Genomic DNA, 230686 nt, shown 5'->3' with positions numbered 1-230686 from the left:
TTTCTTTAGTAGTTTCAATTCCATCCTTGCCAGGCATATTGATGTCCATTAACACAAGATCAAAAGTATCAGTGCTTACTTTTTCAATGGCAATATCTCCGTTCTCAGCAATATCACAAATTATCCCGTGATTTTCCAGTATTTTCTTCGTAACAATTTGATTGATTCGGTTATCATCCACTACAAGTATTTTTTTACCATTTAAGATGCTGTTATCATCCATTATTTTGTCTTGAAGTAAATGCTTCAAGATTTGAAAACTTAACGTAAAACTAAAAGTAGATCCTTTACCGGGTTTACTTTTTAGCTTGATGGAAGAGTTTGAAGCTTCCAGTAGTTTTTTCACGATGGTAAGGCCAAGACCTGTTCCTTGTATTTTGAAATCGTCTGAATCTACTTGCTGAAATTCTTCAAAAATGGCTTTCTGTTTTTCCTTTGGAATACCAATACCTTTATCTTTAATACTGAAATTTATAGTTACTTCATTTTCTGAAATTGATTCTTCTTGAGCTGAAATATAGATATTTCCATTTGTAGTAAATTTTATGGCGTTGCCCACTAAATTCATTAGTATTTGCGAAAGTCGCACGCGGTCACCGATAATTGTATGTGGTATATTTTCTGAAATATCTACGTGTAATTTATTTTTATTTTGAACCAAAGCATATTGAAAAGACGAAACTATAGATTGGACCAAATCTTTTAAATCAAATGGCGCTTTCATTTCCTCAAGCGTATTCGATTCTAGTTTGCTTATTTGAAGTACATCATTTATAAGGGCCAAAAGATAGTCTGCCGAAAATTTTAGATTCTTTAAATCTGTTTGATGATTTTTGAGAGATTCGTCTTCCAATAGCACAGAACTTAAACCAATAACACCATAAAGCGGAGTTCGCAATTCGTGGCTAACAGTTGAAAAGAACTTGCTTTTTGCCATAGCTAACTTTTCTGATTTCTGTTTTGCTTTTAAATATTGCTGATTTTTTTCTTTTAGTGTATTGGTCAATACTTTTCTTCCTTTGTGTGATACATAAAGGATTATAAGGAATAATCCCATCAAAAGGGCTGCGCCAATAAAAAAATAAAGTAGAATGTTGCTTAATAAAGCCTTTTCTGAAAATAATTTTTTTTCTAGTTCAGCTTGGTGGGCCTGTTTTTTATATTCGTTTACACTAAATTGTGCAGCTGCGTTCTGAATGGCCATCAGGCGTTCTTTTTCAAATTGCACCGCAGAGAGACTATCAAATTTTTTCCGCACCAAAAAAGCCTCTTTAAAATCACCGGTGTCAAAAAGAGCGGTACTGTATTCTTTGTATGCTTCAATTAAATTGTCATCAATGTAATTTCCTTTTTCCCCAAAAGAGATAGCCTCTTTAAAGTTTGCAATTGCTTCTTTAGGTTTGTTTAAATGAAGGTTCAATTTACCTTGAAGTAAATTCATTTCGGTTGTTAAACCTTTAAACTCCATAGCTTTTATTCCTTGCTCTGCTTTGCTGAAATAAAGCAGGGCTTTTTTTTGGTCGCCTTGATTAAGATATGATTCGGACAGGTTATAATATACCATGGCGGCTTCCAAAGTATCTTTTCTTTTTAACGAAAGGGGGAGTGCTTTTTTAAAAAAAGGAAGCGCGGAATCATGCTTTTTTTCGGCCAAATAAAGAGCTCCCATAAAATTATAGGCACGCGCCATTAAAAATTCATCCTTAGATTTTTCTGCAAAATTTAAATAATCCTTTGCATACCCATGAGCATTCTTAAAGTCTTTCAGATATAAAAAGGAAGCGCCCATCATATATCTGGAATAAAAGGCAGCATTATTATCTCCTATACGTTCGGCAAATTTTATATTGTCAATGGAGGTAAATATTACAGAGTCATATTTACCTTCAAAAAGCATATAATCTGTTCGGTCCTGCAATGCCTTTAAAGAGTCCTTAAGCGCAGCAAACTCTTGCTCGTTTTGAATTGAAATAGTGTCTTGGCTATTTTGCGCAAATCCTATTAGGGGAATAAAGAGTATTACGAAGCGTAGATATTTCAACATTCAGAAAAATTCAAAATGGGTTTTTTAAAGAGTACTAAAATAACATATTATAATGAAATTCAAGCGCTAAACCATTTTCCTTAGTTTTAAGGATTTAATATACATCAAATTTAGAAAAACTAATAAGTTATATCTCGGTTAAAGAAATAAAGTCTTCAAATACTTGCAATAAAAAATTATCTTTAAATATTAAATCACAAACCATGAAGTACTTAATTTTCATCTTTAGTTTTTTTTTAGTTTCATCTATTAATGCGCAAACAATGAAACCCAATGATCCTTTAGCACATACTTTTTCAATAGTGGCACGTGATAGCAAAACGGGGGAGATGGCCGTAGCAGTCCAAAGCCATTGGTTTAGTGTTGGCACTGGTGTTTCTTGGGGTGAAGCTGGTGTGGGCGTAGTTGCAACCCAATCATTTACTAACAAATCATTCGGTATTCGCGGTCTGGAATTGCTGAAAGATGGAAAAACACCTCAAGAGGCTCTGGACATTTTGTTGAGCGATGACGAAGGTAGAGATTTTCGGCAAGTGGCCATTTTGGACAAACAAGGCAGAGTTGCAACACATACAGGTAAAAGCTGTATTGATTTTGCGGGTCACGCTAACAGCGAGAATTTTTCAGTACAGGCAAATATGATGCTGAATGAAAAAGTAGTGCCGGCAATGGAAAAAGCTTGGCGAGAACACGCCGAAATGCCATTAGCGGAAAGAATGGTGGCTGTTTTACAAGCTGCGCAAAATGCTGGAGGTGACATTCGCGGAAAACAATCTGCGGCATTGCTCATTTTTGCACCCGAAGCTACCAAGGAGCCGTGGAATGACAAGCTTTTAGATTTACGCGTCGATGATTCAGAAAACCCTGTTAAGGAAATTGATAGACTTTTAAAAGTGTTTCGCGCTTACGAACATATGAACCAAGGCGATCTATATGTTGAAAAGAATGAAATGAAAAGAGCCATGGACGAATACAATGCTGCAATGAAGATGTTTCCAGAAAACTTGGAAATGCAGTATTGGACCGCAATAACTTTAGCAAATGATAAACAGATAGAACGCGGTGCTGAAATGCTTCAGGAAATTTATAAAAAGGATGAAAATTGGAGGGAGCTTACAAGGCGTTTGCCGAAAGTGGGCTTACTGAATGTTTCTGAAAAAGATTTAAAAGAATTAATCAAGTAAGGTTTAACACCTTTTCATTCAATATATATTTATTTAAAACGTTTTCAGATATGTCAGTTTAGATTTATGCGAAAACAATTTATCTTTTTACTCTTAGTATGCCTTAGTTTTAGTGCAATTGCGCAAATAGGTGCTATAATTGGGAATGACAATCGTCAAAATGGCCATGTTTCTAAAAAAGGAAAAACACCCTTTTCTACCACAAAACTTGCTTTTGCAATTACAAAAGACGCGACTTCCGACAAGGATAAAGTTTTTGCAATCTATAAATGGATAGCTTCCAATATTTCTTATGATAACGAGTTACGACTAAGTGCAGAGCTTCAAAAGGAATTTTATACTTCCGAAGAAAATGTAACCAAAAAAGTTTTAGAGCGGAAAATGGCGCTTTGCGGTGGTTTTGCTTTTCTTTTCAAAAGTCTCTGTGAAAATGTTGGCGTTCCTACAGAAGTGATCCATGGTTTCACAAAAGATTATTCGGGAAAAATTCAAAAAAGCAAAATACCGAACCATACTTGGAATGCTGTAAAATTAAATGGGAAATGGAAATTGCTTGATATTACTTGGGCAATAAGCTATGGCAGCAACAATAAGGCAGATGATTTCTGGTTCTTAACGAAACCTGCCGATTTTATTCTTTCCCATTTTCCGGAAGACCGGAAATGGACATTATTAGGGAATCCTATTTCGTTTTCAGAATTTCAAAAACATTCTGTAAAATAAAAAACCTCCACATTTCTGTGAAGGTTTTTTATTTTATCAAACAAGGTTGATACTATGCCTCAGCGTTTGGAACGATAGAAACGTAGCTCTTGTTATCTTTCTTTTTGGTAAATTTAACCAAACCATCCACTTGTGCGTGCAAGGTGTGATCTTTACCACCATATACGTTTTCACCTGGGTGATGCGTATATCCTCTTTGTCTTACGATGATATTTCCAGCAATGGCAGCTTGTCCACCAAAAATCTTAACGCCTAGACGTTTCGATTCTGATTCGCGACCGTTTTTGGAACTACCAACTCCTTTTTTGTGAGCCATGGTTTATACTTTTTAATTAATGATTTCGATTATTTGTTTTTAAGCAATTCTTTAGCTTGCTTAACCCACTCTTCAGATTCAATCTTATCGCGAGTAATACCGTCGATAGCTGAAAGCTCTTCGCGGTCTGCAGCTTTAAGTTTGCTTATTTGCTCCCAAGTGTAGATACCAACTTCGTTAAGTCTAGTTTCATACGCTGGGCCAATACCGTTGATGAGTTTTAAATCATCAGCGTCAGCTTTGGAAGCAGTACCAATACTGTGAAGCACTTTATCGATGTTCATTTCGATATTAGCGTCTTCAGCTCTATGCTCTGCACGTGTTACAAGATTTTCGCTTACTTCAACTTCTTTTTTAGCTTTTGCTTTTGGCTCGGCTTTTTTAGTTTCAACTTTAGCGGCTGGCTTGGTTTCTTTTTTTGGTTCAGCTTTTTTAGCTTCTTCCTTTTTTGCAGGTGTAGCTCCTGAAGCTACAATGCTTTCGATTATGATTTCAGAAAGATACTGACGGTGACCGTTTTTCTTGCGGAAACCTTTTCTTCTTTTCTTTTTGAATACAATAACCTTGTCACCTTTTAGGTGTTTTACGACTTTAGCTCCTATTTGAGCTCCGTCTATAGCTGGGGCGCCAATGGTAATATTGTCTCCGTCACCAATAAGAAGTACATTGTCAAAAGACACTGTTTTACCTTCTTCTACTGGCAAACGATTAACAAAAACCTTTTGGTCTTTTGCAACTTTTACTTGCTGCCCTGCTATCTCTACAATTGCGTACATAGCGAATCGTTTATAAATTAGTTAAACAAAATGCTTTCACCGTCCGGCAAAAGCGGGTGCAAATATAATTTTTAAAAAGGAAACAACAAAGTGTTTTTTAGTTAATTTACAGGGTGTTCCTGTTTCCATCTTGTGTGTTCCAAGATTTTTTGAGAAGTTGCATAAAAGAAAGCGTTAAAACCATGGTAGTTGCAAAGCCCATAATTAATATTGAAATTAAAAGCATAAGAGTTCCCGCATCATATTCAACGTTCCATCTTTCCATAATTGCATCAGAAAATTCTGCATCTATTTGGTACATATAGATAGCCATAAAAAGAGTGAAGATTATGGATGCAATTCCACCGGAGAAGAGGCCTACCTGAAAACCCTTTTCATATTTGAACTTGTTTTTTCGTGAAGCATAATTTTTCATTGCCATGTAAATTCCGAAACCGAAAATCAATCCATTAACTGAACTTAATACTGGATATTGATGTAATCCAACCAATTTTAATAGAAGAAAATATGCAATTAAAATTACTGCAATCCCAATACCGTAACGCGAATATACTTTGAACATAATAGTTAGTTTTTTCAGTCAAAAGTTACAAAAACTTGCTGAACCATTTGTGAATGGTTTGTTAACTTTTTTGAAAGAATGTTGAAAAAACTCTATTCCCAAGTAATCGTTTCCATTAATTTACGGATATCTTCTCGAAGATAAACAACGGCAGGATAGATAGAATCGAAGTTTGGTTTGGCGTCAAAATACAAAGCACCGTTCAGAAAATGATTGATGCTATCAGTAACATAAAACTCCGCTTGGGTAGCTGCGTTTCCATTTATCATATAGAACATTCCATAAACGTTCTTATCTGGGTTCACAAAAGGTTGTTCAGGAATACTATTGGCTTTAATGGTATGGTCGTAAGCCAATTTTTGTGCATCTTGCAATAAAGAATCTAGATTATTATTCCGAATATCTTGATATGTCAAATACAAAGTGGCCTTCATATTTGGATAATATATATTAGTGCCACAACGTTTCTTTTTAACCATTGTGGCGTTATCGTTCATCGAAAAGTTATAGGGACAATCCGTTTCTACGGTACGGTATTCAGGTTTCGGGTATTCCAAACGAAGCATGGCCGAAGGCTTTACCAAAACATCATCTTCGCAGGAAGCAAGGATAAAAATGCTTGAAAGCAAAAGGTAGATTAGACTATTTATTTTCAATAGTAAGTTTTATTTGTTTGATGCGCTTGCCCTCAAACGCTTCAATGGTAAACGCATAATTGTGATAGGATATTACCTCATTCTTTTTTGGAAACCCTTTTGAAATCTCTAAAAGAAACCCAGCCAAGGTTTCTGCCTCACCTTTTTCATCTTCAAAAAGCTCTGGATCTTCGGGTTTTATTACTTTATAAAAATCTTTTAACGGTGTTTTTCCTTCGAACACAAAGGTGTTATCGTCCAATTTTGAAAAGATTAAATCTTCATCGTCAAACTCATCGCTAATTTCGCCCACAATTTCTTCAATAATATCTTCCAAAGAAATTAAACCGCTCGTGCCTCCATATTCATCAACAACAATGGCGAGGTGCATTTTCATTTCCTTAAATTCATTGAGTAAATCGTCTAATTTTTTGTTTTCAGGAACAAAATAGACTTCACGTTTCAGCGTCTTCCAATCAAGTATTTTCCGGTCTGTGTATGGAATCAGATCCTTAACATAAAGAATTCCTGTAATATTATCCATACTATCTTTGTAAACAGGAATTCGTGAATAGCCTTTCTGAATTATTTCTGGTAGAATTTCCTTGAATGGTTGATCTTCATTTAACGCAAAAATATCCATTCGGTTTTTCATAACTTGTTTGGTGTCAGTATTTCCGAAGGTAACAATGCCCTGCAGAATTCTCTGCTCCTCGTATGTTGTGTCTTTATTAGAAAGCTCTAAAGCTTGCGAAAGATGGTCAACGCTTATGTTGGATCTTTGCTTTCCATAACGTGCGTGCAAATAAAGTGTGGCAGAACGCATTGGTAGACTGATTGGTGATAGTAATGTATCTAAAACATTGAGCGGCTGAGCCATAAAAACAGCAAACGAAATGCGATTTCGGTTTGCATATACTTTTGGAAGAATTTCACCAAAAAGCAAAATGAAGAAAGTTACCACGCCCACTTCAACAATAAAACGAATGTCAATTCCAAAGAAATTGGACTCAATGCCCGAAAAAAGTGCATCGCTCAAAGAGTCAAAGATTAGCACGATAGCAATATTTATAAAATTATTGGCTACCAATATAGTGGCCAATAATTTTTTGGGTCTTGCCAGCAATCGCTGTACAATTCCCAGCTTTTTGGCGATAGCCTTTTCTTCATTGGTTTCAAAATCTGAAGGCGTCAAAGAAAAGAACGCAACTTCAGCCCCAGAAATAAGGGCCGAACAGGCTAATAAAACAAATAGTAAAACACCGCTTGTTATTTGGGTAAAGTCCAAAACGGCAAAAAAGAATAAACCAGGGGGCTCCGTGTCCAAGTTATTGGTTTTAGTTAAACGTTAAAAAGGAAGGTCGTCCTCTTCTTCAGAAACTGAATTGTTATTTTGAGGTGCCGATGAAGGCTGTGGTTTTTGAGCATTTTGCCCTGAACCATTATTAACAGAATTATTGCTATCACCCTTTGGTGTCAAGAAAGTGAAATCTGTGCAGTGTATTTCTGTGCTATATCTGTCCAAACCTTTATCATCTTGCCATTTGCGAGTTTTAAGTCGGCCTTCAATATAGACCATGTCACCCTTTTTTAAATATTTTTCGCAAATCTCTGCGGCTTTATTTCGTACAACAATATTGTGCCACTCTGTATTGGTTACACGCTCGTTAGTTGTTTTGTTTGTATAGGTTTCGTTAGTAGCAAGTGGGAAACGGCCCAAGCTGTTTCCGCCCTCAAAATAATGCATTTTCACATCATCACCGGTATGTCCAATCAACATTACTTTGTTCAATGTTCCACTCATAATCGTTTCTTTTTCAATTTGTGCAAAGGTAGATTTTGCGTTTTAAATATAAGTATTTTTTAAATTTTTATATGAAATGATTTCGTGCGTTACTATTAAAGTAAGGAAAATCAATAATTTTCAAAAAATTCTGAAACAAAATCCGCAATCAAAACAGGTACTGCATAATTGGCAATTTCTGAAACAGGAACAGTGCTTTCAGCTTCTCCCGCAGTTTCAACAATCCAAAAACGTGTATGTAGATGTTGATGTGAAAGTTTGTGTATTAATTTCTTTTCATTAAAAAGCGAAATCTTTTCAATGTTCAAATTTTTGGAGAAATTATCAAACTGTTCAAGTTTTAGTAAGCTTGAAAGATTTATTTCCTCTGCAGTTTCAATTAGCGGAAATTCGTATAGCTTCTGCCAAATTCCTTTTCCAGTTCGCTGTTGCAGGATTGTTTGCTCATTTTCGGAAATGATAACCAAATAGTTGAAATATCTTTTTTTAACGGGCTTCGCTTTTATTTTCACAGGAAGGTCCGCAACTTTTTTCTGTTGAAAAGCCACGCAACTATCATTGAAAATACAGTTTTCACAATCAGGGCTTTGCGGAACGCAGAAACGCGCGCCAAACTCCATAATAGCTTGGTTAAAAGTACCTGGTTGTTCTTTATCTATTAGCTGTTGCGCAAGTTGTTTAAATTCTTTTTGGCCAGCGGTTATATTAATAGGAGTAGAAATTCCAAAAAAGCGAGAGAGCACCCGATACACGTTTCCGTCAACTACGGCTTCGGGCTTATTGAAAGAAATGCTTGCGATGGCACTGGCTGTATAATCGCCCACGCCTTTAAGTTTCAATAGATCTTTATAGTTGTTTGGGAATATGCCGTTCATTTCTTCTGAAACCATTTTTGCAGAGGCGTGCAAGTTTCGGGCGCGGGAATAATAGCCCAAACCTTGCCAAAGTTTTAAAACTTCATCTTCGGGGGCGTTAGCCAAATCCTCAACTTTTGGATAGGCTTCCGTAAACTTTAAATAGTAGGGCAAACCTTGCGAAACTCTGGTTTGTTGAAGCATGATTTCTGAAAGCCAAATGTTGTAAGGATTCACAGTATTTCGCCACGGCAAATCACGTTTGTTTTGTAAATACCACGAAATGAGTTTATTGGAAAAAGGAGGTGCTATTTTAGGCATTGAGTAAAATTAATCTATATACCTTTAAATTTTAAAGGATTAAGGTTTGAATTATTGATTTTAAAATATGTATATTTGCGGTCTCTAAAAAAAATCTAGTAAAAGAAAATTAATTAAAAATTAAAAGTAATGACGAAAGCAGATATCGTAGCGAAAATTTCAGAAAAATTAGGAATGGAAAAGAATGAAGTTCAAGCTACAGTTGAAACCTTTATGAATGAAGTGAAAAATTCATTAGAAGGTGGTGACAATGTTTATTTAAGAGGTTTTGGAAGCTTTATAATTAAAACAAGAGCTGAAAAAACTGGAAGAAATATTTCAAAAAACACAACTATTAAAATACCAGCCCACAATATTCCGGCTTTTAAACCTGCAAAAGTATTTGTTGAAGGTGTAAAAACCAACGTGGACGTTAAATAATAAGAATAATAACCCGTCCTTGAAGTAAATTCGGGACATTAATAAAAGACTTTAGTATGCCAAGTGGTAAAAAAAGAAAAAGACATAAGGTAGCGACTCACAAGCGCAAGAAAAGACGTCGCGCTAACCGCCACAAAAAGAAAAAGTAGTTTCTAAACTACTTTTTCTGTTTTAAAAGTATTTTGGAAATTTCGTCTTTTGGGGCCAATTTCCGAATAAAACAAACGAAAAAGCGTTCTTTGAAAATGAGATTGCAGCAGCCGGCTTTTGGTTTTGGTGTAGTTTCGCCGGATTTTATATAAAATCTGTAAAAAACATTGTTTAATTCGTCCCAATTTTATGTTGGGACAACAAAATTAATATACCGTGAACAACGAATTATTTATTAGATCCGGTTCACAAGAAGTTGATTTTGCCCTTTTGAAGGATGGAAAACTTATAGAACTTCACAAAGAAGAAGAAGGTAATAATTTTACGGTAGGCGACATATTTCTCGCCAAAATTCGTAAAACAGTACCTGGGCTTAATGCCGCATTTGTGAACGTTGGTTACGAGAAAGATGGTTTTTTACACTATCACGACCTCGGGCCAAAAGTGCTTTCACAATTAAAATTTGTTAAAAGCGTAAGTTCAGGTAAATTAAAAGATTATTCCTTAAATAATTTTCCATTTGAAAAAGAGATTGATAAGCATGGCAATTTAAATGATGCCTTAAAAAGCAATCAATCCATCTTGGTTCAAATTGTAAAAGAACCCATATCCACAAAAGGACCACGTATTAGTTCCGAGCTTTCTATAGCTGGAAGATATATAGTTTTGGTTCCCTTTTCCGATCGCGTTTCTGTTTCACAAAAAATAGAAAGCAACGAAGAAAAAGATAGGTTAAAACGCTTGATAACAAGTATTAAACCAAAAGGATTTGGCGTAATTATACGCACCGTAGCCGAGGGCAAAAAAGTAGCAGAACTGGACAAAGACTTACAAAATCTTATAGAGCGCTGGACAGCGATGTGTAAGAAGCTACAGGGAGCGCACCACCCTTCAAAAGTGCTGAGCGAGCTAAACAGGGGAGCCTCTATCATCCGTGATATGTTTAACGATTCATTTTCTGCAATACATATTGACGATGAGACCCTATACTTGCAAATAAAAGATTATGTGCAGGAAATTGCACCAAAAAAAGACAATATCGTAAAGTTCTATGATTCCAATGTTCCGATGTTTGAAAAATTCGGCATCGAGAGGCAGATTAAAACTTCCTTCGGAAAAACAGTATCAGGTAGCAAAGGAGCTTATTTGGTAATTGAACATACCGAAGCAATGCACGTAATAGACGTGAACAGCGGTAACCGAAGCAACAAGCAAAAAACACAAGAAGGCACCGCGCTGGAAGTGAATATGATTGCAGCTACTGAGGTGGCAAGACAGCTAAGGTTGCGCGATATGGGGGGAATTATTGTGATTGATTTTATTGATTTGGCTAATGCCAATCACCGTAAACAACTCTACAATCACCTTCGTGACGAAATGAAGGATGACAGAGCAAAGCACAAAATTCTACCACCAAGCAAATTTGGGTTAATACAAATAACCCGCCAACGTGTTAGGCCAGAGATGAACATCAAGACCCGTGAAGAAGATCCCAGCAATGTGATTGATGGGGAAATTGAAGCGCCTATCATTGTTATAAATAGGATAAATGAAGAGGTAAAACGCCTTTTCAAAAAAGATTATAAAAAGATTACTTTAAATACACATCCGTTTATAGCAGCCTTTTTAACAAAAGGTTTCCCAAGTGTGCGAACCAAATGGTTTTTGGAGCACAAAAAATGGGTAAAAATCCAACCTCGTGATGCGTATACGTATCTCGAATATCATTTCAACGACAAAGACGGTGAATTGATAAAATAATCAGAACCCCTTCAATTAATTTTGAAGGGGTTTTTTTGTTAGTTTTACTGTCAGTTCGAGCGCAGTCGAGAACTATTTTTATGAAAATTTCATTTAAACATAATGAACCTAAATTCCCATAAAACATACACAGTTGAAGAAGCCACCAAAAGAATGGAGCGTTATTGCGCCTACCAAGAGCGCTGCCATAAAGAAGTGCATCAAAAACTGTATGAAATGCGGATGATTCCTCTAGCGGTGGATCAAATAATCGATCATTTAATTCGGCACAATTTTTTAAATGAAACTCGTTTCTCACAAGCTTTTGCGCGTGGAAAATTTAGAGCGAAAAAGTGGGGAAGAAATAGGATTGTGAATGAATTAAAAATGCGTCAAATTTCAAAATTTAATATTAAAATTGCGTTAAAGGAAATCCCAGATTCAGAATATTACAAAACCTTTGAAGCTTTGGCTGAAAAGCGAATGCAGCAATTGGTTTCGGAAAAAAACCTTCAGAAAAAACGCAAGAAATTAGCAGATTATCTTTTTTATCGCGGGTGGGAACCTGAGTTGGTTTATGGGAAAGTTGGGGAAATTTCTAAGTAGTGATATTTTCAAATATAATTTATTTTTCCACCAAAGTCTTTGGCTAATAACCAATTGCAGATGAGTATTTTAAATAAATTTAATTTTGAAATTAAAGCGCTTTGTTAGTGCGAACAATAGCTTGTTTATTTTTCCAATCAATCCATTTTTGGCCTTTTAGTTTTCGCATCAATTGGTCATAATAGCGCATAACAGTTATATTATAAACTGCCTTTGCTAGATTTTTTGGGTTTCTGGCAATGGCTCGCAAACTCATAGAGAACCCTGGAGTTATGTACCGCATATAGTGCCAATAACCTTCAGGCATATATAAAACGTTGCCGTGTTCCAAATGTGCGATGTACCCTTTTGCTTTCTTCAGTGCAGGCCATTTTACGTAATCGGGATTGTGGAAATCTATGTCTTCCCGCGTAATTAAAGAATGTGGAATTTTGTATAAATAATCGTTTTGCTTTTGGTCAAAGAGGATTACCTCTTTTTTCCCCTCAAAGTGAAAGTGAAATATATTTGCCAAATCGATATCGTGATGCATAAAAGTATAAGAATCCTTTCCTCCGAAGAAAAGCATTGGTAAGCTTTTCATTAGTTTCAGTCCAAAATCTGGATAACTAAAATCGTTTTGAAGTTGTGGTACTTCTTTTAAAATATTCCAAAGAAAGATGCGGTATTTGGTGGGTTCCTTTTTTAAAAGTTCCACATAATCGCGCATTTTCATTTTCGCGTGAGGCTCATTAAAGCCATCTTTATGGCTCACTGGGCGGTTGTCATAGAGCGGAACCATTGTTTCTCCTGCAACATCGGCCATATAATCAAGGTTCCATTTTGTAAATGCAGGCCAATCCTCTACAAACCTTTCAATAACGACAGGTTTTTGGGGTTTAAAATAGTTTTTGAGAAAATCTTCTTTGGTAATGGTTTTTACCCTATCAATTTGCTGTAGCTGCATAGTTTTCATCAACTGACAAATTTACAAATCTCAATGTATTGGTTGGGTCAATGTTAATATAACTTTAAGGTTTTAAACAAAACAAAAAATCCCAAATTCCATAATTAGGAATTTGGGATGTGATTTTTTTAAATTTTAAATAGTTTAATCAGCCAGAACCATAACTCTGTTATTGTTGCACTCTACGGTTCCGCCAGAAATTTGCAGCACCCATTTTCCATCTTCTTGGGTGAATTTTTTTTGAAATCCTTCCGCAATGGTTGGGTTTCCTTTGAATTTCACTTTTCCTTCTTGCAAAACGGAAACAATAGGAGCGTGGTTATTCAACATTTGGAATTCTCCTTCCACGCCAGGAACTGTTATGCTTTCTACTTCTCCAGCAACTAAGGATGCTTCGGGGGTTACTATTTCTAAGTACATATATTAAGTATTGAGTATTGAGAAATTAATATTGAGTAAAATACTCAATACTAACTTCTAATTACTATTTTAAGATTCAGAAAGCATCTTCTCGCCTGCAGCAACTGCTTCTTCAATAGTTCCTTTAAGGTTGAAGGCTGCTTCTGGAAGATGATCCAATTCCCCATCCATAATCATATTGAAACCTTTGATGGTTTCTTTAATATCAACCAAAACTCCAGGAATACCTGTAAATTGTTCCGCTACGTGGAAAGGCTGTGAAAGGAAACGTTGTACACGACGTGCGCGACCTACGGCCAATTTATCTTCTTCGGAAAGTTCTTCCATTCCAAGAATGGCGATAATATCTTGTAATTCTTTATAACGTTGTAATAGCTCTTTTACATTTTGTGCACAACTGTAATGCTCTTTTCCAAGAATAGCTTCGGAAAGAATACGTGATGTTGAATCCAATGGATCCACTGCAGGATATATACCAAGCTCAGCAATTTTACGTGAAAGTACGGTTGTAGCATCCAAGTGGGCAAATGTTGTTGCCGGTGCTGGATCCGTAAGGTCATCCGCAGGTACGTAAACCGCCTGAACTGAAGTAATGGAACCTCTTTTTGTTGAAGTAATACGCTCTTGCATCGCACCCATCTCTGTTGCTAAAGTTGGTTGGTAACCCACCGCTGAAGGCATACGCCCAAGAAGTGCAGAAACCTCAGAACCCGCTTGTGTAAAACGGAAAATGTTATCTACGAAGAAAAGAACGTCTTTTCCTTGTCCTTCGCCAGCTCCATCACGGAAGTACTCAGCAATCGTCAAACCTGAAAGTGCAACACGTGCACGTGCTCCCGGTGGCTCGTTCATTTGCCCGAACACGAAAGTAGCTTTAGATTCTTTCAGCGCTTTTTTGTCAACCTTAGAAAGATCCCATCCGCCATTTTCCATAGAGTGCATAAAGTCATCACCGTATTTTATAATACCAGACTCAAGCATTTCACGAAGCAAGTCATTACCCTCACGAGTACGTTCACCTACACCAGCAAATACTGAAAGTCCACCGTGACCTTTAGCAATATTGTTAATCAACTCCTGAATAAGTACTGTTTTACCAACACCAGCACCTCCGAAAAGACCAATTTTACCACCTTTTGCATAAGGCTCAATAAGGTCAATTACTTTAATACCTGTGAAAAGAACTTCGGTAGAAGTTGAAAGATCTTCAAATTTTGGAGCATCGCGGTGAATTGGAAGACCAGCAGCACCAGCTTTTGGCAAGTTTCCAATACCGTCAATAGCATCACCAATTACGTTGAAAAGTCGGCCGTAAACATCATCGCCTATTGGCATTTGGATTGGCGCTCCGGTTGCAACTGCATCTACTCCGCGGCTTAAACCGTCAGTAGAATCCATTGATATGGTACGCACCATATTTTCACCAATGTGAGATTGAACCTCAAGAACCAAAAGGTTTCCGTGGTTGTTTACCTCCAATGAGTCATATATTTTTGGAAGTTCCGATCCGCTATCAAACGCAACGTCAACTACCGGGCCAATAATCTGTGCAACTTTTCCTATGCTTTGTGACATGAGTAACTGTTTATTTTATAGTTATCTAAGGGCGAAAAAACCACCCCTGTTTTGAACGGTGCAAAGATAGTTTTTTCTGAATGAAAATTGCAACCCCAATCTTTAAAAAAATGAAGATTTTTAGTAATTAGCCCAATAGATTTTTAAACGCTAGAAAGTCAAACAGAATCAAAGCTTTTCACACAGCCCGTGAACTTCTTTTGTGAAAAGTTCAATTATTTTTTTCTGATATGTATTTTCTTTGGAAATACTTCTTCCATCAATTTCAACAACAGGTGTAAGTTCGCCCATTGTTCCCGTTGCTAGAACACCATCTGCATTGTAGAATTGTGAAAGTGTGATGTCTGCTTCTGTAATTTCTATGTTATTTTTTTGGCACATTTCAATAACTGAATTTCGCGTTATACCAGGCAAACAAGCGTGCGCAAAAGGCGTAAAGACTTTTCCGTTTTTTACCATAAAAAGGTTGCTGCCGTTAAGTTCAGCTATAAAACCGCGATCGTCCAGCATTAAACCAGCGTCTTTTCCGGCAACGTTAGCCTGTATTTTTGCAATAATATTATTGAGCAAGTTGTTATGGTGGATTTTACTATCCAAAAATTGCGGTGAGTTGCGACGCTGGCTGGTGCTTATCACTTTTATTCCGTGGTTATTGTCGTAAACCAAAGGTTTCCATTCTGCCAAAACAATAAGGCAGGAACCACTTTGATTCAATCTTGGATCCATCCCGCTGGTAATTTTTTCACCGCGAGTCAACGTTAAACGGATGTGTGTATCATCAGTCATTCTATTGGCATCGAGGGTTTGCTTGATTGCTTTTTTTATGAATTCTTTAGAAGGGATATCAGCAAACATTAATGTTTTAGCAGATTCGTGCAAACGTGTTAAGTGTTTGTCTAAACAAACTACACCTTCAGGATAGACGCGTAACCCCTCCCAAACGGCGTCGCCACCTTGCACCGAGCTATCAAAAACCGAAACCTTTGCTTCGCTGCGCGGATATAGTTTATCTTTTATAAATACTTGAATATTATCGTTTTTGGGGTTAGATTTTTGAAGCATATCAATCGTTGGTTAAAATATTGTTTTTTAAAGTTTCATAATAAGGCAGAGCTTCATCCAGTAAAGGTTCCAAATGTTTGGGCAAAGGCTGTGAGCTGCTTTTTTGAATTGCAAACCTTTCACTATTATGCACATTCCCATACCAATGTTTTGCCCAAATGCCATCTTCCAAAATACCGCCTTTTTCCCAATGGAGCATTGCTGTTGAAAAGGGGATCTTCAGTAAATCGCAAAGTTTTTTTAAATAGGTTTTAGGATTTTTTAAAAGTTCATCGCTATCAATCACGATTGGGGTTTTTCCGTTTTTCTTCAGAAATAAAAAAAGTTCTGAAGCTTTTTTGATACCAATGTCCGCTAAAGTTGGTGTGTGGATTACTTTTGAAAAGGATGCAATCAACTTTTTAGGGTGCCTAATCAGAATTACATTTTCCCAATTCAAAATAAAAGAAGGAGTTTCGGATAAATAATGATGAGCCATTCCTTTCACGAAAACATTTTTCTTTTCTGAAAGTAAATTTATGTCTTCAACCACTTTTTCTTCCTTCAATTCCATGGTTTGTAGGATTTCCTTTTGTGAAGGATGCTCGTTTTCTATTAAAGCATTTTGAAGGTAATAGCCGTAAAAAGGCTCGTCCAAAACCGTAATGTCTTCGCGCTGCGCAAAGGAATACATTAAGGCCGTGGAAAGATTTCGAGGACCAGAAATAAGGTTGATGACTTTCATTTGAATAAATGTATCAATTTATTTGGAAACAGGACTTAGGAATCAAGAATCAAGTTATAAATGACTCGTGGGTTTTTAAATTACGAAGGTAATCACCAAGATAAAGAGTGTTTAAGAAATTGATTCCTATTTACTTTTCAAATAGACTTCCATATAATTTACGGTGGTAAGATATTCGTTTCGCAAATAATCCAGATGTTTTAGTATCTGTTTATGTGCGGGATCGTCTTCTTTTAAGTTGTCGTTGAAATTGTCGTCGCTTACTGTTAGCGCGATATACCACGACCCGTTTCGTGAGGTGTACATGTTTTCAAAAATAGGGTCGTTGCCTTTGCTTTCACTGGCTATATCTACTGCAATTGGCACTAAGTTGACTGTTTTGGTATTTCGTTCAACTTCATAAAATGTGAGGTAATATTTTTTCTGATTTATCGTAATCGGAACATTTCCTCCCCCAATATCATAGTCAATGTCGAATTTTGCATTAATGTAAGTATAAAACTCGTTTGCATCTTTTGGGTCCTCAAAAACATATACATATTGCTTAGGAAGTTGTTTTTTGAATTTTTTCCCCTTGTAGATTTTTGCACCGTCAATGTTTGGAGCAATTTGTAACGGAATGCATGAAAACGCACAAAAACTCAACAGTATTAAAAGAATACTTTTTAAGGAATGTGAAACTAGCTTTTGAAATCTCAATATTCTAAGACTTGAAACCTCTAACTATTCAACAGTAACAGACTTTGCCAAATTACGTGGCTGATCCACGTTTCTACCGAGCATTACGGCAATGTGATACGAAAGTAATTGCAGAGGAATAGTGGTTACCAATGGTGACAATGCTTCTGGAGTATGTGGCACTTCCATTACGTAGTCTGCCAGCTCTCTAACTGCGGTATCTCCTTTTGAAACTACTGCAATAATTTTTCCTTTTCTGGCTTTAATTTCTTGTATGTTACTCACCACTTTATCGTAATGGTCGCTCTTTATAGCAATGACAACCACGGGCATATGTTCGTCTATCAACGCGATGGGTCCGTGTTTCATTTCGGCGGCAGGGTAGCCTTCGGCGTGTATATATGAAATTTCTTTTAGTTTTAAGGCTCCCTCCAAAGCTACAGGGAAGTTGTAACCTCTCCCTAAATAAAGGAAATTACGAACGTTTTTAAAAACCGAGGCTATCTCTTTTATTTTGTCTTCAGTTTTTAAAGCTTCTTCCACGTGACTTGGGATAAGCTCCAATTCGCGTAAATAAAGCATAAAATCACGATGGCCAATAGTTCCTTTTGCCTTTGCCAAACGCAGTGCCATCATTGCCAAAACGGTAATTTGTGTAGTAAAAGCTTTGGTTGAAGCAACACCAATTTCAGGTCCAGCGTGCGTATATGTTCCGCTGTGGGTTTCTCTTGAAATTGTGGAACCAACAACGTTGCAGACGCCATAAACAAATGCTCCTTTTGATTTTGCAAGTTTTATTGCTGCAAGCGTATCTGCGGTTTCACCACTTTGTGAAATGGCGATTACCACATCGTTTTCTGAAATTATTGGATTTCTGTAACGAAATTCGGAAGCATATTCTACCTCCACAGGAATTCTAACTAAATCCTCAAAAATATATTCGGCAACCAATCCGGCGTGCCAAGAAGTTCCGCAGGCAACGATTATTATTCGGTCTGCGTTGATGAATTTTTCAATATAATCTTCAAGTCCACCAAGCTTCACGATTCCTTTTTCTGCAAGTAAGCGACCACGATAGGTATCTTTTATAACAGCAGGCTGCTCGTGAATTTCCTTAAGCATAAAATGCTCGTAACCACCTTTTTCTATTTGTTCAAGATTCAATTGAAGCTCTTGAATATAAGGAGCAACAAGTTTATCGTCTTTAATTTTTCGAACTTTCACATCACGGCCAAGGCGGATGATGGCCATTTCTTCATCTTCTAAATAAATGGCGTTATTGGTAAATTCAATAAAAGGAGAAGCGTCGCTAGCAACAAAAAATTCATCTTCGCCAATACCAATTGCCAGTGGGCTGCCAAGTTTTGCAACAACGATTTCATCTGGCTTTTTTCTGTCAAAAAGTGCAATTGCGTATGCGCCTACAACTTGATTTAAAGCAATTTGAACAGCTTTGCCAAGTTTTACTTTTTCATTTATTTGAATGTCCTCAATAAGGTTTACCAATACCTCAGTATCTGTTTCTGATTTGAAGGTATAGCCACGCTTTATCAATTCTTTTTTAAGAGAATCATAGTTCTCAATAATTCCGTTGTGGATGATTACTAAATCGCCGCTGTTGGAAAGATGTGGATGACTATTAACATCGTTTGGAACTCCGTGCGTTGCCCAACGTGTATGACCAATACCAAGACTTCCTTTACGTGAAATTTCTTTTTCAGCCTTTACTTCAAGATTAGCAACTTTGCCTTTTGTTTTGCAAAGTTGAATATCGGAACCGTCAAAAAGCGCAATTCCTGCACTATCGTATCCTCTGTATTCCAAACGTTTTAACCCGTTCATAATGATTGGGTATGCTTCTCTTTTGCCAATATAGCCTACAATTCCACACATAAAAAAGTTTTAGTTAGGTTCGGTATAATAGATTTGGAGTTTTAGTCTTTTTTCTACATTCGGGGTTGCATTACCATACAGAATGGTGCCTCTCGGTGAAATTACACTGCTGGTTGGGACCTGTTGTACATTTGGTTCCATTGGATTTAGCAGTTTTGAGGTAGTCCGAGTCAGTACATTTTGTGATACTACAATGCCTAAAGGTACATTAGTGCTATCTTTATTGATTAAATTACTAACGTGAGCTGTAATTTTTAATTTATAATATTCGCCATTTTCATCACTTCCCCTCTGTAACTTTCCATAGTGATTTGTTAATGCGTTTGCCGCATCAAGTCCACCAGTTATGTCTGTGTTGTAATCTGCTAAAACATTACTGTTTTTTAGGTCATATATAATAATTCGCTCAGGCTCAGTATCACCGCCTACCATTAAGTCTTGGTTCACATAAAAAATAAGGTTTGCCTCATTTATGAGCCATTTTTTATCACGAAGTGTTTCGAGATCATCCGCAACGCCATTGTTATCACTATCTTTTCCGAAAAGCTCCACTATTGACATGATGCCATCGCCGCCACGCAGATATAGATTTTCGTTTCCTGTTTGAATATTTGGATTACTTACCGCTGTTTGTATTTGCTGAGGCAATGGTTGGTTTTCAAAAGTATTTACTTTAATGCCGCTAAAATTTAATTTGAAAATTCCGTTATCACGTATTGATGAGTCATTTTCATCATTAAAACTATAGAAAATAGAGACGTATGCTTTGGTGGCATCAAAAATAAAAAGGCTTCCATCATCTGTGGGAGAATCTACTTTAAAATAAATACCTCTCAAGAAGTTTTTAAAGTTATTATTGTTTCTAAGTTCTGGACTTCCTTCCTTATCAATTATATTTTCTTGAAAGTATTCTATGGGAAGTTTTACTCGAAGGCCGGGTGGAATTTTTTCTTCAGTATCAGTGCCCTCATTTATAATATACCCGTTTTGAGTAGGGAGAAAATCTTCTACAGAAGCCAATTCAGGCCCTAGGTATTCCTCAAATGTAGAACCTTGATTTGTATAGTAGTTTTGAAATTCTTCAAAACCTGAATTAGGGTCATATTCCCTTAAAAAATAATTAGAAGGAAAAATAGATAAATTTATGCGGGTACTGCCATATATAGAATCCAACTCATACGTTGTTGTACTATCTACTGTAGTTGCAGTACTAAAGTAGGGAAGGTAAACAAAAACACTATCTACTACTGCGCTGTCGCCAAATTTGGGATCGTTAGATTCCAACGCAAGCTGTGACAACAAATTTACTTTAGACTTTCCATATACTGGGTCATTATATATTCCAAGCTGGTATGCGGGCAATCTATTGCTCTGCAAAGGTCCCATTTTTCTGCTATATGCCACAACGGTTTGCGATTCGTCCAAAATACCATTTGGAGTTTCGGTTCCTAAAATTTCAGAGCCAATCGTGGTAATATCTTCTTGGCAAGAAGATATTACGATTAAAAGAAGAAATATAGCACCGGCTAAGGGCAACAAATTTTTAATTTTCATTTGTATTTATTAATTTTTTTATAGGGATGATGTAATTTACCATTCGTGATTTTTAACCCTTATAAGCGTTAATTTTATAACGAATACGAAGTGTTTTTATATCAAAACTTTTGAGCGGTAAAAGTCTAAATATGCTTGGGAAAAATTATCCATATTATGATATTTTAACACTGGTTTGTCAATAGTGTTAAGATAATCCTCAAGTTCTTTTGGTATTTCCTCAGAACCTACAATTATTGCATCAGAGTTTTTGATGGCAATTTTCATAAGGTTCACATAGCTAGGGTCTTCCAGCTCTACTATAGCATCTTCCTCTATGGCGTCAAACCGAACTTTATCAATGGTGTTTTTAGCTAACGTTCCTTCGAAGCCTTGATTGTATACAGACGTAACAATTTTACTGTTTTCGAAAAGTGGCTCGTTACCGTAGTAATTTCTTAAATAAAGTGGTAGAAATGAAGCCAACCAGCCGTGCACGTGAATAATATCTGGCGCCCAGTTCAATTTTTTTACAGTTTCTATTACACCTTTTGCAAAGAAAATAGCACGCTCGTCATTATCTTTGTAAAAATTCCCTTCTTCATCTGCATAAGTCGCTTTTCTTTTAAAATAATCTTCATTATCAATAAAATAAACCTGGATACGCTCTTTTGGGATAGAAGCTACTTTTATTATCAATGGCATATCAAGATCATTGATTACCAAGTTCATTCCAGAAAGGCGGATTACTTCATGCAATTGATGCCTTCTCTCATTGATATTGCCGTAGCGGGGCATAAAAATGCGGATTTGGCCGTCATTGTTGTTAATCATTCGTGGAGCTTCAAACGACATTGAAGAAATCTCGGTCTCGGGAAGGTAGGGTATAACTTCGGAAGACACATACAAGACTCTTTTATCTTTCATCTATTGAGTTTTAGGTATTATTCGGAATTTGCCACGAAGTATCGAGGCGTTTAAAAACACGCAAAATTACGAAAATTTATGTAGATTGTCTTTAATATATTAATTTTGCCCGCTCTTAACCCAATTTTATGGTAATATATACCCAGAAAGAAACATTGATACAGGCCTTGTCTTCCGCCAAGAAAAATGACAGAATAGGTTTTGTACCAACAATGGGTGCATTGCATAAAGGACATATTTCTTTGGTAAAGAAAGCATTAAGTGAAAATGATGTGGTAGTGGTTAGTATTTTTGTAAACCCAACTCAGTTCAATAATAGTGCAGATCTTCAAACTTATCCACGTACTCCGGAAGATGACATTTCTCTTCTAAAAAATTTAAATGGCGAAGTGATTGTGTATCTGCCTGAGGTTTCAGACTTGTATGAAGATGCAGTTTCAGCGAAAATCTACAATTTTGGAGGTCTTGAAAATGAAATGGAGGGCAAACACCGAAAAGGACATTTTGACGGAGTTGGAACAATTGTGAGTAAACTTTTAAAAATAGTGAAGCCAGACAGCGCCTATTTTGGTGAAAAGGATTTTCAGCAATTACAGATTGTTAAAAAGTTGGTTTCCATAGAAAAACTTCCCGTGAAAATCGTGGGATGCCCCATTCTTCGGGAAGAAAATGGACTTGCAATGAGTTCGCGAAACAAGCGACTAAGTGAAATAAAGTTTGTAGAATCTGAACTTATTTATAAAACTTTGAAAGAAGTTCAGGAAAAATTTAGTTCCACTTCCATCGCAGATTTAAATGTCTTGGTTGCGGAACGGTTTTTGCAAAACCCGCATTTGAAATTGGAATATTTTGAAATTGCCAATGAAGAAACCCTCAAAACGGCAAAGCGAAAAAATAAAGGTTCAAAATACAGAGCTTTTATCGCAGTCTTTGCAGGCGAAGTTCGGCTAATAGATAATATGCCTTTAAATTAATATCTTTGCACCATGCAAATACACGTAGTAAAATCTAAAATCCATAGGGTAAAAGTTACCGGCGCCGATCTAAATTACATTGGCAGCATCACTATTGATGAAGATTTAATGGACGCCGCCAACATTATTCAAGGCGAAAAAGTTCAAATAGTAAACAATAATAACGGCGAACGTCTTGAAACTTACGCTATTCCTGGTCCTCGTAAAAGTGGAGAAATCACTTTAAACGGTGCTGCAGCAAGACGCGTAGCTCCGGGCGATGTTCTTATACTTATTACATACGCTATTATGGAATTAGAAGAGGCTAAAAACTTTAAACCTGCCTTAGTTTTCCCAGACGAGGAGACAAATCTACTCCGTTAAATTGAGCCGCTCCCTTTCAAAATTTTTACAAATTGCTATTCCGCTAGGTTTGGGAGTTTTCCTTATTTGGTATATCTATCAAGCTTTCACTCCACAACAGCTTTCGGAAACGAAAAAGTATTTCGGAGATGCCAATTATGGTTTTGTAATCCTTTCTGTTGTGTTTAGTGTTTTAAGCCATATTTCTCGCTCTTATCGTTGGAATTTTATGCTAGAACCGTTAGGCTACAAAACCAAATTGGCCAATAATTTTATGGCAATTTCAGTAGCCTATTTAATGAACGTTTTCATTCCAAAAAGCGGTGAAGTTTCTCGGGGAATTATTTTGGATAAATATGAAGATGTTCCCTTTCAAAAAGGATTTGGAACTATTATTTCTGAAAGAGTTGTTGACCTTATTTTCCTTCTATTTTTCACGGCTTTAGCATTAATAATAAAATTTGACGTATTATATGATTACGTTGTTGAAAGCATTCCCTCTTCACTTTTGTACGTTATTATCTACGGAATTGTTTTAATTACCATAAGTATTCCGCTTTATATAAAATTTTCAAAATCGACCATAAATAAAAAAATTAAAGACTTCATAATTGGTTTAAAAGAAGGTGTTTTCAGTATTTTAAAAATGCAGAAAAAAGGGGCTTTTCTTTTTCACACCTTTATTATTTGGGGTCTTTATTTACTTTCTTTTTATACTGCACTGCATGCGTTGCCTGAAACGGCAAATATTCCTTTTGGAACTATTATTATCACTTTTGTAGTAGGCAGCTTCACCTTTGCATTTACCAATAGCGGTTTTGGAACCTATCCGGCCGCAGTAGCTGGAATTTTAACGGTTTTCGGAATTGCAAAAACTGTTGGGGTTGCTTTTGGATGGATTGTTTGGATTTCAAACATATGCTCCATTGTCTTTTTCGGTGTGCTTTCATTGGTGATTCTTCCACTTTACAATCGCAAACGGCTTAAATTGTAGTTCCTCTTATATTATTTTACTTTCAGAAAATCCACGAATTCAAAATTTGTTATCTTTCCGAAGATTAAAAAACCTAACCAATGAAAAAATTTCTGCTTTTCGCTTTATGCGTTTTAATTAATTACGCCTCCTTTTCCCAGATTATTTATGAAGAATTCAACTCGGCTAAGCTCGGAGAATCTCGAAGGTTGAAAATCCAACTTCCAAGAAATTACGAAACAAATTCAGAAAAAAAATATCCCATCGTTTTGGTGCTGGATGCCGATTATCTTTTTGAGCCCGTTGCCGGAAACGTAGATTATTTCAGCTATTGGGAAGATATGCCAGAATCAATTGTAGTAGGAATTATGCAGGGCGAGAGCCGTTATGATGACTGTTCATACGATGAGGAAACTTTTATGCCGGGTGAAAAAGGCGCACAGTTCTTTGAATTTATTGGTTTAGAGTTGATTCCATATATTGACAAAAAATATCGCACCGCGAAATTCATCATTGGAGTTGGTCACGATTTTACAGCAAATTTTCTGAATTATTACTTATTTAAAGACCCACCATTATTGAACGGGTACATTAACTTGAGTCCAGATATGGCACCTATGATGGATGGAAGGCTAGTAGAGCGAATCCCAAATATTCAAGGAAAAATATTTTATTATATGGCGACAGGAACTGACGACATTAAAGGCTTAATGGAATCTGCCGAAGATTTGAATGTGCAATTAAGTGGATTAAAAAGTAAATCTTTCAACTATTATTATGATAATTTTGATGGTGCAACACATTATTCGTTGGGCGGTCGTGGCATTCCAAATGCTTTGGAAAAAATATTTTCTGTTTACAGACCCATCAGCAAAAGGGAGTATAGTGAAGTACTTTTAAAAATGGATACGCCAATAAGCCAATATCTTCTCGATAAATATAAAGTGATTGAAGATCTTTTTGGCATTACCAATCCAATTCGAGTAAACGATTTTATAGCAACTGCAACTGCTGCTGAAAAGAAAAATCAGTGGGAATCTTTACGTGAAATTGCAACACTTGCTAAAAAGCAATACCCAAACACAGTGCTTGGAGATTATTATATGGGTCGTTATTATGAAGAAACCGGTGAGCCAAAAAAAGCTATGAAGACCTTTCAAGGAGCTTATGATAAGGAAGAAGTTGATTTTATAACTGTAGATAAATTACTGGATCGAGCAGATAAAATTAAGAGCGATTTTGGATATTAAATCTAAAGTTCTTTAATAACATTTCTATGGAAATACGCCCAGTTTGTAAGTGCATTGGTAGTGTTTTCAATCTCTAGTTTCGTAATAATATTACTGCGGTGTTTTTCAACGGTACGAATTGAAATAAAAAGCGTTTCTGCTATTTCATTGCTGCTCATTTGCTGTGCAACTAATTTTAAAATAGTTTTCTCGGAAGATGTTAAATGTTTAATTCTTTTTAAATCTTCAGAAACACTTTCAAGGGAAGCCGCCTCAAAGGCGCTACTGAAACATTCTTCGTTCTTTAAAACACGTTGAATGCAATTTTCAATATCAGAAAAGGAATCTTCCTTAAGTAAATAGCCATTTATTTGAAGTGCTTTAGCTTGAGATATATAATCATTTTCTTTGTGAAAGGAAAGTAAAATAAATTTAGTAGCTATCTGCTTTTCTTTTGCCATTTTCACTACTTCAAAACCAGTAAGTAGCGGCATATCTATATCTAAAAGAGCGACGTCTGGTTTAAGGGTTAAAAGAAGTTCCAAAGCCTGCATTCCATTTACTGCCTGGCCCACAACGTTATATTCATTGGTCATCAGCTCCTCATTTAATCCTCTGAGGATCATGGGGTGATCATCTGCAATAACAATGGAAATGTCTTTTTTTTCAATCATTTAAATTGGAATAATAAGCGTTACGGTTGTGCCTTTGTTAATTTGACTCTTAATATCAATTTTTGAGTGCAATATTTTTGCGCGTTCTAACAATGTTTTCATTCCTAGACTGTCGCTGGTTTTAAATTTTTCAGATTGTTCAAAACCTTTGCCTTTGTCAATTATAACGACTTCAATGGTGCTTTTCTTTTTTTCGATAGTCACGGAGGCAACTTTTGCTTCAGCGTGTTTTACCATATTGTTTAACACTTCTTGAATAATCCTATACAAATGTAGTGATGCTTCTTTGCTTAACAAAGAATCTATGTCGTCAATTTCGTGTGTGAAAAAGATAATTGTATTTGCATCTACCTCGTCAATCATATTTCTGATTGCGACCGTTGGCCCTAAACGCTCCAATGTTGCAGGATGAAGACCTCTAGATATAGTTCGCAATTCTTCTAAAGTGTTACTTGCCAAAAATTCCATTTCAGGATTACCTGTGGCTTTTGTTTTCTTGGTCAAGAGCATCAATTTTTGCCCTACGCTGTCGTGAAGTTCACGGGCCAAACGTGTACGTTCTTCTTCTTGCGCTTTAATAAGGTTATGGGTATAGGTTTCATTCCGCTTACGCTCCACTTTGTTTTTATAATAATAAAAAAGAAAAATACCCAGAGCCGTTATGGACAATATAGAGATCCAAAATGCCGAGGTTCTCCAAAAGGGAACCTTTATGGTAAATAAATATTGGAAAGGAGTGGATTGCCAAATCCCATCACCATTGGTTGCAGTAAATTCAAAAGTATATTTTCCCGGGGGCAAATATGAAAAAACAACATTTGAATCTTTTGTTGGTAGCGACCATTCATTGCCGTTGCGAAGTCCAATTAGTCTGTATTTATATTTAACTTCTTCTGGGTTGGTAAAGGATATTGATTCCATATTAAAAGTCAAGTAATTTTTTTGATATGGAAGTACTAACTCATTTTTGATTCTATATAAACTATCTTCCAATGGTTCGGAAAACAAAAATATTTCTGAAAGCGCGAGTTTTGGAGGTTGTGTATTTGGGATAAAATCTTTTTCATTAAATGCAAGCATACCGCTTAATGAGCCTGCCAAGATTGTTTTGTCTTTAGTAATTGTAAGCGAATTAAAGTTAATGTCATTTTGCAGAAAATGTGCAATCGTATTATATTGTGAGGCTACTATACTATCCTTTTTCAATAAAAGATCTAAATCAACTTTTAATAAAATATCTCGGCCTGCCAGCCATAAATTGTTGCTATCAACCATTAAGGCGCGAAAATGTTTTAAGGATGCAAAGCGTGTCAAATCAATAGTTTGTATTTTAAAATTATTATCTACAAAACTTATATGATATAATTTTTTTACATTTCCAGCGATAACTTCGTTTTTATTAATGGTGGCGATACTTCTAAAATCATAATGATCTAAGGGGCTCAAGCCAGGAATGGTATCTACTTTTTCGTCTTTTAATTGAAATAATCCCGCTATTTTACAAAGTATATATCTATCACCAATTGGCTTTATGTCAATAGATCTTTTAGTTTTTATGAAATAGGTAGAATCTTTTTCCAATACCTTTATTCTGTTTGTTTCAAATAGAAATGTCTTCTCGCTCTCTTTATACAAAAGGTTATAATCACCTTTATCTATAAGCTTTTGGGTAGTGTTTTTGGAAAGTTCCCATACTTCCTCTTCAGATGCATAAAACAGATTATTTTCTGGCGTTACCAAAAGGTTATTTATGGGTTTGTTAGGGGTAATTTGACTTATCTGTTTTTTATTGTCAATCGCAACTGCGCCACTTTCCGTGGCAACAATCCAATCCTCGTTCCACTCCACAATGCTATTTACAGATTTTGACGGTAACCCTTGTGTGTCATCATAAAGCTTAAACGAAGTATCTCTAAAACGAATAATTCCTTCACCATATGAAGTCATCCAATGATTGCCTTCGGTGTCTTTAATTATCCTGTAAATATATTTACTGGGAAGTCCTTGTGCTTCATTGATTACTTTTAAATCACCTGTTTGCTTATTGAAAATGCCGAAACCATTGCCTTCAAAACTCAAATAGAACTCATCTTCGTTTTCTTCATAAATTCCATAAATACGGTTTTTGTCAAAATCCTCTGGTTTGAATTTAAACTTCGTGAGTATTCCATTTGATATTTTATAAAGTTCCCCATATGCACCCACCCAAACATCTTTTTTAGCATCTATGAAAACCGAATAGCAAATATTGTTTATGCCATCTTTTTCATTGAAAATGTTTTCAATTTTTAATGGATTTAGAGTTATTTTAAAAATGCCTTTCTGTGAAGATGCTAAGTATAATGTATTTCTGTCATACCAATCAGCGTGTTGTAGACCAGAAATCTGGTTTTTCTCTGTTCCTTTTATTAAATACTCTAGCTTTCCATTTTTATAGGTTACTACACCTTTTACAAAAATTATATAAATAGTGCCGTTGCTGCCCTCCAAAATATTGGTGGCGCTTCCCAAATATGCAAAATCAACACCTTTTGGATTCGTTATTTTTCCATTTTCAATAATACTTATGCCCCTGTCTAGAGTCCCAACCCAAATACGTCCTTTGGAATCTTCAAAAATGCTGAAACAAATATTAGAGACTAACCCGTCTTCTGTAGTATAATTTTTAAAGGTTTTTCCGTTAAAACAACTTATTCCTCCTGTAGTACTAACCCATATTCTATTTTTGGTATCCTGAAGAATAGCATAGGTTTCGTTGTTAACTAAACCTTCTTCAACCTTATATTTTTTAAATTGGTATTGCTGTGCGGTAACAACCAACGAGCAAATACACAAAAAAATTAGTGTGAGGAATAAGCGTTTCATTTTAGCGAAGGTTTGTAGCGTAAATATATTTAATTTAGCTGACTATTATGGCCAAAACAAAAACCACATTTTTCTGCCAAAACTGCGGCGCACAATATGCCAAATGGCAGGGGCAATGCAATTCCTGTAAAGAATGGAATACCATTGCTGAAGAAATAATCCAAAAAGCCGAAAGGGTAAGTTGGAAATCTCCAGAGAGCCCTTCAAAAAGAGTTGCTAAGCCGCAACGTATCTCAGAAATTTCAACGCAAGCAGAAGCTCGGCTAAATACAAAAAATAACGAATTAAACCGCGTGCTTGGAGGCGGTTTAGTCCCGGGATCTTTGACGCTTTTGGGTGGTGAGCCTGGAATAGGGAAAAGTACGTTGATGCTTCAGATTGCACTCCAACTTCCCTACAAAACGTTGTATGTCTCAGGTGAAGAAAGTGCGCAGCAAATAAAAATGAGGGCCGAACGTATTCAGCCAATTTCAGAAAACTGTTTCATTTTAACCGAAACAAAAACACAAAATATTTTCAGAAACATTGAAGAAATTGAACCAGATATTGTCGTAATTGATTCCATCCAAACACTGCATACTGATGCTATTGAAAGCACTGCTGGAAGTATTTCACAAATTCGCGAAACTACTGCAGAACTTATAAAATTTGCAAAGGAAACCGCAACTCCAGTAATTCTTATTGGTCATATTACTAAAGATGGAAACATCGCAGGGCCAAAAATTTTGGAACATATGGTAGATACTGTTCTTCAATTTGAAGGCGATCGAAACCATATTTACAGAATTCTACGCGCTAATAAAAACCGTTTTGGAAGCACCAATGAATTGGGTATTTATGAAATGCAGGGTAGCGGCTTGCGCGAAGTTTCAAACCCATCGGAAATACTGATTTCCAAAAATGATGAAGATTTAAGTGGTACCGCTATTTCTGCAACTTTGGAAGGCATGCGGCCATTGATGATTGAAATTCAAGCTTTGGTGAGCAGTGCTGTATATGGCACGCCACAGCGAAGTGCTACGGGTTATAACGCAAAACGATTGAATATGATTCTTGCCGTTTTGGAAAAACGCGCTGGCTTCAAGCTTGGAGCAAAAGACGTTTTTTTAAATGTTACTGGTGGAATAACCGTAGACGATCCCGCGATTGATTTGGCCGTAGTTGCCGCAGTACTTTCATCAAATATTGATATCGCCATTGACAAACGCCTCTGCTTTGCTGCTGAGGTTGGTCTTGCTGGTGAAGTTAGACCCGTGACTCGCGTTGAACAAAGAATTTTGGAAGCCGAAAAACTTGGCTTTACTTCCATAGTTATTTCAAAATATTGCAAAATTCCAAAGAATAATTTTCACATAAATATTATCAAAGTGGCGAAAGTTCACGATGTTGTACATCATCTTTTTGGTTAATTTTGGTACAATTTCTGTTACTTTAACATCGCTATGAATTACAGAAATCTTTTCATTTTAATATTTTTAGGAATACTCATTTCGGGCTGTAAGCAAGTTCGTAAAGCAGCAGATGTAATAATACAACCAACAGCGCGCGAAGTATACGAACGCAACTTTTCAAAAAATGATTCGCTATTGCTTCGTTGGAAAAATGCTTTTGAAAGTGCAAAACATGACAGTATTCAAATCACACTGCCATATTCTGAAAGTGGCGTTTTCTCGATAGAAAATTTCAACGTTTACAGTTATAATATTCAGTTGAAAGAAGGTGAGCGCATTGTGATTGAGGTTGAAAAACAGCCCGATTCTGCTTTTGTTTTTGTAGATCTTTTTCAGGCTAAGAGCGATTCCCTTAAAATTTTCAAGCATTTAAAAAGTTCCGATGATAAAAAATCCACTCTTTCTCTGGAGATTGAAACTTCCGGCTTTTATAAAGTTATTGTGCAACCGCAAATGCAATTGCAAATTCCTTTTGTATTGAAAATTTATACAGAACCGCTGTATGAGTTTCCGGTAAGTGGCGCTGGCAATAAAAATATCCAAAGTTTTTGGGCAGATCCTCGCGACGCGGGAAGTCGTTCCCACGAAGGTGTTGATATTTTTGCAGATCGCGGAACGCCGGTTGTTGCCGTCACCGATGGTATAGTATCTTCAACAGGGGAGCGCGGTCTGGGCGGGAAACAGGTTTGGTTGAAGGACGGTATTTTTGGAAAAACTATCTATTACGCACATTTAGATAGCATTGCAGTTTCTGAAGGGAAAAAAGTAAAAATTGGCGATACACTTGGTTTTGTTGGAAACACAGGAAATGCCAAAACTACTCCACCGCATCTTCATTTTGGGATTTATAAATCAAAAGGGGCGGTGAATCCGCTTTCGTTTATCAAAAAGACCGAAATACAAACCAGCGAAATGCCTTCTTCTGTTATAAAAGCGGTCACTTTAAAAAACCGGTCTGAAATTCGGAAAGGTCCTGCTTCGGTTTACAAAGAATTTGGAAGTTTAAAAAAGAACGATACAATTATCGTTTTAGGAAAAAACCAAAAATGGTTTCACATACAAACTTCGGACAGTTTAAAAGGTTACGTAAACGAAACTGTTATAAAACCCCTTCCTTCAAATTAACTTTTCTTTAGCCATCAAAAAAATTGCTTAATAGTATCTTTAGAATTCAATTCTGAAAAAAAATACTATGTCCATCTTTTCAAAAATCAAGCAAACTATTCATTTAATGAAAGACATCGATCTTGATGCGCTCGGTAAACTTTCGCAAAAAGTAGATCTTTCTGAAATAATGAAAACTGTTGGCGAGCTAGACGACCGTCAATTGGCAGGTTTAATGAAAATGCTGAAGCACAAAGGTGGAAAAAAGGGACAGCACAAACTGCCCCCGATTGACGGTGATTTTTATGATATGGCTTTAAAGCTTACTCCCGCACAACGCGAACTACAAATAAAAGTCCGCAATTTTATGGAAGACGAAATTAAGCCAATTGCCAATGAATACTGGAACAAGGCTGAATTTCCATTCCAAATCATTCCTAAAATGGCAGAACTAAACATTTGCGGACTTACCTATGAAGGTTACGGAACACCAGATGAAACATACGTAATGGAAGGAATTATAGCTATGGAACTTGCTCGAGTAGATGTTTCCATTTCCACCTTTTTTGGCGTACATAGCGGTCTTGCTATGGGATCCATATACATCTGCGGGAGTGAGGAACAAAAACAGGAATGGCTTCCCAAGATGGCCAAAATGGAACTAATCGGTGCTTTTGGACTTACGGAACCCGAAGTTGGATCGGCGGTTGCAGGGGGTATGGATACTACGTGTAGGCTGGAAGGCGATGAATGGATTTTGAACGGACAGAAAAAATGGATTGGGAATGCCACATTTGCCGATGTTATTATTATTTGGGCACGCGATGAAGCTTCCGATCAAGTGAAAGGATTTTTAATTCGAAAAGGAAATCCAGGGTTCAAAGCTGAAAAAATTGAAAATAAAATGGCGCTACGTACCGTGCAAAATGCGCTAATAACTTTGACTGATTGCCGCATTCCCGAAAGTGACCGTCTTCAAAAATGTGATTCTTTTAAAGATACGGCAAAGGTATTGCGAATGACACGTGCCGGAGTAGCTTGGCAAGCGGTCGGTTGCGCGCGAGGTGCTTATGAAGCAGCTTTGAAATACACAAAAAAGCGCGAACAGTTTGGAAAACCAATAGCCTCATTTCAATTGGTTCAAAATCATTTGGTAGAAATGGTCGCAAATTTAACCGCGATGCAAACCATGTGTTTCCGACTTTCGGAATTACAGGATGAAGGTTTGTTGACTGATGAACACGCTTCACTCGCAAAAGTATTCTGTAGTATGCGAACCCGCGATGTAGTTAGTCAGGCACGCGAAGTTATGGGCGGAAACGGAATTTTATTAGAATATGATGTAGCACGCTTTGTTGCCGATGCCGAAGCAATTTATAGCTATGAAGGCACCAAAGAAATTAACTCTTTAATTGTTGGTCGTGCGATTACGGGTTATAGTGCTTTTGTTTAAGGCGCCGGATTTGGAATTTGAGAGTGAATCATATCAATTTCCTTTAAAATTTCTTTTGAAAGCGAAATATTGATACTTTCAATATTTTCTGAAAGTTGGGTAATTGAAGTTGCGCCAATAATTGGAGCAGTTACAAACTTCTTCTGAAGAATAAATGCTAAAGACATTTGCGCAAAATTCAGGTTGTGCTTTTTGGCAATTTCATAATATTGTTGTGTTGCTTCCAAAGCAGGTTTGCTGCTGTAACGAGTATATTGTTTGAATTGATTGATTCGGGAATTTTCATTGGCTATTCCATTTAAATATTTTCCAGTGAGTGTTCCGAAGCCTAAGGGCGAATACGCTAAATAGCCAATATTTTCACGTTGAAGAATTTCCGAAAGACCAATTTCGTCTTTTCTATTCACCAAATTATATGGATTTTGAACCGAAACGATTTTTAACTTTCCTTTTCGCGATTCTTCCATACAACGCATTGCGCCAAAAGGGGTTTCATTTGAAAGTCCGATATGGCGAATTTTTCCCGCTTTCACGAAATCTTCCAAATCTGCTAACAATTCAGAAAAATTATCTTTCCAAACTTCATCCTCTTTACGGGTGTAATCAAGTTGGCCAAAATAATTGGTGTTTCGCTCTGGCCAATGCAGTTGAAAAAGATCGATATATTCTGTTTGTAATCTTTTTAGACTTTTATGAAGTGCGTCTTCCAAAGATTTTTTACTGAAGTCCAAAGGCTTCCGAATATGATCCATATTTCGGCTTGGTCCAGCAATTTTTGAGGTGATGATCAAATCTTCACGATTCTTCTTTTTGGCCAACCAATTGCCAATATAAGTTTCTGTTCTCCCCTGCGTTTTTGGGTTTGCGGGAACGGGATACATTTCGGCACAATCAATAAAATTAATTCCTTTTTCAATAGCAAAATCGAGCTGTTCGTGGGCTTCGGCTTCTGTATTTTGCTGGCCCCAAGTCATGGTGCCAAGACAAAGTTTACTTATTTTTAAATCTGTATTTGGGAGGATTGTATATTTCATTTTTGGAATTCAAGTTCCACTAAATGTGGGCAATGGTCACTGTGCATCGCTTCCGGCAAAATAACGGCTCTTTTTAAATTTTTCAATAACGGTTCCGAAACCAAATTGTAATCTATTCGCCAACCTTTGTTGTTGTTTCGTGCATTGGCGCGGTAACTCCACCAAGTATAATTGTCCGGTTCTTTATTAAAATGGCGGAAACTGTCTATAAAACCACTTTTCATAAATCCATCCAACCATTCTCTTTCAACAGGTAAAAAACCTGAAACGTTTTTATTCCGAACGGGATCGTGAATGTCTATTGCTTCGTGACAAATGTTGTAATCACCACAAATCACCAGATTCGGAATCTCTTTTTTCAGATTGTCAACATATTTTTGAAAATCTGCCATATAAGTGAACTTATGCTCCAAACGGGCAATGTTTGTTCCGCTTGGCAAATACAGGCTCATTACAGAAACATCGTCAAAATCAACACGGATGTTTCTTCCTTCTGCATCCATATATTCAATGCCTGTGCCGTATTCAACGTGATTTGGTTTTATTTTGGAAATAATTGCTACGCCACTATAGCCCTTTTTTACCGCACTGTACCAATAGTGATAGGGATAACCAGCTTTTTCTATTTCCTCGATTTCCACTTGGTCAAAATTGGCTTTGGTCTCTTGAAGGCATATAACATCAGGGTTTGCGGCTTTCAACCAGTCAATAAACCCTTTGCGCATTGCAGCTCGAATTCCGTTTACGTTGTATGAAATAATTTTCATTGTAAGAAGCGTTTGTTAAAGGCCACTAAGTTAATTAACATTGTATTTTTACACGGCTCACGCCAGTAAAGATTTTCATAATATATTCACAAAATATAATACGCTACATTCAGTTATATTGATGATGAAGTTTTACCTGTTAGTTTCTTTTCTTTTTATTGCGGCCATTGGCCATGCACAGGATATTTCTTCAAACTACCGCGAAAAGAAAGTTGCAGTGAAAGACACCGTGGTTTTAGATAGCGTGAGCATTAATCCAAAACGGTTTGCCATTCTTGATAAAAACGGAAATTCGCCAGATCCTTTTAGCTATCTGATGGATTTTAAAAAAGGGATTATTATCTTTTCCGAAGAATTGCAGCAACAGCAAGATTCGCTTACCATTCAGTATTTACGGTATCCAGATTTTTTAACACGAGATTATTTCGCACTCGATCCTAAAATTATTGTTGAAAATACAGGAAAAATTGATAAGCTATATTCGCTGCAGGAAAGCACAAATCAAAATACTTTTACCCCCTTTGACGGGTTGAATACTTCCGGAAGCATTTCAAGGGGCATTACTATTGGGAACAATCAAAACGCTGTGGTAAATAGTGAATTGGATTTACAAATTATTGGAAAACTGAGCGACAAAGTTTCCATTCGTGCTTCCATTCAAGACTCTAATATTCCGGCACAGGAAGGTGGTTATTCGCAAAGCTTGAATGAATTTGATCAAATTTTTATTGAGCTTTATGGAGATGATTGGAACATTCGCGCAGGTGATATTGATTTGCAGAACAACAATAGTTATTTCGGAAGATTTACAAAAAAAGTGCAGGGAATTTCGCTTGGCGGAACTTTTAATAATGAAGACGGTTCCAAAATTTCGGCCTTTGCATCAGGCGCTTTGGTGCGAGGTGTTTTTTCAAAAAGTGAATTTGTTGGACAGGAAGGAAATCAAGGGCCTTATAAATTGGTTGGTCCCAACGGTGAACTATATATTTTAGTAGTTTCTGGTAGCGAACGGGTTTACGTAAATGGTTTGCTTCTTCAACGTGGTGAGAACGAAGATTATGTAATTGATTATAACGCAGGCGAAATAAAATTCAATCCAACATATCCAATCACGAGTAATATGCGTATTACGGTTGAATATCAATATACCGATAGAAGTTATACACGTTTTATTGGTTATGGCGGCGGAAATTATACTAGTGAAAATTTAGATTTGGGCGTATATGTTTATTCTGAAAACGATGCTAAAAACCAGCCATTGCAACAAAACCTTTCCGAAGAGCAGGTGGCTATTCTACATGCTGCGGGTGATGATCGTGATTTAATGAACGCTCCTTCAGCCGTGCCAGACACCTATTCTGAAAATAAAATTCTTTATAAAAAGGAAAACATAAATGGTGAAGATATTTTTGTGTTTTCAAGCAATCCCGACGACGAGCTTTTTAGTGTCCGATTTTCCCTCGTAGGCACCAATAACGGTGATTATGTGATAAGCGACACCAATGCCATCAGCCGTATATTTGAGTATGTGGCTCCAGTAAACGGAGTAAGGCAGGGTAATTATGAGCCCATTATTCGCCTAAATGCTCCTATAAAAATTCAAGTTGGTGGCTTAAATGGAAGCTTTCACCCTTCGGAGAAATCACGAATTGATTTTGAAGTTGCGGGAAGCAAAAACGATCTCAACCTATTTAGTGATATTGACGACGGTAACAACGATGGTTTTGCTGGAAGATTGGCATTCAAGCAACGTGTTTTGACAACTGCAGATACGCTTAAAGTGGATGCTTTTGGTTCCTTAGATTTTGTCCAAAGAGATTTTAGAACTGTGGAAAGGCTTTATAATATTGAATTTAATAGAGATTGGAACCTTGTAAATCCAATGGGAAATCAAAGTTTTGTGATTTCTGGGGTTGAGGTTTCGCACCCAAAAATTGGCGGTGGCCGTTACGAGTTTCAAAATTTAAATTATACGGAGAATTTCAACGGTACGCGCCATGTGATGGCTTCGGAATTAAAACTGAAAAAATTAAAATTACTAACCTACGGAAGCTATTTAAATAGTAAAGCAGATTCTATTTCCTCAAAATTTTTCAGATTGAATAACATTACCACCTATTCTTTTGAAAAAGTTTGGGTTGGCGGAAAAGTTGCGTTGGAAGACAACCGGATACAAGATGTTTCACGTGATAGCATTTCGCCCGTAAGTCAGAAGTTCAGTTCTTTTGAAGTCTTTTCTGGTATTGGTGATAGTACGAAAGTTTTTGTGGAAGCGGGTTATCAGTTCCGTGTGAATGACAGTGTTCGGAATAATTTACTTCAAAAAGTGAATTCATCAAATACATATTATTTAAAATCACGCCTTATAAATACTGAAAACACACAGCTTTCAGCCTTTGCGAATTATAGAACTTTAAAATATGAGCCTTTTTTAAGAAATGGAACGGGTATAAACAATTTTACGCCTCCTATAAATAGTGTTCGAGAAACTGAGCGATCCTTGAATTCAAGAATTTTATACAATCAAGCGTTGTTTGATGGTGGTATTCGCTGGAATACAGCCTTAGAATCTAATAATGGCGTTATTCCGCAACAAGAGTTTACGTATATAAAAACAGATGCGGGGCAGGGCGTTTATACCTGGATTGATTATAATAATAACGGGGTTCAGGAGTTGGAAGAATTTGAAGTAGCACAGTTTCAGGACCAAGCGGAATACATCCGGATTTTGCTTCCCAATCAGGTGTTCTTGAAAATAAGGGAAAATAAATTCAGTCAGATCCTCACATTAAACCCGCAAAATTGGTCAAATAAAGAAGGATTTAAAAAAGTGTTGTCACATTTCTATAATCAAACCTCCTATGTTTTAGACCGGAAAGTGAAGCGAAAAAACGATGGCTTCAACATTAATCCTTTTGAAGATGGTGGGGATGACCAATTAGGACTTACGCTAAATTTTAGAAATGCTTTATTTTTCAATCGCGGAAAACAGCATTTAACCACGAGTTACACTTTTATTTCCACTTCTAGCGACAACTTGCTCGCCACAGGTTTACAGCGTAGCGATTTGAAGAGCCATCAATTGAACTTCAATCATAAGTTTTGGGAAAGTTGGTTGCTGAATTTAAAAGGCGCAACGGGTAGTAATGAAAGTCTTTCTGAGAATTTTGCGAATCGAAATTATCGTTTGGATTCGTATGAATTTAATCCAAAGATTTCCTATTTACTCAGCCAACAAACTCGGTTTGATGTTTTTTACGAATTTAAAAACCAAGACAACCAATTGGGCAATATGGAAATGCTGAACCAGCAAACCTTGGGCTTTTCTTTTGCATATACAAATGCCGAAAAAGTTTCAATAAATGGCGAATTCAATTATATTGATAACAAATTTGAAGGCAGTGCTTTTTCACCTGTGGCTTATCAAATGTTGGAAGGTTTGCAGCCTGGAACCAATTTTACATGGCGATTACTTTTTCAGAAACGAATAACAAAATATTTGGATGCCAACCTTTCATATTTTGGAAGAAAAAGCGAAACTACCAAAACCGTGCATACTGGAAGTATTCAGTTGCGGGCGTATTTTTAAAATTTGTATATTCATACTTCATTTAGAATTATTTAATCATGGGTTCAAAAATAATAATTGCATTTTTAACTTTTGTACTGGTTTCCTGCGGAACAATAGGTAATCGGTCTCAAAATGTTGAAACCAATAGTCCTGCTGAGATAGAAGCGAAGAAAATTGCTGCAAAAGAAAAGATGGATGCTGGTTATTTGCCGGGAAGAATAATTTATTCTGAAGAAGCTGACGATTGTGAATATACAATTCAGTTAAAAGAAGGTGAGAGGGATTTTTATTACGTTGACCCAATAAATCTAGACGAAAACTTTCATACTGATGGCCAAACTATTTGGGTAAAATATGCAGGGCTTAATAGAATGAATCGATGTGAAAAAGCTGCTCCTGTAAGCATTATAGAAATTGAAAATCGCGATGAATAAAAGTTTAAATATTGAAAAAAAGTTTCTAATAAAAGAGCTTTTTTCTTCTCATATAAATGATTCTAAAATATTCTAGAAGAATATAGTTTTTGTATCTTCAAAATTCATTTTAAACCCAACAAAATGTTTTTAAAAATAGGACTTGCAATCTTTTCAACCTTAATTCTTTCCTGTGGCACCACAGAAAAGCAACCCCAAACTACTTCCACTTCTGAAACAACATCTTCGGAAACCACTTCAAGCACAGAAACAATGGATCCACAAAAAATGATGGCAGCAGGCTATTTATTGGGAACTATTGTATACTCTGATAAAGAAGGCGATTGCCCGTACACGATACAAATGCCAGGAGATAAGATGGAGTTTTATTATTTAGACCCAATTAATTTGGAGGAAACCTATAAAAAAGATGGGCAAAAAGTTTGGATTAAGTTCAACGGTTTGCGCCGAATGAATCGTTGTGATAAAGCAACTCCCGCGGAAATTACAGACATAAAAAAAGGAGGATAAATAAATGTCCTCCCCATTTAAATATAAAATTAACCACTTAAAATTTTAGGAAAGCCAGTTTTTGAATGAAATGGTTTCCTTCATTTTTTCTGAAATTTCTTCAATAGAAATTCGTTCCTGTTTCATCGTGTCGCGATAGCGTATGGTTACAGTGTTGTCTTCAATAGTTTGATGATCCACGGTGATGCAGAATGGTGTTCCAGCGGCATCTTGGCGGCGATAGCGTCTTCCCACAGCATCTTTTTCGTCATAAATTACGTTGTAATCCCATTGTAGATCTTCAATAATTTTTTGTGCAATTTCTGGCAAACCATCTCTTTTTATCAATGGAAGAACAGCTGCTTTTACGGGAGCTAAAATGGCAGGTAATTTTAAAACAGTACGCACACTTCCGTCTTCCAACGTTTCATCTTGAAGCGAATTGCTCAAAACGGCAAGGAACATTCTGTCTAAACCGATAGAAGTTTCAACTACATAAGGCACGTAGCTTTCATTTAATTCTGGATCGAAGAATTGTAATTTCTTTCCTGAGAATTTTTCGTGTGCCTTTAAATCGAAATCGGTTCGGGAATGAATTCCTTCCAATTCTTTAAATCCGAAAGGAAAATCGAATTCAATATCTGTTGCAGCATTGGCGTAATGCGCCAGTTTTTCGTGATCGTGAAAACGATAGTTTTCTTCTCCCAGTCTAAGGGAAAGATGCCATTTTAAGCGGGTTTCTTTCCAGTACTCATACCATTTTAGTTCTTCTCCAGGGCGAACAAAAAATTGCATTTCCATTTGTTCAAATTCCCGCATTCGAAAGATGAATTGTCTCGCAACAATTTCATTCCTAAAAGCTTTTCCTGTTTGGGCAATTCCGAAGGGAATTTTCATCCGTCCGCTTTTTTGAACGTTCAAAAAATTTACAAAAATACCTTGGGCAGTTTCAGGGCGTAGGTAAAGATCCATCGCGCTATCTGCTGAAGCTCCCAGTTTTGTACCAAACATTAAATTGAACTGTCGCACCTCTGTCCAGTTTTTTGAACCAGTTTCAGGATCGGCAATTCCAAGCTCTTCAATCAAAGCTTTGACGTCTGCCAAATCTTCTTTTTCGAGCGATCGTGCCATTCGTTCTAAAACGGAACGCTGTTCTTCAAGATACTTAACAACGCGTGGATTGGTGGTTGTAAATTGTTCTTCATCAAAACTGTCTCCAAAACGGCCTTTTGCTTTTTCAATTTCTTTTTGGGCTTTTTGATATAACTTTTCAGCATAATCTTCAATCAGCACATCTGCGCGGTAGCGTTTTTTAGAATCTTTGTTGTCTATCAACGGATCGTTGAAAGCATCAACATGGCCTGAAGCCTTCCAAGTTGTGGGGTGCATTAATATTGCGGAATCAATTCCTACAATATTTTGGTGCATATACACCATGCTTCGCCACCAATATTCTCGGATGTTTTTCTTTAATTCTACACCGTTTTGGGCGTAGTCGTAAACAGCGCTAAGGCCGTCGTATATTTCGCTGGATGCAAAAATATAACCGTACTCCTTTGCGTGAGATACTACTTTTTTAAATTGATCTTCGTTATTTGCCATAGCGCAAAAATAAAAAAACCGCCGTGATATGTTCACGGCGGTTTCATTTATTTTATAATTTACCTACTCTTATTATAAAATAATCTTATTTAAGCTCCATTGTGGTGGTTGCAATTTGGCTTGCACCATCAAAAAGATTGATAGTATATCTACCTTCTACAAGATCAGATTCTGTAGAGTTTACAAGGATACAAACGTCAAGTTCATCGTTCTCATAAAATACATTTGTGGAAGCACTATAGTTAAGGTTTTTGTCCTCAAATTGCTTAACTACATTGTCACCCATCATTTTATTTTTTGGGTTTATTACTTGAACATATAGAATTCTATCGCCTTTTTGCGCAATAGCATTGGGAGCTAATGTAAAGCAGGTTCTTATTTTATCTGCACGACTGGCGCGTTTTGTGTCAACTACTTTTCCACTGTTTCTTATAATTACAGCTTCTCCACGAAGGTCAGTAGCTTTAACGATAGAACCTTTTTTAATTGTTTCATTCATCGCCATATTTTCTTGGCTAACAGAATCTACCACCATTCGTGTGTTTGAGAGCTCCATGGAAGTGCTGTCGCGTTCCATTGCAAGTTGTTTGTTTGCAGCAATTAAACTATCAGCACGCTTAAAGAGCATTGAGCGTTCTTGTTTTAATCTGCCCACTTCTACTTTGTATCGTTCTATGAGTCCAATATTAGCTTGTGCACCTTTTACAGAATCTAAAAGAACTGTAATTCTTTCTCGGGCTGCAAGTAGATCTTTGTCCTTAAGTTCATTGTCCTTAATTACTTCGTCATAATTTGCAATTAATCCTTCAAGTTCTTGTTCAATATCTGCTTTTTGCGTCTCAAGGTTTGATACTGTATTTTTACTATCGTTAAATAGTGTTACGGTGTAAACCGCCAAGGCAATTAGCAAAACCGATAGAACCCCTATAAGGATCTTAAATTTGCCACTGTTGTTTTCGTTTTCTGTACTCATAATTAATAAGTTAAGTTTGAACGGTAAATGTAGGTAGGTATTTCTTTAACAAACGTTTACAAAATGGTAAAAATTCTTAAAATATGTTAAATTTACTTTTTCCCAAAATTTGTAATGGTTGTAAACAGCCACTTTTAAAGGGACAAGAGATTTTGTGCGAAGAATGTATTCATTCAATTCCCTTGGCATCTTTTCACAAAACGGGAAGCGATATGCTTAAAAATAAATTTTATGGTAGATTTTTGGTCCAAAATGCAACAGCTCTCGTCGATTTTCAGAAAAAAGGAATTACCCAAGAATTATTACATAATTTAAAATACCGTGGACAAAAAGAAATAAGTTCATTTTTTGGAAAATGGTTGGGGGCGGAACTTGCAGAAATTCCCGCCTACCAAGAAATTGATTTGGTAATTCCGGTACCATTGCACAAACAAAAATTGAAAAAACGCGGCTACAATCAAGTGGAAGGTTTTGGAAAAGAAATTGCAACAGCGTTGAATATTCCCTATGAAGATGATATTTTAATAAAAGTTTCCAAAAGTGGCTCGCAGGTTTTTAAAACGCGAATGCTTCGTTTTGAGGCCGAGGAAATTTTCACAGTAAAAAATTTGGAAAAAATAAATAACAAACACGTACTATTGGTGGATGATATTATAACCACAGGCGCTACGCTTGAAAAATGTGCGTTACAATTGTTGAAAGCCGAAAATGCAAGCATCAGTATCGCTACAATTGCAACATCATAAAGTTATTTCCAAATGGTAAAAGGTTATTGTTTATTTTTGAAACCGCAATCCATCGTTAAGTAATTTTAATAGCACTCAGTGAAACATCGCCTTCTTTATATTCCCATTGCTTTTTTATTTATGCTTTCTTTTGTGGACTGCGCAAAAAAAGGGACGCCCTCCGGTGGGCCACGAGATACTATTCCACCAATTATTGTGAATAGTAGCCCAGAAAACTACAGTATTAACTTTACGGGAAACGAAATTGAAATTCGTTTTGATGAATATATAAAACTGAAAGAAATTAATAAGGAATTGATTATTTCGCCACCAATGAAATTTGCCCCCGTAATCACCCCTTTAAGTACTTCAAAAACGCTAAAAATTAAGCTTTTAGACACTTTAAAGCCCAATACCACCTATTCTTTCAATTTTGGTAACAGTATTGTGGACAATAACGAGGAAAATAAGTTCGATTACTTTAAATATATTTTTTCCACGGGAAGTTATATTGATAGCTTAAAACTTTCGGGAAAAGTAAAAGATGCACAGCACATCACTCCCGAAATTCCGACCACGGTAATGCTCTATGAGGTGAACGAAACTTTTACAGATTCATTAATCTATTCTGAAAAACCCACTTATATAACGGTAACCAAAGACAGCATTGGGACTTTTGAACTGAGCAATTTGAAATCAGGAAAATATCTGCTTTTAGCTTTGAAGGAGAAAAATAGCGATTACATTTTTCAGCCACAAAACGATAAAATTGGTTTTGTAAAGCAGTTAATTACACTTCCCACAGATTCAACATATACACTTACGCTTTTTAAAGAAACCCCAGATTATAAATTAGCTCGGCCTAATCAAGTAGGGAAAAACCATATTGTTTTTGGTTATGAAGGACGCGCAGATAGCTTAAGTATTAAAATGCTTTCCCCAGTGCCGGAAGATTATGTTTCAACTGTTTTTAAAGACGAAAAAAAAGACACACTCCATTACTGGTTTAAACCTGCTATTGAAACAGATTCTTTACTTTTTAAAGTTGCCAACGGAAATAGTATTGATACGGCCACGGTGCGAATGCGTGAACTTTTTAAAGACTCACTGAAAATTTCGGCATTAAAAACGGGGACGCTTAAATTGAAGGATACTTTTAAAATACGCGCCAATACACCGCTGGTTTCTTTTAATGCTGAAAAATTTCAAGTGATGGCGAAAGATTCTTCATTCGTAGAAGCCACAGTAAAGTTGAATAAAGAATATAATTGGGCAGAAGTATTTTTTCCAAAGAAAGAGGATGAAAGCTACTTAGTGAAGCTTTTACCGGGAGCATTGACAGATTTTTTTGACGCTAGCAATGATACATTACAATTTTCGGTGAATACTCGACTGGCTTCAGATTATGGAACGCTAAATCTTACTTTGGTGAATGTAAATCGTTTTCCTGTAATTGTACAAATGGTGGACAGCAAATACAATGTTGTGGGTGAGGAATATTTAAACGAAAACAAACCTGTATTTTTTGATGCGCTTTCCCCAGACAAATATTTTTTAAGAATAATATACGATGATAACGAAAATGGTATCTGGGACACGGGAAGTTTTCTAAATCGTTTGGAGCCCGAAAAAATTATTTATTACCCAACGCAAATTGAAGTCCGAGCCAATTGGAGTTTGAATGAAACGTTTACTTTAAAGTAAAGTGATCGCGATCATTCAAAAACTGCAAATGCTTCCGGTTGGTGTTAATGTGTTCTTTTTCCAAAGTAATGTTTTCTGAAAATTCTCCAGAAACTGAAGTGGAAATCTGTTTGCCCAAAACATCATAAATAGTTGAGTGGCCTATATATTCGTGGTCATTTCCATCAAAACCTACACGGTTCACTCCAATGCAATACGCCAAATTTTCAATAGCTCGGGCTCGCAGCAATGTGTCCCAAGCAAGGGTTCTAACTTTAGGCCAATTGGCAACATAAATTAAAATATCGTACTCTTCCGTATTCCTTGCCCAAACAGGAAACCGCAAATCATAACAAACCAAGGGGCAGATTTTCCATCCTTTATAATGAACAATCAGAAGTTCGGTTCCAGCGGAATAGGTTTCGTTTTCCTTTGCTAAAGTGAAGGTATGTTTCTTGTCATATTTTTTGTAACTCCCATCTGGAAAAACAAAAAAAAGGCGGTTGTAAAATTGATTATTTTCAGTAATAATAACGCTTCCGGTTATTGCACAATTGTTTTTCTGTGCTTCGGAAATCATCCAATATAATGTTTTTCCATCGTTTGCTTCGGCAAGTTTTTCAGCATTCATTGAAAACCCTGTAGTAAACATTTCAGGAAGAACTATTAAATCGGTTTTGTCTTTGGTATTTTGAATTTTCTCGGAAAACATTTTACGATTTGCTTCAGCATTTTCCCAATGCAACTCACTTTGAATGATTGTAATTTTAAATAATTCTTTCAAATTAAAATTCTTTCATTATTAGCTATTTTTTTTCTAATAATTCCACCATTTCCTTGACTCCCTGTATTTTAGCGTGATCTGCTGCCGTAAGTCCTTTATCATCTACTAAAGATGTGTTTGCGCCTTTCTGCAAAAGCAAAGTGGCTATTTCTTTTCGTCCAAAAGTTGCAGCAAATATTAAAGCCGTGGCACCGTTGAAATTTTTTGTGTTTGGATTTGCGCCTTTTTCTAACAACAATTTGGCAATATTATCAAATCCTTTAAAACAAACTCCCATCAAAGCTGTATTACCAGACGCATCTTGCGCGTCAATATTTTGAGGGTTTTTTAAAATAATTTCTGAAATGTCGTGAAAGCCATAGTAAGTTGCGAGTAGTAAAGGTGTGGAACCTCGGGTGTCTTTCGTGGAAACTAATTCAGGATTGCTTTCCAAAAGTTGTTCAACTTTGGCAAAATCGTCCTCTCTTATTGCATTAAAAAGTTGTTCTCGCATTCTATAAAGTTAAGAAAATAATGACAGGTTGAGCGCAATCGAAACTTCATTTAGTTCTCGGCTGCGCTCAAACTAACAGGATGATTATTTCAATTCAAAACGATCTAAATTCATCACTTTGCTCCAAGCGGAGACAAAATCCTTAACAAATTTCTCTTTTGAATCTTCACTGGCATAAACTTCGGCAATTGCGCGAAGCTCAGAGTTGGAACCAAAAATTAAATCTGCTCTCGTTCCGGTCCATTTGAAAGTATTGCTTGCGCGATGACGTCCTTCAAAAACTCGATCATCACTTCCAATTGCCTTCCAAGTTGTTCCCAAATCCAGAAGGTTTACAAAAAAATCATTTGTTAATGTTCCAGGTTTGTTTGTAAACACGCCATGATCAGAACCATCAAAATTGGTTTTTAAAACGCGCATCCCACCAACCAATACCGTCATTTCAGGAACAGTAAGTGTTAATAGTTGTGATTTGTCAACCAATAATTCCTCAAAGGAAGCATGTTGTTTGGGCTTTAAATAATTTCTAAAGCCATCGGCAGCAGGTTCAAGATGTGAAAAAGAATCTACATCGGTTTGTTCTTGAGAAGCATCGCCTCTTCCGGCAGTGAAAGGAACAGTTATATTATAACTGGCATCTTTAGCGGCTTTTTCAATAGCTGCACATCCACCAAGAACAATCAAATCTGCCATTGAAACTTCTTTATCAGTACTTTGATTGTTGTTGAAGTCTTTTTGAATTGATTCAAGTTTACTTAAAACTTTAGCTAATTGCGAAGGATTATTCACTTCCCAATTTTTCTGTGGCTCTAAACGAATTCTTCCACCATTGGCACCTCCGCGCATATCAGATCCGCGGAATGTTGAAGCGGAAGCCCAAGCGGTAGCGACTAATTCAGAAATAGAAAGACCTGTATCACGTATTCTGCCTTTTAATGAAGCTATATCTTTATCATCGATTAAAGTGTGGTTAACGGCTGGAATTAGATCTTGCCAAAGTAATTCTTCAGTAGGAATTTCTGGGCCCAAATAACGGGAAACAGGTCCCATATCGCGATGTGTTAATTTATACCAAGCACGTGCAAATGCATCTTCAAATTCTTTGTGGTTTTCACGAAAATGTCTAGATATTTTTAAATATGCAGGATCTGTTTTAAGAGCAATGTCTGCTGTGGACATCATTAAATCCTGTGTTTTGGACTTGTCGTGAGCCATTGGTGCTTTATCGGCATTAGAAGCTGCAGTGGGTTTCCATTGATGGGCTCCAGCTGGACTTTTAGTTAATTCCCAATCATAATCCAACAACACTCTAAAATAATCGTGGTCCCATCTGTTCGGAACTGGCGTCCAAGCACCTTCCAAGCCACTAGTTATGGTATCATCACCAAATCCAGATTTATAACTGTTTATCCAACCTTTACTTTGGTGTTCAATTCCCGCTCCCGCTGGTTCGGAGTCTACATATTCTTCCGCATCACCAGCTCCGTGGGTTTTTCCGAAAGTATGTCCGCCAGCAATAAGAGCTACGGTTTCGTAATCATCCATAGCCATCCTGCCAAAGGTCTCGCGAATATCGTGTGCAGAACCAAGTGGATCAGGCTCTCCATTTGGTCCTTCTGGATTTACATAAATCAATCCCATGTGTGCTGCTGCCAAAGGCTTTTCAAGATGACCTTCTTCGTAACGCTTGTCGTTTCCAAGCCATTGTGTTTCGGAACCCCAATAAACATCTTGTTCTGGTTCCCAAACATCTTCGCGTCCTGCACCGAAACCAAATGTTTTAAAGCCCATAGATTCCAAAGCTACATTTCCCGTTAAAAGCAATAAATCTGCCCAAGAAATTTGTTTGCCGTATTTCTGTTTAATTGGCCAAAGCAACAAGCGTGCTTTATCCAAATTTCCGTTATCCGGCCAGCTGTTTAAAGGTGCAAAACGTTGGTTTGCGGTATTTCCACCACCACGCCCGTCCGTTACCCTATACGTTCCCGCGCTATGCCACGCCATTCGTATAAAGAGACCTCCATAATGGCCATAATCTGCAGGCCACCAATCTTGGGAATCGGTCATTAATTTTTTAAGGTCTTGCTTTAGCGCATTGTAGTCTAATTTTTCAAATTCTTTTTTATAATCGAAATCAGTTCCCATTGGGTCCGATTTTGAGCTCTGTTGGCGCAATACATTCAATCGTAAACTATTCGGCCACCAATCACCATTTGTGGTTCCACCACCAGCAACTTGATGCTGTACATTACCGAAGTAGGGGCACTGGGCTGCTGCATCATTGTCATTTATTTCCCAAACATCGCTTGTATTTCCACTTGGGTTTCCGTTTTTGTGATAGTTTTTATCTTTTTCGTTTTCCATTATTGAAGAGTTTTTGAACTGTATCTTACTAAAATAAGTATTAAAATCGCTTATACTTTAAAAATCAATCGGTTGTTTTAATCTTTTAATCGATAAAACTTATAGCGCTTCAGCTTAAAATAAATTTTGACAATTAAAATTGTTTTAAAATTTGCACAGCTTCGGCTAAGGTTTCGTCAGTTTTTGCAAAACAAACACGTATTTGTTTGAAATCTTTTTTTCCTTCATTAAAAACCGAAGTCGGGATTGTGGCAATTTTAAATTCTTTCGTAAGCCTTTCTGTAAAAGTGATATCACTTTCTTTTGAAATTTCTGAAAAATCAAGCATTTGAAAATAAGTGCCTTTTGAAGGGATTATTTTAAAATTAGAGCCTTCCATTAAATGTAAAAAGAAATCGCGCTTTTGCTGATAGAAATTTGAAAGTTTTAAATAATGATTTGGATCTTTCAAATAAGTAGACAATGCTTTCTGAATTGGATGGTTTACACAGAAAACAACAAATTGATGCACTTTTTGAAACTCCTTCATCAACTTTTCAGGTGCAGCACAATAGCCCATTTTCCAGCCTGTATTGTGAAACGTTTTTCCAAAGGATGCTGTTATAAAACTGCGTTCGGCCAAAGCTTCAAATTTAGAAGCGCTTTGATGTACATTGCCATCAAAAATAATATGTTCGTAAACTTCATCGCTTAAAATAAAAAGATCATTTTTTTCAGCAAAGTCCTGCAATTGAAGCATGTCTTCTTCTAAAAAAAGCATCCCGCTTGGGTTGTGTGGACTGTTGATGATTATCATTTTCGTTTTTGAAGAAATCTTATCTGTAACTTCTTGCCAATCCACTTTATAAAAAGGTGGTTTCAATTGAACTGGAACAATTTTTCCGCCAAATAACTCCACGGTTGGCGCATAACAATCATAGGCTGGAGTGAAAATAATTACTTCGTCACCTTTGCTAATTGTAGCTGCAATTATTGTAAAAATAGCTTGCGTTGCTCCAGCAGTTATTGTGATTTCATTTTCAGGATTATAGAAATGATTGTGAAGTTTTTCAATTTTTTTAGAAATTTCCATTCTCAGTTCAAAATCTCCTGGCATTGGTGCATATTGGTTATAGCCATCTCGCATTGCGTGATCTACCAATGCATTCAAAGCCGGATCGCTGGGGAAATTCGGGAACCCTTGGGCAAGGTTTAATGCATTGTGGTCAGTGGCCATTTTGCTCATCTTGGCGAAAATGGAGGTTTCAATATTGGGTAATTTTGAATTTATCATTCTGTTCTGTATTTATATAGACGAAAACATCTTTTATGCATTTGTCTAAGTTACTATTTATTTTTTTTGATAAAAATTGAAAACAGTACAACTAAGTTTATTCCATAAAAAAACCCTCACAAATTGCAAGGGTTTCAAGTTTAAAATGAAGAGATTCCCACCTCCGCGGGAATTCTTAGTATCTGTAGTATTCAGGTTTAAACGGTCCTTCAACTGTTACACCAATATAATCAGCTTGTTCTTTTGAAAGTTCAGTAAGTTCAACCCCAATTTTCTCAAGGTGAAGTTTTGCAACCTTTTCATCCAAATGCTTTGGAAGCATATACACTTCGTTTTCATAGTTTTCACCATTTTTCCAAAGTTCGATCTGCGCTAAAGTTTGGTTAGTGAAACTGTTACTCATTACAAAACTTGGGTGACCTGTGGCGCAACCAAGATTTACCAAACGACCTTCAGCCAAAAGGATGATGTCTTTTCCGTCAATAGTATATTTGTCAACCTGTGGTTTAATTTCAACGTGGGTGTTTCCGTGGTTTTTCTTCAACCAAGCAACCGCAATTTCATTATCAAAATGCCCAATATTACAGACAATTGTTTTGTCTTTCATCGCTTCAAAATGCTCTCCGCGAACGATGTCCTTATTTCCTGTTGTTGTAATTATGATATCAGCGTTGCCAATAACGGTTTCTAATTTTTTTACTTCAAAACCGTCCATTGCAGCCTGTAATGCGCAAATTGGATCGATTTCAGTAACGGTAACAATACTTCCAGCGCCTTTGAAAGAAGCAGCAGTTCCTTTACCAACATCGCCATAGCCACAAACTACAACACGTTTTCCGGCCATCATTATATCTGTAGCGCGACGCACTGCATCCACAGCACTTTCGCGACAACCGTATTTATTGTCGAATTTACTTTTGGTAACACTATCATTAATATTGATAGCCGGCATTGGTAAAGTTCCTTTTTTCACACGCTCGTAAAGACGGTGAACGCCAGTAGTAGTTTCTTCAGAAATACCCTTCACGCCAGCGGCAAGTTCTGGATATTTATCCAAAACCATATTGGTAAGATCGCCACCATCGTCAAGAATCATATTCAATGGTTTGCGGTCTTCGCCAAAGAAAAGTGTTTGTTCAATACACCAGTCAAACTCCTCTTCGGTCATACCTTTCCAAGCGTATACTGGGATTCCGGCATCAGCGATTGCAGCAGCAGCGTGGTCTTGGGTAGAGAAAATATTACAAGAACTCCAAGTAACTTCTGCGCCCAAAGCTTTTAAAGTTTCAATAAGTACGGCAGTTTGAATGGTCATGTGAAGACATCCAGCTATGCGCGCACCTTTTAATGGCTGCTCATTTCCGTATTCTTCACGCAAGCTCATAAGCCCAGGCATTTCCGCTTCGGCAAGCTCAATTTCTTTTCTTCCCCAATCTGCAAGGGAAATATCTTTTACTTTAAACGCCGTGTAAGGCACAGTTTTCGTTGACATATTTATTATATTTATACCCGAAAGTACGAGCATTTATTAAAACTAATTTCTGTTTTTCAGTCCGCAAAAGTACATAATATCCTTTAAAATTCTATGCCACTTTACAAAACTATAACAGTAAATCCTCACACTAAAGTCTTCATTTGGAAGATCGAAGAGTCTTTTGAAGCGCTCTCGCAGGGAATAAATCTTACAGAAAACTGCTCTAATAGGGTATTTAATATGAAAAGTGATCTTCATCGTCGTGGCTTTATGAGTATTCGACATTTGATGGCTTTGGAAGGATATACCGATCACGATTTATATTACGACGAAAACGGAAAGCCACATTTAACGGACGATAAGCATATTTCCATTACACATTCCTTTAACTTTTCTGCCATTATTATTAGTGATACCGAAGTAGGTATTGATATTGAAATGCAGCGACATAAAATTCTTCGCATTGCCCATAAATTCACTCCTTTAAAAGCCTATAAAATTTTTGCAAATGAGGATGCTTTAATGCGCAAACTTACCATCGTTTGGTGTGCCAAGGAATCACTCTATAAAAGTTTTGCTGAAAAAGGAGTCAGCTTTTTAGAAAATATTGTTGTGGAAGATTTTATGCTTGATGAGACTAAAACCATAGCTACCGTAACTTATGCGGAAAAACAGGAAAAATACAATGTAGATTTTTTAGAGTTTGAAGAATTCACTTGTGCTTACGCTCTTATTTCTGAAAAAAACTAAATGGAAGGAATTTTTTACAAGACTTTTCTAAAATCGGTTGCAAAGAAAGAGAAGCAACTTGCTATTTTGATTGATCCAGAAAAATTTAATATTTCTTCAGTAAAATTATTTCTCAAAAAAATACCAAACGAGACTACACATCTTTTTGTAGGTGGAAGTACAGTAGCAAACGGAGAAACCGAAGAGACAGTAAAAGCGTTGAAAGCGGAATCTAAACTTCCCGTTTTTCTATTTCCAGGCGATCATTCACATATTACACCTTTGGCTGATGTCCTTTTGTTCTTAACCTTACTTTCAGGACGGAATGCAGAATATTTAATAGGTCAACAGATAAAATCCATTTCAAAATTGAAAAACTCTTCTTTGGAAATTATTTCCACAGGCTATATTTTAATTGATGGTGGAACTGATTCTTCCGTATCAAAAGTGACGAAAACGGAACCGCTTTCACAAGAAAATATTGAATTGATTGTGAATACAGCTTTGGCGGGACAATTTATGGGGGCAAAACTTATTTATTTGGAAGCGGGCAGTGGTGCAAAATATCCTGTAAATCCTGAAATAATTTCCGAAGTAAAAAACGCTATCAATGTTCCTTTAATTGTTGGTGGCGGTATAAAAACAGAGTATCAAATACAATTGGCTTATAATTCGGGGGCAGATATGATTGTTATGGGCACTACATTTGAAAGTAGTCATTTCGGCTCCGCTCAATGACCATTCGGTGGTTGAGCGGAGCCGAAGCCACATTATAAATTATAAAAATAATTAAAATTTAACTAACACTCTCGCCATTGCAAGACGATTATGAACTTGTAATAATCAATTTCATAAATAACTGAAAATCTGTTAATTTGCTATACTAATTTGCTCGGACTAAGCGTATATTCAGAGTAATATTACGATGGTTTCTTGCCCTGCCTTCCTTTGTTTTAAATTAATTCTTAATAATTTTCAAAGTTTCAGAAACTCCTTCCGCAGTTGTTAAATTCACAAAATAAATCCCCGGACTACCTTGAAGGTTTACTTCTAAGGTATTTGTATTTACATATCGTTCAAAAGCAACTACTTGCCCGAGGATGTTTGTGATGGTTGTATTTATTTCTGAATAATCTTTTCCTAAATCAATATTGAAATTTCCCGAAGTTGGATTGGGATATAAAACTGCATTTGAAAGTTGACTTTCCTCTACGCCCAAAACAATGTTGACTACTTTCAAGGTTACATTTTCTGGATTACAAACAACATCATAGGTATACGTGCCATTGCCAAAGGTTGCTGTAACCTGTGCCGGCAAATTACATTCAATTATACTATTTGCGGTAATTACTACGAACTCATCATTAAGCTGCGGCGCATAGCCTAATTGAATATCAAAAGTACCATTGAGTTTTGCAGGTGCGTTTATAGCAAATAGATCGTGTTCGGTATCTGGTGTAATTCCATTTATTTCTAATTGATACACACAGTTTGGGGTTGTATCAAAATCGAATTGTATGTTATAATCTAACGTGCCTGGGCCATTATTTCCTGGGGCAATGGTTCCATCAATACTTATAAAAGCAACTGTACCAATAGAGCCGGCACCAGTTATGGTGCCATCACCTTCATACAAATCATTAAAATCCATATTTCCTATTTCAATATTTAGAATACCTGGGCTATTATTAGTTAAACTTCTTATGGTTGCAGTGCCTGTGCCAGTAGTTTTTTGGATAAGGCCAGTATTTATAAAAGGTCCGCCAGTTATAATAACGCCATCTACAACTGTAATAACACCAAGTTCACGATTTTCGAATATTGAACCTTGTCCGATAGAAAGATTGTTTGCTGCTGCATCAAATAAAATAGTACCCTCATTTTTAAATACCGCACCACCTGAAAGTTGTGTTTGTTGGCTGCCTGTTCCTGTAAAATTTATTAGTCCATTATTTACTAAAACGGTTCCTGCTGCTGCTTGTGCAGTAAGAGTACCTCCACGCCATACTACTCCTGCAGGACCAGAAAAATCTAAAAAATTTACGCCATTGTTTTCAATTCTCAAACCACCACCATCAACTATAAACGGACCATCTAATTGCCCTGTAAGGGTTCCGATTATAAAATTTGGAATATCGCCATTTAATTCTAAAAATCCATTTGAATTTACATTGTATTCTCCATCTGTTAAAGTCATAAGTCCTGAAAGCATCATAGAACCACTATCTATATTTATGGTGCCGTCATTATTTTCAAACGTACTACTAATTGTAAATGTTCCAGCGCCTGATGTTTTTTGAATCAATCCCTCATTAATTAAAAGCCCACCAAAAGGCGCGCTGGCAAAGCTGGCATCACCCACGGTCATTACTCCACTTGAAGTAATTGTTAAGAATTCGCTGGCGCTTCCACTATATTCTAAGTCTAATACTCCAGATGCAACATTCATCTGACTGTTTATTAAAATATTGCCTGCCAGATGTTTTATGTCAGCTCCAAAAATATTTAGTTGACCATTAATAGTAGCAGAAAAATTATAACTGCTAAAATAGCCTCCCTCAAAATTAATAATTGAGCCTGCAGCATACGTTGCTCCTCCAAAAGTTCTAAATTGTGAACCGGTCATAATATTAAGCACTGCATTGGCTTCTAAGGTAACAGCATTTACTGCTGTGAGAACAGCTACATCTACCTCAGAACCAGATGGAATCAATACGTCATTTGAATTTTGTGGCACTCCACCGGGTGACCAGTTGGCTGCATCTTGCCAAAGATTGTTACCTGTGCTATTGGTAAAAGTTTTTAATTGTGCATTTGCGGAAAGTTGAAAAATTGAAAATAAAAGAAGTGCCGAGAAAATTGTTTTGAACGATTTCATAATATTGGGTTTTAAATTAATTATGAATCGAAAGTAGCGTGCTCTAGTATTTTAGGTGTTCGGATTACTGCAAATAGCAAAAATTGGAACTAATTTGATACTGTTTTTTTAAACTGGGAAGGCGTTTGCCCTGTTATTTTTTTGAAGGTGGTATTAAAAGTGGTCTTTGAATTGAAGCCTGCTTCTAAACCGATAGCTACTAAAGTATAATTTGAAAATTCTGGGGTTTGGAGGTGTTTTTTGGCTTCTTCTACCCTAAGTGTATTTATATAATCAGTAAAGCTCACATTCATTTCATTATTAAAAATACGTGAAAGATGACTTTTACTAAGCTGAAGTTCGTCAGCTAAAGTGTCAGAAGAAAAATTTGGATCAAGAAATCGCTGTTTATTTATTACAATCTCTACAATTTTTGAAATGTTTTCATTTTTTGAATCTTCGACTACAGAATATAGCTGTTGGTGTGAACGATTAAACATTCTAATATTTTCACGTTCTTTTATAATATTCATTTTTTGAATTCCAATATAACCTAATGCATATATTAAAATGCTTACAGTAATATCAACGAGAAAATACGAAGCATTTGCATCTATAAAAAATTGAAATACATAATAAGAATAAGAAAGAATTACTATTAATATAACAAGTAATAAAATTTTGAGCCACACCAATTCGGCACTTATAATTTTAGTATTATATGTCTTCGTATTTCTATCTTGTGTAAATAATTTGTACAATGATGCCGCAACTACTATAAACAATAATAGCAGATTTACTACCTCTCCGTAATAAACATTAATGTTTGCCAAGGCCTTGAGAACTGGCTGATCCTTCCAATTTTCAATTGTTGTAAAAGCAATTATCTTATATAATAATGTGAGCATTAAAAAAAATGCCGCTGGAATAAACAGTGCTTTTTCAATATTGCGAACAATCTTATTTGGGTATAAATAAAAGCTCACAAAGAAATAAAGGAATGGAGCTTGTAAAAACTCATACGGCAAATGGATTGCATTAAATTGCCGCCATGAAATGATGCCGATCTCTCCTAAAAAATACTGTAATTGGGTAAGTGTAACAGCTAAAATTAAAAGTCCTAAAAATTTTGCGGCCTTCGTATTAAATTTTTTAGTAAAAAGAATAAAAAAACTCAACCAAAACCCTTGTAGGATTGCAGCTAAAACTATACTGTAAAGTATATTTATTTTCAATAGAATAAATTAGATTGATTTAAAGATAAAAAAATTAAGTTCAAACTCTAAGAGACACCAATCGAAACTTGTAAATTTGAAAAAAAATTGAAAATGAAAATTTCAGTTGAATTAACCCTTACACCTTTACAAGACGATTACGAACCTGCAATCATAAATTTCATAAAAAGCTTGCGGAATTCCGAATTTACAGTTTTGGAAAACCCGCTGAGCACACAGGTTTACGGTGAGTATGATGCCGTGATGAATCTACTTCAAAAGGAAATGAAAATTGCATTGGATGCGGTGGAAAGAGGGCTGCTTTATATAAAAATAGTAAAATCTGACCGCAGCGATTATGAGCCCCATTTTTGAATGGTTTTTTGCGCAGTACAAAGACATTCCAACTTATTTAATAGTGCTGGAATTGCTTGGGGTATTCTTTGGGTTTTTGAGCGTTTGGTTCAGTAAACAGGATAATATTTTGGTGTACCCGACGGGTATCATTAGTACCGCAATTTTTGTATATATTCTCGCTATTTATGGACTTTTGGGCGATATGATGATAAACGCCTATTACTTCGCAATGAGTATTTATGGCTGGTATATTTGGACCCGAAAAGTGGACGACACTCATTATACTCCTATTACAAAAGCTACAAAATCAGAGAATAAAAAGTCAATTTATATTTTTATTGGGACGTTGGTTTTCGTGTTCGCTGTTTATAAATATTTCGATAAATGGAACAATTGGACTGCTTACGTTGACACAGTTACCACAGCAATATTCTTTGTGGGAATGTGGCTTATGGCGAAAAAAAAACTCGAAAACTGGATCTATTGGATTATTGGTGATATCATTTCCGTGCCACTATACCTTTATAAAGGACTCGTTTTTACTTCGTTTCAATACCTTTTATTCACTATTATTGCCATTTACGGATACCGCGCGTGGAAGAAAAATCTCGACATACCCGAAACCAGCCTGCTGAATTGATAAAAGTAGTTTTATACGGTCCCGAATCTACGGGGAAAACTACTTTGGCTAAACAATTGGCGAACCATTACAATACACTTTGGGTACCCGAATTTATGCGTGAATACCTTCAGAAAAAGTGGAATTCCGAAAATAAATTAGTTGAAAAAGAAGATTTAATTCCAATTGCAAAAGGCCAATTGAAACTAGAAAATGAAACTTCGCAACAAGTTGAAAATCTGTTGATTTGCGATACAAACTTACTCGAACTTAAAGTTTATTCCGAATATTATTACAACGGATTTTGCCCTTCGGAAATAAAAAACGAAGCAACCAAAAAAAAATATAGCATCTATCTTTTAACCTATATTGATACGCCTTGGGAAGCGGACGATTTACGTGACAGGCCAAACAATCGCGAGGAAATGTTTCGTATTTTCGAGTCCGAATTAAAAGAACAGGATTTCCCATATCAAGTTTTGAAGGGAAACGAAAAAGAAAGATTTGAAAACGCCGTCAGAATTATTGACGCATTGCTGAAGAAGAACTAAAATGTTTACAGAAAAAAACCTGCAACAAATAAAGAATCACGGTCTTTCCGTGGTCAATTTAGTAAAGCAATTACAAATTTTTAAGGAAGGAATTCCTTTCGCTAATATTGTAGAACCCGCTTCTGCCGATAATGGAATCAAAGTGTTTTCAGAAAAGGAGCAGCAACATTTTGCCAGTCTTTTTGAATCCGAAAAAGACAGACTTGATTTATTGAAATTTGTCCCCGCTTCTGGGGCTGCTACACGTATGTTTAAGTTTTTGCATCAGTTCTTGGAGAATTTTGATTTTGAAAATGACCAGATTGAAGCGTTCCTTCAAAAAGAAGAAAACCAAAATTTGAGAATATTTTTTAACGCTATTGAAAAATTTGCTTTTTCAGCTTTGGTGAGTGAAAAATTGGAAAAAAAATATTCTGGTTATGATAATTTTGAGAAAGGAAAAAAATACTATTTGTTCGTAAAGGAAATGCTGGAAGAGACAGGATTGAATTTCAGTAACACCCCAAAAGGGCTTGTTCCTTTTCATAAATACGACGAAAATTATGCAACTGCTTTTGGGGAACAATTGTACGAAGCTGCTTTTTATGCTGAAGCAAATGGCATAGCCAATCTTCATTTTACAGTTTCCGAAGGCCACGAGAAAAAATTTAAAAAGCGCTTTGACGAAGTAAAGGATATTGTTGAAAATAGAACAGGAGTTCGCTTTAATATTTCGTACTCGTTTCAGAAAAAGGAAACCGATACTATCGCTGTAACCGCTGAAAATGATATATTCTTTGATGAAAATGGAGATTTGCTTTTCCGCCCATCAGGGCACGGAGCATTATTGGAAAACTTAAATGATGTGGATGCGGACATTATTTTTATAAAAAATATTGACAATGTGGTTTCACAAAATTATGTGGAAACCATTGCATTTCAGAAAAAAGTATTGGCTGGAAAATTGATTTTGTTACAGCAACAAATTTTTAAATTTACAGAAAAACTGCAATCTGAAAATCCTTCGGATGAAATACTGAAAAATGCTTCTGAGTTTATTTCCGAAGAATTAAAAATCCAAATTAGTTCAGCAAAAAAAGAAACACTTTTGAAAGTTTTGGAACGTCCCATACGTATTTGCGGTGTAGTTGAAAACACGGGGGCGCCTGGGGGAGGGCCATTTCTTATAAAGGATAAAGACGGAAAACTTTCTTATCAAATTGTGGAAATGTCGCAGATTGATCACGAAAATCTACAAAAAGGACAGCTAGTTGACAAAGCCACACACTTTAATCCTGTTGATTTGGTTTGTGGTGTTCGTAATTATAAAGGTGAAAAATATAATTTGCTGAAATTTTCAGATCCTGACGCAGGTTTTATTTCGCTAAAATCCTATCAAGGAAAACCCATAAAAGCATTGGAACTTCCCGGGCTTTGGAACGGAGCGATGGCAAATTGGAATACTGTTTTTGTAGAAGTTCCGCTTATTACTTTTAATCCTGTAAAAACAGTAAACGATCTATTAAGCGAAGTGCACCAACCTAAATGAACACCGAAATTGTAATATCAGAATTAAACTTTAAAGCCATCCGCAGTAGCGGTCCGGGTGGGCAGCACGTCAATAAAACTGCTTCAAAAGTTGCCATTTCATTTAATTTGGATGCTTCCCAAGCACTTTCTGAAACGGAAAAAGAACGACTTCGAAACAAGCTAGCTTCAAAAATTTCTTCCGAAGGATTTATTACACTTCAATGTGGCGAAACTCGAAGCCAGCATCGTAATAAAGGCATTGTGATTGAAAGATTGGTTGCATTACTTCAGCAAAATCTAAAAGTTGCAAAGCCACGAAAAAAAACAAAACCTTCAAAAGGTGCAATTGAAAGACGTTTAAAATCAAAAAAGGAAAATGCTTTCAAGAAATCCAACCGGAAGCCGCCAAAAATTGAATAGTGTTTACACAAATACTGTGTATTTTTTATACAGTTGTCCTTTTATTTACACACTTTCCTAAAAATTAAATATTTTACATATTTACATAAACTGCTGTTATTCATATACTTAATGGTTATTTCTCTAACCCTATTTCTCTGGCACTACTTTTTCTATATACAAGTCAACAAACAAACTTAGAAACGAATAAATAAATATTTAAACACAAACATTATGAAAAAGTTAATTTTAAGTACAGCAATTTTATTAGGAGGTTTAACCGCCGCAACTGCACAAACTGAAAAAGAACCAACTGCAATGAATGAGCAAAAGCAAACTGCCGTTGAAACGCAAGTTGAAACAAGAATTGAAGCTGCACAAGATGCTGAAACCGTTGCTATTGCTGCTCCAATACAAGATTATAAAGAAGTAAAAACTTCTGAGGTACCACAAACAGTTCAAGATGCCGTAGCTAAAGATTTTAGCGGCGCTACCATTTCAAAAGCTTATGTGAATGCCAACGGAGAATATAAAATTCAACTTGCCACTGCAGATAAAAAAGCTGCTACAGTGTATGCAAATGCAAAAGGTGAGTGGATTAAGAATGATATGAAGAAGCAGTAAACTGCAGGTATTTTTAGATTCAATACTTCAGAAAAAGGCATCCAATTTTTGGGTGCCTTTTTTTATGATAAATTTAAAGCTTGCCCAGCCTTATACTCGCTATTTTTACGTTCTCAGAAAAAGTAATGGCGCAAAAAATACATATAGTTGAAGACGATATAGCTTTTGGAAAAATGATCACCTCTTTTTTGGAAAGAAAAGGATTTCAGGTTTCTGTTTCACTTACTGGTGAACATGCACGAAAAGCGATTACTGAAAATAATTTTGATCTGCTCATTACTGATTTAAAACTTCCAGACGATTCTGGTTTGGAGTTGCTTGAATTTTCCCAAAAAACTTCCCCAAACACAAAAGTGATTTTAATGACTGGCTACGCTGAAGTTGATACAGCGGTTAAGGCCATTAAAAAAGGCGCTTTAGATTATATCTCAAAACCTTTTCGGCCTGAGGAATTATTGATGATTATTGAAGAGGATATTCAAAATATTGAAGGGTCGGAAAGCATTACTTCGAAAAGTTCTGTTTCAGAAACTATTGAAGAGAAAAAAACAACTACCCCTAAAACTACTTCTGAAAAACCCCGATTTGTTGTGGGAATCAGCGAAACTTCAAAAAAATTCAATGAATACTTGAAACTCGTCGGACCAACAGATATGTGTGTGTTGATTCAAGGAGAAAGTGGAACGGGGAAAGAAGTTGCTGCAAAGGCAATTCACAATTATAGCTCGCGAAAAGATAAAAGCTTTGTTGCTGTAGATTGTGGCGCTATTCCAAAAGAAATTGCGGCAAGTGAATTTTTCGGCCATGTAAAAGGAAGCTTCACTGGTGCTGTAAATGACAAAAAAGGCCATTTTGAAGCAGCCGATGGTGGCACACTTTTTTTAGATGAAGTTGGCAATCTCTCCTATGAAAACCAAATTCAATTGTTGCGTGCCTTGCAGGAAAGAAGAATAAAACCCGTGGGCAGCAATACCGAAATTGAGGTTGATGTCCGCATACTTTCTGCGACCAATGAAGATTTGCTGAAAGCAGTTTCCGAAGGAAAATTTCGTGAAGATCTGTACCATCGATTAAATGAATTTTCTATACACATTCCGTCACTTCACGAACGCAAAGAAGATCTTTTTCTATTTATTGAATATTTTTTGGCAGAGGCAAATACCTCATTAGGAAAAGAGGTTTTAGGACTTTCAAAAGAAGTGGAAGAAGCCTTTAAAAACTATGCGTGGCCAGGCAATCTTCGCGAATTGAAAAACGTAATTAAACGCTCTGTTTTATTGACGAATTCAAGTTTAATACCGTTGGATGTTATACCGCGTGAGGTTTTATTTTCTGAAAAATCTAAAAAAGAAAAAGTAGATTTTTCAAAAGAAAGCAACGAAAAACAACTTATTTTGAATGCTTTAAAGGAAGCCGATTTCAATAAAACAAAGGCAGCGAAACTGCTGAATATTACCCGTAAAACGCTTTATAATAAACTTGAGCATTATAAAATAGATTTGTAAAATCAGCTGTTTTATAAGCCTTTTTGTAAATCCCGAATGTTCAATACTAGTTTTTCATAATCCATTTTCATTTCTACAATTTCAATAGTTTCAACACTATAAAATTCTAATTTTTCGAGAATAGGAATTACTTCTTTTGCTTGTATCTGACGAAACATCGTGAGCATTCGGTGAGCGATTTCCTTAATTGGTTGAACTTTTCCTTCTGAAATTGCTGCTTTTATTTCAAGTAAATCCATTTCCGTTTGTGAATTAAAAATGGTTAAAACTTCATCTAAAGCTTGTGGGGTATTCAAAAAAGATTTTAAAAGGGAAAGATCAAATTTATCGTTATTGGAAGAACTATTTTGGTGTGTTTCGTCCACTTTTACTTCTTCTAAAAAACTGTTGGTTTGCGGAAAAATTTTCTCCAAAACCGTTATAAGTTCCTGTTTCGAAAATGGCTTCGGAAGCATTTCTGCAAAACCTTTTTCAAAATAAAAATCACGACTATGTTCCCGATTTCCCGTCATAGCTATGATTGGTTGATTTTTATAGGAAGAAACTTCATCATTTTTCAATCTCTTCAAAACTGTAAAACCATCGGTTTCTGGCATTTGAATATCGGTTAAAACAAAGTCATAATTAATTTTAATAGACGTTGTTTTAAAATTTTCAAAACTGCTAAAAGCTTCCGAAGCAATATTCATTTGTTCGAAGATTTCCTGTAAAAGCGCACGCATTGTTTCGTCATCGTCAATTATTATAGCTTTTAAATCTTCCAATAAATCTGTTTTTTCTGAAGAAATCTTGGGCAAAATCCTTTCCGATTTTTTCAATGGAAGTGAAAGCATAAAAGAACTTCCCTCATTCACAACACTTTTCACTTTTAAAGTTCCATCCAAAAGCTCGGTCAGTTTTTTTGAAATTGCCAACCCCAAACCACTGCCGCCAAATTTATGTGCAATTTCAGTCTCGGCTTGTGTAAACTCGTTGAAAATAAGTTTTTGTTTCTCTACAGAAATGCCAATTCCTGTGTCAATAACGGAGATTTGAATGGTTGAGATTTTATTTTTCTTTTCTAGTTCCTCTACCTTAATTTCTACGCTGCCTTGTTCCGTAAACTTGAAGGCGTTCCCCACCAAATTATTTATAATTTGCCGAATTCGCAATGGATCGCTTTCAAAAATTTGACTTTTTATTCCTTCGGAAATTGAAATTTTTAACTCAATAGGTTTTTGAAGGTATAGCTGTTTTACTGCATTTCCGGCATCGAGAATTATATTTTCAAGTGAAAAAGGAATGCTTTCAATAGGTAATTTTCCTGCTTCCAATTTGGAGTAATCCAGTAAATCATCTACCAAATGCGAAATGAAATGTGAGCTGGAAGTAATCTGTCCCAAATAGTATTTCTGTTTTTCGGAAAGATTTGAATTTTCAAACAATTCTGCATATCCGCTGATAGTATTCAATGGAGTTTTTAAATCGTGACTTACTGTGGAAATAAGTTGTTCGCGACTTTTTAGAAGCGATTCGGCATAATTTTTTGATTCTTCTAAATTCTTTTTGAAACGCTCCGCTCTAAAAAAGTCTGAAAGAATAAAATAGGAAAATAGTAAAACCACAATACCGCCCAAAATGCCAGCAAATTTCAAAATCTGTTTGGTTCTTTCCATAGATTCCGAGCGTTGTTGCTTTTCTAAATTGTTGTTCTTTGTAATTTCACGATCAAAACTGGCAATTATTTCGCGCAAACGTTCAGAAATATTAAGGTCGTTGCGGATCAATTCATTCTCCTTTTGCATCAAAGATTCGCGGATTCTCGAGTTTTCCTTTTTCGCTTCCGCCACAATATAACGTGAAGCCGTAAGCATAGAATCTACAGTTTTCGACTTGACGGTAGAAGTATCGCGCGTAACATCTCTATTGAGATAGTCTGCATAATTTTGCCAGACTTTAAGCTCCTGATTATTGAGCTTTGAAGGATTTTTTATTAACGATTCTACAGAATTTAATCCAACGGAAGCCTCCAGTTTGCGCACTTCACGCATAATATCATCTAGCGAAGTGTCTTTTTGGTTTGTGAGTCGCAGGATGCGCAATTGCTCAATATTTCGATTTTTCTCTTGGAGCAGTGAATTAACACTGTCTAACTGTTTTATTTGGAAATCGTTATTGGTAAGCGATTTAATCTGTTCAATTTTTCGGAAAAGCAAATCAGTCTTGACCATATATTTTTCAAAGTCGTCATCGCTTTCGGTTAAAAGCGCGAGCCTTGAAAATCCGTCGGTTTCATAAACCAGATTGATAAGTGTTCCAGTTTCGATGAATTTTTTTTCGCCTGTAGTTTCAGCAGATTCGGCAGTAAAATTTTTAAATTCTGAATATAAAAAAAAGCCTACTAAAACAGACAAAGCCCCCAAAATAAGATAGCTGAGGATAATCTTAAAAGTGAATTTATTTTTTGAAGTGGCCATCGCTCAAATGTAAAGACTATAAAAAAAGCGAAGTATTAAGGATATGATAAAAATTTCAATTGAATAAATAAAATGAATTGTATCTTTGCCAAACATCTCAAAGGGGTGCTAAGGGATTAACGATTGTAAATTTAAGATTGTTGATTGCAGAAGTAATTCTGAAATCGAAAATAAAAAATCGTTAATCATTCTGGCTGAGATTATACCCAAAGAACCTGGGCGGGTAATGCTGCCAAGGGATATAAATAGGAACCCCCTGTAATATTGCACGACGCACTATTCTCAGGGTTTTTTTATGTAACCATTTAATGAACCAAGAATAACGCCCCTTTTATTCGTATAATTTAAAATAGTACGAATGAAAAAGTTATTGATTTCCGCAGTATTTACTTCATTATTTGTTTCTGTTTCCGCACAGGAAATACCTCAGGAAAAACCGCAAGATTCTACTAAGATTGAATCTTTGGACGAAGTTTTAGTGCAAGCCGTTCGCGTTTCTGCCGATTCGCCTATTACACACTCCAATCTCGACAAAGAAGAGCTTGAAAAGCGAAACCTAGGGCAGGACATTCCGTATATGCTCAATTATCTTCCATCGGTCGTCACCACAAGTGATGCTGGCGCTGGCGTGGGTTATACTTACATTCGGGTGCGCGGGAGCGATGCTTCAAGAGTGAATGTAACGTTGAATGGAATTCCCTACAACGATTCTGAAAGTCAGGGAACCTTTTGGGTGAATTTGCCCGATTTTACTTCTTCGGTTCAAAGTCTACAATTGCAACGCGGCGTTGGAACTTCCACCAATGGTTCGGGAGCTTTTGGAGCAAGTTTGAATTTGTTGAGCGACGCCGTTTCAAACGAAGCCTATGGTGAAATTTCAAATTCCTTCGGAAGTTTTAACACCCATAAACACAACGTCAAGTTTAGCACTGGCTTACTTTCGGACCATTTTGAATTAGCGGGAAGGTTGTCAACCATTCAATCCGAAGGTTATGTAGACAGAGCTAGTTCAGACTTGAAATCGTATTTTCTACAGGGAGCGTTTGTGAATAAAAATACCCTGATAAAAGCATTAGTTTTTGGAGGAAGGGAAGAAACCTATCAGTCATGGAATGGCTTGGAAGACCCGGAAAAACTTAAGAATGATAGAACCTACAACACCGTAGGAGAGTACACTGATGAAGATGGAAATATTCAATTTTACGATAATGAAGTAGATAATTATGCGCAGGATCATTATCAATTGCTTTGGAACCAGCGTTTCAACAATAATTGGAGCACGAATGTTTCTTTTAACTACACAAAAGGGGAAGGCTATTTTGAGCAATATAAAGAAGACGAAGATTTTGAAACATACAGTTTCGAACCGATTACAATTGACGGCGATACCATAAATACAACCGATTTAATCCGTCGCCGATGGTTGGATAACGATTTTTATGCAGCAAATGCAAACGTTAATTATAAAAACGATAAAATTGATTTTACTGGTGGAGCTTTTTACAGCTATTACACAGGCGATCATTATGGCGAAGTAATTTGGGCCCGCTACGCCAGCAATTCTGAAATCCGCGATCGGTATTACGAAGGAAATGGTGAGAAAAGTGAGTTTACCATTTTTTCAAAAGCAACCTACAGAATCAGTAATCAATTGAGTTTTTTCGGCGATTTGCAGGGCAGGTTTTTAAATTATAATACTTCGGGAATTACTTCAGATTTATTGCCGTTGAATATTGATGAAAACTATTCGTTTTTCAACCCAAAAGCAGGTTTGACTTATAAGTTGAACACTTCAAACCAATTCTATTTTTCTTACGGGAAAGCGCACCGCGAGCCTTCAAGAAATGATTACGAACAAGGAATTATCACACCTGAAAAACTGGACGATTTTGAACTTGGCTGGCGTTTCGCTTCGGAAAGTACAAAGGTTAGCACAAATGTTTTTTATATGAATTACAAAGATCAATTGGTGCTTTCCGGCGAATTGAACGATGTGGGTGCAGGTTTAAGAACAAGCAGCGGAAAAAGCTACCGATTGGGATTAGAGATTGATGCCGAAATTCAACTTTTGAAAAACTTAAGAACTATTCCAAATATAGCTTTGAGCACTAATAAAAATGTAGATTTTGTCACCTCACACAATGGTGAATTGGTAAATCTCGGCAACACAAACATTTCGTTTTCGCCAACGGTGGTTGCCGGAAATATGCTGGAATTTTCGCCAACTAAACAATTGCAATTAGGTTTTCTTTCAAAATTTGTAGGCGAGCAGTATATGGGAAATATTGATAGCAAAGCTTCAAAATTGGACAGCTACTTTATCAATGATTTAAATATTGTTTATACTTTGGATAATCTTCCGTGGGTAAAAGAAGTGGTTTTTTCAGCTTTAGTGAACAATATTTTTAATGTGAAATATATTTCTAACGGTTACTTTTATACTTATGATGACGATTTCAGTAATCCAGGAACTGTTACTACGGTTGAAGGTGCTGGTTATTATCCGCAGGCCACTATTAATTTTTTACTGGGGGCGACGATAAAATTTTAATTGCTAACAATAACGGTATTCCCACTTAACTGTGCATTGTATTGCTGCATAGGATACTTACTGCCTGGTTCGGTAGTGTGTTGTCCTGAAGTAATAAAATACTCATTGTCGTCATTTGTACATGGGCAACTAGCAATTACGCCGGTCAATTCCATACGCGAACAACTGCTTGGTACATGGTTTGGATCTGTAAGATCAAAAGCTAAATATTGGTTTTCACTAATACAATAAACTACAATTCCTTTGATTCCTTGACTGGTAATAATATAATTCCCTGGAAATTTTAAAGAATTGTATTCCGGTAGATTCAAATTTAAATTTAGGTTTACCGCAGGATCAGTTAAAAAGGGATTGCGCTCTTGTTTGTCGTCATTTTTTGAGCACGATAGCATTCCAATACCAATAAAAATAAGAAGAACTATTTTTTTCATAAATACAATTAAATTTTAAGGCCGAAATTACAACAAATTACAAAACAAGTAAATTTTTAGTATATTTGTTAAACACAATCCCGTCACAGTATGGGATTTTTTCAATTTATTAAGTGAGTCCCGCCACGAGTCGGGATTTTGTTATATTAAAGAATAGGTATGTTCTGCATACACAAACGACGAAGTTATGAGTAAAGTATCTTATTACACTGCCGAAGGATTAAAAAAATTAAGAGATGAAGTGGACCAGCTGCGCGATGTGGAACGCCCAAAGGCGTCTAACGCCATTGCCGAAGCCCGCGATAAAGGTGACTTGAGCGAAAACGCAGAATATGACGCCGCCAAAGAAGCACAGGGAATGCTGGAGATGCGAATTGCAAAAATGGAAGAAGTGCTTGCAAATGCCCGTTTGATAGATGAATCACAATTGGATTTGAGCAAAGTTCTGGTGCATTCAACCGTAAAGATTAAGAATCAAAATAATGGCATGGAAATGACATATAAGTTAGTTGCGCAAAGTGAAGCCGATCTTAAAACCGGAAAAATTTCTGTAGATTCTCCAATTGGTCACGGATTGTTGGGAAAAGAAGTAGGAGAGGTTGCCGAAATAAAGGTGCCCAATGGCGTGCTTAAATTTGAAATATTAGAAATTTCAAGAAATTAGTTATGGCATCAATTTTCACACAAATAATTGAAGGAGAAATACCGTGCTACAAAGTGGCGGAAGATGATAATTTCATCGCTTTTTTGGATATAAACCCAAATGCAAAGGGGCATACACTCTGTGTTCCAAAGGAAGAAATTGACAAGATTTTTGATATGGGCGAACATATGTATCTGCAATTGATGCAGTTTTCCCGAAAAGTTGCTCGAGGCTTAGAAAAAACCGTTCCGTGTAAAAGGGTAGGTATGGCCGTTGTAGGATTGGAAGTGCCTCACGTGCACGTACATCTAATTCCATTGAATGAAATGGACGATATGCGTTTTACCAAAAAGGTGAAAATGACATCAGAGGAATTCGAATTTTTGGCCGAAGCAATTTCAGAAAAAATTAAACCGTAGGAATCAAAAAATAAACCACGGCGGCAACAATAACAATTGCCACAACAATTAAAATATAAAATAGCGGTTTCACCTTTAAATATTGTTTATTGGCTTCTGCTATTTTTTTGTTATAATCAAAGACACGATCAATGTCTTCCGTCCAATTTACGGGGTAAATGGTGTTTTTACAGGTGTGGCAATACAATTTTTCATCAATCTGGAGTGCAGGTTTTTTGAAGAATGGAGTTTCTTTCTCTTCTTGTGTAAAGGTAATTTCCAAGCCATCTGTTCCAAAACAAGTGGGGCAGTTATTCTTTAGTCTGGCAGTATGTAATGTGTTGGTCTTCATAACTTAGTTTTCAGTCTTTAAGGAAATTTCCATAGTGGTACCTTCGCCCACAACGCTTTTCAATACTTTTATCTTTCCGTTGTGATATTCTTCAATAATACGTTTGGCAAGTGAAAGGCCTAGTCCCCAACCGCGTTTTTTTGTTGTGTGCCCTGGGGTAAAAATTTTACGGAATTCACTTTTTGTGAGTCCTTTTCCAGTGTCAGTTATGTGCACCAAAGCATATTTTGAATTTTGCTCGATAGCGATGGTTATTTTTCCTTTTCCCTTCATAGCATCAATTCCGTTTTTCACCAAATTCTCGATAGTCCAGCTGAAAAGCTGTGGATTCATTTGAACATAAATTGGTTTTTCGGGAACGTTAAGTTGAAAATTTATAAGTTTTGAAGTACGTTTTTGCAAGTAATAAAAAGTAGCTTTTGTTTCTTCCACTAAATCATGCTGTTCTAACTTTGGTACTGATCCAATCTTTGAAAAACGGTCTGTAATGGTCTCCAAACGGGAAATGTCTTTCTCTATTTCAACAACATATTCCTGATTGACATTTTCAGTTTTTAAAATTTCGGCCCAGCCCACCAATGAAGAAAGTGGTGTTCCTATTTGGTGTGCAGTTTCCTTTGCCATACCAGCCCAAAGCCTATTTTGCTCGGCAGATTTGGAAGTTTTGTAAAAAAGATAAACAGCTAAAATGAAAAGAAAAATTATCAAAATCAGGGCTGCGGGATAATACTTCAGTTTGTTTATCAAGGGCGAATTTCCAAAATAAATTATCGAAAGCACTTGGTCATTATACTTTACTTCCAATGGTTTGTATTCTGAAGTATAACGTTCAATAAGCTTTTCTCTGGCATCTTCATTTTTTAGTATTTTGGAATCTATATTTCTTCCGTCATAAAAGTCCTCTTTTAGTGTATGAAGAATCATAGGCGTAGTGCTGTTGCTTTGGATAATAGTAAGTGCCGTTTCACTCACTGAACTTCCCTCGCCCGCAAGACTTTGCGCTAACTCTTCCTGCGCCACAGCCCAAATTTCCATTTTCTTGCGCTCGTTTTCCTTTAATTGAATAAAGAAAATATAAGTATTCCACAAAATAAGACTTATGATAAAAAGAGAAGCCAAAATAAAACTCCAACGGGAGAACGTTTTTTTCCGCAGCATAAAGAAATTTTTTCCAGTTTAAATATAAAGCAAATATGTTGATATTATTGTACAATCAAGTTTTTACAAGCTATAATCTTTGGGTACATTTGCAAGTAATGATCTCTATAGAACCACACGAATTATCTACTGGAAAACTGCACGGATACCTTTTGGGTGCAGTTTCGCCAAGGCCAATATGCTTTGCAAGTACCATAGATAAAGAAGGAAACGTGAACCTTTCTCCCTTCAGTTTTTTTAATGTTTTTAGTGCAAAACCTCCAATCTTGGTTTTTTCACCGGCAAGACGTGGTCGCGACAACACCACGAAGCATACTTATGAAAATGTTTTGGAAGTGCCTGAAGTAGTTATTAACATTGTGAATTTTGAAATGGTGCAGCAAATGTCCCTTTCTTCCACAGAATATGCAAAAGGTGTAAACGAGTTTGAAAAGGCGGGGTTTACAGAATTGACTTCCGAAATGGTAAAACCACCGCGTGTGGCAGAAGCTCCCGTTCAATTGGAATGTAAAGTAAATGAAGTTATTGCGCTCGGTACAGAAGGTGGTGCAGGAAATTTGGTGATTTGTGAAGTGGTGAAAATTCACATAAAAGAAGAAATACTAGGCGAAGACGGAACCATCGATCCTTTTAAAATCGATACGGTTTCAAGACTTGGCGGCAACTGGTACAGTCGTGCCAAAGAAGGTCTTTTTGAAGTTCCAAAACCATTGACAACACTCGGAATGGGCGTGGATACGCTTCCTGAAGAAATACGCCACAGCAAAGTGTTGACAGGAAATGATTTGGGTATGTTGGGGAATATAGAAAATTTCCCAAATTCAGAAGAAATTAATATCTTTATAAATGCTTCTGAAGAATTGAAATGGTTACGAGATGAGGGCAATTCTTTAGAAATTCATAAGAAAGCGCAAGATTTTTTGTGCGAAGGAAAAATTGACGAGGCTTGGAAGGTGCTTTTAAGCAAAAAATAGAACGAAAACAATAAAGATTAAATAATTAAGCAAGAAAATGGAACTACAAGGAAAAATTAAGATGATAGATGAAACTAAAACCTACGGAAACAACGGTTTTAGGAAACGTGAGTTGGTAATTACTACTGAAGAGCAATATCCACAACATATTTTGATTGAATTTGTGCAGGACAAGACTGATTTGCTGAACAGCTACAAAGTAGGGCAGGACGTAAAAGTGAGTATCAACGTCCGAGGGCGTGAATGGGTGAACCCACAGGGCGAAACCAAATATTTCAACAGCATACAAGGATGGCGCGTTGAAAATGTAGCACAAGCAGCTGGAAATGGCGAAATGCCACCAATGCCACCAGCTGAAGCTTTTGAAACTGCTAACGATTTTAACGAAGAAGAACACGACGATCTTCCCTTTTAATTAAGGGCGGTAACCATTCCCATGGTTTTGAGGGCCTCGAAGAAAAATTGGTTTTCTTCGAGGTTTTTTTATGTGAAAATTATCACCAATTTTGAATAATGCATTATCTAACTGAACAACTTTGGTTTCCTAATACTTCTGAGGCTACCGTTGATGGGTTGCTAGCTATTGGTGGCGATCTTTCGGTGGAACGGTTGCTACTTGCCTATAATTCTGGAATTTTCCCGTGGTTTGAAGATGATCAGCCCATTCTTTGGTGGAGCCCAGACCCGCGAATGGTTTTGTTTCCTAAAAAATTTAAGGTTTCAAAAAGTCTTCGGAAAACTTTAAACAGTGAGAAATTTAAAATCACTTTCAATCAAAATTTTGCTGAAGTCATAAAAAAATGTGCCACTGCTCCGCGAAAAGGACAAGCAGGAACTTGGATTACCGAAGAAATGCAACGGGCATATATTGCTTTGCATAAAGCTGGTAACGCTGTTTCAGTTGAGGTGTGGGATAAAGATAAATTAGTGGGCGGACTTTACGGAGTGGATCTTCCCCAGAAAAAAGTGTTTTGTGGTGAAAGCATGTTCAGCTTGGTGAGTGATGCTTCGAAAGTGGCTTTTTATCATCTTGCAGAAGATATAAAAAATAAAAATTATAAGTTTATTGACTGTCAGATTTATAATACACATTTGGAAAGTTTAGGAGCCGAGGAGATTGAGAGAGAGGCGTTTTTGGTGATGCTTAAATAATTTTCTTTATAATAAACTCTTTCTGGCATATTTATCAAATCAATTAAACCCCTATCTTCGTAATCCACAATCCGCTATTCAGATGAAAAAATATTACACAAAATACCTCTTGGTATTGTTGATGGCATTGCAAACTGCTTTTGCTATTTCACAGGAAAAACAAAATCTTCCGCACAACCTCACCGAAACGGAAAAAGGACTCGTCTCGGAATTTCAGTTTACAAGTCCGCGACTAACGGCACCGCCATCAGGTCCCGTTCGCGCTGCAGCAGAATGGGAAGAGGTGGAATATCTTTTAGTTACTTGGAATCCTTCCTATCCCACTATCCTTCGGCAAATAGTTCAAGCTGGAGTTCAAGAATGTAAAGTTGTAATAACTACACAAAATGAAGCTTCAGTGGCAAATTACCTAACCACTAATGGTGTGGACCTTACCAATGTAATTTTTCTAGATGTTCCTTGGGACAGTATTTGGATTCGCGATTATGGCGGGAACACAATTTATTCAGACGATGTGGGCGAACTTGCGTTGACTGATTGGATTTATAACCGTCCCCGCCCAAATGACAATGTAATGCCTGTGGCACATGCGGCTCAAGCAGGAATTCCGCTTTATACAACCAATTCTGGCACCAATGATTTGGTAAACACTGGCGGCAACTATATGAGTGATGGATTGGGTAACGCCTTTGCCTCAGATTTAATTTTGAATGAAAATGCTGCTGGAAATCCTTACGGAGTAAGCGTTAAAACCGAAGCCCAGATTGATGGAATTATGCAAGAATATATGGGAATCAATCGTTTTGTAAAAATGAATACGTTGCCATATGACGTTATTCACCATATTGATATGCACATGAAATTGCTTGACGAAGAAACAATTTTAGTTAGCAAATATCCTCCCGGAGTGGCTGATGGTCCCCAAATTGAAGCGAATATCCAGTATGTTTTAGACAATTTTCAATCTCCTTTTGGCACCCCATACAATATAGAATGGATTGATGCGCCTCCAAGTACCACAGGACATTATCCTGACACTAACGGGCCATACAATACTTATAGTAATGCTGTTTTCGTAAATAAAACTATTATGGTTCCAATCTATAGACCAGATGTTGATGGGCCTGCGCTTGCAAAATATCAAGAAATGTTACCAGGGTACAATGTAGTGGGAATAGATGTGGACAATACCGGGGAAAATTTAATTAATTCAAAAGGAGCTATTCATTGCATCACGCATACCATTGGAGTTGCAGAGCCACTTTGGATTGTTCATCAACCCATTGATGAAGCTAATGCCGGCACTACGGTAACTATAGATGCTTTTATAAAACATATTTCATTGGTGGAACAAGCCAAGGTTTTTTGGAGGGAAGAGGGCTCCCTTATTTACAACGAAATTGAAATGTCTCCTTCAAATTCCGATTATTGGACCGCAGATTTGACTATCCCAAATACACCAGGAAATATTGAATATTACATTTGGGCCAAAGCCTTTTCTGGGAAGGAATTGAATCGTCCCATAGTAGCGCCAGAAGGTTATTGGACCATTCAGGTTGAAAATCTTTCAGTGGATGAATGGGCACAGAACCATATTTCAGCAGCCTACCCAAACCCAACTACTGGTAAGGTATCATTTAATATGAATGCAATTCAAGGTTCTGTAAAGGTAGAAATCCACAATCTTTTGGGTCAAAAATTATACGAAACCAATGTTGAAAATGGCAATGGAAAAATAACATTAGACCTTAATCAAAATTGGCAAGGAACATTGCTTATTACTTTTGAAGGTGACTTCGGAAAGATTCATAAAAAGGTTATTAAGCTGTAAATCTTTTGCTTAGGAAATAAAATTTCTATCAAAATCCACAATTTATTGTGGATTTTTTTGTTTTTTTACAATGTTAACCTACACAATCAACTGTAAACCTACAATACTGCAGTTGTTTGTAATTAAAAAATTAGCCCCAAATGAAATTCAAGTCTAACCTACTTGCATTCCTGCTATTTGCAGGAATCACTTCCGTTTCCTTTTCACAATCCAACACCAAAACCGACGTTAATAAAGATATTGATGTGGTTCGCGTCTACGAACAAGTTGTTCAGGAAGGCTACGGCACGCCATTTATTTATAAAAATTTGGCGAATGCGTATTATTTCAGAAATGAATACAACAAAGCTTTAATATGGTTCGAAAAACTCTTTGCAGCCGAAAAAAACTCAGATCCTGAAATCGCGCAGCGTTACCAACAAACCTTGAAAGCTGTAAAAGTAAATAAAACTTCAGCCGCTGTAGTTAAAATCTAAAGTGAATAGATTCTTCTGTTGAATAAGAAAAACGCCGATTTGTTAAATTTTTCGGGGTTGGCAATATATTGGATCTTTTTAAGTTTTTTGAATAACAAACCTCACGAACAAAAGCAATCCCGCTAAAACGGCAAGCGTTCGTTTTAAATTCAATATCCCCAATGATTACTAAGCAAAATCTGGTTGCTCTTCTATTATTTGTAAGTATTTCAACAGTTTCTTTTTCGCAAACCAGTCAGCACAAAACAGACGTTAATAAAGATATTGATGTAGTTCGTGTATATGAACAAGTGGTTGTAGAGGGCTACGGCACACCTTTCATTTATAAAAAACTGGCTACGGCATACTATTTCAAAAGTGAATACGGAAAGGCACTGGCTTGGTTCCAAAAATTATTTGCTGAAGAAAAAAACACAGATCCTGAACTTGCTCATCAGTACAATCAGGCATTAAAGGCAGTTGCTGCTTCAAATCCTATTAATTCTGAAAACATTTCTTTTTTGAAATAATCACACTTCGTGATAGCGAAAGCAATCTTCAATATGGTCATTAACCATTCCAGTTGCCTGCATATGTGCATAAACAACAGTGCTACCCACGAATTTAAATCCACGTTTCTTTAAGTCTTTACTCAAGGCATCACTTAGCTCAGTAGTTGAAGGAGCATTTTTGTGTGATTTCAGAATATTCTTAATAGGCTTATGGTTCACAAATTCCCAAAAATAATTGCTGAAACTTCCAAACTCTTTCTGAACTTCCATAAAATGTTTGGCGTTTGTAACAGCAGCGTGCACTTTCAATTTATTTCGAATAATCCCTTCATTTTGAAGTAAAGAATCAATTTTTGAATGATCGTATTTAGCGATTTTTTTATAGTCGAAATTATCAAAGGCTTTTCTAAAATTCTCTCGTTTCCGAAGAATGGTTATCCAGCTCAATCCGGCCTGAAAGGTTTCCAAAATTAAAAATTCAAATAGGGTTTTATCGTCTTTCACAGGCACACCCCATTCCTCATCATGATATTTAACGTAGAGTGGATCGGTTCCACACCACCCACAGCGCACTTTTTCTGATTTCATAACTTTATCTATTATTGACTGTGAAGATGCTGTACTGAATATTTGTTTACTGTTGACCCGGAAAATTAAATGAAATCGTGCCCAACTGTTTCGTTTTTGAGGCATCAGTATTAAAACGCGCTTGTTCGGAATATTCCAAAGCCGCGTCTATCAAACATTCATTGGAAGTGGTGGAAGCGGCTCTGTTGTAAGAATTCTTAACTACTTTGCCTAAATTATTGACTTCAATATTAATTACAACTTTTCCAGAACCGTAACAAGTATAAACCGGATTGGGCAGATCCATGTCTTTTCGGTTTATTAATTGATAACTTATGGTGGTATTTCTATTGCCGCTTTTCACAACAGCTTCGCCTTCTTTCCCGCTTTCACTATTAGAAAATTTCTGCTTTTTTTTCTTTTCAGGTTTTGTAATTACTGAAGTTCCACTGCCGTTTTCGCTTTTTGAATTCTCCATAGCTTCGTTCATTTCCTGAAGTTTGCCCTCGGTAGTTTCCGTAATTTCTTGCTCATCGTTTTCTATGGAAGAAATAAATTTTTCGGCTTCGTTGTAAGCGCGATTGGTTTCAACTTTTACTATTTCGGGCGTAAGGTCTGCAATTGCGAGATCTTCGGGAAGCAATTCTTCGGGAGCCATAACTACATCATACGTTTCCTCATTGGTTTCCACCTTTTCCTTTGACAGCTTAATGCTATATAGTGATAAGACCAAAATGCCAGTAAGCATTGAGGTTATGAGGAAAGCTCTGTATGAATAATTGAAATTCATTATCGCAAGTACCGAAATTTTGCGCAAAATTCCACAAAAACGCTAAAAATTAAGATGGTATTAGCGTTATTTTAACTTGGAAGTGATGCTTCAAAGGCTTCAATTCCAACTGCATTTTCAACAGAATAAGAACCAATTTTTGTTCTTCGAAGGGCAGAAAGGTGTGCGCCGTTGTTCAAAGCCCTTCCAAAATCATTAGCCAAAGAGCGAATATAAGTGCCTTTACTGCAAACCACGCGAAAGCTTATTTTCGGAAGATCAATCTCTGTAATTTCAAATTCTGAGATGGTAACTGTTCTAAATGGAATTTCAACTTCTTCACCGTTTCTGGCAAATTCATACAATCGTTTTCCATCTTTTTTTAAAGCTGAAAAAACTGGCGGTTGTTGCTGAATTTCACCCAAAAAATGTTTTGTAGCTTCTTCTATTTTTTCAGAAGTAATTTCTGAAATATCAAAAGTTTGGTCAATTTCGGTTTCTAAATCATAGCTGGGCGTGGTGGCTCCCACTGTAAAAGTCCCGGTGTATTCTTTAACTTGCGCTTGAAAAGTGTCTATTTTTTTGGTAAATTTTCCTGAACAGATTATCAAGAGCCCACTTGCCAAAGGATCAAGTGTGCCGGCGTGTCCAACTTTTATTTTTTTAATTCCGAAGGATTTTTTAATTAACCACCGCACTTTGTTTACCGCTTGGAATGATGTCCATTCCAAAGGTTTGTCTATTAAAATTACTTGGCCTTCTTTGTAATCTTCTTCAGTCATTAAATTACTGTAAGTTCTTGAATAAAAAAGTGAATCAATAAAACTGAGACTCCAGCGATAATTCTATAGTAACCAAATATTTTAAAGCCGTGTTTGCTCAAATAGTTGATGAATGATTTTATGGCAATCAAAGCCACAACAAAACCAACAACGTTTCCAATTATTAACAAATTTACTTGTTCAGAAGAAATTTGAAATCCTGCTTCGTAATAATCGTAACTTTTTTTCACGGTAGCACCCAACATCGTTGGGATTGCCAAAAAGAAAGAAAATTCAGCGGCCACAGTTCGCGACAGTTTCTGACTCATACCGCCCACAATACTCGCGCCACTCCGTGAAACACCGGGTATCATTGCCAAACATTGGAAGAAACCAATTTTTAAAGCAGTGAGATATGAAATTTCTGTCTGCTCACCATCGCCAAACCAATCGTCCACTTTTAAAAGAATAAATCCACCAATTATCAATGAAACCGCAACAGTGATTGGGTTTTCCAAAAGGCTATCTATAAAATCGCTCAAAAGTAGTCCTAAAAATACGGCTGGAAGAAATGCGACGAAAAGCTTGTAGTAAAAATCCAAGCTTTGGAAGAAGCGTTTAAAGTATAAAACCACAACGCTCATAATAGTTCCAAGCTGGATTACTATGGTAAAAAGTTTGGTAAAATCATCGCCTGCAATCCCGAAAAAGGAAGAAGCGATAATCATATGGCCGGTTGAAGAAACGGGTAAAAATTCTGTTAAACCTTCAATAACTGCAAGGACAATAGCTTGTAATGTATCCACTAATTTTCTTCTTTGCTATTCGGTTTTAATAAAATGGCGTAAACTTCAATGGCGAATCCCAAAAGCACCATTGCTGGGGCTAAACGAATGCGGCGCCAATTGTAAATTTCAGGATTGAAAACGTTGGGGTCATCGCTTCCGCCGCCGGTCATCAATATAAAACCCAGAGCAATAAAGGCGATGCCAATAAGCATGAATTTGTAGTTTTTTCTATCAAAAACAAATTCTGTTTTTATTTCTTCTTTTCGTTTCTTTTCTCCCATAATTAAAAGTTTGTAGTTTCATCCTTCAGCAAGCTAAGGATGATATTTTTTATTTAATAATAAAGATCATCCGTGCGTAAATTCAAAAAGCGCTGTGTGGCAATAAAAGTACTAATCCAAGTAATAATCACGCCCATTAAAAGTATAAAAACAAATAGAACTGTTAGCAAAACGGGGTCGCCTAATAATTGTAATTGCGGGAAACTTTCGTTGAGGTAATATAAAACCAAAGCCATTCCTATCATTGCAACAACAGCTCCAACTATTCCAAGACGAACGCTTTTCCAAACAAAGGGCTGACGAATAAACTTCTTGGTAGCGCCCACCATTTGCATTGTTTTTATCGTAAATCGTTTAGCGTAAATGGAAAGTCTAATACTACTGTTTATTAATAATACTGCAATAAAAGTGAAAATTCCACTAATTACTAATACCCAAAAACTGATGCGCTGTACGTTTTCAGTTAGCTGCGCAATTAAAGGTTTGTCATAAATTACGTCATCTACAAAACCCTTGCTTTTAAGTTCGTTGGTTATTTCTTCCATTTTTTGTGGCGTTACGTAATCTGCCAAAATATAAACATCAATGCTATTTTGAAGTGGATTATCACCTAAATATTCAATGAAATTCTCACCTAAAGTTTCAGAATGTTCTTTTGCAGCCTCTTCTTTTGAAACAAAAGTTGCTGATTTTGTATATTCCGCCAAAGCTAAACTTTGTTTTAATTGAGTGATTTCAACCTCTTTGGCTGTGTCTTTTAAGAAAACGGTTATGGCAATTTGTTCCTTAAAATAATCGGCTACTTTTTTTGAATTTAAAACCAGCAATCCTAATAACCCCAATAGGAAAAGTACCAGCGAAATACTGATAACTACTGAAAAATAGGAAGAAATTAATCTGCGTTTTTGATATTTTTCAAAAGAAGAACTCATAAGGTTTGCCGAATTTTGCCGTAAAAATACAAGTAATTTTGCATCTTGTGTTAAACAACGCTGAAAGTTTCCAATTTGTTATAATAAGATTAAATTTGGAGCGCCTTAAATATTATTAATATCATAAAAAACCTACTTAAATACCTGAAAATTTCCCGACCGGGACTTTGGTTTCCAACAATATGGATTTACTTGGTTCCGTTCCAATTAGCTTCAAACTTTTGGGAAAAGCCACTTTTTTGGGTGGGTCTATTTTATGTTACGTTTCCTTTGAATTTCTTGGTTTACGGATTAAACGATTTTACCGATGGAAAAGCAGATTCATTAAATCCACGAAAAGGCAATTATTTATTTGGCGCTAATTTCAGTAAAGAAGAATTAAAATCGGTTCCGTGGTATATTCTTAGTGTAACTGTACCCTTTCTGGCCTATTTCTCATATGTTGGTGGCGGTGAATTATTTATTATGTTATTGTTTATGATTGTTTTAAATATTGTTTACAATTACAAACCCTTCCGACTTAAAAAGCGTCCGCCCTTCGATATTTTAATGCAAGTGGGCTATGTTTTTACAGCGCTTTTTAGCATTCTTTTGAATGACTTACAAATGATTCCGTGGCAAACTTTGCTTTATCTCACGCTTTTTGCTTTTCAAGCGCACATTGCGGGTGAAATAATGGATATTGAGCCCGATATTCTGACTAAAAAGAAAACTACTGCGGTATTAATCGGAAGAAAAAAAGCCAAATTTCTAATGTTATTTCTGCTTTTATTTGAAGTATATATCTTAAAATTTTGGTTTGATGATTGGATGCTATCTTCGTTTTTGGCTGCTTTCTCACTTTGGCTGATTTTGGATATTTTTATCTTTTTCAAAGACAAACCGTATACCGTTCCACAAATGAAAATTTTCGGAATTGCCATAAATGTTGCAGCAATTCTGTCAATGATTTGGGTGCTTTATTCAGGAAATCTACTGCATCCAAATTTTTAAATTATAGGGTTTTACTTCTTCCAATAAACCTTAAATTTGCCATCGTGTTCCGAAGCCTTGGCGAAGGAACTTCCTTTTTTTAGAAAAAAATTATAATGAGCAAATATCACTTCAACGAAATAGAAGCAAAATGGCAAAAGCATTGGGCCGAAAACCAAACTTTTAAAGCCGAAAACCAAAGCGAAAAACCAAAATATTACGTTTTGGATATGTTTCCCTATCCTTCCGGCGCGGGTTTGCACGTTGGGCATCCGCTTGGGTATATAGCCAGTGATATTTATGCACGCTATAAACGCCACCAAGGTTTTAATGTTTTGCATCCGCAGGGGTATGATTCTTTCGGACTTCCCGCAGAACAATATGCAATTCAAACCGGGCAACATCCCGCAAAAACTACCGAAGAAAACATTGCGCGTTACCGTGAGCAACTTGACAAACTAGGTTTTTCATTTGATTGGAGCCGCGAAGTTCGTACGTCAAATCCTGAATATTACAAATGGACGCAGTGGATTTTCATTCAACTTTTTGAAAGCTGGTATGATAAAGACCAAAATAAAGCGCGTGCGATTGAAGAATTGCGTGTTGTTTTTTCATCCGAAGGAAATATTCACGTAAACGCGGTTTGTGATGAAGGGATTGAACATTTCACCGCTTCGGAATGGCTTGATTTTTCAGAAACCAAAAAACAGGAAATTCTTTTAAAATATAGATTGACCTATTTGGCTGAAACCGAAGTAAACTGGTGTCCGCAACTAGGTACAGTTTTGGCGAATGACGAAATTGTAAATGGCGTTTCCGAACGTGGCGGCTATCCCGTGGTTCGAAAAAAGATGAAACAGTGGAGTATGCGAATTACTGCTTACGCCCAACGTTTGCTTGACGGACTTGACAATATAGACTGGCCGCAACCGTTGAAGGATTCACAAACCAATTGGATTGGTCGTTCGAAAGGGTCAAGTGTAACTTTTAATATAAAAGATCACGACGCCAAAATTGACGTTTTTACAACGCGCCCCGATACTATCTTCGGTGTAAGTTTTATGACCTTGGCGCCAGAGCACGATTTGGTGTCAAAAATTACGACTGCTGAACAAAAGGAAGCTGTTGAAAATTATATTGAAGCCACCGCAAAACGAAGCGAGCGCGAACGAATGGCAGATGTAAAAACCATTACCGGCGTTTTCACAGGAGCTTATGCTGAACATCCTTTTTCGGGTGAAGCAATTCCAGTTTGGATTGGTGATTACGTTTTGGCTGGCTACGGAACGGGTGCCGTAATGAGCGTTCCCTGTGGCGATCAGCGCGATTATGATTTTGCAAAACATTTCAATTTACCGATTCCGAATATATTTAAGGATGCCGATATTTCTGAGGAAGCCTATTCCGACAAGGAAAATACAATTATTACCAATAGCGATTTTTTAAATGATTTAAATTATCAACAAGCAACGGAAAAAATAATCGCTGCTTTGGAAGAAAAAGGCGTTGGCGAAGGCAAAATAAACTACCGTTTGCGCGATGCTGTTTTTAGTCGCCAGCGGTATTGGGGCGAACCCTTCCCGATTTATTACAAAGACGGAATGCCGCACCCAATTCCAACCGAATGTTTGCCATTGCGTCTTCCCGAAGTTGAAAAATACCTTCCCACCGAAGAAGGCGAGCCGCCTTTGGGTCGTGCCGATGATTGGGCTTGGGACGAAAAACAGTTGTCAGTTGTTAGTTGTCAGTTGATTGATTACGAAACCGTTTTTCCTTTGGAATTGAACACAATGCCGGGTTGGGCGGGAAGCAGTTGGTATTTTTTCCGATATATGGAAAGTGAAAAGCGCGACGAAGTTTTTGCATCAAAAAAAGCATTGAACTATTGGAAAAATGTGGATTTATACATTGGCGGAAGCGAACACGCAACTGGACATTTATTGTACAGCCGTTTTTGGGTGAAATTTATGCACGACCGTGGATTGGTTCCTGTGGAAGAACCTTTTAAAAAGCTGATAAACCAAGGGATGATTTTGGGGGAGAGTGCTTTTGTCAGAAAACTTAATTACAATAATTCTGAAGTACCTCCAATTTTCATCTCTAATAAAAAGTTTTTAAAAGAAAGTAAAGCCAAGGAAGAAGAGAAGAGCATCGTGGACTATGAATTTAAGTTTTCAAAATTATTTGATAAATATTTAGGTGAAAACAGAAAAATTCAAGTTACGATGGGAACTTTGGATTTACATACGGATGTTGCCTTTGTAAACAATTCAAATGAATTAAATATTGAAGAATTCAAAAACTGGCGGGAAGATTATAAAATTGCAGAATTTATAACTGAAGAAGATGGGAGTTTCAAAGTTTCTCGCGAAGTAGAAAAAATGTCCAAAAGCAAATACAACGTGGTAAACCCCGATGATATTTGCAGCCAATACGGAGCGGATACTTTAAGAATGTATGAAATGTTCCTCGGTCCGTTGGAGCAGGCAAAACCTTGGAATACCGCCGGAATTACTGGCGTGCACGGCTTCCTAAAAAAACTTTGGAAATTGTATCATTCGGGTGAAAATGAAAGTTTTTACGTTTCGGATGATTCGGCTTCAAAAGACAGTTTGAAAACGCTTCACAAAACCATTAAAAAAACGCAGGAAGATATTGAGCATTTCAGCTTTAATACTTCGGTTTCGTCTTTTATGATTGCGGTAAACGAGCTTATTTCTCAAAATTGCAATTCAAGAGAAGTTTTGGAACCGTTGGCAATTCTTATTTCTCCTTACGCGCCACACATTTCCGAGGAGCTTTGGAATAAATTAGGACATTCGGAAAGTATTTCAACCGCACCTTTCCCAAAATTTGAACAGAAATATTTGGTGGAAAGCAGTAAGGAATATCCAATTTCCTTTAACGGAAAAATGCGTTTCACATTGGAGTTACCGTTGGATTTAAGCAAAGAGGAAATAGAATCTGCCGTAATGGCACATGAGAAAACAGCCCAGTATTTAGAGGGAAGAACTCCAAAAAAGGTAATTATTGTACCTGGAAAAATCGTGAATATTGTAGGCTAAAAATTAGCACGCTTTTTGATTAAATTTGAAGTAAGAATTTAAAAACGAAATAAAAATGTTTGGATATTATATAATTGCAGGGATCTTCTTTTTGGTAAGTTGGTACGTTAGCAACAAATTGAAAAGTAAGTTTAAAGAATATTCGCAAGTCCATCTTCAAAATGGAATGAGCGGAAAAGAAATTGCCGAAAAAATGTTGGCAGATAATGGAATCACCGATGTAAAAGTGGTTTCAGTAGCTGGTAAATTGACAGATCATTACAATCCAGCAGACAAAACCGTAAATTTAAGTGAGGGCGTATATATGCAGCGTAATGCCGCAGCCGCAGCTGTTGCCGCTCACGAATGCGGACACGCCGTGCAACACGCCACTGCGTATAGTTGGTTAAAAATGCGTTCGGCTATCGTTCCCGCGGTTGGAGTTGCTAGTAAATTATCCAACTTTGTGATTATGGCTGGTTTGATAATGACAGCGATGAATATTATGGGCGCGTTGGGAAATGTTGTATTTTTTATAGGAATAATCCTTTTTGCGGCAACAACTGTTTTTGCCTTTATAACATTACCAGTGGAATATGATGCGAGTAATCGTGCATTAGCGTGGTTAGAAAGCAGTAAAATGGTAACGCCACAGGAACACGACGGAGCAAAAGATGCCTTAAAATGGGCGGCTAGAACCTATGTGGTTGCAGCGCTTGGCTCATTGGCAACCTTACTTTATTTCATCTCCATTTTTATGGGAAGACGATAAAAGGATTTATGATATTAGATTGACGATTGTTGATTTTTGAAATAAAAAAAACCCGCAAATTTGCGGGTTTTTTTATTCTCTATAATTAACCAAGATGGAGATTGTCAGGATTATAGCCCAAATACTTCACTTCTTCTTCTCTGAAAATTATGCCATTTTCTTCTAGTTCTTTTAAGATTGGTTCATAAACCTCTTTAGCAATAGGGCGTTGAACTCCGGGTGTGCTAATTTCGCCATTTAGAATTTTTACTGCGGCAATTGCCACCGGTAACCCTACTGTTTTCGCCATTGCCGTGTGGGTTTGGTCTTCGCCAATCAAGGCCATATGGCTATCAATTTGGTGTTTTTTACCATCTAATTCATAACCGAATTTGTGGTACATCACAATCATATCTTTATCCTCTGGTGCCAAGGTCCATTTTTCCTCCAATATTTTTTGGAGTGCCATAGCGGGTGTTGCGTTCTTGATACCAATAGTTTTTTCACTATTGAAGACATCTAATTCCTCCAATTTTTCCCACATCAAATCGTCTTGATCTATTTTTAATGCGTAGCGAAGTTTAAGCTCTACGGTATCTGTGGGCGAATAAGCTAAAAATAAGTTTACAAACTCACGGTAGGTCAGATTTTCTGAATCTGGAATTGTATAGGTGTCATCTGTCATTCCTAATTGAACAAACATATTCCAAGCTTTGCTAAAGCCAACTCTTCGGATGGTTCCGCGGTAAAGCGTAAGGATATTTTCAAGTCCGTAAACAGATTGATATTGTAAGGAATTTCTATTGGCTAAGACTTCAAATTTGCCATAGCCTTCAATATTGATAAATTCTGTTCTTCGGAAAAGTCTGTGATAAGGAATGTATTTAAACTTTCCTTCCTGTATAAATTCGGCAGCGCCGCCTTGTCCAGCTAACACAACGTTACGTGGATTCCAGGTGAATTTATAATTCCAAAGATTGTCGTCACTTTCGGGAGCAATCAAGCCACCACAGAAAGATTCAAAAAGTAGCATTTTGCCACCTTTTGCTCGAATTCTGTCTATCACTTGCATTGCGCTCATATGGTCTATTCCTGGGTCTAAACCTATTTCATTCATAAAGACCAACCCTTTTGATTCGGCTTTGTGGTTAAGTGCTTGCATTTCCTTGCTTACATAAGACGCAGTTACCATATGTTTTCCAAACTCGATACAATCTCGGGCCACTTCAATATGATATCTGGCTGGGAGCATCGAGATTACCAAATCGCTATTTTCAACTGCTTCTTTTCGTTGCACATCGTTAAAAACGTCGAGCATAATTCCGCGTGCATTGTTGTGTCCGGTGGTAAATTTTTGTGCCGATTGTATGGAGATATCGCCGATGGTGATGAAAAGTTCTTCTTCTTCACTTTTGTCAAGTAAATAGCGGATTAAACTTGTTGCAGATCTTCCTGCACCTATAATTAATATGTTTCTCATTGGGAGAGTTTTTTGTTAACTTTGAAGATATATTTATAAATGACGAAATTACTAATTCTACCTTTTAAAAATGACGGTTTTTGATAAAAATATAGCTGCAACGGGAGCATTTATTATGGCAGCAACAATTGCAATTGGGGCATTTGGAGCACATGGTCTAAAAGAAATGCTGGACGCTAATTCGCTAAATACTTTTGAAGTAGGTGTTCGATACCAGATATATCATGCTTTTGGAATTTTACTTTTGGGAGTTGTGCCTTCAATTTCCAAGAGCTTAAAACAAAAGATTTTTTGGCTTTTTATAACTGGGATCTTGTTTTTTTCAGGTTCTATCTATTTACTATCTATGAATTCCATCCTTCCTTTTGATACTTCTGTCATAGGATTCATAACACCTTTGGGAGGTTTATTTTTTATAATGGGCTGGTTTTTGCTGGCTTACGGATTACTTTCGTTAAAGAAGAGATAATTTCTTTTTAAATTCCGAAGTCTGTCCAAGATTTGTTATTTTTGTAACCTACAAAACAAAAACAAGTTATGGTGGGTAATAACCAAACTACAAAATCGATTTCGGTTGACAAATACGGAATCAAGAATGCAAAAGTTAATTATCAACTTTCTTCAGAAAAACTTCACGAAGAAACTTTACAAAAAGGCCAAGGAAAAGAGGCCGCCAGCGGCGCTCTTGCTATAGACACTGGAGAATTTACAGGAAGGTCCCCAAAAGATAGATTTATCGTAAAAGATGATGTTACTCGCGATAAAGTTTGGTGGGGAAATATAAATATTCCTTTTCCGCCCAATATGTTTGATGCGCTTTATGATAAAGTAATGGATTATCTTTCTGAGAAAGAAATTTATGTGCGTGATTGTTATGCTTGTGCTGATGAAAAATACAAACTGAACATTCGGGCAATAACTGAGACCCCTTGGTCTAATATGTTTGCCCATAATATGTTTCTTCGCCCAACCGATGAAGAATTAACAAGTTTTGATCCTGAGTGGCTTATTGTAAATGCTCCTGGATTTATTGCAAATCCAGAAGTAGACGGAACGCGCCAGCATAATTTTGCGATTCTTAACTTCACAAAAAAGATTGCACTAATTGGCGGAACTGGTTATACGGGTGAAATTAAAAAAGGAATTTTTTCCGCACTAAATTTTATCTTACCGGTATATAAAAATACAATGCCAATGCACTGCTCGGCAAACGTTGGAGATGATGGCGAAACTGCAATTTTCTTTGGACTATCGGGAACTGGAAAAACTACACTTTCCGCAGATCCAAAACGAAAATTGATAGGTGATGATGAACACGGTTGGACACCAGATAATACAATATTTAATTTTGAAGGCGGCTGCTATGCTAAGGTAATAAACCTTACTGAAGAACACGAGCCAGATATATTTAACGCTATAAAACCAGGGGCAATTCTTGAAAATGTAGTGATGGACAAAAATGGTGAAGTAGATTTTGCAGATACTTCCATAACCCAAAATACACGTGTAAGTTACCCTATTTACCATATTAAAAATATTCAAGTGCCCTCTATTGGTCACAACCCAAAGAATATCTTCTTTTTAACTGCAGATGCTTTTGGTGTTTTGCCTCCTATCTCAAAATTAACTCCAGGGCAGGCTGCTTATCATTTTATTAGCGGTTATACCGCAAAAGTTGCTGGTACTGAAGAAGGTATTAATGAACCAACGCCTAACTTTTCAGCTTGTTTTGGAGCTCCATTTATGCCGCTTCATCCAACAGAATATGCTGAAATGTTAAGCAAAAAGATGAAAGATGCTGGCGTGAATGTTTGGTTGATAAATACAGGATGGACCGGGGGTCCTTATGGTGTTGGAAACCGAATGAAACTGAAATACACCCGTGCAATGATTGCTGCAGCATTGGAAGGAAAGTTAAAAGATGTGGAATTTGAAAAACATCCAATTTTTAACTTGATGATGCCAAAATCTTGTCCAGATGTTCCTACAGAGGTACTAAACCCAAAAGACACTTGGAAAAATAAAAAAGCTTATGATATTCAAGCTTTTGAACTATCAAATTCATTTAAGGAAAACTTTAAAAAGTTTGAAGCTTACGCAAATGAAGAAATTCTTTCGGGAGCTCCTGTTTCAGAATAGTTTTTGAAATAAATTAAAAATAAAAAGGCTTGCCAATTGGCAAGCCTTTTTTAATTGCAATTAATGAAGTTTATTTTTTGTTGTTAACCTCTTTGATGTATTTTTCTAAAGCCATTGTCATTGAAGGAGCCTCGGGAGTTGGGGCTTGAATATCCACTCGTAAACCTTGCTCGGTAGCTGCTTTTACGGTGGTGTTTCCAAATACGGCTATTCGCGTATCCTTTTGATCGAAATCTGGAAAGTTTTCAAATAAAGACTCAATTCCGCTAGGGCTAAAAAACACCAAAATGTCATAATAAACATTGCGTAAATCTGAAAGATCACTAATTACTGTTTTGTAAAAAGTAGCTTCTTTCCAATCTACTTTCAGTTCGTTAAGAACAAGGGGCACTTCAGGCTTCAGTTTATCTGAAGTTGGAAGTAGAAATTTTTCGTTTTTGTATTTTTTAATTAATGGGGCAAGTTCAGGAAAAGTTCTTTTCCCTACATAAATTTTTCGCTTTCTGTAAACCACATATTTTTGAAGGTAGTAAGCAACAGCTTCACTCAAACAAAAATATTTCATTGTGTCTGGAACTTTAAAACGAAGCTCTTCTGCAATGCGGAAATAATGGTCAACAGAATTTCGGCTGGTTAGAATAATAGCAGAATATTTTGTAAGATCAACTTTTTGGGATCGCACATCCTTGCCTGATACTCCTTCTACGTGAATGAAAGGGCGGAAATCTATTTTTACCTTTTGTTTTTCAATTAAATCGAAATAAGGAGAATTTTCAATTTTAGGCTCTGGTTGGGAAACCAAAATAGTTTTCACTTTCATAGATGTTCCTGATTTTTTTAAATATTTTCTCTTTAAACAAACGTTTTATAGAGAATAATATAGGGTGAAATTTCAAGTGCGCAAAGATACGAAATAAAATAGAAGAAATTACGAAATATCAATTTTCCGTTTTTCTTATAACTGTAAAGCAGTGCAATAGCATTCAATGTTACAATGATGCCACAAAAAACAAGCATTGCCTGAGGTTGTGGTTGATAAATATATAATAAGAAAAGATTGGCAATAAACAATAGAATTGCCAAAAAGTTTCTGTAGCTAAGTTTTTGGTACAGATAATTGTTAATTATTTCATCTAAAGAAAATATATTTCCAATAATTTTTTCCAAAGAAAATTTTATGAGTACAAAAACAGAATAAGCAGTACAGATTTGAAGAAAAAGCCATTGGTTTTTTTGAACTTCAATTGGGTTAAAAATCTTAAAAAGTAAATAAAAAAATACCGAAACACAGATTACCTGCGCAGCAAAAAGCATAACATTGAAAGGATGGTTTATCTCGTCATTTTTTCCGTGTACAAAAAAGTACTGGTTGGTTATGGGCAACATGGAAAATTCGTGGAATCTTTTGGGGTAATAATATTTGGAGAGCGCAAAAAGAACGAAGCATGCCAAAAGCATATAGGCGGCCCAATCGGTTGAATCTATAAGTCTTTCGTTAAAATCCACCTTCAATTTTTTTGTAAAGGTACAGCAAAATAAATTTTCTCTATGCGCCATCAATTAGATTTTACTTCACATTTATTTGTTCAAAAAAAGGTACATTTGCGCTAAAATAGGAGTATGTCCAAGGCAGTAGTGGTGGTGCCAACCTACAATGAAATTGAAAATATAGAGCGACTCTTGCGAACTGTTTTTTCATTGCAGCGTGAGTTTCATATTTTAGTCGTTGATGACAATTCTCCTGATGGCACTGCACAAGCGGTTGAAGCCAATTTCAAAACCTATCCCCAAAAGCTTTTTTTGCTGAAAAGAGCTGAAAAGAAAGGATTGGGAACAGCATATATTGCTGGTTTTAAATGGGCTCTAGAAAATGGATATGATTATATTTTTGAAATGGATGCCGATTTTTCGCATAATCCAAATGATTTGATCAGATTGTTTAATGCCTGCCACAAAGATGGAAACGATATTGCTATTGGTTCAAGATATGTGAAAGGTGTAAATGTTGTAAACTGGCCTATGAGCAGGGTTTTAATGTCTTGGTTAGCCTCAAAATATGTTCAATTTGTGATGGGTGTTGATATTTATGACACCACTGCTGGATTTATTTGTTACCGAAGAAGTGTTCTTCAGAAAATAAATTTGGACAACATTCGTTTTGTGGGCTACGCTTTTCAGATAGAAATGAAGTTTAAAGCGCATATTAGTAAATTTAAGATAAAAGAGGTGCCAGTAATTTTTACGGACCGCACCAAGGGAGAATCGAAAATGAGCTCGGGAATTATTTCCGAAGCGATTTTTGGCGTAATAGCAATGAAATTTAATAGTGTATTTAACAGAAAAAGATTTAATGAAGGCAGTTTTAATTAAGAATGCGAATATTGTAAATGAGGGAGAAATTTTTAAAGGCGACGTGCTAGTTCAGGACGGGCGTATTGTAGAAATTTCTGAAACCATAAGTATGAAATCTGCCGAAACGAAAGTTATTGATGCAGATGGAAGTTATTTATTGCCTGGAATGATCGACGATCAAGTACATTTCCGGGAACCGGGATTGACACACAAGGCAAACATTGAAACCGAATCAAAAGCTGCGGTTGCCGGTGGAATCACTTCGTTTATTGAAATGCCAAACACTGTGCCGCAGGCAACAACGATTGAATTACTGGAAGAAAAATTTGAGATTGCCTCCAAAACTTCTTGGGCAAATTATTCTTTTATGTTTGGTGGCACCAATGATAATCTTGAAGAAATTTTAAAAGTTGATCCGCAAAAAGTAGCTGGACTAAAATTATTCCTAGGTTCTTCCACAGGAAATATGTTGGTGGACGACCCAAAGATTTTGGAAGAGATATTCAGCAAAACGAAATTGCTTATCTCTGCTCATTGTGAAGATGAGACCACAATTAAAGCGAATTTAGAAAAATATAAAGCGGAGTATGGCGAAGACATTCCTATAGAACTTCACCCAAAAATAAGAAGTGAAGAGGCGTGTTATATTTCTTCCTCAAGAGCAATAAAACTTGCCCAAAAGACCGGAGCACGACTTCACGTTTTTCATCTTTCAACAGAGAAGGAAACGCATCTTTTCAGCAATAAAAAACCACTTTCAGAAAAGAAAATTACGGCAGAAGTTTGCATTCATCATTTGTGGTTTACCGATGAAGATTATAAAACAAAAGGAACCAAAATAAAATGGAACCCCGCAGTAAAAACTGAAAAAGACAGAGATGGTCTGTTGAAAGCTTTGCTGGATGACCGCATAGACGTGATTGCCACAGACCATGCGCCGCACACTTTGGAAGAAAAAAATAATAAATATTTGGACGCTCCCTCTGGCGGACCTTTAGTGCAGCACGCGTTGGTTGCGCTTTTGGAGTTGTATCACAGAGGAAAAATTTCATTGGAAAAAATTGTTGAGAAAACCGCCCACAATCCCGCTATATTATTTCAAATAAAGGAACGCGGGTATATTCGAAAAGGATATAAGGCAGATTTGGTTTTGGTTGATCTTAATTCGCCTTGGACTGTAAAAAAGGAGAATCTACTTTACAAATGCGGATGGTCGCCTTTTGAAGGTGCAATTTTTAAATCTCGCATTACACATACGCTGGTAAACGGAATTGTAGTTTATGAAAACACTAAATTCCCAAATAAAAGCAATCCTGAAAGACTTACCTTTAATAGATAATGAAGCATTGGATAATCATTTTAGTTTTCATGTTAGGGTTTTTTGGTTGTCAAGATGTAAAACAACCCGAAAAACCCAAAAATCTTATCTCAAAAGATAAAATGATTGATATGCTTACTGAGGCTTATCTGGCAAATGCCGCAAGAAGTGTAGATAACAAATCCATTATTTCAAAAGGAATTAAAATGGATTCGCTGATTTATAAAAATTTTGATGTAGACAGTATTCAATTTGCAAAAAGCAATGATTTTTATGCTGCAGACGTAAATGTATATATGGATATTTTTCAAAAAGTAGAAGGAAGACTTACCGGAATGCAGAAAAAGATGGATAGTATTCGCGAAGTCGAAATTGAACTAAAAGACAGTATCAGCAAGAAAAGTGACACTATCAAATTAAAGACCGAGTCAGTAAAAGATAGCCTAATCTGATATTTTCTTAGTTTCTTTTGTTATTCTTTCCAGCGTTACTTCTAAAGGCTTAAACTGAAAACCTAAGTTGCTTTTTACTTTGGAAGCATCATAGCGTGATATTTTGAACATAGAGCGTACTGTGGCTTTAAACAACGTTCTCTTTTTTCCAAAAATTTTGCTTAACAACCACTCTGCATTGCTTAGAAAAAACATAATAGTTTTTGATAGCTTTTTCGACGGAGGTTTTTTACCAAATAATGGCGCCCATTTTGAAAGCAATTCCTTGTAAGTAACGTTTTCACTCACTAAGATAAATTGTTCGTTTTTTGTTGAAGAATCCATCAGCAAAATCATTGCTTTTACTACATCTTGAACGTCTACAACCCCCATTCCCCCCGATGGGTAAAAAGGGATTCCGCTTGAGCTCAATTTAATGAATACTTGACTGCTACCGGTATCAGGGGAATTTCCCAAAATAACACCCGGATTCACAATTACCGCGTCCAAACCTTCCTGCGTTCCACGCCAAACTTCCATTTCGGCACCGAATTTTGTAATGGCATATACGCTGTTTTTTTCATCCGGATTCCACTGGGTTTTTTCGGTAATTAATTCTTTGTTTAACGCGCTTCCAAAAGTGGCTACGGAACTTACATAACAAATTTTCTCTATCTTGTTCTCAAGGCAAAGATTTACAATATTCGCTGTACCCTCTACATTTGCTTTTTTAAGTACTTTGTATTTTGAAGGATCAAAACTTACAAATGCAGCACAATGGTAAACTTTTGTAATGTTTTTAAAAGCGACTGTTAATGCAGGAATATCTGTAATATTAGCTTCAACCCATTCAATTTTATTGTAAAGAGAATCCACCTCGGAAGTGTACAACGCAAAAACTTTTTTAACAGCGGCTATATCGCTGCTATTTCTATGAATTGCGCGTACCGGTACTTTTTCCTTTAAAAGAAAATAAAGCAAATGAGAACCAACCAAACCTGTGCCGCCTGTTACTAATATCATAAAGCGAAAATACTTTTTTTTATTAAGAAATTAGAATTGATAATAGATGCTTGCCAATTCTTAATGCTGCATTCTGAATTATAAAACGAGAACCCTATCTTTGCACAAAATTTAAATAATGAAGCTGAAAAATTTCGTTGAAGAACTACAATGGCGAGGCATGATACACGATGTAATGCCAGAGACTGAAACACATCTTATGGAAACAATGCGCGCTGCGTATGTGGGGTTTGACCCAACTGCAGATTCTCTGCACATCGGTAATTTGGTTCCTATTATGCTTTTGTCTTTCTATCAACGCTGTGGCCATAAACCCATTGCTTTGGTTGGTGGAGCCACGGGAATGATTGGAGATCCTTCAGGGAAAAGTGCTGAGCGAAATTTGCTTGATGAAGCTGCTTTGCGCCACAATCAGGAATGTGTAAAAAACCAACTTTCTCAATTTTTGGATTTTTCTTCGGGTGCTGAAAATCAGGCTGTATTAGTTAATAATTACGATTGGATGAAAGAATTTTCGTTTCTTGATTTTATTAGAAACGTGGGAAAACACATTACCGTAAATTATATGATGGCGAAAGATTCTGTGAAAACCCGATTGAGTGGTGAAAGTGCGGACGGCCTTTCTTTTACTGAATTTACGTATCAATTGATTCAAGGTTATGATTTTCTCCATTTATACAGAAATATGAATTGTACGCTCCAAATGGGGGGCAGTGATCAATGGGGAAATATTACAACGGGAACTGAGTTAGTGAGAAGAATTGCAGGCGGAAAAGGCTATGCGTTAACTTGTCCATTAATTACAAAAAGCGATGGGAGTAAGTTCGGGAAGAGTGAAGGGGGAAATATTTGGTTGGATGCCAACAGAACTTCCCCGTATAAATTCTACCAATATTGGTTGAACACCAGCGATGACGATGCCGAAAAATATATAAAGATTTTTACCTTTTTGGATAAGGACACCATAGATGAGTTGGTTGCCGAACACAAAGAAGCACCCCATATGCGTTTACTCCAAAAGCGATTGGCGCAGGAAGTTACCACAACTGTTCACAGTGCTGAAGAATATGAAAAAGCTGTAAAAGCTTCAGAAATTTTGTTTGGAAATTCAACTTCCGAAGATTTAAAAATGCTGGATGAAAAAACATTTCTCGATGTTTTTGATGGTGTGCCACAAGCGGAAATTTCAAAAGAGGAAATAAAAAGCGGAATTGATATCATTGGGGCTTTAGCTGAAAAAACAGGGTTTTTAAAGTCTAATGGCGAAGCACGAAGGGCTTTAAAAGAAAATTCTATTTCCGTAAATAAAGAAAAGGTTTCAGATGACTTTTCTGTTTCTGAAACCGATTTGATTAATGGGCAATTCGTATTGCTGCAACGTGGAAAGAAAAATTACTTCATTATAAAAGTAGTTTAATTTACCAGTTTTATTTCATGAAAAAATCCCCGGCAAAGTTTGCACGGGGATTTCTCAATTAACTAACCAACCAAATTATGAAAAATCATCACTTTTTCACATTAATTTGGTCGCAGGATTATTCAAAAACTTACACTGAATTTCAGGGGTTTATGTTAAACATTTCCCTATAAAACCATCAAATTGCAACCGCGAATATCACTAGCGTCAAAACGGCCTATAACCTCGAAAGAACCATCTGAGAAGGTTTTCCCTAGATCTTGGGTAGCAATAAAAGCACAGGAATTGAGATTGGCCAAATCAATAACATTTATTCCTCCGGTTTTTTCAAAGGTATAAGAAAGGGCATCTTCGGTGTCTCGAGTTAAAATTTTCATCCAAGGAGGGCAATTGAAGTTTCCGTCACCGGAAGAATAGGCTTGCGAAAGCAATTCAGTCATCCCATATTCGCTGTGAATTTTGCTTACACCGAAACCTTTTTTTAAAATTTCGTGAAGTTCCTCTTTTATCATTTCTTTTCTTCGGCCTTTCATTCCACCGGTTTCCATCACGATTGTGTTTTTTAATTGAAATTTTCTTTTTTCAATTAGATCGAGAAGCGCATAAGAAACCCCAATAAGAATTGATTTTTGTCCTTTTTCCTCTAAAAGGTCCAGCATATTAATTAGCGCATCTATTTCGTGTAAGTAAAAACCACTATTAATATTATTGCTCTTTTCGATTAAATTTTCAAACATATAAATAAGCGAAGAGCCTTCCCGTTCTAAGTAAGAGGGTAGCAGTGCTAAAATTGTAAAATTTTCGGGATTGCCGTATTCTTTCTCAAAGGCTTTTTGGAAACTTTTTTCGTAAATGCTTAAGTCAGAAACGTAGTGTTTGCTTGTAATGCTCCCCGTTGTTCCGCTACTTGTAAAGATTGTTTCATCCTCTAAATTATTAGCAATTATTTTATGGCTTTTAAAAAATTGGATGGGAAGAAAAGGGATTTGTTCAATATATTTTACTGCAGAAGGCTTTATGTGTAAAAGATTGCAGAAGTTTCTGTAAACAGTAACATTTTCATATTGAAATTGAAATACCTCAATCGCCAGGAGCTCAAAATCTTTGGAAGAATTAATATTGAAAATGTCTTTTTCAAGCATATTTAAGTACCCTAAAATTCGGTTCAAAAATAGTTAAATAAAAAGCTCCTGTTGTAACAGGAGCCTTAAAATTGAATAAAAAAAAATATTACTTTAGAACCATTTTTTTGGTTGAGGAAGTTCTTTCCTGCTCAATTTTTAAAATATAAACACCGCTTTTTAATGATGAAACGTCTAGTCTATCCCCATTTAGTACAGTCTTTAAAACTTGTTTTCCAAGTACGTCAAAAATTGAAACATTCTTAACTCCGCTCAGTTTAGAATTTATATATAAATAACCATTCGATGCAGGGTTTGGATAAATTTTGAAAACATCAGCCTTTGATTCGCCAACGCTTAAAATGCAGGCATTTGTAGCCCGCAAGGTTGGGGCGATAACACAAAAACCTCCAGCCCCATCACTTTGTATGGATTCTGTATCCTTGTTTCCATTCAGATCTTCATCGTATTGAACGGTTTGATCTAGTCCTGCTAAAAGTTCAGGATCATCGTCATCATTAGTTCCATAAACAATAGCATCAATCAGATTGACGTTTGTTACTGGGGTACCGTTTGGAAAATTGCTTACTTCATCTTGGTAAATAGCAATGGCATCTGGTCCGTTTTGTATGGTATTGCTGGTTCCAATAGAAATGTCAACTCCTGGCGTTGCACTACTACCAATAATAAAAAACCCTTCCGAATCTGTAACATAGCCTGTTAAATCTACCCTTTTGTAGCTTTCGTCGTCTGAACCATTGTAGAAAACCACAATGTAACCTTCAAGTGAAAAATTTGGTGAATCTGATAGAATTTCAACAAATTCCGAAACATCGGTTCCGGTTTGATCCACATCCACTTCATTTATATGTATTTGTGAAAAAGAAATAGTATAGAACAGTAAGCTTGCAATAAATGTAATTTTTTTCATAACCTCCTGTTTTTAAGATATCTATTTAAAGTTAAAAAATATTTTTTAGCTTTAAAAATATAATTTCAAGTATATTTATTGACGTGCTTTACATCTAAAATTGATGTAATTGGTCGTGAGTTTCAATATTATTAAAGCGTTACTATAACATTAACAATAAGTGTGCTAAACATTTCCTGAGTTTAAATAATAGTATCTTTGAACTATTAAAAAAGATGAAAATTTAATATGAAAAAAAAGGATATTACAATACTATTGGTCGATGATGAACCGGATATTCTTGAAATTGTCCGATACAATCTTACTGCGGAAGGATACACCATTGAAACTGCTGAAAATGGTTTAGAAGCTATCGCGCAAGCAAAAAAAGTGAAGCCACAATTAATCATTATGGATGTGATGATGCCAAAAATGGACGGAATTGAGGCCTGTGAGAAAATAAGAAACATTCCTGAACTCTCTGAAACGGTAATTACTTTTTTAACCGCACGTGGTGAAGACTATTCTCAAATGGCAGGTTTTGAAGCTGGTGCAGATGATTATATTACAAAACCCATCAAGCCAAAAGTACTTGTAAGCAAAGTAAAAGCATTGCTTCGTAGATTTAAAGAAGAAGAAGAGGACGAAAATATAAAGCTCGGCAACTTGACTATTAACCGAGAGGAATATAAAATTGTGCTCGGTAAAGAAGAAATGGTTCTGCCGCGAAAGGAATTTGAACTTTTGGCCCTACTTGCTTCAAAACCTGGAAAAGTTTTTAAACGTGAAGATATTTTGGACAGCATTTGGGGTAACGAAGTTATTGTTGGAGGCCGCACAATAGACGTTCATATTAGAAAGCTACGGGAAAAAATTGGGGATGATAAATTTAAGACCGTTAAGGGCGTAGGCTATAAGTTTGTACTTTAGCAGTCTATGACGTTTTCTAAAAGATATAATTTTGCTGCTTTAACGGCACTGCTGATTGCCCTATTTTCAACAGTGTCTATGGGCATTTTTTTGTATGTTTTCTTCAAATTCCTTTCTGCTTGGTTACTGCTTTTCTTTTTAGTTTCTTTTCTGGTTTCGTTTTTAATAGTTCAGTATCGAGTTGAAAAATTTATTTACTTCAGAATAAAAAAAATATACAACGACGTTCGCATCCTTAATGAAAAGGATTTTCCTAAACCTTCTATCACGACAGATATGGAAGTTCTTACTCGCGAAGTTGAGAATTACGTAAACGTTAAAAAGCTTGAGATTGAAACTTTGAACGTTCGTGAAAATTATCGTAAGGAATTTATGGGAAATATTTCACACGAACTGAAAACTCCACTTTTCACTGTACAAGGCTATATTTTAACGTTGCTGGATGGCGCAATGAAAGATAAAAAAGTTCGAAAAAAATATTTACAGCGTGCCAATAAAGGAGTTGAAAGGCTTATCTATATTATTAAAGATTTGGATATGATTACCAAATTAGAAGTGGGTGGACTTGTTCTTAGCAAAGAAAATTTCAACATAATTGAACAGGTTCAAAATGTTTTTGATTTGCTTGAAATGAAAGCAGCCAAAAAAAATATATCATTGGTTTTCGATAAAGAATATACAGAAAGTATTCTTGTTTATGCAGACAGAGAACGCATTGAGCAGGTTCTAACTAACTTGCTCGTGAACTCATTGAAATACGGAAAACAGGACGGGACTACAGAGGTTAGTATTGAAAATATTATAAAAAATAAAGTATTAGTGCGTGTTACAGATAATGGTGAAGGGATTGCAAAGGAATATTTAACGCGTATTTTTGAACGTTTTTTCAGGGTAGATAAAAGCGGTTCCCGAAAGGAAGGTGGAAGCGGATTAGGACTTTCAATTGTGAAACATATTGTGGAGGCCCATAATGAAAAAATATATGTAGAAAGCCAATTCGGCATAGGTTCCGAGTTTTCATTTACGCTCGAAAAGGGTAAATAATTCCGAAAAATTAGTAGCTGGATGCGATAAAGATTTCAAGCCTTTATAAAGCGAAATTTTGTTGAGCTTTTCTGGTTTAAACTTCTTCTGTTTACAGGATGGAACAATTCCTAAATCTTTAAGGCGTTTTGCTAAATATTCTTGTTCATATTGTCCTGGAGTTGGAATGAAAAAAGCTTTCTTTTCAAGTACCGTCAAATCCATAATAGTTGTATAACCGGAGCGGGAAATAACAATTTCACTTGCATTTATGGCGTTTTCAAGTTCTTCGCTTGCCATAAAATTCACCATTTTTATAGTTTCATAATCTTCCCAGATTTGTTCTTTTTCAACTTTTCCGCGGACTATTAAAATACTTTTTTCAATATTTTTTAATGAATCTTTCAAGATTTCTTCCAAAATTGTTCGCTGTGGCTCTGGACCTGAAAGCAAAACCAAAATATCTGTAGTTTTTGGAACTACCTTTTTTTTCATTCGGCTTAAAACGTCTATATAGATTATAGGGAATTCTTCGCGCTTTAAATGCCCCAATTTTCCGCTGAGGTTTAGTATTGAGTCTTGCACGTCGGGAACCCAACAAGCATCAAATTTTTTAATAATGTTTTGATGTATTTTACTTGTAGCAATTGTAGTACTACCTGTTAATACGTTTAACTGATGTGTTATAAAAACAGAAGGGATAGCCTTATTTCTCACTCCAAATCTATTATCGCTAATAATTCCCTGGATTTTTCCTGCCTTAACAAGTTGTTTTATGATGCTTTTTTCTGCATCCATCGTTTTTTTTATTTGAGGAAGTTTCATCAAAATTTTCCACTTAAAATGGCTTCCTTTCTTCGGATATTCAATATTGTACGAAGGAAGTTCAATAGATTCCAATTGTGGAAACTCTTTCTGGAGTAATAATAGCGCAGATCCGTCTGAAGCTAACAAAACTTCAAAATCGTGATCTAGCAATGCCTTTATAATTGGTATGCAACGGGTAGCATGACCAAGCCCCCAATGTAGTGGCGCAACCAAGATTGTTTTTTTTTTAGGCATAAAAACAAAGGTAGCAATAATTGCCGCGGTGTTATATTTCCTTAATTTTACCAAAAAATTAAAATTTTGGGTAGTAAAAACAAATTAAAACGTTTTAGGGAAAACGAAACTTTTTCAAATGTAGTTCAGCCATCGCGCGAAGAGGTGATAAATGATTCTCTAAAACTAAAAGGGAATTGGCGCAAAAATTTCTTTAAAAACAACAATCCATTAGTGTTGGAATTGGGTTGTGGAAAAGGAGAATATTCAGTGAATCTCGCAAAAAAATTTCCAGAAATGAATTTCTTGGGAATTGACATCAAAGGTGCCCGTTTCTGGCGCGGAGCAAAAATTGCTTTGGAAGAGAATCTTCAAAATGTAGGTTTTCTGCGAACCCAAATTGAACTTGTGGATCATATTTTTGATGAAAACGAAGTGGATGAAATTTGGATAACCTTTCCGGACCCACAGATAAAATTTAAGCGCACGAAGCATCGTTTGACCAATGCGGATTTTCTTCAGAAATACAAAAAAATTCTTAAGCCTGATGGAGTTGTTCACCTAAAAACGGATAGCGAATTTATGCATGGGTATACCCTTGGTTTGCTTCATGGTTTGGGCGAAACCATTGAATATGCACATCACGATATTTACGGGAGCCAAGGCGCTCCGGAGGCGGCAACCAATATTCAAACCTTTTATGAAAATCAATACCTTGAAACAGGAAAAAAAATAACCTATATCCGGTTTAAATTCAATTAGGTATAAATTCAGTATATTCACAAAAACTAATGCTTTAAATGGCACTATTTTACAACTTAATTGTAGGCTTTCTTGGTTCGTTTGTTGGTGTTCTTCCACCTGGTTTAATAAATATGTATGCTGCCAAAATAAGCATGAAGGAAGGAAGGAAAAAAGGCCTTCTTTTTTCAGGGGGTGTCTGTATTACTGTGATGTTTCAAACGTATGTGGCTTTACTCTTTGCCCGTTATATTGAAATGCACCCAGAGATTGTCAATCTACTTCAAAAAGTGGCACTGGGTATTTTTATAAGCCTTACAATCTATTTTATTTTTATTGCAAAGGATACTCGCAGAGAAGTGCGTGATCGTCACACACGTTCCAAAACCAACCGTTTCTTTTCTGGAATTTTTATTGCCATGTTAAACTTGTTGCCGTTGCCCTATTGGGTGTACATTAGTATTACTTTTTCTGTATTTGGGTGGTTTTCTTTTTCGCATTCCGTACTGTGGATTGCTGTGCTCGCATCTGGAATTGGCACGTTTGCCAGTTTAGCTTTATATGTTCAGTTTTTTAGACCTAAAGAAAACGAACGTAGGCTCAAAATAAATATGAATTATGTAATCGGTCTTGTTACGGCTCTGATTTCAATTATCACCTTTTTAAAAATTGTAAGGGAATTTTAAAATGTCTAGTGAAGGTTTCTTTGAAAAAGTCTATCAAGTGGCAAAGCTTATACCATATGGAAGAGTTACTTCCTATGGTGCAATTGCAAACTATTTAGGAGCTAAAGGAAGTGCAAGAATAGTTGGCTGGGCAATGAATGGAAGTGTTAATAAAGATGTACCTGCACATAGAGTAGTAAATCGAAATGGCTTACTCACAGGCAAGCATCACTTTCAAGGTACAAATTTAATGCAGCAACTTTTAGAAAGTGAAGGATTTGAGGTGGTTGATAATAAAATTCAAAATTTTGAGAAGTATTTTTGGGATCCAATGAAGGAACTTTGATTATTTCCTGATTTTTCAATCCCGAAGCTTAGACACACATACTCATAGATTCAAAGATCCAATAATCCAGCAATCCAAAATTCTAACTATCCAGCCATAAATCATTTCAATTCTACGCCTTCGTTTTCCGAAGTTTTACGCTTATATTTGCACTTTAGAATCAATCTAAATATTAAGTAAAAAAGAATGAGCATTTCAAAACAAGATATTCTTAAGGCCCTTGAAACTATTACTGTTTCAGGCGAAGGAAAAAATATGGTAGAGAGTGGTGCTGTGCAAAATATTGTAACTTTTGCCGATGAAATTATTGTGGATTTAAAACTTTCCACACCAGCGCTTCACATAAAAAAAAGAGCCGAAACAGATGTAATAAAAACCATTCACGAAAAAGTGGATGCAAATGCCAAAGTGCAAGTTAATATTAAAGTTGAGGCACCCGCAAAACCACAGAATCCGAATCTAATAAAAGGCAAGCCAATTCCTGGAATTCAAAATATAGTTGCCGTTGCTTCCGGAAAGGGAGGCGTGGGTAAATCAACCGTTACCGCAAACCTGGCAGTTACACTTTCTAAGATGGGTTTCAAAGTTGGAATTCTGGATGCAGATATTTATGGTCCGTCAATCCCAATAATGTTTGACGTTGCCATGGAAAAGCCGCTTTCAGTAAATGTGGATGGTAAAAGCAAAATGAAGCCTGTTGAAAATTACGGAATCAAAATTCTTTCCATCGGGTTTTTCACACAGCCAGACCAAGCCGTAATTTGGCGTGGACCAATGGCTGCCAAAGCGTTGAACCAACTTATTTTTGATGCCGCTTGGGGTGAATTGGATTTTATGTTGATTGACCTTCCTCCGGGAACAGGAGATATTCATTTGAGCATTATGCAGTCATTGCCAATCACAGGAGCGGTTGTAGTAAGTACGCCGCAAAATGTGGCTTTGGCCGACGCTCGAAAAGGAGTGGCAATGTTTCGTCAAGAAAATATAGACGTTCCCGTTTTAGGGATTATTGAAAACATGGCATATTTTACACCAACAGAGCTTCCCGAAAATAAATACTATATCTTTGGAAAAGAGGGTGCGAAACATTTAGCAGAAGATTTGGAAGTACCGTTTTTGGGCGAAGTTCCCTTAATACAAAGTATTCGCGAAGCAGGTGATGCTGGAAGACCGGCCGCGTTGCAAATTGCAACTCAAACCGAAGAGGCCTTTGAGGCAATTACCCGAAACGTAGTAGAAGAAACAGTTCGCAGAAACGAAAATCTTCCCCCTACTGAAGCGATAAAAATTACAACAATGGCAGGTTGCAGCGCCGTAAAAAAATAATAATGACAGCGCAGGAATTAACAACAAAAGTTGAGGAAGCATTGGATGAGATACGTCCATTTTTGCAAAATGACGGGGGAGACATTGCGCTTCTGTCTATTGAGGATGGAAAAGTGGTCAATGTGCAATTACAGGGTGCTTGTGTAGGTTGCTCCGTAAATCAAATGACGCTGAAAAGCGGAGTGGAAATGACTATAAAAAAATATGCGCCACAAATTGAAAAAGTTGTAAGTATTTCAAAATAATGACTACCGTCATTTATCTAAAGAAATTTCATAACTATTTTTGAACTAAAATTTAGAGAGCCTCTTTTCATGATAAAAACAGATATTCTCATAATAGGTGCTGGGCCCACAGGGCTTTTCGCCGTTTTTGAAGCAGGATTACTTAAATTAAAATGTCATTTAATTGATGCACTTCCGCAGGCTGGCGGACAGTGTTCGGAAATATATCCCAAAAAACCCATCTACGATATTCCTGGTTTTCCTGAAGTACTTGCTGGTGATTTGGTAACTAATTTAATGAAGCAGATTGAGCCTTTTCAGCCTGGTTTCACTTTAGGCGAACGTGCAGATACAATTGAAAAATTGGAAGATGGTTCTTTCATTGTCACAACTGAAAAAGGAACAAAACATCATGCGCCAATTGTAGCAATTGCTGGTGGCCTTGGAAGTTTTGAGCCAAGAAAACCGCCCATTACAAATATTTCCGATTTTGAAGATAAAGGCGTAGAATATATTATTCGCGATCCAGAATTTTATCGAAATAAAAATGTTATTATTTCTGGAGGTGGAGATTCTGCTTTGGATTGGAGTATATTCTTGACAGATATAGCCAAAAGCGTTACGTTGGTTCACAGAAGAAACGAATTTCGCGGTGCTTTGGACAGTGTTGAAAAAGTGCAAGAACTAAAAAATCTCGGAAGGATTGAATTAATTACTCCAGCCGAAGTTGTTGGGTTGGTTGGGAATAATGGTTTGGAAGAAGTTGTTATAAAACAAGGCGCGGAGGTTTTCAACAGAGAGTGCGACCATTTTATTCCTTTATTCGGATTGTCACCAAAACTTGGCCCTATAGCGGACTGGGGACTTGAAATTGAAAAAAATGCAATTAAAGTTGACAATACTTTAGATTATCAAACTAACATTCCGGGTATCTATGCCATTGGTGATGTGAACACATATCCAGGAAAATTAAAACTGATTCTTTGCGGTTTCCACGAAGCTACTTTAATGTGCCAAAGTGCTTACCAACGTATATTTCCTGATAAACGTTATGTTATGAAATACACTACTGTTGGTGGTGTAGAAGGTTTTGATGGCAGTAAAAAAGAAGCGCCAAAAGCGGTAATTAAGTCAATAGATTAATAGATGACTGATATTAAAATTACAATCATTGACCGTCAAGGAATAAAGCACGAAGTGGATGCTCCCACAGATATGAATATGAACCTAATGGAAATAGTTCGTTCCTACGAATTGGCTCCTGAAGGAACCATCGGTATTTGCGGAGGAATGGCAATGTGTGCTTCTTGTCAGTGTTATGTTTTGAGTGGTCATGAACTTCCTGAGATGAGTTATGACGAGGATTTAATGCTTTCCGAAGCCTTTAACGTGAAAGAAAACAGCCGTCTTGGCTGCCAGATTTTCATAAAAGAAGAGCTTGACGGTTTAGAGATTGAATTAGCGCCGGAAGTTTAACGAAGTATTTCAGCAACCTTTGTAAATATTTTATCTACAAACTTTTTATAGGCAACTTCCGAAGGATGCAAACCATCTGAAGCCACCAATGCTGGATTTTCTAATCCTTTTTGTGTAATTGGAGTAATATTTTCAAAACGAACGCCTTTTTCAAAAGCAATTCTATCTGCGTAAATATTATAGCGTAATAATTCCTTCGTGGCTTTTTCAGCCTTTCCAGATTTTTGACCAAAAGGTGTAAAACCATAATCTGGAATTGAAATAACAATCACATTTTTAGGCTTTCCCTTTGCGAAGGCAATAGCCATATCTAGCAATTCAGGAAATTCTTCTTTATAAACTGCAAATGGTTTGCCTTGATATTGGTTGTTCACGCCAATGAGTAATGTAACCAAATCATAATCCTTAGAAGGATTTTCAGTAGCAATTGCCGAGAGCAAATCTGTAGTAGTCCAACCTGTTTTCGCAATTATTTTTACAGAAGTTTTTTCATTTGAAGTCTTGTTTAAACTGTCCGTTAATTGCTTCGGATAATTACAATCACCGCAAACACTTTCGCCGATGGTATAACTATCACCAAGCGCTAAATATTTATAAGTTGTTTTTTCGGCAGAAATATTTTTTTTTGAAACAGCACAGGAAAACGAAACCATAGCCATTAGTACTATTGCAATTTTAAAATTCATCATCTTTCAGAAATTGTTTTTATTATAATACGATAAAAAATACTATTCGGTTTTATAATCAATCAGCTTTTGGGGTCCTTCTAGCAATACGCGTTGAACTTTCAGGATGCCATCTTCTGTTGTAGAAATCTGCCATTTTATAAGTGAAATCTCACCATTTTCAATTTCTAGTCCGGTTATGCTTCGTGGGTGCACACAGCTTCCGTCATTAAAAAAAGCAATGTCGCCGGGTTCGGGAAATCTGGGTCTATGGGTATGACCAATAATTGTAAAAAGATTTTTGTTTTCAACGATCCAACGTTTGGTTCGCCTTTCTACTTTTATAAGTTCTTTGTAATTTTTTGCTGGGCTTGTTGGATCGCCAATGCCAAAAATCTGTAATTGTCGCCACAGCACCCGCACCATAAAACGATTGAATTTCCAACCTACATAGTTCATCCAATCTGCCTGGTGACCGTGCATCATGAAAATTTCCTGTTCGGTAGTTTCGTGTTTCAGAATGAGACCTTCAGTAAATTCAATTCCCGGGAAAAGTGGAGCATCTTTTCCAGTTATTTTATCAAAATAGGTGTAAAGCGTTTTTTCTACGAATTTTTGGTTCATATAAACCATATCGTGGTTTCCTACCAATCTGTACAATCTGTTTTCAGCATAAAAAAGCTTCATCAGCTCATAAACATTTTGGTGTGCTTCATAAATATCCTTAAAAAAAAGATTTTCCCAAAGTTCATCGCCATCGCCAATTTCGCAGTAAGTAAACCCTTTTTTGTAATAATCCTGCAGTGCATGAAAGTAGATATTCCGGTTTTTGCAAAATCGTCTGCAAAACTATTGTCGCCACGGTGGCAATCACTGAAGATTATGAATTTTGAATCGTCATTAAACGAAATGCGGCGGGCGGTTTCGTAAGCACGATACATTCGGATTTTTGAGGACATGCTCCAATTGTTTTTTGAAAGATACAACTTGCTTTAGAAACAAAAAAGGCTTCGATTGATCGAAGCCTTTTTTAAAATTTATTTAAAAAATTATTTATTGAAAAGCGTTCAAGCCTGTAATATCAAGGCCTGTAATCAATAAATGGATATCGTGTGTTCCTTCATAAGTAATAACACTTTCTAGGTTCATCGAGTGGCGCATAATGCTGTATTCGCCAGTAATACCCATTCCGCCGAGCATTTGTCGTGCTTCGCGAGCAATATTGATTGCCATATCTACATTGTTTCTTTTCGCCATAGAAATCTGTGCGCTGGTGGCAGTTCCTGCATTTCGCATTACCCCAACGCGCCAAGCTAATAATTGCGCTTTAGTTATTTCGGTAATCATTTCAGCGAGCTTTTTTTGCTGAAGTTGGAATTGGCCAATTGGTTTTCCAAACTGCATTCTTTCTTTTGAATAGCGAAGTGCGGTGTCATAACAATCCATAGCAGCGCCAATTGCACCCCAGGCAATTCCAAAACGTGCGGAATCAAGACAACCAAGTGGCGCGCCCAAACCTGATTTGTTTGGAAGCAAGTTTTCCTTCGGAACTTTTACATTGTCAAATATAAGCTCGCCTGTTGCTGAAGCGCGAAGCGACCATTTATTATGTGTTTCGGGTGTTGAGAATCCTTCCATTCCACGTTCTACTATTAAACCGTGAATTCTACCTTCTTCGTTTTTTGCCCAAACTACAGCAACTTGTGCGAAAGGAGCATTACTAATCCACATTTTAGCGCCATTCAAAAGATAGTGGTCACCTTTGTCTTTAAAGTTGGTGGTCATCCCACCGGGATTGCTTCCGTGGTCCGGCTCAGTCAATCCAAAACAGCCCATCCATTCGCCGGAAGCGAGTTTTGGGAGATATTTTTTTCGTTGTTCCTCGTTTCCGTATTTCCAGATTGGATACATAACGAGAGAAGACTGTACGGAAGCAGTACTGCGAACGCCACTATCGCCGCGCTCAATTTCTTGCATAATCAATCCGTAAGAGATTTGGTCAAGCCCTGCTCCACCGTATTCCTCAGGAATATAAGGTCCAAAGGCTCCAATTTCCGCAAGGCCTTTAATGATTTGGCTTGGAAATTCTGCCTTTTGGGCGTATTCTTCTATAATAGGAGATACGTCGCGCTTTACCCAATCGCGGGCAGCTTGGCGTACCAGTTTGTGTTCATCGGAAAGTAATTCGTCAAGATTGTAATAATCGGGAGCTTCGAATAAATCTGGTTTCATCTATAAGTAATTTAAAGGAATACAAATGTAGAAATCACAAGCTTAAAGACCTACATTTTCAAGTAAAAATCCTGTACCAGTTTTATATATTCTTCGGTATAATTGTGGCGTAAAGTTTCAACAGTAAGGTTTTCTATTTTAGAAGAAATTTTTTCAAAAGAAAATTCGAGCATGCTTCTTTTTTCTTCTGAAGTCTCATTGCCTCGAACTCTGCAAATTCTATTTGGAAATAGGTTTACTTCCGAAGCCATTTTGATGAATTTTTCTTCTTCTTTTCGGGGAATGATAACGGCAAAAATTCCTTCGTCGGAAAGTAAATGGGAAACACTTTCAATTAATTCGTCAAAGGGAAGTGCATCACTGAATCGTGCCAAATCACGAGACTCGTTGGAAGTTTTATAATCTTCGGAGTAGAATGGTGGATTGGAAATAATGAGGTCGTACTTTTCTTCAATTTCATCTACAAATTCTTCCAATGAAGCGTGGTAGCAAAACAATCTATCGCCCCAAGGAGAATTCTCGAAATTATCCACGCACTGTTCGTAAGCGTTTTCATCAATTTCAATGGCATCTACCATTTCAGCATTACTTCTCTGCGCTAATTGCAAGGCGATAATTCCCGTACCCGCACCAATATCCAGAATTGAAAATGGTTTTTTACTTACAGAAACCCAAGCTCCGAGCAAAACACCATCAGTGCCAATTTTCATTGCGCAGCGGTCTTGTTCAACTGTAAATTGTTTGAATTTAAAGGGTTTGTTCATAATTAATTCTGAAGTCAGAATTATAAGTACATTTCTATCAAACCTTCAGGTACGTTCAAAAGAATAGATTTGTTTTCACGATCCACTTTTTTTATGAAATGGTCAATCATAGGTATCAAAATTTCTTTGCCGTCACGATCAATTTCAAATAAGGCTTGCGAAGTGGTGTCATTAACACCGGTAATTTTACCAATTTTACCGAAAGATTCATCTTCCGCGGTAAAGCCAATGATTTCGTGATAGTAGAATTTATTACCTATGAGTTTTGGCAGGAATTCCAAAGGCAGGTAAAGATGTGCTCCAATTAATGCATTTGCATCCTCTTCATTTTTTACATCTTCAAAACGCACGCGTAGTAGTTCGCTTTTGTGGAGTGAGCTTTCTTCAATAAAAAATGGAATCAAGTTTTTGCGTTGTTCCACAAAAACTGATTCCATTTCAGTAAAAAGTTCGGGTTCGTCTGTGTCTAATTTTATTAGCAGTTCCCCCTTAAAGCTATATTTCTTAACGATTTTGCCTAAGTAGAAGCAGTTCTCCTTTTGCATCGTTCTAAAATTTATGCTTCTTTTTTGTCTTCCTTAACTTCCTCAGCAGGAGTTTCGGTAGCTTCAGCAGCAGGAGTTTCCTCTGTTGCAGTTTCTGCAGTTGCTTCAACTTCCTCAGTTGCTTCTTCTTCTGCAGGAGCAGCAGCGGCAGCGGCCTCAGCAGCACGTTTGTCGCTTACAGCTTTTTCAGCAGCAATTGCTTCTGCTTTTGCTTTTTGCTGTGCGTCTGTAAGTGTTGCTTTTTTGTGATCGATAGTACCTTTTTTAGATTCTAACCACTCGTTGAATTTTGCTTCTGCTTGTTCTTCGGTTAAAGCACCTTTACGAACACCACCAGCAAGATGGTTTTTCATTAAAGCTCCTTTATAAGAAAGAATAGCGCGGGCAGTATCTGTTGGTTGAGCTCCATTTTGAAGCCATTTTACAGCACTGTCAACATTAAGATCAATCTGTGCAGGATTGGTCGTTGGATTGTAAAATCCTAGTTTTTCAAGAAATTTACCATCTCTTTTGCTGCGGCTATCCGCGGCGATAATCCAGAAATAAGGCTTACCTTTCTTCCCGTGTCTTTGTAGTCTGATTTTTACAGGCATATTGAATTAATTTTTGGGGTTCCCGACCCCGGTTATAATTAAGGACGGCAAAGATAGTATATTTTCTTTTTGAAAATCAACCAATTAAAGTTTTTATTTTACATTTGTCAAAACCCCTAATATCCGCTTACTTATGAAGAATTTTGTGTATTTACTGTTAGCTGCCTTATCCATTATTTCCTGCGAAGATAAACAAGTGAATGAGATTGCCTTGCAGGCAAAAGTGGATGATAGACTTTACATTTCAACAGATGCACGCGCATCGTTGAATGACGATGGAAGTGTGACAATTCAGGGTTTTACTGATGTTGAATCTATGACGCTGCACCTTTCTCGTTTGGCTGAAGGTAATTTCGCAATTGGGGAAGGACTTCCTAATTTTGCAGTTTATGAGGATATGGGCGGAAACATTTATACTACAAATCCTAATGGGGAAGGAGAAATAACTATTTCAGAGTTGAATGAAAACAATAAAACACTCTCGGGGATTTTTAATTTTAATGCTTTTCTACCGGGTATTGATACAATTTATGTTTCCAGCGGAACACTTTTTAATGTTTCCTATTCGGGCGGAGATATTCCCGATCCTACAAATGCGGGAACATTTAGTGCCAAAGTTGATGGCAATGTCTTTTTACCAATAATTGTTTCTTCCCGTGACACTGGCAACACAATTATAACTTCGGCAAACACAGCCAATGCAACGATAGTGATCTCTGTTACTTCAAATGTGGAACCTGGCGAATATACTTTGCCAAGAGGTGGTTTTGGTGCTAAATATCAAGATGTCAATGGGCCAGAAACTACTGCGGATGGTATAATAAATATTCTTGAACACGACATTGCCGCCAAAACAATTAAAGGCACATTTTCTTTTATAACAAACAGAACTGAAGTAACCGAAGGTCAGTTTGATGTTGCCTATTAGTTAACATTTCTACACGTTTCCCTGCTCAAAGGTTAAACCTTGTTAAATTACTTTAAACTTAGGTTAATAATTCGCTGAAACACCTTTATTCATGGTATGTTAAGATATATCGGAATGAAGTTGAAAGTTGTCTTCATTCAAAGGATGATTATGATGAAGAAAAACAGCTATAATTTAAATTGAGAAAAAGAATATGAAGTTTACTGAAAAAATGACAAGCAAATTAAACGAACTGTTAGAGAAAAATTATGATGCCGAAAAGGGTTATAAAAAAGCTGCAGATAAAGTTGAAAATACTAAGTTGAAACAATTCTTTAATGAGCAAGCTCAAAAAAGAAATGGTTTTGGTCACGAAATAAAAACTGAAATCAAAAACTATGGCGAAAATCCTGACAAAGGAGGAAGCGTTACAGGAACAATGCATCGCACATGGATGGATATTGAAACTGCATTTTCTTCAAACAAGGAGGAAACAATTTTAGAAGAAGTTCAAAAAGGTGAAAAAGCTGCTGTTGAAGAGTACAATGAAGTAATTAAAGATACTACATTGCCGCCCACAACACAGAAAATTTTGACAAATCACCGAGATACTATTCAAGACGCATGGCAAAGTGCCAAAAACTTTGAAGCTGTAGTATCCTAATATTTTTGAAAAAGAAGAATGAGGCCGTCTTTGGAAATTTCCAAAGACGGCTTTTTATTGTGAACAACTCGTGATAATTTAACGTTCCAAAAGCGCTTGATTTTTCTATTTTTACTGTCCCGAATTTCACTTCGATTTCACGTCTAATTTCAAATAAAATTCCAATGTATTTAATCTTCGATACAGAGACTACTGGACTTCCCAAACGCTTCAATGCGCCCGTCAGCGATAGCGATAATTGGCCGCGTTGTATCCAGATTGCGTGGCAATTACACGATGCAATGGGAAACTTGATTGAACATCAAGATTATTTGGTGCAGCCCGAGGGTTTCAACATTCCTTTTGATGCCGAAAAAATACACGGAATTTCTACCGAATTGGCAACTGCCGAAGGAATTTCTTTAGAAGAAGTGACTGAAAAATTCAATTTAGCACTGTCTAAAACAAAATTCCTTGTCGGTCAAAATGTAGGTTTCGATGTAAATATTATGGGTGCGGAATTTTTCCGTCTCGGAATTGAAAATCCATTGCCGAATCTTCCAGTTTTAGACACCTGTACCGAAACCACCGCCCAACTTTGCCAAATTCCTGGCGGTCGTGGCGGAAAATTCAAATTACCAACATTAACTGAGCTTCACGAATTTCTTTTTAGCGAACCTTTTGCTGAAGCGCACAACGCTACCGCAGATGTTGAGGCAACCACGCGTTGTTTTTTCGAATTGATACGTCGTCAGATTTTCACAAAAGAAGAATTGGACGTTCAGCCAGATTACTTCGAGAATTTTTCAGAAGAAAATCCGCAGAAGATTCAATTAATTGGAATCGAACATATAAACCTCAAAAAAGCTTCGGAGAGAATCCGAAAGCAAATGCAGGCCACTTCGGAAACAGAGAAAATTTCTTCCGAAGAAATAAAAGAAAATATTGCTACACTTGAAGATGCGCCATTTGTGCATCTTCATAATCACTCGCAGTTTTCAATTTTACAATCCACTTCAAGTACTTTAGATTTGGTTAACGCTGCTGTTGAAAATAATATGTCGGCGATATCATTGACTGATACCGGAAATATGATGGGTGCATTTCATTTTGTGCAGGCCGTTAGTAATTACAACAAATCGCTCGCAGATTTACCTAAAAATGATGAAGATGAACAACCTCCAAAACCACTAAAGGCAATCGTGGGTTGCGAATTTTTTGTCTGCGAAGACCATTTAAACAAAACCCATAAAGATAACGGCTACCAAATTGTACTTCTCGCCAAAAACAAAAATGGCTACCACAATTTGGCAAAAATGGCTTCCATCGCTTATACCGAAGGATTTTATTACGTGCCGCGAATTGATAAAAATATTGTAGAAAAATACAAAGAAGACATCATTGTTTTAACGGGAAGTCTTTACGGGGAAGTACCCGGAAAGATTTTGAATATTGGAGAAAACCAAGCAGAGGAAGCGTTGCTTTGGTGGAAAGAAATGTTTGGCGAAGATCTATATGTTGAAGTAATGCGCCACGATCAGGAAGATGAAAAACGCGTAAACGATGTTTTGATTGGGATGGCAAGGCGAAACAACGTGAAAATTGTAGCCTGTAATAATACCTACTACATAAAGAAAGAAGACGCCAACGCCCACGATATTTTACTTTGTGTAAAAGATGGGGAAAAACAGGCGACGCCAATTGGTCGAGGTAGAGGTTATCGGTACGGTTTGCCAAACCAGGAATATTATTTTAAGGGACAGGATGAAATGAAGTTGCTGTTCAAAGATCTTCCCGAAGCAATTTTGAATATTGAAGAAGTAGTTTCAAAAATTCAGCCTTATTCTTTGCATCGCGATGTATTGCTTCCCAATTTTGGTATTCCGCAAGAGTTTTTGAAACCGGAAGATATCGATGGCGGCAAGCGTGGTGAAAATGCCTATTTACGATATTTAACTTACGAAGGCGCAAAAAGACGTTATCCAGAATTAATTGAGGTTTCTTATGAAGCGCTTACAGACTCTGAAATTCCTGAAGGCGCTTCCGAAAGAGTAAAAGAAATAAAGCAACGTTTAGATTTTGAATTGGATGTTATCGCTAATACGGGTTATCCCGGTTACTTTTTGATTGTACAGGATTTCATTGCCGAAGCAAGAAAAATGGACGTTTCCGTGGGTCCGGGCCGTGGTTCTGCAGCGGGAAGTGCGGTGGCGTATTGTTTGGGAATTACAAATATCTGCCCTATTAAGTACGATTTACTTTTTGAGCGTTTCTTAAATCCAGACCGTGTGAGTATGCCCGATATTGATATCGACTTTGATGACGAAGGCCGAAGTAGGGTAATGGATTACGTAATTAATAAATACGGAAGCAATCAAGTAGCACAGATTATTACGTATGGAACGATGGCTGCCAAGTCTTCCATTCGCGATACGGCGCGGGTTTTGGATTTGCCATTGAATGAAGCGGATAGAATTTCGAAGCTTATTCCGAATATGACCAAGCTGAATAAAATTTTCGGTTTGAGCCCTGCGGAATTGCGAAGCCGCTTCCGAAGCGATGAGCTTCCAAAAGTGAACGAGCTTTTAAATCTTTCCGAAGGAAGTGATCTTGAGGCACAAACCATAAATCAAGCAAAAATTCTTGAGGGATCCGTCCGTAATACTGGAATTCACGCCTGTGGGGTAATTATCACGCCCAGCGATATTACAGATTTCGTTCCCGTTGCCACAGCAAAGGATTCAGATTTATATGTTACGCAGTTCGACAACTCAGTTGTTGAAAGTGCTGGTCTTTTGAAGATGGACTTTTTGGGGTTGAAAACATTGACCCTTATAAAAGACACCGTAAAACTCGTAAAGCACAAACACAATGTAGATCTCGATCCAGATGAATTTCCGCTCGATGATGAAAAAACATACGAGCTTTTCCAAAGAGGAGATACAGTAGGTATTTTTCAGTACGAATCTGCCGGTATGCAGAAGTATATGAAGGAGTTGAAGCCAACAGTTTTTGCAGATTTAATTGCAATGAATGCGCTGTATCGCCCAGGCCCGATGGAATATATTCCCAGTTTCGTAAAAAGAAAACACGGAGAAGAAGAAATTGAATATGATCTTCCAGCGATGGAAGAATATTTGAAAGAAACCTACGGAATTACAGTCTATCAGGAGCAGGTGATGCTGTTGTCGCAAAAATTGGCTGGGTTTACAAAAGGTGAAGCCGACGTTTTGCGAAAAGCGATGGGTAAAAAGCAAAAATCGGTACTTGATAAAATGAAGCCTCAGTTTGTTGCCCAAGCTGCTGAACGCGGCCACGATGCCGAAAAATTAGAAAAAATCTGGAAGGACTGGGAAGCTTTTGCGAGTTATGCCTTCAACAAATCGCATTCTACCTGTTACGCTTGGATTGCATACCAAACAGCCTACTTAAAAGCGCACTATCCAGCTGAATATATGGCTGCAGTTCTTTCAAACAATATGAGTGATATAAAACAGGTCACCTTTTTTATGGACGAATGTAAACGGATGGGACTTACTGTTTTGGGTCCCGATGTTAACGAGTCTTTTCATAAATTCACCGTAAATGACCAAGGCGCCATTCGTTTTGGAATGGGCGCAGTTAAGGGAGTCGGAAGCAGTGCCGTGGCAACCATTGTTGAACATAGAAAAGACGGAAAATACAAATCGGTTTTTGATTTGTCAAAACGAATCGATCTGCGTTCCGCAAATAAAAAAGCATTTGAAAACTTGGCTTTGGCGGGTGGTTTTGATAGTTTCGACACACATCGAGCACAATACTTGCATGATGACGGTGATGGGGTTATGTTTATTGAAAAAGTGCTTCGCTATGCCGCAAAATATCAGGAAACGCAGAATTCTTCACAAGTAAGTCTTTTTGGCGATGCCAGTGAAGTTCAAATTCCCGAGCCTGAAGTTCCCCCTTGTGAGGAGTGGGGTACGATGAAAAAACTGAAGCAGGAACGCGAGGTAGTTGGTGTTTATATTTCGGGTCATCCGTTGGACGATTTCAAAATCGAAATGAAAAGTTTTACCAATTGCAAGGTTTCTGATTTTAACCGTTTGGAAGATTTTTTAAATAAAGAGATGTGTTTTGGAGGCGTGGTAAGTGATGTACAACACAGAGAATCAAAAGCGGGAAAGGGTTGGGCAATTTTTACTGTGGAAGATTATGAGGACAGTTACGATTTCAAAATTTTTGGTGAAGAGTATTTAAAGTGGCGCCATTTCTTGGTTCCGAATAGTTTCATATATGGACGTGTTTTCGTGAAAGAGGGTTGGACAAACCATGATACGGGCAAAAAAGGAGAACCTCGACTTCAGTATAACAGTTTCCTATTGCTGCATGATGTAATGGAAATTCACGGAAAAAAACTGACGCTAACATTCCCTTTAAATGCTTTAGAAGATGGTAAAATCGATTCTCTTAAAGATCTTGTAAAATCCCACAAAGGTGAAAAACAGTTGTTTTTTGTGGTTTATGAAAACGAGGAAAAAATTCATCTAACAATGCCAAGCAAAAAACATAAGATCAACATTTCAAAGGAATTGCTTGACGAGCTTGAAAGAGAGCAGGTGCTCTATAAGTTGAATTAATTATAGAAATAAACAATACATTCATATCCTAAACATATATTAACCCCGTAAGTTTTCGCAAAAAATATGACTACTTTTGTGAAATCATTAAAAACAAAGATTATGGCATTAGAAATAACAGACGCAACATTTGAAGAAACGGTTTTAAAAAGTGATAAACCCGTATTGGTTGACTTTTGGGCAGCCTGGTGCGGACCTTGCCGAATGGTAGGACCCATCATCGAAGAAATTGGAAAAGAATACGACGGTAGAGCCGTGGTAGGAAAAGTAGATGTAGATGCAAACCAAGAATTTGCAGCTAAATATGGAGTACGTAACATTCCAACTGTTTTGGTTTTCCAAAATGGTGAAGTGGTAGGCCGTCAAGTAGGTGTTGCCCCTAAAAATGTTTACGCTGAAGCGATTGATTCGCTTTTATAAAATAGCAGAAAGAGAAAATTAAAAACAAAAAGGCTTGGCGTATTGCTAGGCCTTTTTCTATATTAGTAAAAATGTCCGGTCGAGCGCAGTCGAAGCCTTTTTTGAAATAAAATATATATTAAAATCTCTTATCTGCGAGCGAGAGAAAGAATTATAATTATGAAAAAAACAGATAAAATACAGGATAAAATTGATGGTAAGCTATTAGAGGAACGCAAAGTTTTCCTTTGGGGAATGGTAGACGACAAAAGTGCGCGCCACGTAGTAGATAGGTTAATGTATCTAGACGCCTTAAACCACGACGAAATTAAATTCTACATTAATAGTCCAGGAGGATATGTTACCTCTGGGTTTTCAATTTATGATACAATTAAAGAAATAAAGAGTCCGGTATCAACCATTTGCACCGGATTGGCAGCTTCTATGGGGAGTATTTTACTTTCTGCGGGTGAGAAGGGAAAACGCTTTATCCAGCCACACGCTCGTGTAATGATCCATCAGCCAAGCGGTGGAGCCCGCGGTGTTGCAAGTGATATTGAAATCACTGCGCAGGAAATTTTGAAGACAAAGGAAATCAGTGCGCGAATTTTAGCCCAAAATTGCGGTCAAAATTTTGAAAAAGTAATGAAAGATTTTAACCGCGATCATTGGATGAGTGCAGAAGAATCTGTTGATTATGGTATTGTAGATAAAATTTTGAAATAATACTATCTGTTTGTTTAACTAAGTTTTTCACTAAATATAGAAAAATTAAACAACACTTCGTCAAGTTTAGGGTGACCCATGAATATAGAAAAAGAAATAAATGAGATTACTGGTTTTAAAAACCTGGAACTGCTTGCAAAACAAGTGGTGGAAGGCTTTATTTCTGGACTTCATAAAAGTCCTTTTCATGGGTTTTCCGCAGAATTTGCTGAACATAAAATTTACAATAATGGAGAAAGCACCAAACATATAGATTGGAAGCTTTTCGCTAAAACAGATAAACTTTACACGAAACGTTACGAAGAGGAAACAAATTTGCGGTGTCATTTAATTGTGGATAATAGCAGTTCGATGCATTATCCAAAACTGAAACAGTTCAATATTAATTCCTTGAACAAAATTGGTTTTTCGGTTCTAGCGTCTGCAGCTATTATGAATTTGATGAAACGCCAACGCGATGCCGTTGGTTTGAGTATTTACAGTGATGAATATGATTTTTACGCTTCTGAAAAAGGCAGTGAGCGCCATCACCAAATGTTGCTTCAAAAACTGAATGAGGCCTTGCTATCTTCAAAAGAAAAAACTTTAACGAAAACCTACGAGCACCTGCATTTAATTGCCGAAAAATTGAAACGTAGATCCTTGGTTTTCCTTTTTACAGATATGTTCCAAAGCAATGCCGAAGCGGAAAAACTTTTTGAAGCACTTCAGCATTTAAAATATAATAAGCACGAGGTCATACTTTTTCATACTTTCGATAAAAAGAAGGAGGTAGATTTTGATTTCAGCAACCGCCCCAAGCGTTTTGTAGACGTTGAAACTGGCGAATTCGTAAACCTTTATGCAGACAATATAAAGGAGCAATATGAAAAAGCGGTACAAGATTATTTTGTAGAACTTCAATTGCGTTGTGCACAATATAGAATAAAGTATGTTCTAACTGACATTAACGAAAGTTTTAACAAGATTTTGACAACCTATTTAGTAGAGCGTCAGAAGTTTGGATAAAATATTTTATTTTTTAAAAAAAATGTTTGCCAAAATGAAATGGAGTGGTATATTTGCCACCGCTTAATACGGCAAGAGAGTAGTCTCAAAATGTATGGTAACAAATTTTCACTTTGCCTAACTGTTGTTAGGGTCTTCTTAAAAGGAGATTGAAAAATTGGTCTGGTAGTTCAGTTGGTTAGAATACCTGCCTGTCACGCAGGGGGTCGCGAGTTCGAGTCTCGTCCAGACCGCTTAAGGGGTTATTAAAAACCCACAAAACCTTGTAAATCTTATGATTTGCAAGGTTTTATGTTTTTAGGACAATCATATAATTTCATATCATTTGCATCTAAAAGGTCACAAATCGTCAACATATTTTTTTATCTGCGATTATGTTGACAAAATAACGTAACTTGCTCATATTAGTATAGTTGATTTGACTTTCGTCTCAATATATGTTTAACCATTAAAGACGACAACTATGCGAACTTCATCAACATTTTCAATATTGTTTTGGGTGTACGGAAAACGCGCTGTAAACAACAAAGCAAACATCTACATTCGGGTTACCTTAAACGGTAAACGTGTCAATATCAGTCTCAAGAAGAAAATAAATATTTCCACTTGGGATGAAAAACTACAAAGAGCAAGTGGAACCAATAAGGATTCCCGTATTCTCAATCTTTACTTGAACGAAGTACAATCAAGAGTATATAGGATTTACGAAGATTTCAAGAGAGAAGAAGTGCCTTATACTTCCCAAATGGTCAAAGCTAAATTTTTAGGCGAGGACAAGACACGTTTTACCTTTCAAGAACTTGTTGACTATTATAATGAAAAGATGCAGCACAAGTTACATAAAAATACGATGTGTCAATATAAGACCAGTCAGCGGTATATGATGGAATTCATTTTAAAAGAATACAAACTGACAGACATTCCACTTTTAAATCTCGAATATAGTTTCATTATAGGTTTTGAAGACTTCCTTCGGTCATATCTACCAAAAAGTGGTCAATCTAAAATTGGCAATAATACTGCAATGAAACACATTAAACGTTTGCGTAGAATGGTTACTCTTGCCTACCGAATGAAATGGATGGAAAGAGACCCGTTTGTCAATTTCAAAATGAAAATCGAAAAAAAAGAACGCAGTTTCCTTACAGATTTTGAATTATTGAGTATCGAAGAATTGTCTTCTTCTATAGAACGTCTTATGTTAGTAAAAGACTTGTTTGTTTTTAGTTGTTATACTGGTATTTCTTACGTGGACCTTGTGCAATTAAGTGAAGATAATATTGTAATCGGCATAGATGGTAGTCCTTGGATAATGGCTAAAAGAGTAAAAACAGGTGCATCGTTTAAAATCCCACTTCTGCCTAAAGCTGCACGCTTAATAGAAAAATATGAAGACCACTATCGAACCAATGATACATCGAATCTTTTGCCGAAGTTATCAAATCAAAAACTAAACAGTTATTTAAAAGAAATAGCTGATCTGTGTGGTATTAAGAAGAACCTAACTTTTCATATGGCGCGCCATACCTTTGCTACAACGGTTACTTTGAGTAATGGTGTTCCAATAGAGACTGTATCTAAATTATTAGGGCATACTAAACTGTCCACCACTCAAATTTATGCGAGGGTCGTCGAGAGAAAAGTAAGTGATGATATGGCGCTTCTCAAATCAAAGATTGGCTAATGAAATTCCACCTGCTTTGCAGATAGAATTTCGTTTTTCAGAAATGACCTTATTGTCCGCCTATGGGAGCTAGCCAAGGCCACCTTCTAAGGAGATGGGATTTTTACTGGTTAAACTTATTATTTATGAGATCCGGCACCTCTTATTTACCGTGTCTTGGCAATGTCTTTCGGGTACCTTATCCATATTTTCCGATATTCAGCTCTCAAGGATCTACTTTAGAAACTAATAGGAACAGTATTGTTTTTCAGTATCATATCGGAAGCTTTCGTAAATTTATGTTGGACGGTCTTTCTTGCCAGCAGGATGTCGTTACAGGTTCTGTTGAGTTGTTTGGCATACATGTACTGTTAAGAGATTTTCTATATAATGATATAGCGATTCGGCGTGGTTGTATGCTTTTTGGAGATATAAGGCCCGAATACGTTGGTAGTAGTATTTTAATAATCGAGTAATTGTTTACCAATTAAACTCCTTTATTTTAAACGTCAGTATCCATTCCTACCAAAATCATACTCTATTAAAATTCGAAACAAGATAAACAGAGTATTAATGATGTCCGAGATCAGGGAGAAAAAATAAGATAAAAGACCTGATTTTTTTGACGGTTTTTGAACTAAAAGTGTAACTTTATAATTCCTTAATAATGGGAAAGTTCTTTTATTTATTGATGCTGGCGTATAAAGATTACTATCCCTTCGGGATGCCGATGCCCAACAGAAACCTGGAGGGAGATTACCGCTACAAGTTCCAGGGACAGGAGAAAGATCCAGAGACTGGGATGGAGGCTTTTGAGCTGCGGCTTTGGGATAGTAGGATTGGACGTTGGATGAGTCCTGATCCATTTAATGAATTTTTCTCTCCGTATATCGGTATGGGAAATATTCCTACAATCGTATTTGATCCGGATGGTGGAAGAATTATTGTTGGAGCAAAAATAGGGGGTCAGTTTGTGCAATATGAATATAGACAGGGGAAGTTTTATGATCTTAAAACAAACAGTGAAATTAAAGGAATAACAAATGGATTTTTTGCTACAGTTAAAAATGCGTTAGGACAAATTACTAATAATGATCCTAATTCCTATGGAGCTTCTTTTATAAATACATTGGAGCGAGGGACTGACAATTATTTGATTAGAGAGTTGGCTGGAGCGTCTAATACACTCCATAATATTGTTAATATTGATCCTTCTAAACAAATAGAAACATATTTAACTAGTGGGCTTAAGCTATCTCCATTTTATATTACCTTGGCACATGAATTAGGTCATGCATATGGAAATGTGCACGGTGAGTCCAATAAAAATCAATTTTGGTATAACTTAGGAGGGACTGACGTGTTTAAAAGCGAAATTTATGCATCAACAATTGAGAATGTTATTAGAAAAGAACAAGGATTAGATTTAAGAAAATATTATTCACATTATACAAATACAAGACAACCATATAATCCTTCCCTTTTGTTACCTAACTCTTTAGATATATTTAGAGCTCCCGTATTTTTCAATCTTAACAATTCATCTGGTAAAGAAAGAGTTTTAACTCCGAGGTTTTTCTAAATTGAGAATATTATGAAAAATATAGTAAAAATATGCTTTAGTTTGATTATTTTGTTTTTGGCAACATCTTGTTCGTCGAGTGTTACTTTAAATACGTTAAGTAAAAAAATCGAAAAGAAAAGTAATATCAGATATCCCGTTCAAGGAAGTAAACTCATCTATTCAAATTGTAATATTAAGATGAGAGAGGAATTTTTGGAAAGTGTCATTAAAAATAGTGATATTGATTATTCTATTAATAATATTTTTATTGAATTCCATGACAACAAAAAAATTTATTTTGCATTAATGGTAAAAGATAATTTAAGCTATTATGAGAGAGAAGATTTTTTGAATTGTATAAGTGGAAAAGAAATTTTTTTTCCTAAAGAAAACGAGCATAATTTTGAAAAGTTAATAAAACATATATTATTGGATTTAGGGAAAGGTCTTTCATACGACAATTTAATTAATGAGTCTTTAATAAATAAAGTTTCTGATGCCGGCCCTGTCTATATAACAGTATTTGATATTATAGATAAAAATAGTGTTAAAATAAAGAAATCATTAAAGATTAATCAATATTATAATCCTAAATATGACGAATGGCCTTCTATTGATTAGTTAAATAAATATAACAGAATTAAACCTTCTGTTTTTTCTTTGAAATTAGTTTTATAAAAATTTTATTCTATATGATTATGATCCCTTCGGGATGCCGATGCCAAACCGAAATGTGGAAGGGAGTTATAGGTATGGTTATCAGGGCGAATTTGCCGAGACCGACCCTGAGACTGGGATGCCCGCTTTTGAACTTCGGCTTTGGGATGCGCGTATTGGACGGTGGTTGACAACTGACCCGTACAAACAACACTTCAGCCCGTATATGGGGATGGGAAATAATCCGATATCTTTTACTGACCCAGATGGAGGTAGTGATTGTCCTAATAAACCTTGCAATCAAGGGGAAGCTACCACATTCAATTATCTTTCAGGAGAATATGAAGTCGATCTTAGCACGGGTTTTACTTTGGAGGAAGTTGTTGTGACTGCACCCCAAGGGGTTAATGGAATTGATGGAAAGAATTTTATTAATGGAGCGATAGTATTATATGGCATATCACAAGGAGCCTCAGGCACAATTCGAGATTTTGACCAAATAACAGATGCTTTAAAAAAACAAACTTTTTTATCAAGAGAATTCAATCAAGCAGGGGAGTTAAGACCTTATAAATTAAACCCTGATGGTACAGCGGCCTATAAGGGCGGAGGACCTGCAAGATACAAAGCTGAAGATGTGACGAAAGCTGCAAGTAAATTTAAAGCTACTGCGAACACTATCAAAGTGGTTAAAGCCATAGGTGTTGCAGGCAATATTGTTGGAGTAGGGTTAAGTGTTCATCAAATTTATTTAGACGGTGAAGTTACATTGGTAAATGGTATGGATACTTCTATGGGTCTCGTTGCTTTTATTCCTGGAGTTGGTTGGGTTTTATCAGGTAGTTATAGTATATTTAGAGCTACTATACCAATGGATAGACCTTATGATTATCGATTAATAGGACCGAAAGGGATACACCGATTTGGGGAAGGAGGATAGATATGTTTCTAATATTTGACAAGATTTATTTAAAAATTTTGAGGCTTTATAAAGATAGATTTAAAAGTGATATACCCGAAGTATACTCTATTTCATTTATTGTCTTGATAATATTTTCTCATGGATTGTTTTTAGTTAAACTGATAAAACTTGTCTACCCCAAATTAAACTTGTTTACGTTTTCCAAAATCCATATTGTCATTTTATTTGTATCGCTCTATATTCTATTAGGAATTAGGTATTTACTTGTTTTTGATCTTAAATCATTTGAAAGAAAACATAAAGTAACTTCTCATTTAAGAGGATTGATTATTTATATATTACTGTTTAGCATAGCTTTTACGTATTTAATTACTAAATAAGTTACAGTGTATATTTGATTGCTCAGCCTCTATGCAATTGACTTCATTTGATATTTTTAATGAACGCATCATTTAATAGTATATTAATTAAATCATGTACGACATGTGGTAATTTATTAGGTAGAAATTTAGCTTGGTTAATTAATTTTGATTAATCTCGAAATTTATAAATCAAAAAAGTATGAACCCCGTTAGATTTACATATTCGACCGGGGGTTGGATTTAAATTTACAAAGAAAATTTAATTATTTTCAACAGTTCTGCTCTTTGAGACACAACTTGAATCCCTTCGGGATGCCAATGCCAAACAGGAACGTTGAGGGGCAATACAGATATGGCTATCAGGGAGAATTTGCCGAGACCGACCCAGAGACGGGGATGCCCGCTTTTGAACTACGCCTATGGGACTCACGTATAGGAAGATGGCTCACTACCGATCCATACGGCCAGCACTTCAGTCCGTATATGGGGATGGGGAATAACCCCATATCAACGGTGGACCCAGACGGTGGTTGCGACGACCCACCATGCTGGGAAAATGGAGATTACAATAACGGTAGTTTGGACGAAGTGGTAGTTATTGGACAGGGAAGTGGTGGATTGAAATCTGTAGGATATGATTATAGTGGAATGCCCGATTTTATGCGTTTCGATATGGATAGCTCTTGGACTTCTTCGACTAACCTATCACTATCAGAATATAATCAAAAGTACGGCACTGACTTTGGAGACCAAAACCCTGGCAATACCTATAATCAATGGGCATATCGTTTTTATTATAAGCCACAGTATGATGATATGATTAGCAGTATTCATGAGGGGACTAATAAGGCGGCAAATATAATTTTGCAAACGGGATTAACAATTGCTCCGATTGGAGAAATTGTTATAGGTAGTAAGTTAGTCTACCTAGGGGTCACTAAGGTTTCAAAAATATCAATACATGGATATAGGGCTTTCAAAGTAGGTGATGCATCCGCTAATGCTTTAAGAAGCAGTGTTTATTTTACCAAAACTCTGAACCAATATGGTTTGAATATAAAGTTTTTTGCTCCTACAATTTATGGATCTAGTAAAACTTTAGGCACGTTTTTAGGAAGAAATTCAGCAGTATTTGGCACAGGTTTAATATTTGATGGTTCCAGACGCCTTTACAATCTTTATGGAGAATGAAAATATTATGGAAGAAAAAATTTTATTATTTTTTAACGATAGAATTCAAAAACCAATAAAAAAAGATTCTGAAATAAATAAATATGGTTTTTTCGGAATGGATGCTATCGTACTTATGTCAGATTTTTTTGAGGAATTTGAAATACAAAATAGCGAGGATTTTGATATTTTTTCATATTTTGTTGAAGAATTAAGTTTCATTGATTTTTTGAAAATAAGTTATGAAAAACGACTAATACAAAAACCCCCCCTGAAAATAAGACATTTAATTGAAGTTGCGGAACAAAAGAAGTGGTTTTCTCCATAGATTAGGTTAATATCGAGATCCAAATCCTTTAATAAAGATAAATATTTCTTTTATCGTAGCTGAATTATCACGGGGTATCTCATTGGAGGGCATTTATTACCTAGACAATTTTAGTGCGGGCGACATCCCCACGCTGATCCTTGCTTACAAGAATTATATCCCTTCGGGATGCCCATGCCCAACCGCAATGTGCAAGGGAGTTATAGGTACGCTTACCAAGGACAAGAAAAGGATAATGAGACCGGGATGGAGGCTTTTGAGCTACGGCTTTGGGATGCAAGAATCGGAAGATGGCAAAGACCAGACCCTATGAGACAATATCATAGTCCTTATCTCGGGATGGGAAATATACCTTCAAGTGCTTTTGACAGTGATGGAGGCTATGTATATATAATGGGAGCAGATGGCAGCTTGCTAAGAGTATATAATAAAGTAATGGGTGCTGAAATTGGAGCAAGTGCTATAGATTATTTTATTAACAATCCGGATAAGCACGTTATCATTTCGTCTGCATCTACGCAAGGAGCGGGTGGCGTAACTACATATGTAGGAAATTACTCTAAAAAAACTATTTGGTCTAGTAGCAAAGCTAATTTTAGAATGAACGGCTGGAGTAAAGCAAATAAAGCCAAATATAATAATCATATGAAGAGTTTTATCGGTGCTCAATTACAACCTGGAGACAACTACTTAATTTCTATAGATACGCAAAACAACTCACCACATTTTAATTTGGAAGCAGCTTTTCACGAAATATACGCACACGCTTTTGCTAAAGAGGCATTGGGGATAGAGAATACAAAAAGTAATCCCGATGCACAACATTTTCACATTGGAGGATCAGAAAACGGGAGGTTTGATAATATGCCAGGTAATCGCCAAGGCCCACCCTTTATGTCATATCCCATAGAAAATTTTTATAATTCAGATGTCATGATGTACGAAATGGGCGGTGTTTTTATAGGTGGAGTTCCAGACTTTGGACAAATGGGCAGATTAATGTTCGGTTCACAGAATGCTGGGAGTGCCAAAAAAGTTGAGATTATTGTTGGACCTTTAGAGCAAATGGGTTATGAGAATTAAAGTTTTGATTATACTTGTATTAGTAAATTATTCTTGTAATTTTTCCGTTAAACAATCAAAAGAAGTAAGTGGTCAAAATAATACAGGACAGGTTAATTGTAAGGAAGATATAATTTTTCCCAAATCAAAAAATTTAAAAAACTTAAAAAGCAAAAAAGGAGATTCTATTTTATTTTCTTTAACTTACAAAAAGGATACATGTTATTCTTCCGAAGGGATTAAGTTTCAAAAAATTAATATAATATTGAAATCTAAAGATTATTTGGATTCGTATTTCTGCTTAGGTATCAAAAAAGATTCGTTATTTGTTGGAGAATTTTATGATTCAAAAATTAATGATATTCTTTTTTTGTTTTCAGTAAAGGATTACAATTATCCTAGAAAAGTCAAAAACACTTTTCTATCACCCCTAAAATTAGATATCATAAATATTTATGAACAGGACAATGAGAAAATATTTGAGATAGAAAGCTTCTATGAAATGCCCCACGATGAACCACCCCGATATACTTTTGATAAATTTTACATAAGCAAAGAGCGTGGCATCTTTAGGGTAGATGTTATGGAAAATAAGACCAATGAAATATATAGCTCCTTCTCTCTATAAGAAATATTTTAGAAAATATTAAGCTGAAACAAAAGCTACTGTAAGAGGTAGCTTTTTTACACCTTATGTTTAGCTATAAACGCATCGATAAAAACTTTTATTAAGTGTTAGTCATTGTTATGCCTTGAGTCGCTCGAAGCTGTCTATTATTTTTAAATTCCGAAGATTGATTAATTTTAGTTCCCATACCATAAGATATAAACCCATATCATTAAAAGATAAGCAGATTCAGATAACATTTATTTACAAATTTCCCATCGCTTTTTGAAGTTTTGGTAAAATCGTTTTGCCGAAAAATTGTGTTGCCGAAAACTATCTGCCGTCTATTTACCAGAACTGCGCTTGATACCCTGTAAAAAAATACTGATTCTAAAAAAAGAAAGGAAATAACGCATGGTTTTCCTTGAGTGAATTTTGACCTTGAGGATTACTAATCTTATAGACAAGCTATTGAGAAAGAAATTTTAACTTAATCTAAAAGCCAGATAGACTATTTAAAAATTTTGTTTAAACGTTTAAGTTTTCATCAACAATATAAAATCTTATATTTTTGAAAATAAAAGGTTTTATCGAATGAAAAAAGCAGAACCACTCATTCCTCTTTTTGAAAAATTTATTAGAGATACTGAAATAGGTAAAAGATTAAAACAAAACGGAGAATTACACAAACGAGATACTATTAAAAACTACAAATTTGTTTTAAGAAATTTAATAGTTTTCAATGAAAAAAAGGATTTTGTATTACGAATATGTGATGCTTCAAGACTGACTAAAAGAGAGTATTTATCTGAAAAGAATTATTGGAAAAAGTTTTATAAAAAATTCACGGACTTTCTATATAAAAAAGGTTGCCATGATAACTACGTTGGTACTAATGTGAAAATTATCCGGACTTTTTTTAATTACCTTAAAGAGGGCTTGTATTATAATACAGGTGATTTTCATAAACTATTTTATGTGAGAAGTGAAGAAATAGAAATATTTGTATTGTCACCAAACCAGCTAAAATTTCTCATACACGACAAAAATTTTGAAGGTTCTCTGCCTGATAATTTAAAAAAGATAAAGGATATTTTTGTTTTTGGGTGCTCTACGGGATTACGATTTTCGGATATTTGCTTGCTTACAAATAAAAATTTTGAGTTGGAAAATAAGCAATGGTATTTAAGAATAAAATCCAAGAAAACTAAAAAATATTCACTTTTCAAACTTTCAGAGTATTCAGTTAATATTTATCTGAAATATCGTCCTATCAGTAATAAAAAAAATGTTTTTGATTTAATAAGTCTATACAATTTTAACAAACATTTAAAATTAATTGGTGAAAAGGCCAGATTTAAAAATCCTATAGAGATTTCTAGGGAAAAAAGAGGGAAATCACAAACAACTAAAAATAAAAAACAAGTATTGTTTTATGAAAAAATGAGTTCTCATATGATGAGACGGACCGCTATTACCACTTTATTAATTTTAGGGATGCCTGAACACATGGTTAGAAAAATCAGTGGTCATAGTTACTCTAGTAATTCATTTAACCGCTATGTTCATTATGCTCAATCATATATGGATAAAGAACTCGATAAGGTACACGAAAAATTAAATCATTATTAAATTTAGCCAATTACACTGCTCAGCTTAAACATTGGCAGGTACATCGCAACCAAAATTATTCCTACGATAAGGCCCACAAACAAGGTAAGCAAAAAATTAAGCACGTTTGATATAATCTGCCCCTGATATTTAATCTCAAGATTGTATTGGTCATAAAGCTTTTGGAAAATATATTCTGTCTGGTTGGTCTCCTCCGCAACTTTTAAAAGCGCAATGAGTTTTTTGTCGTAGAAAGGATGCTCAGCGAAACTCTCATAAAGCTTTTTTCCTTGGATAATATCCTTTTCTACGGACACCAGTGTTTTTTCCAACGGATAGAGCCTTATCATATCTCGCGCCAATGCAATTCCACTGACCACTGGAATTCGGGCATTGGTGAGCAGAGCCATTGCCTGCGTAAACTGTATCAAGTAGATTTTCTTAATATAATTGCCCATCACGGGAATCTTTATTTGGAGATTGCCTATAAACCGATAGTACCATTCCTTTTTGGAAACGATTTTAAACAGGATTATAATCAATAGGATTGAAATCAAAACAATCCAACCGTTGTTTACCACAAACCCCGAAAGTTTTACAATGATCTTTGTCAGCCAAGGCAGCTCTACCCGGTTCTGCTTAAAGATATCCACGAACATAGGAACCACATACCGCAACATAAAGAACACAACGCCACAGGCGGTTATTAAAACGATTAATGGATAGGAAAGCGATGAAATAAGCTGTCTTCTCAGTTCGGTCTTTCGATTGAAGAATTCTCTAAGGTCGTTAGTTATTTTGTTTAGTTGTCCCGTTTGCTCCCCAATCTTTACGGCTTGGTATTCATATGGGGTAAAGTTCTTGTTTCTTTGTAATGCTTCCGATAATGAACTCCCTGCTACAATTTGGTTTGAAATATCATCGATCAATTTTTTGTCCTTCTGTTTATTCTGCATCTCGGAGATTAGATCAAGGGCACGTTTTAGATTTACCCCGGAATTGAGTAGCACGCTGAGCTCGGAATAGAACTGCTCCTTGGCCTTGTTTGAAAAAGAATTCCCGAACAGCGATATCTCCCTATTCAGAAAACTTGTTTTGCTTATCTGGGTTTCTACTTTCTTGGTTGAAGTTATATTTTCAAATTTAATCCCCATTCTCTATTATATGGCTGTATGAATCCTTGCTTCGAAAGATAAATATAAAATCTTCTTCCTTTTCCCCAAACCTGATTTTTATGGCATCCGTATTTCCGGCTTCAACTTTTCCCCCTGAATTATATAGTTCAAGATCTGTCGGTAAATCTAGTACGGTATCCGTTCCCCGTAGCACCCAATTTTCTTCCCAAAGATACCTGACCGAATCCAAGGGATTTTTGAAGATGATTTCCCTGCCCAATGGATTATAACCAATAGTATGGTACCTATTAAAATCAACGGTCAGTTGGTCCGTGAACAAATTGCGCTCGGTTCCCTTACTGTAATTATTTTCTATACTTTGCATATTTTTGGTAAACAGGGTAATGATAGCAAAAGCAAGCCCTGCAATGATTGCCGTAATGGCCAAAACAACAAGCATTTCAGTAAGGGTAAAAGCTGGTATTTTCTTTTGGAATCTCATTCAGCAAGTTTTATCCTTATTTCTTTTCTGTTCTTTTTGTTCAACACTTCCATCACATTCTCTCCTTCTTGGGTTTCTATGGCAATATCCCACAGCGGAGTATCTTCATAAAAGGGAACTTTTACTTTTTCGTTGCTGACAAAATAGGTCAGTTCATTGATCCGGTTCCGAAGTGTCGCGTCATCTGAATTGATAGTACCCCGAAATATATTATTTAGGCTGAGACTGGCTATCAAAAAAACGATGACAATGATCACCGAGGCGACCATTGTTTCCACAAGTGTGGCCGATCGTATTTTTTTCAATATAACCATTTTACGATTGCTTTATCGGAATCCTTAAATGGAAGCCCTCCGAATGCAGGGTCAATGTCTCGCCCCCATACTTTTCCGTTATAGATGTGGTTAATATAGACCGAACCGAATTCCCTTGCCAAAAAACGGTTTGCATAAATAGCACCTATTACCGTTCCCATCAGCTCCACGTTCCCTTGGCAATATACATATCCATTAACTGTTCCCATTGGCGCAATTGCTACATGAGTAAAAGAATTCATACTGTTATCTGTCTTTTCCTTTCGTTCATCTAAATAGATGACCGTTCCTTCAATAATGGAATTGTCGGCAATAAAAATTGGTTCTTCTCCTTTTTGAACAGGTATGTTTTCATCATTTTTAGTATTAACTAATATCAATGACGAGGGATAGTCTAATTGTACGTTTTCGGCAAGAGAAATTCTTTCCTCGGCAATAAAGGAGGCGCTTCCAGCAAACCCTTCTTCAATGGTAATCTTGGGTGCTATTACCACAACATCTGTCAATTGTGCAATATTGGTTACTACTACTTCCGTTACGCTCTTGATGATAATGTTTCCTATATAGGTTTCGTTAAGAGTAATCTTATTTTCATCGTACACAAAATGTGTATTTTCAAAAAAAGAGTTTTTATTGATGGCTTCCCGCTCTATCACTTCATCTAAATTGAAAGGAACATACTCTTGCAATCTTCTAATGTCGTTCACCCAGACTGGGTCTAGTTCTGGAAGAGACCCTTTTCCTGAACTGATATTTCCCCTTACCAGTTCCTTGCCATTGTAGTAATGACCGGAGATAATACCAGGTTTTATGCCGAAATCAGAAACATAGGCATCGCCCTCAATTACCGTATTGCCGACAAGTACCAAGGGAAGCTTACTTTCAGATAGATAGATGCCGAGCGCAGGATCGGAAACCTTACTACCCGTCAATGCTATCTTGGAGAAACTTTTGGTCTTTGCCAAAGCAGTACTATTAATCTTTAAATACCCGCCCCAACTGGCTTTTTTGATCCTTGTGGTATAAATATCATTCTCTATTGAAATGGAATCCGCGATTAAGTGTTCCTTCTTTAAGGAATAATGAATTCCCGCATTGGCATTATCGATTACATTTCCCAAAATTCTTGACTGGGTATTGAAAAAAAGGTGGGTCTGGGAAAGGGTCAAAAATGAGCCCAAGAGTATAGCGATAATGGTAGCGACCAATATAGCGAACTGCATCGCGGAGGCTCTTATTTTTCTGGGTCGTATCACATTATGGGAAATTCTTTGGTCTGCCCTTCATAGCGGATAAAGATATTCTCTTCCGAGCCTTTGATTATTTTAAGTTTTTGGAGGGTATCCCCTTTTTTTAATAAAAATTGCTGGCCATTTATACTGACAATATAGACGCTGGAAGTGAATTTTTTATCGGCCACGATCCCAAAGTATCCTATGGATGGCCATTGCTTTTCGTTTTTTGGTTTATGTGGAGAATTTGCGTTTTGGGTAGTGGGCTTTGATTTTGCATATACTGTTCCCAAAAAGGGATCGGTTTCAACGGGAACCAGCGAAAATGTATCTTTTTGGATTCCCTTGGGAGGTTTGAAGTTTGCTTTCTGTGTTTTTGCAATATCGATGCTCTCTGAACTGAAGGCATCGACAATCTTATAGATCAAAAACCCCCAGATAACAATTACTACTGGCAAGAGTATCTTTATGTTTTTGTTGCCTTTCAAAACTATTCGTTGATTGTAAAGCTAAAGACAGTGCTGTCATCACTTTCATTTCCGGCTTCGTCAAAGGCTTTCATATACCAGTAATAGGTCTCATTGGTAACCAAGGTGGTTTCATAGGGAGCCGTAACTTCATCCTTTAATACCAGATCGGTAAGGGTAAGGTTGCGATAAACATAGATACTATCAAATTCCACACTGCCTTCTATTAAAGTACGTGTCCAGTTGAAAGAGACCAAGGGATTGGTGAGTATCTGTTCATCAGTGGGTGCAGTCAGGGTGGGAATATTTGGAGGGGTCCTGTCTACTAGGATATTTCTTGAGGAATATAGGGTAAATTCATTATCCTTTTCAGCACGTACCTGCCATTGCAAACTTCCCTCAGGAAAAGTAATATCCAGATTTGTGTCGTTGGTTGTCTCGCTTTGGATAGGCTCGCCATTCTCATCCAGTATTTGAATTCTATATTGGGTAGCTTCCAGCACTTCTTCCCATTTTAAGTTAAAGGAATCTTCATTAGTAATAAGACCGTTTGCAGGAGAAAGCAATATTACGGTATTGTTTGAAAAGTTCGTAATGGGTATTACGCTGAACTTTGCGGATGAGTAGGCCGTAACGTATCCGCTGTTTTGTGCCCGTACTCGCCACTCGTATTCATTTTCTATCAGTTCAACCTGATAGAATGTGGAATCTGTGACGGTATTAAGAACCAATTGGTTCGCGTTTGCAAAATTCGGAGTGGCTATCTGGATTTCATAATTGGTGGCTCCTTCTAAAGATTCCCAGTTAAAACGAACCGAATTAGCCTCTATCTCGGTATTGTTGGCCGGGGCGATTAGCGTTACCGTTTCACCACTAATATCCTGCTCGAAAAGCACCTCTTCGCAGGAGTATATCGTAAGGATTAAAAAACTTCCCAGCATGTATTTGAAATTCTTCATCTAAAACTTGAATTCATTTTTCTTCTCCACTTTCTTTGCTGATTTATAGGTCTCCCCACTGCATTCGGTTCCCTCGGGCACCAAATCGAAAATCTCTGGTTCTCTTCGTTTGTTAAGTCCCCAACAGAATTCGGTGGTTTTGAATTTAACAATCTTACCATCAGTAAATTCTATCTGGTTGAATATTTTGTTATTTTTTAAAAGACTAAGTGATAATGTTTTTTTCTTGTTTTGTGTTAAATAGATTTCATCGGAGGATTGTACCTGTTGCAAAATAGCTTCTGGAAAATGAACTGTAACTTGGGACACTAATTTATACTTTTCGTTCTTGCGAAGATATTTCATTAGGTCTTTGTCGGCATTGATTTGTTTTAGCAATCCCACCTTGTCCAAAATTTTAAAAGAAACGAGAGTACTGTCTTTTTGTGGTTGGCTTAGGGAATCTTTTCTGATGAAAATATTTCGTTTTTGCATTTTTATTTCTTCCCATTGCAGCCGGATTGGTCCCGATAAGTCTGCTATTGTTTTTGGCTGGTAGTCATTTCCCAGCACGTAGGAGGAATAAATACCCAGTGTTCCCAGTTCTGGCAACGAAACATCTATAGATTGTTTATATTGTATGGGCTTACAGGAAACCGCAGTAAAAAAAAACATTAAAATCAAAAATCGCAAGACTGAATAATTTAAGTGATAAATATACTGGTTTTATAGGGATGGGCAAGAAAATTAAATATTAATTTCAGTGGTAGATTGACTTGAAAGAATATACACAAACTTTCATTAATGTCGAAAAGAGTATGGATACTATAGAATTTCTAACAACATTAAGCTTTTGGGCAACTTGGTTGCAAAGGCTTTTAAGCTACCCTAAGATGACCATAATATCTTAGAGGTTGTTTTGATTAGGTTTTTAAATGAATGTCATGTTACCGACTTCTGTTTTCGTAAAAACGAAAATTGTACAAATTTCCATTAACACATTTTAAAAATTTTGAGACGGAAATCTTTTTCTTGAGAAAGTTATTTTATATAATAAATCTTATTTACGGAGTTTATTCCAAATTTTGGACATTATTTACTTGTTCCAAAGAATTTGTATCAACAACAAATTCTTTGAAACGTTTAAAAAATTTAACCTGTAATTCATCATCTAAAACAAAAAAATTATAATATCCAGGGTGATTAACTTTGTAATTGGGGTTTTGATATATCGTATCTAAAATTTTAAATTGATTCTCTACATACTTATTTAGTATAAAATTGAAAGTAGAAATACTTGTCTTTTCGGAAAAGCTATTCTCATCTAGTTTTTCAAATATTCCTGGTTCTAAATAATATATTGACTTTTTTTTATTAAATGGATTGTATATAACATACTTAGCATTTAAAGCAGAATTAAAACCTTGAAAATCTATTCTTTCTAAAATAATAATTTGACCAGAATTGTTGCTTTTTATATAGTTTCTTAAGACTTGTCTTCTAAATTCATTTAATTCTTTAATTTGTTTATTTTTCTTTTGAAGAGGATAATTTTGAATATAGATATACCCGTTGGGTGTAATTGCCTATATTGTCAGTTCGAGTGTTTTTTGAGGAATGAAATGGAACAAAAAATGTATCGAGAACCTTTATAAATTCATTTTCAGCGCTTCTCGATATAATTTCAGTTGAAAATTATTTAATTTTCAACTGAAATCACTCGAAGTGACAAAAATCAATATTCAAAATTTAATTACACCCAACGGGTTATAGATATTATTAATTCTATTGCTTACTATTTCTGAAGTATTACAAGAGTAAATTGCAAAAGCGATTAATAAATAAAAATAAACAGATTTCATAAAAATTTAGTTTAGTTAGTTATCATCAACAAAAATTGGATTAGATAAGGGTCCAGTAAATACTCTGCTTTTTTCAACTGGAATACCGTCTTGAACCATATAATGTGTTCTTAAAGGAAGATTTAACAAATTTCTAAAGAAATTTTCAAAATTCAATGTAAAATTTTCCTCTAAATTCTCATTTGTAACAATTCCGTCCCCACTAGTGAATGTAAACCATGGTGTGTCTAGGTAGGCTCGAACTAGAGGAGAATTATTTCCAGCCACGGATGCGATTTGATGACCTAACTCGTGAGCAATGATTATTTCGTATGGACTATTCTTAGAATTGTCACTTCCTTTAACAGGTAATCTCAACCTTGTTTTATGATCAATCTTAGTCCTAGTCGTTCCCGTAATCGTATGGTGTTGACCACGTTCATATATAAGGCTATATACCTGTTTTGAATCAACCAAGTTAACTATAGTTCCTTTTCTGCTTAGATTTCCATCGTTATCTATGGCAAGCCTAGAAGATGAGTAATCTAATTTTGTAAGAGCATTTCTAGTATCTATAAGAAACTCATCATTACCCGTATAGACTGTGTTGAACTAAACCTAAAGGTAGCTTCACGAGACAGTTACATCACGATTCACTACCTTTAAAGTATTGTGAAATACTAATATTTAAAGTTATGAAAAAAAAGTAAGACCCTGATTGAAAGGGCGATTATTTCCGTTCCAGAGTTTTCAACACTCTACCATAAGCTCAAACGATCCGTTGAACTTGCTGGCAAAAGCCAGAGTACTCTTACCAACTATGCTCGCTGTTTAGCGCACATCGCCCTCCATTTTAACTGTAGTCCACTTGATTTGGATGAGGAACAAATCTTAGATTATCTACACGTTTTAAAGTCCCAGAACAAAACCCCATCGGATAGTTTTTTCAAACATACCGTTTATGGACTGCGCTATGCCTATCGTGTCTTTGGGATGAAAGAGATGCGAGTCATACTTCCTTCCATTGAACGCCCCAAGAAACTCCCCGTTGTATTAAACCAAAGGGAGATAAAACAATTGCTTCGCACTCCAAAACTACTCAAGCACCGATTGGTCCTTGCGATGCTCTATGGCTGTGGTCTTCGTAATTTTGAACTTCGTAACCTACAGCGCAGGGATCTAGATTTTGAGAGGAAGCAGATTCACGTTCGCCAGGGCAAAGGGCGCAAGGATCGCTATGTTCCCTTATCCGAGATACAAATCCGTGGTCTAAAGAAGTACTTTTTGGCAGAAAACCCGGTCACCTGGTGCTTTACGGGCAATGACAAAACAGGCAGTCCCGTACAACTTTCCTCACAAGGAATACAGTGGGGTGTCCGTGAAGCTCGCAAGCGCAGCGGTATCCAAAAGGAGATTACCGCCCATATCCTACGCCATAGCTATGCGACCCATCTTTTGGAAATGGGCCTGGACATTATGAGCGTGAAAGACCTCTTGGGACACGCAGACATTCAAACGACCCTTATCTACCTTCATGTGGCACAATCGGGTAGGCAAAAGCCTTTCAGTCCGCTGGACAGGCTCTATGACCAATAGCGATGTCCTTTCCCGATTATGAAGTGGCGCACGTATTGGAGCGCAACAGGGAACGCCTTGCCCATTATTGTGCCAACAGTTGGCAAGCTCGCACCCTGCATGCCCTGCGCAAGTGCCGCACTTCGGCCTTGGGCGGCCATATAGATCGTTGCAATAATCCAGCCTGTCAAAAGCTTCACCTCAGCTACAACAGTTGTCGTAACCGCCATTGCCCCAAGTGTCAGGGACACAAGAAAGAGCAATGGATACAAGCTAGAGAGGCAGATTTATTAAAGGTTCCTTACTTCCACGTAGTTTTTACCTTGCCCTGTGAGCTGAACCAGGTATGTCTGTACCAGCCAAAGTTGGTGTACAATCTTTTATTCAAAACGGCTTGGAGTATCATTGGGGATTTTGGTGGCAATCCCAAGTTCTTGGGCGCCAAGATGGGAATGATCGCCATCCTGCACACCTGGGGGCAGAACCTGTCGTTGCACCCACACTTGCACTGCATTGTCCCGGGTGGCGGTATTACCAAATCTGGCAATCCGATAGGTATCGGATGGAAACCTGCCAAAAACAAGGGAAAATACCTCTTCCCCGTAAAGGCCATGAGCACCGTCTTTAGGGCACGTTTTGTGGCTGGGCTGCGCAAAGAGTTGGGAACACAGCAATCTCCTTCTTTTTACCAAAGCCTGTTCAAGCACAACTGGGTGGTCTATTGCAAACGTCCATTTTTTGGACCTTCACAAGTAGTAGAATACTTGGGGCGCTATACCCATAAGATCGCCATTGGCAACCATCGGATAAAAAGTCTAGAAGATGGAAATGTACGGTTTATGGTAAAGGAGTACCGTCATGGCGGTAAAAGGTCGGTGACCAGGTTATCTGATGCCGAGTTTATAAGGCGGTTCGCGCTGCACATCCTGCCCAAGGGATTTACCCGTATCAGGCATTACGGCATCTTGAGCAGCTATTATAAAAGAACCGTCATTCCTGAATTACAAATAGCGATCGGCAAACCGGAGCTTCCAAAGACAGCACCTTTATTGCACCGCAAGTGTCCGGCATGCAAAAAAGGAAACCTTGTCACCGTTGCGACCTTTACCGCTCGTGGACCACCCAATCACTGGCAAGAGCAAATTAAAAAACAGTTAAACAGACCTATATAAAAAAACGTGAATCCCGACGTAACGGGACTCCTATGGTCAAAACTGAAGAAAACGACCTGATAAACCTGGAAAATAGAAAAGAGAGACTATAAAATGGGCAGTGTCCATTGGTTCCTTAGCAAAAAAAGAGCGCAACAATCCAAAATCAGAAAAAATCGACTCCTGAAAATCCATCCCAAAATAGACCAATCCCCATAAGGACAAACCGACATACACCGGTTCAGTCAACACTGCATTCATGTTGGGTCGTACCGACCACACGAATGCTTAGTTATTAGTTTTCGTATTATATAAGTTGCCATCTTTATATTCATAACTATTACCATTTATATCTGTGACGGAAATCCTTCCCCCATCTATATCTACGTATTTTAAAGGGTTGTTCGCCATACCAATGTAAGGTGAAGAAAACTCTCCATATGGATCAGGGCTTAACCATCTACCAATCCTCGCATCCCAAAGCCGTAGCTCAAAAGCCTCCATCCCGGTCTCATTATCCTTTTCTTGTCCTTGGTAAGCGTACCTATAACTCCCTTGCACATTGCGGTTGGGCATGGGCATCCCGAAGGGAGGGTCAATATAATGTTAAAGAACGAGGATTAAATCTACAAAAAATAATAGCACTAAAAAAATTTGAATTTTTAATTTAAAATTGTTGATAGAGATAATGTTGGGCTTTTTAAAATTCCAAAGCTACTTAAAAGGTTTTCAATATATTGCAGAGCTTGGCGAGGAAGAAAGGAAATATATTCTCTATACCCTTGATGCGCTCATTAAAAACGTGAAGTTGAAGTCTATTGCTTGAAAATAAATGTAATTTGTAATTACTACCTTTTATTTAAATTATTTACTGTGTTTATTACGTCCTGCTATTAAAGAGTTGGCAACTTCTCCAATGTAATAAGGATTGCTGTTTTTCCCTAAGTAAGTATCTTTATCAAATAGCACGCTTTGGGACCGGCTATCATTTAATATATTTAAACTGTCGTTCCATTTATAACCAAAACCTTTTTCTGATACATATTCAAATAAGCCAAGATGTGGGTTTTCTTTTAACAAGGTCTCTATAACTGATTGAACTTCATTGATGTCAGGTACATCTATTGCATAATTCTCTGAAAAATCAAATAGAGGAGCATTAATAGTATAGTCATATTTTATCCTTTTAAAATGAGGGATTACAAATTTCAAATTGAAATCCCCCTCTTCTTTAATTTGATTTAAAATATAGCTTTTGATTTGACTTATATAACTCATCAGAACCATTTATTTTACTGAATTGCCCAACAAAGGAATTCTAACGTCCGGTAGCCTATATCCATTTTTAAGATACGGGCCTTGTTTAATTACTGGAATGTCTGAAGAGCCTTTGTATCCTTTAACAAACTTATATACATCAGATGGGTTTTTGGGGTTTGTAGCACTCCACCCATTTTTCGTTTCTTTTACGCTCCACCCGTGCTTTTGAAAATGTTGCTTAACTTGTTTTGCGCCTAAGCCCTTAAAAGAATTAGGATTGTTAAAATTCATTCCCCTAATAGGACCAACCCTTGGTCCAAATCGAACTCTGGGAATGTTATAATTGGGTCCTGCAATGCTCGCCATTGAATAATACTGCCCCCAATTCATTAATTGTAGTGCTAATGCCTCTTTTTCCGCCCTGATACGCTCCGCTTCGAGAAAGGCATATTCTTCTTCAAAACGTTCTCCGTGATTTGTATTGAATTGGTCAACCATTTGATTGTAATCCATACCTGCAAATTCAGGATAGGTTTGTTGATATAAAGCTGTAGAACCCGCAAAAGCACTTTGAAAACCCCCAAGTGTTATTGCCCCGTCAGCACCCCAACTACCGCCTCCTGATCCAGTAATCACGACTTCGTCCAAGCTGCCAGCGTTATAGTCCCCATTGTCCCAACAAGGCGGGTCATCACAACCACCGTCCGGGTCCACCGTTGATATGGGGTTGTTCCCCATCCCCATATATGGGCTGAAATGTTGTTCGTACGGATCGGTGGTAAGCCACCTTCCTATACGTGCGTCCCATAGGCGAAGTTCAAAGGCTGGCATCCCCGTCTCCGGGTCGGTCTCGGCAAACTCTCCCTGATAACCATACCTATAACTCCCTTGCACATTGCGGTTTGGCATCGGCATCCCGAAGGGATAGTAATCCGTCCGTGCAATTACCACAGGGGTGCCATTAGGCGCTTTAGATATAACCGCTCTCACATTGCCCAAGTGATCTGTAAGTTGGTAAACGTAGTTATCGGGAGTATCTCCAACACCCCCACTGCTAGCAACACGAAGTACTCCGATCCTTCCACTACCATACAGAGGCAATTCTTCAAGTGCTGGCTCACTATAAGATGGCTCTGATGAAGGATCTGTGCCCACAGTACTTCCTGCTTGGTTCACGGTCTGAGAATAAATTCCCATTATTGTTCCGGCCACATCCCTAATATAATAGGTAAAATAGGTATAGTTATTGGTTAAGCTATAAACTTTCTTTTGTAGCCTCTGACCACGATCATTGTAAGCAATATCCATTAAAGGCACCGTGCCCACTGTCATTGATATGTTGTCAAGATATATCGGCTCGCTGCCCGATGCCGTTAGCTTTTTTATAACTAGCCGAATTTTTCCTCCAGTTGGGGTAAAAGTCAGTGACTCACTATTCTCATAATACTTGTCGCAGGTGGTTCCACTTAGATCAGGATCATCTATATATGCTAATGCTGAGTTGTAGGTTTTTGAGGCGAGTGGAATAGAGGCGGGTATGGAAGGGCCTGTAGAGTTATATATTTCAATTGTGTATCCCGCTGGACGTTGTCCAGTATCCCATTGATCTACTATAACATTCAAATCAAGAGTATGTGGAATCCCGGCAGCTACGTTCAGTAAACGGGATGCATTTTGGTTGTTAGATAATTCTAGCTTTAAACTCTTACCGTAAGTGCTATTGAGATAAGCGCATGAATTTGTTCCATTATCTGGGATATAATCAAAATATTGAATTTTCACATCGCCACCAAGGGAACGGTTCCATTCATTTGCTTCAATATTTGAAGCAAGTGAGAAGTCCTGGAGAAAAATAATTTGTGGATTCCCTCCCCCACCAAAGGTGCAAATACGACTAACCAGACCTGAGGCATTATATTCATATACCTTCTGTCCTTGAGCGTCCGAAACGAGCTGGCCCAGTTCGTTGTAAATATAATTGTCTGCTCCATTACCAGACTGGTCCCTCAAATCATCATAACGGTTGGTGTCACTATTATCACCTGAATCTGTTATCCCGCGCAAGCGGTTTCCAGTATAGGAATAGTCAAAGTCATCCATATTATTGCTCCCATTGCTATCTGTATAGCCATCCCGTTTTAGAGTAAGTATATTTCCGTTAGCATCGTAAGTGAGGTTGGACACACTGTAATCTCCATTTGAATTTGGTGTAAAATTCACGCCATAAGTACCATTATTATTGGCAATATTACCCAAACCATAAGTTGCATCTTTTAGCCAATTATTTCTATTATATCCATACATATAGGACTGGAAATTGCCACCCGTTATGCCCAATCCTTGAGTATTATATCTCAATCCCTTTAAATTTCCATTAAACTGGTCTGTGCCATGAATGTTTTGTTTAGCTATTGGAGTTGGAGTTCCAGTACGTGCATAATCTCCATTGTAATAATCGAGGGCAAGACCGAAGACATCTGCAGGAATGCCATTGGCGCCATCCCCTCCAGGATCATTCGCGGACAAAAGAGAAGGGTGGTTAATAGCCTTCAATTGTCCAGAAAGATTATAAACAAAATCAATTCCTTGCAGATCCTCCGCTATAACTGTTCGAACTAGTTCCCCCGATTCAGCATAGAAATAACTAGCTTGCTCTTTCCAATCGTTGTCCAAACCAGTACGCGACGTAAAAACTTTGATGAGCTGCCCAGCAGCATTGTATTGATATCTGTGTATGAATCGCTCCTCCGAATTCTTTTGTTGAAAATCTACCTGAACTACTTGACCTGTTGCGGGGTGATATGTATAGTCAATAGTTTTTGGACATCGCATTCCTGCAACTTTTTGGACAATCCAGGTTACACGTCCAAGAACGTCATAGCTATACCAAGTAGTAGAAGTATATGGTTCTTCAGTATATGTTTGTACTACATTCCCAGCCACAAAAGCTTGCTGATAATGGTGTCCTATCATTTGGCAATCTCTAGTTGTAAATATTTCAGCAAGATCCGTATCTGGAATATCATAAACTGTATGATGTACTTCTTTTTTATAATAATTGTCTAAAGCTGTGGGGCTGTCAACATACACCCATAAACCAGAGAATGGGGGCAAAGGACCATTTTTGTCCGTGATAATACCACTTTCTATGGGACGCCCAAGATCATCGTAATTAGTATATGAAAACTCTCCACCATTGGCCGCCTGAAGTTCATTCTGAGAAAAACGAATCTGACCATCCTTACGGTACAAGAATTTTGCATTTCCTTCATCGGGGCTGTTGGCCTCCAAAAGCTGCCCAAGTGAATTATAAGCATAAGTGCTTTCCAAACCTCCTTTTGGCTGAGTGGTTGAAGTAAGCCTCCCCGCTTTGTCATAAAGGTTAAAACTAAAGTCATAATAATCAATTATGTGGTTTATCTTTACCGGGGCGACTGGAGCCTGGGGATCATTTAGTGCCGTAGAATAAGAAAGTGTGTTTGCCACTACAATTCGATAAAAACCAGTAGTTACATTCATACTACCATTTGATGTAATAGTACCTTCAAGTTCTTCTGAAATAAGATTATATACTTTTAGACTTCCCCCTGTTGCAATAGGATCAAAATCAGACACATTGAATTCTGTTACGTTTTTGGCTATATGAATATCTACATATCCCTGAGGTCCAATAAACAAATCGGTAGCATCGCAGTGGGGATTGGCTTGTACCCCACTTCTCGCTGCCGCTAGTGTATTCCCATCACTATCCTTATAAATAACCGTATCTTCTCCATGAACATCGCGAATAATTGTCTTGGTAACCCGAGTAGTGCTCCCATCAATCGGAAAATAATATGAGCTACAGTGCCCCGCCTGAACTTGGTTACCCATTGGCATAGAAAATGTGTATGATTGTTTCCATTCACCCGATATTTTGTTTCCTCCTAATAATCGGAGTTGACTTCCTGGGTTGAGCCGACTAAAAATAGTTCGAACAAAGGGATAAGACGTAACATCTTGATACGGGTTGGAGTTGTTGCCATTGCTGTAATAAGCCCCTAATTGTGAGTTGGAATTGACAGGTAAGGGATTTACTACTGTCCCAGGCCCATCGAAGTCAGTGGTGTTATAGCTTGATCCGCTTCCGTTTAGAATAAAGGTGTTTGAATAGGAAAGATTAGTACCTGTAGGAGCGCTGAGTGTTCGAAAAGCTGGTCTTCCTTGACGGTCATAAAGTAGTTGATTACCCCAGACTTTTCCAGTCAAAACATCCCACGAAAGAGATTGTGTACCCTTTCCTAAACTGTTAAAATATCCCTTTCCTTTGCCCACAGGATTTCCGTACAAATCAAAACTTATACCCGAGGTTTGATTATACCCGCCTTCACCCAAAAATGGAGCATCTGGAAGATTGAAGTTTTGAGCCTCTAATGAACCTATGAAGAAAAAGCAAAAAGTAATGATTCCAAAGATTATATGATTTTTGATGTTCATATTCTTAATCGTTTATGTTATATATAGAAACAATGTTGCCATTTTCATCTTGGACGATAATAGTACCTGGAATAGCTTGTGAGACATCTATACCCAGATCTTTTGCTATATCTTTCGCCGATGACTGATTTCCACCACTAAATATAAATCTAAGAAGGTTTCCATATTGCAAAGGCCGATTTCTTTCGCTATCCCAATTAATTCTAGATCCATCGCTCAATTCAAATTCAAATTTAAAGTTAAGGAGTGTATTAGTTCTATTAGGTATGTTACAAAAATCAGCATTATATTTAACTTGTAATTTAGGAATACTAAAAGCCGATCCATCTGGAGAAGGGAAGTTTTGGAAATCGCCACTGTTAATGGTATAAGGTAAATCGGACAACTGAATTTTTGTCCCATCAAATTCCATGTAAAGCTCAGAATAATCCAATGGCCCTACATTGATTTCAATATCTGTAATTATAAGCTTAACTATATTACTGAAATGATTCTCAGTCCTGTAGGCTATTACATCTTCCCCAAATTCGCCAGGTTGTGGGTAATTCCCACCACCGTTCCCTATACCATCATGAACATAAAATGGAGTGCCATAATAACCAGATGACGATCTAATCAAATCAAGCATATAATCGTTTACATTGCATTGTGATTCATCCATTATAAGTAGTAATGTCCATCCCGATCCACCTATAGTGTTGGTGTTAATGTAATTAATACCTTCACATGCATCTCCTATACCATCCCCGTCTGAATCTATTTGATTAGTATTAGGAACCAAGGGACAATTATCACAAATATCTCCAACAGTATCAGCATCAGTATCTAACTGTGAAGTATTTGGGTCATTTGGGCAATTATCACAAATATCCCCAATATCATCACCATCAGAATCTTCCTGTAATGGGTTAGGTTTAGTAGGACAGTTGTCACATATATCACCAATACCATCACCATCTCGATCAGGACCACAATTTGTATCACAAGCATCTCCAATACCGTCACCATCGGAATCTTCTTGTAATGGATTAGCAATGGTTGGACAATTATCACATAAATTACCAATACCATCACCGTCATCATCAGGGCCACAGTTTGGATCGCAAACATCCCCAATACCATTATTATCTTGATCCGCTTGATTTGGATTAAATTGGGTAGGACAATTATCACAGACATCTCCCACTCCATCATTATCTTGGTCAAGTTGGTCATAATTAGTTAGGGACGGACAATTATCACAATAATTCCCAATACCGTCATGATCAAAGTCAGGGCCACAATCCTCATCGCAGGCATCACCCAGGCCATCATTGTCCTGATCCGCCTGATTTGGGTTATATTCCGTTGGACAATTATCACAATCGTCATATATACCATCTCCATCGGTATCTGTTGTACCACAATTGTCACAAGGACTATCACAGTTAGGATCTGGGTTATTAGGACAAGGATCACACCAGTCATATTCTCCATCTCCATCCGTGTCAATAAGACCACAATCGGTAGAATTATCGCATTGACTTGTATCGCTTTGGTCAGGATTATAAATGTTTGGACAGGTATCTATACAGTTAATAAAACCATCCCCATCTATATCCAAATTAATCTCAGTGTCGCAAGCGTCTCCAATCCCATCACAATCTAGATCTTCTTGATCTGAATTTGGAGTATAAATACAATTATCACATGTGTCTCCAATTCCATCCCCATCAGTATCAATTTGGTCAGGATTACAACTATAACGACAGTTATCGCATACATCACCAATACCATCATCATCTGCGTCTAATTGCTGTGGATTATAATCTGTGGGACAATTATCACATACGTCGCCAACACCATCCTCATCAATATCTGACTGATCTTCATTTATGGTATATGGACAGTTATCACATACGTCACCAAAAGTATCTCCATCGGAATTTTCTTGCCCTGGATTTGGCACCACCGGACAGTTGTCATTTGGATCAGGGATACCATCGCCATCTTCATCACCGAGTGGGGTTGGGTCGCAAACATCACCAATTCCGTCTCCATCGGAATCCTGTTGATTGGCATTTGCCGTACAGGGACAATTATCGGGTGCATTGTCTGGAACACCATCATTGTCACAATCATCATCACAAGCATCCCCAATTCCATCACCATCAGTATCACTTTGATCTGGATTATATATACATAAGCAATTATCAGGAACATCATCGAGAATTCCATCATTGTCACAGTCATCATCACAAATATCGGGCAGCCCGTCTCCATCTGAATCTGGATAATTTGGATCGCCTATGTATTCACATGGGAGATCATCATTTGGAATCTCATCTAAACATTCATACCAGTTTATTTGATCAGAGTATATATCTACCGATGCTCCAGCATCGGTATATTTATAGCTGTTCTTACTTATTACTTTGAATCCGCCCAAGAAATCGTTGTCGTTCGGAGATTCAGTATAAGATTTAATTAGTCTACCTGCATTATCATATCTAAAGGCGGAGGCCAAATTATTTGCATCAAGCATGAACAATAAATCATCATTCTTAATATCATATATATAGGAGGTAAGGGAAACAGCCACTGGATGTAAACGAAAATCATCAAAATACTGATTAATATGCTGACTATTCTTAATATATACATTCAGTCCACCCCCTGTATAATTAAAATAGTAATTACGTAACTCCCAACATCCTGCAATAATTTTTTCTTGCGGAGTTAGTTTGACGCCGTTAAAATATGCGTGGCTCTCATTATAGCCCTCTTGTACAGCGGCCCAGAAAGACACCTTGTACATACCAGTTCGCATTGGTGTGTTAGATGCTGAAACTACTTCAAAGACCTTGTCATTTATTGAGCTATTTTTTACGGAGTAAAATCCAGCATGCGAAGCCTCATCGGTTATAAAATTAGCTCCCCGAACCTCTCCTTCAAATTGATTTCCAGATAGTACTCTTTCTGCGCTTGAAAAATAAATCTCTGTCATCCGGGCGTTACCAGCGGCTAAAACTTTGGTATTATCCGCGGACATTTTTGATGAAAGGTAATTATCATTAATATCTTTTATTTCCAATGGTTGGGAGAAATGATCATAGCGTGTAATTTCGGAAACTCTCTGCCATTTAGTAGAGCTACCCGTACCGTTGTTCCAATCAAAGTATTGATTATTTGCATTTACATTAGTTATAAAGGCTCCATCCAAATCAACACCTTCTTTCCAGACATAACTTCGATGTTTTCTCCATACAGGAGGCCCCGAATTGGTTTGAGCACCGTAGGCGTCTCTATAACTCCAATTGTTGTTCCAGGTATTTACGTTTGCAGCAATAGTTTTCCAGATACCAGCCCCATTCTTAATCTCTGAATATGAAAATGCTTCTTGATTAAGCATATTCTTATTGTTGGGATCCAATGTCTTTGCCCTCATTGTAGAATATCCTTGGTAGCTGTATGCTGGAAACCTTACTGAACGCTGTTCTGTACCGTCTGCCAAAGTCGTTTCACTTATTCTAAAGCTCCCCAGCCATTCATCTACTTCGGAATATATTGTTGTTATCTCTTGGTTAAGGGAATAAGTGCGGGTTCTTTTAAGCATATTATTATATTCTCTCTTAGAGGAGATGCTTAATAGTCTCTTAGGATAGTTATTATCGTTTTGAACAGTCCCATCACTATCAGTTTTAAATATGGTTTTCATCGAATGAAAGCTCTCTCCAATTATCCCTTTATTAGGTTCTTGTTGTTCTAGGAAACTTCCATTTATATATTCATTTTCACTGCGGAATAACACTTGTCCATATTTGTTAATCGTTTCAATAGACTTAATTTGACCCATTAAAGCAGTATTAATAGCCAAATCGATTTTTCGTGCTTGCACTCTTTTACTACCTGTACCATCTAGACCATTAGCATTTTCAACTACATTTGCCCAAAAAATACGATCTTCTTCTGGGGCAGAAAATCCTGAGCCCGTAGGTGCCATCTCCAAATTAGGGTTAAAAATATCAAAAATGGGTTGCAAAACGTGCTGGTGATATCTAGTTTGCACATCAAAATCACCATCAGCGGCTCTCTCCGTCATAGTTACATATTCATACATTACTCCGGGCGGAGGAAGTTCTGTTTGATATGGCACATATTTTAAACCATCTATTGGAGCGTATGATGTAATTCCAGAAGACCTCCCTTCTTTATCATGGCCCACTGGAAAATTATAGTCATAGGTTGCAAAATATTTAGTCCCAGAGGTAATATCAGTAGTTTTAAGTTTAGCTACTCGCAAACCACCCCCTGATTGATCTTCCGGAACTCTTGGAGCTAATAGTTTGTGAGTAATTATATGATGTTTTTGTCCATTTCGCATTTGCTCAGGACAACTATTCCTTTTGTGTCTTCCGCTCTCTAAGCCATCATTATGAAACCATCTATTAACAAATCCAATTTCGCTATCGTTCCAATCATCTACGTCGTATGATGTAAGGTTTTTAGGAATAGTAAAAACAACCTGATTTATGGCTGAGCTCTCCACTGTACAAATGGAGAGATTATTCACTGAAGGGTTTAAATCGAACCAAGATTCCTTATAATTACCGCTCTTTTTTCGTTTATGGCATATCCATAAATCAAAATACACTTTATCATTCATCTTGAAATATTGAGTGAAATTTGTTTTATAGCGCTCTAAAAGACCTTCTTGGTTTTTTACATAGATTTTCCAATTATCTGATTGAGAAATAATTTTAATTTCTATATCTTCTTGCCAAAATCTTCGCCCGAATGCTTCTATCCAATAATTATCTTCCTCATAATCAATATTAATCTTGGCACCTGTAGGCATTGTTATTTCCTTTAAGCTCCACCCTTTCACGCGATCTTCCCCTCCTTCTCTACCTCTCATAAAACCCCAATTATCCACAATCTGCCTTTTAGCTCTCTCATAGGCGCTTGGAGAATTATAATTACTTGCTAAAATTTGTTGATAATCAACATTGGTCATTCCTTTTAAATAATAATCAAATTTATATGGAGGAAGATAATTATAACCGCCTCTACCTTTAAACATTAATTTATTTAGAGTTAGCTTTCCTCTGTGAACATTTTTATTGTGAACACCTGAGGGGGAAGTAGGTGATTTTTTTGCAAGTGTATAATCGTGGTCAAATTCCACTACTTTTAAAGCATGTTGTTGAATAAAACTTTGTGAAACATCATTAACATCAAAAACAAGACTTTCATTATGTAGAGAGTATTCAAATGAATTTTTATCCCCATATTCTTCTTCATAAAGAGGGGATTCCCATTTAGGTTTATGATAATCATCCCTATCATATCCACCATCCATTAAACCAGAGCCTAAATAACCGGGATTAGTTTTAACTAGCTGATTTGCATCAGAGGTTTTAAACATAACTATTTTATCTAATTTGAGGCTATATTCTCTTGGATAATTTACTTCTGTCTCCCTTACGTGAATACTTTCAGTTTGGTTCATTCCTGAATTACCCCCACTTGTTTGCAAATATCCATTACTATCATATCCAGAACCTTGATGCCTAAAATCTAGCGTTTTCCCAATAGCATCATAACGAAGACTTTTTATAAATATAGCTGTTTGGTTTCGTGTTTTAATTTTATCAAGATAATAAAGTTGTTTCCGTCCGAACTGGTAATATCCTTTATCCTTTTCCTCGACATCATTTGTTAAATTAGTACTGTAATTATAAATATTACTTTCATAAGGCGTGCGCCACACCATACCATCAGTCCACTTCCCATATTCTAATTCCACCCAATACCCAAAATCAGCCTCATCTACTTTATTATTTCCATTGGTGTCATAATAATCGGATCCTGTGATTGCAGTCAATGTCCAATGTGTTGCAAATTTGGTATATTGTCTTTTTTCTTTGGCCTTTGAAGTGGTTCCCAAAGGGCTTTCTTTAGATTCAATAAGGTTTCTCTGTACTTGTTCAAAATGATAAACCGGTAATGCATAATGATAGGTTTTACCATCAGGCGAAGTAATTTTATATGCACCAATCCCTTCAGGTGAGAAAAACGCTTTATTATTTCTAGAATTATCAGCTATATTAGATGGAGTAATTAGTCCATGGCTTTGTGCTGTACCATCAAAAATTTGCTCATTGGTAAAAACCTCAATATAGGACGGTGTTTTAGCCCTTCGATTATATGTTTGCGAACCACTTGAAAAACCAACTGCATTCAAGTTTTCATTATTTACAAAATCATCGAGATCATTGCCTCCTCCAGCAATAGTGCCGTTAGAAGAGGGTACTGTTTCATTACTAGTAAATTGATTTTCAAAATAGAAATGGAGATCATTGCCCAACGCTCTTCGTGGAGTACCTTCAACCCCATGATGCCAGAACACATGAATATCCTCATTAGATGCATTCGTAGTCCGCTCACCCTTGCCAAAAATGGGAATGTTTTGAAAAAGTTTTGGTTTTATAGAACCACTCAAACCTTGCGCAGAAACGCTATAATTGTCATACCCTGCAAATGTGAAATTTATATTCTCTATGTCCTTGGAATAGTCGGCAATAAATTCTTCTTCACCCTGTGGAATTCTAGTTTCATATATATCAAAGCTCTTAGTTCTTTTCATATAATCATTAAAACCATTAGATCCATCTTGTCCATCTGCTTGTGAAGTTCCACTTGTCATTCCATTTGAACCTCCATAATCATTTGCATAAAGCACTCCCCAGTCGTTTGTAACAAAACCTTTACGAAGAGAGTATTTTACCTTTTTTCTGCTAAAACCCAGAGTAATTGAGATTGGACCAATATAGAAGGGTGCTGCAAATGCGGTTGTTTGCTGACTTACTGAATAATCACCGGAAGAAAAACTTGCAGACCCCATACCAACTCCACCTGAAGCCTGTTTATCGCCCGAATAATTTTCGCCATAAGTTCCTCCAAATCCTGCCCCAATAGAAAAACCCCCATCAAATCCAAAAGAAGCGCCCACACCAACAAAGCCATGGTCTCCAGTTTTTACTCCTGCCCCGATACTTGCTCCTAAAAATCTCCCTTGGCTCAGCGAATATGATACGGATGCACCAGCACCATAACTTCCTATGGAGACCCCAACACTTGCATTTGCATTTACATTTCCATAAGTGTCCGCTGAGACACCTACAGAGGCATTAAACACATCACCCATCATTGGACCAACGGAAGCTCTTACTGATCCAGAAACCCCTTTACCAGCGCCCCAGTTCATTCCCACACCCACTTGAGCATTATTGACAAATCCCACATCTAATGTGATACCATAATAAGTCTCTGTATTGTTATAAGAAGTGAAATTAACTCCTACACCACTTTTCCAGTCATCCGGGGTTCCGGTTACATCTCTATTTATGGCACCAGGATTTAAATACCATCCAAGACCAACCCAGGAGGCATCCAAATCTGGTGTAATCCCAGCGTGATATGAAAGATTAATTGGATAACCATCAATTGACATCAAAGGAAGAACGTAAGAAATATCTCCTGTAGCTAAATTTACCATGTCTGTTGCATCCACTGGCTCAAAACCTTGCGCTTCAGGAGAACTTGGCCCCGAACCCTGCGCAAATCCATTATTTGTAATGGAGGAGACCGCAAAAAATATTATGATAAAAAAAACACTGATCCCTTTTGTTGGTGGCTTTCGATATTTCATTGGAAGAGTATTATGAATAAATTAAGATTTTGGAAAAATGAGCTTTGGTTCATTTTTAATGTCATTCGATTTTATTTTAAATTTGATTTCCCCAGTTTTTAATCCTATATCTTCAATAGTAAAATTTAAATATTCACTATTCAAAAATTCATCATTTTTTGGGAAAACAAATAATATTGAAGTTGTTTTACTCATCCCATACATCCTCGGATATACATAATCAGCTAATTCAATTGTATCTTTTTTATTATTATACAAATGAATGCGTTTGTCCATTTGAAAAGAAAGTTGTGTTAACAAAGCTCCAAAATCATCAGTGTTTTGAGGCACCTTATTTAAAAGTTCGCCACCTTCTTTAGAAATACTTAAATTGAAATATAAATTTTTGGCATATTTTTCTCTAACTAAATTTATGAGACTTTTACTATATGCACTGTCAAGCTCCCTATAAACTAGAATGTCTGTTGGCTGATACATTAATTCAAAATGAATTCCATTAATATTTTTACTTTGGAAATATCCATTAATTGGCATTTTTAAATAAGTAATCATTTCATCAATATCATTAAATTCTTTTTGTTTACAGGAACACAAAAGAAATAAGGTCATTATGGAAAAAAATATTTTTTTCTCAAACATATTTTTATTATTTGCCTAAAAATTCCTTGTTTAGACCATCCAAAATTTCCTCTGTTAAATCAGACTTTTCGTTAGCAAACATTATATTCCCTGACCCGCTAGCGCCAAATATGATTCTATATTTATGTTTTTCTCCGTATTCCTTGACATAATCGTTGATATCGTTTAGAATTGTCTGGGATCCTTTTTGATCTTCTTCTTTTATCTTGCCCTGAATTGCTTTTTGATAATTATTTATTCGTTCCTGCTTATTTCCCAAAAGTTCCTCTTTAAGTTCTTGTTCCTTTTTCGACAAGGACAATCGTTCTTTTTCATAAATCTTAAGTTCATTTTGCCAATCAGCGACCAAACTGTCCACATTAGATTGCATCAGTTTTGCCTTTTCTTCAAACTTAGATTTCTCAATTGAGGTTCGTTTATAGCCATCCATTAATTTATTAATGTCTACATAAACCAATTCTGAATCTGATTTAAAATAAAAAAAAGAACTAATGCTAAGAATAAGCGCAATTAGAGCAAGGGACAAAGAAATTTTATTCATGGATATTGTTTAAAATACGAATTATCGATTTTCAAAAAAGGGAACATTCAAACATAAAGCATTTAGATTTTATTAACAAATAAAAGTTAAAATTTTTGTTAAAACAAATGGTTTGTATGTAAAAAAAATTTAAAAGAACAATGATTTCTCAACATTCTTTTGATAATAGTAGTAATAAATATTTTTTTGAAAGCTTATCTCGGGAATTTGAATTAACCACATTCATGTTAAGAAAAATTTAATACTTCCTACGTTTTATTATATATTTGGAAACATGTTAATCTATAAGTTGAATACTGCGATGAGATTTAAGAGAATAAACGCCTTTACCCTAAACGAAATGCTGTTGGTATTGGCTATTATAGGTATACTCCTTTTGTTGGCACTTCCTACGTTTATGCCCCTTATTTCAAAGACCAAGGCACAGGAGGCAAAAATTCAGTTAAAATATATAGCCAATCTCCAGACCCAATATCGTTATCTTAATTCCAAATACACTATGGAATTTAACGAGCTGGATTTTGAAGCCCCTAAAACAGTTAATGAGGGCGGAACGGCTAATTATCGATATGAAGTAATCGAGGCTACGACTGGTAATTTTAAAGCGAGGGCAGAAGCTATTGTCGATTTTGATGGAGACGGGATATTCAATGTTTGGGAAATCGATGAGAATGGTAACCCAAAAGAAGTGACGAAGGATTGATGTTTGTTCTGGTCAAAATCCTATTGTTAATATCCCTAGCGTTTATATTCTTGCAGGATCACAAGGATAGGCAGGTATATGTTTTTTTATTCCCGCTTTTTGGAATTTTTGGCAGCTACCTGTTTTTTTTGAATTCAACCCTTGAATATTATTTACTTTCTGTTTGCATAAATCTGGGAATTGTCTTGATTGTAGTCTTGATAAACTACCTTTTTGCTGAACTGGTTCTCAAAAAGAATTTTTTAAAGGAAGCTCTGGGCTTGGGGGACATACTTTTCTTTATTGCTTTTGCCCTTTGCTTTCCAACGGGAGCATTTATCAATTTCTTTGTGTTCTCTATTTTGTTTACATTCGTTCTTCACCTTGCTTTATCCAAACTGTTGAAGAAAAAGAACAAGAACATCCCTTTAGCAGGCTATATTTCTCTTTTTTTGATGGTCGCCTATTTGGTAAGTTGGCTTGGCTTTTATGATTCCCTATACCTACTGTAATGAAACAATTTGAGATACCCGTTGCACTAAAACAATTGATCACGCCCAATCAGGCCTTTCATTATCGTATTGTTCCGATAGAGGAAAAGGAGGGGGTTGTGATTTTAAAGACAGATAATCCCCAAATACAAACTTTAGCACAAGAACTGGAAGTCTTGCTGAATTTCAAAATAAGTTTGGTCAGCGAATCCATTGAGAACATACAGTCTTATCTTACTTATAATTACCGTCAGGCTACCGAAGAAACAAAAGAATTGCACGCTTCCAATTTTTTGGAGCGGTTGCTCCAAACCGCCAAAGATTTCAATAGTAGTGATATCCATTTGGAAACATATGAAGAATATTGTAGGGTACGGTTTCGGTTGGACGGCAAATTGAAGGAACAGTACACGATTCCAATGATGGAATATCCACAACTCATCAACCAGATAAAAATACAGGCAGGGCTTGATATCTCGCAAAAGCGATTGTCACAGGATGGGCGTATTTCCGTAAAGGCGGTTTCTGAGGATTTTGATATTAGGGTCTCCACAATGCCCACGCTTTACGGTGAAAAAGTGGTGCTCCGTATCTTAAAACGTGATGCACAGGCAGTAGAGTTGGAGCAACTCGGTTTTAACCCAAGGGAATTAAAACTCTATATGGAAGGTGTAAAAATGCCCAATGGAATTGTGCTTATCTCGGGTCCAACTGGTTCAGGTAAAACAACTACTTTGTACGGAACCTTAAAACTTTTGAACAAGGAAGAAACAAACATCCTCACCATAGAGGATCCCATTGAATATACCCTTGACGGGATAAATCAGGTACAGTTGAAAGAGGATATCGGGTTTGACTTCCCCACTGCCCTTCGTACATTTTTAAGGCAAGACCCCGATATTATTATGGTAGGTGAAATACGTGATGAAAAAACAGCCAATATGGCAATTAAGGCTGCATTGACGGGACACTTGGTGCTTTCAACTATCCATACCAACTCGGCTTGGGCGACCATTTCTAGATTGATTGATATGGGAGTGCCCCCCTATCTTTTGGCGACTACCCTCAATATGAGTGTGGCACAACGCTTGGTTCGAAAATTATGTTCCCAATGTAAAAAGGAAACTGTCGTTTCGGAGGACTTATTCCCTGAAAGTTTTACGGACACTTCTACCATTAAAAAGCATTATGCAGCGGTAGGTTGCAACCATTGTTACTATACAGGCTATGACGGCAGAAAAGCAGTGTACGAGATTATTCCTATTAATAAAGAACTGGAAACAGCAATCAAGCACAACGAATTACAAATAGATGATTATCTTGCAAACCATAATCTGAATACCCTTAAAACAAATGCCATTGAAATGATAAATAAGGGAGAGACTTCTATTGATGAGGCTTATTCATTATTGGCAAATTGATATATTATATGAGAAAGATACTTTTAAGTTTACTATTGTTGTTTTTCTTTTTGGGGACAGGTTTTGCCCAGGACGAAAACCGCATCAATTTCATACGGAACCAGTTTGAAGTTTTGAAACTTGATGCTCCGGGTCTTGAGGAAACCATCAATATCAATATTACCCAAACGACCCTGTCGAATTTTTTGCTAGCTATTGCCAAGGTACACAGTTTGAACATCAATGTTTCCCCAGAACTGAGTTCAATATCTATCGTAAACAATTTTTCTAATGTAATGGTAGGAGATGTGTTGATATTCCTTGTCAAGGAATACCAGCTGGATATCGATTTTACGGGCAATATTTTATCTATCAAAAAATATGTTGAGCCCCAAAAAGAAATCAGGGAAAAGGAGATCAATGCCTCCTATTCATTGGCTAATAGCAATCTAAGTCTCGATCTTAAGAATGACAGATTGGACAAGGTTTTTAGAAAAATAATGGACATTTCCGGAAAGAACTTACTGTATTCTCCAGAAATAGAATCAAGTTCGCTTTCCATTTATATAAAAGATGTTCCTTTTGACCTTGCAATGGAGAAACTTGCCGAATCCAATAATCTGCTTTTCTCAAAATCAAGAGATGGATTTTATGTTTTTGATTCGGCTTATGACTCCTCAAATGGAGGTAATACTTCGACTGGTAATACAAGACCTGTCCGCAGAGGCAAAACCAACTTTTATTATACGATTACCGATACCTTGGCTCGCAAGGTTACGGTTGATCTGCAAAGGACCCCCATCGCCGATGTGATATATACCATCGGGGATGATCTTAAACTGGACATATTCACGGCTTCCCCATTGGATAATGCTGGGGCTACTACCGTAAAAGCAGAAAACATTTCGTTTGATCTTTTATTGGACAAAATTTTTGAAAGCTCAATAAGTTCACAAAATGGTAATCAAGGAGGAAATAACCCTAGCAACAACGCCCAAAATTTTACATATACTAAAGATGGCAAGGTATATTATTTTGGAACGGAAAACCAATTATCTCTTAAGCAAACGGAATTGGTGCCAATGATGTACCGTTCTGTTCAAATGCTTTCAAATCCATCTGGTAGTGGGCAACGTAGGATATTAGGAAATACAAGCGGAGTCAATCCAGCCAACAATCAAAATCAGACACAGAACTATGGAAGCAACAATAAAGGTTTTGCCAGTAGTAGCAGTAATTCAAGTCTTTCCTCTATTGAGGATATTTTGCCCGATGACATCAAAGATGGAATCGATATAAAAATTGACAAAGAACTCAATAGTTTTGTTGTTAGTGGCCCTGGAGTGAAAGTGGAAAAGTTCAAGGGTTTTATTAAATATATAGACAAACCCGTTCCTGTCATTCTGATAGAAGTAATGATATTGGAAGTAAACAGGAGTGCGATAGTGGAAACAGGAATTTCTTTTGGATTAGGAGATAAACCTACAACCACACAAGGGAGCGTATTCCCTTCTGCCGATCTTCGTTTGGGGGCTAATACCGTGAATAAGATAATTGGTAATTTTGATGGTTTTGGTTCTTTAAACCTTGGTAATGTATTGCCAAATTTTTATCTTGATATTAAGGCAATGGAAAGTAATGGAAAAATAAAAGTACTCTCCACCCCAAAATTGAGTACGCTTAATGGACACAAAGCATATCTGTCGAGTGGACAGACCACATATTATGCAGTTACAACGCAAAGTTTCTATGGTTCTCAGATTCCTCAAACTTCGGAGATCAAAAATTATGTTCCAATTGACGCTCAACTTGCTCTTGAGATTATGCCTATCGTTGCGGGAGATGGAGAAATTACCCTCGATATCCAAGTAATTCAGTCCACATTTAACGGAGAACGTGTCGCAGAAGATGCCCCACCCGGAATCAACAGCAGGGAATTTTCTTCCATCATCCGTATGCGCGAGCAGGACGTGGCAATACTTGGTGGTATTGAGGAAGTAAGAAAGGACGATTCAGGCTCTGGAGTTCCCCTTTTGGCACGTATCCCTATCATCAAATGGATTTTCAGCAAAAAAAGACGGGAAGACAGCAACCGAAAATTGAACATTCTCATCAAACCTACCGTGATCTATTGATGCTTTCCAAACTGAGGTCATATTGGGAATATGGAAGTACCTTTTGGGGTATGGAAATCACCATTGTCGAAGGCGAAGAAAAATGTTTTGGAGTTACCGCAAAAAAGAAACACGGAGAGTTTACAGATTTGGAGTTTTTGCAGTTCTCTTCTATAACTGATGTAGACAAGAATTTTTCCAATAAACAACATTGCTTCTTGGCAATAAATTCTGATAAGGTGCTTATCAAATCCGTTCCCGCTCAGGAGAGCGATACTAAAACTGTTTCAAGTGCATTTCCCGGACTCTCGCTTACAGATTTTTATTATGAAATATTAAAAACTCCCAAAAGTAGTAGCATAGCCATATGTAGAAAAGATTATGTTCAAGATATCCTAAATGAACTTGAAAAACAGAAAATCAATGTTTTGGGTTTTCATTTGGGAATTACTTCCCTGCAATCATTGGCACCTTTGTTCAAAAAGGAAAAAGTTAATCTCCCCCGTTTCCTCATTGGTGTTGAAGAAAAAAATATTAAGAATATTGTTCCAAATGAGAATTATAGCGAGACAATATACGAACTTGAGGATATTAAAGTAGCTTCCGAATATTTAGTATCGCTCGCGATGCTGTTTAGTTATACTGGAGCGAATAGCAACTCCTCAAATAATTTTGGGGAAGAAAACAAGAACCTTTTCAGGCTACATCAAGAAAAAGTATTTTTCAAAAAAGGAATGTTTTTGGGAGTTGGGCTGTTACTAGTTTCATTATTGGTCAATACATTTTTTTTCAATTCATATTTTAAAAAGGAACAACAGCTGAATGAAGAATTGGTATTTATGGAATCACAGCAAAATGGAATGGAGGTTAAGCTGGTAGCGGTAAACAAAAAAGAACAGCTTGTTGACCATATTTTAAATAGCGGCACTTCCAAAAGTTCCTTTTATCTCAATAAAATTGTTGTATTAAAACCTTCGAGTATTGGGTTTTCCGATATTAAATACCAACCCCTGAACAAATCCATTCGGCCCGACAAAGAAATTGAATACTCCCAAAATAGTATTGTTATTTCTGGTGAAAGCAAGGACAAAGCCGATTTTTCAAAATGGATTATAGATTTGGGTAAATTGAAATGGGTGGAAAAGGTGAGTGTTGTACATTATGGAAATGTAGATAAAAACCACTCTGCTTTTTCTATAACGATAGGTATAAAAAATGACTCCAAGAACTAAAAATATTCTTCTAATAGTAGGTTTTTTCCTTACAATGGTGATTGCCTATAATTTGGCATTTTCCAAAACCTTTGCGCTTAAAAGCACCATAAATAGGAGGGAAGCCAAAACAGAAACCCTTGAAGGTTCTGCTCTAGTTGCAGTCAACCTTGAACAACGGGAACGCTTTGTGGATTCTATATTAAGCCTCAACAATATGAAAGGAAATTCTGTCCAAAACAATCTTTTGGAGTTTTTGAATAGCAAATCTGAATCAGGAGATTTTATTATTTCGGATTTTAACGAACCCCATACTTTTTCGGAGAATGGGGCTACCACAACATCCTACCGATTTACGCTGGAAGGAAGTTATAATGAAATTGAACAAGTTCTCTTCAGCTTGGAACAGGAATACAATTTTGGGCAGATTGCCCATGTCCACTTTGAGAGAAAAAAGGATTACAGGAAAGTCAAGGATTATTTAGAGTGCTTTGTGATTGTGGAGAGCTTGGTTTCTGAGTGAACTCAATTTAAGAGACCCTTTCATTTATTCTAACTGGAACAGTAAAAACATTTCCCTCATTCCTGATAGTGAAGGTTTTTACCGAGTGGATGTAAAGTTGCCTTCAATACTAACAACCTCTTACAACAAAGAAATCGCATTTAAACAGGAAATGGGTGACCGCAGAAATTATTACAGAAGATTTAAGGTTAATTGAAACCTCTTATAATTCATTTAAGGAGGTTTTTTCAAAGTAACTTCAAGAAAGGCTTCTTATAAATACTCGATTTAATATCCCGTTCCTCACCTTATTTTTTACCCTAGCCCTCGAAGAATATTCTATTACAATTTTAAAGAAAGATTATGCAAATAAGCTTTAGTTTTTCCAAAACAGAGTTACATAACCATAATATAGAACAAAAGCAAACCCACCCATTACGGAAAACCGTAAGAGTAGGTTTTTAAAGTGGGGAGAATATCAAAAGCAATTTGCTAGTTTAAAACGTAAATGGCATTAACAAGATATTCATAGAAATACTTAGCAATAACAAGCCAAACGTATTTTAGCAAAGTTGTTTACTTGTTGTATGACGTTCAGTTATTTACCTTTTTTTCTCACCGGCGGTTTTAAAGACGGTGTATTACCTGGTGTATCTTTATTATCTCGTTGACGTTTATCCGGCTTTCCTGTTGAATCTGCTATTCTTTTTGGTCCTGGTTTAAGTGCCATAACTTCTAAAATTAAATTATTAATACTCTCAAATTTAATTGTTTAATCTGAAAATTTACTCTTAAATTTCAAGAAGTTATAAACCGTACAAACAAACTTAAACCCACCCATTACGAAAAACCGCAATAGAGGGCTTTTAAATTGAGGAGAATACAAAAAATATTAAAATCTTATTATTGTTCAGCCCTATATTCCCGTTGGGTCGTTCCGACCACACGAATGTTTAGTTATTAGCCACAGGTTTTTTCAGATGTACATTGTCCGTAATTTAGCCTTATTTACTAATCTCATTTGACCATAATTGGTTATACACCAACAAAACGGAACTGTTTTATCTGAATGTCGCAAAGTTACATTTATATGACCAAGTCCGTTATTTTTTAATTCGGCTACAATTTTATCAAAAGTTATATGACCTAAACTTTTAGATTTATCAGTAGAAAATATGTAAGGATTGTCGACTATAACTTCTTTACAAAATTTATTCAATTTTAAATTAGTTGAAACATTTTTAAACGTAAACATTATCTGCCCATCTTTTACCTTACCGCTATTTCTATAATCTTTTTCAAATTCTTTTAAATCATTATAATATCTATCCGTTAATTTTGGTTTTAAGTTCCAATTGGTCGGATTATCTTTTGTAATATAAATCTTGGAAAAACTTGGTACAGTTAGTAGTTTCAAATCTATTTTGAACATAAAGGGACCATATGAGCTATTTCTACTAAAATGCTCGTGCAAATCTAAACCATCTACAAATATGTCGTCATATACATCGTATTTTATATCTATTGCATCAGAACTTTGAGACGTCTGATTGAGGCTATTATCGCTTACAAACTTGCGAGATAACAATGCATTATTTTCAATGAATGTTTTGGAGGTTTGAAATGTATTTACGTGATGAAAAAATTTTATGTTTTTAGTTGTAAGTATTTTATAAACACTTTTTGAGTCCAATGCAAATTCGTCCATATTTTTTCAACTTGTGCTTAACTTATTAATACTAAACTTTAGGGGGTTTATCCTTTCTATTTGTTTGTCTATGCCCAAGTTTTAACATTATTTCATTGGCATATTTTACAAATATAAAATAAACTCAAACCCACCCATTACAGAAAATCATAAGAGTGGGTTTTTAAATTGGGGAGAATACCAAATATAATAATTATTGCAAAATAGATAAGCTATCTGTTTCATTTTGAGAAAATTCAAAAAATAACCAGCTTTGTCAAGAAACGTTGATTAGAAATAATGGTATAAAAATATTTATTTATGGTATTGAAAGTTCCTTAAACCTAATTTATCTTTTTTTATTAGTTTCTCCTTAACACAGTCCAATAAAGCTTGACTTACAGCAGAACTTTCTAATGAGATTGAATGATCCTTTGCAATTTTATTCCGAACCTCTCCTGTCGTTTTAGGTATATCAAAAAAGGAAGTATTTTTGGCTAATTCTCTTATTGCTTCTACAATAGTAAAACGTTTTTGATTGAATTTTTTATATGCAGAAGCATTATATGTTTTAACATTCAACCAAAAAGTTTTATTGAGTTGTTTTCTATCAAGACTATTAGAGGAGACATTTAGCAATTCGTTTAAAGGTAACCCTGTATAGAATGAAATGTTTAATATCGTGTTACTATTAAAACCCTTTCCAGCTCCAATGTTAAGGACTGTATTAACGGTTAGTTTTGTTAAGACAGCAAATTGTGCGGGTTCTAAATCTAAAGCAGCCATAATCTTTTGGATTCGTTGCCCAATTTTTTTCTTTTGTTCTTGGATATATCTCTCCATAAAACAAATTGAATGAATATTATAATCTATTTCAATTGAAAATATTTGAATATTAATAGATTATTTTATATATTTGTTTTATTAAGAGTTTGATACATAAATATTAAACTTTAAATTTGCGATTCTTCGTATAAAAATATTGAAGCATTCGCTTTGAATCTCGTTATCGAAAACTGGTAATTTTTAAACACACGAGAGAATAAGCAAGGTGCTCACGGCCCGGGGCGTGAGTAACTCTCTTATTTGTGTGTGGGCATACCAGTGCCTCGATAACAGTAAGTTGAGTTCCGCGCCCTTTTGTATTGGGCTTGGTCGCTATTTCTTCCCTCAACTTTCCTTCAAAGCAATCAGTTTCGTTTAAGAAGCTTCGCGACTATGGTATTGAGTAGTTAGTATTGAGATCCGTCTCAAGCTTCACATCTCATTACCAAAAAATGACCCGCTCCCAGTTTTCGAGGACCACGGAGCAGGCCAGTAGTTAAATAATATTTAAACTTAACTGATGCAAAATTATGAAAAATAATTACAGGCACTACTATGTCCTGCCCTTATCTTTTGCCCTGCTATGGGCGCTTAGCACAACCCTAACTTCCCAAAATGGCTCCCCTCCAATCTCAGGCATTATTACAGATGCCAATGAGCCTTTGGGTGGGGTGAATATTTTGGTAAAAAACACCTCACGCGGTACACAGAGTGATATGGATGGGCATTATGAAATAGCTGCAAATAATACTGATACACTTGTTTTTAGTTATTTGGGGTATAAAATGCAGGAAATTGCTGTGGACAATAAAACTATTCTAAATGTTATCATGTTTCCTGATGCAACGACTTTGGATCAAGTGGTTATTAATGCGGGGTATTATAATACCACAGACAAAAAGCGCACGGGAAGTATAGGTCGCGTAACTGCTGCTGAAATCGACAAACAGCCGATCAACAATCCACTAGAAGCGATGCAGGGAAGGGTAACTGGAGTGGATGTAGTCCAAAATTCAGGAGTTCCAGGCGGCGGATTTAAAGTGCGTATCCGAGGTCAAAACAGTTTGATGGCCGGGAATGAACCGCTCTATATTATTGACGGTGTGCCTTATGATATAAAAACACTTGGTTCTTCTAACACTGCAGGAGGAATTATACCTGGGGCAGATATTAGCGTACTAAATGCAATAAATCCAGAATCTATTGAATCAATTGAAATTCTTAAGGATGCAGATGCCACGGCAATTTATGGTTCCAGGGGCGCCAATGGGGTGGTGCTTATAACCACTAAAAGAGGCAAGGAAGGAAAGACCAAAATAACCGTAAGTAGCAGTACGGGAATTGCCCAAATAAATCGAATGGCTAAACTTTTAAATACTGCGCAATATTTGGAGATGAGACGGGAAGCTTTCGCAAATGATGGTATCACAGAATATCCCGCCACTGCCTACGATGTAAATGGTACTTGGGATTTAAATCGCAATACTGATTGGCAAAAAGAACTTACAGGGAGGACTGTCAATGCCCGCAAAATATTCGCGCAGGCTTCTGGAGGGAATGCCGATACCCAGTTCCTACTTGGTGGGCAATATCAAGAAGAGACCACGGTGTTTGCAGGAAATTTTGCCTACGATAGGCTCAGTGTAAATACGAACCTCAACCATCAAGGGAAGGATGAGCGATTCAAGATTGTTTTCAGCGCAGGCTATTCCCTTGAGGGAAATAATTTACCCAGTATAGATTTTACTTCCGATGCCTTACGGCTTGCCCCGAACGCACCTGCCTTATATGACGAAAATGGAAATCTAAATTGGGAAGATAGTACTTGGGCCAATCCTTTGGCAGCAGTGGAGAGTAAATACAGCCAAGACTCCAAAAATCTCATTTCAAATACAATAATTTCCTATTCCCTATTAGATAATTTTGAAATAAAGATTAACGCTGGATACGGGTTCACTCACTTGAGAAGCCAGACCACCACCCCGCATACTATATACGATCCGGCCTTTGGGCTGGATAGTGGATTTTCCTCTCTTATTACAACTGACGCAAGGCGGACCTATTGGATAACGGAGCCCCAAGTGAGATGGCATAAAAAAATAGGTGAAAATGTATGGGATATATTACTTGGCACTTCATTTCAAGAAACGGCAAATGAGCAAAACGGCGTGATGGGAATGGGATTTTCAACCAATAACTTCATTAACAACTTGAGTGCTGCCACTACCCTTTTTATATTGGGTGAAAAGAAAACAGAATATAAATATCATTCCATTTTTGGCAGGATCAACTATGCCTATAGGAACCAGCTTTTCCTGAATGTGACGGGAAGACGGGATGGCTCCAGTAGATTTGGGCCAAACAACAAATATGGCAATTTTGGAGCTGTTGGGGCGGCATGGATATTTACGGAAAGAAATAATTATTCCTGGATAAGTTTTGGAAAGTTACGAGGAAGTTACGGAATTACAGGAAATGACCAAATAGGTGATTATCAGTATTTGCAGACTTACACCATTCAGGATTATCCTTATGAGGGAAGTATAGGTCTGGTGCCCTCACGGCTTTACAATCCAAATTTTAAATGGGAAAAAATCCTCAAACGCGAAGCAGCTGTAGAGATGGATTTCTTTGATAAAAACATCTCATTTTCAGTAGCTTATTATAATAACACATCTTCAAATCAGCTAGTGAATTACGCCTTACCGGGAACAACGGGATTTACAAGTATCCAATCCAATCTAGGGGCGGAAGTTGAGAATTCCGGCCTTGAATTTAATTTAGAAGGGGTCTTGGCACATAGAAAGAATTTTTCCTGGGATAGTTCCATAAACCTTTCATTGCCTCGAAACAAGTTACTGGCCTTTCCTGGCCTTGAGAACTCAACATATGCAAATCGTTATGTTGTTGGTAAGCCACTAACCATAGTAAAGCTCTATGAACTGGAAGGCGTAAATCCTGAAACAGGGATTTTTGAATTTAAGGATTTTAATGGGGATGGCGTAATAAGTAGTGATAAAGACAGACAGTATATTGCGGACCTATCTCCTCAATATTTTGGAGGACTGTCAAATTCCATTACTTATAAAGCATGGTCCTTAGATTTTCTTTTACAATTTGCAAAGAAAAAAGGATATAACCAATATCGATATACAGACCCTGCCGGCACACTTTCCAATCAGCCCGTAAGCGTTTTGGATCGGTGGCAACAACCTGGAGATATTGCTGCAATGCAACGCTTTACTACGGGAGAGGATTATGAGGCGTATTTGGCTTATTCACGATTTACCCAAAGCAGTGGTACCATTTCGGACGCTTCGTTCATAAGGCTACGCTCCCTAGAAGTTGCCTATAGATTACTATTGGGAAATGAAGGTGGCGCTTCTTGCCGACTCTATCTCCAAGGGATAAATCTTTTAACATATAGCCGATTCGAAGGCGGGGATCCTGAACAAGCAAAAGGCTTTATTCCACCACTCCGAAGAATAACATTCGGAGCACAATTTCATTTATAAAATTAAATAGCTAAAGTGATGAAAAAAACAAGACAACATAGAATCAAAAAATATATTTACTTACTCCTTTGCACATTATTAATTTGTAGTTGTGAAGATTTTTTAGAAGTCGATGGGCCGTTAGGACAAATAGAAAGTTCGGAAGTATATGAAGATGAGACTACAGCCACTGCTGCCGTTATGACCCTATATGGAAAATTACGGGATGAAGTATTATTGACTGGGAGACCTGAGGGGGTGGGTACTTTAATGGGCATTTACGCAGATGAGTTGGATTTTTATGGATTTGGAGGAGAGCCCATGGATAGTTTTTACCAACATCAAGTATACTCCGATGATTTGATTGTAGAGAACCTTTGGAACGGGTCATATTCCCTAATATATATGACAAACGCGACCTTGGCAGGCCTGGAAAATTCCAAAACCTTAAGTAATGGGACCAAGGCCCAACTGCGAGGGGAAGCAATGTTTATTCGTTCCTTAGCCTATTTTTATCTTGTGAATCTTTTCGGGGATATACCCTATCCTACCGGTACCAAATATGAGACAAATAGAAATTTACCAAAAGTACCCGTCTCAAAGGTCTATGAAATGATAATAACTGATTTAAAAGAAGCAAAATCTTTGCTTGGCACAAATTACCTATTAGATGAACGAACGCGGGCAAACCAAATGGTGGTAGCAGCACTGCTTGCAAGGGTATATTTATATACAAAACAGTGGAGTTTGGCGGAAACGGAAGCGGGTACCTTGATAAATAATGTTTTTGTTTTTCGTTTGGAACCGGAGGTGAGCCAGGAATTTTTAAAAGAAAGTACCTCTACAATCTTACAATTACGGCCTAAGTATGATGGCGGAAATACCTTGGAGGCTTCAACCTTCCTTTTTACATCCGGGCCTCCCCCTCTGGTAGCGTTAAATCCAGAATTCATTGAGGGCATGGAGGAAGGAGATAACAGGAAAAACCAATGGATTGGAGCGGTTACGGATGGTACCGAAACATGGTATTTTCCCTACAAGTATAAATACAATTCCAATACCGGCACAAGTATAGAGTACAGTATAATTCTGAGAATATCGGAGCAATTTTTAATTCGTGCTGAAGCCCGTGTAAAACAGGGCAATCTTTCCGGAGCTTTGGAAGACATTAATGTTATTCGTAACAGGGCGGGTTTAATGGATGTTGATGCAAACAGTGAAAGTGGAATAATTGAGGCCATTATTAACGAACGCTTCCATGAATTATTCACCGAATTCGGGCATAGGTGGTTCGATATAAAAAGACTTGATCTGGCGAATGAAATCCTCGCACCTATCAAATCTGGATGGAAGACTACAGATATATTGCTCCCAATTCCAGAAGCCGAACTTATGATGAACCCCAATCTAAATCCACAGAACTCCGGTTATTAAACTTTTATAATGAAATTAAAAAGAAAAAGGGTTGCCAGAATGCTAAGAATCATTCTTGTGGCTGCAATCTACCTAATATTACTATCAAATGCCATGGTAGTGGCACAAAGACCCCATAAGTCTCCTTACTCCTCCGGATTGGACTCCTTGTGGAGCTCGGACACGAACATTCTAGAGATTTCGAATGATGGTAAGTGGATAGTCTTTACTGAGGTCTTTTCGGGTGATAAAAAAAAACTTTCAGTTAAAGAAATACAAGGGAAAAAACAATTTCTCCTACCCGAAAGCGACTGGTTGAATTTTTCGGTAAACAGTAGCTTGTTTACGTGTATAAGCAAGGAAAAACAACTGTTGATTATAGATTTGTACAGTCTGGAAGAAGTCCGCTATAGCCATATAACCTCCTATAGCCAATCCAGTAATGGCAATTATATTGCTGCTCAAAGGGAAGAATTCGGGAAGGGAAAGGAAGTATTAGTGATAGACCTGAAAAGCAAAAGCATAATATACACCCTCAATAATACAAGTAAATATAATTGGCACCCCACCAAAAATGTTCTTTATGCCACCAAGGAAACTCCAGAACATTCACAAATAATTCGATTTGAAGTAGAAAAAGTTCGAACCCAATACCTTTTCACCAAAAACAAAGATAAGATTGAGCACCTTGGATTGAGCGATTCTGGGGAGGAAATGGTTTTTGTAGATACCAAAAATGGAGTTCGCCAATTAAACTATTACAATCAAATTATAGGTAATTCGAAAGTGCTATCTGACACATTGATTCAGGAAAAGTTTAAAAATTTTCGTCTTAGTGACAGAAAACCTTTTATAGCGGCGAATGGAAAAAAAATTATTTTTTATCTACAAAACCTGAGCCCAAGCAATGAAGGAAACGTGAATGATGCCGAAGTGTGGGATGCCGGCGATCCGTGGATTGGACCCCGGATGACGATGTACCGGGAGGAAGAAGGCCAGTACTCCTTAACAGCTTGGTATCCAGAGAGTGGGGCATTAAGAGAAATAGAGACCAAAGAATTACATACGTCCGCAATGAGCGTAAACCATGATTTCGCCGTGGTTTATGATCAATTGCAGTACGAGCCATTGTATAAATATTTCCCTAGTGTGGATTTATATTTAAAAAACCTTAAAACTGGGGAATTAAAGTTGATAAGTAAAAACCAATACACAGGAGGGAATTTTGTGAATATATCTCCAACTGGAAACTACATAACCTATTTTAAGGGTACTGATTGGTGGGTATACAACGTTGGTATTGACGAAAATGTAAATATCTCAAAAAAATCTAACCAGACCTTTTGCAATTCAGAACACCAGCTTCCCGGAGATCCCATTCCCTATGGTAATCCGGGCTGGCTGGAAAATGATGACTATTTGGTGTTATATGACCAGTTCGATATCTGGTTGATGAGCCCAGATGGAAAAACTAAAAAAAGGATTACCCAAGGCAGGGAGGAAAATATTCGATACAGGATAAACAGGGATGATGGTAGAAAACCATTTAAATTCCTAACCATCAATCCCAATTTCTCAAGTTCTTCATTTGATTCGAATACTGGAATCTTGTTGGAAGTATTCGATTATAAAAGCTATGAAACAGGTTTTGCCTACTGGAATGAAAACTCTGAAATCCAGCCCCTCCTACTTGAGAATGGAAAAATTGACCAGGTTCACATAGACCAGGATTCGAGAGTTTTGGTTTATAGACAGCAACGTTTTGATCAACCTATCAGTATTCACTCATACGATTTAAAGAAAAAGACAAAAAGGATTATCCACCAAACCAATAAGGAGTTAATGGATTATGATCTTGGAACTTCGGAGTTTATTGAATATGGATTGGAAGATGGTACTTCCTTGCGCGGCTCTTTAATATATCCTGCCAATTATGATTCCAATAAAAAATATCCACTTATTGTGGAAATTTATGAAAAGGAGTCCCGCGATATAAATAATTTTGAACCGCCATCGAATTTATCGTATGATGGTTTCAATTTACTGAAGTTTACCCTGAATGATTATTTTGTGCTCTATCCCGATATTTCCTATACTATTGGAGAACCTGGAATTTCGGCATTCAAATCGGTTAGTGCCGCCGTAGAAAAAGTACTGGAAACTGGGCTGGTGGATAAGAAACGGATAGGGCTAATTGGTCATTCCTTTGGGGGTTATGAAACCGCTTTTATCATTACCCAAACAGATTTGTTTGCGGTAGCCGTAGCTGGAGCGCCAATCACTGATGTGGTAAATTACTACCATCAGGTTCATTGGGATTCTAAGTACGAGCAAATGTGGCGTCTTGAGAATCAACAATTACGGTTTGGGAATTCCTTTTACAAAATGAAGGATTCATACTTAAGGAATTCGCCCTTACAACATGTGGAAAATATTGAAACACCCTTGCTTTTATGGACAGGGAATACTGATACCAATGTAAATTGGAGTCAAAGCGTCCAAATGTTTTTGGCATTGAAGAGATTAAAAAAGAAAGCAAAATTAATTTTATACGATAAGGAAGGACATGCGATAAACAAAGCGGAGAATCAAACTCATTTATCATCGACTATATTTGACTGGATGGAAAAATATCTCAAAAACAATGGAATTGAAAAAGGTTCTCCCGTTTCAGATTAAACGAGAAAACCTTATTCAGAGATTAGGGCATCCATTCATACAAGAAATTAGTACAATTTGGATTTCTATGTACAGTTTTTCCGTCGTATTTACAAACAGGTCCCCCGCTCACAATAACGCAATTTGTTGGAACTGGGGTACATCCTGCATTACTTAAAACATACCCAGTAATCAAGGCATTGTTCTCAACCGGGGTATTGTTCACATTTGCAAAAGCAAACACGATTGCCAATAAAAATGCCATCATGGGCATTCCGAACTTTAAAATTTTTGTTCTCATAATATAAAATTTTTAATGAATTAGCGACCTACTATTTTTTACAGGTGTTCGGTCTTATTCCTGATACTGGCCAGTATGTGTTGTGTTAGAGCTGGGGATTAAAATTCTCCGGCTTTAACTTATAAATCCATAATTTTCCGTCTACAAGGGCAATCAAAATATCCTTGTAAATACGAAAACCATCAAGTTTTTTATTTTCTTGGTGGTAGAGGTAAAAACTGAATTCGTAGCTATTCGTAACAATATTGTAGACATCTATAATAGACGCGGAATCAGTAGCCGTTTTATCTTCAAATCTTCCCAAACGGTCGCTATTGATATAAAGGTAGTCCCCGTATGTCGCAGTAAGTCTATTGACAGTTACGGATTGTCCCCTCTTGTATTGATCTTTTTTACTGTGATGGGCAATATCCAAAATTGCTTTGCTTACAGTATCAATGGTTTTTCCGGAATATTTATAGTTCAAGTTTTCATCCGTTACCTCATAACTGTTTCGATAAAAATAAGTGTAGATGAATTTTTTATGTGCATAGTTCCATAGCAGCAAGCCATCACTATCAAATATTCCATCAAACTGTTTGGTTATAATCTTATCGTTAAAAATTACGGTGTCCTGGGCAGTCGCTTTAGTAATGAGCCCAAGATTTGTGGTTGAAGTGATAGCGGATATGCCCGCAAGGCCAATATGGGTAGAATCCGCTATTTCAAATTGTTTAAAGTAGGCTTCGTCATAACTGAATAATGTTGCTTGCCAATCATTTGTTTTTCCCCGAAAAAGTACGGGCACGGTACCGTCCCCCACAAAAAAGAAAGGAGGCTCCACCATTATACGCGCCCTTCGGTACGGGAGCTCAAGGTTACTAATGGTAACCGGGAAATCCTCAATATGCCTCAAGGAAACATCGATAGTTTTTAGATACAGAGGAGCGTGAAAATTCCCAATATAAATAACACTATCCTTAAAACCTGCGAGGTAATACGTATTCGAGCCAAGCTCATAATCACCTAAATACTCCGCAGCACGAGGGAGGTATTTACGCTGGAAGGCCTCATTCCTGTAAATTTTCTTCTCAGAGCTTATAAACAGAACTGTCAACATAAGCGTTGCAGAAGCGGCAATAATTAAAAGAGCAAAAAACACGACCTTATTTGAGGTCATCAACTTGCCAGATCTAGGAAGTTGGGATTCGAGTAGGATTCCCACCACTGCCAATATAATAAAGGAAATATTGAAAAAGAGGTGTTCCGTCCAACTCAGTTTTTCAAGTACACCCCCACAAGAACAAGGAACAAAGTCAGAGAAATTGAGAATAATGACTATATAAGCTGTAAACATAACCATTAACCAAAAGCAGCCAATGAGAGCGGGGAATCTAAAACGAGGAATTACAAGCAACACAGCCAATAGAATTTCAATGCTCGGCACCAGTACAGACACAATCCCAGCATAGGCACTTAATAATGGAGATTGAGCGAGTTGGATCTGGAAGGTTTCATAATCCAAAAGCTTACTGAGAGCCGCATACACAAATAAAAGAATAAATAAAAGACTAATAATATTTATGATTAGTTTTCTATATGTTTCATTTAATACCATATCATTCAATTTGATATGATAAAGTTCGATATTAAAATTTGTGATTTCTGGAGTATTCCTTATCCCATAGGTATTATTTTAAATATTTCGAAAGATTAGTTAAAAATCTTCTGATGAGAATTTTTTTCGAAGCTCGGTGGGTGTATGCCCAAACACACTTTTAAAAGTATTCGTGAAGGTTGGGACACTTCTATAACCACATTGATATGCTATTGTTTTAAAACTACAGTTCCCTCCTTGGACTAAAATCTTGGCCTTTCTCAAACGTTCATTTCTTAAAAAACGGAAGACGCTTATACCATACAGTTCTTTAAATCCATACTTCAGTTTGAAAGTGTTCGTCCCGAATTGGAGAGCCAACTCTTTTAGAGAAGGAAATTCTTTTTCAAGATTATTCATTAAAAAATCTCTAGCCTCCCTAATTTTTGCAATGTCCTCAGAATTCAATCTTACTTTCTCTTTTTTAATTAAGGGTAAATTTTTGAACAACCTGTGTCTTTTTATTGTTTGGGGTTCAGTAGTCTTGAGATAATCTTCCAATTCCACTTGTTTTTTGGAGTGTTTAACTACGGTTATAATAAAGCTTTCCTCATCGTCAGATTTCCCTTCAAGTTTGTTTATATAACAAGCGCTGGGGACCAATAATCCCTTCCGTGTTTTAAATGTGAGATTTAGAGAAGTGTCTACTAATTTCTTTTTTAAAAGATTCTTCAAATTTTTCTTCCACTTAGAAATAGAAGTTTCATCCAAAAATGACATAAACGTTTGTCCCACTATTTCATCAGGCCTATAGAATAAAATCTCGCAAGCTTGTTGGTTTAACGCTTTAATTTTACCATTTAAATCAATTTGGAAATTCATCAAAACAATGTGTTTGATGCTTTCATTGACGTTAACATATTCCTGATGGACCAAAGCCTCTTCAATTTCTTCGCCCATCATGTTAATTACAGAAATAAGAGCCTCCACATGATCGCTTTTTGAGGATCTTTCTATGCGATAAAAAAATTTTCCCGCTCCCATTTCCATCAATACATCTTTAATCCTTCTTAGCCGCTTCTTTTTAGACATAATATAATTTTTATGATTAAATAATCATACACTTTTTCTATTGTAATCAGACAATCAATTAAAGAAAATCCGTTAAAAACCTTTCTGCATCCCTTTGGTTCTGAAATGATTGGGTGGGAACAGGCGGCTTGGTAGTTTTTAAATAAAACATCGATAAGACCTCCGACATAGGGTTTTCAACGATAAACGCAACAGCTTTAAGCAAAACTGAACCTTCAAGTGCCAAATAGTCTCTAGCTGGCTTGTGTACTTCTCTTACCCCTCTAATATCGCATAGTGCAGGATACGACACCCCATCTTGTAATCGAATACGATCTGCAACGATTTTTACTGCAGCATTTAGGGTTATAACAATACCTATATGATAACGGATATATAGAATACGTCCGTCAAGTTTATAAAAAGCATAGTTATTTTCAATAGACACCATAATAATAGAAAACTGGTATTGTACTATAAATTTACGAAAATATTACTTCATCCATTTTTACCCGTCTCTCCCTTGATCCTATTTAGGTTCTTTTACTTATCAAATATGAAATAATTCTTATCTCGAAGGTATTATTGTTCGGTTGGGTTTTTATTTTCCATCAAATGCCCCTAAATTCTATGTTCTAAATTTTAAGGTTATGGCAAAAATTAAACAAAATAATTTTTTGAACACGGTTAATGAGGTATTTACAGATGCCAAAAATGAAGGAGTTCTCCATTTATATGCGGAAGGAGGAAATTTTTCAGGGAGAACCATTCGGATAAAAAAGCGAGAACTATTTCATTTCGGAACTACCGGATATTTAGGTCTGGAACAAGATGTGCGCTTAAAGGAAGCTGCTATTGACGCAATAAGAAAATACGGCACTCAATTTCCGTTGTCAAAGTCATATATCTCTAATCCTTTATATAGAGAACTGGAGGAGATGGTTGAAGAAATGTATGGACATCCAATTATTATTACTAAAAATAGCACTTTGGGACATATTGGCGTAATACCCAGTGCTGTAAAGGATCAGGATGCCATCATCTTGGATCACCAAGTACATTGGAGTGTGCAGAGTGCTGCAAAAATATTAAAAAACCGAAGTGTCCCCATTGATATGATTCGCCACAATGATCTTAATATGTTGGAAGACAGGATTAAACGTTATGCAGACCAGCGAAAAAAGATTTGGTATATGGCCGATGGTATCTATTCCATGTATGGCGATTTTGCTCCCATTGCCGATCTTAAGACACTGAGCCAAAAATATCCCCAGCTGAACTTCTATTTTGACGATGTGCACGGGATGAGCTGGATAGGCAAAAATGGTACGGGATATGTTTTGAGCGAACTGGGGGAACTCTCGGAAAACATACTACTGTTCGGGACCCTTAGCAAAACCTTTGGAGCAAGCGGGGCGGTATTGGCATGTTCAAATGAGAAGATGTACCATGAGATAAAAACCTTTGGTGGCCCTTTGACCTTTTCAGCTCAATTGGAACCAGCATCAATAGGAGCTGCGATCGCCTCTGCCAAAATTCATTTGTCCCCGGAAATATATATTCTGCAACAGGAGTTAAGGGGAGGGGTGGCCTACTTCAATGAACTGCTACAGCAAACTGAGCTGCCCCTGATCGATGAAAATATTTCTCCTGTTTTTTATATTGGAACCGGGATGCCCAAGACCGGATATAATTTTGTCAACCGTTTAATGGAGGAAGGCTTTTATGTAAACCTTGGAATATTTCCGGCTGTTCCCGTTAAGAATACGGGAGTTCGGATTACCATTTCTAGGCACAACCAAAAAGAAGAGATCAAAGCCTTGGTAGAAGCCATGGAATATCATTTTCCAAAGGCGTTGGAGGATACCCATACGAACAGCGAACGCGTTTTACAGGCCTTTAAGCTAGAGCCAAAACTAAAAGAAAGGTCTCTTAAACCTCAGATTGGCCAAGATTTAAAAGTGCAATTGGAAGATTCGATCTTGCAGATTGACAAACAACTTTGGAACCAATTGCTTGGAGAGAAAGGAATATATGATTGGGAAGGATTAAGGTTTTTGGAAAAATCATTTAGCAATAATGAGTTAAAGGAACATAATTGGGACTTTAGGTATCTAATTATATACGATAAGGAGCAGCAACCGATCTTAGCTACTTATATGACAGTAGGACTATGGAAGGACGATATGTTGGCTACCCTTGGCACATCACAGACCATTGAGGAGGAACGTAAAAGCAATCCATATTATTTGACCTCTAAAGTATTAAGTTTGGGTTCACTTTTTACGGAAGGAGACCAACTTTTTTTGGATAATACGCATCCACTAAAAAATGAAGCTTTAAATATGATGGTGCAGGTTCTGGAAAATATGGAAAATCGTTTTAAGTCCAAAATGATTGTTCTGCGTGATTTTCGCCATAATGAAGAAAACCACACTTATTTTCAAGGGCAAGGTTTTGTAAGGGTGAGTATGCCCGACTCTTGTGAAATTGATCTGGTTGCCCACGAAAACTTTAATTCATTTTTGGCAAAGCTTTCAGCCAGAAATAGAAAGCATTTAAGAAAGGAAATTCTCAACATAGAACCATTGCTCAATATCAATATACTGCATAACTGTTCAAAAGATCAATTGGCACAAATTGAATCCCTGTATTCAAATGTGCACCAAAATAATTTGGGGCTGAACACCTTCTCCTTTCCTTCAAAATTATTCGAAAATATGTCCAAGGACTCCAATTGGGAGTTTATTGTTCTAAGCACCAAAGAGAGTCCCAACAAAATTATCGGTGTAATGCTATGTTATAAAAATAACCATAGAACCTATATCCCGGCATTTGTAGGCATGGACTATAATTCCCTTAAAGAATTCCATGTGTATCGCCAGCTTCTTTATCAGACCATTAAACGTGCCTTTGAACTGAATTATGACCATATCTCACTCGGTCTGACTGCCCCTTTTGAAAAACGAAAACTGGGAGCTTCGGTACATAACACTTACGCCTATTTACAATGTGCCGATAACTATACACTGGAGCTGATGGGGATACTGGAATCCAGTTGATTTCCCAAAATACCTGTACGATATGTATGAAATACCAAAAATTGATATCGGAATTCGAAACCAAGCTGGAAGCTTTGGAAACTTGTACGGAAGATATTTTATACAAGGCAGAGACGGGTATAACCTATACTGAAAGATGGATAAAGACACTTCGGAAGAAAGTTCTCAAAACTGGTTTCAGTTCCACTGTCGAAGAGATATTTTTCTTCAAACATATAAAACCCCAAATTTTCAGCAAACTAATCTACTTTGCAAAACTATTTCAAATTGAAAGCAAACGGCCGAGAAGCAGCTCTAAATTCCAGATCAAATACCTTAACAGTCAAATTAACAAATTACAGGTCTTCTTCAATGATAATCTGGAATTCTACCATTATTATCGCCGGGGAGCAACCTCACTCGACGAAGAATATTTTGTCAGGGGAAAGTCAGATCTTCGAACAGCGACGGATTTTTTTAATTTCTATGTTGATGAAAAGTTTTCTACTTGTCAGGATGGTACAGTAGCTGCGATCATGGCCTACGATATGCTGATTGTTTATCTACAGCAGGAAATAGAAAAACTTGAGAATAACAACGATAACCAAAATACAAATTTAATGAAGCAATCATCTAGACTTTTTTGGACAGGCAATAAAACAGAATTGATCGAACTGATCTATGCCTTACAGAGCAGTGGGTCCATTAATAGCGGAACGGCTGATATAAAGGAATTGGCCACTCTCTTTGAACAGGTTTTTAATATAGAACTGGGGAATTATTACCACACCTTTATAGAGATACGAGCCAGAAAAGGCAGCAAGACAAAATTTATGGAAAAATTGGAGGAAGCCCTATTAAAACGGTTCGAGGAATCGGATGCATAACCCCACCCTCGTCCCAAGTTGGGAAATCAATTTTTGAGATATTTTTCATAAAATTTATATCAAATTGGTAGCCATATCTGAATTAGTCACATCCATTACACCCCAATATCCCACAAATCTTATTTTGAAAAATCTTTCCCACCTCTGGATTGACTATTGAAAAATAATCACCAAAGTACCTCAAATTTGTAGAACGAAAGTCAAATCAGGTTAAGGGCTATCAATTAAAAATTTTAAAAACTCTGATATCCCTTTTCATTTAAAACCGTTCTATTATGCCGACAAGTATTATTACCACAGACGACCTTCGGGAATTCAAAATGGAATTGCTAGATGACATTAAAAATTTACTATCCAAACAAGCCTCTGGAAAGCTCAAAAAATACCTTAAATCTTCCGAGGTTATGGATTTACTTCAAGTGAGTCCAGGCACACTTCAGAACCTTCGTATCAATGGTACTTTGCCCTATAACAAAGTTGGTGGCATCATCTACTACGATACAGAGGAAATTCAAAAAGTGATGGATGCCAATCGTGTGCAGCACGGTCTAAATTCTTAAAAGATGAACTATATAAAGCTACTTAATGCGGCTTTTGAAAAATTCTACTTTGATGATCGCCTTAATCCTACACATATCAGTTTGTATATGGCGCTATTTCAAGAATGGAACAGTAGCCGCTTTGCAGACGAATTTTATGTAAACCGTAGAGATTTAATGCGAGCTGCCAAAATAGGCTCAAAATCCACTTATCATCGATGCGTTACAGATTTAGACTCGTGGCTTTACCTATGCTATTTCCCATCCAACAATCCATACAAAGGCAGTAAAATCAAGATGTCCATTATCGGGACAAGTGATGAACCTGTTACGGGTCAGTACAATCCCATATTAGAACAACTTGCGGAACAGTACTGTCCCAATGATGAACCAGTAGTGTACCAGCACCATCCCTCTAATGGACAAGCTGTGGACTCGCACCGTCCCACCAGTGGACAAGCATTGCTATCTACTATAAACAATACCAAACAATTAAACAATATAAAACAACCAAAGGGCTGGCAGGCCGTTTTTATTTTTTTTGAAGAAAAAGGCTATGATGCTGATGAAGCAAAAAAATTCTTTGTGCATTACCAAGAACGAAAATGGCAAACAAGCGATGGAAATGAAATTAGAGATTGGCGTGCCTTGGCGACGAATTGGATGGACAGAACAGAGTTATATGCCGAAGAAAACAAACAAAACAAAAAACAAGCGTCCCAAATCAAGGACAACTTGCGAACCACTAAAAACAAAGATTATGGACAACCCCTCTAAAATTAACGAAGGTGGCGTGGAATACTCGCTCGGAAAGTTTGATGGCAAAAGCGTTCTCTACGATTTTGATAAAATCCTGATTTATTTGGATGCAAAAGGAAAGTTACTCTTTGGAAAAAAATTTAAAATCTATGATGAAGACACGGTTATCATCCGCAAACTATGCCATTATTTCATCAAGGATGAAGAAAATTGCCTGAAAGATGGTATCGACCCTGACAAGGGCATTCTTCTTTCTGGACCTGTTGGCTGTGGAAAGACTACTTTGATGAAACTATTGCGACATATCGTGCCAATGCAAAGACCATACGAAATGATTCCCTGCCGGAATGTAGCGTTTAGTTTTAACCATCTTGGATTCAAGACTATCGAGGAATTTGGCAATACCAAATTCTATTGCTTTGACGATTTAGGCGTCGAGCCTGCCGGAAGATTTTATGGAAAAGATTTAAACGTTATGGGTGAAGTCTTGCTTTCTCGATACGAACTTTATCTCGATACCAAAAACAAAATAAAAACCCACGCTACCACCAACCTTAATGCTGAAGAATTGGAGGAACGCTATGGTAATCGTGTACGTAGCAGAATGCGGGAATTGTTTAATTTGATTGCTTTTGATAAGACGGCTAGGGATAAGAGGAAATAGGATAAAAACTGCAAGTTTCTCATAAGAAAAAACACTTTTTAAGGTTTATACTTTTTCATCGATAACTATTTTCAAATTCATTACATTTGTTAAAAAATAAATTGGCAGCAGCAGAAAAAATAAAAGCACTTTTACAAAGTTATGGAGATGGGGACGACAACCGTTTTTACTCCACTGCTATGCAGATTGCTGCTGCTGAAGCTAAAAAAGGACACACCAAACTTGCCGAAGAACTGAAAGGACTTATTGAAAAAATCAAGTCTAAACGAAATATCGATTCAGTTTCCAAGACAAGAATTCTTCCAATTAATGAAGCCCAAAGGGAATTAAAAGATTTACTTGAAGTATATCGCCCACACATCAAAACCAAAGATATGGTTTTGACCGAGCAAGTTTCCGAAGCGATAAAGCGAATTCTTTCGGAACAGCAGAAATTTGACCAACTTTTACAGCACAATTTAGAGCCGAGAAGAAAGTTACTGCTTGTAGGTCCACCGGGTTGTGGAAAAACAATGACTGCCAAAGCAATTGCTGGAGATTTAGAAATTCCTCTTTTTATAATTCGTTTGGATGGTTTAATCTCCAGATATATGGGAGAATCAATCTCGAAATTAAAATTAATATTTGACTCTATGTATCAACATAGAGCTGTTTATCTATTCGATGAATTTGATTCAATTGGCTCTAACAGAAGCTACGGAAATGAAGTTGGGGAAATAAAAAGAGTTCTGAATAGTTTCTTGATGAACATTGAGAAAGACAAGTCAAACAGTTTATTAATTGCCGCTACCAATATACCTGAATCTCTTGACAAAGCTTTATTCAGAAGATTCGACGATATAATCCAATATCCCCTTCCAAATGATAAAGAAATAGCACTACTAATTGCAGTACAACTCAAAAGCTACTCTATTGAAAAAGGTAAATCTATAAACGTAATCGCTAAAGAGGCAGTAGGTTTAAGTTTTGCCGATATTTCAAATGCCTGTAAAGATGCTATCAAAGAAATGATTGTGCATAATTCAAAAAATGTTTCTTCTACAACCCTTCTTAAATTCATCAAGAATAAAAAAAACCCGTACTAAAAGATAAATGCCAAGAAATTTAGAACACATAATTCTTTCTGGGTATGTATCTACCGAGCAATATACAAGTCCTAATACAGGTCGCGACCGTGTAATCCCCATTGATAGAAATAGAAACTCACACGGTAATGCCTTGATGACGCAATTGGGTATGGCTATTACGTCATTTAGACAACATTCCGACAATGATTTTGTCTATTTAGAATTTATTTCTGAAAAGGATTGCTTACTCGCCTTTGATAGTTTTGAAGATGGCAGAAAAGGAGACCATAGGTTTATATCCTCAAAGTTGGAAAAAGTTATAATTGATGGAGAAGAACATAAAGTTTATAGAGCTTGTGTTTATCTGAACACCGCCGGAATTTCAAAATTCCTCAATAAAATTGACGCTTATTTGAATCCGGATAAGGATAGTGAATTAGGAAATCCCAGAAATACAAAACTATTAAATAACATTACCGCAATACAACAAGCTACTTTAACGAGTTTTTGGCAAGAGGATGAAATTGAATTTCCAGACCAAGATGAAGCGGTCTGGTGGGAAATTTGGTTGAGAAGAGAGGATACTTAAAATGATGCTCGCGAAGATGAAGGTATTGTAAATAATTTTCTTGACCAACTAATAGAAGTTGCTGAACGAAGATTGTTGTTTCCTGAACATATTGTTCGTATGGTGCGCACTACAGCGAGAATACTTTCAACGACAATTCTATATTCAGATAAACTTGCAGAGTTAAGAAAACCCAAGGAAGCAGCAGATTTTTTCACAGGCCTTGAAAGTGAAGATGCCAATGATTGGGTTCAGGACCTTAAAAACCGTACAATAAACAGAACCACAGATGATTCAGTAATCGTTTGCATTTTAGATACCGGTGTCAATAGAGGGCATCCGCTTTTAGAAGATTTCCTTTCTGAAGATAATATGGATTCTATTAAATCTGAATGGGGTACAGCCGACACGCATAGCCACGGTCACGGCACTCCAATGGCTGGGTCAATTCTATATGGCGACCTTACCGATATCATTCAAAACACTTCGAATATAGAAATCTTCCATCGTCTTGAATCTGTTAAACTTATTCATCCCAATAACCCACATCAACCTGAACTATACGGTGCTGTTACCGAAGAAGCAGTTGCGAGAGCAATTATAATGAATCCATTAAATAAGAGGATTATTACAATGGCCATTACAGCTACCGATGGTCGAGATAGAGGTAAACCATCCTCTTGGTCAAGTGCGGTAGATAAAATAGCTTTTGGCGAGGAAGGTACATCGAATGATAAATCCACGTTTTGTGTTTCAGGTGGAAATACCGTAATTAATTATGCTGCTGAATATCCAAGTAAGAATTTTGAAGAATCCATACACGACCCTGGACAAGCATTCAATACACTTACAATTGGAGCATACACTCTAAAAACTGTAATTGACCAAAATATATTTAGAGGCGCAACCCCATTAGTTAATGCAGGTGGTATGTCTCCAAGCAATAGTACTTCACTCTCTTGGGATAATAGTTGGGCAATTAAGCCTGAATTGGTTATGGAAGGCGGTAATTATGGCATTCATAACAACGGACTTATTGACCCTGATTCGCTACGTTTGCTTTCAATCGGAAAAAACTTTCGGACAGAGCCATTATATAGCTTTGGAGATACAAGTGGTGCAACGGGTATGGCATCAAGATATGCTGCATTGTTAACTTCTCAATATCCCACTTTATGGCCTGAAACTATAAAAGGGCTTTTAGTCCACTCCGCAAACTGGACTCCTGAAATGCTTGGAAATCGCAACATTAATGAATTGCCCAAAACAGAACTAAAAGAGTTATTAAGAATATATGGGTATGGAGTTCCCGCTTTTCAAAAAGCAGTCAGAAGTGCCAATAATTCTTTGACACTTATTGCTCAAGAATCCTTAACACCTTACAGACTTGACGGGAGTACTGTCAAGACCAACGATATGCATTTACACGAATTACCTTGGCCTGCGGAAGTTTTAACCGGACTTTTTGACAACGAGGTTAGTCTTACGATTACGTTATGCTATTTTATTGAGCCTAATCCGGGAAACAAACAATATACACAATCCTACTACTATCAATCCCACGGCTTAAGATTCAAAATGATTGATGCAGGAGAATCTTTCGAGAACTTTCGTGAAAGAGTTAACAGGGAAGCAAGGGACGAAGACAGTAACGGTTCTTATCCCGGTGAATCTTGGATTATTGGTGCACAAATTCGAGATAAGGGCTCTATACACAAGGATATTTGGAAAGGTAGTGCCGCAGAACTTGCTACCCGAAATGTCATAGCAATAAACCCTGTAAACGGTTGGTGGAAAACAAGAAAAAAACTGGAACGCTATAATAACGCTGTTCGATACAGTTTAATAATATCTATTGATTCCCCTGATAATAACATTGATTTATACACACCAGTATTGAATCAAATTGACATTTCGATACAGCCTTAAATTATTTTCTTATCAAAATCTACACCTAACTTTAAAACTGACCTTCCTGCAATTACTCAACTTATAAATTGGAAACATTAGATATACGCAAAAAATCCCTTGAAATTCAGGATATAATTTCTAAATACACAAGAGAAAGCTTCGTGTGTTTTTTTGCAGATTTCATTAGGCATAATCCCGAAAGAGGTGAATTGGGTTTTTCAAAAAAACTGAAGTCCAAGCTAAAGGATTCCATTTATTTGATAATGTTAAGACTATCCTCTCCAATAGATGGAGAACAAGTTTTGGTTTATTCTGAAGAGGTTGATAAGAATCTTCAAAAGGTAGCTGACATCCTTTTACAGATGGTCGATTTTTATCTTGGAGATATTTATTCCAAAGATTTTGATGAAATTAAAAATGAAAGACATAAGACACTTGTACACGAAATGGCATTTAAGGACTACTTCCAAAATGGTGTTCTAAATTACAGGGAACAGGAATTAAATAAAGTCATTCGATTATTTCATCCGTATCAAGATAAAATAAAGGAAAGATTAGGAATTGAATTGAGATCCTTGATTGATATCTGTCAATATTCAGAAGATGATTATGTCAAAAAATCGATAAGGAGTAAATCCTTCATTTTCAAAAAGGAATTTTCAAAATTTGCTGAAAAATCTTTTATTGGCACAAAACTCAATAAGAAATTTTCAAATGAGTTCTTTAATTTACCAAAAAATATTCAGAATGATTTTTTAGATTTTAATGAGCGTCCACATAGCTGTCTCTTATTTACAAAAGAAGATTATTACGAAGTGTTTGAGAAAAATGATGTCGATATATTTTGTAACCTTTTTTCTATACCAATAGATGGCGACTATAATATCTTATTCTATTCACAATCCAATCCGTTAGATGCTAAACCAATCATAAAAATTAATGATTCCGAATATCTCAATGTCTTTCAAAAACAATTGCCTACTGCCCTGTATAATCTATTATACGCTACACTTACAGCATCAGCAAAAGAAACGGAACAATTAAACTTAAGACGTGGAAAAGTTATATTGGAAAGACATACCAGAGATATATTTGAAAGGTTCTTCAAAAAATCGAAGCACCTAAAAGTATTCAGCAATTACTATGTCAACGAAAATCCAGAAGAAAAAGATTTACTCATAATTGCCGACGGAAATGCTTTTGTAATTGAGTGTAAATCCTCTCGAAATAGAGAGCCTCGAAGGGATTCAAACCAAGCTTTTCAAAGAATAAAATCAGATTTTAACGATTGTATTCAAAAAGGATACGAACAGTGTTATCAAGTAGAGCTACTAATTCTCAATTGTCCGAATATTTCAATTAAGAGTAATAATTTGGTGCAAGAACTTGATACTTCTTATATCAATGATGTGTTCAGTATTGTAGTAACATCTGAAAGATTTGCAACTATTCAATCCGATTTAGGCCTCCTTTTAAATAAACCGAATGCAGAAGACCTTTATCCTTGGTCAATAAACATCGATGATTTAGAAATATTTCTGAAAACATTAAATTTAGAATTTAATAACCCAACCAGAAGATTTGCGGAATTTTTAGAGTATCGGGAGTTATTGAATGAAAGATTATTTTCACGGGATGAATTGGATGTTTGTGCAATGTATTTTAACAATCCATCAAATTTCAAAAAAATATGTGGAAGTAGCGGCTACATTGTTACCGACCCTTTATTACAAACCCATTTTGACGAGCTATACTTTTCTAAAAAAATCAAATTCAAAATTTTAAACTTCTAAATGCCAAAAGAGCCGTCTTCCAAGTGCCGACAACAATTTCTTTGATTAGTTTTATTATTTTAATTCCCAACTCTTCCATAACTGCTAAAATTTTTAATTAAACTTTCTAATATTGCTAAACCCAAAGATTGATAAAGTTCGGACTTCTGATAATAAACTGCCTCATCGACATTACTCAAAAAGCCCAATTCTAAAAGCAAACTAGGACAATAATCAATCGTTTCCCGTAGCACCTGAAAATTTGCAAACTTCACACCCCTACTTTCAAATCCCAATTCCTTATTAAATGCATCTTGCAATTGAAAAGCCAACCAAGTGGCATCCTTTGAATATTGTGAAGTGGCGTTTGCCACATACACTTCAATTCCTCTAGCGTTCGGGTTATTGGAATGGTTACAATGCAACGAAATAAACACATCTGTTTTCAGAGCTTTGTTCAACTTGGTTCTGTCAGATAATGAAATAAGCGTATCGCTATATCTCGTCAAGTAGATATCCATAGGATTTTCAGATTTTTCATTGAGCTTCAAAATTTCCAAAGCGACATTTAGTACTATGTCCTTTTCTTGGATACCATTTATTCCAATGGCACCGGAATCTTTTCCGCCGTGTCCAACATCAATAATTATTCTTTTTTGGTTGGCAGTTTCCTGTCCAAAAATGATGCACATTTTTAAGAGCAAAATCACAAAACTGACGTTTTTGAGCATTTTTTTCATTTTCATTTTTTAGGTTATCAACAACTTCCGTTCAAAAATTCATAGAATTTGATACCAAATAATAGCAAAGGAAATCAAACGAAATCAAATAATATTTTATTCACAAATATTTGATTATCAGTTATTTGTAAACAAATATATGTATTTTTCCAATAACAAAAACAACACAAATTTTTAAACTTTTCAGTTATGAAAAAATCAAATTATTTCGCAGTATTTCTTTCACTTATCTCAACATCCCTTTTTGCACAAATTGGGGGCATTGAAGATTCTGTAAATGATGTAGGTGATACCATAAGAACAATCTTTCCAATTTTACTCGGTGTTATTTTTTTAGTTGGTTTCCTTTTTAATGCAGGACACTTCTTTGGCGAGAACGCAGATTTAAAAAAAGGTATTACCAGAGTTCTGGTATTCGTCTTAATTGCGGGTGCTGTCGTTGGAATATTTACCTATCTAATTGGAATCGTAGTATAATGAAGCGGTTCGAGGTCTATAGAAATATTAGGAAAAAGGCAGTCATTTTTGGGCTGCCCATTTCCCTGTTTGCCTTAATGATGATGTCCATACTTGGATCCTTAATGATTATCATTTTTTCATTCCGTTTTGGGATAATTATAGGCGTCTTAATTTTTAATGCTGCGCTTTACATTGCATTAACCCGAATCACAAACAATCCACAACTATTCCAGATGGCTAACGCCTTCCCAAAAATTATTAGTAACAAGAGAAATTCCGGCTTCGATTATGAACAAGATTAACCTTTCGGCATATCAACCCATTGCAGATATTCAGGATAATATCGTATTTGCCAATAATGGTAATGTCGTTTTGTGCTATGAAGGTAACTTGCCAGAGATTTATTCGTTGTCCGAAAAGGATTTTGAAGATATGCACGGTGCTTGGTTTCAGGCTTTGAAATCTTTACCGATTGGTACTGTAGTTCACAAACAAGATATCTACCTGAAGAAATCCTATTCTTCTGAACAGCTTCCAAATAAAACTTTTTTAGAGAAAGCAACACACGAGCATTTTAAAGGTCGTGGACATATTGAACACAAATGCTATTTATTTTTCATCTTGACCAAAAACAAAGCGCTCAACAATCCAAAATATGTCAATCCGTTCCGAAAGGTTTCAAAGGGAATTGTACAGGAGCTGGACGACAACATTAAAAGCTTTGTCAACTCGGTGAGCGATTCTGTTTCCTTCATAAATAATAGCCGAAAAATGGCATTCCTTCCGCTTAAAGCGGAAGAGATTCAGAAACTGACAAGTGGCTATTTTAATGGCTTCAACGAAGGTTTTGACACAGATATATTATTAGATAAAAAAAGCGTCAATATAGGCGAAAACCATTTTGATGCCCTTGCCATCAATAGCGAACTGTGCTTTGGCGAAAGTGTACAGAGTAGCAAGACCAATGAGAAATTCACTTCAGACGATTTTGTGTTTCATCAAGGGTTTATTGATGGTTTAGGGCTTACGCTTAACGAAAATCATATCGTTAATCAAATTATCTATCTGGACGACAAACAAAAATGGCGTAAGTTGCTCGATAAGAAAATCGAGGAACTTAACAAAAGTTCCAATTTTGGCTCGCAGAATAAAGTCGTTCTCGGAAAGATTCAACACATCCTTGACCAAATAAATGCCGATGATAATGCACGGATTATTCGTGGTCATATCAATATTGTCTATTGGGCAAAAGAAGCTAAAGAGCTTGATAAGATAACCTCAAAAATCAAAACCGAGTTTAAAGAACTGGATATCATTCCTTACTATCCAAGAGGCGAGGAACGTAAAAATTATATCCTAAACAGTTATTGTTGCTTCTCCTCAAACTTCTCGAATAACGATTTGTATGTTACAGATTTGAAACACGCACTCTGCCTGTTCATCAACAATACCAACTATAAATCGGATGCTACCGGAATTATTTTTAACGACCGTGAACATAACATTCCTGTTCTCAAAGATGTTTGGGATGAACGTAAGAAGCGAATCAAGGCTCGGAACTTCGCCATTTTCGCACCAACGGGCGAAGGCAAATCTTTTTTGGCCAATAACATCCTTCGCCAATATTTTGAAAGTGGTGTTCGCCTTGTAATCATCGACTTGGGTGGTTCTTACACGAAATTCGCAAAGCTCTATCCTGAACAATATACCGTACTTCGTTATGAGAGTGGAAAAAATTTAGGCATCAATCCATTTTATATCAGTAACCAAAATGACCTGACACCGGAACGTCTTGAGGATTTATCGGTGTTCCTTTTTGAATTGTTTGCTTCAGATTTGAAAGTGACCAAAGCACAATCGGTTTCCATCAAAAAAATACTGCGCCATTATTACGATAGCACTGCTGAAAACCATTCTTTGGAAGGATTTTACAGTTTTATAGAAAGGAATCAGAAAGACCTTCTGAATACTTTAAAAATCCATCCCGACTACTTCAATGTTACAAGCTTTTTGCACGTAATGTCTGAATATGTCGGCGATGGTCTATATAGCTTCTTGTTTGAAGTGAGCGAAGACCAAACCTATAAAATCGAAGACAAACGATTGATTGTTTTTGAACTGGATGAAGTGAAGGATAATAAGGAAATCCTTTCCGTAATGTTGAAGCTGATTAAATCAGCTATTCAAAGAACCATTTGGAAAAACCGTGCTGAAAAAGGAATCATCCTTTTTGACGAGTTTGCCAAGCAACTAAAGTTCGAAAACGTGTTGGAAAGTGTGGAGTTCTACTACCAAGCCATTCGAAAACAAAATGGTGCGATTGGGATTATTCTGCAATCCATCAATCAGCTGCCCAACAATTCTACATCAGCAAGCATCTTGGAAAACACACAGGTCATTTATAGTCTGAATAACGAAAAAGGGTATGACGAACTGGTTAAAAGACTCAATCTCTCAACCCACGATTTGAACCAATTAAAATCTATTAAAAATAATCTTTCAGGGCCACGGAAATACACGGAAATGTTCATCAAAATCGGTAAGGAAAGTAACATTTTCAGGCTGGAAGTACCGAAAGAAGTGTACGCAGCTTATTTGACAGATGGGCAAGAAAACGAAGAAATAATGAAGCTCTATGAAGAGCATCACGATATGGAAAAAGCAATAATTCAATTCACATCTTAAATATAAAAAAAATGAAAACAAAAATTTTAGTACTCGCTATGGCACTACTCTTCAGCTTGAACATTAAAGCCCAAGGAATGCCTGTTTATGACAATACCAATTTTATTAGTTTAATAAAGCAACTATTAGAGTCTGGGAAGCAAACCGCAAACATTATCAAGACTGTCAAGTTCTTAAAAACAGCAAAAGAAAACATTGAAAAGGTCAACGATGTAGTTAGGCAATTGAATGCCGTTCGTGAGATTGGTCGGAACAACCAACGCCTCATCGATATGATGCAAGATGATTTAAGGGACATCCTTGACAGTCCTTACATCAAACCTGAAGAAGTGGCAAGGGTTTCGGAATCGTTTAGTGCAATCGTAGAAAATTCTTTGGACACAATGGATTTTATCGATGAAATCTTATCTAGCGATTATCTGAAAATGAGCGATGCTGAACGCGCTGAAATCCTTAAACAAAAAGAATTTGAATCAAAGGAAATGGTTTCTAACGTCAAAGCCAAAACGAAACGATACAAGGATATTATTTCCTTCAGAAAAATGCAGGATAAAATAAATAACCGCGAAACCGAATATTAAGGATGACCGCAACAATCATTTTAGGGATCGGACTGGAATACATAGATACGGTTTTCCAGACCATACAGAACAGCAGCTTCTCGCAATATACCATTGCAGGAATGAAAACGCTTGCCGTTCTGTTTTTTCTGGTCAATATCCTTAAAAAGTACAATGAAGGTGTTGCAGATAAAGACGGTTACACTTGGGGATTGAGTCCGGGAGAATTAGCGAAGAATTTTGCCATAGTCCTTTTAGTCATTTTCTCAACACAGGTGTTAGGCTTTTTCGATGGCATCTTGGTTTCCATAGAGGCACAATATAGAGGAACTGCACCAGCTTTGTTGCCATTGCAAATGCAGGACATTCCGATAGAGGAAGACGTAAATCTAATCGATGCTGCAAAAAATGCAATGACATTGCTTTATGAAGCTTTGGTAACTCCACTTTACGGGTTTAAAATATTTGCCTTCATCATTGGGATTATCCTATGGATTTTAGACCTGTTTATTTATCCGCTATTTTTAGCGGAACGATTTTTCCTTTTGGGTATTATGCAGGCATTTTTTCCGTTGGTCATTAGTTTAGCTGTATTTGAGAAATTCCGTTCCCTCGCCTATAATTTTTTCAAATTGTATGCAGCGGTCTATATGCTCGTTCCAGCCTTCTTTTTGGTCAACGTATTTGTTAATGCGCTATACACAGAAATCAACACAAATTTTTGGAATAATCTGTTTGGAACAGACGTAGGTCAAGGCTTTTTTGCTCCTGTAGTACAACTTGGTTCTGTGGGCTTCATTGTTTTCCTAAAATTCAAATTATATAGGCGCGCCACGTCGTTCACGTTAAGATTATTTTCCAACTAAAGCAAAATCAGAATGAAAACACCTTATAAGAATATTTATAACATCCTAAAATTAAACAGGTTTATCGTTTTGGCAGTCGTAGTATTTGCCTTTTTGGCAAGTACATTTTCCGTTTGGATAGCATTTAGAACTAACCAAAATGCCCTCAATAGTGCATTCGCCATTAACACCGATGGTAGCATCATTCCGCTTAAACTCGTTACCCAAAAAGAAAATTTTAGGGTTGAAGCTTTGGCACATTTAGAGTTGTTCCACAACTACTTCTATAACATCGATGCAAGTAACTATGAACGGAACTTGGAAAAAGCGCTTTGGTTGGGCAATAGTTCAGTTGACAACCTTTATCGCCAAAAGAAAGCCGATGGGGTTTACAACCGATTGTTGCAATACTCATTGGTTCAAAAAGTTTTGAGTATCGATTCGAGGATAATGGAAAGTAATGGTTCGTATAGTTTCACTACAACTACCATTTTTGAAATCAATAGAGGTTCCATAATTGACACCTACGAATTGGTTTCAACTGGAAAACTCATTATGGTCAATCGAAACTTCCCAAACAATCCGCACGGATTATTGATATACGATTACTTTGAAAACACTTTAAAAAAACTATCCGATGAAAATTGAAAAAAACAAAATTGTCTTTGCAGCGGTATTGGCTGTGATTTTCATATTTCTAATTTCCTATTCCGTTATGGTAATGGGCGATGATGAAAGTGAAAATGAAAATCTCGAACAGACCCAAATACCAGATTTGGAAGAAAATCAAAAAGAATACGATTCCAAACTAGATGCCATCAATGATTTGAAGGAAGTCCGTGAAAACAATGCTCCGAGTATCTATGATGAAAAACTGATTGATTCCCTTGGCTTTTATAGTGCAGATTTGCCTGAACGTGAAAAAGAACGTATCGTGGATAGCATCTATTCCGCAGGAAAAATAAAATATTCTGATTTGACCTATCAAAATCTTGGGAAAAGAAAAACAGCTCCGACAAAAATTGAAGAAGTAGATTCCGCAGACATAAAAAGAGAACAGAAAATTGAAGCCAAAGAATTGGGCCTAGAACATCAATTATTTTTTGCTGCTTCGCCCAAGCCAAACGATTTTTCAATCATCGGGAATACTGATGAGACAATATATGTGGTCGTTGATGGCGACCAAGTAGTCAAAACAAACTCCCGATTGAGAATGCGTCTTACCAAAGCCGCAATGATTAACAATAAACAAATGCCAAAAAACACACTCGTTTTTGGCTTTATAAGTTTTCAGCCCAATCGTGCTTTAATTGAGATTGAAAATATAAAGCATCATCCCACCAAACTCAAAGCCTTCGATTTACAGGATGGTAGCGAGGGTATCTATGTACAAAACAATTTTAGGTCAGAGATAACAACGGAAGTTCTGGACGATGTTATAGGCGATATCAATATTCCAAGTGTTCCAGAAGTTGGCGGAATCACAAAAATCCTAAAACGTAAAAACCGAAGCATTAAAGTGACCGTGTTGAACAATTACAAACTTATTTTAAAACCAAAACTATGAACCTAATAGGTTCTCAAAAATTCACTATTATGAAAAGATATATCATAACTTCATTATTTATAGCAGTCGTAACTTTTGCACCTCGACTTTGCTGGGCGCAGGTTACAGCACAAGAAACAATCGCAACAGATACCATCTATGCGAATGACACTAAAAATGTTGCGCTGTTTTTTCCAGAGCCCATTCGGCAAGGAATAACCGGTTCGGATAATTTTATATTTACTTACAACCGTGAAAAAGAACAGTATTTCGGACTGCTTCAGGCAAAGCCTGGAAAAGAAAGCAATCTTCTGATAGTCAATAGAGATGGTTCAATTTTTTCGTATATTGTAAGGTATAAGGCGCAGTTATCTAAATTCAATTATTTTATTCCGAAGTCCAGTAGTATCGGGAACGAAAGACCAATAATGAATGATTCTATTTCTGTTGCAACTGCTGAAAGTAAAATTGATAATAGAAATTATTATTACCAAAAATTCAGTTCATACCTTCTTGAAAGAAAGCAAGGTGTAGGTAGGATTAAAAAGAGAACCGAAGGTATAATTTTAAGGGTCGAAAACATTGTTTTTGATACGGAAGAGCTTTATTTCGTCATCGAGATTAAGAATAATTCTACTTTGGATTACGATTTGAATTTTTTAAAACTCTCGGTTGAAACAAGACAAAAGGGAAAAAGAAAATCGCTACAACGTCTGTATCAAGAACCGCTATTTAAATACAATCTGCCTTCCAAAATAAAAGAGAATGAAACAGCACGGTTTGTATATGTAATACCAAAGTTTTCATTATCCAATGACCGTAGAGCAGTTTTGGAACTGCACGAAAAAGATGGTGAACGCAATATTGAACTGAAAATATCACATAGTTATATCAATAATCCAAATTAGTAACATTATGAAAAAATTAGTTATTTGCTCACTCGTATTATTGTTCATCTCGTGTTCAGAAAACAAGAATCTCTCCCCTTCTGAAACTGCCAAAGTTGTTGCCGAAAGTTTTTATCACGGTGATGAAGCCACCTTAAAAAAACATACCACTGCGGAAGGATATGCAAACCTTTCCAGCATTCAATCAATGTTTACTGAAGATAGAGATTCAGAAGCCAATTTTAAAGTGGTCGATGAAGCTATGGATGGCGAGGTGGTTTGGGTAAAATATTCAACAGCTTACGACCCAAAGCCAGGTGTTTTTAAACTGGTTCAAGAAGATGGACAATGGAAGGTAACCTATAATGGGCCGAGGGAGAAAGAGCCGTTTTAAATTTTCACGGATCAACTTTTCAAATCATACAGAAGATCGCAAAAAAAACTTTGTAGTGCCTTAATAATTGTTTTAATTGAGAGAGAAATTAACAGGGAATTCTAAACAACACTTATAACAAAATTGGTTTCTCAAGCACTATGAAGTTGTGTAATATCGAACATAAAGTGCTTTAAAGTAAAGTTATTAATGTGTTCTGTTTCGTAATAAGCATAGTGCAGATTATGCGGCTTGGAGTGTAGACATTCGGAAGCCCTCTTATCTTTTATCAAAAGTTTGTTCACTCCTTCAACTGTTTTAACCAAATCCCCTTCAACTACATAGCCAATTAAGCAACCATTCTCATATTTATGTGATACAAAATTATTGATGCCTGTTTCTATATATCGTCGCTTTAGGCCAGAATCAGTTTCCTTAAGATTTTTTGCTTCCATATGATATTCATATTCAAGGTCGGAATTTATGGTTACCAATCGGAGGTCTATACGAGGTAACTTTGCGGCAAAACCCTTTTCCTTTTTAGTATTATTTTTAGGTAAATGTTGCTCAACATTCGTTACGATACTCCACTTTAATCGTAGCGGATTTTGGTTTATGTGCGTATGCAGTTCCGATGTGATATCATTCTCATCCCAATTGAGTTGGATGACCTTTGTTTCTAAAGCTTTTGCGTAAGATTCCGTTATCAGCTGAAAACATTTATCTTCGAAACCTCTCTTGAAGCTGGCAACTATTACTTTATTCAATCCCATTACTTATACTTCGTTTAAAATTTCCAGAATTAATTCCGAAGCATCTTCAATTGCCATTGATTGTGTCCAGAATCTTTTCTGATTGGGACGAATAATAAAAATGTCGTTACCAGTTTTGTAATTTAATTTTTTTCTGAAATATATATTTGTTGCCTTCTTTTGCCATAATTCCTTATCCAAATCTTTCAATATGTCATCAATCTGCACACTTGATTTTAAGACTGCTTTTTCAGTATCTTCAAATGTAACTTTAGTTATCATCAGAGGCGAAAAATGATTTACTTTTTCAAATATTGTACAATTGGCATACAGATTCTGATTTTGCAAAAAGTCATTCAAATGTTGTGATACTTTCACAGCATAATCTTGAATTTCCTTAAGGTTTGTTGGTCCAAGAACATATTGATACCTCTTAATTAATAATGGGATAGTAAATTCAACAAAATTATCTACTACAAGATTCTCGTCCTTTGAAAAGTTAAAACACTTAAATATGTATTCATCAATCTGCTTCTCTTGCTCTTTAAAATTGTTATTTAGAATTTCAGATTCACTACACATTCTGTCATACATTTCAGCTAAATGATATAAATTCTCTTTAGATAGAGAAAAAGGAAGTTTGTAAACTTCGTTTGGTTTAATTTCCTCTCTTTCAATCCCAATGGATGCCGAACAAAGAAAAAGATAATAATAGGCAAGTTTTGAGTTTATGAAACAAGTTAGCCCTTTGAGTAAATTAGCATCACTATGACTAACCCCTAAAACTTTACTGTTGAAAGAGCAATCTTCATTTTCGTAGGAAGCACAAATTTTCCAATTGGAAAGGCCTTCTTTAATTAAAATATGCGGCGCAAAATAAGTTTTTTTCGCTCCTACACGTCTAAAAACATCTATGGTGGGTATGTCGCTTACTGACACACCATAATGTTTAGCGTATATTTCTTTAGATTTTAGAGAAAGCCCAGAATTTAAGTCCGAAAACGAATATGACGCATATCTCCTAATATTCTTTGGTGCAATATATCTATTAGGAATTTCAGTATCTACTTTAGGATTCTTTGTGGAATCATTCAAATATTGCAATCCAGAACCTCTATCAAATTTTTCATCCGAAATAAACTGCTCCAGACTATCTAAAGAATTTAATTTATGAATCAATTTCATATCCCCATTTCCACCCCACATTGCAATTTTCCAAATTTTAGAAGTCGGATTTTTGCATTCTTCTCGGGGAAGATATTTTAAATCTGTCCCATCAATACTAACACCTTCAATAACATTGGATTTGATATAAGTTTTGGGAGCATAATAAACAATGGTATCAGATTTCTTGTTTGGTGCATTTTTTCTATAAAAGACAATACTGATAGGTCCCGTTGCCGAACCAAACAATTGCCCGCCAAAATCTTTCGGTGCATTCCGTAAAATTGAGAAATTATAAATCTTTTCTACATAGCACTCATTGAAAAGCCACTTTCTAAAATTTTGATACGTAATTTTAGTGTTTGTGAGTATTTTGGTATTAAAAATCAAGGCAATTTCTCCATTTTCAGAGAACCTTGTTGCTTTGTGCAAAAACGGTAGCACCATTTCTTTGGCAAAACCGTATTTATCGCTATAATCTCTTATAGTTTGAGATAGTTTCTTGGTGCCAAAGGGCGGATTTCCAACTACCAAATCAAATTTAATGGCTTCTACTTCTGGATTCGATTTTATAGTATCACTACGAAATAAATTATTACCTTGCTCTACCAATGAGCTGTCTGAAGGGTCGTTTATCAAATAAGGCAATCGGTAATCTTTATTCTGCCAAATCGTTTTAGGATTTAAGTTATCTACCAAAGCCAAATAAAGACTGAATGCTGCCACTTTAATGGATTGTGGATGTATCTCAATCCCAAAAATATTATCCGTCAGCAACTTCTTCAACTCATTAAAGTCAGTCAGTTTTTTAGAGGTTGCATTTTCGTGACGCTTTACCAAACGTTTAAAGCTTTCTACGAGAAAAATTCCGGAACCACAGGTCGGGTCCAAAATCTTAATGTTGAAGTTTTTTTCTGACCTTGCAATTGGTAACTTTTCATTTAATATAAGTTCAACAAGTGATGGTGGTGTGTAATATGTACCAGTATCTTGTTTTAGAGTGGGATTTATTTCGGAAAGAAAATTCTCGTAAATTTCACTCAATAATTCAATTTGGATAATACTAAAGTCGAAAAGTCGAAAATCTTCAAAAAGATTTTGCTGCTGTGAATCATCATTGCCATTAATAAAACACTTTTTGATAATTTGCAAGTGTTCTCTTGAAATGGTCTCATTGTTATCTACAGTAAAAACATTTCCATTAAAATATTCCTCCAACTTGCGGTAAAGGGAATACGTTTTATCTTCATCATCCAGAATGTCGAAATAAGATTGAGCTCCTTTTTTGATTCCAGAATAGAATTTTGCATCGGTTGCGCCCCTATCTTCCAGATATAGTAGAAAGAGAGAACGCATTATTATTTTATGGATAAGGTTAATCTCTAACCCATCGTCCTGTAATTGCTTTGCAGTATGGGTAAGGCTATCAACGAGATATTTATCCACTCTTCGCTTAAGACTAATCTTCTTTCGAATCTCAAAAGCTTCCTTCAAAGTCCAAATAACACCGGTATCGATAGCAATGGTGGAAAAAAGGTTTTGAAGTTCTTCTAATTTATTTTTATCCGAAAACTTGTATGACTCTATCTCAAGCGTTTTGAGTTCTTTTTTATAATCAAAATCGTCGGATTTTATCAATAGAGGTTTCTCGGCGCAATTGTAGATTCGTATTTCCGTTTCAGAATAAACGTAAAGAAAAATGACCTTTTTAAAATTCCATATTTTTTTTTGTGCAATGGCAATTTCTCGAAGATCCAAGTCATCAAATTTTTGGACTTCCTTTAAGAATACCGCTGGATAACTGTTGTGATTTTCGTCGGTGCTGAAATAAATTTCATCAATACCAAAATTCTTTACTTGATTTATGACACCTAATTGACTTTCAGAAACTTGATTAGGTTCTGAAATAACAGATACGGCCTTATCCAAGCCTAAATTTTCTATTATATCAAAATCAATCATTTTGCAAATTGTCTAAAATCCGTATTATTAATCACATTCTAAATATCTTTCAAAGGTACAAATGATTTTGTGAATTTGATAATCAGGATTTCATTAATATTTGGAATATTTCCAAGTTTATGGATAAATGGTTTTGTAGCCATTTCAACAATTCCTACCTATAAACTCTGATGTTTAAGTATTCATTTATCTAAAGATACTTCTTCCCTGATATGTTAATTTATCTCTGTATTTAACTTTTGCAAAATGACTTTTAAATAAGAGAAATTTGTGGTTAAAAAGTAAGACTTTAAAGGTATACCGACTTTATAAACTCTTTAGGACTTTTTATATGGAAACGGTCAATTCACGTTTAATATAGATTATCGGTAGTCTTCATACTGTTCTTCAATTCTTAACTTCTCATCTCTATTGATTTCGAGGATTTCAAATTCCTCCTCGTAATCGTTCTTATCAATAATATAAGCAATAGCCAACAAAGTTGCTGTTACGTCTCTTTCTATTTCTTCAATTTTGGTTTCGAAATAATAGGTAACTTTATCTTCATTATCGTAATGAGAAAAATCTTCGTCATCTATAACTAACTCAACTTTGAATGTTACATCTGCCTCAATTTCAATTTCAATGGATTCTTTATCAATCGATACAATTTGGAATGATTTGTTTTTGACAATGACTTCCGATATTTCAATGTCGTGAATATCATTCCAAACAACCATATGATACAAACTGTCATCATCTAACTTATACCGATACCACTCTTCAATCTCATCATCAATTTTCTTTGAGTTTTGCGCAAATAGTTTATTAAGAACTGAAATCCTATGTTCTTCTGTTAGATAATATTTTAGCTTCTCATCAAGATAATTTTCGTAGTCTTTAGTTATTTCGAAATGTTCACTCTCGAAGTTTAAAAAATCTTTATCGGATGAAAATACGGTACATTTTATTTTCTTCTCAATACACCATTTTTCAATCAAGTCCAATGTAAATGCATCTGGAAATTCATTTTTCTTATCTCCACCATTAAAAGGAAATTCATTTTTAAAATATTTCTCAAAAACGGTTTCTATGTTTAATTCACGATAATCAATTACAAGGATTTTTGATTTTAGAAGAATAGCATCAAATTCATCATTAAATTCCTTTTCAATGTCTTTATTAACGATACGCTCAAAAATTTTCTTTCCTGCTGAATTGTTTCTTAAAACACGGGACTCAAATTGATTTTTAAACTCATTTAAGTCTTGGACTGCTTTTCCTGAAAATTTCTTAAATCGGCTTTTAACTTCTCCAATCGTTATTTTGGTCATAACAATCTTAATCTTCTCCTCTTCAGAAAGTTTGAGAAGTTGCAGAATTCTTTTTCCTTCAAGAAAATTCTCTTTAATAAAAATATTTGTATCGAGGACTATGTATTCCATTTTGTACTTGTGCTATTGTTTGGATGAATTCTTACATTTTTAAATAGTAACTATTTAATACGCCCAAATTTTCGAGATAGAATCATAAATTATTTTACTTCGTTCTTTTATCTGTTCTTCATTCCAATCCGATTTATTTTGAAAATATTGGTTTATTATTAAGGTTGATTGACTTCCTATCTCCTTTTGTTTGATTAAAAACGCTGAATTACTCACGCTTGGATTAAGTGAAGTTGTCAATATTGTAAGATTGCCAATAGTGTGTAACATTTTGTTCCTCCCCTCTATTTGATGGTATTTCCCTTCTTTATCTTCTTCGGTCATTACTGCGTGGACAGATAAACTGAAGTCTTCTTCTGAAATACTTTTGCCGTCTAAAGGCCAATGCTCAAACCATTTTTGAGGTAATACGTGTTCAATAGTCAATCCTGTATTTAGGAAGTTGATTTTTTCTTGTTTACTACCTCTATTGAATTTCTCAACTTCAAGTAAGATATTTGATATGCTTTTTGTGCGATTCTTTTCCTCTCTGTAAAGTGGTCTTTCAAGCAATCTTTCTAATAATATGTTGTCAGAGGGCCATAGATTGGTGTCTGCTGTTTTTGATTGTAAATGATTTTTGAAAGAATCGGAATCTTTATTTTCGTTTAAGAATTTGAGGTATTCAAGAAATACATTGTTATAATTTTTTGTAGTCAATCCACAAAGAAATCTTCTTGTTAAATACGAATCAAGAATGATATAGATTTCATTTTTATTTTTTTGGGAAATTTCATCATCTCCTTCTACATACAGTAATAATGGATATATGGTTGAAATATCCATATCCGATAGACGTCTGGCTAACTTCTCAAAATTACTGTCGCCACTTGGGTTTGTTAGTTTTTTGAAAATTTGACTATATCTTTTTAATTCTTTCAGTTCATCCTCTATTTTAGGAAAAGTAGCTTTGTTTAAAATAAACAGTTTATAATAATAGAAAACTTGGTCGTATCTAATTTCAGTTTGAAGTTTTAGGGTCAAATAATCAATCACAAAAAACTGTAAATGACTTTCTGAATATCTTCCTCGACTTGTTTTGTCGTGCCATTTATAATCTGCATTTGGGTCGTCAAATTCATCCCAATATTTGTCATAAATTTCATCAAGTGATTCTTCGTTACTATTTGCCCGCATAAAGATGAAGTTTCTAATAAGGTCCGTCTCACTCAATGAAGCACCTCTACCATTCATCGTTTCAAAAATCATTTGAGGGTCGTCATTTTGTGTAAGCCCAATCTCCACAAACTGAAAATCCCTTTTGATGACTAAAAGCAGATTAGTAATCAATTCGTTTATTTCAATTTCTGAATTTTCTATGTAGTCATTTAATTGGTCATAAAAGAAAATATACGCACCTAAAATTTTGTGTCTTGCTTTTGCTATGTTTCTATAACTTTTTGGACCTACACCATATTCTTCAAGAACAGGCAGAATATGCAATTCCTCAACTTTTTCGTATGTGTTTCCTACAATTGATTTGAAAATCTCTTTGTTAAATTTAGTTGGCTCCAACTTAAATTTTTGATTTTCATAATCTTTGTCGCCAAAAGATTTGTCATTAAAAAGATATTTATCAAGTTCTTTGATTAAGCTTTCTTCTTCTAAATGTTTTCTGCAAACTTCTCGAAAAGCGGTTATAAATAGTTGAAATGTTGTTAATCTTTGTTGACCATCAATGACGTTGTAAGTTGAAAGTGTACTTGTTGTTGTACTTTCGTGAAACAAAACTATCGAACCAGTATAATGTGGATGAATTTTTTGTCCGTTATGCCTTTCATTAAATTTGTTGATGAAATCTTCCCAGAGAGGCATCCATTGGTCTTGTTCGTTCCAAACATAATGTCTTTGAAAAACTGGAATTTTAAATCGGATTTGTTTGTTTAGTAATTCTTCTAATAATGGCTTGCCTAAATTCATTTTAGTTTAGTTAGTGTTTTATAATTGGTATACTATATTTTTATTAAATGTAATATTCGGCAGTTCATATGAAACGTAGTGCGCTTAAAAAGCATTTTACTTTGGGTAAGCACAAGCCGAATTTTAAGATGATAATTTGTCAAATTGCAAAAATTTGTCATTTCGCTTTGTCTCACTCACTTGGAAACGAAAATGCCATTATTTCAATTAACACTTCCCGAGTATCATCTTCTTTATGCTTAAATTTAAATGAGAAACTTGTCTCATTTCGGTCCGCAACGTGTTCAAGAAAATATGGGCTTTTGGCAGCTTCTTCTTTAATTTTTTTAAGAATATCTCCAAATTTTGTATTTCTCACAAAAAATATAATTGTCGATTTGGTATCTCTCCAAGTTAAATATCCAAAAAGCTGTTCGACAGTTTTATGAAATTGTTCCGCTCCGTGCCATACTTTACATTCTGCTACAAAAAGGTTACTACCATCTATGGATTTTAATATAATGTCGGTTTTACCTTCTTTATTAAATGATTCTCCAGAAGCTACTGCACCTTCATATCGTGATTCCAAGAATGCCAATGCATAATCTCTTAAATCTTCTTCTCCTTTTCCGTCATAGATAGATGGCTTTTGTTCGGCACTTCTGTAGCAATTATGAATTGTTTTCAAAACGTCAATATAAACGTCATCAGGAAATTTCGGTGTTGGAATTGCTCTTTTTTTTATAACAGTTTCGGCTTTGCTAAATAGAGCTTTTAAATTATCTAAATATTCAGGCGAATGGGTTTCCAACTCCTCAATCATACTATCAAAAAAGTCTAATTTTTCATCTTCACTCATACCTTTTATAATATCCCAGAAGAAGTCTTTTCTACTCGTACTTTGTCCTTTTGCTCTTCTTTCTTCAATAAATGCGTTATAACTCGGAATAGAATCATCTGCCTCTCTTGCGACATTCAAAAAATCCGAACCGCTCATATAAACTTCCCCATTAATTATTTTCCATAGTCTGTTAAAGGCTCTAACCCAATTTATATCCATATCGTTTCGTGTTTCAGTTTCTAATAGTTTAATTATTGATTCATTGTTAAGCACAAAATTAAGTCCTTTTTCACTTATGAAATATTCGCATTGACCTTCAAGCGTAGAATTATCACGACCTCTAATAAATTCCACCAAACCGTGCTTTTCAAGTGTATGTTCGATTAATTTGAACTTTTGTTTGTTTTGGTCACTCGGTATTTGACCCAATTCCAAAACAGAAGCTAATGTGCTTGGAAAACTCGCTTCAGATAATCCTTTTAGGAATAAATCAATGTATCTTGCTTTTTCTGCAATAGTCATTTTCAAAATAATGGGAACTCATTATATAAGCTATAAATGTAAAGTTATCCGACTAAATATTATAGATATACAAGAATGATTTAAATAGTAAATACATTTATTCACTAAAAATCGACCTCGCCTCCTTATAAATCCTCTCAAAAGTAAGTTCCAAATCGACCATAGAAAACTGTTTTGAATTTTCGGGAAGTTCCCTTTCAATCTTGGATAATTTAAACTGCACCTTCTTATCCTTCCCATCAGCATACGTGATAAACTCGCCTTGTTTTAATCTAAAAAACACATCTGCCCTAATTTTTGGAATTTCCTTTTCTCCAGTTGTAATTCGTGTATCAAAATCTAAGTTATGCCCACGACTAATACTTTTGGTAGGATCCTTAATAATCTCAAAAAAGCGTTCATAATATTTTGCGGTGTCCGGGTCATTTACCTTTCCGAAAAACTGGTAAGAAAGATTGCTTAAAATTGCCTTGCTTGCCTTATCCCCATACATCATATCGTTCTGAATTTTGTCCTGCATCACATAAATAGTAGAAATATTATAGCTCCGTAAAGTTGCAGGAATCCGATGCATATTTAATAAACGAATAGTTGGCGCTTCTTCCATTAATAGAAATGAAGGTTCGCTATTGCGGACGCTCATTTGCTTTGTAATCGTATGAATTATTGTTGCAATAACAGGCGAATACGAAGTTTCAAATTTCGGATTATTGACAATCGAAATCACACAAGGATTTTCTGGACTATTTATATTAAGTGGCACTTCGTCTGCGGACAATGCCATAAATATCCGCTGTGTGCTAATTCGTTTCAACGCATTTGCCAAGGTGCTTTTTACACCTGCCGTCTGTCTTTCAGATTCCTTTCCACTTATAAACGCATCTGCCATTGCTCGTGAAGTGGTGTTTGTTTCCAAAAACTGGATAAGGCTATCTGTATCGAGGTGTTGGTAAATCGCTATTAAATGTGGTAGTGTACAATATTTAGGGTAGTCTGTTTTCAGTTTCCAAATCAATCCACCAATTAATCCTTCCGCAGCATCGTTAAAGAATTTGGTCGTTCCCGTTGTTCCGCTTTCTCTTTGCTCTAAAAGGTTTTCAATTAAAACCCGTGACACCTCGTTTACGCTTTCCTCGTTCTCTAAATAACGTGGCGCAATAGGATTTACCTTGTGGATGATTTTATCGAAGGAAATGACCTTAAACGGAATATCGCTATCCTTAAAAAGAGGATACGCCATTTCGGTCAATTCAAAATCTTTGTAATCGTGGATAATTCCGCAAAAACCTTCTTTTTGGAAATGTTTCAGAAATCCGTACACAACACTCTCGGTCTTTCCGCTTCCGGCAGAACCAATGATTGATGCTCCTCGTTTGATGTTGTCCAGTTTAAAGCGGCCTTTTGTAGTGGCAAAATTGACCTGATATTTGGTATTTTTATATTTAGGAGTTTCCGATTTATGCAAGAAAACATACATTCCTATATTAATTAATATCAGAGGACAAACAAAATAAAGTGCTATTTGCACCAATGGTAATTGTGCATCCAAATTATACACAAAAGCGCCAATCAATAGAAAATTGACGACAAATGCATATCTGCTAACCCGAAATATTCCATAGAAAATACTACTGGCCAAACCAATAATAAAAAGTACCGTTAAGAGATTATCCATTTGCATAGTTTTAAATTAGATTCCGATGGAACTCGATTTGATGGCCACTTCTGCCCCACGTCGTAGCTTATTAAAAATTTTCATTGCCAATTGTGCCTGTGTAATGGGAATACTCGGCATCATCGGGATGCCACTTTTCCCCATTATTTTGAACGCCAATGCTTTTTCGTTGGTGGGCAGTTTCATTAGTGAAGCAAAATAGATTTTAGGATTTTTGATAAACTCTTTTCTTGCCTTATAGGTTTCTGCGAAGTTCCTTTGATAGTCAAAAGTCTTGTCAAAAGTCTTTTCTGCTTTCGTAAAAAATCCATCTCTATCAAATCCCCGTTTTACCGTTTTACCATTTAATTCAACGTCCGAAGCTTTGTACTTACTTCCTGGGGACAAACTGAATTTATTAGATGCATCCTTACGGCTCACAATAATATGGATATGACTTTGGTTTCCTGCTTTTGGCATTCCTTGTACAATTCGCTTTCCGTTCTGTTGATGTGGTGCTTCTCTTTCTAGTTTTCCAATTTCTTTTTCCAATTTTTTCACATTCCCTTCTGTTCGTCCATCTTGAACATTTCGGATTTCAGTTTTAAGCTGAAGTATTTTTGTGGCATACGGATGGTTCTCCTTTATCAGAAAGTCCGTTCCTTTGAAGGTTCGTTGGTGTTCAATTTTTGCATAATATTTTATGTCGTCTATGTTTATTGGTCGTCCATTGATTTCACGATTGAACGAAGCCACATAATCCTTCATAATCTCACGGGTGTATTTTTGCAAATCCTCACTATGGTTCTGCAACCGTTTCAGTTCGTATTTTGAAGGGCTTACGGTAATAGAATAAAAACGTGGTTCGTGCTTTTCAAGTTTTGCAGTATTACCATCTATTTCCCTGACCACTTCTTCTGCTGAAATCTCGTCGCCGTATTGGTTAAAGAAATGTTCCATATCCTGCTGTTCCAGTCCTTGATTTTCCTTCTCCAGATAGCCAACAAAATCAGCCGAACTTTTAGAATAATTGCCACCCATTTTTTGAGCTGTGATTGTGATATACATCGCTTATAATTTAAAGTTCATTTTTAAGATTTTGCTTTTCTCTAAAGCGAACTTCCTTTTTTTCTTCGGCATATTTCTTTTCTACTATTAAAGGTTTCTTTGTTGGTGTTTCGGTCTGAAAAAGTGATTCCATCATTGCAACTGTGGGCTTGGTTTGGGTCTTTTCAACATCCCGCATAATGGCAATTACCGCATTGATACGTTTTTTTATATTGGCTTCGATTGTGCGTCCTGTCGGACCTAATTTTTCCTTGGGCGATATTTCGTTATAGAAGAAAAAATCAAGAATTGCTTCCATTGTTTCCGTATGTGTCTTGAAGTGCATTTTAGAAAATTCCTGAAAACGTTTGGCGGTTTTCCTTTTGAACCTGATAGTGATGAATGAATCCATTTTCTTTCGCTTTTTTGTGTGTTTGACGTAAATCCATCCCGGTTTACAGGCTGTTTGGGGGCATTTGACGCAAATCGAAGAAATTTATATAATCCATTAATTTTCAAGTATTTGAAATTCAATGATTTATACGCGAAAAGGAATATGTAACGTGGCTCTGCCCGTTACCCTCTTGCTATTCCTTTTCGTCACGCCAAAGCGTGACAAAAATTTCATACAATCTGGCTAAAAAGCCAATTGCTCTTTTAGGAATTCGGAAATTCCTATATGTAAAATATAGATGGATACAGCTATCAGCGAAAGTCAAAAATGGGATAGCTATATAAATTATGTGTGCTGAATTTCAGCGAAATAAAGATACGTTTTTTTCTTGATATGAGATTAACTAAATATAAAAACACCTCTAAATTTTAGAGGTGCTTGGCTATTGATTTTTGAAAATTATATGTTGAATACGTATGTATAGGAATATAAATTTCGTAATGCTTCTTCCTCTATCATAGTTTCAAAACAGGTATAATTTTCTCTTACGTATTTGCGAATATCTTCGCCAAATTTTCGTTCCACATCCTTTTTGGAATCTTCCAAAAGACGGTTTTGAGCCTCTTCGCTCAAGTCTGTAAAATTGAGATATACCATAGCTTTAGATTTTAGTATTCGCTTGGTAACATCAGCGTATCATTTACAAAAAATAACCGCAATTCATCGAGTGGAAAATCGGTTGCACGATAGCCGTGCTTTTCCAAAATATTGTCGTTGCCATCGCTGTAAATTATCTCTGCTTCATAGCCTGTAAAATCCTGTTTATCTTCGGGCAATCTTTTGAAGTCTATGGTTATAAATTCGCTTCGGTTCATTAGACTTTTTGCAATTACGGAAGTGTCCGTAATGAGCCAAAAACAATCTGCCGCATTAGCAAGATATTTTAGTCCATCCGTAAAACGTGTTCTTAATAATGGGATTTGATAGAACATTTCCGTTCCGTGAAAATGTTGCAATCCTTCTTTGATTTCGTTAACTTGTGCTGTCATTGTTATCTATTTTTATTAGTGGATAATTAAAAAGAGGGCGCAATTTTCGACGAGAACGCCCTCTTTAATTTTTAAGAATTACTTGTCATTTTTACTGCCAAGCAAAAGGATTTCATTCGCTTCGATTTCGGTAACATATCTTTTGATACCGTCTTTGTCCTCGTAGCTTCGAGATTTCAATTTCCCTGTCACACCTACCTCTTTGCCTTTACCTACATATTTTTCAATGATTTCGGCAGTCTTGCCCCAAGCAACAACCGTATGCCAATTGGTTTCTGTTTGTTTTTCGCCTTTGGCATCCTTGTAATACTCGTTAGTTGCGATTGAAAAGCGTGCTACTTTTTTACCGCTTTCAAGGTTTGTAATGGTTGGTTCTTGTCCAACGTTTCCGATTAACTGTACGTGATTTTTTAAAGTACTCATAATAAAAGATTTAAAGATTAATTAAAATGCTATCTGAACCATTCAGACAGTTTATTGTTATATTTTTTTGACGTGATTTACTTATTATATCTTGAGCGTTTTCCTTTTTTGTTTTTTTTGGTGCCGATTCCTTTTTTATGTTTTTGTAAGATTTCATAAGTTTCATTTTAGATTTACTTCCCATAGCGCCCTCGCTGTTACCTTTTTTTGTTGCTGATACATTTTCAAGATTTTGAATTGATAAGGACTTATAAAAAGTGAAGCGCAGCGAGAACGGTTTATGCAGTCTGTTCAAGTTCAAAATGTTGGTATTTTGCTGGCGAAAAAAGGGTATAACAGCGAGGGTGCGGATGTATGTCTAAAGGCTTATGTGAAGTATAAAAACATAGGAAGTGGTGCCAAATGATTATATGGAATTCCGATTTGGCGGACTCCGTTCACGATTTCGGATTGGGAATGAAGCGTCCCGTTCCAGCAAAGCGGACCGGGTTAGCGAAATGGAAAGTAGAAATTGGGAATAGTGTCCAAGACTTTTGTAGGGAAGCTCTTTTTCCGAAATGTAGTTTTTATGAAATGCAGGGGAATGTGCTGAACGGGTAATGAAAATAGATTACTCTAATGCAGTAGGGTTTAAAGCGGACTGAACTTCAAAGATGGAGATTGGGAATGAAGTGTTTCCAGATTTTTTTCAGGATTAACGTAATGGAAATCGGAATCTTTGGAGTTTTGTCCAAGACCTTTACAGGGAAGCTCTTTTCTCGGAATGAAGCTTTTCGCGAAATGTAGGGGAAAGTGCTGAACGGGTTATGAAAACTGATTATTCTTGTTTAGCAGGATTTAAAGCGGACGTAACTTCAATGATGGAAAATGTGAATGGAGTTTGCCCGCTTCCAGACTTTTATCGGGAATGAGCGGGCAAGTGAAATTAATATCGGAATCATTGGAGTTGTGTCCAAGATCTTCGAAGAGAAGCTCTTTTCTCGGAATGGAGTTTTTCGCGGAATGCAGGGGAAAGTGCTGAACGGGTATTAAGAACGGTACTTGATTATTAGCAGGATTTTTCAGAAATTTACTACAACTATTTATTATAGAGTAAGTAAAGCTTCAAAAGACAATTCTTGACAACTATTAAATCAGTTTATCCCATTTCACCTTAGCCAATTATATTCTGCATTACTTACGCCAGAATGGAACGAAGCGTGCTTTTTTCAGCATAACGGATCAAGTAAGTAGAAGGGAAGACGGAAAGTTTTTCATTAATTTCATCGTCTAAAGGTATAAAAATTCAATTCTCTAAATTTTCATAAGAACATAAATGATAATCTGTGATGGCCGATAGTTCAGGATGTGAAACTACTTAGCTCACTAAAACCATTGCCAAGATTGTTGCTCAACTATCAACTTTTCCAGTAGAGGTCTCTCCTTCTTGAGTTCTGGATTCTTATTTAAAGAAACATCCCATAAATGAAACTATTCTATCCAGTCAACCAATGTTTTGCCACTTCTTTTATCGCATCAAGAACCATCATCGGGTCTAACCTAAAAATTGTTATTATAACCACTGCAATAATCAGTAGTTTCCACCAACTTAGAAGAGTCAGTTGGATTTGGTTATTATTTGTGTTTTTCTTTTTCTTGCCCATAATCAGCCATTTTTTTAAATTATTATATTGTGTTATTCTATTCAACAATGTCACTAAGGTCATCGGGTTTCATTCGCTGTAGCGTTGTCTTTTATTGTATATATGGCAAAGCCAAAAAAGTTTGGTTTATTTTCAAAATAAAAAAGAGACAATGGTTTACGGACCTTTCCCACGAAGTTAAAACAGTGGTTTCAGTTAAGTTGTGACAGTAGTTTTCTGAAGGTTGTTTTGACAATCAACTACCTGATGTACAATATTTAATAGTGTAAATCTACGTAAGATTTCTTCCCTGTCAAAAGATGTGAAAGTAGCTTTGATAAAGGTTTTCTTGATAAATTTTCCAAAATGAAGTACATATTTATGGGAATCAAAGCCTGGGTTAGTATAGTGGAAAGCAGAAATTAGGAACGAGGTCCAAGACCTTTGTAATGAATCTCTTTTCTCGCAATGAAGCTTTTCGCAAAATGTAGGGGAAAGTGCTAAACGAGTTGTGAGAACCGAAATTAATTATCAGCAGGATTTAAAGCGGACTTCGTTCACAATTTCGGATTTGAATGAAGTGCGCTTCCTAGCAGCGAGGGAAGGGCAAACGGAGTGAAATGTAGAAATTGGGGACAATGTCCAAGATTTTTGCAGGGAAGCTCTTTTCCCAAAATGTAGCTTTTCGCGAAGTGTAGAGGAATGTGCTGAATGGGTTATGAAAACTGATTATTCTTGTTTAGCAGGATTTAAAGCGGACGTAACTTCAAAGATGGAAATGTGAATGGAGTTTGGCCGCTTCCCGACTTTTATCGGGAATGAGCGGGCAGTGAAATGGAAATTGGAATCTTTGGAGTTGTGTCCAAGATTTTTGAAGAGAAGCTCTTTCTCAGAATGGAGCTTTTCGCGGAATGTAGTGGAATGGGCTTCATATTTTAAAAAATAAATTATTCATTCTAACTCACTTTTTAACTAATTAAAGAAGGGTAGCCTATCACTTGATAAATTTTTAGGATCTTTGTTGATTAAATGATAATAGAATAAAACTGTCGATGAATATATTTAAGAAAAAACTAGAAGATACATCCCCAAAGGAATTAAATTTTGAACCCATAGAGTTATTCCAAAATTTGTTCCATAAGGAAGGATATGCATATTTAAGAGGAATACAAGAAGAGGTATTGAACTCTTGGCATAGTATAAGAGATCAAAGAGATGTTTTGTGTAAAATGAATACAGGGTCTGGAAAAACGCTTGTAAGCTTATTGATGTTGCACTCAAAAATGATTGAAGGAGTTGGTCCAAGTTTGTATTTATGTCCAGACAAACAACTATTAGAACAGGCAAAGTTGCAAGCGGATTTATATGGAATACCCGTTTGTGAAATTGAATATCAAGGGCAAAGAAGTGTTTTTCCTGATGACTTTTTAAATTCAAAAGCTATTCTGCTATGCACATTTCAAAAGCTCTTCAATTCCCGCTCTATTTTTGATAGGGATAATATCGATGTCGGCTCTATTGTTCTAGATGATGCTCACGTCTGTCTTGATAAAGCTAGGCAGGCCACTACTTTAAACATTCCATTTGGTCACGAACTTGCCGAAAGATTACTAAAATTATTTAATGATGAATTAAAGTATCAAGCCCCAGGAACCTACCATAGGTTGACTGATGGCGATCCATATGCTAAGATACTTAAAGTACCTTACTGGGCTTGGCTCACGCGTTTAGATGAACTTGTGCATCTTATAGGCGAATTCAGTGACGACGGTGAGCTGATGTTCAAATGGGGCTTGATAGCTGACGACTTAAAATCTTATGATTGCTATGTAGGACCAAGAGGTATTGAAATCGCACCGTCCTATGTGCCATTTCATAATGTACGCGTCTTTAACGAAGCAAAACATAGGTATATACTTTCAGCTACATTTGAAGACCAGATTGATTTGATAAAAGATTTAGGTATAAATATCGATAGCATCAAAAATGCATTGATTCCCAAGGATCGTAAGGATGTTGGTCAAAGATTGATTCTTGCCCCACAAAGATTCGATTCAAGGATAACTGATGAGCTGATAATGGCTTTGGCTAAAGAATATGCAGATTCTGGCATAAATGTAATGGTTTTAACACCTTCTATAAATAGAGCTGAAAAGTGGGAAGATATTGGCGCAGAAATTATTGAAAAAGATAACATTAATAAGGATATAGCCAGTTTAAAATCCAAGAAAGGATCGTTGAATGTTCTGGTGAATCGTTATGATGGGGTAGATTTGAATGGCGATATGTGCAGGGTTTTGATATTGGACGGCTACCCGTCATTTAGTTCGTATGAACAGTTATATGCAGAGTTACGTCTAGAATCCGTAAAATCTTCCCTAAAGGCTCAAATTATTGAGCAGGGTCTAGGCCGAGCTGTAAGGTCTGGCAGTGATTATTGCGCTGTGTTTCTAATGGGGAAGGATTTATTACAATTTTTAGGAAACAGATCGAATCTTCAGTATTTTACACCAGTAACCCGGAAACAACTCAAACTGGGTCTATCACTATTAGATGATGAATCAAACGATAATGCCCTAAAAACAATTAGAGATACTGCTAAATTATGTCTTGTGCAAGATATGAGCTGGCGCGAATACCATTCTGGAATACTGTCGCAAGTGGAGACTGACAAAACCGATGAACGGGTTATTAAGAATTTGGAGATTGCAGATATCGAGTCAAAGGCTATCGATCTTTTCAGAAGACGGAATTACGAAGGGGCTTCAAAAATAATCTTGGATGAGATTGTTGATACAATTGATTTAACCCAAAAGCAGAAAGGTTGGTATTTTGAAAAAGCCGCCAATTATCTCTATCTAGATAATATCCCGAAATCTAACGATTTACAAATAAAAGCAGCAAAGACGGCCTCACATATGTTACAGTCAAAGAACGGCCATAATTATACTAAAATAATGGCAAGTGTAGAGCAGGCGACACAAGTCCTCAATTTCATAAAACGATATGAGACATCCCAAGATTTTAAATTGTATCTAGAAAGTCTATTGGATGATCTTCAGTTCAGTCCTGACATACCACATACAAAATTTGAAAACGCCTTGGCAGAAGTTGGAAGACTCATTGGTTTTTATACTCAAGAACCAGAGGCAGAATTTGGTAACGGTCCTGATGTCCTTTGGGTGATGACTGGAAATCATTATTTAGTTTTAGAAGCCAAATCTAGAGCTATACACGGTGAAATCACTAGAGATAACATTAATCAGTTATTGGGCTCAGGCGAATGGTTTAAGAAACTATATGGTGAAGCAGCAAGTTTTAATTTAGTAACAATTCAACCACCAAATGTAAAAGGCTGGAATGTTAATACTAGCGCGAATACTAGAGTTATTAACGAAGAATCCTTAATTTCGTTAAAAATTACTTTAAGAAGATTTGTTGATGGGATCAACAGTTCCGGATTTACGGCATCAAGTACTAAAGAAATAGCCAACTTGTTAGGCTTACATAATCTGACAACAAACGGTTTTTTGAAAACTTTTCTAAAGCCTGTTGTTTCAAAAAAGGGGTAAAACCTCTTTAAGACATAGATGGTCGAGTGGTCTAAGGCACCTGAATGAAGATCAGGCGTATGGGAGACTGTACCGAGAGTTCGAATCTCTCTCTATCCGCAGATACGCAAGTGTTTTAGCCCGCAATTTAAAATTGCGGGCTTGTTGGTTATTGCAATTAGCATAATTGTTAGTGAAAAAGAATGTTCTTCAAAAAATAAATTGTCACTAAAAATCTATTTTGAGTTACTGGAAGAAACTTTATTGATTTTATGCCATCGCATAAACTTCGTCGAATAGCTTTTTATCCAATCGTTCTTGATGGCCAACACTTCTTCAATGTATTGTTCAACAACGAATTGAAAGCGTTTTACCCTAACCAGAGATTTGGTTCTTCATTGAGCAACGAAGCCTTATAGTCTAAAATATCTATGACTTTACGAGACTTTTTTGAGGGGTCGCTCTTCTTGTCGCTACACTCGTATCTAAACAGTTTCCTTGTGTCAAGAATGGCTTTTACGAATTCTTGTGTATCGATGATTTTAAATTCCTTCATCCTAACGAATTTCTTGGTAATGGTGTAGGATTCATTGTCGAGAACCTTATCAAACATTTTGTTTAGCCTCGGCATAATTAGGTGTGTATTAATCGAACTGTCTTGATGGAAAACTCTATTTCCGCTTACGAAACGTGCGAGCCATTGGAACATACTTTTCGATAAAACTCAAAATAGACAGAGGTCTTTTCACTGCCATCATAAGAATTTTTAAACCGAAATATAGACAGTATCAAGTTTTTATGTCTCTTGATAGTATACTGGCTTTTGTTGTCGATGATAAAGTCACTAAAAACGACTTATCATTTTTATTGATAGTACGCTTGTGATAATTCAATTGTGCTTCTGTTAACATTTTTTAAGCCTTCTTAAAGAAGAATTGATTCGGAATATGGCCTTAGGTGTTTCAGACCACTTTCACGATTTTTGCTATTTAAGATTATGGCATTTTCAAGCCCTCGTCGGGACTCCATCTGTGTCAGACTTTTTAAGGATTTCATTTCTGACGGAACGAAGATTTCATCCTGCTGTAAATACATAAATTTTGAATTTAGATTAAACAATATTTGAGCAGGAATCAAACAGAAGATAAAATCTTGGCTCAAAAGCAAAAGGAATAAATAAGCAGGGGCAAGGAAGTTGGCTTTATGCCGTAGTCCTTTGATGGAAGTATTTTACGAGTTTAAATTGCTTCCATATTGTATGATTATATACTCTTCTTCATTATATTTTTTGTTTTCAAGCTATGGTGAGTTGATAAATCTTGCATTTTGAAATTTTTGCAATCCAACAAAGCTACATTTTGAAGTGAAAAAGTATTTAATTTTTATTGCTATTAAATGTATTTAATTGAAAAGAATTACTACTTTTGCGTCAGACGAAACAAATTGAACTATAACTCACGAGATTTAGTTCACAAATCGTCAACATAGATAAAGATATTTGGCAGAAGTGCCACAGCGACAGGACTGGCATAGCAAGGTTACAGTCTCGTCCAGACCGCAACTAAAATGTTGTGTTGTCCTCTAAGCTTTAGCGAAAGAGGATGTGGTTTAGAAATAGACCGATGAGAAGCTTATCCATATGGATGGGCTTTTTTTGTTTTAGAGAGAAGAAACTAATTTAGCTTTTCACTATCTTCACCTTCCAAATAAAAAAAATGATTTCAAAAACAATAATGAACCGACGCTCGGTATTTCCTGCGCAATACAACAACCAGCCAATCACGAAGGAAGAAATTTCAACTATTTTAGAATCTGCCAATTGGGCTCCAACCCATAAACGCACAGAACCTTGGCGTTTTAAAGTTTTTCATGGAACTTCTCAAATCGCTCTTGGAAAATTTATAGCTGAGACCTACAAACAAACTACAACGAACTTTTCAGAATTCACATATAGCAAATTTATGGACAATCCAGTAAAAGCGGGTTGTGTGATAGCCATTTGTATGCAACGTGATCCCAAGGAAAGCCTTCCGGAATGGGAAGAAATTGCAGCAACAGCTATGGCAGTTCAAAACATGTGGCTAACGGCCCACGAAATGAATATTGGTGCTTATTGGGCTTCTCCAGGTGTTATAAAATATATGGACAAACTCATTCAGATGGAACAAGGAGAGCAATGCCTCGGTTTCTTCTATATGGGAAAATTTGATGATGAACTTCCAGAAGGAACACGCAAAAGCACTATTGAAGAAAAAACAACTTGGATATAATTTCTTACTTTTAAATTTCTAAAACCTTATAGTGATAAAAAACTATAAGGTTTTTTTTAAAATTTATAACTATAAAATTAGTTTAAACTAATTTTATAGTTATATTTGAATATATAATACAATAAAGATGAAACAACTAACAAAAGCAGAAGAAGATATTATGCAAATTCTTTGGAATTTGGAGGAGGCTAATGTTGCTTCAATAATAGAGAAATTGCCAGAACCAAAACCTGCGTATAACACAGTTTCAACGATTGTGAGGATTCTGGAAAGTAAAGATTTTGTTGATTATAGAAAAGAAGGTAGGGGCCACGTCTATTTCCCAAAAGTGAAGAAGACTGAATACAGCAATCAATCCTTGAATAAATTGATGGATGGCTATTTTCAGGGTTCTTTTAAAAGTATGGTGTCCTTTTTTATGAAGAAAAATGATATCAGTATCCAAGAAATGGAAAGTATTATGAATGAGATTAATTCTGAAAAACCTGAATAATGATACATTCCATCATACAAATACTCATTTTTCAGATACTGTTTTTGGCAGTATATGACCTCTTTCTGAAAAAGGAAACATTTTTCGGATTAAACAGAATCTTTTTGCTGCTAACCCCAATTTTGGGCTGCGTATTGCCTTTTGTTAGTATTGGCTTTATTCAACAGAACATTCCCCAGGAATATATAGTAGAATTGCCAGCGGTAATAATTGGCGGCAACACTTCAGACACAATTACAAGTGGCACATCGCTGTGGCTTCCTAGCTTTTTTAATTTTTGGTTGATGGGAATCTCTGTCAGCGCATTATTTTTCTTTTGGAAATTATATAAAATCGTAAAACTTAGATTCACTGGGATAAAACAAAATTTTCAAGATTTTAAATTAGTAATACTTCCTAAAACAGATACTGCATTTTCATTTTTCAACACTATTTTTTTGGGAGAACGTATTTCCGAAGAAAATAAAGCCAGCATTATTGCGCACGAAAAAATACACATTCAGCAAAGCCATTCAATAGATCTGTTATTTTTTGAAATACTCCGCATTTTCTTTTGGTTCAACCCCATGGTTTATTTATTTCAATATCGTATGGCCACTCTTCATGAGTACATTGCAGATGCTAAGATTGCTGCAGAAAAAGATAAAAAACAATACTATCAAAATTTGCTTTCAGAAGTATTCCAAACACAAAAAATCTCATTCATCAATACATTTTTCAATCAATCATTAATCAAAAAACGAATCAGTATGTTACAAAAATCAAAATCTAGAAAAACCGCACAACTAAAGTATTTACTATTAGTGCCTACAATCTGTGGGATGTTAATTTACACCTCTTGCAGTAACGACCCAAAACCTGAGGAAACACAAACTGAGTTGCAGTCAGATTCCGAAGTTATGACCAAAATAAACGAATTAGCAGAGGCTATTATGAAAAAAGGCACAATGACACCCGAGGAGGAAAAAGCCTTAAAATTACTAACCACCGAAGCACAGCCGGGCGATAAAGTTTATACTTCAGTTCAGGAATATTTGGATGAAAATAAAGCAGATGATGAAGCGGACATTCCTTTTGCAGTTATAGAAAAGGTCCCAGCATATCCAGGCTGCTCAGGTGATAACGAAGCTATGAAGCTTTGTATGTCTCAGAAAATAGCCAATTTTGTGAATGCTAATTTCAATATTAAACTTGGTGATGAGTTGAATCTTTCGGGTATTCAAAGAATTGCTGTAAAGTTTAAAATTGACAAGGATGGAAATATTGTGGATGTTCGGGCTCGCGCTCCCAAACCAGAACTCGAAGCCGAAGCAATACGTGTTGTTCAAAAACTCCCACAAATGCAGCCAGGCGAACAAAAAGGCAAGAAAGTAGGTGTGCTATATTCTTTGCCTATCATTTTTGAATTGAAATAACACTCCCCTCCTTCAATAAGAAAACCGAAAATTTTTTCGGTTTTTTTATTGAATAATAACTTATATTTTCAAGACATTAACTTTCAGTAAATTTGTACTTTTCAAAGTAGAATATATTCTGAAATGATAAAGCGTTTTCATTTAGTTTTTCTTTTGTTACTGGCAACTTCTTGCCAGTTTTTTGAGACCGAAAAAGTTTCCTCTGAAAAAATTTTTAAAGAAGAAATGCAAACCATAGACTGGAAAGACGTGGACCGTTATCCATCCTTTTTAAACTGCAAAAATACTTTAGAAAAACCTGAGCAGAAAGAATGCTTCATTAATACTATAAGTTCACATTTGTACCAATCCATCAGCCACGAAGAAATGATTGCCGTTCACGATGTTTATGACACGATAAAAGTGGATTTTGAAGTGGGTAGCAGTGGTAAACTCACGATTCTAGAAATAAAAATGGACACAGTACTGCAAAAAGAATATCCAAATTTAGAAAAATGGATTCTGCAAAGTATCGATTCTTTACAACCTATAGCTCCAGCATATAAACGAGGTATTCCCGTTAAAACGCAATTTACCTTGCCTGTAATTATTCAAACAAATTGATTACAGATTGAATTTATAACCTAGTGTAAAATCTACTGGAAATTCATCATTGCTTTCAACACTCAAACCTACAATATCATTATAGTTAAAGGTTATATAACCGTTGCCAACTTTATAGTCTGCACCTATTCCAAAGGTAACGGGGGCGCTAAAATCACTACCCGAGCTATTTTCTGTAATCACTGTGGGGGGATTACTTTCTAGTACATAAGTAATTTCTCTTTTAGAAAATGTAAGGGCAGCAAATTTGCAATTCACAAAGGCATCAAACTTGGGCGTTTTTATAAATTTAAAACGATAATTCAACGAAAGTTGTGATGCGGTATATTTGTAATCGCTACTCTCAAAAGTTTGTTTAAACCGAAGCACAACAGAATGTCTTTTCAATTTTATAGCATCCATTATTTCAAAATCTATTCCTGCAACTGGTTGAAGTGCATTTGTTGGGTTTTCAGAGTAAATACTATTGCTTATACCCGCAAAGGCTCCGAGGCGAAATTGTAAATCGATGGATTTTTTTTCTTCGTTAAAATTTGGGTCTTTCTTTTTATTGTATTGCACAAAAAAATCGTGAAGGCTAGGTAATATCAATTTTACATTTTCAGTTGAAATGACTACATCGCTGGTTTGCTGCTTTAGCGTTTCTTTGTATTCTTCCTTATAATCACCGCCTTGTTTTGTGTTCTTAAGTTCAACAATGTCATTGTCTTTCTTTGAAAAATAACGGTATTCACCATTAAGCGTATTCCAAAGTAGTGTCAAAGGCCCTTCTATTTCTGTATTCAATGTGTAGGTTTGGCCATCAACGGTATATTGTTGCTGGGCTTGTAAAGTTTCAGCGGAAAGTAGCAAAAACAAAATAAAAATTGAAAGGAGCGATTTCATAAGGGCATATTTTAAAGTATGGCTAAGTTAAAAAATTAAATCAATGTATCACTGTTTTTGGAAGGTTCGGCCTTTCCACGTATAGTTTCCGCGCAAGCTTCCCAAGGTTACAGCCAAAATAATTACAGCATATGCAAAAGGCTGCAATAGAAATTTCCAAAAAGAGTTTTTTTTATCAAATAAGAAAGCAGTTTGATGTACGAAAATATAATCTACACCGATTTTAAAACTTATTAGAAAAATATAAAAGCCAATATTTTTATAATTGAAAATCATAAAAAAAGGAAGTGCTAAAATTGAAATATTCACTAAAAGAACAAGGATTCCCAGAGACAAAGAAGTTATATTTTTTTGTTTTGAAGTTTTTGAAGCCCAACGTATTCGCTGGTTTATAACGTTTTTCCAGTTTTGTTGTGGTTTTGTGGAAACAATTGCTTCCTTCGATTTTAAAAATTTAACTTGTTTCGGAAATGCTTTTTTCATTTTTTCCAACAGAAAGATATCATCTCCACTGGCAATATGGTCGTTGCCCAAAAATCCGTTAACTTTTAAAAACGCCACTTTGCTATAAGCTAAATTTGCGCCATTACTGAGTAATGGATTTCTAAGTCCGAAACTCCCGATAGTTACAGTTTGCAAACTAAACCCGTCCAATTGTTGGAAATTCTCAAGAAAACTGCTATTAGATTTATAAAATACGGGACCGCAAATCATTACAGGATTCTTTTTTTGAATAAAAGCATCCAACGTTTTCAACCAATATTTTGGAAGCTCACAATCTGCATCTGTGGTTACGATCCATTCAAAATTTGAATTTTTAATCGCTTCGGAAATAGCATCTTTTTTTGGCGAATTGGAAATGCGTTTGTTTTGAAGAAGTTTTATAGAAAACCTACTTTTCTCAATTGCATTTAAAATCATTTCTTCGGAAATATCTTCCGAGACGTCATTCACGAAAATGACTTCCCACAGTTCTGAAGGATAATTCAACGCTTCAATTGTTTTCAAAAGACTCGAAAGGTTTTCCGCTTCATTTCTAAAAGGAATTACAATGCTAAATCGTGTTACTGGTTTTATCTCTTTCGAAGTGCCCGTCATGTCGGGGGAAGAAAAAAAGCGAACACTTTTGAAACCCATTACAAGTAAAAGCATGCAATAAAAGTACGCGCCAAAAAGAATAAAAAAGCCTAAAATCATTTGGCAATGGGTTGGTAAGTGAGCACAAAAAAACTTCCCAAAAGGGAGGGCAGAACAAAATTTAAAAACCACATGGCCAACACAGTTGATAAAACACTTAACTCCGGAATTCCAACAAGGGAAAATAGCCATACCGCCACACCACCGCGAATTACCACATCAAAAATAAAAAGTGTGGGCAGTAATGAAACCAACAGATACATTGCAAAAATCAAAGGGATAGCTTCAGTAAATGAAATTTTTGCTCCAAAATAAAGCAACATTCCATAAAACATGCCACTGAAAATTACATAACGAAATGTTGAATATAGTATCGTTTTAAACTTTATCTGAAATGGAATACTGCGAAAAAATCCTATTGTTTTCGCCATTGAAAAACCTTTCACTAAAAGTTCTTTTTCCTTAAAATAATATGCAATACCTAAAAGCAAAATAACTCCAATCCCGAAGTAACAGAGCGTTGTAACAGAATATGAAATATTAAAATTCTGAAATAAATAAAGCAATCCGAAAATGCCAAAAAAGCTGGTTACGAGCATTTGTGCTCCGCTTGAAAAGAAGTTGAGAAGCAATATCTTTTTCCGCTTTTTGCTTTCAAAAAAAAGTGCCTTTGCACCGTATTCTCCAATTCGGCTTGGTGTTGCCAAAGAAACTGTGAGCGATGCCAAACATTGTTTTAGCGCGGTTTTAAAATTTATTTTTTCAAAAGAAGAAACTAGTATTTTCCATTTCAAAATTTCAAAAAACCAGTTTGCCGTGGCTAAAATTAAAAATAGCAAAATCAAGTATCCCGAAACATTTCCTTTGGAAAAAATAATAGCGGTAAACTCTCCAAAGTCTAAGGAAGGATTATCTTTTAGTTTATAAAATATATATCCAAAAGTTACAGCCAGCACCAAAACTTTCGCAGTGGCAAGCAGATATTGTTTAGCTTTGTGGGATACGGCAATCATCGTGCTAAAATACTAATTCCTGCGAAAGCATGAATCTCATTCTTATGGAAACCAAATCTGAAAAAATTATTTTAGGAATCGACCCTGGAACTACTATTATGGGTTTCGGCCTAATAAAGGTTGTGGGTAAACAGATGCAATTTGTGCAACTGAACGAACTACAGCTAAAAAAATATGACGATCATTACCTTAAATTAAAGCTCATTTTTGAACGTACCATAGAACTTATAGATACTCATAGTCCAGACGAAATTGCTATTGAAGCTCCTTTCTTCGGAAAAAATGTGCAGTCAATGCTAAAACTTGGCAGGGCGCAGGGTGTGGCAATGGCGGCGGGCCTTTCGCGAGAAATTCCTATCACAGAATATTCTCCTAAAAAAATAAAAATGGCTATCACTGGCAATGGTAATGCGAGCAAGGAACAGGTTGCTAAAATGCTTCAAAGTCTTTTGAACTTAAAGGAACTTCCTAAAAATCTTGACAGTACCGATGGATTGGCAGCTGCTGTTTGTCATTTTTACAACTCAGGAAAGATTGAAACTGGAAAAAGCTACACGGGTTGGGCAGCTTTTGTAAAACAGAATGAAGGTAGGGTTAAGTAAAAATTAGTTTCTATTTACCCAATCATCTACAATATGTGAGATTTCTTTGTTGTCCTGCAAATGGATTATTTCTACATCCACTTTACGTTTTAGATCACTCCCGATAGGGAAGACAAAACCGTAATATTGCGGTTCAATTTTTTTCTTGCTTAATACAAAATCCTCCTTTTCTTTTGTTCCAAAGATATATTCTAGAGGTATTTCATCATAGATCAATGCATCCACTTTTTTATCCAAAAGCATTTTATATCCTTCCGAAACGGTTTTTACCGCTATAGGTATGCCATCCACATTGCGAACTCGATCCATAATTTTTCTATAATCTGGCACGGCCACTTTTTTGCCTTCCAATTGCTGCATGCTGGTTATGGTTTTATCTTCACGAGTGGTTTTGGCAAAAGTCGTGGCAATTCCAGCTACAAAAGAAGTTGCAAGGATCAGTGAGATTATCATCCACGAGCCCATCACAAATCTTCCGGCAGTGGTTCGTGGAGCATAATCTCCATAACCTACAGTTGTCATAGTTACAATGGCAAGCCAAATACCAGACCCGATGCCTTGGTGCATATGTTTGCCATATTCATCCTTAAATTTTCGTCCTTCAACCAGCCAAAATAGTAGACCAACTATGGTGAGTATTAAAAGTAGTCCCACAACTGCATAAAGAAAAGTTGTTGAAAAAATAGGACTAATTTTATCCCAAAATGTAAGTTCCTGTATGGGTGCTAAGATGGCCATTTCAGTGTCATAGTAAGGCTGTGAAAATGATATTTCTGCAGCACGTTCTGCGTTTATGGTCGTTGGACCAATTAGAATATCAATTGTATGATTTTTAGCCGCAGCAATACCATCTTCCACTGAAGAAAATTCTTGCAATGTATATTTCATGCCAAGGTCAAAAGCAACTTCCTCCCAAATGTCAAAAACAATTCCTTCTTCCTTTTCGTTGTGGAGTACAAACGGTGCCGAGCCCGCATAGCCTACCCGTATTTTTTGGGTATCGGTCTGTCCAAATGAAAGAGCGGAGCACAAAAGAAAAATTAAGGATAGATAACGAAGCATGATTTTTTGTTTTTGAATGATTTGCGGTTCGGCTTTTTAAGGGAAGAACTCCAATTCTGGTAAAAATAATAACTAATTTTGAGGAGTCATGAAGTTTTGGACTTTTAAAGTGGACATTCCCTAAGTTATGGAGAAGAATTCAAAAAATTTTGGAAATGAAAATGGAGGCTTTGGAATATATATCCACATTCCCTTTTGCAAACAGGCTTGCCATTACTGCGATTTCCACTTTTCAACTTCTATGAAAAAAAAAGGCGAATTGATCGATGCGCTTTGCAAAGAATTAGTCTTGAGAAAAAACGAATTAATAGGTGAAGTAGAAACTATCTATTTTGGCGGCGGAACACCCAGTCTGCTTTCCTCCGAAGAATTGCAGCAGATTTTCAAAGCGATTTATAAAAACTATAAAGTTTCAGAAAACCCTGAAATCACACTCGAGGCCAATCCTGATGATCTTTCAAATTCACAAATTCACAAATTCGCAGATTCACAAATTAACCGCTTGAGTATAGGCATCCAATCCTTTTTTGAAGAAGATTTAAAACTCATGAATCGTGCCCACAACGCTTTTGAAGCGTTGGAATCTATTAAAGAGGCGAAGAAACAATTCGAAAATATCAGTATCGATTTGATTTATGGAATTCCCGGAATGAGCAATGAACGCTGGAAAGAGAATCTTAAAATTGCTTTAAAGCTTAATGTCCCACATCTTTCGTGTTATGCTTTAACTGTGGAGCCGAAAACCGCTTTAAAAAAATTCATTGAAAAAGGAATTGTGCCGCCCGTAGACGAAGAAGTTGCAAAGCAACATTATGAAATTTTGCTTCGCGAAACTGAAAAAGCAGGATTGGAAAACTACGAATTTTCAAATTTTGGAAAACTAGGATTTCATTCTAAAAATAACACTGCTTATTGGGAAGGCAAGACGTACTTGGGCATCGGGCCGTCCGCACACAGTTATGACGGAAAATCACGAAGTTGGAATGTTTCAAACAATACAAAATATATTAAAAGTATTGAAGTAGGAATACGTCCTTCAGAAATGGAAATTCTTTCAACAGAAGATAGATACAATGAATATATAATGACGGGATTGCGAACCAAAAAAGGTATTTCGTTAGAAAAAATTGAAAGTGAATTCGGAAAAAACTTTTCTGAATACCTTTTAAAACAAGCTGCAAGTGCTTTGCAAAACGGATTATTAATTCTCGAAAATCAAACCTTAAAAATTTCGAAAAAAGGAAAGTTTTTGAGTGATGGTATTGCGGCAGATTTATTCTTAGTAAATTTAGATTGATGAAAACTACCATTGAAATTCATAACAAAACTATTGAAGTTGATTTTTCTAAACCGCTAGATATTTCAATCCCTTTGCGGGCTTCAATGAAAAATCCGTTGGCGTGGTATCAAAAAGAACCTTCAATAGAACCTGTAAAAATGGGGGAGTGGACAGGTAAAGTTTCGGAAGGCGGTTCAGTAAATTTTAATAATGTGTTTTTTAATCCGCACGCGCACGGTACACATACGGAATGTTTCGGCCATATTTCGAAGGAATTTCATTCTGTAAATGATGCACTTAAAACATTTTTCTTTTTAGCTGAAGTAATTTCCGTGACACCGGGAAATATAGGGGAAGACGAAATCATTTCTGAAAAAAGAATCCAAAAAACTTTAAACGGAAAAACTCCTGAAGCAATTATCATTAGAACGCTTCCGAACAATTCAGATAAAAAATCAAAACATTGGTCAGATACTAATTGGCCGTTTCTTCACGAAAAAGCAGCGTTTTTTTTAAGAGAAATTGGGGTGAAACATGTGTTGATAGATCTTCCATCAGTGGACAAAGAAAAAGATGAAGGGAAGCTTTTAGCTCACAAAGCATTTTGGAATTATCCTGAAAGCCCTCGAGAAGATTGCACAATTACTGAATTGATCTACGTGAAAAATTCAATTGAGGATGGAAGTTATTTATTGAATTTGCAGATCGCATCATTCCACAACGACGCATCACCGAGTAAACCTGTTTTGTATAAAATTTTATGAAATGAAATGCCTATCAATAAATTATAATCCAACAGAAGATGTATTTGAAGGCTTTCCATCTTCCTATTTATCAACTATTTTATACGGATGAAAACAACTTTAAAAATTGAGGAATTGGCCCAATTCATTTTGGGAATTTTCCTCTTTTCGCAACTTGATTATGCTTGGTGGTGGTTTCCTGCGTTGCTGCTCCTACCAGACATTGGAATGTTTGGATATTTGATAAATCCAAAATTAGGAGCTTTCACCTATAACCTTTTTCACCATAAAGCCATTGCGATTGCTATTGGTTTGGCAGGGTTTTATACAGACCATTCTTTGTTAACTTTAATAGGTGTAATTTTGTTTTCCCACGCGGCGTTTGATAGAATTTTTGGCTATGGATTGAAATATCCAGACAGTTTTAAAAACACGCATTTGGGAAGCATTGGAAAATAATATTATGGAATATCTATTTATTGGTTTAGCTGTAGGCGCTATTTTGGCTTATTTCATTTTTGCACGTTTTGGCGGTGGAAAAAAGGAAAAGGTAAACACCCAGTCCGTGATTTTGATGGAAAAAATTCGCAGTGTCTGTAAATTCATTACTGTGGAAGGTGATTTTTCTGAAATCTTCTATTATGAAAATGTGAAGGATAAGTGGATAAATTTACTATTGGGTAAAAAGAAAGCTTTGGTTTTAATTGAGGCAAAAGCACACATAGGCTTTGACCTCACAAAAGTAAAAATGAATGCCGATACCAAAAACCGAACAATAATTTTAACCAATTTTCCTCAGCCCGAACTGCTCACCATTGAAACTGATTTTAAATATTATGATAAAACAGAAGGTTGGGCAAACCCTTTTACGGCAAGCGATTTAACCGATATAAACCAAGAAGCCAAAAAGCATATAGTAGATAAAATTCCAGAAACAGGTTTGTTTAACGAAGCCTCAAAACAGGCTTTGGAAACCATTCAACTAATGGAAAAACTGGTAGAAACAATAAACTGGAAATTGGACTATTCTGCACTTTACGCCTCAGAAGAAAAACCAAAGTTGAAACAATGAACATAGAGCAATTTAGAGATTACTGTATTTCAAAAAAAGGTGTTGAAGAAACCTTTCCGTTTGGTGAAGATACACTGGTTTTTAAGGTTATGGGCAAAATGTTTGCGCTCACTGGTTTAGAAACTCATCCTGCAGCAGCAAACCTAAAGTGCGATCCTGAGCGTGCAATTGAACTTCGTGAAGAATACGACGGTTTAATCAGACCGGGCTATCATATGAGCAAAGTACATTGGAATACCGTGGAACTGGAAAGAAATATTCCACAGCAACTTGTTTTAGAATTAATTAACCATTCCTATGCGTTAGTTGTACAAAGTCTCACAAAAAAACTACAAGCGGAACTCGCTTCGCTTTAATCGTAAAAAAATAAATGAACCATACTTCCGATTTTTACAAATTACAGATTGAAATCAATTCTGAAAAACTACAAAAGATAAAACGGAAACTCGCCATTTCCAGCACAATTAGACTTATTCTGTTTATGGCGGCTTGTTTTGCAGTATATTTTTTCTTCGATAATACGAAAGTTGTAATCGCTGTAATTGTACTCACAATTATAGCTTTCATTTATTTGGTTTCAAAACATAGTGGCTTGCAATACAAACGCGATTTAAAAAAAGCGTTGATTGCCCAAAACGAAACCGAACTTGAAGTGTTGGATCGAGTCTTTCATCATTTGCCTTCTGGCGAAAAATATACAGATCCACTCCATTTTTATAGCCAGGATATTGATCTTTTTGGTCGTGGTTCTTTTTTTCAATATTTGAATAGAACGGCATTGGAAAGTGGTTCCGATTTTTTGGCAAAACTCTTTACTGAAAATGAAATTGATTTCATCCCCAAAAAGCAGCAAGCAGTAATCGAACTTTCTGAAATGCCGAAGTGGCGGCAGCAATTTTCTGCTATAGCTTCTTTGGTAAAAACTGAAGCTTCCTCAGCAGAAGTTACCCATTGGCTTAAAAATTATAAAACCTTTGTTCCACAATGGATTAAGCCGGTTTCATTAGTGTTTTCAACCATTTCCTTTGGTTTGATAGTGTTAAATTACCTTGATTTAATATCGGGTTATGCAATCGGGGGATGGTTCTTTTTAGGATTGGCCATTTCGGGACGTTATTTGAAAAAAGTGAATGATCTTTCTTCAAACACTTCAAAAATTCAAAGCACTTTTGAACAGTTTCACAAACTTATTTTGGAAATTGAAACCCAGAATTTTTCTTCGGATCTCCTTGTTGAAAAAAGAAATTTGGTGGTAAATTCTGATATAAAAGCTTCATCTGTTTTAAAGAAATTCGCCAAACATTTGGACGCTTTGGACCAACGAAGCAATATGCTTATTGGTGTTATCGCAAATGGTTTTATGCTCCGCGACCTTCGTCAAAGCTATAATATTGAAAAATGGATTGAAACGTATAAAGAAAACGTTCCCGTTTGGTTTAATGCTATTACGTTTTTTGATGCTTATAACAGTTTGGGAAATTTCGGCTTTAATCATTCCAACTACGTTTTTCCTAAAATAAATGATGATGTTCCCGTGCTAAAAGTGAAGGGGGCTGGACATCCGCTCTTAAAAGAGGCAACAATGGTGCGTAACGATTTTCAAATAAATTCAGAAGAATTTTTTATTGTTACAGGAGCAAATATGGCGGGAAAAAGTACATTTCTGAGAACCGTCTCACTGCAAATTGTTATGGGCAATATTGGTTTACCAGTTTGTGCTGAAAAAGCAGAGTACAACCCAATAAAACTTATTACAAGTATGAGGACCACCGATAGTTTAACAGATGATGAATCGTACTTTTTCAGTGAATTGAAACGTTTAAAATTTATTGTTGATGAGATAAAAACGGACCGTTATTTTATCATTCTCGATGAAATATTAAAAGGGACAAACAGCACAGACAAAGCCATTGGCTCCCGCAAATTTGTTGAAAAACTGGTAGCCAGCAATTCCACTGGAATCATTGCTACGCACGATTTAAGCCTTTGCGTGGCAGCAGAAGAATTAACAGAAGTAAAAAACTATTTCTTTGATGCGCGAATTGAAAACGACGAACTCTTTTTCGACTATACCTTCAAGCCCGGTATTTGCCAAAATATGAATGCTTCTTTTCTGCTAAAAAAAATGCAGATCGTAGATTAAAAAAACTATAATTATCTGTTTTTGTGATAATTATAGTTTTTTTAACTATATTTATAATTCCTCACTCCTCTCCTCACTTATTCGTTTCTTTTGTTTGCCCCAAACATTAAATAGTAATCAATTTTAATATTTATACTAATTTAATTATATGGGATTATGAAAACAACCACCAACCTTAAGTTTATTGCAACAGTATCAATTATGTTACTGTTGAATTTTAGTGTGTTCGCACAAAATGAAAATAATCGCCCAAAGTATCTCTCAGCTACAACGATGCATTGGAATATGGAAAAAGAAGATTTCAGCATGGATGCCTGGAAAGCTTTGGAAAAGGAGTATTTGCAAAAAATATTGAGCAAAAATCAGTACATTACTTCGGCATCCTATTACACACATCTTTTTACTCCGGACAATTCTGAAGTGCTATATGTACAGACCTATCCATCTTGGGAGGCTATGGATAAGGCAGCTGAAAGAAGTGAAGAACTTGCAAAACAAGCGTGGCCCGATGAAAAAGCAAGAACAGCTTTTTTTAAAAAACGCGATGATTATTTCTCGGTAAACCATTCTGACGAAATTTACGCTCCCATAGATGGCGCCAAATTAATTTCACAGGATAACACTAAAGATTTGGTTCTTTATATCAGAAAAACTTATTTCACTTTTCCTGAGGATGGTACACAAAAAGAATTCGACGAAATGCGCGCTGAAAATTTCGCAAAGGTTGTTTCTAAGAACGAATACATAAAAGGATATTATCCCAATGTTCACGCTTGGGGAAGTGACAAAACAGAATTTGTGGAAGCCTTTTTTGTGGATTCAATGTGCGATATGGAAAAAATGTTTGACAGAAATGGGGAATTGATTGGTCAAGCTTGGCCAGGAGATTCGGGAGAACGAAGAGGGAAAAAATGGAGCAAATATTTCACTGGAGTCCACGGTGATTCTGCCTATACTTTAGTGGCTGAAATTTCAAAATAAAACTTAAAAAAAAGTAAGTATTTTTAAAAAGGATGTTTTAAAATAGCATTCTTTTTTTATATTGAAGAAGTGCGTATTTTCACGGCTTCGCAATAAAAAATATTTCCGAATGGATTCAGTAACTCAGATTGTTTTGGGCGCCGCCGTTGGCGAAGCAGTTTTGGGAAAAAAGATCGGTAATAAAGCAATGGTTTTAGGCGCTATTGCCGGAACTATCCCAGATTTAGATGTAATTGCAAACTATTTTACCGATACCGTTTCCGCTTTAGAAATCCATCGGGGATTTACACATTCTATAGTTTTTGCTGTAGTTTTTGGATTGCTGTTTGGTTGGTTGCTTTCGCTTTGGGACAAACGTGCGAGTTTAAAGGAATGGTCGTGGTTTTGGTTTCTGTGTTTCGTAACACATCCATTGCTGGACGCACACACCACTTGGGGCACTCAGTTATTTTGGCCATTTGATCTCCGGCTGGCATATAAAAATATTTTCGTAATCGATCCTCTTTATACACTGCCATTTTTAATGTTTTTGATTTTGGCGATGTTTCAAAAAAGGGGAAGTATTAAAAGACGAAGATTTAATAATCTAGGTTTGATTGTTAGTAGTGCTTATATGGCACTCACCATAATTCTGAAAGGAATAACATATAATAAATTTGAAACCGCATTAGACCAGCAAAACATTCCCTATGCTGCTTTGGAAACCAAACCCAGCCCACTGAATACAATTTTGTGGACGGCTAATGTGGAAACTAAGGATGCATTTTTGATAGGCGATTACTCTTTTTTTGACACAAAACCGATTCAGTTTTCCTCACATCCAAAAAACCACGAATCCCTTGGAGATTTTAGGGAAGAAGACAAAGTACAAAGGCTTATAAAAATTACAAAGGGGTGGTATACCATTTCTATAAAAGAAGATGGCATCTATTTAAACGACCTTCGTTTTGGGATGATGAGCGTAGATCAACGTGCTGAGAAATACGCTTTCAGTTTTCGGCTAGAAAAAGAGGGAAACGAATTAAAAGTTACCGAAGAGCCAAAAGATACGCGCGATGCCAAAAAATTACTCTCCGATCTTTGGGAACGAATAAAAGGAAATTAGCAGCTTAAATCTGCAATAATCTTCCACTCACCTTCAATATTTCGAAAGATAATCAGGAAGACTCCATTCGCCTTTTTTGCATCGCGAACCAAATGGAACTGGCCCATTACATAATATGAATTGTCTTCAATTTTGGTAACAGCTTCAATTGTGAAATTAAGATTACCTGTGTATTCTTTTGAAGGATATCCTTTTTTGTAATTGTCTAACGTTTTTTGCCACCCATTTGTAACTCCTTTGCTACCGTAGAATTTTAAGGAATCACTTTTCCAATAACCTTCCATAAATCCTTCCAAATCACCTTGATTCCAGGCTTCTTGTTGTATTTTGAGCACAGAAAGAATTGCTTCTTTGTCTGAAGCTTCAGTTTGTGCAACACTATTTAAAGTTGCAATTAAACAGAAAAGGATGAGTAGTTTTTTCATAAGTTACAATTTTGAATCTGTCTTTGTGAATGATCTAATAAAGGAGCAAAAGCTAAAAGATTAGAAGTAAATATAGTTTTAAAAATTGCAAAGTCAATTTACATAAATGAAAGCACCGATTAGAGAATAGAAAATTTTCTACTAAATTTACAAAAAGAGCAGAGGCAAAAAGTCAAAATTTTAACCAAAAAACCATCTTTTGAGCGATTCCAAAATAAATATTTCCGGCAGTTATTTAATAAAAGCTTTTCTAATTATGGGAAGCATTTTGGCAATTCTATACGTTGGGTCTAGCTTATTAATGCCCCTATTTGTTGCAGCAATTATCGCTGTTCTTTTAGATAAACCTACCAAAAAATTTAAGCAATGGGGATTACCAAACTGGTTGGCAATTACATTATCTATTATCTTAATGATTGTAATTTTTTTGCTATTAACGTGGCTTATAGGTTCACAGATAAATACAATGGCGGGCGATTGGCCTACTATAAAAGAAAAAGCAGCAGAAAAACTGAACGGCTTGTCTGAGTGGGCTAATCAGAATTTAAATTGGGACTATAAGGATTATATTGAAAATAACAAACGGTTGATTGAAAAGGCGCAAAGTGTGGCGGGTGTCTTTTTATCTTCATTAATAAACTTACTCTCGCAATCGCTTATAATTTTTGTGTATATCGTTCTTTTATTGATGCAGAAGAAAATGTTTATTAATTTCTTTAAAAAAATTACTTCCAATCCCGCTGCAATGAACTCTCTTTTAAGTGAGTCTTCAAAAATAATTAGTAGCTATCTTTTTGGGAAAGGTAAGATTATGATATTTTTATTCGGGATATATTATCTTGGTTTTACGTTAGGTTCCGTTCCTTACGCACTTTTTTTGGCGGTGTTTGCAGCGCTTTTTTCCATAATACCTTATGTTGGTAATATTATAGGTGGCGGTATTGCAGTAATATTGTCTTATTTATATTCAGGCGCCACTCCAGCGCTTATAGTGATTGGTGTGATTTCAGCAGCGCAATTGGTGGAAAACTATATTCTTACTCCGTGGATTATTGGTGATGAAACAAACTTGAACCCCTTTATAACGGTGTTCGGCATTATTCTTTTCTCAATGCTGTGGGGTATGGTGGGTGCCATTATTGCCTTGCCAATAATAGGTGTGCTTAATGTAATCTTTGAGCATACTAAAGGGATGGAAGCTTATGCACATTTAATAAAAAAGAATGATTCTTAGACTTTAATCTGAGAGTGATCGCTAACTTAGAAACATAAAATCCTCCGCAAAAACAGCTTCTAGTCTCAAAATAAGTTCTTCTGCATTCGCTTTACTGAAAACCATTGGCGGTTTTATTTTTAAAACGTTGTGGTCTGGGCCATCAATACTCATTAAAATGCCGAGTTGTTTCATTCTATTCGCTAAATAGGAAGCGTGTTCTGGCAACGGATTCTTGTTTGAATCATTCAATTCAAAACCTAAAAATAATCCTTCGCCACGCACATCACCAATTATAGAAAATTGCGTTTGAAGGCTTTTCAATTCAGCAATTAAAAATCCTCCAACAATTAGCGCATTCTCTTGCAGATTTTCTTCTTCAACAACTTCCAAAACCGCCCGACCAATAGCGCAGGAAACGGGATTTCCGCCAAAGGTGTTGAAATACTCCATTCCCGTATTGAATTTTTCCGCAACTTCTTTTGTACACGCAACCACCGCAAGCGGATGGCCATTCCCAGCGGGTTTGCCCATAGTTACAATATCTGGCTGAACATCGTAAAGCTCAAACGCCCAAAAGGTTTTACCCATACGTCCGAAACCAGTTTGTACTTCATCGGCTATACAAATTCCACCAGCTTCGTGAACGTGTTTATAAACTTCCTTGAAGTAATTTTTTGGGGGAACAATTTGTCCGCCACAGCTAATCATAGTTTCGCCAATAAAACCGGCGATTTCCTTTCCTTCGGCTTTTAAATTTTGAATGATTTCCTTGGCGTGATTTGCGTACTCAATGCCACAATTTTCTCCTGAATATTTTCCACGATAAGAATCGGGAAGTGGAAGAATATGCGTTGTTTCAGGTTTTGGGAAACCGCCTTCGCCTTCAAATTTATAGGAACTTACATCTATTGCAGCATTCGTATTTCCGTGATAGCCAACTTCAATTGCTAAAAAATCTTTATTGCCAGTAACTGTTTTTGCCATTCGCAATGCAAGCTCGTTGGCTTCGCTGCCTGAATTCACAAAATGGATTACCGATAAATGCGGTGGAAGTTTCTTCAGTAAAGCTTCAGCGTACGCAATAATTTCTTCGTGTAAATAGCGAGTATTCGTAGTCAAAACCGCCATTTGTTTTTGTCCGGCCGCAACTACTTTTGGGTGCTGATGGCCTACGTGATTTACGTTGTTTACAGTGTCTAAATATTTTCTTCCTTCAATATCTATCAAATAAACACCTTCGCCGCGAACAATGTGTAACGGTTTATCATAGGAAAGACTCAAGCCTTTTCCTAAATGTTCTTTTCTGAAATTGATTAAATTTTCTTCTGAAATCTTTTCTTTGGAAGTATTTAATTCCTCTTTAAAAATAAAATTTGGATCGGGGCAGATGCTTTTCCAAACGTCAACTTTTGACGGTAAAGCCACGCCGTTGAAATTTTCACTATTCCCCAAAAGATCCAAAATAAGTTGGAAATGTAGATGCGGCGCCCAACTTCCGTTTTCGTTTGGAGCTCCAATGTAAGCGATGAGGTCGCCTTGTTTCACAGTCTGTCCAACTTTTAAAATATCAAGCGATGTAAGCGTTAAATGTCCGTAAAGCGAATAAAAGGTTGCCCCTTCAAAAGTGTGTTCCAAAATAAGCATCGGGCCATAATCCTTATCGTAATTGTTGTGGTGTATTATTTTTACGGTTGCATCAAAAGGAGCGTGGACGGGTGTTTGTGCGGGTGTCCAAAAATCTGTTCCCAAATGTACGGTGCGGTATTGCGGACCGTTGTTGCCTTCGCTTTTAAAAGCTTCGGTGGTGTAAAAAGGACGCGTTTCCAAATATCCATTGAGCAAAATTGTTTTGGGATGGTGCTTTTGAAATTGCTTTAGCTTGAATTCTGAAACCTCTGCATCACTGTATTCCGAAGGATTGCCAAGAAGTGTGCTGCCAACACTCATATCGAGATTTACAACTTTTTCAAAAGCAAGCGTTGGAAACATCGTTTTTAAGGAAACCTGATTGCTTTTAGCCCAGTTTTTAAATTTTTCCTCCAATGGATGCGCGGAATATCCGCAGGCATTACGAAAAGAATAGTAGGCGAAATCTTCATTTAGTTGAAACCATTTTTCAAGTAAATCCCAAGCAGGTTTTTCACTTATTACATAATAATCATCATTCGGAAACTCTTCTTTTTTAAGGGAAGCGTTCGTCACGGTTGTAACGAGCCGTATTCCAACTAAAGTGTACAAACATTCCAGTTCCTTTTCTGAAAGCTTGTAGTGTTTGTTATACCCATTTATAACTTCCAAAGCGGCGGAAAGTGGATCGGGCAGATCCATAATTGCGTATGCCAGAACAATAGCGAGATCATTGATGGTTTGAGTGAAAACCGAGTCGCCAAAATCAATTAAACCTGTTACGCTTGGATTGCTTAAATCTTCGGAAACCAAAATATTGTAATCGTTCAAATCATTGTGAACAATGCTTTTTGGAAGGTTTTTATATGCTGTTTGAATCTCCTCAAAACCATTTTGAAAGTATTGTACAATCTCTTTTTGTTTCCCTGAAAAACGATTTGTATGCGCGTTTGTCCAAGCAGAATTAGCCAAATCCCAATCAAGGTTTCTGTGTGCCTCAGGATGTTCAAAATCTTGTAGCGCTATTGTCAAACTTCCTGCGGCCTCACCCAAACTATTTCGGAGACTTTCGGTTTTTGGATTTACAGTTGCCCAAAGACGGCCAGGAAGCCAACTTAATACTCTTGCGGTTTTATTATTTGGAAGTTTTGACAGCAGACTTCCTTCTTTATTTGGAACAACTTCGGAAAGCGAAATAGCAAGATTTTTTATTGAAAGATATTTCAAGATTTGAATCTGAAAATCCAATTGCTCCAGATTTTCTTCGGAAGAAATTTTAAGTAGAAATTTTTTGTCTGAAATTGTATTCAGCAGATAGTTTTCATCAACATAGCCATCTAGTCCTGATACTTCAGCTGAAATGTTGTAATGCTCGTAGGCAATTTTTGAAACTTCTTCGCGGGTGGTTTTAGTCATGACTTTTAGTAGAGAATTGACTAACAATAATACAGAAAAAGAGAAGGACGAAATTAAACATCACGTTAAAATTTCGTCCCTCAAACTTGGCTAAAAAAAATAATTATAAAACGCTTTTTTGTTTTTTATAAAACGCATCCGCCTGCATCTGCATCAATTCGCGGGCTCTTTTGCGTTTGTAGTCGTAGAGTTCCTGTTCTTCGGCTATGTCTGCGTATACTCTGTTGTTTATGTCGCGGTCTGTGGTTACAAGTACATCCCGTTGTGCTTTCTGTTGGGTTACCCAAGATTTTAATGCGCTTTCCTGTTCTTCCAACTTTAAATCGTATGCTCCTTTAGGAGACAAAAGTTTAGCAAGTATGGGCGAGGTTTCAATCGCCAAAAACAATAAAAAGATAAATAGCGACGGCAACCACGGCAGTTTATTCAAAGCATTTACGCGCGCCATCAAACCATCAAAGCCGTCAATTACAGGTTGGGTGTCTGCCACTTTTGTATTGTATTCAGTGGCGAGGGTTGCTATTTGTGCTTCGGCAGCAGTGATTTTTTCTGCGTTTGTTTTTTTCAGTTCTGCCAATGCGGCGAGTTCTGCATCGTGTTTATCGCGTTTTTCTTTATAGACTGGGCCTTTGCCTAATTTTTGGGTACCGGCAGTTCCTTCGGCTTCGGTTATGTAAGTATCGTAAAGGGCGTTTACTTCGGCTTCTTTATCGTTTACTTCTTTTTTTAAACCCTCAATTTCAGTTTCTAATGCTGTAACGGATGGTGTGTATTGTAGCGCCAACTGATCTTTGTTGGCGAGGGTCATTTCGTTTTTCTCGGTAAGCAACACTTGGTTGATTTCCTTTTCGAAAATTTTCATTTCCAAAGGTTTTGAGATAACTATGGCTATGATTATTGCCAACGCGATTCGCGGGGAGGCTTGAATTAATTCATCAAAGAAATTGTTTCTTTTTTTGATGGTGGAAACGATAAACCGATCTAGATTGAAAATTAATAATCCCCAGATAGTTCCAAAGAAAATGGCGGAGTAATAATTGTCAAAGACAGTGTAAAGTGCATAAGCCCCAGCAATGGTTGCCATAACGGCGGTAAAGAAAACGGTAGCGCCAATGCCGGCGTATTTTGTGCGTTCCCCGGGGGAACATTCGTCTAGGATGGCGGTGTCTGCGCCGGAGCAGAAGATAAAAAAGCGTTGTAGCATAGTGATTTTAGATTGATGAATCTATATAACGCTGGTTTGAATGATTAATGTATAATGGTTAATGAAAAATTTTACAATAAACAATTAACAATGAGCAGTAAACAATTTTGTAAATAACAAATCAGAAATCCCTATTTCCTTTTCGCTCTTAGCTTTTAATTTTGATAATTGATAATTGATAATTGATAATTGTTTACTGTTAATTGAATATACTTTGCTGTGGCCTTCTTTTATTTGGGTTGTTGTGAACATTTTATTTGTTTAGAGTTGGCACGATCGTGACGCTAGCGCTAGCTAGGGTTAGCGGCTGTTTTTCATTTTAAGAAAAAATTCCTTTGTATTCATGATCTTAATTTTAATACTTGGATCTGTAGTTTCTTTTTTATTAGCCGAAAATGCATTTTCAATATCTTTTTCGGTTTTCAAAAATGCATATTCTGTCCAATCAAACGCAAATTGTTCCGATAAGCCAGTTTTTAACGGAACCATATATTTTACGATTAATGGGTTTATTTTATTTTGTAATAATCTATCGATAAGTTTAGAATGTTTTTCGATTTGCGGAATAATTTCAAAACATTCTTTATCTATTATTGCTCCCGACCATTGTTGTTGTGATTCTAGTTCATAGGCTCTGGTGAGGCCAAGTCCAAATACGGTTGTCCCTCTTTTATTTTCAATTGTTACTGGTCCAAAAGAAATTGCTCCTCGCAAGGGAATTCCGTCTCCCATTGTTGCGCTTAGAAAAACTTTGCAAACGGAAATCAAATACAATAAACCTCTCTCGGTAATAGAGTTTTGTATAAAAATAATACTATCCGAAATGACGTAAGTTTGGATATCCAATGTTTTCTTTTCTTCATTAGGAGTAATATTTGGATAAATCATATTCCAATATTTCTCGGCTAGTTCAAGACTTTGATAAATCATATCTTCGTAAATTATTTTTAAGTCCTCGTGGCTATTTTTTTCTACTAAATTTTTAAATCCGAGGATGTCAAAAAAAGCTATAAATGAATTTGTCATTGTGAATTTTATTGGGATTTTCGTAAAATGGACGCTAACGGTTTGGCTATGGTTTGTTGCGGAAAATGTCCGAAGGAGTTTTCCGCTGTAGCCGAAAGATAGCAAAAATGGCGAGAATTTTCGGCAGAAAATTCCGCCGCAATGAACTATAGCCGTTGTGCCTGTTGCACAAGTTAGCAATTTTCCTTAATTTCATGGTATGCAAGGAAAAAAGATCTACCAAGAAAAGCTCTTCAACGATTTCCGTTTGAGCGAGCGCGTTCCAGAGGACAATTTTTACCGTCGGCTCCGGTCGGCTCTGGACCTAGAGTACTTATATGCACTTACAAGGGACTTTTATGGCGACAGCGGCCAGAAGAGTATCGACCCCGTGGTATTTTTC

207 protein-coding genes, 2 tRNA genes and 3 pseudogenes (1 of these 212 cut by a window edge) are annotated in these 230686 nt (G+C 36.3%); 116 read left to right on the top strand and 96 right to left on the bottom strand.

The window, feature by feature from the left end; translation table 11 throughout:
• A protein-coding gene (locus AEQU1_RS01175) for an ATP-binding protein (RefSeq protein WP_111878129.1) crosses the window boundary here: on the bottom strand, nucleotides 1-2044 show its 5' portion. 209 nt of this gene lie to the left of the window's left edge; 2044 of the gene's 2253 nt are visible here — the first part of the coding sequence; it begins with the start codon at nucleotides 2042-2044; the stop codon falls past the left edge of the window.
• A gap of 203 nt (nucleotides 2045-2247) precedes the next feature.
• Here AEQU1_RS01175 and AEQU1_RS01170 point away from each other — a divergent pair, with 203 nt between their 5' ends.
• Nucleotides 2248-3228: a DUF1028 domain-containing protein gene (locus AEQU1_RS01170; RefSeq protein WP_111878127.1), complete on the top strand. Its 981-nt coding sequence runs from the start codon at nucleotides 2248-2250 to the stop codon at nucleotides 3226-3228.
• Nucleotides 3229-3294: 66 nt separating this feature from the next.
• On the top strand, nucleotides 3295-3951 hold the full coding sequence (locus tag AEQU1_RS01165) for a transglutaminase domain-containing protein (protein WP_111878125.1): 657 nt from the start codon (nucleotides 3295-3297) through the stop codon (nucleotides 3949-3951).
• Nucleotides 3952-4003: 52 nt separating this feature from the next.
• Here AEQU1_RS01165 and rpmA read toward each other — a convergent pair whose 3' ends face one another.
• The 7 genes from rpmA to mutY form a co-directional block, all read right to left on the bottom strand.
• Nucleotides 4004-4267 (bottom strand): 50S ribosomal protein L27, encoded by a 264-nt coding sequence (gene rpmA, locus AEQU1_RS01160; RefSeq protein ID WP_111878123.1) that lies wholly within the window; start codon nucleotides 4265-4267, stop codon nucleotides 4004-4006.
• 29 nt (nucleotides 4268-4296) lie between these two features.
• Complete coding sequence (rplU, locus tag AEQU1_RS01155; protein ID WP_111878122.1) at nucleotides 4297-5043, bottom strand: 50S ribosomal protein L21; 747 nt, start codon at nucleotides 5041-5043, stop codon at nucleotides 4297-4299.
• A 106-nt stretch (nucleotides 5044-5149) separates the two neighbouring features.
• The gene (locus AEQU1_RS01150) at nucleotides 5150-5605 is read right to left on the bottom strand and encodes a DUF4199 domain-containing protein (protein WP_111878120.1); all 456 of its coding nucleotides are present in this window, start codon (nucleotides 5603-5605) and stop codon (nucleotides 5150-5152) included.
• A gap of 92 nt (nucleotides 5606-5697) precedes the next feature.
• The gene (gldD, locus tag AEQU1_RS01145; RefSeq protein ID WP_111878119.1) at nucleotides 5698-6261 is read right to left on the bottom strand and encodes a gliding motility lipoprotein GldD; all 564 of its coding nucleotides are present in this window, start codon (nucleotides 6259-6261) and stop codon (nucleotides 5698-5700) included.
• The gene (locus AEQU1_RS01140) at nucleotides 6248-7567 is read right to left on the bottom strand and encodes a gliding motility-associated protein GldE (RefSeq protein ID WP_111878117.1); all 1320 of its coding nucleotides are present in this window, start codon (nucleotides 7565-7567) and stop codon (nucleotides 6248-6250) included. Before AEQU1_RS01140 ends, gldD begins: the two co-directional genes overlap by 14 nt.
• A 21-nt stretch (nucleotides 7568-7588) precedes the next feature.
• Nucleotides 7589-8044 (bottom strand): single-stranded DNA-binding protein, encoded by a 456-nt coding sequence (locus AEQU1_RS01135; protein WP_111878115.1) that lies wholly within the window; start codon nucleotides 8042-8044, stop codon nucleotides 7589-7591.
• A 110-nt stretch (nucleotides 8045-8154) separates the two neighbouring features.
• Nucleotides 8155-9219: an A/G-specific adenine glycosylase gene (gene mutY, locus AEQU1_RS01130; protein WP_111878114.1), complete on the bottom strand. Its 1065-nt coding sequence runs from the start codon at nucleotides 9217-9219 to the stop codon at nucleotides 8155-8157.
• 129 nt (nucleotides 9220-9348) lie between these two features.
• Between mutY and AEQU1_RS01125 the strand changes: the two genes are divergently transcribed.
• The 3 genes from AEQU1_RS01125 to AEQU1_RS01115 all read left to right on the top strand — a co-directional run bounded on the left by AEQU1_RS01125 (nucleotide 9349) and on the right by AEQU1_RS01115 (nucleotide 12135).
• On the top strand, nucleotides 9349-9639 hold the full coding sequence (locus tag AEQU1_RS01125; RefSeq protein WP_111878112.1) for an HU family DNA-binding protein: 291 nt from the start codon (nucleotides 9349-9351) through the stop codon (nucleotides 9637-9639).
• 366 nt (nucleotides 9640-10005) lie between these two features.
• The gene (locus AEQU1_RS01120) at nucleotides 10006-11550 is read left to right on the top strand and encodes an Rne/Rng family ribonuclease (protein WP_111878111.1); all 1545 of its coding nucleotides are present in this window, start codon (nucleotides 10006-10008) and stop codon (nucleotides 11548-11550) included.
• Between the two features lie 102 nt (nucleotides 11551-11652).
• The gene (locus tag AEQU1_RS01115; protein ID WP_111878109.1) at nucleotides 11653-12135 is read left to right on the top strand and encodes a regulatory protein RecX; all 483 of its coding nucleotides are present in this window, start codon (nucleotides 11653-11655) and stop codon (nucleotides 12133-12135) included.
• 91 nt (nucleotides 12136-12226) lie between these two features.
• Here AEQU1_RS01115 and AEQU1_RS01110 read toward each other — a convergent pair whose 3' ends face one another.
• The 9 genes from AEQU1_RS01110 to AEQU1_RS01070 form a co-directional block, all read right to left on the bottom strand.
• The gene (locus AEQU1_RS01110; protein WP_408730891.1) at nucleotides 12227-13081 is read right to left on the bottom strand and encodes a cupin-like domain-containing protein; all 855 of its coding nucleotides are present in this window, start codon (nucleotides 13079-13081) and stop codon (nucleotides 12227-12229) included.
• 144 nt (nucleotides 13082-13225) lie between these two features.
• The gene (locus AEQU1_RS01105; RefSeq protein ID WP_068762573.1) at nucleotides 13226-13501 is read right to left on the bottom strand and encodes a F0F1 ATP synthase subunit epsilon; all 276 of its coding nucleotides are present in this window, start codon (nucleotides 13499-13501) and stop codon (nucleotides 13226-13228) included.
• Nucleotides 13502-13570: 69 nt separating this feature from the next.
• Nucleotides 13571-15076 (bottom strand): F0F1 ATP synthase subunit beta, encoded by a 1506-nt coding sequence (gene atpD, locus AEQU1_RS01100; RefSeq protein WP_111878105.1) that lies wholly within the window; start codon nucleotides 15074-15076, stop codon nucleotides 13571-13573.
• 168 nt (nucleotides 15077-15244) lie between these two features.
• Nucleotides 15245-16138, bottom strand: coding sequence for an aminotransferase class IV (locus AEQU1_RS01095; protein WP_111878103.1), 894 nt, complete (start codon nucleotides 16136-16138; stop codon nucleotides 15245-15247).
• 1 nt (nucleotide 16139) lies between these two features.
• Nucleotides 16140-16862 (bottom strand): hypothetical protein, encoded by a 723-nt coding sequence (locus tag AEQU1_RS01090; RefSeq protein WP_111878102.1) that lies wholly within the window; start codon nucleotides 16860-16862, stop codon nucleotides 16140-16142.
• Between the two features lie 126 nt (nucleotides 16863-16988).
• A complete protein-coding gene (locus tag AEQU1_RS01085; RefSeq protein ID WP_146743696.1) occupies nucleotides 16989-17561 on the bottom strand; it encodes a hypothetical protein in 573 nt (190 codons plus the stop codon).
• Between the two features lie 24 nt (nucleotides 17562-17585).
• A complete protein-coding gene (gene glmS / locus AEQU1_RS01080) occupies nucleotides 17586-19433 on the bottom strand; it encodes a glutamine--fructose-6-phosphate transaminase (isomerizing) (RefSeq protein ID WP_111878098.1) in 1848 nt (615 codons plus the stop codon).
• Between the two features lie 9 nt (nucleotides 19434-19442).
• Nucleotides 19443-20987 carry a DUF4270 domain-containing protein gene (locus AEQU1_RS01075; protein ID WP_111878097.1) on the bottom strand — a complete coding sequence of 515 codons (1545 nt, stop codon included), beginning with the start codon at nucleotides 20985-20987 and terminating at the stop codon, nucleotides 19443-19445.
• Between the two features lie 96 nt (nucleotides 20988-21083).
• A complete protein-coding gene (locus AEQU1_RS01070; protein ID WP_111878095.1) occupies nucleotides 21084-21893 on the bottom strand; it encodes a glycogen/starch synthase in 810 nt (269 codons plus the stop codon).
• Between the two features lie 128 nt (nucleotides 21894-22021).
• On the opposite strand from AEQU1_RS01070, the gene panC reads away from it, so the two are divergent.
• The 4 genes from panC (at nucleotide 22022) to AEQU1_RS01050 (ending at nucleotide 25432) form a co-directional block, all read left to right on the top strand.
• On the top strand, nucleotides 22022-22867 hold the full coding sequence (gene panC / locus AEQU1_RS01065) for a pantoate--beta-alanine ligase (RefSeq protein WP_111878093.1): 846 nt from the start codon (nucleotides 22022-22024) through the stop codon (nucleotides 22865-22867).
• Between the two features lie 12 nt (nucleotides 22868-22879).
• Complete coding sequence (panD, locus tag AEQU1_RS01060) at nucleotides 22880-23230, top strand: aspartate 1-decarboxylase (RefSeq protein WP_111878092.1); 351 nt, start codon at nucleotides 22880-22882, stop codon at nucleotides 23228-23230.
• Nucleotide 23231: 1 nt separating this feature from the next.
• On the top strand, nucleotides 23232-24203 hold the full coding sequence (locus AEQU1_RS01055; RefSeq protein ID WP_111878090.1) for a lysylphosphatidylglycerol synthase transmembrane domain-containing protein: 972 nt from the start codon (nucleotides 23232-23234) through the stop codon (nucleotides 24201-24203).
• 80 nt (nucleotides 24204-24283) lie between these two features.
• A complete protein-coding gene (locus AEQU1_RS01050; protein WP_111878089.1) occupies nucleotides 24284-25432 on the top strand; it encodes an alpha/beta hydrolase in 1149 nt (382 codons plus the stop codon).
• Nucleotides 25433-25434: 2 nt separating this feature from the next.
• On the opposite strand, the gene AEQU1_RS01045 is transcribed toward AEQU1_RS01050, so the two are convergent.
• Nucleotides 25435-26085, bottom strand: a complete 651-nt coding sequence (locus AEQU1_RS01045) for a response regulator transcription factor (RefSeq protein WP_111878087.1) — start codon at nucleotides 26083-26085, stop codon at nucleotides 25435-25437.
• Nucleotides 26086-28950 carry a sensor histidine kinase gene (locus AEQU1_RS01040; RefSeq protein WP_111878085.1) on the bottom strand — a complete coding sequence of 955 codons (2865 nt, stop codon included), beginning with the start codon at nucleotides 28948-28950 and terminating at the stop codon, nucleotides 26086-26088.
• Between the two features lie 47 nt (nucleotides 28951-28997).
• Between AEQU1_RS01040 and radA the strand changes: the two genes are divergently transcribed.
• The 3 genes from radA to AEQU1_RS01025 all read left to right on the top strand — a co-directional run bounded on the left by radA (nucleotide 28998) and on the right by AEQU1_RS01025 (nucleotide 32958).
• Nucleotides 28998-30359 (top strand): DNA repair protein RadA, encoded by a 1362-nt coding sequence (gene radA / locus AEQU1_RS01035; RefSeq protein WP_111878084.1) that lies wholly within the window; start codon nucleotides 28998-29000, stop codon nucleotides 30357-30359.
• 33 nt (nucleotides 30360-30392) lie between these two features.
• Nucleotides 30393-31526: a M23 family metallopeptidase gene (locus AEQU1_RS01030; protein WP_111878082.1), complete on the top strand. Its 1134-nt coding sequence runs from the start codon at nucleotides 30393-30395 to the stop codon at nucleotides 31524-31526.
• Between the two features lie 67 nt (nucleotides 31527-31593).
• Nucleotides 31594-32958, top strand: a complete 1365-nt coding sequence (locus AEQU1_RS01025) for an acyl-CoA dehydrogenase family protein (protein ID WP_111878080.1) — start codon at nucleotides 31594-31596, stop codon at nucleotides 32956-32958.
• Here the strand turns inward: AEQU1_RS01025 and AEQU1_RS01020 are convergent.
• Both AEQU1_RS01020 and AEQU1_RS01015 read right to left on the bottom strand, forming a co-directional pair.
• Nucleotides 32955-33992 carry an NADP(H)-dependent aldo-keto reductase gene (locus AEQU1_RS01020; protein ID WP_111878078.1) on the bottom strand — a complete coding sequence of 346 codons (1038 nt, stop codon included), beginning with the start codon at nucleotides 33990-33992 and terminating at the stop codon, nucleotides 32955-32957. The genes AEQU1_RS01025 and AEQU1_RS01020 overlap by 4 nt on opposite strands.
• On the bottom strand, nucleotides 33989-34759 hold the full coding sequence (locus tag AEQU1_RS01015; RefSeq protein ID WP_111878077.1) for an exodeoxyribonuclease III: 771 nt from the start codon (nucleotides 34757-34759) through the stop codon (nucleotides 33989-33991). Before AEQU1_RS01015 ends, AEQU1_RS01020 begins: the two co-directional genes overlap by 4 nt.
• A gap of 124 nt (nucleotides 34760-34883) precedes the next feature.
• Between AEQU1_RS01015 and AEQU1_RS01010 the strand changes: the two genes are divergently transcribed.
• From AEQU1_RS01010 to AEQU1_RS01000, 3 genes are all read left to right on the top strand, one after another.
• Nucleotides 34884-38348 (top strand): hypothetical protein, encoded by a 3465-nt coding sequence (locus tag AEQU1_RS01010; protein ID WP_111878075.1) that lies wholly within the window; start codon nucleotides 34884-34886, stop codon nucleotides 38346-38348.
• 38 nt (nucleotides 38349-38386) lie between these two features.
• Nucleotides 38387-38764, top strand: a complete 378-nt coding sequence (locus AEQU1_RS01005) for a hypothetical protein (protein WP_111878073.1) — start codon at nucleotides 38387-38389, stop codon at nucleotides 38762-38764.
• 123 nt (nucleotides 38765-38887) lie between these two features.
• Nucleotides 38888-39274, top strand: coding sequence for a hypothetical protein (locus AEQU1_RS01000; protein ID WP_111878072.1), 387 nt, complete (start codon nucleotides 38888-38890; stop codon nucleotides 39272-39274).
• Nucleotides 39275-39319: 45 nt separating this feature from the next.
• Here the strand turns inward: AEQU1_RS01000 and AEQU1_RS00995 are convergent, their stop codons facing one another.
• Together AEQU1_RS00995 and AEQU1_RS00990 are read right to left on the bottom strand one after the other, a co-directional pair.
• The gene (locus AEQU1_RS00995; RefSeq protein ID WP_111878070.1) at nucleotides 39320-40855 is read right to left on the bottom strand and encodes a glycine--tRNA ligase; all 1536 of its coding nucleotides are present in this window, start codon (nucleotides 40853-40855) and stop codon (nucleotides 39320-39322) included.
• Between the two features lie 85 nt (nucleotides 40856-40940).
• Complete coding sequence (locus AEQU1_RS00990; RefSeq protein WP_111878068.1) at nucleotides 40941-41828, bottom strand: hypothetical protein; 888 nt, start codon at nucleotides 41826-41828, stop codon at nucleotides 40941-40943.
• 83 nt (nucleotides 41829-41911) lie between these two features.
• Between AEQU1_RS00990 and AEQU1_RS00985 the strand changes: the two genes are divergently transcribed.
• Nucleotides 41912-42574 carry a ComF family protein gene (locus tag AEQU1_RS00985; RefSeq protein ID WP_111878067.1) on the top strand — a complete coding sequence of 221 codons (663 nt, stop codon included), beginning with the start codon at nucleotides 41912-41914 and terminating at the stop codon, nucleotides 42572-42574.
• Nucleotides 42575-42652: 78 nt separating this feature from the next.
• Complete coding sequence (locus tag AEQU1_RS00980) at nucleotides 42653-44257, top strand: Ig-like domain-containing protein (RefSeq protein WP_146743695.1); 1605 nt, start codon at nucleotides 42653-42655, stop codon at nucleotides 44255-44257.
• Here AEQU1_RS00980 and AEQU1_RS00975 read toward each other — a convergent pair.
• The 5 genes from AEQU1_RS00975 to ahcY form a co-directional block, all read right to left on the bottom strand.
• On the bottom strand, nucleotides 44244-45020 hold the full coding sequence (locus AEQU1_RS00975) for an amidohydrolase (protein WP_111878064.1): 777 nt from the start codon (nucleotides 45018-45020) through the stop codon (nucleotides 44244-44246). The two genes, AEQU1_RS00980 and AEQU1_RS00975, sit on opposite strands and share 14 nt — an antisense overlap.
• Before the next feature lie 22 nt (nucleotides 45021-45042).
• The gene (locus AEQU1_RS00970; RefSeq protein WP_111878062.1) at nucleotides 45043-45513 is read right to left on the bottom strand and encodes an ankyrin repeat domain-containing protein; all 471 of its coding nucleotides are present in this window, start codon (nucleotides 45511-45513) and stop codon (nucleotides 45043-45045) included.
• Nucleotides 45514-45597: 84 nt separating this feature from the next.
• Nucleotides 45598-47877, bottom strand: a complete 2280-nt coding sequence (gene katG, locus AEQU1_RS00965; protein ID WP_111878060.1) for a catalase/peroxidase HPI — start codon at nucleotides 47875-47877, stop codon at nucleotides 45598-45600.
• Between the two features lie 133 nt (nucleotides 47878-48010).
• Nucleotides 48011-49150, bottom strand: coding sequence for a methionine aminotransferase (locus tag AEQU1_RS00960; protein WP_111878059.1), 1140 nt, complete (start codon nucleotides 49148-49150; stop codon nucleotides 48011-48013).
• Nucleotides 49151-49325: 175 nt separating this feature from the next.
• Nucleotides 49326-50642, bottom strand: coding sequence for an adenosylhomocysteinase (ahcY, locus tag AEQU1_RS00955; protein ID WP_111879014.1), 1317 nt, complete (start codon nucleotides 50640-50642; stop codon nucleotides 49326-49328).
• Between the two features lie 93 nt (nucleotides 50643-50735).
• Between ahcY and AEQU1_RS00950 the strand changes: the two genes are divergently transcribed.
• Both AEQU1_RS00950 and AEQU1_RS00945 read left to right on the top strand, forming a co-directional pair.
• A complete protein-coding gene (locus tag AEQU1_RS00950) occupies nucleotides 50736-51374 on the top strand; it encodes a 4'-phosphopantetheinyl transferase family protein (protein ID WP_111878057.1) in 639 nt (212 codons plus the stop codon).
• On the top strand, nucleotides 51375-52091 hold the full coding sequence (locus tag AEQU1_RS00945; protein WP_111878055.1) for a geranylgeranylglyceryl/heptaprenylglyceryl phosphate synthase: 717 nt from the start codon (nucleotides 51375-51377) through the stop codon (nucleotides 52089-52091). It abuts the gene before it with no gap.
• 220 nt (nucleotides 52092-52311) lie between these two features.
• Here the strand turns inward: AEQU1_RS00945 and AEQU1_RS00940 are convergent, their stop codons facing one another.
• Together AEQU1_RS00940 and AEQU1_RS00935 are read right to left on the bottom strand one after the other, a co-directional pair.
• A complete protein-coding gene (locus AEQU1_RS00940) occupies nucleotides 52312-54231 on the bottom strand; it encodes a T9SS type A sorting domain-containing protein (RefSeq protein ID WP_111878053.1) in 1920 nt (639 codons plus the stop codon).
• Nucleotides 54232-54320: 89 nt separating this feature from the next.
• Entirely contained in the window at nucleotides 54321-55445 is a 1125-nt protein-coding gene (locus tag AEQU1_RS00935; RefSeq protein ID WP_111878052.1) for an AraC family transcriptional regulator, read from the bottom strand.
• Between the two features lie 93 nt (nucleotides 55446-55538).
• Between AEQU1_RS00935 and AEQU1_RS00930 the strand changes: the two genes are divergently transcribed.
• The 7 genes from AEQU1_RS00930 to AEQU1_RS00900 all read left to right on the top strand — a co-directional run bounded on the left by AEQU1_RS00930 (nucleotide 55539) and on the right by AEQU1_RS00900 (nucleotide 60988).
• Nucleotides 55539-55799, top strand: a complete 261-nt coding sequence (locus AEQU1_RS00930) for a thiamine-binding protein (RefSeq protein ID WP_111878050.1) — start codon at nucleotides 55539-55541, stop codon at nucleotides 55797-55799.
• The gene (pnuC, locus tag AEQU1_RS00925) at nucleotides 55783-56421 is read left to right on the top strand and encodes a nicotinamide riboside transporter PnuC (protein ID WP_111878049.1); all 639 of its coding nucleotides are present in this window, start codon (nucleotides 55783-55785) and stop codon (nucleotides 56419-56421) included. Before AEQU1_RS00930 ends, pnuC begins: the two co-directional genes overlap by 17 nt.
• On the top strand, nucleotides 56418-56951 hold the full coding sequence (locus tag AEQU1_RS00920; RefSeq protein WP_111878047.1) for an AAA family ATPase: 534 nt from the start codon (nucleotides 56418-56420) through the stop codon (nucleotides 56949-56951). The genes pnuC and AEQU1_RS00920 overlap by 4 nt, the downstream gene beginning before the upstream one ends.
• Nucleotide 56952: 1 nt before the next feature.
• Nucleotides 56953-58479: a DUF4301 family protein gene (locus tag AEQU1_RS00915; RefSeq protein ID WP_111878046.1), complete on the top strand. Its 1527-nt coding sequence runs from the start codon at nucleotides 56953-56955 to the stop codon at nucleotides 58477-58479.
• The gene (gene arfB, locus AEQU1_RS00910; protein ID WP_111878045.1) at nucleotides 58476-58880 is read left to right on the top strand and encodes an alternative ribosome rescue aminoacyl-tRNA hydrolase ArfB; all 405 of its coding nucleotides are present in this window, start codon (nucleotides 58476-58478) and stop codon (nucleotides 58878-58880) included. The genes AEQU1_RS00915 and arfB overlap by 4 nt, the downstream gene beginning before the upstream one ends.
• A gap of 213 nt (nucleotides 58881-59093) precedes the next feature.
• Nucleotides 59094-59483 (top strand): hypothetical protein, encoded by a 390-nt coding sequence (locus AEQU1_RS00905; protein WP_111878043.1) that lies wholly within the window; start codon nucleotides 59094-59096, stop codon nucleotides 59481-59483.
• 125 nt (nucleotides 59484-59608) lie between these two features.
• The gene (locus tag AEQU1_RS00900; RefSeq protein ID WP_111878041.1) at nucleotides 59609-60988 is read left to right on the top strand and encodes a sigma-54 dependent transcriptional regulator; all 1380 of its coding nucleotides are present in this window, start codon (nucleotides 59609-59611) and stop codon (nucleotides 60986-60988) included.
• Nucleotides 60989-60999: 11 nt separating this feature from the next.
• On the opposite strand, the gene AEQU1_RS00895 is transcribed toward AEQU1_RS00900, so the two are convergent.
• Entirely contained in the window at nucleotides 61000-63444 is a 2445-nt protein-coding gene (locus tag AEQU1_RS00895; RefSeq protein ID WP_111878039.1) for an ATP-binding protein, read from the bottom strand.
• A 358-nt stretch (nucleotides 63445-63802) separates the two neighbouring features.
• On the opposite strand from AEQU1_RS00895, the gene AEQU1_RS00890 reads away from it, so the two are divergent.
• Nucleotides 63803-65995, top strand: a complete 2193-nt coding sequence (locus AEQU1_RS00890) for a TonB-dependent receptor (protein ID WP_111878037.1) — start codon at nucleotides 63803-63805, stop codon at nucleotides 65993-65995.
• Here AEQU1_RS00890 and AEQU1_RS00885 read toward each other — a convergent pair.
• On the bottom strand, nucleotides 65992-66426 hold the full coding sequence (locus tag AEQU1_RS00885; RefSeq protein WP_111878036.1) for a hypothetical protein: 435 nt from the start codon (nucleotides 66424-66426) through the stop codon (nucleotides 65992-65994). The two genes, AEQU1_RS00890 and AEQU1_RS00885, sit on opposite strands and share 4 nt — an antisense overlap.
• A 187-nt stretch (nucleotides 66427-66613) precedes the next feature.
• Here AEQU1_RS00885 and greA point away from each other — a divergent pair, with 187 nt between their 5' ends.
• On the top strand, nucleotides 66614-67090 hold the full coding sequence (gene greA, locus AEQU1_RS00880) for a transcription elongation factor GreA (RefSeq protein ID WP_111878034.1): 477 nt from the start codon (nucleotides 66614-66616) through the stop codon (nucleotides 67088-67090).
• Nucleotides 67091-67092: 2 nt separating this feature from the next.
• The gene (locus AEQU1_RS00875) at nucleotides 67093-67488 is read left to right on the top strand and encodes an HIT family protein (protein WP_111878032.1); all 396 of its coding nucleotides are present in this window, start codon (nucleotides 67093-67095) and stop codon (nucleotides 67486-67488) included.
• Here AEQU1_RS00875 and AEQU1_RS00870 read toward each other — a convergent pair.
• Both AEQU1_RS00870 and AEQU1_RS00865 read right to left on the bottom strand, forming a co-directional pair.
• Nucleotides 67478-67819: a hypothetical protein gene (locus AEQU1_RS00870; protein ID WP_111878031.1), complete on the bottom strand. Its 342-nt coding sequence runs from the start codon at nucleotides 67817-67819 to the stop codon at nucleotides 67478-67480. The genes AEQU1_RS00875 and AEQU1_RS00870 overlap by 11 nt on opposite strands.
• A gap of 3 nt (nucleotides 67820-67822) precedes the next feature.
• Nucleotides 67823-68977 carry a HAMP domain-containing sensor histidine kinase gene (locus AEQU1_RS00865; protein WP_111878029.1) on the bottom strand — a complete coding sequence of 385 codons (1155 nt, stop codon included), beginning with the start codon at nucleotides 68975-68977 and terminating at the stop codon, nucleotides 67823-67825.
• A 98-nt stretch (nucleotides 68978-69075) separates the two neighbouring features.
• Here AEQU1_RS00865 and AEQU1_RS00860 point away from each other — a divergent pair, with 98 nt between their 5' ends.
• The 6 genes from AEQU1_RS00860 to AEQU1_RS00835 all read left to right on the top strand — a co-directional run bounded on the left by AEQU1_RS00860 (nucleotide 69076) and on the right by AEQU1_RS00835 (nucleotide 73919).
• Complete coding sequence (locus AEQU1_RS00860; RefSeq protein WP_181566704.1) at nucleotides 69076-69951, top strand: flavin reductase family protein; 876 nt, start codon at nucleotides 69076-69078, stop codon at nucleotides 69949-69951.
• A gap of 37 nt (nucleotides 69952-69988) precedes the next feature.
• Entirely contained in the window at nucleotides 69989-70366 is a 378-nt protein-coding gene (locus tag AEQU1_RS00855; protein ID WP_111878025.1) for a DUF3127 domain-containing protein, read from the top strand.
• 98 nt (nucleotides 70367-70464) lie between these two features.
• Nucleotides 70465-71103 carry a leucyl/phenylalanyl-tRNA--protein transferase gene (gene aat / locus AEQU1_RS00850; RefSeq protein WP_111878024.1) on the top strand — a complete coding sequence of 213 codons (639 nt, stop codon included), beginning with the start codon at nucleotides 70465-70467 and terminating at the stop codon, nucleotides 71101-71103.
• 82 nt (nucleotides 71104-71185) lie between these two features.
• Nucleotides 71186-72934 (top strand): agmatine deiminase family protein, encoded by a 1749-nt coding sequence (locus tag AEQU1_RS00845; protein WP_111878022.1) that lies wholly within the window; start codon nucleotides 71186-71188, stop codon nucleotides 72932-72934.
• Nucleotides 72935-73074: 140 nt separating this feature from the next.
• Nucleotides 73075-73410 (top strand): tetratricopeptide repeat protein, encoded by a 336-nt coding sequence (locus AEQU1_RS00840; RefSeq protein ID WP_111878021.1) that lies wholly within the window; start codon nucleotides 73075-73077, stop codon nucleotides 73408-73410.
• Nucleotides 73411-73571: 161 nt separating this feature from the next.
• Complete coding sequence (locus AEQU1_RS00835; protein ID WP_111878019.1) at nucleotides 73572-73919, top strand: hypothetical protein; 348 nt, start codon at nucleotides 73572-73574, stop codon at nucleotides 73917-73919.
• Here AEQU1_RS00835 and AEQU1_RS00830 read toward each other — a convergent pair whose 3' ends face one another.
• The 6 genes from AEQU1_RS00830 to AEQU1_RS00805 are packed head-to-tail and all read right to left on the bottom strand — an operon-like array spanning nucleotide 73920 to nucleotide 77999.
• On the bottom strand, nucleotides 73920-74489 hold the full coding sequence (locus AEQU1_RS00830) for a DNA-3-methyladenine glycosylase I (RefSeq protein ID WP_111878018.1): 570 nt from the start codon (nucleotides 74487-74489) through the stop codon (nucleotides 73920-73922).
• A 46-nt stretch (nucleotides 74490-74535) separates the two neighbouring features.
• Nucleotides 74536-75285: a hypothetical protein gene (locus AEQU1_RS00825; RefSeq protein ID WP_146743694.1), complete on the bottom strand. Its 750-nt coding sequence runs from the start codon at nucleotides 75283-75285 to the stop codon at nucleotides 74536-74538.
• Nucleotides 75286-75329: 44 nt separating this feature from the next.
• Entirely contained in the window at nucleotides 75330-76019 is a 690-nt protein-coding gene (gene truB, locus AEQU1_RS00820; protein WP_111878015.1) for a tRNA pseudouridine(55) synthase TruB, read from the bottom strand.
• Nucleotides 76019-76804 (bottom strand): undecaprenyl-diphosphate phosphatase, encoded by a 786-nt coding sequence (locus tag AEQU1_RS00815; RefSeq protein ID WP_111878013.1) that lies wholly within the window; start codon nucleotides 76802-76804, stop codon nucleotides 76019-76021. Before AEQU1_RS00815 ends, truB begins: the two co-directional genes overlap by 1 nt.
• Complete coding sequence (locus tag AEQU1_RS00810; protein WP_111878011.1) at nucleotides 76804-77067, bottom strand: DUF3098 domain-containing protein; 264 nt, start codon at nucleotides 77065-77067, stop codon at nucleotides 76804-76806. Before AEQU1_RS00810 ends, AEQU1_RS00815 begins: the two co-directional genes overlap by 1 nt.
• A 53-nt stretch (nucleotides 77068-77120) precedes the next feature.
• Entirely contained in the window at nucleotides 77121-77999 is an 879-nt protein-coding gene (locus tag AEQU1_RS00805; RefSeq protein ID WP_111878010.1) for an ABC transporter permease, read from the bottom strand.
• Nucleotides 78000-78092: 93 nt separating this feature from the next.
• On the opposite strand from AEQU1_RS00805, the gene AEQU1_RS00800 reads away from it, so the two are divergent.
• The 3 genes from AEQU1_RS00800 to AEQU1_RS00790 all read left to right on the top strand — a co-directional run bounded on the left by AEQU1_RS00800 (nucleotide 78093) and on the right by AEQU1_RS00790 (nucleotide 82787).
• The gene (locus AEQU1_RS00800) at nucleotides 78093-78992 is read left to right on the top strand and encodes a UbiA family prenyltransferase (protein WP_111878008.1); all 900 of its coding nucleotides are present in this window, start codon (nucleotides 78093-78095) and stop codon (nucleotides 78990-78992) included.
• Nucleotides 78993-79087: 95 nt separating this feature from the next.
• The gene (locus AEQU1_RS00795) at nucleotides 79088-82036 is read left to right on the top strand and encodes a leucine--tRNA ligase (protein WP_111878007.1); all 2949 of its coding nucleotides are present in this window, start codon (nucleotides 79088-79090) and stop codon (nucleotides 82034-82036) included.
• Nucleotides 82037-82091: 55 nt separating this feature from the next.
• A complete protein-coding gene (locus AEQU1_RS00790; protein ID WP_111878005.1) occupies nucleotides 82092-82787 on the top strand; it encodes a zinc metallopeptidase in 696 nt (231 codons plus the stop codon).
• Between the two features lie 85 nt (nucleotides 82788-82872).
• Here the strand turns inward: AEQU1_RS00790 and AEQU1_RS00785 are convergent, their stop codons facing one another.
• A complete protein-coding gene (locus tag AEQU1_RS00785) occupies nucleotides 82873-84246 on the bottom strand; it encodes a saccharopine dehydrogenase family protein (RefSeq protein WP_111878004.1) in 1374 nt (457 codons plus the stop codon).
• Nucleotides 84247-84316: 70 nt separating this feature from the next.
• On the opposite strand from AEQU1_RS00785, the gene AEQU1_RS00780 reads away from it, so the two are divergent.
• Nucleotides 84317-84715, top strand: coding sequence for a DUF423 domain-containing protein (locus AEQU1_RS00780; protein WP_111878002.1), 399 nt, complete (start codon nucleotides 84317-84319; stop codon nucleotides 84713-84715).
• Nucleotides 84716-84783: 68 nt separating this feature from the next.
• On the top strand, nucleotides 84784-86385 hold the full coding sequence (pckA, locus tag AEQU1_RS00775) for a phosphoenolpyruvate carboxykinase (ATP) (RefSeq protein WP_111878001.1): 1602 nt from the start codon (nucleotides 84784-84786) through the stop codon (nucleotides 86383-86385).
• Between the two features lie 70 nt (nucleotides 86386-86455).
• Here the strand turns inward: pckA and AEQU1_RS00770 are convergent, their stop codons facing one another.
• Nucleotides 86456-87205 carry a uroporphyrinogen-III synthase gene (locus tag AEQU1_RS00770; RefSeq protein WP_111877999.1) on the bottom strand — a complete coding sequence of 250 codons (750 nt, stop codon included), beginning with the start codon at nucleotides 87203-87205 and terminating at the stop codon, nucleotides 86456-86458.
• 32 nt (nucleotides 87206-87237) lie between these two features.
• Nucleotides 87238-87891 (bottom strand): DUF4271 domain-containing protein, encoded by a 654-nt coding sequence (locus AEQU1_RS00765; RefSeq protein ID WP_181566681.1) that lies wholly within the window; start codon nucleotides 87889-87891, stop codon nucleotides 87238-87240.
• A gap of 114 nt (nucleotides 87892-88005) precedes the next feature.
• On the opposite strand from AEQU1_RS00765, the gene AEQU1_RS00760 reads away from it, so the two are divergent.
• The 3 genes from AEQU1_RS00760 to AEQU1_RS00750 are packed head-to-tail and all read left to right on the top strand — an operon-like array spanning nucleotide 88006 to nucleotide 90507.
• Nucleotides 88006-88755: a polyprenol monophosphomannose synthase gene (locus AEQU1_RS00760; protein WP_111877996.1), complete on the top strand. Its 750-nt coding sequence runs from the start codon at nucleotides 88006-88008 to the stop codon at nucleotides 88753-88755.
• Nucleotides 88736-90076 (top strand): dihydroorotase, encoded by a 1341-nt coding sequence (locus tag AEQU1_RS00755; protein ID WP_111879013.1) that lies wholly within the window; start codon nucleotides 88736-88738, stop codon nucleotides 90074-90076. The genes AEQU1_RS00760 and AEQU1_RS00755 overlap by 20 nt, the downstream gene beginning before the upstream one ends.
• Nucleotides 90076-90507, top strand: coding sequence for a DUF4296 domain-containing protein (locus tag AEQU1_RS00750; RefSeq protein WP_111877995.1), 432 nt, complete (start codon nucleotides 90076-90078; stop codon nucleotides 90505-90507). Before AEQU1_RS00755 ends, AEQU1_RS00750 begins: the two co-directional genes overlap by 1 nt.
• Here the strand turns inward: AEQU1_RS00750 and AEQU1_RS00745 are convergent.
• On the bottom strand, nucleotides 90499-91509 hold the full coding sequence (locus AEQU1_RS00745; protein ID WP_111877994.1) for an NAD-dependent epimerase/dehydratase family protein: 1011 nt from the start codon (nucleotides 91507-91509) through the stop codon (nucleotides 90499-90501). The genes AEQU1_RS00750 and AEQU1_RS00745 overlap by 9 nt on opposite strands.
• 118 nt (nucleotides 91510-91627) lie before the next feature.
• Between AEQU1_RS00745 and tyrS the strand changes: the two genes are divergently transcribed.
• Entirely contained in the window at nucleotides 91628-92926 is a 1299-nt protein-coding gene (gene tyrS, locus AEQU1_RS00740) for a tyrosine--tRNA ligase (protein WP_111877992.1), read from the top strand.
• 167 nt (nucleotides 92927-93093) lie between these two features.
• Here the strand turns inward: tyrS and AEQU1_RS00735 are convergent, their stop codons facing one another.
• Both AEQU1_RS00735 and AEQU1_RS00730 read right to left on the bottom strand, forming a co-directional pair.
• Nucleotides 93094-94068, bottom strand: a complete 975-nt coding sequence (locus tag AEQU1_RS00735) for an acyl transferase (protein WP_111877990.1) — start codon at nucleotides 94066-94068, stop codon at nucleotides 93094-93096.
• Between the two features lie 88 nt (nucleotides 94069-94156).
• Nucleotides 94157-94978 carry a T9SS type A sorting domain-containing protein gene (locus tag AEQU1_RS00730; protein WP_111877989.1) on the bottom strand — a complete coding sequence of 274 codons (822 nt, stop codon included), beginning with the start codon at nucleotides 94976-94978 and terminating at the stop codon, nucleotides 94157-94159.
• Between the two features lie 228 nt (nucleotides 94979-95206).
• Between AEQU1_RS00730 and AEQU1_RS00725 the strand changes: the two genes are divergently transcribed.
• A complete protein-coding gene (locus AEQU1_RS00725; protein WP_111877987.1) occupies nucleotides 95207-95887 on the top strand; it encodes a response regulator transcription factor in 681 nt (226 codons plus the stop codon).
• A gap of 6 nt (nucleotides 95888-95893) precedes the next feature.
• Nucleotides 95894-96931: a cell wall metabolism sensor histidine kinase WalK gene (locus tag AEQU1_RS00720; protein WP_111877986.1), complete on the top strand. Its 1038-nt coding sequence runs from the start codon at nucleotides 95894-95896 to the stop codon at nucleotides 96929-96931.
• Here the strand turns inward: AEQU1_RS00720 and AEQU1_RS00715 are convergent.
• Nucleotides 96905-97972, bottom strand: a complete 1068-nt coding sequence (locus AEQU1_RS00715) for a glycosyltransferase (RefSeq protein WP_111879011.1) — start codon at nucleotides 97970-97972, stop codon at nucleotides 96905-96907. The genes AEQU1_RS00720 and AEQU1_RS00715 overlap by 27 nt on opposite strands.
• Before the next feature lie 66 nt (nucleotides 97973-98038).
• Between AEQU1_RS00715 and trmB the strand changes: the two genes are divergently transcribed.
• The 7 genes from trmB to AEQU1_RS00680 all read left to right on the top strand — a co-directional run bounded on the left by trmB (nucleotide 98039) and on the right by AEQU1_RS00680 (nucleotide 102729).
• Complete coding sequence (trmB, locus tag AEQU1_RS00710; RefSeq protein WP_111877984.1) at nucleotides 98039-98713, top strand: tRNA (guanosine(46)-N7)-methyltransferase TrmB; 675 nt, start codon at nucleotides 98039-98041, stop codon at nucleotides 98711-98713.
• 38 nt (nucleotides 98714-98751) lie between these two features.
• Nucleotides 98752-99378: a lysine transporter LysE gene (locus tag AEQU1_RS00705; RefSeq protein ID WP_111877982.1), complete on the top strand. Its 627-nt coding sequence runs from the start codon at nucleotides 98752-98754 to the stop codon at nucleotides 99376-99378.
• Nucleotide 99379: 1 nt separating this feature from the next.
• Nucleotides 99380-99703, top strand: coding sequence for an MGMT family protein (locus AEQU1_RS00700; protein ID WP_111877981.1), 324 nt, complete (start codon nucleotides 99380-99382; stop codon nucleotides 99701-99703).
• Between the two features lie 186 nt (nucleotides 99704-99889).
• Nucleotides 99890-101029: an Mrp/NBP35 family ATP-binding protein gene (locus tag AEQU1_RS00695; protein WP_111877979.1), complete on the top strand. Its 1140-nt coding sequence runs from the start codon at nucleotides 99890-99892 to the stop codon at nucleotides 101027-101029.
• Nucleotides 101030-101031: 2 nt separating this feature from the next.
• Nucleotides 101032-101274: a NifU family protein gene (locus AEQU1_RS00690; RefSeq protein ID WP_111877978.1), complete on the top strand. Its 243-nt coding sequence runs from the start codon at nucleotides 101032-101034 to the stop codon at nucleotides 101272-101274.
• Nucleotides 101275-101343: 69 nt separating this feature from the next.
• Nucleotides 101344-102396, top strand: a complete 1053-nt coding sequence (locus AEQU1_RS00685) for an NAD(P)/FAD-dependent oxidoreductase (RefSeq protein ID WP_111877976.1) — start codon at nucleotides 101344-101346, stop codon at nucleotides 102394-102396.
• A 3-nt stretch (nucleotides 102397-102399) separates the two neighbouring features.
• Nucleotides 102400-102729 (top strand): 2Fe-2S iron-sulfur cluster-binding protein, encoded by a 330-nt coding sequence (locus tag AEQU1_RS00680; RefSeq protein WP_111877974.1) that lies wholly within the window; start codon nucleotides 102400-102402, stop codon nucleotides 102727-102729.
• On the opposite strand, the gene AEQU1_RS00675 is transcribed toward AEQU1_RS00680, so the two are convergent.
• The 6 genes and pseudogenes from AEQU1_RS00675 to AEQU1_RS00650 all read right to left on the bottom strand — a co-directional run bounded on the left by AEQU1_RS00675 (nucleotide 102726) and on the right by AEQU1_RS00650 (nucleotide 107528).
• The gene (locus tag AEQU1_RS00675; RefSeq protein ID WP_111877973.1) at nucleotides 102726-103418 is read right to left on the bottom strand and encodes an SGNH/GDSL hydrolase family protein; all 693 of its coding nucleotides are present in this window, start codon (nucleotides 103416-103418) and stop codon (nucleotides 102726-102728) included. The two genes, AEQU1_RS00680 and AEQU1_RS00675, sit on opposite strands and share 4 nt — an antisense overlap.
• Before the next feature lie 39 nt (nucleotides 103419-103457).
• Nucleotides 103458-104353: pseudogene (locus AEQU1_RS00670) on the bottom strand (metallophosphoesterase).
• Nucleotides 104354-104447: 94 nt separating this feature from the next.
• The gene (locus AEQU1_RS00665) at nucleotides 104448-105626 is read right to left on the bottom strand and encodes an acyl-CoA dehydrogenase family protein (protein WP_111877971.1); all 1179 of its coding nucleotides are present in this window, start codon (nucleotides 105624-105626) and stop codon (nucleotides 104448-104450) included.
• Nucleotides 105627-105676: 50 nt separating this feature from the next.
• A complete protein-coding gene (locus AEQU1_RS00660) occupies nucleotides 105677-106390 on the bottom strand; it encodes a tRNA1(Val) (adenine(37)-N6)-methyltransferase (RefSeq protein ID WP_111877970.1) in 714 nt (237 codons plus the stop codon).
• Nucleotides 106391-106410: 20 nt separating this feature from the next.
• Nucleotides 106411-106935 carry a ribosome maturation factor RimM gene (gene rimM, locus AEQU1_RS00655; protein ID WP_111877968.1) on the bottom strand — a complete coding sequence of 175 codons (525 nt, stop codon included), beginning with the start codon at nucleotides 106933-106935 and terminating at the stop codon, nucleotides 106411-106413.
• An 11-nt stretch (nucleotides 106936-106946) separates the two neighbouring features.
• On the bottom strand, nucleotides 106947-107528 hold the full coding sequence (locus tag AEQU1_RS00650; RefSeq protein ID WP_111877966.1) for a 30S ribosomal protein S16: 582 nt from the start codon (nucleotides 107526-107528) through the stop codon (nucleotides 106947-106949).
• 133 nt (nucleotides 107529-107661) lie between these two features.
• Here AEQU1_RS00650 and AEQU1_RS00645 point away from each other — a divergent pair, with 133 nt between their 5' ends.
• From AEQU1_RS00645 to AEQU1_RS00570, 16 genes are all read left to right on the top strand, one after another.
• Nucleotides 107662-108456 (top strand): DUF6252 family protein, encoded by a 795-nt coding sequence (locus AEQU1_RS00645; RefSeq protein ID WP_111877964.1) that lies wholly within the window; start codon nucleotides 107662-107664, stop codon nucleotides 108454-108456.
• Between the two features lie 211 nt (nucleotides 108457-108667).
• A complete protein-coding gene (locus tag AEQU1_RS00640; protein WP_309300241.1) occupies nucleotides 108668-109099 on the top strand; it encodes a PA2169 family four-helix-bundle protein in 432 nt (143 codons plus the stop codon).
• 164 nt (nucleotides 109100-109263) lie between these two features.
• On the top strand, nucleotides 109264-113694 hold the full coding sequence (gene dnaE, locus AEQU1_RS00635) for a DNA polymerase III subunit alpha (protein WP_111877961.1): 4431 nt from the start codon (nucleotides 109264-109266) through the stop codon (nucleotides 113692-113694).
• A gap of 102 nt (nucleotides 113695-113796) precedes the next feature.
• On the top strand, nucleotides 113797-114114 hold the full coding sequence (gene trxA / locus AEQU1_RS00630) for a thioredoxin (RefSeq protein WP_111879009.1): 318 nt from the start codon (nucleotides 113797-113799) through the stop codon (nucleotides 114112-114114).
• Nucleotides 114115-114273: 159 nt separating this feature from the next.
• Complete coding sequence (locus tag AEQU1_RS00625; protein ID WP_111877960.1) at nucleotides 114274-114819, top strand: ClpP family protease; 546 nt, start codon at nucleotides 114274-114276, stop codon at nucleotides 114817-114819.
• 78 nt (nucleotides 114820-114897) lie between these two features.
• Nucleotides 114898-115827, top strand: coding sequence for a DUF58 domain-containing protein (locus tag AEQU1_RS00620; protein ID WP_111877958.1), 930 nt, complete (start codon nucleotides 114898-114900; stop codon nucleotides 115825-115827).
• A gap of 159 nt (nucleotides 115828-115986) precedes the next feature.
• Nucleotides 115987-116060 (top strand) — tRNA-Asp (locus AEQU1_RS00615).
• Nucleotides 116061-116290: 230 nt separating this feature from the next.
• On the top strand, nucleotides 116291-117511 hold the full coding sequence (locus tag AEQU1_RS00610) for a site-specific integrase (RefSeq protein ID WP_111877957.1): 1221 nt from the start codon (nucleotides 116291-116293) through the stop codon (nucleotides 117509-117511).
• Between the two features lie 646 nt (nucleotides 117512-118157).
• The gene (locus AEQU1_RS00605; RefSeq protein WP_111877954.1) at nucleotides 118158-119072 is read left to right on the top strand and encodes an RHS repeat-associated core domain-containing protein; all 915 of its coding nucleotides are present in this window, start codon (nucleotides 118158-118160) and stop codon (nucleotides 119070-119072) included.
• Nucleotides 119073-119084: 12 nt separating this feature from the next.
• Nucleotides 119085-119675 carry a hypothetical protein gene (locus tag AEQU1_RS00600; protein WP_111877952.1) on the top strand — a complete coding sequence of 197 codons (591 nt, stop codon included), beginning with the start codon at nucleotides 119085-119087 and terminating at the stop codon, nucleotides 119673-119675.
• A gap of 64 nt (nucleotides 119676-119739) precedes the next feature.
• Nucleotides 119740-120651, top strand: a complete 912-nt coding sequence (locus tag AEQU1_RS00595) for an RHS repeat-associated core domain-containing protein (protein ID WP_258455114.1) — start codon at nucleotides 119740-119742, stop codon at nucleotides 120649-120651.
• A gap of 629 nt (nucleotides 120652-121280) precedes the next feature.
• Entirely contained in the window at nucleotides 121281-122186 is a 906-nt protein-coding gene (locus AEQU1_RS00590; RefSeq protein WP_146743693.1) for an RHS repeat protein, read from the top strand.
• A gap of 7 nt (nucleotides 122187-122193) precedes the next feature.
• A complete protein-coding gene (locus AEQU1_RS00585; protein WP_181566680.1) occupies nucleotides 122194-122493 on the top strand; it encodes a DUF1493 family protein in 300 nt (99 codons plus the stop codon).
• A gap of 168 nt (nucleotides 122494-122661) precedes the next feature.
• The gene (locus tag AEQU1_RS00580; RefSeq protein ID WP_111877945.1) at nucleotides 122662-123576 is read left to right on the top strand and encodes an RHS repeat domain-containing protein; all 915 of its coding nucleotides are present in this window, start codon (nucleotides 122662-122664) and stop codon (nucleotides 123574-123576) included.
• Nucleotides 123566-124183, top strand: a complete 618-nt coding sequence (locus tag AEQU1_RS00575; RefSeq protein ID WP_111877943.1) for a hypothetical protein — start codon at nucleotides 123566-123568, stop codon at nucleotides 124181-124183. Before AEQU1_RS00580 ends, AEQU1_RS00575 begins: the two co-directional genes overlap by 11 nt.
• A 573-nt stretch (nucleotides 124184-124756) precedes the next feature.
• On the top strand, nucleotides 124757-125794 hold the full coding sequence (locus AEQU1_RS00570; RefSeq protein ID WP_111877941.1) for a tyrosine-type recombinase/integrase: 1038 nt from the start codon (nucleotides 124757-124759) through the stop codon (nucleotides 125792-125794).
• Nucleotides 125795-125796: 2 nt separating this feature from the next.
• Here the strand turns inward: AEQU1_RS00570 and AEQU1_RS00565 are convergent, their stop codons facing one another.
• From AEQU1_RS00565 to AEQU1_RS00530, 8 genes are all read right to left on the bottom strand, one after another.
• Nucleotides 125797-126927 (bottom strand): type II secretion system F family protein, encoded by a 1131-nt coding sequence (locus AEQU1_RS00565; protein WP_111877940.1) that lies wholly within the window; start codon nucleotides 126925-126927, stop codon nucleotides 125797-125799.
• The gene (locus AEQU1_RS00560) at nucleotides 126917-127390 is read right to left on the bottom strand and encodes a type II secretion system protein J (RefSeq protein ID WP_111877938.1); all 474 of its coding nucleotides are present in this window, start codon (nucleotides 127388-127390) and stop codon (nucleotides 126917-126919) included. The genes AEQU1_RS00565 and AEQU1_RS00560 overlap by 11 nt, the downstream gene beginning before the upstream one ends.
• The gene (locus AEQU1_RS00555) at nucleotides 127387-127695 is read right to left on the bottom strand and encodes a hypothetical protein (RefSeq protein ID WP_146743691.1); all 309 of its coding nucleotides are present in this window, start codon (nucleotides 127693-127695) and stop codon (nucleotides 127387-127389) included. Before AEQU1_RS00555 ends, AEQU1_RS00560 begins: the two co-directional genes overlap by 4 nt.
• The gene (locus AEQU1_RS00550) at nucleotides 127692-128927 is read right to left on the bottom strand and encodes a hypothetical protein (protein WP_146743690.1); all 1236 of its coding nucleotides are present in this window, start codon (nucleotides 128925-128927) and stop codon (nucleotides 127692-127694) included. The genes AEQU1_RS00555 and AEQU1_RS00550 overlap by 4 nt, the downstream gene beginning before the upstream one ends.
• A gap of 29 nt (nucleotides 128928-128956) precedes the next feature.
• Nucleotides 128957-129424, bottom strand: a complete 468-nt coding sequence (locus AEQU1_RS00545; protein ID WP_111877934.1) for a hypothetical protein — start codon at nucleotides 129422-129424, stop codon at nucleotides 128957-128959.
• 2 nt (nucleotides 129425-129426) lie between these two features.
• On the bottom strand, nucleotides 129427-130362 hold the full coding sequence (locus AEQU1_RS00540) for a hypothetical protein (RefSeq protein WP_111877932.1): 936 nt from the start codon (nucleotides 130360-130362) through the stop codon (nucleotides 129427-129429).
• Entirely contained in the window at nucleotides 130363-131016 is a 654-nt protein-coding gene (locus AEQU1_RS00535; protein ID WP_111877930.1) for a hypothetical protein, read from the bottom strand.
• A gap of 1202 nt (nucleotides 131017-132218) precedes the next feature.
• Nucleotides 132219-132560, bottom strand: a complete 342-nt coding sequence (locus tag AEQU1_RS00530) for a hypothetical protein (protein ID WP_146743689.1) — start codon at nucleotides 132558-132560, stop codon at nucleotides 132219-132221.
• Nucleotides 132561-133055: 495 nt separating this feature from the next.
• Between AEQU1_RS00530 and AEQU1_RS00525 the strand changes: the two genes are divergently transcribed.
• Nucleotides 133056-133778, top strand: coding sequence for a tyrosine-type recombinase/integrase (locus AEQU1_RS00525; RefSeq protein ID WP_258455067.1), 723 nt, complete (start codon nucleotides 133056-133058; stop codon nucleotides 133776-133778).
• Nucleotides 133779-133780: 2 nt separating this feature from the next.
• Nucleotides 133781-134929, top strand: coding sequence for an IS91 family transposase (locus AEQU1_RS00520; protein ID WP_111877925.1), 1149 nt, complete (start codon nucleotides 133781-133783; stop codon nucleotides 134927-134929).
• A gap of 267 nt (nucleotides 134930-135196) precedes the next feature.
• Here AEQU1_RS00520 and AEQU1_RS00515 read toward each other — a convergent pair whose 3' ends face one another.
• On the bottom strand, nucleotides 135197-135490 hold the full coding sequence (locus AEQU1_RS00515) for an RHS repeat-associated core domain-containing protein (RefSeq protein WP_111877922.1): 294 nt from the start codon (nucleotides 135488-135490) through the stop codon (nucleotides 135197-135199).
• Nucleotides 135491-135581: 91 nt separating this feature from the next.
• Between AEQU1_RS00515 and AEQU1_RS00510 the strand changes: the two genes are divergently transcribed.
• The gene (locus tag AEQU1_RS00510; protein ID WP_181566679.1) at nucleotides 135582-135734 is read left to right on the top strand and encodes a hypothetical protein; all 153 of its coding nucleotides are present in this window, start codon (nucleotides 135582-135584) and stop codon (nucleotides 135732-135734) included.
• 38 nt (nucleotides 135735-135772) lie between these two features.
• Here AEQU1_RS00510 and AEQU1_RS00505 read toward each other — a convergent pair whose 3' ends face one another.
• From AEQU1_RS00505 to AEQU1_RS00485, 5 genes are read right to left on the bottom strand one after another with little or no spacing between them, the layout of a single operon-like run.
• Nucleotides 135773-136186, bottom strand: a complete 414-nt coding sequence (locus tag AEQU1_RS00505; RefSeq protein WP_146743688.1) for a hypothetical protein — start codon at nucleotides 136184-136186, stop codon at nucleotides 135773-135775.
• A gap of 9 nt (nucleotides 136187-136195) precedes the next feature.
• The gene (locus AEQU1_RS00500) at nucleotides 136196-140644 is read right to left on the bottom strand and encodes an RHS repeat domain-containing protein (protein ID WP_111877919.1); all 4449 of its coding nucleotides are present in this window, start codon (nucleotides 140642-140644) and stop codon (nucleotides 136196-136198) included.
• Nucleotides 140645-140648: 4 nt separating this feature from the next.
• A complete protein-coding gene (locus AEQU1_RS16265) occupies nucleotides 140649-148337 on the bottom strand; it encodes a thrombospondin type 3 repeat-containing protein (protein ID WP_181566709.1) in 7689 nt (2562 codons plus the stop codon).
• 21 nt (nucleotides 148338-148358) lie between these two features.
• Complete coding sequence (locus tag AEQU1_RS00490; RefSeq protein WP_111877918.1) at nucleotides 148359-148976, bottom strand: hypothetical protein; 618 nt, start codon at nucleotides 148974-148976, stop codon at nucleotides 148359-148361.
• Nucleotides 148977-148983: 7 nt separating this feature from the next.
• The gene (locus AEQU1_RS00485) at nucleotides 148984-149517 is read right to left on the bottom strand and encodes an OmpH family outer membrane protein (RefSeq protein ID WP_111877916.1); all 534 of its coding nucleotides are present in this window, start codon (nucleotides 149515-149517) and stop codon (nucleotides 148984-148986) included.
• Nucleotides 149518-149818: 301 nt separating this feature from the next.
• On the opposite strand from AEQU1_RS00485, the gene AEQU1_RS00480 reads away from it, so the two are divergent.
• The 6 genes from AEQU1_RS00480 to AEQU1_RS00455 all read left to right on the top strand — a co-directional run bounded on the left by AEQU1_RS00480 (nucleotide 149819) and on the right by AEQU1_RS00455 (nucleotide 155938).
• Nucleotides 149819-150220, top strand: coding sequence for a prepilin-type N-terminal cleavage/methylation domain-containing protein (locus AEQU1_RS00480; RefSeq protein WP_111879006.1), 402 nt, complete (start codon nucleotides 149819-149821; stop codon nucleotides 150218-150220).
• A gap of 128 nt (nucleotides 150221-150348) precedes the next feature.
• Complete coding sequence (locus AEQU1_RS00475; RefSeq protein WP_146743687.1) at nucleotides 150349-150711, top strand: hypothetical protein; 363 nt, start codon at nucleotides 150349-150351, stop codon at nucleotides 150709-150711.
• On the top strand, nucleotides 150711-152111 hold the full coding sequence (locus tag AEQU1_RS00470) for a GspE/PulE family protein (protein ID WP_111877913.1): 1401 nt from the start codon (nucleotides 150711-150713) through the stop codon (nucleotides 152109-152111). The genes AEQU1_RS00475 and AEQU1_RS00470 overlap by 1 nt, the downstream gene beginning before the upstream one ends.
• Nucleotides 152112-152119: 8 nt before the next feature.
• Complete coding sequence (locus AEQU1_RS00465; protein WP_111877912.1) at nucleotides 152120-154225, top strand: type II secretion system protein GspD; 2106 nt, start codon at nucleotides 152120-152122, stop codon at nucleotides 154223-154225.
• A complete protein-coding gene (locus tag AEQU1_RS00460; RefSeq protein ID WP_146743686.1) occupies nucleotides 154147-155436 on the top strand; it encodes a hypothetical protein in 1290 nt (429 codons plus the stop codon). The genes AEQU1_RS00465 and AEQU1_RS00460 overlap by 79 nt, the downstream gene beginning before the upstream one ends.
• Nucleotides 155420-155938 (top strand): hypothetical protein, encoded by a 519-nt coding sequence (locus tag AEQU1_RS00455; RefSeq protein WP_111877908.1) that lies wholly within the window; start codon nucleotides 155420-155422, stop codon nucleotides 155936-155938. The genes AEQU1_RS00460 and AEQU1_RS00455 overlap by 17 nt, the downstream gene beginning before the upstream one ends.
• 577 nt (nucleotides 155939-156515) lie before the next feature.
• On the opposite strand, the gene AEQU1_RS16255 is transcribed toward AEQU1_RS00455, so the two are convergent.
• The 3 genes from AEQU1_RS16255 to AEQU1_RS00445 form a co-directional block, all read right to left on the bottom strand.
• The gene (locus AEQU1_RS16255; protein WP_258455064.1) at nucleotides 156516-156647 is read right to left on the bottom strand and encodes a hypothetical protein; all 132 of its coding nucleotides are present in this window, start codon (nucleotides 156645-156647) and stop codon (nucleotides 156516-156518) included.
• 246 nt (nucleotides 156648-156893) lie between these two features.
• Nucleotides 156894-157625 (bottom strand): hypothetical protein, encoded by a 732-nt coding sequence (locus AEQU1_RS00450; protein ID WP_111877907.1) that lies wholly within the window; start codon nucleotides 157623-157625, stop codon nucleotides 156894-156896.
• Nucleotides 157626-157919: 294 nt separating this feature from the next.
• Nucleotides 157920-158447, bottom strand: a complete 528-nt coding sequence (locus AEQU1_RS00445; protein ID WP_111877905.1) for a hypothetical protein — start codon at nucleotides 158445-158447, stop codon at nucleotides 157920-157922.
• A gap of 512 nt (nucleotides 158448-158959) precedes the next feature.
• Between AEQU1_RS00445 and AEQU1_RS00440 the strand changes: the two genes are divergently transcribed.
• From AEQU1_RS00440 to AEQU1_RS00430, 3 genes are read left to right on the top strand one after another with little or no spacing between them, the layout of a single operon-like run.
• On the top strand, nucleotides 158960-161944 hold the full coding sequence (locus tag AEQU1_RS00440; RefSeq protein ID WP_111877903.1) for a SusC/RagA family TonB-linked outer membrane protein: 2985 nt from the start codon (nucleotides 158960-158962) through the stop codon (nucleotides 161942-161944).
• Nucleotides 161945-161962: 18 nt separating this feature from the next.
• On the top strand, nucleotides 161963-163357 hold the full coding sequence (locus AEQU1_RS00435) for a RagB/SusD family nutrient uptake outer membrane protein (RefSeq protein WP_111877902.1): 1395 nt from the start codon (nucleotides 161963-161965) through the stop codon (nucleotides 163355-163357).
• Nucleotides 163358-163366: 9 nt separating this feature from the next.
• Nucleotides 163367-166015: a prolyl oligopeptidase family serine peptidase gene (locus tag AEQU1_RS00430; RefSeq protein WP_111877900.1), complete on the top strand. Its 2649-nt coding sequence runs from the start codon at nucleotides 163367-163369 to the stop codon at nucleotides 166013-166015.
• A gap of 22 nt (nucleotides 166016-166037) precedes the next feature.
• Here the strand turns inward: AEQU1_RS00430 and AEQU1_RS00425 are convergent, their stop codons facing one another.
• The 4 genes from AEQU1_RS00425 to AEQU1_RS00410 all read right to left on the bottom strand — a co-directional run bounded on the left by AEQU1_RS00425 (nucleotide 166038) and on the right by AEQU1_RS00410 (nucleotide 169393).
• A complete protein-coding gene (locus AEQU1_RS00425; protein WP_111877899.1) occupies nucleotides 166038-166295 on the bottom strand; it encodes a DUF6520 family protein in 258 nt (85 codons plus the stop codon).
• An 85-nt stretch (nucleotides 166296-166380) separates the two neighbouring features.
• Complete coding sequence (locus AEQU1_RS00420) at nucleotides 166381-167892, bottom strand: MauE/DoxX family redox-associated membrane protein (protein ID WP_111877897.1); 1512 nt, start codon at nucleotides 167890-167892, stop codon at nucleotides 166381-166383.
• A gap of 99 nt (nucleotides 167893-167991) precedes the next feature.
• Nucleotides 167992-168963, bottom strand: coding sequence for a helix-turn-helix domain-containing protein (locus AEQU1_RS00415; RefSeq protein ID WP_111877895.1), 972 nt, complete (start codon nucleotides 168961-168963; stop codon nucleotides 167992-167994).
• Nucleotides 168964-169021: 58 nt separating this feature from the next.
• Nucleotides 169022-169393 (bottom strand): hypothetical protein, encoded by a 372-nt coding sequence (locus AEQU1_RS00410; protein ID WP_111877894.1) that lies wholly within the window; start codon nucleotides 169391-169393, stop codon nucleotides 169022-169024.
• A 199-nt stretch (nucleotides 169394-169592) separates the two neighbouring features.
• Here AEQU1_RS00410 and AEQU1_RS00405 point away from each other — a divergent pair, with 199 nt between their 5' ends.
• From AEQU1_RS00405 to AEQU1_RS00365, 9 genes are all read left to right on the top strand, one after another.
• Nucleotides 169593-172004, top strand: coding sequence for an aminotransferase class I/II-fold pyridoxal phosphate-dependent enzyme (locus AEQU1_RS00405; RefSeq protein WP_111877892.1), 2412 nt, complete (start codon nucleotides 169593-169595; stop codon nucleotides 172002-172004).
• Nucleotides 172005-172030: 26 nt separating this feature from the next.
• Nucleotides 172031-172870: an RteC domain-containing protein gene (locus tag AEQU1_RS00400; protein ID WP_111877891.1), complete on the top strand. Its 840-nt coding sequence runs from the start codon at nucleotides 172031-172033 to the stop codon at nucleotides 172868-172870.
• A 275-nt stretch (nucleotides 172871-173145) separates the two neighbouring features.
• Nucleotides 173146-173430, top strand: a complete 285-nt coding sequence (locus AEQU1_RS00395; protein WP_111877889.1) for a helix-turn-helix domain-containing protein — start codon at nucleotides 173146-173148, stop codon at nucleotides 173428-173430.
• A gap of 3 nt (nucleotides 173431-173433) precedes the next feature.
• Nucleotides 173434-174186, top strand: a complete 753-nt coding sequence (locus tag AEQU1_RS00390; RefSeq protein ID WP_111877888.1) for a hypothetical protein — start codon at nucleotides 173434-173436, stop codon at nucleotides 174184-174186.
• The gene (locus AEQU1_RS00385) at nucleotides 174170-174832 is read left to right on the top strand and encodes an ATPase (RefSeq protein WP_111877886.1); all 663 of its coding nucleotides are present in this window, start codon (nucleotides 174170-174172) and stop codon (nucleotides 174830-174832) included. Before AEQU1_RS00390 ends, AEQU1_RS00385 begins: the two co-directional genes overlap by 17 nt.
• A gap of 101 nt (nucleotides 174833-174933) precedes the next feature.
• Entirely contained in the window at nucleotides 174934-175917 is a 984-nt protein-coding gene (locus AEQU1_RS00380; protein ID WP_111879004.1) for an ATP-binding protein, read from the top strand.
• Between the two features lie 7 nt (nucleotides 175918-175924).
• On the top strand, nucleotides 175925-176488 hold the full coding sequence (locus AEQU1_RS00375) for a hypothetical protein (protein WP_111877884.1): 564 nt from the start codon (nucleotides 175925-175927) through the stop codon (nucleotides 176486-176488).
• 99 nt (nucleotides 176489-176587) lie between these two features.
• Nucleotides 176588-178396, top strand: a complete 1809-nt coding sequence (locus tag AEQU1_RS00370) for a S8 family peptidase (RefSeq protein WP_146743685.1) — start codon at nucleotides 176588-176590, stop codon at nucleotides 178394-178396.
• A 68-nt stretch (nucleotides 178397-178464) separates the two neighbouring features.
• Complete coding sequence (locus AEQU1_RS00365; RefSeq protein ID WP_111877881.1) at nucleotides 178465-180171, top strand: nuclease-related domain-containing protein; 1707 nt, start codon at nucleotides 178465-178467, stop codon at nucleotides 180169-180171.
• Nucleotides 180172-180230: 59 nt separating this feature from the next.
• On the opposite strand, the gene AEQU1_RS00360 is transcribed toward AEQU1_RS00365, so the two are convergent.
• Nucleotides 180231-180890 (bottom strand): N-acetylmuramoyl-L-alanine amidase, encoded by a 660-nt coding sequence (locus AEQU1_RS00360; protein WP_111879003.1) that lies wholly within the window; start codon nucleotides 180888-180890, stop codon nucleotides 180231-180233.
• Nucleotides 180891-181079: 189 nt separating this feature from the next.
• On the opposite strand from AEQU1_RS00360, the gene AEQU1_RS00355 reads away from it, so the two are divergent.
• Genes AEQU1_RS00355 through AEQU1_RS00315 form a run of 9 tightly spaced genes read left to right on the top strand, consistent with a single transcriptional unit; the run spans nucleotide 181080 to nucleotide 188266 of the window.
• Complete coding sequence (locus AEQU1_RS00355; RefSeq protein ID WP_070237397.1) at nucleotides 181080-181367, top strand: hypothetical protein; 288 nt, start codon at nucleotides 181080-181082, stop codon at nucleotides 181365-181367.
• Nucleotides 181367-181651: a hypothetical protein gene (locus AEQU1_RS00350; RefSeq protein ID WP_111877879.1), complete on the top strand. Its 285-nt coding sequence runs from the start codon at nucleotides 181367-181369 to the stop codon at nucleotides 181649-181651. Before AEQU1_RS00355 ends, AEQU1_RS00350 begins: the two co-directional genes overlap by 1 nt.
• Nucleotides 181638-184034, top strand: coding sequence for a TraG family conjugative transposon ATPase (locus tag AEQU1_RS00345; RefSeq protein WP_111877878.1), 2397 nt, complete (start codon nucleotides 181638-181640; stop codon nucleotides 184032-184034). Before AEQU1_RS00350 ends, AEQU1_RS00345 begins: the two co-directional genes overlap by 14 nt.
• A gap of 11 nt (nucleotides 184035-184045) precedes the next feature.
• A complete protein-coding gene (locus AEQU1_RS00340) occupies nucleotides 184046-184615 on the top strand; it encodes a conjugal transfer protein (RefSeq protein ID WP_111877876.1) in 570 nt (189 codons plus the stop codon).
• Nucleotides 184616-184617: 2 nt separating this feature from the next.
• A complete protein-coding gene (locus tag AEQU1_RS00335) occupies nucleotides 184618-185460 on the top strand; it encodes a hypothetical protein (RefSeq protein WP_111877874.1) in 843 nt (280 codons plus the stop codon).
• A gap of 12 nt (nucleotides 185461-185472) precedes the next feature.
• Entirely contained in the window at nucleotides 185473-186087 is a 615-nt protein-coding gene (locus AEQU1_RS00330) for a conjugal transfer protein TraK (RefSeq protein ID WP_111877873.1), read from the top strand.
• Nucleotides 186077-187006: a conjugative transposon protein TraM gene (traM, locus tag AEQU1_RS00325; RefSeq protein ID WP_111877871.1), complete on the top strand. Its 930-nt coding sequence runs from the start codon at nucleotides 186077-186079 to the stop codon at nucleotides 187004-187006. Before AEQU1_RS00330 ends, traM begins: the two co-directional genes overlap by 11 nt.
• A gap of 29 nt (nucleotides 187007-187035) precedes the next feature.
• Nucleotides 187036-187893 carry a DUF4138 domain-containing protein gene (locus tag AEQU1_RS00320; protein WP_111879001.1) on the top strand — a complete coding sequence of 286 codons (858 nt, stop codon included), beginning with the start codon at nucleotides 187036-187038 and terminating at the stop codon, nucleotides 187891-187893.
• Between the two features lie 7 nt (nucleotides 187894-187900).
• Nucleotides 187901-188266 carry a hypothetical protein gene (locus AEQU1_RS00315; RefSeq protein WP_111877869.1) on the top strand — a complete coding sequence of 122 codons (366 nt, stop codon included), beginning with the start codon at nucleotides 187901-187903 and terminating at the stop codon, nucleotides 188264-188266.
• A 131-nt stretch (nucleotides 188267-188397) separates the two neighbouring features.
• On the opposite strand, the gene AEQU1_RS00310 is transcribed toward AEQU1_RS00315, so the two are convergent.
• From AEQU1_RS00310 to AEQU1_RS00255, 12 genes are all read right to left on the bottom strand, one after another.
• Nucleotides 188398-189018, bottom strand: a complete 621-nt coding sequence (locus tag AEQU1_RS00310; protein ID WP_111877868.1) for a hypothetical protein — start codon at nucleotides 189016-189018, stop codon at nucleotides 188398-188400.
• Between the two features lie 3 nt (nucleotides 189019-189021).
• A complete protein-coding gene (locus tag AEQU1_RS00305; RefSeq protein ID WP_111877866.1) occupies nucleotides 189022-192123 on the bottom strand; it encodes a class I SAM-dependent DNA methyltransferase in 3102 nt (1033 codons plus the stop codon).
• Between the two features lie 362 nt (nucleotides 192124-192485).
• Complete coding sequence (locus tag AEQU1_RS00300) at nucleotides 192486-193547, bottom strand: PIN domain-containing protein (protein WP_111877864.1); 1062 nt, start codon at nucleotides 193545-193547, stop codon at nucleotides 192486-192488.
• Between the two features lie 54 nt (nucleotides 193548-193601).
• Nucleotides 193602-195506: a DUF262 domain-containing protein gene (locus AEQU1_RS00295; protein ID WP_111877863.1), complete on the bottom strand. Its 1905-nt coding sequence runs from the start codon at nucleotides 195504-195506 to the stop codon at nucleotides 193602-193604.
• 172 nt (nucleotides 195507-195678) lie between these two features.
• Complete coding sequence (locus AEQU1_RS00290) at nucleotides 195679-196848, bottom strand: hypothetical protein (protein ID WP_111877861.1); 1170 nt, start codon at nucleotides 196846-196848, stop codon at nucleotides 195679-195681.
• 97 nt (nucleotides 196849-196945) lie between these two features.
• Entirely contained in the window at nucleotides 196946-198529 is a 1584-nt protein-coding gene (locus AEQU1_RS00285) for a type IV secretory system conjugative DNA transfer family protein (protein ID WP_111877860.1), read from the bottom strand.
• A gap of 9 nt (nucleotides 198530-198538) precedes the next feature.
• Nucleotides 198539-199570, bottom strand: coding sequence for a MobB family relaxase (gene mobB / locus AEQU1_RS00280; protein ID WP_111877858.1), 1032 nt, complete (start codon nucleotides 199568-199570; stop codon nucleotides 198539-198541).
• 10 nt (nucleotides 199571-199580) lie between these two features.
• A complete protein-coding gene (locus AEQU1_RS00275; protein ID WP_181566677.1) occupies nucleotides 199581-199961 on the bottom strand; it encodes a BfmA/BtgA family mobilization protein in 381 nt (126 codons plus the stop codon).
• Nucleotides 199962-200402: 441 nt separating this feature from the next.
• Nucleotides 200403-200600, bottom strand: a complete 198-nt coding sequence (locus AEQU1_RS00270) for a hypothetical protein (RefSeq protein ID WP_111877855.1) — start codon at nucleotides 200598-200600, stop codon at nucleotides 200403-200405.
• Between the two features lie 11 nt (nucleotides 200601-200611).
• Entirely contained in the window at nucleotides 200612-200992 is a 381-nt protein-coding gene (locus AEQU1_RS00265; RefSeq protein WP_111877853.1) for a DUF6876 family protein, read from the bottom strand.
• A 78-nt stretch (nucleotides 200993-201070) separates the two neighbouring features.
• Complete coding sequence (locus tag AEQU1_RS00260; protein WP_111877851.1) at nucleotides 201071-201415, bottom strand: single-stranded DNA-binding protein; 345 nt, start codon at nucleotides 201413-201415, stop codon at nucleotides 201071-201073.
• A gap of 1475 nt (nucleotides 201416-202890) precedes the next feature.
• Nucleotides 202891-203058 carry a hypothetical protein gene (locus AEQU1_RS00255; RefSeq protein WP_181566676.1) on the bottom strand — a complete coding sequence of 56 codons (168 nt, stop codon included), beginning with the start codon at nucleotides 203056-203058 and terminating at the stop codon, nucleotides 202891-202893.
• 1031 nt (nucleotides 203059-204089) lie between these two features.
• Here AEQU1_RS00255 and AEQU1_RS00250 point away from each other — a divergent pair.
• Complete coding sequence (locus AEQU1_RS00250) at nucleotides 204090-206609, top strand: DEAD/DEAH box helicase (protein ID WP_111877847.1); 2520 nt, start codon at nucleotides 204090-204092, stop codon at nucleotides 206607-206609.
• Between the two features lie 14 nt (nucleotides 206610-206623).
• Nucleotides 206624-206708 (top strand) — tRNA-Phe (locus AEQU1_RS00245).
• A 150-nt stretch (nucleotides 206709-206858) separates the two neighbouring features.
• On the opposite strand, the pseudogene AEQU1_RS16405 reads toward AEQU1_RS00245, so the two are convergent.
• Nucleotides 206859-207683 (bottom strand): annotated as a pseudogene (locus AEQU1_RS16405) (hypothetical protein).
• A 620-nt stretch (nucleotides 207684-208303) separates the two neighbouring features.
• On the opposite strand from AEQU1_RS16405, the gene AEQU1_RS00240 reads away from it, so the two are divergent.
• The 4 genes from AEQU1_RS00240 to AEQU1_RS00225 all read left to right on the top strand — a co-directional run bounded on the left by AEQU1_RS00240 (nucleotide 208304) and on the right by AEQU1_RS00225 (nucleotide 211369).
• The gene (locus tag AEQU1_RS00240) at nucleotides 208304-208858 is read left to right on the top strand and encodes a nitroreductase (RefSeq protein ID WP_111877845.1); all 555 of its coding nucleotides are present in this window, start codon (nucleotides 208304-208306) and stop codon (nucleotides 208856-208858) included.
• A 127-nt stretch (nucleotides 208859-208985) separates the two neighbouring features.
• Complete coding sequence (locus AEQU1_RS00235; RefSeq protein ID WP_111877843.1) at nucleotides 208986-209351, top strand: BlaI/MecI/CopY family transcriptional regulator; 366 nt, start codon at nucleotides 208986-208988, stop codon at nucleotides 209349-209351.
• Entirely contained in the window at nucleotides 209351-210766 is a 1416-nt protein-coding gene (locus tag AEQU1_RS00230) for a M56 family metallopeptidase (RefSeq protein ID WP_111877842.1), read from the top strand. Before AEQU1_RS00235 ends, AEQU1_RS00230 begins: the two co-directional genes overlap by 1 nt.
• A gap of 123 nt (nucleotides 210767-210889) precedes the next feature.
• Nucleotides 210890-211369 carry a hypothetical protein gene (locus AEQU1_RS00225; RefSeq protein WP_111877840.1) on the top strand — a complete coding sequence of 160 codons (480 nt, stop codon included), beginning with the start codon at nucleotides 210890-210892 and terminating at the stop codon, nucleotides 211367-211369.
• On the opposite strand, the gene AEQU1_RS00220 is transcribed toward AEQU1_RS00225, so the two are convergent.
• Genes AEQU1_RS00220 through AEQU1_RS00210 form a run of 3 tightly spaced genes read right to left on the bottom strand, consistent with a single transcriptional unit; the run spans nucleotide 211370 to nucleotide 214404 of the window.
• Complete coding sequence (locus AEQU1_RS00220) at nucleotides 211370-212254, bottom strand: hypothetical protein (protein WP_111877838.1); 885 nt, start codon at nucleotides 212252-212254, stop codon at nucleotides 211370-211372.
• 48 nt (nucleotides 212255-212302) lie between these two features.
• Complete coding sequence (locus AEQU1_RS00215) at nucleotides 212303-213406, bottom strand: glycosyltransferase (RefSeq protein ID WP_181566675.1); 1104 nt, start codon at nucleotides 213404-213406, stop codon at nucleotides 212303-212305.
• A gap of 41 nt (nucleotides 213407-213447) precedes the next feature.
• Nucleotides 213448-214404, bottom strand: a complete 957-nt coding sequence (locus AEQU1_RS00210; protein WP_111877835.1) for a lysylphosphatidylglycerol synthase domain-containing protein — start codon at nucleotides 214402-214404, stop codon at nucleotides 213448-213450.
• Nucleotides 214405-214433: 29 nt separating this feature from the next.
• Between AEQU1_RS00210 and ruvC the strand changes: the two genes are divergently transcribed.
• Nucleotides 214434-215006, top strand: coding sequence for a crossover junction endodeoxyribonuclease RuvC (gene ruvC / locus AEQU1_RS00205; RefSeq protein WP_258455055.1), 573 nt, complete (start codon nucleotides 214434-214436; stop codon nucleotides 215004-215006).
• A gap of 3 nt (nucleotides 215007-215009) precedes the next feature.
• Here ruvC and AEQU1_RS00200 read toward each other — a convergent pair whose 3' ends face one another.
• Entirely contained in the window at nucleotides 215010-216068 is a 1059-nt protein-coding gene (locus AEQU1_RS00200) for a transporter substrate-binding domain-containing protein (protein ID WP_111877834.1), read from the bottom strand.
• A 127-nt stretch (nucleotides 216069-216195) separates the two neighbouring features.
• Between AEQU1_RS00200 and hemW the strand changes: the two genes are divergently transcribed.
• The 8 genes from hemW to AEQU1_RS00160 all read left to right on the top strand — a co-directional run bounded on the left by hemW (nucleotide 216196) and on the right by AEQU1_RS00160 (nucleotide 223391).
• On the top strand, nucleotides 216196-217365 hold the full coding sequence (gene hemW / locus AEQU1_RS00195; RefSeq protein WP_111877832.1) for a radical SAM family heme chaperone HemW: 1170 nt from the start codon (nucleotides 216196-216198) through the stop codon (nucleotides 217363-217365).
• On the top strand, nucleotides 217365-218111 hold the full coding sequence (locus AEQU1_RS00190; RefSeq protein WP_111877830.1) for a cyclase family protein: 747 nt from the start codon (nucleotides 217365-217367) through the stop codon (nucleotides 218109-218111). The genes hemW and AEQU1_RS00190 overlap by 1 nt, the downstream gene beginning before the upstream one ends.
• 87 nt (nucleotides 218112-218198) lie before the next feature.
• Complete coding sequence (locus AEQU1_RS00185) at nucleotides 218199-218549, top strand: DUF4260 domain-containing protein (protein ID WP_111877829.1); 351 nt, start codon at nucleotides 218199-218201, stop codon at nucleotides 218547-218549.
• Nucleotides 218550-218553: 4 nt separating this feature from the next.
• A complete protein-coding gene (locus tag AEQU1_RS00180; RefSeq protein ID WP_111878998.1) occupies nucleotides 218554-219162 on the top strand; it encodes a DUF4230 domain-containing protein in 609 nt (202 codons plus the stop codon).
• Nucleotides 219159-219518, top strand: coding sequence for an MmcQ/YjbR family DNA-binding protein (locus AEQU1_RS00175; protein ID WP_111877827.1), 360 nt, complete (start codon nucleotides 219159-219161; stop codon nucleotides 219516-219518). The genes AEQU1_RS00180 and AEQU1_RS00175 overlap by 4 nt, the downstream gene beginning before the upstream one ends.
• Nucleotides 219519-219532: 14 nt before the next feature.
• A complete protein-coding gene (locus AEQU1_RS00170; protein WP_111877825.1) occupies nucleotides 219533-221305 on the top strand; it encodes a MutS-related protein in 1773 nt (590 codons plus the stop codon).
• A 156-nt stretch (nucleotides 221306-221461) separates the two neighbouring features.
• Nucleotides 221462-222286 (top strand): hypothetical protein, encoded by an 825-nt coding sequence (locus AEQU1_RS00165; protein ID WP_111877824.1) that lies wholly within the window; start codon nucleotides 221462-221464, stop codon nucleotides 222284-222286.
• Nucleotides 222287-222395: 109 nt separating this feature from the next.
• Nucleotides 222396-223391: a metal-dependent hydrolase gene (locus tag AEQU1_RS00160; RefSeq protein WP_111877822.1), complete on the top strand. Its 996-nt coding sequence runs from the start codon at nucleotides 222396-222398 to the stop codon at nucleotides 223389-223391.
• Here the strand turns inward: AEQU1_RS00160 and AEQU1_RS00155 are convergent.
• Entirely contained in the window at nucleotides 223388-223816 is a 429-nt protein-coding gene (locus AEQU1_RS00155; RefSeq protein WP_111877820.1) for a DUF4440 domain-containing protein, read from the bottom strand. The two genes, AEQU1_RS00160 and AEQU1_RS00155, sit on opposite strands and share 4 nt — an antisense overlap.
• Nucleotides 223817-224015: 199 nt before the next feature.
• Between AEQU1_RS00155 and AEQU1_RS00150 the strand changes: the two genes are divergently transcribed.
• Nucleotides 224016-225050 (top strand): AI-2E family transporter, encoded by a 1035-nt coding sequence (locus tag AEQU1_RS00150; RefSeq protein WP_111877819.1) that lies wholly within the window; start codon nucleotides 224016-224018, stop codon nucleotides 225048-225050.
• Nucleotides 225051-225071: 21 nt separating this feature from the next.
• Here AEQU1_RS00150 and AEQU1_RS00145 read toward each other — a convergent pair whose 3' ends face one another.
• The 3 genes from AEQU1_RS00145 to AEQU1_RS00135 all read right to left on the bottom strand — a co-directional run bounded on the left by AEQU1_RS00145 (nucleotide 225072) and on the right by AEQU1_RS00135 (nucleotide 230304).
• Complete coding sequence (locus tag AEQU1_RS00145) at nucleotides 225072-228074, bottom strand: aminotransferase class III-fold pyridoxal phosphate-dependent enzyme (protein WP_111877817.1); 3003 nt, start codon at nucleotides 228072-228074, stop codon at nucleotides 225072-225074.
• Between the two features lie 103 nt (nucleotides 228075-228177).
• Nucleotides 228178-229278, bottom strand: coding sequence for a DUF4407 domain-containing protein (locus AEQU1_RS00140; RefSeq protein WP_111877815.1), 1101 nt, complete (start codon nucleotides 229276-229278; stop codon nucleotides 228178-228180).
• A gap of 300 nt (nucleotides 229279-229578) precedes the next feature.
• The gene (locus AEQU1_RS00135) at nucleotides 229579-230304 is read right to left on the bottom strand and encodes a hypothetical protein (RefSeq protein ID WP_111877814.1); all 726 of its coding nucleotides are present in this window, start codon (nucleotides 230302-230304) and stop codon (nucleotides 229579-229581) included.
• Between the two features lie 199 nt (nucleotides 230305-230503).
• On the opposite strand from AEQU1_RS00135, the pseudogene AEQU1_RS00130 reads away from it, so the two are divergent.
• Nucleotides 230504-230686 (top strand): annotated as a pseudogene (locus tag AEQU1_RS00130) (IS1182 family transposase); the annotation flags it as partial.

Source organism: Aequorivita sp. CIP111184 (assembly GCF_900489465.1).
GTDB lineage: Bacteria > Bacteroidota > Bacteroidia > Flavobacteriales > Flavobacteriaceae > Aequorivita.
The sequence above is the reverse complement of the archived record's forward strand: the minus strand, read 5'-3'. Positions and strand labels throughout refer to the sequence as shown.

Bases quoted from the DNA above. Each gene is read 5' to 3' on its own strand.
- AEQU1_RS01170 (WP_111878127.1), top strand. From the start codon at position 2,248: ATGAAGTACTTAATTTTCATCTTTAGTTTTTTTTTAGTTTCATCTATT.
- AEQU1_RS01165 (WP_111878125.1), top strand. From the start codon at position 3,295: ATGCGAAAACAATTTATCTTTTTACTCTTAGTATGCCTTAGTTTTAGT.
- rpmA (WP_111878123.1), bottom strand. From the start codon at position 4,267: ATGGCTCACAAAAAAGGAGTTGGTAGTTCCAAAAACGGTCGCGAATCA.
- rplU (WP_111878122.1), bottom strand. From the start codon at position 5,043: ATGTACGCAATTGTAGAGATAGCAGGGCAGCAAGTAAAAGTTGCAAAA.
- AEQU1_RS01150 (WP_111878120.1), bottom strand. From the start codon at position 5,605: ATGTTCAAAGTATATTCGCGTTACGGTATTGGGATTGCAGTAATTTTA.
- AEQU1_RS01135 (WP_111878115.1), bottom strand. From the start codon at position 8,044: ATGAGTGGAACATTGAACAAAGTAATGTTGATTGGACATACCGGTGAT.
- mutY (WP_111878114.1), bottom strand. From the start codon at position 9,219: ATGCCTAAAATAGCACCTCCTTTTTCCAATAAACTCATTTCGTGGTAT.
- AEQU1_RS01125 (WP_111878112.1), top strand. From the start codon at position 9,349: ATGACGAAAGCAGATATCGTAGCGAAAATTTCAGAAAAATTAGGAATG.
- AEQU1_RS01115 (WP_111878109.1), top strand. From the start codon at position 11,653: ATGAACCTAAATTCCCATAAAACATACACAGTTGAAGAAGCCACCAAA.
- AEQU1_RS01110 (WP_408730891.1), bottom strand. From the start codon at position 13,081: ATGCAGCTACAGCAAATTGATAGGGTAAAAACCATTACCAAAGAAGAT.
- AEQU1_RS01105 (WP_068762573.1), bottom strand. From the start codon at position 13,501: ATGTACTTAGAAATAGTAACCCCCGAAGCATCCTTAGTTGCTGGAGAA.
- atpD (WP_111878105.1), bottom strand. From the start codon at position 15,076: ATGTCACAAAGCATAGGAAAAGTTGCACAGATTATTGGCCCGGTAGTT.
- AEQU1_RS01095 (WP_111878103.1), bottom strand. From the start codon at position 16,138: ATGCTTCAAAAATCTAACCCCAAAAACGATAATATTCAAGTATTTATA.
- AEQU1_RS01090 (WP_111878102.1), bottom strand. From the start codon at position 16,862: ATGAAAGTCATCAACCTTATTTCTGGTCCTCGAAATCTTTCCACGGCC.
- glmS (WP_111878098.1), bottom strand. From the start codon at position 19,433: ATGTGTGGAATTGTAGGCTATATTGGCAAAAGAGAAGCATACCCAATC.
- AEQU1_RS01075 (WP_111878097.1), bottom strand. From the start codon at position 20,987: ATGAAAATTAAAAATTTGTTGCCCTTAGCCGGTGCTATATTTCTTCTT.
- AEQU1_RS01070 (WP_111878095.1), bottom strand. From the start codon at position 21,893: ATGAAAGATAAAAGAGTCTTGTATGTGTCTTCCGAAGTTATACCCTAC.
- panC (WP_111878093.1), top strand. From the start codon at position 22,022: ATGGTAATATATACCCAGAAAGAAACATTGATACAGGCCTTGTCTTCC.
- panD (WP_111878092.1), top strand. From the start codon at position 22,880: ATGCAAATACACGTAGTAAAATCTAAAATCCATAGGGTAAAAGTTACC.
- AEQU1_RS01050 (WP_111878089.1), top strand. From the start codon at position 24,284: ATGAAAAAATTTCTGCTTTTCGCTTTATGCGTTTTAATTAATTACGCC.
- AEQU1_RS01045 (WP_111878087.1), bottom strand. From the start codon at position 26,085: ATGATTGAAAAAAAAGACATTTCCATTGTTATTGCAGATGATCACCCC.
- AEQU1_RS01040 (WP_111878085.1), bottom strand. From the start codon at position 28,950: ATGAAACGCTTATTCCTCACACTAATTTTTTTGTGTATTTGCTCGTTG.
- radA (WP_111878084.1), top strand. From the start codon at position 28,998: ATGGCCAAAACAAAAACCACATTTTTCTGCCAAAACTGCGGCGCACAA.
- AEQU1_RS01030 (WP_111878082.1), top strand. From the start codon at position 30,393: ATGAATTACAGAAATCTTTTCATTTTAATATTTTTAGGAATACTCATT.
- AEQU1_RS01025 (WP_111878080.1), top strand. From the start codon at position 31,594: ATGTCCATCTTTTCAAAAATCAAGCAAACTATTCATTTAATGAAAGAC.
- AEQU1_RS01020 (WP_111878078.1), bottom strand. From the start codon at position 33,992: ATGAAATATACAATCCTCCCAAATACAGATTTAAAAATAAGTAAACTT.
- AEQU1_RS01015 (WP_111878077.1), bottom strand. From the start codon at position 34,759: ATGAAAATTATTTCATACAACGTAAACGGAATTCGAGCTGCAATGCGC.
- AEQU1_RS01010 (WP_111878075.1), top strand. From the start codon at position 34,884: ATGAAGTTTTACCTGTTAGTTTCTTTTCTTTTTATTGCGGCCATTGGC.
- AEQU1_RS01005 (WP_111878073.1), top strand. From the start codon at position 38,387: ATGGGTTCAAAAATAATAATTGCATTTTTAACTTTTGTACTGGTTTCC.
- AEQU1_RS01000 (WP_111878072.1), top strand. From the start codon at position 38,888: ATGTTTTTAAAAATAGGACTTGCAATCTTTTCAACCTTAATTCTTTCC.
- AEQU1_RS00995 (WP_111878070.1), bottom strand. From the start codon at position 40,855: ATGGCAAATAACGAAGATCAATTTAAAAAAGTAGTATCTCACGCAAAG.
- AEQU1_RS00990 (WP_111878068.1), bottom strand. From the start codon at position 41,828: ATGAGTACAGAAAACGAAAACAACAGTGGCAAATTTAAGATCCTTATA.
- AEQU1_RS00985 (WP_111878067.1), top strand. From the start codon at position 41,912: ATGTTAAATTTACTTTTTCCCAAAATTTGTAATGGTTGTAAACAGCCA.
- AEQU1_RS00970 (WP_111878062.1), bottom strand. From the start codon at position 45,513: ATGCGAGAACAACTTTTTAATGCAATAAGAGAGGACGATTTTGCCAAA.
- katG (WP_111878060.1), bottom strand. From the start codon at position 47,877: ATGGAAAACGAAAAAGATAAAAACTATCACAAAAACGGAAACCCAAGT.
- AEQU1_RS00960 (WP_111878059.1), bottom strand. From the start codon at position 49,150: ATGATAAATTCAAAATTACCCAATATTGAAACCTCCATTTTCGCCAAG.
- ahcY (WP_111879014.1), bottom strand. From the start codon at position 50,642: ATGTCAACGAAAACTGTGCCTTACACGGCGTTTAAAGTAAAAGATATT.
- AEQU1_RS00950 (WP_111878057.1), top strand. From the start codon at position 50,736: ATGCCACTTTACAAAACTATAACAGTAAATCCTCACACTAAAGTCTTC.
- AEQU1_RS00945 (WP_111878055.1), top strand. From the start codon at position 51,375: ATGGAAGGAATTTTTTACAAGACTTTTCTAAAATCGGTTGCAAAGAAA.
- AEQU1_RS00940 (WP_111878053.1), bottom strand. From the start codon at position 54,231: ATGAAATCGTTCAAAACAATTTTCTCGGCACTTCTTTTATTTTCAATT.
- AEQU1_RS00930 (WP_111878050.1), top strand. From the start codon at position 55,539: ATGAAAATTTCAGTTGAATTAACCCTTACACCTTTACAAGACGATTAC.
- pnuC (WP_111878049.1), top strand. From the start codon at position 55,783: ATGAGCCCCATTTTTGAATGGTTTTTTGCGCAGTACAAAGACATTCCA.
- AEQU1_RS00915 (WP_111878046.1), top strand. From the start codon at position 56,953: ATGTTTACAGAAAAAAACCTGCAACAAATAAAGAATCACGGTCTTTCC.
- arfB (WP_111878045.1), top strand. From the start codon at position 58,476: ATGAACACCGAAATTGTAATATCAGAATTAAACTTTAAAGCCATCCGC.
- AEQU1_RS00905 (WP_111878043.1), top strand. From the start codon at position 59,094: ATGAAAAAGTTAATTTTAAGTACAGCAATTTTATTAGGAGGTTTAACC.
- AEQU1_RS00900 (WP_111878041.1), top strand. From the start codon at position 59,609: ATGGCGCAAAAAATACATATAGTTGAAGACGATATAGCTTTTGGAAAA.
- AEQU1_RS00895 (WP_111878039.1), bottom strand. From the start codon at position 63,444: ATGGCCACTTCAAAAAATAAATTCACTTTTAAGATTATCCTCAGCTAT.
- AEQU1_RS00890 (WP_111878037.1), top strand. From the start codon at position 63,803: ATGAAAAAGTTATTGATTTCCGCAGTATTTACTTCATTATTTGTTTCT.
- AEQU1_RS00885 (WP_111878036.1), bottom strand. From the start codon at position 66,426: ATGAAAAAAATAGTTCTTCTTATTTTTATTGGTATTGGAATGCTATCG.
- greA (WP_111878034.1), top strand. From the start codon at position 66,614: ATGAGTAAAGTATCTTATTACACTGCCGAAGGATTAAAAAAATTAAGA.
- AEQU1_RS00875 (WP_111878032.1), top strand. From the start codon at position 67,093: ATGGCATCAATTTTCACACAAATAATTGAAGGAGAAATACCGTGCTAC.
- AEQU1_RS00870 (WP_111878031.1), bottom strand. From the start codon at position 67,819: ATGAAGACCAACACATTACATACTGCCAGACTAAAGAATAACTGCCCC.
- AEQU1_RS00865 (WP_111878029.1), bottom strand. From the start codon at position 68,977: ATGCTGCGGAAAAAAACGTTCTCCCGTTGGAGTTTTATTTTGGCTTCT.
- AEQU1_RS00860 (WP_181566704.1), top strand. From the start codon at position 69,076: ATGATCTCTATAGAACCACACGAATTATCTACTGGAAAACTGCACGGA.
- AEQU1_RS00855 (WP_111878025.1), top strand. From the start codon at position 69,989: ATGGAACTACAAGGAAAAATTAAGATGATAGATGAAACTAAAACCTAC.
- aat (WP_111878024.1), top strand. From the start codon at position 70,465: ATGCATTATCTAACTGAACAACTTTGGTTTCCTAATACTTCTGAGGCT.
- AEQU1_RS00845 (WP_111878022.1), top strand. From the start codon at position 71,186: ATGAAAAAATATTACACAAAATACCTCTTGGTATTGTTGATGGCATTG.
- AEQU1_RS00840 (WP_111878021.1), top strand. From the start codon at position 73,075: ATGAAATTCAAGTCTAACCTACTTGCATTCCTGCTATTTGCAGGAATC.
- AEQU1_RS00835 (WP_111878019.1), top strand. From the start codon at position 73,572: ATGATTACTAAGCAAAATCTGGTTGCTCTTCTATTATTTGTAAGTATT.
- AEQU1_RS00830 (WP_111878018.1), bottom strand. From the start codon at position 74,489: ATGAAATCAGAAAAAGTGCGCTGTGGGTGGTGTGGAACCGATCCACTC.
- truB (WP_111878015.1), bottom strand. From the start codon at position 76,019: ATGACTGAAGAAGATTACAAAGAAGGCCAAGTAATTTTAATAGACAAA.
- AEQU1_RS00810 (WP_111878011.1), bottom strand. From the start codon at position 77,067: ATGGGAGAAAAGAAACGAAAAGAAGAAATAAAAACAGAATTTGTTTTT.
- AEQU1_RS00805 (WP_111878010.1), bottom strand. From the start codon at position 77,999: ATGAGTTCTTCTTTTGAAAAATATCAAAAACGCAGATTAATTTCTTCC.
- AEQU1_RS00795 (WP_111878007.1), top strand. From the start codon at position 79,088: ATGAGCAAATATCACTTCAACGAAATAGAAGCAAAATGGCAAAAGCAT.
- AEQU1_RS00790 (WP_111878005.1), top strand. From the start codon at position 82,092: ATGTTTGGATATTATATAATTGCAGGGATCTTCTTTTTGGTAAGTTGG.
- AEQU1_RS00785 (WP_111878004.1), bottom strand. From the start codon at position 84,246: ATGAGAAACATATTAATTATAGGTGCAGGAAGATCTGCAACAAGTTTA.
- AEQU1_RS00780 (WP_111878002.1), top strand. From the start codon at position 84,317: ATGACGGTTTTTGATAAAAATATAGCTGCAACGGGAGCATTTATTATG.
- pckA (WP_111878001.1), top strand. From the start codon at position 84,784: ATGGTGGGTAATAACCAAACTACAAAATCGATTTCGGTTGACAAATAC.
- AEQU1_RS00770 (WP_111877999.1), bottom strand. From the start codon at position 87,205: ATGAAAGTGAAAACTATTTTGGTTTCCCAACCAGAGCCTAAAATTGAA.
- AEQU1_RS00760 (WP_111877996.1), top strand. From the start codon at position 88,006: ATGTCCAAGGCAGTAGTGGTGGTGCCAACCTACAATGAAATTGAAAAT.
- AEQU1_RS00755 (WP_111879013.1), top strand. From the start codon at position 88,736: ATGAAGGCAGTTTTAATTAAGAATGCGAATATTGTAAATGAGGGAGAA.
- AEQU1_RS00750 (WP_111877995.1), top strand. From the start codon at position 90,076: ATGAAGCATTGGATAATCATTTTAGTTTTCATGTTAGGGTTTTTTGGT.
- AEQU1_RS00745 (WP_111877994.1), bottom strand. From the start codon at position 91,509: ATGATATTAGTAACAGGCGGCACAGGTTTGGTTGGTTCTCATTTGCTT.
- tyrS (WP_111877992.1), top strand. From the start codon at position 91,628: ATGAAGCTGAAAAATTTCGTTGAAGAACTACAATGGCGAGGCATGATA.
- AEQU1_RS00735 (WP_111877990.1), bottom strand. From the start codon at position 94,068: ATGCTTGAAAAAGACATTTTCAATATTAATTCTTCCAAAGATTTTGAG.
- AEQU1_RS00730 (WP_111877989.1), bottom strand. From the start codon at position 94,978: ATGAAAAAAATTACATTTATTGCAAGCTTACTGTTCTATACTATTTCT.
- AEQU1_RS00725 (WP_111877987.1), top strand. From the start codon at position 95,207: ATGAAAAAAAAGGATATTACAATACTATTGGTCGATGATGAACCGGAT.
- AEQU1_RS00720 (WP_111877986.1), top strand. From the start codon at position 95,894: ATGACGTTTTCTAAAAGATATAATTTTGCTGCTTTAACGGCACTGCTG.
- AEQU1_RS00715 (WP_111879011.1), bottom strand. From the start codon at position 97,972: ATGCCTAAAAAAAAAACAATCTTGGTTGCGCCACTACATTGGGGGCTT.
- AEQU1_RS00705 (WP_111877982.1), top strand. From the start codon at position 98,752: ATGGCACTATTTTACAACTTAATTGTAGGCTTTCTTGGTTCGTTTGTT.
- AEQU1_RS00700 (WP_111877981.1), top strand. From the start codon at position 99,380: ATGTCTAGTGAAGGTTTCTTTGAAAAAGTCTATCAAGTGGCAAAGCTT.
- AEQU1_RS00695 (WP_111877979.1), top strand. From the start codon at position 99,890: ATGAGCATTTCAAAACAAGATATTCTTAAGGCCCTTGAAACTATTACT.
- AEQU1_RS00690 (WP_111877978.1), top strand. From the start codon at position 101,032: ATGACAGCGCAGGAATTAACAACAAAAGTTGAGGAAGCATTGGATGAG.
- AEQU1_RS00685 (WP_111877976.1), top strand. From the start codon at position 101,344: ATGATAAAAACAGATATTCTCATAATAGGTGCTGGGCCCACAGGGCTT.
- AEQU1_RS00680 (WP_111877974.1), top strand. From the start codon at position 102,400: ATGACTGATATTAAAATTACAATCATTGACCGTCAAGGAATAAAGCAC.
- AEQU1_RS00675 (WP_111877973.1), bottom strand. From the start codon at position 103,418: ATGATGAATTTTAAAATTGCAATAGTACTAATGGCTATGGTTTCGTTT.
- AEQU1_RS00665 (WP_111877971.1), bottom strand. From the start codon at position 105,626: ATGAAACCAGATTTATTCGAAGCTCCCGATTATTACAATCTTGACGAA.
- AEQU1_RS00660 (WP_111877970.1), bottom strand. From the start codon at position 106,390: ATGAACAAACCCTTTAAATTCAAACAATTTACAGTTGAACAAGACCGC.
- rimM (WP_111877968.1), bottom strand. From the start codon at position 106,935: ATGCAAAAGGAGAACTGCTTCTACTTAGGCAAAATCGTTAAGAAATAT.
- AEQU1_RS00650 (WP_111877966.1), bottom strand. From the start codon at position 107,528: ATGCCTGTAAAAATCAGACTACAAAGACACGGGAAGAAAGGTAAGCCT.
- AEQU1_RS00645 (WP_111877964.1), top strand. From the start codon at position 107,662: ATGAAGAATTTTGTGTATTTACTGTTAGCTGCCTTATCCATTATTTCC.
- AEQU1_RS00640 (WP_309300241.1), top strand. From the start codon at position 108,668: ATGACAAGCAAATTAAACGAACTGTTAGAGAAAAATTATGATGCCGAA.
- dnaE (WP_111877961.1), top strand. From the start codon at position 109,264: ATGTATTTAATCTTCGATACAGAGACTACTGGACTTCCCAAACGCTTC.
- trxA (WP_111879009.1), top strand. From the start codon at position 113,797: ATGGCATTAGAAATAACAGACGCAACATTTGAAGAAACGGTTTTAAAA.
- AEQU1_RS00625 (WP_111877960.1), top strand. From the start codon at position 114,274: ATGAAAAAAACAGATAAAATACAGGATAAAATTGATGGTAAGCTATTA.
- AEQU1_RS00620 (WP_111877958.1), top strand. From the start codon at position 114,898: ATGAATATAGAAAAAGAAATAAATGAGATTACTGGTTTTAAAAACCTG.
- AEQU1_RS00610 (WP_111877957.1), top strand. From the start codon at position 116,291: ATGCGAACTTCATCAACATTTTCAATATTGTTTTGGGTGTACGGAAAA.
- AEQU1_RS00605 (WP_111877954.1), top strand. From the start codon at position 118,158: ATGGGAAAGTTCTTTTATTTATTGATGCTGGCGTATAAAGATTACTAT.
- AEQU1_RS00600 (WP_111877952.1), top strand. From the start codon at position 119,085: ATGAAAAATATAGTAAAAATATGCTTTAGTTTGATTATTTTGTTTTTG.
- AEQU1_RS00585 (WP_181566680.1), top strand. From the start codon at position 122,194: ATGGAAGAAAAAATTTTATTATTTTTTAACGATAGAATTCAAAAACCA.
- AEQU1_RS00580 (WP_111877945.1), top strand. From the start codon at position 122,662: ATGCCCATGCCCAACCGCAATGTGCAAGGGAGTTATAGGTACGCTTAC.
- AEQU1_RS00575 (WP_111877943.1), top strand. From the start codon at position 123,566: ATGAGAATTAAAGTTTTGATTATACTTGTATTAGTAAATTATTCTTGT.
- AEQU1_RS00570 (WP_111877941.1), top strand. From the start codon at position 124,757: ATGAAAAAAGCAGAACCACTCATTCCTCTTTTTGAAAAATTTATTAGA.
- AEQU1_RS00565 (WP_111877940.1), bottom strand. From the start codon at position 126,927: ATGGGGATTAAATTTGAAAATATAACTTCAACCAAGAAAGTAGAAACC.
- AEQU1_RS00560 (WP_111877938.1), bottom strand. From the start codon at position 127,390: ATGAGATTCCAAAAGAAAATACCAGCTTTTACCCTTACTGAAATGCTT.
- AEQU1_RS00550 (WP_146743690.1), bottom strand. From the start codon at position 128,927: ATGCAGTTCGCTATATTGGTCGCTACCATTATCGCTATACTCTTGGGC.
- AEQU1_RS00540 (WP_111877932.1), bottom strand. From the start codon at position 130,362: ATGAAGAATTTCAAATACATGCTGGGAAGTTTTTTAATCCTTACGATA.
- AEQU1_RS00535 (WP_111877930.1), bottom strand. From the start codon at position 131,016: ATGTTTTTTTTTACTGCGGTTTCCTGTAAGCCCATACAATATAAACAA.
- AEQU1_RS00520 (WP_111877925.1), top strand. From the start codon at position 133,781: ATGTCCTTTCCCGATTATGAAGTGGCGCACGTATTGGAGCGCAACAGG.
- AEQU1_RS00515 (WP_111877922.1), bottom strand. From the start codon at position 135,490: ATGCCCATGCCCAACCGCAATGTGCAAGGGAGTTATAGGTACGCTTAC.
- AEQU1_RS00505 (WP_146743688.1), bottom strand. From the start codon at position 136,186: ATGAGTTATATAAGTCAAATCAAAAGCTATATTTTAAATCAAATTAAA.
- AEQU1_RS00500 (WP_111877919.1), bottom strand. From the start codon at position 140,644: ATGAACATCAAAAATCATATAATCTTTGGAATCATTACTTTTTGCTTT.
- AEQU1_RS16265 (WP_181566709.1), bottom strand. From the start codon at position 148,337: ATGAAATATCGAAAGCCACCAACAAAAGGGATCAGTGTTTTTTTTATC.
- AEQU1_RS00490 (WP_111877918.1), bottom strand. From the start codon at position 148,976: ATGTTTGAGAAAAAAATATTTTTTTCCATAATGACCTTATTTCTTTTG.
- AEQU1_RS00485 (WP_111877916.1), bottom strand. From the start codon at position 149,517: ATGAATAAAATTTCTTTGTCCCTTGCTCTAATTGCGCTTATTCTTAGC.
- AEQU1_RS00480 (WP_111879006.1), top strand. From the start codon at position 149,819: ATGAGATTTAAGAGAATAAACGCCTTTACCCTAAACGAAATGCTGTTG.
- AEQU1_RS00470 (WP_111877913.1), top strand. From the start codon at position 150,711: ATGAAACAATTTGAGATACCCGTTGCACTAAAACAATTGATCACGCCC.
- AEQU1_RS00465 (WP_111877912.1), top strand. From the start codon at position 152,120: ATGAGAAAGATACTTTTAAGTTTACTATTGTTGTTTTTCTTTTTGGGG.
- AEQU1_RS00460 (WP_146743686.1), top strand. From the start codon at position 154,147: ATGGATTTTCAGCAAAAAAAGACGGGAAGACAGCAACCGAAAATTGAA.
- AEQU1_RS00455 (WP_111877908.1), top strand. From the start codon at position 155,420: ATGACTCCAAGAACTAAAAATATTCTTCTAATAGTAGGTTTTTTCCTT.
- AEQU1_RS16255 (WP_258455064.1), bottom strand. From the start codon at position 156,647: ATGGCACTTAAACCAGGACCAAAAAGAATAGCAGATTCAACAGGAAAG.
- AEQU1_RS00450 (WP_111877907.1), bottom strand. From the start codon at position 157,625: ATGGACGAATTTGCATTGGACTCAAAAAGTGTTTATAAAATACTTACA.
- AEQU1_RS00445 (WP_111877905.1), bottom strand. From the start codon at position 158,447: ATGGAGAGATATATCCAAGAACAAAAGAAAAAAATTGGGCAACGAATC.
- AEQU1_RS00440 (WP_111877903.1), top strand. From the start codon at position 158,960: ATGAAAAATAATTACAGGCACTACTATGTCCTGCCCTTATCTTTTGCC.
- AEQU1_RS00435 (WP_111877902.1), top strand. From the start codon at position 161,963: ATGAAAAAAACAAGACAACATAGAATCAAAAAATATATTTACTTACTC.
- AEQU1_RS00430 (WP_111877900.1), top strand. From the start codon at position 163,367: ATGAAATTAAAAAGAAAAAGGGTTGCCAGAATGCTAAGAATCATTCTT.
- AEQU1_RS00425 (WP_111877899.1), bottom strand. From the start codon at position 166,295: ATGAGAACAAAAATTTTAAAGTTCGGAATGCCCATGATGGCATTTTTA.
- AEQU1_RS00420 (WP_111877897.1), bottom strand. From the start codon at position 167,892: ATGGTATTAAATGAAACATATAGAAAACTAATCATAAATATTATTAGT.
- AEQU1_RS00415 (WP_111877895.1), bottom strand. From the start codon at position 168,963: ATGTCTAAAAAGAAGCGGCTAAGAAGGATTAAAGATGTATTGATGGAA.
- AEQU1_RS00410 (WP_111877894.1), bottom strand. From the start codon at position 169,393: ATGGTGTCTATTGAAAATAACTATGCTTTTTATAAACTTGACGGACGT.
- AEQU1_RS00405 (WP_111877892.1), top strand. From the start codon at position 169,593: ATGGCAAAAATTAAACAAAATAATTTTTTGAACACGGTTAATGAGGTA.
- AEQU1_RS00400 (WP_111877891.1), top strand. From the start codon at position 172,031: ATGAAATACCAAAAATTGATATCGGAATTCGAAACCAAGCTGGAAGCT.
- AEQU1_RS00395 (WP_111877889.1), top strand. From the start codon at position 173,146: ATGCCGACAAGTATTATTACCACAGACGACCTTCGGGAATTCAAAATG.
- AEQU1_RS00390 (WP_111877888.1), top strand. From the start codon at position 173,434: ATGAACTATATAAAGCTACTTAATGCGGCTTTTGAAAAATTCTACTTT.
- AEQU1_RS00385 (WP_111877886.1), top strand. From the start codon at position 174,170: ATGGACAACCCCTCTAAAATTAACGAAGGTGGCGTGGAATACTCGCTC.
- AEQU1_RS00375 (WP_111877884.1), top strand. From the start codon at position 175,925: ATGCCAAGAAATTTAGAACACATAATTCTTTCTGGGTATGTATCTACC.
- AEQU1_RS00370 (WP_146743685.1), top strand. From the start codon at position 176,588: ATGGTGCGCACTACAGCGAGAATACTTTCAACGACAATTCTATATTCA.
- AEQU1_RS00360 (WP_111879003.1), bottom strand. From the start codon at position 180,890: ATGAAAAAAATGCTCAAAAACGTCAGTTTTGTGATTTTGCTCTTAAAA.
- AEQU1_RS00355 (WP_070237397.1), top strand. From the start codon at position 181,080: ATGAAAAAATCAAATTATTTCGCAGTATTTCTTTCACTTATCTCAACA.
- AEQU1_RS00350 (WP_111877879.1), top strand. From the start codon at position 181,367: ATGAAGCGGTTCGAGGTCTATAGAAATATTAGGAAAAAGGCAGTCATT.
- AEQU1_RS00345 (WP_111877878.1), top strand. From the start codon at position 181,638: ATGAACAAGATTAACCTTTCGGCATATCAACCCATTGCAGATATTCAG.
- AEQU1_RS00340 (WP_111877876.1), top strand. From the start codon at position 184,046: ATGAAAACAAAAATTTTAGTACTCGCTATGGCACTACTCTTCAGCTTG.
- AEQU1_RS00335 (WP_111877874.1), top strand. From the start codon at position 184,618: ATGACCGCAACAATCATTTTAGGGATCGGACTGGAATACATAGATACG.
- AEQU1_RS00330 (WP_111877873.1), top strand. From the start codon at position 185,473: ATGAAAACACCTTATAAGAATATTTATAACATCCTAAAATTAAACAGG.
- traM (WP_111877871.1), top strand. From the start codon at position 186,077: ATGAAAATTGAAAAAAACAAAATTGTCTTTGCAGCGGTATTGGCTGTG.
- AEQU1_RS00320 (WP_111879001.1), top strand. From the start codon at position 187,036: ATGAAAAGATATATCATAACTTCATTATTTATAGCAGTCGTAACTTTT.
- AEQU1_RS00315 (WP_111877869.1), top strand. From the start codon at position 187,901: ATGAAAAAATTAGTTATTTGCTCACTCGTATTATTGTTCATCTCGTGT.
- AEQU1_RS00310 (WP_111877868.1), bottom strand. From the start codon at position 189,018: ATGGGATTGAATAAAGTAATAGTTGCCAGCTTCAAGAGAGGTTTCGAA.
- AEQU1_RS00305 (WP_111877866.1), bottom strand. From the start codon at position 192,123: ATGATTGATTTTGATATAATAGAAAATTTAGGCTTGGATAAGGCCGTA.
- AEQU1_RS00300 (WP_111877864.1), bottom strand. From the start codon at position 193,547: ATGGAATACATAGTCCTCGATACAAATATTTTTATTAAAGAGAATTTT.
- AEQU1_RS00295 (WP_111877863.1), bottom strand. From the start codon at position 195,506: ATGAATTTAGGCAAGCCATTATTAGAAGAATTACTAAACAAACAAATC.
- AEQU1_RS00290 (WP_111877861.1), bottom strand. From the start codon at position 196,848: ATGACTATTGCAGAAAAAGCAAGATACATTGATTTATTCCTAAAAGGA.
- AEQU1_RS00285 (WP_111877860.1), bottom strand. From the start codon at position 198,529: ATGCAAATGGATAATCTCTTAACGGTACTTTTTATTATTGGTTTGGCC.
- mobB (WP_111877858.1), bottom strand. From the start codon at position 199,570: ATGTATATCACAATCACAGCTCAAAAAATGGGTGGCAATTATTCTAAA.
- AEQU1_RS00275 (WP_181566677.1), bottom strand. From the start codon at position 199,961: ATGGATTCATTCATCACTATCAGGTTCAAAAGGAAAACCGCCAAACGT.
- AEQU1_RS00270 (WP_111877855.1), bottom strand. From the start codon at position 200,600: ATGGTATATCTCAATTTTACAGACTTGAGCGAAGAGGCTCAAAACCGT.
- AEQU1_RS00265 (WP_111877853.1), bottom strand. From the start codon at position 200,992: ATGACAGCACAAGTTAACGAAATCAAAGAAGGATTGCAACATTTTCAC.
- AEQU1_RS00260 (WP_111877851.1), bottom strand. From the start codon at position 201,415: ATGAGTACTTTAAAAAATCACGTACAGTTAATCGGAAACGTTGGACAA.
- AEQU1_RS00255 (WP_181566676.1), bottom strand. From the start codon at position 203,058: ATGGGCAAGAAAAAGAAAAACACAAATAATAACCAAATCCAACTGACT.
- AEQU1_RS00250 (WP_111877847.1), top strand. From the start codon at position 204,090: ATGAATATATTTAAGAAAAAACTAGAAGATACATCCCCAAAGGAATTA.
- AEQU1_RS00240 (WP_111877845.1), top strand. From the start codon at position 208,304: ATGATTTCAAAAACAATAATGAACCGACGCTCGGTATTTCCTGCGCAA.
- AEQU1_RS00235 (WP_111877843.1), top strand. From the start codon at position 208,986: ATGAAACAACTAACAAAAGCAGAAGAAGATATTATGCAAATTCTTTGG.
- AEQU1_RS00230 (WP_111877842.1), top strand. From the start codon at position 209,351: ATGATACATTCCATCATACAAATACTCATTTTTCAGATACTGTTTTTG.
- AEQU1_RS00225 (WP_111877840.1), top strand. From the start codon at position 210,890: ATGATAAAGCGTTTTCATTTAGTTTTTCTTTTGTTACTGGCAACTTCT.
- AEQU1_RS00220 (WP_111877838.1), bottom strand. From the start codon at position 212,254: ATGAAATCGCTCCTTTCAATTTTTATTTTGTTTTTGCTACTTTCCGCT.
- AEQU1_RS00215 (WP_181566675.1), bottom strand. From the start codon at position 213,406: ATGCTTTTACTTGTAATGGGTTTCAAAAGTGTTCGCTTTTTTTCTTCC.
- AEQU1_RS00210 (WP_111877835.1), bottom strand. From the start codon at position 214,404: ATGATTGCCGTATCCCACAAAGCTAAACAATATCTGCTTGCCACTGCG.
- ruvC (WP_258455055.1), top strand. From the start codon at position 214,434: ATGAATCTCATTCTTATGGAAACCAAATCTGAAAAAATTATTTTAGGA.
- AEQU1_RS00200 (WP_111877834.1), bottom strand. From the start codon at position 216,068: ATGCTTCGTTATCTATCCTTAATTTTTCTTTTGTGCTCCGCTCTTTCA.
- hemW (WP_111877832.1), top strand. From the start codon at position 216,196: ATGGAGAAGAATTCAAAAAATTTTGGAAATGAAAATGGAGGCTTTGGA.
- AEQU1_RS00190 (WP_111877830.1), top strand. From the start codon at position 217,365: ATGAAAACTACCATTGAAATTCATAACAAAACTATTGAAGTTGATTTT.
- AEQU1_RS00185 (WP_111877829.1), top strand. From the start codon at position 218,199: ATGAAAACAACTTTAAAAATTGAGGAATTGGCCCAATTCATTTTGGGA.
- AEQU1_RS00180 (WP_111878998.1), top strand. From the start codon at position 218,554: ATGGAATATCTATTTATTGGTTTAGCTGTAGGCGCTATTTTGGCTTAT.
- AEQU1_RS00175 (WP_111877827.1), top strand. From the start codon at position 219,159: ATGAACATAGAGCAATTTAGAGATTACTGTATTTCAAAAAAAGGTGTT.
- AEQU1_RS00170 (WP_111877825.1), top strand. From the start codon at position 219,533: ATGAACCATACTTCCGATTTTTACAAATTACAGATTGAAATCAATTCT.
- AEQU1_RS00165 (WP_111877824.1), top strand. From the start codon at position 221,462: ATGAAAACAACCACCAACCTTAAGTTTATTGCAACAGTATCAATTATG.
- AEQU1_RS00160 (WP_111877822.1), top strand. From the start codon at position 222,396: ATGGATTCAGTAACTCAGATTGTTTTGGGCGCCGCCGTTGGCGAAGCA.
- AEQU1_RS00155 (WP_111877820.1), bottom strand. From the start codon at position 223,816: ATGAAAAAACTACTCATCCTTTTCTGTTTAATTGCAACTTTAAATAGT.
- AEQU1_RS00145 (WP_111877817.1), bottom strand. From the start codon at position 228,074: ATGACTAAAACCACCCGCGAAGAAGTTTCAAAAATTGCCTACGAGCAT.
- AEQU1_RS00140 (WP_111877815.1), bottom strand. From the start codon at position 229,278: ATGCTACAACGCTTTTTTATCTTCTGCTCCGGCGCAGACACCGCCATC.
- AEQU1_RS00135 (WP_111877814.1), bottom strand. From the start codon at position 230,304: ATGACAAATTCATTTATAGCTTTTTTTGACATCCTCGGATTTAAAAAT.